203 protein-coding genes, 9 tRNA genes and 3 pseudogenes (1 of these 215 cut by a window edge) are annotated in these 230686 nt (G+C 40.1%); 111 read left to right on the top strand and 104 right to left on the bottom strand.

Annotated elements, in window-relative coordinates:
• The 6 genes and pseudogenes from recD to ACMUMJ_RS02875 form a co-directional block, all read left to right on the top strand.
• On the top strand, positions 1-1190 hold the 3' portion of the coding sequence (recD, locus tag ACMUMJ_RS02900) for an exodeoxyribonuclease V subunit alpha (RefSeq protein ID WP_414677297.1). 874 nt of this gene lie to the left of the window's left edge; the window shows 1190 of its 2064 coding nt (coding positions 875-2064); its start codon lies beyond the left edge, outside the window; its stop codon occupies positions 1188-1190.
• Between the two features lie 132 nt (positions 1191-1322).
• Positions 1323-2330: a tryptophan--tRNA ligase gene (gene trpS / locus ACMUMJ_RS02895; RefSeq protein WP_414677296.1), complete on the top strand. Its 1008-nt coding sequence runs from the start codon at positions 1323-1325 to the stop codon at positions 2328-2330.
• Positions 2331-2342: 12 nt separating this feature from the next.
• Positions 2343-3209, top strand: coding sequence for a Tim44 domain-containing protein (locus ACMUMJ_RS02890; RefSeq protein ID WP_414677295.1), 867 nt, complete (start codon positions 2343-2345; stop codon positions 3207-3209).
• Positions 3210-3325: 116 nt separating this feature from the next.
• The gene (locus ACMUMJ_RS02885; protein WP_414677294.1) at positions 3326-3832 is read left to right on the top strand and encodes a chemotaxis protein CheW; all 507 of its coding nucleotides are present in this window, start codon (positions 3326-3328) and stop codon (positions 3830-3832) included.
• Positions 3833-4318: 486 nt separating this feature from the next.
• Complete coding sequence (locus tag ACMUMJ_RS02880) at positions 4319-4630, top strand: hypothetical protein (RefSeq protein ID WP_414677293.1); 312 nt, start codon at positions 4319-4321, stop codon at positions 4628-4630.
• Between the two features lie 117 nt (positions 4631-4747).
• Positions 4748-4864, top strand: a pseudogene (locus ACMUMJ_RS02875) (IS30-like element ISVsa7 family transposase); the annotation flags it as partial.
• A 74-nt stretch (positions 4865-4938) separates the two neighbouring features.
• Here the strand turns inward: ACMUMJ_RS02875 and ACMUMJ_RS02870 are convergent.
• Positions 4939-5892 carry a LysR family transcriptional regulator gene (locus ACMUMJ_RS02870; RefSeq protein WP_414677292.1) on the bottom strand — a complete coding sequence of 318 codons (954 nt, stop codon included), beginning with the start codon at positions 5890-5892 and terminating at the stop codon, positions 4939-4941.
• Between the two features lie 188 nt (positions 5893-6080).
• Here ACMUMJ_RS02870 and ACMUMJ_RS02865 point away from each other — a divergent pair, with 188 nt between their 5' ends.
• Complete coding sequence (locus tag ACMUMJ_RS02865) at positions 6081-6473, top strand: GFA family protein (RefSeq protein WP_414677291.1); 393 nt, start codon at positions 6081-6083, stop codon at positions 6471-6473.
• A gap of 21 nt (positions 6474-6494) precedes the next feature.
• On the opposite strand, the gene ACMUMJ_RS02860 is transcribed toward ACMUMJ_RS02865, so the two are convergent.
• Positions 6495-7385 (bottom strand): LysR substrate-binding domain-containing protein, encoded by an 891-nt coding sequence (locus ACMUMJ_RS02860; protein WP_414677290.1) that lies wholly within the window; start codon positions 7383-7385, stop codon positions 6495-6497.
• 1202 nt (positions 7386-8587) lie between these two features.
• Between ACMUMJ_RS02860 and ACMUMJ_RS02855 the strand changes: the two genes are divergently transcribed.
• Together ACMUMJ_RS02855 and ACMUMJ_RS02850 are read left to right on the top strand one after the other, a co-directional pair.
• Positions 8588-8797 (top strand): cold-shock protein, encoded by a 210-nt coding sequence (locus ACMUMJ_RS02855; protein ID WP_414677289.1) that lies wholly within the window; start codon positions 8588-8590, stop codon positions 8795-8797.
• A gap of 177 nt (positions 8798-8974) precedes the next feature.
• Positions 8975-9184 carry a cold-shock protein gene (locus ACMUMJ_RS02850; RefSeq protein WP_414677288.1) on the top strand — a complete coding sequence of 70 codons (210 nt, stop codon included), beginning with the start codon at positions 8975-8977 and terminating at the stop codon, positions 9182-9184.
• Between the two features lie 397 nt (positions 9185-9581).
• Here ACMUMJ_RS02850 and ACMUMJ_RS02845 read toward each other — a convergent pair whose 3' ends face one another.
• Positions 9582-10343 carry a sulfite exporter TauE/SafE family protein gene (locus ACMUMJ_RS02845; RefSeq protein ID WP_414677287.1) on the bottom strand — a complete coding sequence of 254 codons (762 nt, stop codon included), beginning with the start codon at positions 10341-10343 and terminating at the stop codon, positions 9582-9584.
• 120 nt (positions 10344-10463) lie between these two features.
• Between ACMUMJ_RS02845 and ACMUMJ_RS02840 the strand changes: the two genes are divergently transcribed.
• From ACMUMJ_RS02840 to ACMUMJ_RS02825, 4 genes are all read left to right on the top strand, one after another.
• On the top strand, positions 10464-11012 hold the full coding sequence (locus ACMUMJ_RS02840) for a DUF2058 domain-containing protein (RefSeq protein WP_414677286.1): 549 nt from the start codon (positions 10464-10466) through the stop codon (positions 11010-11012).
• A 255-nt stretch (positions 11013-11267) separates the two neighbouring features.
• Entirely contained in the window at positions 11268-11978 is a 711-nt protein-coding gene (locus tag ACMUMJ_RS02835) for a fumarylacetoacetate hydrolase family protein (RefSeq protein WP_414677285.1), read from the top strand.
• Between the two features lie 540 nt (positions 11979-12518).
• On the top strand, positions 12519-12749 hold the full coding sequence (locus tag ACMUMJ_RS02830) for a porin (RefSeq protein ID WP_414677284.1): 231 nt from the start codon (positions 12519-12521) through the stop codon (positions 12747-12749).
• A 33-nt stretch (positions 12750-12782) separates the two neighbouring features.
• Positions 12783-13448: a porin gene (locus ACMUMJ_RS02825; protein ID WP_414677315.1), complete on the top strand. Its 666-nt coding sequence runs from the start codon at positions 12783-12785 to the stop codon at positions 13446-13448.
• A gap of 185 nt (positions 13449-13633) precedes the next feature.
• On the opposite strand, the gene ACMUMJ_RS02820 is transcribed toward ACMUMJ_RS02825, so the two are convergent.
• Together ACMUMJ_RS02820 and ACMUMJ_RS02815 are read right to left on the bottom strand one after the other, a co-directional pair.
• A complete protein-coding gene (locus tag ACMUMJ_RS02820; RefSeq protein ID WP_414677283.1) occupies positions 13634-14143 on the bottom strand; it encodes a DTW domain-containing protein in 510 nt (169 codons plus the stop codon).
• Between the two features lie 115 nt (positions 14144-14258).
• A pseudogene (locus ACMUMJ_RS02815) lies at positions 14259-14648 on the bottom strand (ammonium transporter); the annotation flags it as partial.
• Between the two features lie 409 nt (positions 14649-15057).
• Between ACMUMJ_RS02815 and ACMUMJ_RS02810 the strand changes: the two are divergent.
• Positions 15058-15270, top strand: a complete 213-nt coding sequence (locus ACMUMJ_RS02810) for a cold-shock protein (protein WP_414677282.1) — start codon at positions 15058-15060, stop codon at positions 15268-15270.
• A 42-nt stretch (positions 15271-15312) separates the two neighbouring features.
• Complete coding sequence (locus ACMUMJ_RS02805) at positions 15313-16035, top strand: glutathione S-transferase (RefSeq protein WP_414677281.1); 723 nt, start codon at positions 15313-15315, stop codon at positions 16033-16035.
• Positions 16036-16109: 74 nt separating this feature from the next.
• On the opposite strand, the gene bamD is transcribed toward ACMUMJ_RS02805, so the two are convergent.
• Positions 16110-16952 (bottom strand): outer membrane protein assembly factor BamD, encoded by an 843-nt coding sequence (gene bamD / locus ACMUMJ_RS02800; RefSeq protein WP_414677280.1) that lies wholly within the window; start codon positions 16950-16952, stop codon positions 16110-16112.
• A gap of 163 nt (positions 16953-17115) precedes the next feature.
• On the opposite strand from bamD, the gene rluD reads away from it, so the two are divergent.
• The 3 genes from rluD to clpB all read left to right on the top strand — a co-directional run bounded on the left by rluD (position 17116) and on the right by clpB (position 21736).
• Complete coding sequence (rluD, locus tag ACMUMJ_RS02795) at positions 17116-18099, top strand: 23S rRNA pseudouridine(1911/1915/1917) synthase RluD (RefSeq protein WP_414677279.1); 984 nt, start codon at positions 17116-17118, stop codon at positions 18097-18099.
• A gap of 171 nt (positions 18100-18270) precedes the next feature.
• Positions 18271-19011 (top strand): peptidoglycan editing factor PgeF, encoded by a 741-nt coding sequence (pgeF, locus tag ACMUMJ_RS02790; RefSeq protein WP_414677278.1) that lies wholly within the window; start codon positions 18271-18273, stop codon positions 19009-19011.
• Positions 19012-19156: 145 nt separating this feature from the next.
• Positions 19157-21736, top strand: a complete 2580-nt coding sequence (gene clpB / locus ACMUMJ_RS02785; protein ID WP_414677277.1) for an ATP-dependent chaperone ClpB — start codon at positions 19157-19159, stop codon at positions 21734-21736.
• Between the two features lie 79 nt (positions 21737-21815).
• On the opposite strand, the gene ACMUMJ_RS02780 is transcribed toward clpB, so the two are convergent.
• The 13 genes from ACMUMJ_RS02780 to ACMUMJ_RS02720 all read right to left on the bottom strand — a co-directional run bounded on the left by ACMUMJ_RS02780 (position 21816) and on the right by ACMUMJ_RS02720 (position 29945).
• Complete coding sequence (locus tag ACMUMJ_RS02780; RefSeq protein ID WP_414677276.1) at positions 21816-22517, bottom strand: TIGR04219 family outer membrane beta-barrel protein; 702 nt, start codon at positions 22515-22517, stop codon at positions 21816-21818.
• A gap of 146 nt (positions 22518-22663) precedes the next feature.
• A tRNA-Gln gene (locus ACMUMJ_RS02775) sits at positions 22664-22738 on the bottom strand.
• 15 nt (positions 22739-22753) lie between these two features.
• Positions 22754-22830: transfer RNA gene (locus ACMUMJ_RS02770), tRNA-Met, on the bottom strand.
• A 21-nt stretch (positions 22831-22851) separates the two neighbouring features.
• A tRNA-Gln gene (locus tag ACMUMJ_RS02765) sits at positions 22852-22926 on the bottom strand.
• Positions 22927-22941: 15 nt separating this feature from the next.
• Positions 22942-23018 (bottom strand) — tRNA-Met (locus tag ACMUMJ_RS02760).
• 28 nt (positions 23019-23046) lie between these two features.
• Positions 23047-23121: transfer RNA gene (locus ACMUMJ_RS02755), tRNA-Gln, on the bottom strand.
• Positions 23122-23242: 121 nt separating this feature from the next.
• On the bottom strand, positions 23243-24334 hold the full coding sequence (gene ychF, locus ACMUMJ_RS02750; RefSeq protein WP_414677275.1) for a redox-regulated ATPase YchF: 1092 nt from the start codon (positions 24332-24334) through the stop codon (positions 23243-23245).
• Between the two features lie 27 nt (positions 24335-24361).
• A complete protein-coding gene (gene pth / locus ACMUMJ_RS02745) occupies positions 24362-24949 on the bottom strand; it encodes an aminoacyl-tRNA hydrolase (RefSeq protein WP_414677314.1) in 588 nt (195 codons plus the stop codon).
• 20 nt (positions 24950-24969) lie between these two features.
• On the bottom strand, positions 24970-25548 hold the full coding sequence (locus ACMUMJ_RS02740) for a 50S ribosomal protein L25/general stress protein Ctc (RefSeq protein ID WP_414677274.1): 579 nt from the start codon (positions 25546-25548) through the stop codon (positions 24970-24972).
• A 71-nt stretch (positions 25549-25619) separates the two neighbouring features.
• Complete coding sequence (locus ACMUMJ_RS02735) at positions 25620-26567, bottom strand: ribose-phosphate pyrophosphokinase (RefSeq protein ID WP_414677273.1); 948 nt, start codon at positions 26565-26567, stop codon at positions 25620-25622.
• A gap of 114 nt (positions 26568-26681) precedes the next feature.
• Positions 26682-27557, bottom strand: coding sequence for a 4-(cytidine 5'-diphospho)-2-C-methyl-D-erythritol kinase (gene ispE / locus ACMUMJ_RS02730; protein WP_414677272.1), 876 nt, complete (start codon positions 27555-27557; stop codon positions 26682-26684).
• Positions 27542-28111 (bottom strand): lipoprotein insertase outer membrane protein LolB, encoded by a 570-nt coding sequence (gene lolB / locus ACMUMJ_RS02725; RefSeq protein ID WP_414677271.1) that lies wholly within the window; start codon positions 28109-28111, stop codon positions 27542-27544. Before lolB ends, ispE begins: the two co-directional genes overlap by 16 nt.
• A 25-nt stretch (positions 28112-28136) precedes the next feature.
• Positions 28137-29945 carry a tetratricopeptide repeat protein gene (locus tag ACMUMJ_RS02720; protein WP_414677270.1) on the bottom strand — a complete coding sequence of 603 codons (1809 nt, stop codon included), beginning with the start codon at positions 29943-29945 and terminating at the stop codon, positions 28137-28139.
• A gap of 395 nt (positions 29946-30340) precedes the next feature.
• Between ACMUMJ_RS02720 and hemA the strand changes: the two genes are divergently transcribed.
• The 3 genes from hemA to prmC are packed head-to-tail and all read left to right on the top strand — an operon-like array spanning position 30341 to position 33539.
• Positions 30341-31609 carry a glutamyl-tRNA reductase gene (hemA, locus tag ACMUMJ_RS02715; protein ID WP_414677269.1) on the top strand — a complete coding sequence of 423 codons (1269 nt, stop codon included), beginning with the start codon at positions 30341-30343 and terminating at the stop codon, positions 31607-31609.
• Entirely contained in the window at positions 31609-32700 is a 1092-nt protein-coding gene (gene prfA, locus ACMUMJ_RS02710) for a peptide chain release factor 1 (protein WP_414677268.1), read from the top strand. Before hemA ends, prfA begins: the two co-directional genes overlap by 1 nt.
• 2 nt (positions 32701-32702) lie before the next feature.
• The gene (prmC, locus tag ACMUMJ_RS02705; RefSeq protein WP_414677267.1) at positions 32703-33539 is read left to right on the top strand and encodes a peptide chain release factor N(5)-glutamine methyltransferase; all 837 of its coding nucleotides are present in this window, start codon (positions 32703-32705) and stop codon (positions 33537-33539) included.
• An 88-nt stretch (positions 33540-33627) separates the two neighbouring features.
• Here prmC and yaaA read toward each other — a convergent pair whose 3' ends face one another.
• Positions 33628-34416 (bottom strand): peroxide stress protein YaaA, encoded by a 789-nt coding sequence (gene yaaA, locus ACMUMJ_RS02700; protein WP_414677266.1) that lies wholly within the window; start codon positions 34414-34416, stop codon positions 33628-33630.
• A 99-nt stretch (positions 34417-34515) separates the two neighbouring features.
• Here yaaA and ACMUMJ_RS02695 point away from each other — a divergent pair, with 99 nt between their 5' ends.
• Both ACMUMJ_RS02695 and ACMUMJ_RS02690 read left to right on the top strand, forming a co-directional pair.
• Positions 34516-34731 carry a hypothetical protein gene (locus ACMUMJ_RS02695; protein WP_414677265.1) on the top strand — a complete coding sequence of 72 codons (216 nt, stop codon included), beginning with the start codon at positions 34516-34518 and terminating at the stop codon, positions 34729-34731.
• Between the two features lie 79 nt (positions 34732-34810).
• On the top strand, positions 34811-35719 hold the full coding sequence (locus ACMUMJ_RS02690) for a bile acid:sodium symporter family protein (RefSeq protein ID WP_414677264.1): 909 nt from the start codon (positions 34811-34813) through the stop codon (positions 35717-35719).
• A 24-nt stretch (positions 35720-35743) separates the two neighbouring features.
• Here the strand turns inward: ACMUMJ_RS02690 and pspF are convergent, their stop codons facing one another.
• A complete protein-coding gene (pspF, locus tag ACMUMJ_RS02685) occupies positions 35744-36814 on the bottom strand; it encodes a phage shock protein operon transcriptional activator (RefSeq protein WP_414677263.1) in 1071 nt (356 codons plus the stop codon).
• 204 nt (positions 36815-37018) lie between these two features.
• Between pspF and pspA the strand changes: the two genes are divergently transcribed.
• Genes pspA through ACMUMJ_RS02670 form a run of 3 tightly spaced genes read left to right on the top strand, consistent with a single transcriptional unit; the run spans position 37019 to position 38498 of the window.
• Positions 37019-37690 (top strand): phage shock protein PspA, encoded by a 672-nt coding sequence (gene pspA, locus ACMUMJ_RS02680; RefSeq protein ID WP_414677262.1) that lies wholly within the window; start codon positions 37019-37021, stop codon positions 37688-37690.
• 53 nt (positions 37691-37743) lie between these two features.
• Entirely contained in the window at positions 37744-38013 is a 270-nt protein-coding gene (pspB, locus tag ACMUMJ_RS02675) for an envelope stress response membrane protein PspB (RefSeq protein WP_414677261.1), read from the top strand.
• A 35-nt stretch (positions 38014-38048) separates the two neighbouring features.
• Positions 38049-38498: a PspC domain-containing protein gene (locus ACMUMJ_RS02670; RefSeq protein ID WP_414677260.1), complete on the top strand. Its 450-nt coding sequence runs from the start codon at positions 38049-38051 to the stop codon at positions 38496-38498.
• A gap of 263 nt (positions 38499-38761) precedes the next feature.
• Here the strand turns inward: ACMUMJ_RS02670 and ACMUMJ_RS02665 are convergent, their stop codons facing one another.
• Both ACMUMJ_RS02665 and hisA read right to left on the bottom strand, forming a co-directional pair.
• Complete coding sequence (locus ACMUMJ_RS02665) at positions 38762-39565, bottom strand: hypothetical protein (RefSeq protein WP_414677259.1); 804 nt, start codon at positions 39563-39565, stop codon at positions 38762-38764.
• Positions 39566-39734: 169 nt separating this feature from the next.
• Complete coding sequence (gene hisA, locus ACMUMJ_RS02660; protein WP_414677258.1) at positions 39735-40493, bottom strand: phosphoribosylformimino-5-aminoimidazole carboxamide ribotide isomerase; 759 nt, start codon at positions 40491-40493, stop codon at positions 39735-39737.
• Positions 40494-40661: 168 nt separating this feature from the next.
• Here hisA and arfB point away from each other — a divergent pair, with 168 nt between their 5' ends.
• Positions 40662-41075: an alternative ribosome rescue aminoacyl-tRNA hydrolase ArfB gene (gene arfB / locus ACMUMJ_RS02655; RefSeq protein ID WP_414677257.1), complete on the top strand. Its 414-nt coding sequence runs from the start codon at positions 40662-40664 to the stop codon at positions 41073-41075.
• A 32-nt stretch (positions 41076-41107) separates the two neighbouring features.
• Here the strand turns inward: arfB and ACMUMJ_RS02650 are convergent, their stop codons facing one another.
• From ACMUMJ_RS02650 to rnt, 5 genes and pseudogenes are all read right to left on the bottom strand, one after another.
• Positions 41108-41662 (bottom strand): arginine deiminase-related protein, encoded by a 555-nt coding sequence (locus tag ACMUMJ_RS02650; RefSeq protein ID WP_414677256.1) that lies wholly within the window; start codon positions 41660-41662, stop codon positions 41108-41110.
• 12 nt (positions 41663-41674) lie between these two features.
• Positions 41675-41720 (bottom strand): annotated as a pseudogene (locus ACMUMJ_RS02645) (hypothetical protein); the annotation flags it as partial.
• Between the two features lie 236 nt (positions 41721-41956).
• Positions 41957-45304, bottom strand: coding sequence for a DUF748 domain-containing protein (locus ACMUMJ_RS02640; RefSeq protein WP_414677255.1), 3348 nt, complete (start codon positions 45302-45304; stop codon positions 41957-41959).
• A 12-nt stretch (positions 45305-45316) separates the two neighbouring features.
• Positions 45317-45694 carry a YbaN family protein gene (locus ACMUMJ_RS02635; RefSeq protein ID WP_414677254.1) on the bottom strand — a complete coding sequence of 126 codons (378 nt, stop codon included), beginning with the start codon at positions 45692-45694 and terminating at the stop codon, positions 45317-45319.
• A 101-nt stretch (positions 45695-45795) separates the two neighbouring features.
• Positions 45796-46446, bottom strand: coding sequence for a ribonuclease T (gene rnt / locus ACMUMJ_RS02630; RefSeq protein ID WP_414677253.1), 651 nt, complete (start codon positions 46444-46446; stop codon positions 45796-45798).
• Between the two features lie 131 nt (positions 46447-46577).
• Here rnt and ACMUMJ_RS02625 point away from each other — a divergent pair, with 131 nt between their 5' ends.
• The 5 genes from ACMUMJ_RS02625 (at position 46578) to gloA2 (ending at position 52330) form a co-directional block, all read left to right on the top strand.
• Positions 46578-47453: a flagellar protein MotY gene (locus ACMUMJ_RS02625; protein ID WP_414677252.1), complete on the top strand. Its 876-nt coding sequence runs from the start codon at positions 46578-46580 to the stop codon at positions 47451-47453.
• Positions 47454-47621: 168 nt separating this feature from the next.
• The gene (locus tag ACMUMJ_RS02620) at positions 47622-48863 is read left to right on the top strand and encodes an argininosuccinate synthase (protein ID WP_414677251.1); all 1242 of its coding nucleotides are present in this window, start codon (positions 47622-47624) and stop codon (positions 48861-48863) included.
• A 165-nt stretch (positions 48864-49028) separates the two neighbouring features.
• Positions 49029-49940 (top strand): ribokinase, encoded by a 912-nt coding sequence (locus ACMUMJ_RS02615; protein ID WP_414677250.1) that lies wholly within the window; start codon positions 49029-49031, stop codon positions 49938-49940.
• Between the two features lie 26 nt (positions 49941-49966).
• Positions 49967-50908, top strand: a complete 942-nt coding sequence (locus ACMUMJ_RS02610; RefSeq protein ID WP_414677249.1) for a nucleoside hydrolase — start codon at positions 49967-49969, stop codon at positions 50906-50908.
• A gap of 1038 nt (positions 50909-51946) precedes the next feature.
• On the top strand, positions 51947-52330 hold the full coding sequence (gloA2, locus tag ACMUMJ_RS02605) for an SMU1112c/YaeR family gloxylase I-like metalloprotein (RefSeq protein ID WP_414677248.1): 384 nt from the start codon (positions 51947-51949) through the stop codon (positions 52328-52330).
• Between the two features lies 1 nt (position 52331).
• On the opposite strand, the gene ACMUMJ_RS02600 is transcribed toward gloA2, so the two are convergent.
• Both ACMUMJ_RS02600 and ACMUMJ_RS02595 read right to left on the bottom strand, forming a co-directional pair.
• On the bottom strand, positions 52332-53645 hold the full coding sequence (locus tag ACMUMJ_RS02600) for a malonyl-CoA decarboxylase (RefSeq protein ID WP_414677247.1): 1314 nt from the start codon (positions 53643-53645) through the stop codon (positions 52332-52334).
• A gap of 354 nt (positions 53646-53999) precedes the next feature.
• Positions 54000-55358 carry an MATE family efflux transporter gene (locus ACMUMJ_RS02595; RefSeq protein WP_414677246.1) on the bottom strand — a complete coding sequence of 453 codons (1359 nt, stop codon included), beginning with the start codon at positions 55356-55358 and terminating at the stop codon, positions 54000-54002.
• A 112-nt stretch (positions 55359-55470) separates the two neighbouring features.
• Between ACMUMJ_RS02595 and ACMUMJ_RS02590 the strand changes: the two genes are divergently transcribed.
• Entirely contained in the window at positions 55471-56301 is an 831-nt protein-coding gene (locus ACMUMJ_RS02590) for a helix-turn-helix domain-containing protein (RefSeq protein WP_414677245.1), read from the top strand.
• Between the two features lie 33 nt (positions 56302-56334).
• Here ACMUMJ_RS02590 and nth read toward each other — a convergent pair whose 3' ends face one another.
• The 8 genes from nth to metG form a co-directional block, all read right to left on the bottom strand.
• The gene (gene nth / locus ACMUMJ_RS02585; RefSeq protein ID WP_414677244.1) at positions 56335-56970 is read right to left on the bottom strand and encodes an endonuclease III; all 636 of its coding nucleotides are present in this window, start codon (positions 56968-56970) and stop codon (positions 56335-56337) included.
• 19 nt (positions 56971-56989) lie between these two features.
• A complete protein-coding gene (rsxE, locus tag ACMUMJ_RS02580) occupies positions 56990-57748 on the bottom strand; it encodes an electron transport complex subunit E (RefSeq protein WP_414677243.1) in 759 nt (252 codons plus the stop codon).
• A 55-nt stretch (positions 57749-57803) separates the two neighbouring features.
• The gene (rsxG, locus tag ACMUMJ_RS02575; protein WP_414677242.1) at positions 57804-58421 is read right to left on the bottom strand and encodes an electron transport complex subunit RsxG; all 618 of its coding nucleotides are present in this window, start codon (positions 58419-58421) and stop codon (positions 57804-57806) included.
• Complete coding sequence (gene rsxD / locus ACMUMJ_RS02570) at positions 58421-59479, bottom strand: electron transport complex subunit RsxD (RefSeq protein ID WP_414677241.1); 1059 nt, start codon at positions 59477-59479, stop codon at positions 58421-58423. Before rsxD ends, rsxG begins: the two co-directional genes overlap by 1 nt.
• Entirely contained in the window at positions 59480-61954 is a 2475-nt protein-coding gene (rsxC, locus tag ACMUMJ_RS02565) for an electron transport complex subunit RsxC (RefSeq protein WP_414677240.1), read from the bottom strand.
• Position 61955: 1 nt separating this feature from the next.
• Positions 61956-62558, bottom strand: a complete 603-nt coding sequence (rsxB, locus tag ACMUMJ_RS02560; RefSeq protein WP_414677239.1) for an electron transport complex subunit RsxB — start codon at positions 62556-62558, stop codon at positions 61956-61958.
• An 8-nt stretch (positions 62559-62566) separates the two neighbouring features.
• Complete coding sequence (rsxA, locus tag ACMUMJ_RS02555) at positions 62567-63148, bottom strand: electron transport complex subunit RsxA (RefSeq protein WP_414677238.1); 582 nt, start codon at positions 63146-63148, stop codon at positions 62567-62569.
• A gap of 281 nt (positions 63149-63429) precedes the next feature.
• Positions 63430-65484: a methionine--tRNA ligase gene (metG, locus tag ACMUMJ_RS02550; protein ID WP_414677313.1), complete on the bottom strand. Its 2055-nt coding sequence runs from the start codon at positions 65482-65484 to the stop codon at positions 63430-63432.
• Positions 65485-65809: 325 nt separating this feature from the next.
• Here metG and apbC point away from each other — a divergent pair, with 325 nt between their 5' ends.
• Both apbC and dcd read left to right on the top strand, forming a co-directional pair.
• Entirely contained in the window at positions 65810-66886 is a 1077-nt protein-coding gene (gene apbC, locus ACMUMJ_RS02545) for an iron-sulfur cluster carrier protein ApbC (protein ID WP_414677237.1), read from the top strand.
• 9 nt (positions 66887-66895) lie between these two features.
• Positions 66896-67489: a dCTP deaminase gene (gene dcd / locus ACMUMJ_RS02540; RefSeq protein ID WP_414677236.1), complete on the top strand. Its 594-nt coding sequence runs from the start codon at positions 66896-66898 to the stop codon at positions 67487-67489.
• A 221-nt stretch (positions 67490-67710) separates the two neighbouring features.
• Here the strand turns inward: dcd and ACMUMJ_RS02535 are convergent, their stop codons facing one another.
• The 3 genes from ACMUMJ_RS02535 to ACMUMJ_RS02525 form a co-directional block, all read right to left on the bottom strand.
• Positions 67711-68337 carry a LysE family translocator gene (locus tag ACMUMJ_RS02535; RefSeq protein WP_414677235.1) on the bottom strand — a complete coding sequence of 209 codons (627 nt, stop codon included), beginning with the start codon at positions 68335-68337 and terminating at the stop codon, positions 67711-67713.
• Between the two features lie 312 nt (positions 68338-68649).
• Positions 68650-69951, bottom strand: coding sequence for a DEAD/DEAH box helicase (locus tag ACMUMJ_RS02530; protein ID WP_414677234.1), 1302 nt, complete (start codon positions 69949-69951; stop codon positions 68650-68652).
• Positions 69952-70097: 146 nt separating this feature from the next.
• On the bottom strand, positions 70098-70274 hold the full coding sequence (locus ACMUMJ_RS02525; protein WP_414677233.1) for a hypothetical protein: 177 nt from the start codon (positions 70272-70274) through the stop codon (positions 70098-70100).
• A 168-nt stretch (positions 70275-70442) separates the two neighbouring features.
• Here ACMUMJ_RS02525 and ACMUMJ_RS02520 point away from each other — a divergent pair, with 168 nt between their 5' ends.
• The 16 genes from ACMUMJ_RS02520 (at position 70443) to ACMUMJ_RS02445 (ending at position 88397) form a co-directional block, all read left to right on the top strand.
• Positions 70443-71459 carry a CobW family GTP-binding protein gene (locus ACMUMJ_RS02520; protein WP_414677232.1) on the top strand — a complete coding sequence of 339 codons (1017 nt, stop codon included), beginning with the start codon at positions 70443-70445 and terminating at the stop codon, positions 71457-71459.
• A gap of 274 nt (positions 71460-71733) precedes the next feature.
• On the top strand, positions 71734-73533 hold the full coding sequence (locus ACMUMJ_RS02515) for an acyl-CoA dehydrogenase C-terminal domain-containing protein (RefSeq protein WP_414677231.1): 1800 nt from the start codon (positions 71734-71736) through the stop codon (positions 73531-73533).
• Positions 73534-73643: 110 nt separating this feature from the next.
• Entirely contained in the window at positions 73644-73958 is a 315-nt protein-coding gene (locus tag ACMUMJ_RS02510; protein ID WP_414677230.1) for an SCP2 sterol-binding domain-containing protein, read from the top strand.
• Between the two features lie 113 nt (positions 73959-74071).
• On the top strand, positions 74072-75739 hold the full coding sequence (locus ACMUMJ_RS02505; RefSeq protein ID WP_414677229.1) for an AMP-binding protein: 1668 nt from the start codon (positions 74072-74074) through the stop codon (positions 75737-75739).
• A 197-nt stretch (positions 75740-75936) separates the two neighbouring features.
• The gene (locus tag ACMUMJ_RS02500; RefSeq protein ID WP_414677228.1) at positions 75937-76695 is read left to right on the top strand and encodes an enoyl-CoA hydratase-related protein; all 759 of its coding nucleotides are present in this window, start codon (positions 75937-75939) and stop codon (positions 76693-76695) included.
• A 277-nt stretch (positions 76696-76972) separates the two neighbouring features.
• Positions 76973-77725 carry an electron transfer flavoprotein subunit beta/FixA family protein gene (locus ACMUMJ_RS02495; RefSeq protein ID WP_414677227.1) on the top strand — a complete coding sequence of 251 codons (753 nt, stop codon included), beginning with the start codon at positions 76973-76975 and terminating at the stop codon, positions 77723-77725.
• Positions 77722-78663, top strand: a complete 942-nt coding sequence (locus ACMUMJ_RS02490) for an electron transfer flavoprotein subunit alpha/FixB family protein (protein WP_414677226.1) — start codon at positions 77722-77724, stop codon at positions 78661-78663. Before ACMUMJ_RS02495 ends, ACMUMJ_RS02490 begins: the two co-directional genes overlap by 4 nt.
• Before the next feature lie 97 nt (positions 78664-78760).
• A complete protein-coding gene (gene fadB, locus ACMUMJ_RS02485) occupies positions 78761-80917 on the top strand; it encodes a fatty acid oxidation complex subunit alpha FadB (protein WP_414677225.1) in 2157 nt (718 codons plus the stop codon).
• 32 nt (positions 80918-80949) lie between these two features.
• On the top strand, positions 80950-82125 hold the full coding sequence (gene fadA / locus ACMUMJ_RS02480) for an acetyl-CoA C-acyltransferase FadA (RefSeq protein WP_414677224.1): 1176 nt from the start codon (positions 80950-80952) through the stop codon (positions 82123-82125).
• A 242-nt stretch (positions 82126-82367) separates the two neighbouring features.
• Entirely contained in the window at positions 82368-82919 is a 552-nt protein-coding gene (locus ACMUMJ_RS02475) for a GNAT family N-acetyltransferase (RefSeq protein WP_414677223.1), read from the top strand.
• Between the two features lie 513 nt (positions 82920-83432).
• Positions 83433-83633 (top strand): hypothetical protein, encoded by a 201-nt coding sequence (locus ACMUMJ_RS02470; protein WP_414677222.1) that lies wholly within the window; start codon positions 83433-83435, stop codon positions 83631-83633.
• Positions 83630-84481 carry an HAD-IIB family hydrolase gene (locus ACMUMJ_RS02465; protein WP_414677221.1) on the top strand — a complete coding sequence of 284 codons (852 nt, stop codon included), beginning with the start codon at positions 83630-83632 and terminating at the stop codon, positions 84479-84481. The genes ACMUMJ_RS02470 and ACMUMJ_RS02465 overlap by 4 nt, the downstream gene beginning before the upstream one ends.
• 86 nt (positions 84482-84567) lie before the next feature.
• The gene (locus ACMUMJ_RS02460; protein ID WP_414677220.1) at positions 84568-85806 is read left to right on the top strand and encodes a glycosyltransferase family protein; all 1239 of its coding nucleotides are present in this window, start codon (positions 84568-84570) and stop codon (positions 85804-85806) included.
• Positions 85807-85821: 15 nt separating this feature from the next.
• Complete coding sequence (locus ACMUMJ_RS02455; RefSeq protein WP_414677219.1) at positions 85822-87576, top strand: alpha-amylase family glycosyl hydrolase; 1755 nt, start codon at positions 85822-85824, stop codon at positions 87574-87576.
• 126 nt (positions 87577-87702) lie between these two features.
• On the top strand, positions 87703-88110 hold the full coding sequence (locus ACMUMJ_RS02450) for a MarR family winged helix-turn-helix transcriptional regulator (protein ID WP_414677218.1): 408 nt from the start codon (positions 87703-87705) through the stop codon (positions 88108-88110).
• A gap of 125 nt (positions 88111-88235) precedes the next feature.
• Complete coding sequence (locus ACMUMJ_RS02445; RefSeq protein ID WP_414677217.1) at positions 88236-88397, top strand: NAD(P)-binding protein; 162 nt, start codon at positions 88236-88238, stop codon at positions 88395-88397.
• Positions 88398-88664: 267 nt separating this feature from the next.
• Here the strand turns inward: ACMUMJ_RS02445 and ACMUMJ_RS02440 are convergent, their stop codons facing one another.
• The 6 genes from ACMUMJ_RS02440 to ACMUMJ_RS02415 form a co-directional block, all read right to left on the bottom strand.
• Positions 88665-89321, bottom strand: coding sequence for a DsbA family oxidoreductase (locus ACMUMJ_RS02440; protein ID WP_414677216.1), 657 nt, complete (start codon positions 89319-89321; stop codon positions 88665-88667).
• Positions 89322-89529: 208 nt separating this feature from the next.
• Positions 89530-90771: a multidrug effflux MFS transporter gene (locus ACMUMJ_RS02435; RefSeq protein ID WP_414677215.1), complete on the bottom strand. Its 1242-nt coding sequence runs from the start codon at positions 90769-90771 to the stop codon at positions 89530-89532.
• A 232-nt stretch (positions 90772-91003) separates the two neighbouring features.
• A complete protein-coding gene (locus ACMUMJ_RS02430; RefSeq protein WP_414677214.1) occupies positions 91004-92698 on the bottom strand; it encodes an aminotransferase class V-fold PLP-dependent enzyme in 1695 nt (564 codons plus the stop codon).
• A gap of 124 nt (positions 92699-92822) precedes the next feature.
• Positions 92823-93041, bottom strand: coding sequence for an Lrp/AsnC family transcriptional regulator (locus tag ACMUMJ_RS02425; RefSeq protein WP_414677213.1), 219 nt, complete (start codon positions 93039-93041; stop codon positions 92823-92825).
• Positions 93042-93382: 341 nt separating this feature from the next.
• Entirely contained in the window at positions 93383-94192 is an 810-nt protein-coding gene (locus tag ACMUMJ_RS02420; RefSeq protein WP_414677212.1) for a flagellin N-terminal helical domain-containing protein, read from the bottom strand.
• Between the two features lie 128 nt (positions 94193-94320).
• On the bottom strand, positions 94321-95730 hold the full coding sequence (locus ACMUMJ_RS02415; RefSeq protein ID WP_414677211.1) for an aminotransferase-like domain-containing protein: 1410 nt from the start codon (positions 95728-95730) through the stop codon (positions 94321-94323).
• Between the two features lie 232 nt (positions 95731-95962).
• On the opposite strand from ACMUMJ_RS02415, the gene ACMUMJ_RS02410 reads away from it, so the two are divergent.
• Genes ACMUMJ_RS02410 through ACMUMJ_RS02400 form a run of 3 tightly spaced genes read left to right on the top strand, consistent with a single transcriptional unit; the run spans position 95963 to position 97109 of the window.
• Positions 95963-96157, top strand: a complete 195-nt coding sequence (locus tag ACMUMJ_RS02410; protein WP_414677210.1) for a hypothetical protein — start codon at positions 95963-95965, stop codon at positions 96155-96157.
• Positions 96158-96775 carry a LysE family translocator gene (locus ACMUMJ_RS02405; protein ID WP_414677209.1) on the top strand — a complete coding sequence of 206 codons (618 nt, stop codon included), beginning with the start codon at positions 96158-96160 and terminating at the stop codon, positions 96773-96775.
• Positions 96776-96815: 40 nt separating this feature from the next.
• Positions 96816-97109 (top strand): GIY-YIG nuclease family protein, encoded by a 294-nt coding sequence (locus ACMUMJ_RS02400; protein WP_414677208.1) that lies wholly within the window; start codon positions 96816-96818, stop codon positions 97107-97109.
• Positions 97110-97151: 42 nt separating this feature from the next.
• Here the strand turns inward: ACMUMJ_RS02400 and ACMUMJ_RS02395 are convergent, their stop codons facing one another.
• The 5 genes from ACMUMJ_RS02395 to ACMUMJ_RS02375 form a co-directional block, all read right to left on the bottom strand.
• Positions 97152-98123 carry a serine/threonine protein kinase gene (locus tag ACMUMJ_RS02395; RefSeq protein ID WP_414677207.1) on the bottom strand — a complete coding sequence of 324 codons (972 nt, stop codon included), beginning with the start codon at positions 98121-98123 and terminating at the stop codon, positions 97152-97154.
• A gap of 193 nt (positions 98124-98316) precedes the next feature.
• Positions 98317-98670 (bottom strand): response regulator, encoded by a 354-nt coding sequence (locus ACMUMJ_RS02390; protein WP_414677206.1) that lies wholly within the window; start codon positions 98668-98670, stop codon positions 98317-98319.
• 166 nt (positions 98671-98836) lie between these two features.
• Positions 98837-100870, bottom strand: coding sequence for a glycogen debranching protein GlgX (gene glgX, locus ACMUMJ_RS02385; RefSeq protein WP_414677205.1), 2034 nt, complete (start codon positions 100868-100870; stop codon positions 98837-98839).
• A 31-nt stretch (positions 100871-100901) separates the two neighbouring features.
• A complete protein-coding gene (gene glgB / locus ACMUMJ_RS02380; RefSeq protein WP_414677204.1) occupies positions 100902-103082 on the bottom strand; it encodes a 1,4-alpha-glucan branching protein GlgB in 2181 nt (726 codons plus the stop codon).
• A 24-nt stretch (positions 103083-103106) separates the two neighbouring features.
• Positions 103107-106241 (bottom strand): phosphorylase b kinase regulatory subunit alpha/beta, encoded by a 3135-nt coding sequence (locus ACMUMJ_RS02375; RefSeq protein WP_414677203.1) that lies wholly within the window; start codon positions 106239-106241, stop codon positions 103107-103109.
• Between the two features lie 275 nt (positions 106242-106516).
• Between ACMUMJ_RS02375 and ACMUMJ_RS02370 the strand changes: the two genes are divergently transcribed.
• Positions 106517-106951, top strand: a complete 435-nt coding sequence (locus ACMUMJ_RS02370) for a YqaA family protein (RefSeq protein ID WP_414677202.1) — start codon at positions 106517-106519, stop codon at positions 106949-106951.
• A gap of 25 nt (positions 106952-106976) precedes the next feature.
• Entirely contained in the window at positions 106977-107702 is a 726-nt protein-coding gene (locus ACMUMJ_RS02365; protein ID WP_414677201.1) for an SPOR domain-containing protein, read from the top strand.
• Here the strand turns inward: ACMUMJ_RS02365 and ACMUMJ_RS02360 are convergent.
• Genes ACMUMJ_RS02360 through ACMUMJ_RS02345 form a run of 4 tightly spaced genes read right to left on the bottom strand, consistent with a single transcriptional unit; the run spans position 107699 to position 112692 of the window.
• A complete protein-coding gene (locus ACMUMJ_RS02360; RefSeq protein ID WP_414677200.1) occupies positions 107699-110692 on the bottom strand; it encodes a hypothetical protein in 2994 nt (997 codons plus the stop codon). The genes ACMUMJ_RS02365 and ACMUMJ_RS02360 overlap by 4 nt on opposite strands.
• Before the next feature lies 1 nt (position 110693).
• Entirely contained in the window at positions 110694-111533 is an 840-nt protein-coding gene (locus tag ACMUMJ_RS02355) for a fimbrial biogenesis chaperone (RefSeq protein ID WP_414677199.1), read from the bottom strand.
• Between the two features lie 23 nt (positions 111534-111556).
• Positions 111557-112024: a DUF4402 domain-containing protein gene (locus ACMUMJ_RS02350; RefSeq protein ID WP_414677198.1), complete on the bottom strand. Its 468-nt coding sequence runs from the start codon at positions 112022-112024 to the stop codon at positions 111557-111559.
• Positions 112025-112080: 56 nt separating this feature from the next.
• Positions 112081-112692 (bottom strand): DUF4402 domain-containing protein, encoded by a 612-nt coding sequence (locus ACMUMJ_RS02345; protein ID WP_414677197.1) that lies wholly within the window; start codon positions 112690-112692, stop codon positions 112081-112083.
• Between the two features lie 569 nt (positions 112693-113261).
• Here ACMUMJ_RS02345 and ACMUMJ_RS02340 point away from each other — a divergent pair.
• A complete protein-coding gene (locus ACMUMJ_RS02340; RefSeq protein WP_414677196.1) occupies positions 113262-114137 on the top strand; it encodes a DMT family transporter in 876 nt (291 codons plus the stop codon).
• Between the two features lie 50 nt (positions 114138-114187).
• Here the strand turns inward: ACMUMJ_RS02340 and ACMUMJ_RS02335 are convergent, their stop codons facing one another.
• From ACMUMJ_RS02335 to ACMUMJ_RS02325, 3 genes are all read right to left on the bottom strand, one after another.
• Positions 114188-115726, bottom strand: coding sequence for a sensor histidine kinase (locus tag ACMUMJ_RS02335; RefSeq protein WP_414677195.1), 1539 nt, complete (start codon positions 115724-115726; stop codon positions 114188-114190).
• 16 nt (positions 115727-115742) lie between these two features.
• Positions 115743-115976 (bottom strand): EAL domain-containing protein, encoded by a 234-nt coding sequence (locus ACMUMJ_RS02330; RefSeq protein WP_414677194.1) that lies wholly within the window; start codon positions 115974-115976, stop codon positions 115743-115745.
• Between the two features lie 254 nt (positions 115977-116230).
• Positions 116231-116656, bottom strand: coding sequence for a DUF3010 family protein (locus ACMUMJ_RS02325; protein WP_414677193.1), 426 nt, complete (start codon positions 116654-116656; stop codon positions 116231-116233).
• Between the two features lie 259 nt (positions 116657-116915).
• On the opposite strand from ACMUMJ_RS02325, the gene ACMUMJ_RS02320 reads away from it, so the two are divergent.
• The 8 genes from ACMUMJ_RS02320 to ACMUMJ_RS02285 all read left to right on the top strand — a co-directional run bounded on the left by ACMUMJ_RS02320 (position 116916) and on the right by ACMUMJ_RS02285 (position 125312).
• Complete coding sequence (locus ACMUMJ_RS02320; RefSeq protein ID WP_414677192.1) at positions 116916-118130, top strand: pyridoxal-phosphate-dependent aminotransferase family protein; 1215 nt, start codon at positions 116916-116918, stop codon at positions 118128-118130.
• A gap of 213 nt (positions 118131-118343) precedes the next feature.
• On the top strand, positions 118344-119351 hold the full coding sequence (locus ACMUMJ_RS02315; protein ID WP_414677191.1) for a Bug family tripartite tricarboxylate transporter substrate binding protein: 1008 nt from the start codon (positions 118344-118346) through the stop codon (positions 119349-119351).
• Positions 119352-119438: 87 nt separating this feature from the next.
• Entirely contained in the window at positions 119439-119879 is a 441-nt protein-coding gene (locus tag ACMUMJ_RS02310) for a tripartite tricarboxylate transporter TctB family protein (RefSeq protein WP_414677190.1), read from the top strand.
• 2 nt (positions 119880-119881) lie between these two features.
• Complete coding sequence (locus ACMUMJ_RS02305; RefSeq protein WP_414677189.1) at positions 119882-121396, top strand: tripartite tricarboxylate transporter permease; 1515 nt, start codon at positions 119882-119884, stop codon at positions 121394-121396.
• Positions 121397-121544: 148 nt separating this feature from the next.
• Entirely contained in the window at positions 121545-122228 is a 684-nt protein-coding gene (locus tag ACMUMJ_RS02300; protein WP_414677188.1) for a response regulator transcription factor, read from the top strand.
• Positions 122191-123654, top strand: coding sequence for a sensor histidine kinase (locus ACMUMJ_RS02295; RefSeq protein ID WP_414677187.1), 1464 nt, complete (start codon positions 122191-122193; stop codon positions 123652-123654). Before ACMUMJ_RS02300 ends, ACMUMJ_RS02295 begins: the two co-directional genes overlap by 38 nt.
• Positions 123651-124721 (top strand): ABC transporter substrate-binding protein, encoded by a 1071-nt coding sequence (locus ACMUMJ_RS02290; protein WP_414677186.1) that lies wholly within the window; start codon positions 123651-123653, stop codon positions 124719-124721. The genes ACMUMJ_RS02295 and ACMUMJ_RS02290 overlap by 4 nt, the downstream gene beginning before the upstream one ends.
• An 81-nt stretch (positions 124722-124802) precedes the next feature.
• A complete protein-coding gene (locus tag ACMUMJ_RS02285; protein WP_414677185.1) occupies positions 124803-125312 on the top strand; it encodes a putative pterin-binding protein in 510 nt (169 codons plus the stop codon).
• A gap of 194 nt (positions 125313-125506) precedes the next feature.
• On the opposite strand, the gene ACMUMJ_RS02280 is transcribed toward ACMUMJ_RS02285, so the two are convergent.
• Entirely contained in the window at positions 125507-126604 is a 1098-nt protein-coding gene (locus tag ACMUMJ_RS02280) for a response regulator (RefSeq protein ID WP_414677184.1), read from the bottom strand.
• A gap of 540 nt (positions 126605-127144) precedes the next feature.
• Between ACMUMJ_RS02280 and ACMUMJ_RS02275 the strand changes: the two genes are divergently transcribed.
• Positions 127145-127534 (top strand): DUF2750 domain-containing protein, encoded by a 390-nt coding sequence (locus ACMUMJ_RS02275; RefSeq protein WP_414677183.1) that lies wholly within the window; start codon positions 127145-127147, stop codon positions 127532-127534.
• Between the two features lie 27 nt (positions 127535-127561).
• On the top strand, positions 127562-128365 hold the full coding sequence (locus ACMUMJ_RS02270) for a M48 family metallopeptidase (protein WP_414677182.1): 804 nt from the start codon (positions 127562-127564) through the stop codon (positions 128363-128365).
• Between the two features lie 94 nt (positions 128366-128459).
• Here the strand turns inward: ACMUMJ_RS02270 and ACMUMJ_RS02265 are convergent, their stop codons facing one another.
• The gene (locus ACMUMJ_RS02265) at positions 128460-129359 is read right to left on the bottom strand and encodes a LysR family transcriptional regulator (RefSeq protein WP_414677181.1); all 900 of its coding nucleotides are present in this window, start codon (positions 129357-129359) and stop codon (positions 128460-128462) included.
• A 129-nt stretch (positions 129360-129488) separates the two neighbouring features.
• Here ACMUMJ_RS02265 and ACMUMJ_RS02260 point away from each other — a divergent pair, with 129 nt between their 5' ends.
• The 4 genes from ACMUMJ_RS02260 to ACMUMJ_RS02245 all read left to right on the top strand — a co-directional run bounded on the left by ACMUMJ_RS02260 (position 129489) and on the right by ACMUMJ_RS02245 (position 132712).
• A complete protein-coding gene (locus tag ACMUMJ_RS02260) occupies positions 129489-130193 on the top strand; it encodes a CoA transferase subunit A (RefSeq protein ID WP_414677180.1) in 705 nt (234 codons plus the stop codon).
• Positions 130194-130262: 69 nt separating this feature from the next.
• Positions 130263-130922 carry a 3-oxoacid CoA-transferase subunit B gene (locus ACMUMJ_RS02255; protein WP_414677179.1) on the top strand — a complete coding sequence of 220 codons (660 nt, stop codon included), beginning with the start codon at positions 130263-130265 and terminating at the stop codon, positions 130920-130922.
• Positions 130923-130984: 62 nt separating this feature from the next.
• The gene (locus ACMUMJ_RS02250; RefSeq protein WP_414677178.1) at positions 130985-132163 is read left to right on the top strand and encodes an acetyl-CoA C-acetyltransferase; all 1179 of its coding nucleotides are present in this window, start codon (positions 130985-130987) and stop codon (positions 132161-132163) included.
• 168 nt (positions 132164-132331) lie between these two features.
• On the top strand, positions 132332-132712 hold the full coding sequence (locus tag ACMUMJ_RS02245; RefSeq protein WP_414677177.1) for a methionine-R-sulfoxide reductase: 381 nt from the start codon (positions 132332-132334) through the stop codon (positions 132710-132712).
• Between the two features lie 40 nt (positions 132713-132752).
• Here ACMUMJ_RS02245 and arsJ read toward each other — a convergent pair whose 3' ends face one another.
• The 7 genes from arsJ to msrA form a co-directional block, all read right to left on the bottom strand.
• On the bottom strand, positions 132753-133997 hold the full coding sequence (arsJ, locus tag ACMUMJ_RS02240) for an organoarsenical effux MFS transporter ArsJ (protein WP_414677176.1): 1245 nt from the start codon (positions 133995-133997) through the stop codon (positions 132753-132755).
• Between the two features lie 9 nt (positions 133998-134006).
• A complete protein-coding gene (locus ACMUMJ_RS02235) occupies positions 134007-135017 on the bottom strand; it encodes an ArsJ-associated glyceraldehyde-3-phosphate dehydrogenase (protein ID WP_414677175.1) in 1011 nt (336 codons plus the stop codon).
• A gap of 57 nt (positions 135018-135074) precedes the next feature.
• Complete coding sequence (locus ACMUMJ_RS02230) at positions 135075-135422, bottom strand: metalloregulator ArsR/SmtB family transcription factor (RefSeq protein ID WP_414677174.1); 348 nt, start codon at positions 135420-135422, stop codon at positions 135075-135077.
• A gap of 236 nt (positions 135423-135658) precedes the next feature.
• On the bottom strand, positions 135659-137689 hold the full coding sequence (locus tag ACMUMJ_RS02225; protein ID WP_414677173.1) for a TRAP transporter permease: 2031 nt from the start codon (positions 137687-137689) through the stop codon (positions 135659-135661).
• Positions 137690-137762: 73 nt separating this feature from the next.
• Positions 137763-138776: a TAXI family TRAP transporter solute-binding subunit gene (locus ACMUMJ_RS02220; protein WP_414677172.1), complete on the bottom strand. Its 1014-nt coding sequence runs from the start codon at positions 138774-138776 to the stop codon at positions 137763-137765.
• A 169-nt stretch (positions 138777-138945) separates the two neighbouring features.
• Positions 138946-140103, bottom strand: a complete 1158-nt coding sequence (locus tag ACMUMJ_RS02215) for a benzoate/H(+) symporter BenE family transporter (RefSeq protein WP_414677171.1) — start codon at positions 140101-140103, stop codon at positions 138946-138948.
• A 259-nt stretch (positions 140104-140362) separates the two neighbouring features.
• The gene (gene msrA / locus ACMUMJ_RS02210) at positions 140363-141016 is read right to left on the bottom strand and encodes a peptide-methionine (S)-S-oxide reductase MsrA (RefSeq protein ID WP_414677170.1); all 654 of its coding nucleotides are present in this window, start codon (positions 141014-141016) and stop codon (positions 140363-140365) included.
• Between the two features lie 139 nt (positions 141017-141155).
• Between msrA and ACMUMJ_RS02205 the strand changes: the two genes are divergently transcribed.
• From ACMUMJ_RS02205 to ACMUMJ_RS02185, 5 genes are all read left to right on the top strand, one after another.
• Positions 141156-142061 carry a hypothetical protein gene (locus ACMUMJ_RS02205; RefSeq protein WP_414677169.1) on the top strand — a complete coding sequence of 302 codons (906 nt, stop codon included), beginning with the start codon at positions 141156-141158 and terminating at the stop codon, positions 142059-142061.
• Positions 142062-142151: 90 nt separating this feature from the next.
• Positions 142152-142228: transfer RNA gene (locus ACMUMJ_RS02200), tRNA-Met, on the top strand.
• A 52-nt stretch (positions 142229-142280) separates the two neighbouring features.
• Positions 142281-142357 (top strand) — tRNA-Met (locus tag ACMUMJ_RS02195).
• 51 nt (positions 142358-142408) lie between these two features.
• A tRNA-Met gene (locus ACMUMJ_RS02190) sits at positions 142409-142485 on the top strand.
• 51 nt (positions 142486-142536) lie between these two features.
• Positions 142537-142613 (top strand) — tRNA-Met (locus tag ACMUMJ_RS02185).
• Positions 142614-142932: 319 nt separating this feature from the next.
• On the opposite strand, the gene gbca is transcribed toward ACMUMJ_RS02185, so the two are convergent.
• Positions 142933-144204 (bottom strand): glycine betaine monooxygenase oxygenase subunit, encoded by a 1272-nt coding sequence (gene gbca, locus ACMUMJ_RS02180; protein WP_414677168.1) that lies wholly within the window; start codon positions 144202-144204, stop codon positions 142933-142935.
• 322 nt (positions 144205-144526) lie between these two features.
• On the opposite strand from gbca, the gene gbcB reads away from it, so the two are divergent.
• From gbcB to ACMUMJ_RS02135, 9 genes are all read left to right on the top strand, one after another.
• Positions 144527-145642, top strand: a complete 1116-nt coding sequence (gene gbcB, locus ACMUMJ_RS02175; protein ID WP_414677167.1) for a glycine betaine monooxygenase reductase subunit — start codon at positions 144527-144529, stop codon at positions 145640-145642.
• 243 nt (positions 145643-145885) lie between these two features.
• The gene (gene gbdR / locus ACMUMJ_RS02170) at positions 145886-147061 is read left to right on the top strand and encodes a choline metabolism transcriptional regulator GbdR (RefSeq protein WP_414677166.1); all 1176 of its coding nucleotides are present in this window, start codon (positions 145886-145888) and stop codon (positions 147059-147061) included.
• A 543-nt stretch (positions 147062-147604) separates the two neighbouring features.
• Positions 147605-148924, top strand: a complete 1320-nt coding sequence (locus tag ACMUMJ_RS02165) for an ABC transporter substrate-binding protein (RefSeq protein ID WP_414677165.1) — start codon at positions 147605-147607, stop codon at positions 148922-148924.
• A gap of 193 nt (positions 148925-149117) precedes the next feature.
• Positions 149118-149978 (top strand): carbohydrate ABC transporter permease, encoded by an 861-nt coding sequence (locus ACMUMJ_RS02160; RefSeq protein ID WP_414677164.1) that lies wholly within the window; start codon positions 149118-149120, stop codon positions 149976-149978.
• 9 nt (positions 149979-149987) lie between these two features.
• Positions 149988-150818 (top strand): carbohydrate ABC transporter permease, encoded by an 831-nt coding sequence (locus tag ACMUMJ_RS02155; protein WP_414677163.1) that lies wholly within the window; start codon positions 149988-149990, stop codon positions 150816-150818.
• An 18-nt stretch (positions 150819-150836) separates the two neighbouring features.
• Complete coding sequence (locus ACMUMJ_RS02150; RefSeq protein WP_414677162.1) at positions 150837-151940, top strand: ABC transporter ATP-binding protein; 1104 nt, start codon at positions 150837-150839, stop codon at positions 151938-151940.
• Positions 151933-153363 carry a mannitol dehydrogenase family protein gene (locus ACMUMJ_RS02145; RefSeq protein ID WP_414677161.1) on the top strand — a complete coding sequence of 477 codons (1431 nt, stop codon included), beginning with the start codon at positions 151933-151935 and terminating at the stop codon, positions 153361-153363. The genes ACMUMJ_RS02150 and ACMUMJ_RS02145 overlap by 8 nt, the downstream gene beginning before the upstream one ends.
• 38 nt (positions 153364-153401) lie before the next feature.
• The gene (locus ACMUMJ_RS02140) at positions 153402-154196 is read left to right on the top strand and encodes an L-iditol 2-dehydrogenase (protein ID WP_414677160.1); all 795 of its coding nucleotides are present in this window, start codon (positions 153402-153404) and stop codon (positions 154194-154196) included.
• A 55-nt stretch (positions 154197-154251) separates the two neighbouring features.
• Positions 154252-155130: a helix-turn-helix domain-containing protein gene (locus ACMUMJ_RS02135; RefSeq protein ID WP_414677159.1), complete on the top strand. Its 879-nt coding sequence runs from the start codon at positions 154252-154254 to the stop codon at positions 155128-155130.
• 78 nt (positions 155131-155208) lie between these two features.
• Here the strand turns inward: ACMUMJ_RS02135 and ACMUMJ_RS02130 are convergent, their stop codons facing one another.
• A complete protein-coding gene (locus tag ACMUMJ_RS02130) occupies positions 155209-157158 on the bottom strand; it encodes an alkaline phosphatase D family protein (protein ID WP_414677158.1) in 1950 nt (649 codons plus the stop codon).
• Between the two features lie 3 nt (positions 157159-157161).
• Entirely contained in the window at positions 157162-157623 is a 462-nt protein-coding gene (locus tag ACMUMJ_RS02125) for a hypothetical protein (protein WP_414677157.1), read from the bottom strand.
• 419 nt (positions 157624-158042) lie between these two features.
• On the opposite strand from ACMUMJ_RS02125, the gene ACMUMJ_RS02120 reads away from it, so the two are divergent.
• The gene (locus ACMUMJ_RS02120) at positions 158043-158264 is read left to right on the top strand and encodes a hypothetical protein (RefSeq protein ID WP_414677156.1); all 222 of its coding nucleotides are present in this window, start codon (positions 158043-158045) and stop codon (positions 158262-158264) included.
• Between the two features lie 3 nt (positions 158265-158267).
• Positions 158268-158705 carry a hypothetical protein gene (locus ACMUMJ_RS02115; RefSeq protein WP_414677155.1) on the top strand — a complete coding sequence of 146 codons (438 nt, stop codon included), beginning with the start codon at positions 158268-158270 and terminating at the stop codon, positions 158703-158705.
• Between the two features lie 31 nt (positions 158706-158736).
• Here ACMUMJ_RS02115 and ACMUMJ_RS02110 read toward each other — a convergent pair whose 3' ends face one another.
• Entirely contained in the window at positions 158737-159345 is a 609-nt protein-coding gene (locus ACMUMJ_RS02110) for a glutathione S-transferase family protein (RefSeq protein WP_414677154.1), read from the bottom strand.
• 74 nt (positions 159346-159419) lie between these two features.
• Here ACMUMJ_RS02110 and ACMUMJ_RS02105 point away from each other — a divergent pair, with 74 nt between their 5' ends.
• Together ACMUMJ_RS02105 and ACMUMJ_RS02100 are read left to right on the top strand one after the other, a co-directional pair.
• The gene (locus tag ACMUMJ_RS02105) at positions 159420-160727 is read left to right on the top strand and encodes an alpha/beta hydrolase family protein (RefSeq protein WP_414677153.1); all 1308 of its coding nucleotides are present in this window, start codon (positions 159420-159422) and stop codon (positions 160725-160727) included.
• 141 nt (positions 160728-160868) lie between these two features.
• Positions 160869-163472, top strand: a complete 2604-nt coding sequence (locus ACMUMJ_RS02100; RefSeq protein WP_414677152.1) for a sensor domain-containing protein — start codon at positions 160869-160871, stop codon at positions 163470-163472.
• Between the two features lie 81 nt (positions 163473-163553).
• Here ACMUMJ_RS02100 and ACMUMJ_RS02095 read toward each other — a convergent pair whose 3' ends face one another.
• The 3 genes from ACMUMJ_RS02095 to ACMUMJ_RS02085 are packed head-to-tail and all read right to left on the bottom strand — an operon-like array spanning position 163554 to position 167781.
• Complete coding sequence (locus tag ACMUMJ_RS02095; RefSeq protein WP_414677151.1) at positions 163554-164486, bottom strand: exopolyphosphatase; 933 nt, start codon at positions 164484-164486, stop codon at positions 163554-163556.
• A gap of 60 nt (positions 164487-164546) precedes the next feature.
• Positions 164547-167156, bottom strand: a complete 2610-nt coding sequence (locus ACMUMJ_RS02090; protein ID WP_414677150.1) for a cyclic nucleotide-binding domain-containing protein — start codon at positions 167154-167156, stop codon at positions 164547-164549.
• 16 nt (positions 167157-167172) lie between these two features.
• On the bottom strand, positions 167173-167781 hold the full coding sequence (locus ACMUMJ_RS02085; RefSeq protein ID WP_414677149.1) for a flavin reductase family protein: 609 nt from the start codon (positions 167779-167781) through the stop codon (positions 167173-167175).
• A gap of 410 nt (positions 167782-168191) precedes the next feature.
• Between ACMUMJ_RS02085 and ACMUMJ_RS02080 the strand changes: the two genes are divergently transcribed.
• From ACMUMJ_RS02080 to ACMUMJ_RS02070, 3 genes are read left to right on the top strand one after another with little or no spacing between them, the layout of a single operon-like run.
• On the top strand, positions 168192-170114 hold the full coding sequence (locus ACMUMJ_RS02080; RefSeq protein ID WP_414677148.1) for a PrkA family serine protein kinase: 1923 nt from the start codon (positions 168192-168194) through the stop codon (positions 170112-170114).
• 33 nt (positions 170115-170147) lie between these two features.
• The gene (locus ACMUMJ_RS02075) at positions 170148-171425 is read left to right on the top strand and encodes a YeaH/YhbH family protein (RefSeq protein WP_414677147.1); all 1278 of its coding nucleotides are present in this window, start codon (positions 170148-170150) and stop codon (positions 171423-171425) included.
• Positions 171418-172959, top strand: coding sequence for a SpoVR family protein (locus ACMUMJ_RS02070; RefSeq protein WP_414677146.1), 1542 nt, complete (start codon positions 171418-171420; stop codon positions 172957-172959). The genes ACMUMJ_RS02075 and ACMUMJ_RS02070 overlap by 8 nt, the downstream gene beginning before the upstream one ends.
• A gap of 73 nt (positions 172960-173032) precedes the next feature.
• Here ACMUMJ_RS02070 and ACMUMJ_RS02065 read toward each other — a convergent pair whose 3' ends face one another.
• The 4 genes from ACMUMJ_RS02065 to leuS all read right to left on the bottom strand — a co-directional run bounded on the left by ACMUMJ_RS02065 (position 173033) and on the right by leuS (position 177946).
• The gene (locus ACMUMJ_RS02065) at positions 173033-173692 is read right to left on the bottom strand and encodes a TIGR02466 family protein (RefSeq protein ID WP_414677145.1); all 660 of its coding nucleotides are present in this window, start codon (positions 173690-173692) and stop codon (positions 173033-173035) included.
• Between the two features lie 109 nt (positions 173693-173801).
• Positions 173802-174833: a DNA polymerase III subunit delta gene (gene holA / locus ACMUMJ_RS02060; protein WP_414677144.1), complete on the bottom strand. Its 1032-nt coding sequence runs from the start codon at positions 174831-174833 to the stop codon at positions 173802-173804.
• Between the two features lie 40 nt (positions 174834-174873).
• Entirely contained in the window at positions 174874-175392 is a 519-nt protein-coding gene (locus ACMUMJ_RS02055; protein ID WP_414677143.1) for an LPS-assembly lipoprotein LptE, read from the bottom strand.
• 103 nt (positions 175393-175495) lie between these two features.
• The gene (gene leuS / locus ACMUMJ_RS02050; RefSeq protein ID WP_414677142.1) at positions 175496-177946 is read right to left on the bottom strand and encodes a leucine--tRNA ligase; all 2451 of its coding nucleotides are present in this window, start codon (positions 177944-177946) and stop codon (positions 175496-175498) included.
• Positions 177947-178107: 161 nt separating this feature from the next.
• On the opposite strand from leuS, the gene ACMUMJ_RS02045 reads away from it, so the two are divergent.
• From ACMUMJ_RS02045 to ACMUMJ_RS02035, 3 genes are all read left to right on the top strand, one after another.
• On the top strand, positions 178108-178530 hold the full coding sequence (locus ACMUMJ_RS02045) for a hypothetical protein (protein WP_414677141.1): 423 nt from the start codon (positions 178108-178110) through the stop codon (positions 178528-178530).
• A 520-nt stretch (positions 178531-179050) separates the two neighbouring features.
• Positions 179051-179530, top strand: a complete 480-nt coding sequence (ribH, locus tag ACMUMJ_RS02040) for a 6,7-dimethyl-8-ribityllumazine synthase (protein WP_414677140.1) — start codon at positions 179051-179053, stop codon at positions 179528-179530.
• Positions 179531-179651: 121 nt separating this feature from the next.
• Positions 179652-180104, top strand: a complete 453-nt coding sequence (locus tag ACMUMJ_RS02035) for an MOSC domain-containing protein (RefSeq protein ID WP_414677139.1) — start codon at positions 179652-179654, stop codon at positions 180102-180104.
• Between the two features lie 52 nt (positions 180105-180156).
• On the opposite strand, the gene lnt is transcribed toward ACMUMJ_RS02035, so the two are convergent.
• The 5 genes from lnt to miaB all read right to left on the bottom strand — a co-directional run bounded on the left by lnt (position 180157) and on the right by miaB (position 185532).
• On the bottom strand, positions 180157-181698 hold the full coding sequence (gene lnt, locus ACMUMJ_RS02030; RefSeq protein WP_414677138.1) for an apolipoprotein N-acyltransferase: 1542 nt from the start codon (positions 181696-181698) through the stop codon (positions 180157-180159).
• A gap of 69 nt (positions 181699-181767) precedes the next feature.
• Positions 181768-182631, bottom strand: a complete 864-nt coding sequence (locus ACMUMJ_RS02025; RefSeq protein ID WP_414677137.1) for a CorC family transporter — start codon at positions 182629-182631, stop codon at positions 181768-181770.
• 13 nt (positions 182632-182644) lie between these two features.
• Positions 182645-183109, bottom strand: a complete 465-nt coding sequence (ybeY, locus tag ACMUMJ_RS02020; protein ID WP_414677136.1) for an rRNA maturation RNase YbeY — start codon at positions 183107-183109, stop codon at positions 182645-182647.
• Positions 183109-184098 carry a PhoH family protein gene (locus ACMUMJ_RS02015; RefSeq protein ID WP_414677312.1) on the bottom strand — a complete coding sequence of 330 codons (990 nt, stop codon included), beginning with the start codon at positions 184096-184098 and terminating at the stop codon, positions 183109-183111. Before ACMUMJ_RS02015 ends, ybeY begins: the two co-directional genes overlap by 1 nt.
• An 84-nt stretch (positions 184099-184182) precedes the next feature.
• A complete protein-coding gene (gene miaB, locus ACMUMJ_RS02010; RefSeq protein WP_414677135.1) occupies positions 184183-185532 on the bottom strand; it encodes a tRNA (N6-isopentenyl adenosine(37)-C2)-methylthiotransferase MiaB in 1350 nt (449 codons plus the stop codon).
• A gap of 238 nt (positions 185533-185770) precedes the next feature.
• Here miaB and ACMUMJ_RS02005 point away from each other — a divergent pair, with 238 nt between their 5' ends.
• A complete protein-coding gene (locus ACMUMJ_RS02005) occupies positions 185771-186481 on the top strand; it encodes a hypothetical protein (protein WP_414677134.1) in 711 nt (236 codons plus the stop codon).
• 31 nt (positions 186482-186512) lie between these two features.
• On the opposite strand, the gene ACMUMJ_RS02000 is transcribed toward ACMUMJ_RS02005, so the two are convergent.
• Positions 186513-186968: an EVE domain-containing protein gene (locus tag ACMUMJ_RS02000; RefSeq protein ID WP_414677133.1), complete on the bottom strand. Its 456-nt coding sequence runs from the start codon at positions 186966-186968 to the stop codon at positions 186513-186515.
• Positions 186969-187473: 505 nt separating this feature from the next.
• On the opposite strand from ACMUMJ_RS02000, the gene ACMUMJ_RS01995 reads away from it, so the two are divergent.
• On the top strand, positions 187474-188397 hold the full coding sequence (locus tag ACMUMJ_RS01995) for a histone deacetylase family protein (RefSeq protein WP_414677132.1): 924 nt from the start codon (positions 187474-187476) through the stop codon (positions 188395-188397).
• Positions 188398-188454: 57 nt separating this feature from the next.
• Here the strand turns inward: ACMUMJ_RS01995 and ACMUMJ_RS01990 are convergent, their stop codons facing one another.
• The 3 genes from ACMUMJ_RS01990 to ACMUMJ_RS01980 are packed head-to-tail and all read right to left on the bottom strand — an operon-like array spanning position 188455 to position 192594.
• A complete protein-coding gene (locus tag ACMUMJ_RS01990; RefSeq protein WP_414677131.1) occupies positions 188455-189126 on the bottom strand; it encodes an RluA family pseudouridine synthase in 672 nt (223 codons plus the stop codon).
• The gene (gene rapA / locus ACMUMJ_RS01985) at positions 189126-191948 is read right to left on the bottom strand and encodes an RNA polymerase-associated protein RapA (RefSeq protein WP_414677130.1); all 2823 of its coding nucleotides are present in this window, start codon (positions 191946-191948) and stop codon (positions 189126-189128) included. The genes ACMUMJ_RS01990 and rapA overlap by 1 nt, the downstream gene beginning before the upstream one ends.
• 22 nt (positions 191949-191970) lie before the next feature.
• Entirely contained in the window at positions 191971-192594 is a 624-nt protein-coding gene (locus ACMUMJ_RS01980) for a YigZ family protein (RefSeq protein WP_414677129.1), read from the bottom strand.
• Positions 192595-192654: 60 nt separating this feature from the next.
• Between ACMUMJ_RS01980 and ACMUMJ_RS01975 the strand changes: the two genes are divergently transcribed.
• Entirely contained in the window at positions 192655-193992 is a 1338-nt protein-coding gene (locus ACMUMJ_RS01975; RefSeq protein WP_414677128.1) for a DNA recombination protein RmuC, read from the top strand.
• A gap of 7 nt (positions 193993-193999) precedes the next feature.
• Here the strand turns inward: ACMUMJ_RS01975 and ACMUMJ_RS01970 are convergent, their stop codons facing one another.
• The 3 genes from ACMUMJ_RS01970 to ACMUMJ_RS01960 all read right to left on the bottom strand — a co-directional run bounded on the left by ACMUMJ_RS01970 (position 194000) and on the right by ACMUMJ_RS01960 (position 196845).
• Positions 194000-195148 carry a cation diffusion facilitator family transporter gene (locus tag ACMUMJ_RS01970; protein WP_414677127.1) on the bottom strand — a complete coding sequence of 383 codons (1149 nt, stop codon included), beginning with the start codon at positions 195146-195148 and terminating at the stop codon, positions 194000-194002.
• Between the two features lie 210 nt (positions 195149-195358).
• Positions 195359-196264: a recombination-associated protein RdgC gene (locus ACMUMJ_RS01965; protein ID WP_414677126.1), complete on the bottom strand. Its 906-nt coding sequence runs from the start codon at positions 196262-196264 to the stop codon at positions 195359-195361.
• 2 nt (positions 196265-196266) lie between these two features.
• Positions 196267-196845, bottom strand: coding sequence for a thymidine kinase (locus ACMUMJ_RS01960; RefSeq protein ID WP_414677125.1), 579 nt, complete (start codon positions 196843-196845; stop codon positions 196267-196269).
• A gap of 67 nt (positions 196846-196912) precedes the next feature.
• Here ACMUMJ_RS01960 and ACMUMJ_RS01955 point away from each other — a divergent pair, with 67 nt between their 5' ends.
• Entirely contained in the window at positions 196913-197989 is a 1077-nt protein-coding gene (locus ACMUMJ_RS01955) for a methyl-accepting chemotaxis protein (RefSeq protein ID WP_414677124.1), read from the top strand.
• A gap of 65 nt (positions 197990-198054) precedes the next feature.
• Here ACMUMJ_RS01955 and ybfE read toward each other — a convergent pair whose 3' ends face one another.
• The gene (gene ybfE, locus ACMUMJ_RS01950) at positions 198055-198354 is read right to left on the bottom strand and encodes a LexA regulated protein (RefSeq protein WP_414677123.1); all 300 of its coding nucleotides are present in this window, start codon (positions 198352-198354) and stop codon (positions 198055-198057) included.
• A 27-nt stretch (positions 198355-198381) separates the two neighbouring features.
• Here ybfE and ACMUMJ_RS01945 point away from each other — a divergent pair, with 27 nt between their 5' ends.
• The gene (locus ACMUMJ_RS01945) at positions 198382-198591 is read left to right on the top strand and encodes a DUF2788 domain-containing protein (protein ID WP_414677122.1); all 210 of its coding nucleotides are present in this window, start codon (positions 198382-198384) and stop codon (positions 198589-198591) included.
• A gap of 78 nt (positions 198592-198669) precedes the next feature.
• On the opposite strand, the gene ACMUMJ_RS01940 is transcribed toward ACMUMJ_RS01945, so the two are convergent.
• Positions 198670-200679, bottom strand: a complete 2010-nt coding sequence (locus ACMUMJ_RS01940) for a carboxy terminal-processing peptidase (protein ID WP_414677121.1) — start codon at positions 200677-200679, stop codon at positions 198670-198672.
• Positions 200680-200801: 122 nt separating this feature from the next.
• Here ACMUMJ_RS01940 and ACMUMJ_RS01935 point away from each other — a divergent pair, with 122 nt between their 5' ends.
• Positions 200802-202109, top strand: coding sequence for a M18 family aminopeptidase (locus ACMUMJ_RS01935; protein WP_414677120.1), 1308 nt, complete (start codon positions 200802-200804; stop codon positions 202107-202109).
• A 71-nt stretch (positions 202110-202180) separates the two neighbouring features.
• Here ACMUMJ_RS01935 and ACMUMJ_RS01930 read toward each other — a convergent pair whose 3' ends face one another.
• A complete protein-coding gene (locus ACMUMJ_RS01930) occupies positions 202181-203485 on the bottom strand; it encodes a TolC family outer membrane protein (protein ID WP_414677119.1) in 1305 nt (434 codons plus the stop codon).
• Positions 203486-203613: 128 nt separating this feature from the next.
• Entirely contained in the window at positions 203614-204918 is a 1305-nt protein-coding gene (locus ACMUMJ_RS01925) for a hypothetical protein (protein ID WP_414677118.1), read from the bottom strand.
• A gap of 55 nt (positions 204919-204973) precedes the next feature.
• Between ACMUMJ_RS01925 and xni the strand changes: the two genes are divergently transcribed.
• Together xni and gltX are read left to right on the top strand one after the other, a co-directional pair.
• Positions 204974-205789 (top strand): flap endonuclease Xni, encoded by an 816-nt coding sequence (xni, locus tag ACMUMJ_RS01920; protein ID WP_414677117.1) that lies wholly within the window; start codon positions 204974-204976, stop codon positions 205787-205789.
• A 67-nt stretch (positions 205790-205856) separates the two neighbouring features.
• Positions 205857-207338: a glutamate--tRNA ligase gene (gene gltX, locus ACMUMJ_RS01915; protein ID WP_414677116.1), complete on the top strand. Its 1482-nt coding sequence runs from the start codon at positions 205857-205859 to the stop codon at positions 207336-207338.
• 115 nt (positions 207339-207453) lie between these two features.
• On the opposite strand, the gene ACMUMJ_RS01910 is transcribed toward gltX, so the two are convergent.
• From ACMUMJ_RS01910 to ACMUMJ_RS01875, 8 genes are all read right to left on the bottom strand, one after another.
• Positions 207454-209340, bottom strand: a complete 1887-nt coding sequence (locus ACMUMJ_RS01910; protein ID WP_414677115.1) for a methyl-accepting chemotaxis protein — start codon at positions 209338-209340, stop codon at positions 207454-207456.
• 191 nt (positions 209341-209531) lie between these two features.
• Positions 209532-209846, bottom strand: a complete 315-nt coding sequence (locus ACMUMJ_RS01905; protein ID WP_414677114.1) for a DUF3301 domain-containing protein — start codon at positions 209844-209846, stop codon at positions 209532-209534.
• Positions 209847-209882: 36 nt separating this feature from the next.
• Positions 209883-211268, bottom strand: coding sequence for a sigma-54-dependent transcriptional regulator (locus ACMUMJ_RS01900; RefSeq protein WP_414677113.1), 1386 nt, complete (start codon positions 211266-211268; stop codon positions 209883-209885).
• Positions 211269-213350, bottom strand: a complete 2082-nt coding sequence (locus ACMUMJ_RS01895) for a sensor histidine kinase (RefSeq protein WP_414677112.1) — start codon at positions 213348-213350, stop codon at positions 211269-211271.
• A 76-nt stretch (positions 213351-213426) separates the two neighbouring features.
• Positions 213427-214377 carry an AEC family transporter gene (locus tag ACMUMJ_RS01890; RefSeq protein ID WP_414677111.1) on the bottom strand — a complete coding sequence of 317 codons (951 nt, stop codon included), beginning with the start codon at positions 214375-214377 and terminating at the stop codon, positions 213427-213429.
• A gap of 11 nt (positions 214378-214388) precedes the next feature.
• Positions 214389-215066, bottom strand: a complete 678-nt coding sequence (locus tag ACMUMJ_RS01885; RefSeq protein ID WP_414677110.1) for a response regulator — start codon at positions 215064-215066, stop codon at positions 214389-214391.
• Between the two features lie 10 nt (positions 215067-215076).
• Positions 215077-216495, bottom strand: a complete 1419-nt coding sequence (locus tag ACMUMJ_RS01880) for an ATP-binding protein (protein ID WP_414677109.1) — start codon at positions 216493-216495, stop codon at positions 215077-215079.
• Between the two features lie 286 nt (positions 216496-216781).
• Positions 216782-219658 (bottom strand): FAD-binding and (Fe-S)-binding domain-containing protein, encoded by a 2877-nt coding sequence (locus ACMUMJ_RS01875; protein WP_414677108.1) that lies wholly within the window; start codon positions 219656-219658, stop codon positions 216782-216784.
• Between the two features lie 515 nt (positions 219659-220173).
• Between ACMUMJ_RS01875 and ACMUMJ_RS01870 the strand changes: the two genes are divergently transcribed.
• From ACMUMJ_RS01870 to ACMUMJ_RS01835, 8 genes are all read left to right on the top strand, one after another.
• Positions 220174-220887, top strand: coding sequence for a YebC/PmpR family DNA-binding transcriptional regulator (locus ACMUMJ_RS01870; protein WP_414677107.1), 714 nt, complete (start codon positions 220174-220176; stop codon positions 220885-220887).
• A gap of 94 nt (positions 220888-220981) precedes the next feature.
• Complete coding sequence (locus ACMUMJ_RS01865; protein WP_414677106.1) at positions 220982-221125, top strand: oxidoreductase-like domain-containing protein; 144 nt, start codon at positions 220982-220984, stop codon at positions 221123-221125.
• 191 nt (positions 221126-221316) lie between these two features.
• Positions 221317-222210, top strand: coding sequence for a methylisocitrate lyase (prpB, locus tag ACMUMJ_RS01860; RefSeq protein WP_414677105.1), 894 nt, complete (start codon positions 221317-221319; stop codon positions 222208-222210).
• A 29-nt stretch (positions 222211-222239) separates the two neighbouring features.
• Complete coding sequence (gene prpC / locus ACMUMJ_RS01855; RefSeq protein WP_414677104.1) at positions 222240-223370, top strand: bifunctional 2-methylcitrate synthase/citrate synthase; 1131 nt, start codon at positions 222240-222242, stop codon at positions 223368-223370.
• A 90-nt stretch (positions 223371-223460) separates the two neighbouring features.
• Positions 223461-226055: a Fe/S-dependent 2-methylisocitrate dehydratase AcnD gene (gene acnD, locus ACMUMJ_RS01850; RefSeq protein ID WP_414677103.1), complete on the top strand. Its 2595-nt coding sequence runs from the start codon at positions 223461-223463 to the stop codon at positions 226053-226055.
• Between the two features lie 43 nt (positions 226056-226098).
• Positions 226099-227268, top strand: coding sequence for a 2-methylaconitate cis-trans isomerase PrpF (gene prpF / locus ACMUMJ_RS01845; protein WP_414677102.1), 1170 nt, complete (start codon positions 226099-226101; stop codon positions 227266-227268).
• Positions 227269-227433: 165 nt separating this feature from the next.
• Positions 227434-228384 carry an N-acetylmuramoyl-L-alanine amidase-like domain-containing protein gene (locus tag ACMUMJ_RS01840; protein WP_414677101.1) on the top strand — a complete coding sequence of 317 codons (951 nt, stop codon included), beginning with the start codon at positions 227434-227436 and terminating at the stop codon, positions 228382-228384.
• A gap of 1049 nt (positions 228385-229433) precedes the next feature.
• Entirely contained in the window at positions 229434-230060 is a 627-nt protein-coding gene (locus ACMUMJ_RS01835; protein ID WP_414677100.1) for a LysE family translocator, read from the top strand.
• Between the two features lie 397 nt (positions 230061-230457).
• Here ACMUMJ_RS01835 and ACMUMJ_RS01830 read toward each other — a convergent pair.
• On the bottom strand, positions 230458-230686 hold a 229-nt coding region (locus ACMUMJ_RS01830; protein WP_414677099.1), incomplete at its 5' end, for an IS30 family transposase.

Here is a 230686-nt window from a genome sequence, read left to right as displayed (position 1 = left end):
TTGAGCAAAGTATTAAGGATGCCATTCCAGAGCGAGCATCGACGTTACATAGGCTGTTAGGGGCTAACTTTGGACGCAGTGAATTTAAATTTAACTCGGAAAACCCATTGCATTTGGATGTTTTGTTGGTAGATGAAGTGTCGATGGTTGATCTACCTATGATGGCGAAACTGGTTGATGCGTTACCGTCTCATGCTCGTTTGATTTTATTGGGCGATAAAGATCAGCTGGCGTCTGTAGAAGCGGGTGGCGTGCTAGGAGATTTAACGGCTGGTATAGATGATGTGCATTTTTCCTCTGATTGGGTTCACTATTTGAGCAATATGCTGGAATATGATTTTTCTTCCTATGAGAGACCAGAACATACTGCTCAATGGATAAATCGACATCTAACCTTATTGAGAAAAAGTTATCGCTTTGATGGCAACAGTGGCATTGGTTTATTGGCCAGTGCTGTAAACAGAGGTAATGAAAATCAAGCTATGGGTTGTCTATTGAATGCGCCTGACCAAAGCATTCAGTGGCACCCAACGTTGAAAGACGGACTGAACAAGCAAGCGGTTGACATTACTGAGTTAGGAAAAGGTTATGCTGAATATTGGCGAGGTGTGCGTTCTGGTTTATCTATTGAATCACTCTTTGTTCTATTTTCAAGGTATCAAGTATTATGTGCTGTGCGGCAAGGCGACTTTGGTGTTGAGTCGATAAACGAAGCCTTGTGCCAGTATTTTTACAGCAGAGGTTATTTAAATTTGAATCAAACATGGGAGGCGGGTAAGGCCATCATGATTCGACGTAATGATTCAAGTTTAGGGCTTTTTAATGGGGATATTGGTATTTGTATGCCTGAAACGTCTAACGATTCGGTGCATGCCGATAAAATGAGAGTCTGGTTTCAATTAAGTGATGGTTCTATTAAAGGCATTCTTCCCAGTCGATTAAGTGATTATGAATGGGTTTATGCCATGACGGTGCATAAATCTCAGGGATCAGAATTTGATACGGTTGTGCTTGTCTTGCCTGAAAATACCAGCCCAGTCTTAACCAAAGAATTGCTCTATACAGGAATCACCAGAGCCAAGGCGAAATTTTCAATATGGGGTAATGAAGCGACATTGCGTTATGCAATCACCAATCAAGTGACAAGGTTGTCAGGATTGCAGAACAAAATTTGGTCAAAAATTGAGTAATCATCTGAATGCTGGGCGAATCATTGAACTTTTTCAGACAGCCCCAATCATTTGAAGTAGAGTCTGATTTTTAATGCATAAAATTATGTTAGTGTAGGCGTCAAATTTTATTTGTGAGTTAAGTAGGAACACATGACGAAAGAGATTGTTTTAACAGGAATTACTACGACAGGTACGCCTCATTTAGGCAACTACGTTGGTGCGATCCGTCCATCAATTGAAGCAAGTCGTATTGATAGCAATGAAGCGTATTTTTTTCTAGCGGATTTTCATTCATTAATTAAATGCCATGATCCAGCTAGAGTTCAACAGTCTCGTTTGGAAATTGCCGCTACTTGGTTGGCTTGCGGTCTAGATCCTGAAAAAGCAACGTTTTACCGTCAGTCTGACATTCCGGAAATTGCCGAACTGAATTGGTTATTGACCTGTGTGACAGGTAAAGGATTAATGAATCGATCGCATGCATATAAAGCCGCCGTAGACGAAAATATCGCATCGAATCAAGATGCAGATTATGGTGTGACAATGGGACTATTTTGTTATCCCGTCTTGATGTCAGCAGATATCTTGGCGTTTAACGCAAAGAAAGTGCCTGTGGGTCGAGATCAAATTCAGCACATTGAAATGGCGCGTGATATTGCTGGGCGCTTCAATCATATCTTTGGTCAGCATTTTGTTTTACCTGAAGCGGTTGTAGGAGATGAGACGTCTTTGTTAAAAGGCTTAGACGGCCGTAAGATGAGCAAAAGTTACAACAATACGATTCCTCTTTTTGATGGGGAAAAGAAATTAAAGAAAGCGATTAATAAGATTGTTACCAACTTATTAGAGCCCGGTGAACCGAAAGACCCTGAAGGCTCAACGGTTTTTGAAATCTATCAAGCTTTTGCTACACCAGAAAAAACAGCAGAAATGAGGCAGAAGTTTGCTGATGGCATTGCATGGGGACAAGCAAAGAAAGAGTTGTTTGAATTGATCGATGGCGAACTCTCTGACGCCAGAGAAAAGTACAATGAATTAATGGCAACACCTGAAGTTGTTGAAGAAATCCTTCAAGCTGGGGCAAAAAAAGCCCGTATCCGTGCTCAAGGTTTGTTAAAAGAATTAAGAGAATCTGTTGGGTTAGTGAATTTTAATTAATAGGAGTGAGTTATGAAGTCAAGTGTATATGCTTTGATAGTCGCTTTTGCGCTTTCGTTGGGTGTTGGTGGTTACAGTAGTGATGTGGAAGCTAAAAAGTTTGGCGGTGGTAAAAGTTTTGGTAAGAGTTTCTCTACACCAAAGCAAGCGGCTGCACCAACTTCTTCTGGAAAAGCATCAGGAACAGCAGCTGGTACAACTAAAAAAAGTGGTTTCCTAGGTGGTCTAGGTGGTGGTTTACTTGGTGGCCTATTAGTAGGCGGTTTATTTGCGTCCCTATTTGCCGGTGGCACGTTTGACGGTTTTGCATTCGGTGATATTTTATTGTTTGCTGTTGTTGGATTCTTGATCTACAAATTCTTTATTGCTCCCAAACGTCGTCAAGCAGCTCAAGCGGCTGGTATGGGGGCTCCGGACAATCAAATGTTTCGTAACATGGATCAACCTACCTATGGCAGTAACAGCACAGGTGGTTTCGGTGGTCAATCATCGGCTCAAGCGATGCAATTCCCTCCAGGCTTTGATGCAGAAGCATTTGTTGATGATGCAACCAATCACTACAAGGCACTTCAAGTGGCGTGGGATGAGAATAACTTTGAAGAAATTCAAGATTATGTGTCTCCTGAGTTGTATAACTTGTTAAAAGAAGAGCGTCATAAATTAGGCGAAGATAAGCCTAAGACTGAGGTTGTGTCTGTGACTGCGAATTTGGTTCGTGGTGAGTACATCGGCTCAACAGCATCCATCAGTTTAGAATTTACCGGTTGGATTAAAGAAGGTGAATACACTTCTGATACGAAAGAGTTGTGGCATTTGGAAAAAAGTATAACAGACGCACATTCCAATTGGACAATTGTTGGGATTGAGCAAGGTAACTAATTGTTACTTAAAAAAATAAGGTAAATCTGCTAACTTTTCGCTAGACTATATAGAACTGCTAGTGAAACTGGTTAGCAAATTTCCCCGATTAAACAGAATCAAAACGGATGTAAGCCATGTCTGAGATTGCGACACTTAAAGATTCCAGCAAAACCGTAGTGGAAAGCAAGAAAGGTGAGTTACTTCAATACTTAACTTTTAAGCTTATTGATGAAACGTATGGTATTAATGTAATGCAAATCAAAGAAGTTTTGCGTTACAGTGAAATTGCCCCTGTCCCAGGCGCTCCTTCTTACGTATTAGGTATTGTGAACTTACGTGGTAATGTTGTAACGGTTGTTGATACTCGCGTTCGTTTTAGCTTACCTGAATGTACAATCACTGATAATACTCGAATTATTATTATCGAGCATGAAGGCGAGCAAGTTGGCCTTTTGGTTGATGCTGTACAAGAAGTCTTCTACTTATATCAAGGTGAAATTGAACAAAGCCCGAGTGTTGGTAATGATGAAGCATTAATGTTTATCCAAGGCGTTTACCAGAAAGAAGAAGAGCTTGTTATTTTGCTTGAACTGAATCGTATGTTTGAAAGAAACGATGCTCTTGGTATCGAAGCGATGTAATTCCGACGCTGAACAATATTAAAGAATAACGTTATAAAAAGAGCCGGCTGATACTGGCTCTTTTTGTTTGCCCAGTGAAGTACGCAACCCCGCTAGGTTGAAAGAAACCCCTAGATTAAAGTAATAATGGACACAGTAGAAATAGAAATGAGGGTCAGTTGCTTGTATGATTTAGGCTCTCAAACAATTCACTGAGAGGTTATCACAATGGAAGACCAATACAAGCAACTGACACTTGAAGAAAGATACCAGATTTAGATATACATTAAACTGGATTTCTCAGCTAGAAAAATATCTCAATTGCTTGATCGCAGTAATAAACCTATTTGTCGTGAGTTAACTCGGTGCAACGGTGGCAGTTATGATGCAGAATCAGCACACTTAGACAGCATAAAAAACGTAAAAAAGCGGTTAAATTCTGTCAACATGCTTCTGTTCAAGATATTGTACACTCTCTGTTAGGCCACTGAGCAGATAGCAGGTAGAATGAAACGAGAAGGGTTCTCTATAAGCCTTTCATGTACAGGTATCTATAACTTAGCTAAACAGTATCGCTGGTCCAGCTTACTTGCTCGTAAAGAAAAACCTTACAAACCTCGTAAAGGGGTAGATACCGTCGCAAAGCGAATACCTAACCGGGTAGACATTGATGAACGGCCTGATATTGTAGATAAAGAAGAAATTGGACATTGGGAAGGTGGTACAGTGTATTGTCAAGATAGTTACTTGGTGACTTTAACTGAGCGAGTAATAAAGGCACTATTAACATGTCGTGTTAAAAACAAGTCAAAAAATTAGTGACGCGAGCGATAATCAAAATGCTTAAGCCGTTCAAAAATCTCTGTAAAACAGTGACGTTTTATAACGGTGGAGAGTTTGCAGGGCATGAGAAAAATAGCTAAATCGATCGATTGCAAAGTCTACTTTGCCAAACCTTATCATTTTTGGTAGCGGGGATTAAACGAGAATACTAATGGCTTATTACGTTGTTATTTTCCAAAAGGTATGTGCATAGCAGCGTTATCCATCGAAGCGGAACGTGTCAACCTGTTTTGCACTAGCTAGCTAATAATTATATTGTATACTAATAAATGACTTATAAGGATTTAATAGTTATTTTTTAATTGGAACTCCCTAGCCAATTCATTTACTTGTTGTCTGAACCAAATATGGCTTGCATCATGATGCAGTAATGGGCTCCAAATCATTTTTAGTTCGATAGGAGGGATGTAGAAAGGCGGTTCTAAAATCACCAAATCAGGGTTGTTTTTATTGATCATTGCAACCTTTTTAGGCAATGTGGCAATAAGGTCTTGTTCAAGAGAGAGATGCATCGCTGTATGGTAGCTTCGAGTGAAAACTCGGATGCTGCGTTTTTTATCAATTGCTTGTAACGCTTCATCAACCCAACCTAACTTTTGAACATCGGTCGGATCCATGCCGACGCCAACGCCAAATCCTGTTTTACTTACCCATATGTGCTGTGATGTGAGGTAGGCATCTAGGTTGAAATTATGTTGTATAGGATTGTTAACGCTCATCATGCAGACGAAAGAGTCCATCCATACACTTTTGTTATGGAATGATTGAGGGAGCTCATCAAATCGATTAATGGCCATATCAATTTTCCCTGCTTCGACATCATGAAAAGTAACATCGCTTGGTGTCATAATATCTAGTGTAATTCCTGGTGCGTTTTCACGTAGGCGATTTAGCAGCAAAGGAATAACGGTTGAGGTTGCATAGTCACTGGCCATAATGCGAAATACTCTAGTGCTGGTTTTTGCATTAAAGTCTGCCGCAGGTTGCAATGCCTCTTCAAGTTCCAGTAATACTTTACGGACAATAGGTTGAAGCCGTAGTGCTTTTTCAGTTGGCTTCATGCCTTCGCTTGTTCGTACTAATAGTGGGTCACCTAGTAAGTCTCTTAATCTTTTTAGTCCATTACTCATTGCTGGTTGAGTAATGTTTAACTTGCTTGCTGAGCGGGTAACATTGCACTCCCTGAGTAGCACGTCTAAATAGATGAGTAAGTTAAGATCGATTCTATTAATATTCATACTTTTTATGTTCTGATTTGAATTTATTCCTTATGTGAATTAATTTTACAGGTAAAATCTAAAACCTCAATGATCATTAGCCTTTTAGTGTTGTTGCTCTGCTGTGGAGAGTTATTGTTAATATGTGATAAAGTTGATTGAGCTCGTTTCACTCTATCTGTTTTTTTGATTAGAAAGTGTATGTAAATATGAAAGCGTCGTGTTTATGTGGTCTTGTTCAAATGGAGATAAAATCTCCCTTTATTAGCTCTTCTTATTGTCATTGTGGGCAATGTAGAAAAAGTCATGGAGCAGGTAGTGTTGCTTATGGTGTTTGTTTAAAAAATGATATTGAGTGGATATCTGGGAAAAAGAAAGTTCGTTGTTTTGAATCTTCTGAAAAGGTAAAGAGGGGCTTTTGTAAAGAATGTGGCAGTAATCTTTACTACTACAATAAAGATTACCCGAGTCATTTAGACATTCCATTAGCGATTCTTGATGATAAATCAACAATTCAGCCTGAATGTCATATTTATGTCTCCTCCAAAGCGGATTGGTACTCAATAAATGATGAGTTGCCACAGTACTCAAAAGAGCGATGATAGCGCTTTTAAGTTGACCGTTTAATTAATCAGCGATGACAGTTCTATTTGCTTGCATTGCTCAACAAATTTTTGAGCGTTTTGAGTCAAAGCCGAGCCTTTTGGAGTCACAATTAACAATTTTCTATTTAGCTCTAAAGGGGTTTTGAACAACCTGATTAAGCCTGCATCGAGCTCTTGTTTTAACGCCAGTTTGGACAAACAGCCTAGCCCCATCTTATGAATTACTGCTTGCTTAACTGCCTCCATATGAGCTAAAGATAGGCTGATTTTTAACTGAGGAAGATTTGAACCAATGGCTTGTTCTAGAATGTTTCGAGTGCCAGACCCTGCTTCCCTCATAACCCAGTTTGCTTCTGCCAAATCATTCCATGAAAGCGCTTCAGGCCCGTCTAACTGGGATGAGCCAAACACTGCCATTTCATCTTGAAGCCAAATATCAACTAGCAGTTCTGGGTGTTGGCAATACCCTTCAATAAACCCAACCTCAGCTTTGCCTGTTAAGAGTTGTTGAATGACGTTTTGAGTATTACCGATTTCTAAATTAAATCGAATGTTTGGATGACTTTCTTGGAACTCCGACATTTGTTTTGGTAAAAGATAGTTCCCCACACTAACACTGGATGCGAGTTGAAGAGAGCCGCTTAGTTCATCGGAGTTCCCCATACTCTCTATTTGTTCTATTTGACTTAAAACGGCTCTTGCTTGAGGTAATAAATGTCTTGCTTGAGGTGTGATTTGTAAGCGTTTTCCATGTCTACGAAAGAGAGGTCTACCTAAAAGCGCTTCTAACTCCCTCAATGCTTGGCTGGCAGCGGGCTGACTAATGGCTACTAAATCAGCGGCAGCAGTAACGGAACCTGTATGAACAACGGCTTCAAAAATTTGTAACTGTCTTAATGTGATTTTCATAAAACGTTTTTCTTTGCTAGCAAGAGCACCATAGTGAGATATGATGAGTAAGTTGTCGATTACTCGGTTTGTTGTTTTTATGATTATATAGATTTTCTAATGTTGTTCGAGCAATATGTGAAAGCGCTGTATTTGTAAAGTAACCTTGATGTCTGGTTACAACTACTATTAGGAAAGGTTAACATGAGCTAAAAAATACTGTCTTGAATAATAATTCCTGATATCCTCAAAAAATAATGCACCTTCTTGTTTGTAAACATCTAAGCCAAGGTAACCTATTTTTCCAGTATATAAGGCATCTATCGCTTCTTGATCATTAACAAAGCAAGAAATAATATCGAAGCCTTGTGTGAGGTTGACTGTTTCTACGCTTAGTCTGTTTTCAAAAAATTCTAGTTGTATATTGTCGTAACAGTTTTCGTTGTTTTACGTTTGCTTGTCGTACGCTTTACTAGAAAAAACAGCTACTTTCATGAGGTAAACTTCAGTTATGAATCGAAATACGTTTTTACATCATTTATCAATGTTGCTTTGTTGTTGGTTAAGGAAGATGCGAATAAGTCTACTAAGACTCAGTCTTTCAGAGAAACCGTCAAATAAGGCACGATTCTGCAGGAATGTTAATACCTTCCAAAGAGTCGTAACGAAATGTGACGGTTTCTCTGAAAGACCCGCAGGGCATGGTCTAAAAGCCAGTATTCTTTGTTGAGTATCTCGAAAATAGGCCCGCTATTCACATTCGATACTCGCCTCGAATAGCCGGCTTTTATCCACATGCTGAGACAAGAGGACTTATTCGCACCTTCCTTAAGGAAATATTGATGTAGAGCAGGTTTGATTTTATGTGATTATTTATTTTTAAGTGACGAAGATAATAAAGAGGAGGGGAATCATTTTTTATTGCTTTTTTATAAGATATTAAAAATTAATTTTCTATAAAAATCCCTTTAACTTATTGATTGATAAAGTATTAAGTTCGATTTTTGATGCTCGTATAAAATAAGTATAACATAGGGTTGATCTTACATAGTTTTGGTACTAGAATGGCCTTGTTATAAAGAGTTGGCAATATTTATGTCCAGAGTTACGAATATTACATCAGTAATGCTCAATCTTGTACTTACATAAGTAATACCGAGTTTTTTGGCACTATCCACATTGGAGTTTTTCCATGTGACTTATAGATTAACAGGATAATGAATATGTCTGATGTAGTAACTGGTGTAGTTAAATTTTTCAACGAAACTAAAGGTTTCGGTTTTATCACTCAAGATAACGGCCCTGATGTGTTTGTTCACTTCTCTGCGATCAACTCTAGTGGCTTTAAAACACTAGCTGAAGGTCAAAAAGTTGAGTTTCAAGTGGTTCAAGGCAAAAAAGGTCCAGAAGCGCAAAACGTTACTCCTGCATAAGGAAAATGTTTCTGGTTAGTTCCAGAGCGATCTGTTCTTTGAGATGAATTCGGCTTAGGTCGTATTATAGAAAATAAATAGTATACATTTGTATGTAATTGTTTATTTTTTAGGATTCCCTCTTATAAAAAATGAATTTTCATAAGAGTTATTATATAAAATACAGGGTAATAAATTATGTCTGAAGTAGTAACTGGTACTGTTAAATTTTTCAATGAAACTAAAGGTTTCGGTTTTATCACTCAAGATAAAGGTGCTGACGTTTTTGTTCATTTTTCTGCGATCAATTCTAACGGTTTCAAAACTTTAGCTGAAGGTCAAAAAGTTGAGTTTCAAGTAACTCAAGGCAAAAAAGGTCCAGAAGCGCAAAACGTAACTCCTTTATAAGGAATATGTTTCTGGTTAGTTCCAGGGCGATATGATCTTTCAAAAAAGACGACGTATGTCGTCTTTTTTTTATGCCTTTATTTTGTCATATTATTAATTGAGAGGAGCTAATTAGTAAGCTTCTGACGGTTATTTTTAGCCATAATTAGTCTATATTAAATAGATTTTTTACTCATTGTTAGTAGTGTTCATTTCAATCTCTCAATCTTTAGTTCTTTATGTTAAAGCGGTGCAAAAATGCGTTTAACCTTATATACGATATAAAAGACAGTTGATACTGAATTCGTTTAAGATTTTATGGTAAGTATTTCGTTTGAGACGTATCTATGCATTAATCAGGTTAAAATACATTGTCCTGATAAGATATGGTGCTTCTGCTGTGTAGGGTTATTGTTTCTTAGTCAGACAGTAATGCAGCAGTACTTCCGCATAGTGTCATAATAAATAAGAACCATTTTAAGGTTTTGGGGTTTGCTTTAATGGCAAATTTTACAGCTAAATGAGAGCCTAGGACCGTACCTATGCTTAGCGTCAGACCTGGTGCCCATAAAATTTGATCATTCCAAATGAAAACGCTAATAGCTAGGCTGGTAAACGCTAAGGTACAAACCATTTTTAGTGCGTTTGTTCTAACTAGGTCGTATCTTAATGTTCCTGCAAGTGCTCCTATTAAAATAAATCCAACTCCCGCTTGTACAAAGCCGCCGTATACTCCTGCAATAAATAGAGCGATCCAGGCGCTTGGCCTATCTTTCACCTTGTGTGGAATAGTGCCCGGAGGAGGAGATATAATACTCGGTCTAACCAGCATTATGATTGTCATGGCTATCATCGCTGAAAGTAGCAATGGTTTTAATAGTTCTGGCGGTGCAAATGACGCAATAATGCTTCCAACCACCCCTCCGATTAAAGTGGGTATCATGACAGGCATTATGTCTGAAGTGTCCAGTTTTTTGGCTTTTTTGAAGCCTATAATACCGGCAATAGATTGCAATAAAACGCCTACGCGGTTGGTTGCATTGGCTATATCAGCAGGCATCCCCATTACCATTAAGGCAGGTAGTGTAAGGTTAGAGCCACCGCCGGCTAAAGTGTTTATAATACCTGCGATAAACCCTGTACCCAAAAGAAGGGCGATGTAGGTGAAGCTCATGTCCATTGCTGGAGTCCATTTAGAATTGATGATTAATTAGAGCAACTAATATACCTTTTCTTGATGGAAAATAAGAGTTTTTATCTTTTTGTTTTTAATGAAAAATTTGATAAGGAGAAAATTAAGGTGTCAAAATCTCTTCAAGAGCAACTCATGAAATCTGGGTTAGTTAATAAAAAGAAAGCGAATAAATTAAAGGCAGAAAAGCTTCAGCATAAGCAAAAAGTAAAAAATGGTAAAGCAGAAGCGGATGATGTAAATCAAAGACAAATGGAGTTGAAAAAGCAAAAAGAAGAAAAGGCTGAAAAAGACCGATTACTGAATCAGCAGAAAGAAGAGGCGGCGTTAAAAAAAGCCGTACAGGCTCAAATTCGCCAAATGATAGAGGTAAATAAAATTCGTAAAGAAGAGGGGGATATTGCTTATCATTTTAAAGATGATAAAAAAGTGAAAAAATTGTACATCAGCCAAGAACTGCACAACCAACTTTCAAATGGTGTGTTAGCCATTGCTAAACTTGATGGCGTATATGAATTGATTGCTGAGCCTGTTGCTGCAAAAATCAGTCAAAGAGACGAGTCTTACATCTTGGTGTGTAATGACAGGCAAGAGGATATCGATGATGAAGATGATCCTTATGCGGATTTCAAAATACCAGACGATTTAATGTGGTAAATTTGGGCTTTGTAGAGACTGTAATTAATTTTGTGTAACTAATCCATCACAACATATTCTATAGAGAATATAAGGATAGGTATTTCGAATTAATGCTTCACATAGGACGAGCTCATTTGTATCTAAACTGACTTATCATAAGTTATTATGATTGTGTTGAGGATATACTTATCTATCATGATATGGGTCAATAAAATGTTGTTTTATTTGAGGCTGTTTTAAGTCTGTACGGTTTTTATTAAGGTTAAATAGGACATGAAAAAACAAAGCTATCTATTCTCACCAAGAGACATTGTCTCTCTTGCTATTGATAAATCAGATCAACGTTTTCCTGTAAATCGTATATTTTGTGTTGGTAGGAACTATGCCCAGCACTCAAGGGAAATGGGCGATGACCCGGAACGTGACCCTCCATTTTTCTTCTGTAAAGATGTTTCAAGTGTGTTAAATGTCACTTTCTCTGATGTGTCTGAGGTTTCCTATCCATCAGGGACCAATCAATATGAGTATGAAGCTGAATTAGTCGTTGCGTTATCTAAAGGAGGGAGAAACCTTTCCGAGAAGGATGCTTTGAACGCTATTTTTGGTTATTCCATTGGCTTGGATATGACTCGCAGAGATTTACAAGTTCAGGCAAAGAAAAAAGGCCGCCCTTGGGAAATTGGAAAATCGTTTGAGCAATCGGCCCCTCTTTCTCCAATCAAAATGGTCCAGCACATCGGTATATTAGATAGAGGTTCTATTGAACTGAAGGTTGATGGTATAACTAAACAAAAAAGTAATTTATCGTGCTTAACTTGGTCTGTTACTGAAGTGATCAGTCGATTGTCGAGTATGTTTGAATTGCATGCAGGCGACTTGATTATGACTGGGACGCCAGAAAATGTTGGTTCTGTTGAAATTGGTGAGACGATCGACGTGTCAATTGAAGGGATTGGAGGCTTCCAGCTAAAAGTCATCGAATAAATAGTAGGTTAGATCCCTAATTTTAGTGCTAACTAGATGGTCTACAGTGATATTGTTTGCTTTATGATTGTAAACATTGAATGTGTATTGTGCACCTAGTGTTGATTATTAGAAAAATTCAGCTTGACATTGTCAATGTGTGTCTCCAATTTGAATGAGTTCTGCTCAGTTTGCTCTTTCTGGCAGAATTTAATTTGAATGTCGGTATGCTTCTTCTTTTTTATCTCTCGTTTTACTCTCCTTCTTAGTTTGTTTTCATTCTCGTCTTCATACAAATAAAAAATAAGTGTGTATTTTATGTGTACGTTTTTTAAATTGATTGACTTTTATAGGTTTTATTTAGACTTGTGAAAAAGCACTAAAGTGTAAGTTCATAATATCTGTCATATGTGGTGGATTTAGTATGAAATGTTAAGCAAAAAAGCAATTGGTTATTCTCGTATTGTTTGCAAAACAGAACGCATTATATTGTTTTTACCGAATACGCCTACTCAGGGTGTTCGACTGGTATTTGTATAATAATTTAATAAGGAATAACCGATGAAAAAATCTTTAATTGCTATTGCGGTTTCAAGTGTTGTATTCACGTCTATTGCGCAAGCGTCTGATGACTCTTATGTAGATGCCTACGGTAATATTCAGCTTGTGTACCATAATTCTGATTTGTCTGATGGTGGTAGTGAGAGTGAAATTACAGATAATGGTTCAACGTTTGGATTCAAAGGCGAGAGTAGGATCAACAATGACTTGACGGGTTTTTTCAAATACTAGTTAGAAGCTGATGCCGATGAAAAGACAAAAGACATCGAAATAAACCTGGATCAGGCGTATGTAGGTGCAAAAGGTAACTTTGGTAAAGTTCAGATTGGGACATTTGATAGTATTTATAGTAATGCTATTCAAGACGGTATAGATCAATTTGAATTTGCAGATATTGAAGGTTCAGAAACAACAAAAGAAGGCGATACTATTGCTTACTTTAGTCCATCTTTTAACGGTTTAGAAATTCAGTTGTCTGTACAGGTTAAAGGTGATGCTGAATCAGAGGTTGCAGCGTCTCAAGTTGAAGAGGATGAGTCATTAACTGCCGTTGTGAAATACAGTGTTGATAATCTAACGTTGGCTTTTGGTTACGATGCTTTAGAGAATACGGTCAATGCTGAAGAAACATTGGGCCTGTCTGCTAGCTACCAATTAGATGGTGCAACAACGTTACTGGCTAAATATGAAGAGAATACGGATGTTGATAGTCGTGTTGGTGTTGGTGCTTCTTATGAATATGGTATTGGTCGCTTGTACGGATCATTTCAACAAGTTGACTTAGAGTTATCTGGTTCTGAAGATTATGATGAGTATGCTTTAGGTGCAACGTATAACCTAGGCGACAATGCTTATGTTTATGTTGAAGCAGGCCAACAAACCTCAGATGAACTGAACTTCTCAGCGGTAGGAGCATACTACAGTTTTTAAGTAATGTTATAACGTTTTTGTTTGATTACAAATGAGGTTTTATTTTTGAGTTTTCTGTAAGAATGGAGGGCTCAATGGTACAGAATAGTCACTCAACGTTCCGCTGTAAGTCTGATGTGATTCTTATGACGGCGAATTTAGCACACTCTAAAGGGTGTGCTTTCCTTTGTCTGATACATGAGAACCTAGATGCTATTTTGGCTTGAGTTGGGTTTTCTGGGGGCATTGAACAATGCAAATGCATCTCGTAATCTGTCTGATAGTGTGTTTTGTGCTTTTAATTGTAATATTTCAATAGCAACCTCAGCGGTGCATAAACCAATGGATTTTTGATTACGTCGTAATAGATATTCTGATTTTTTTTGATTAGAAAGGGCGTAATGGTATAGAGAATGGAGATATGGGCTTCTATTATAGATTTTTTGAGCTTCTTGCCAGGTTCCATCTAAGATAATGAAGTGCTCAATTTGCTGAATAGATTCTTCTGGTAATGTTTTGATTGGCCATTTGGCGGTTTCCATAATTGGGTACACAAGTGCCGTTCTTAAATGATCTATAGAGGTAAGAGTGTCATTGGGCTGTTTTCTGTGCCATTCAATGACGTCACAGCTTTCTTGTAAGACTTGCTTAACCAATTGTCCAGTACCTGTACTTTTGTATTGTTCCCTTTGATGAGTGAGTAATATTATTTTCATTGTTTCGTGGCTCATTTATGAGATTACTGTGAAGGCTATCATAAAAAAAGCCCTAGTTAAGAGTAACTAGAGCTAAAAGAACCAGTAATCACTGGTTTTACAAGATCAGTCTTTTAAGTCCTTCGGAGAAAGGGTAAACAATACCAACAATGAGAGCCGCAGAGATGAGCATTGGATAGAAGAGTGCTCTTTCTCGCAGCCTGATATGATGGCCGGTATTGTAGCTGGAAATGTCATAAAAAAGAAGAACTTAACTAACTCATAACCATTGTTTTGGGACAGTACTGTGGCGCTTGCGAAAAAATTGTTTCCATAAGCGATTTGATCGCCAATAAAAAATACACTAAAGCGGATATCGCAAAATCTGTCATTACGTTTACGAGAGCATTGACCTGATTTTTTGTCTAACGGTACACACTTCTAAAAAGGCAACCTCGGCATGCATTGCAAAGACCATGATGGCACCTAAAAGTATGAACATAGTATTGGAACTTGAAGCTAACATTTCAACAGCATTGTTTATTTGAGCCACAATATCTTCTTTTTTTGTATCATCATGGTGTGCGCACAGATTATTTTGTTTTCTAATGGTGCAAAAATGGATTTCAAAATCATTTTTTATTTTTGTTTTGTAATGAAACAATATCTAGACCGTTTGTTGCTTTTTGGTGCGTTGATGGATTTTTTATGACCTAGTTATGAATTTTGTATGAAGTTCCCTTAAGGTTCTTCCCATTTTATTTTGTACATCATATGATCTATAGGGTGATGTATTTTTGGGCAATGGGTTTGTTTCTAATCTATTGGAATATAAAAGACGCCACATAAATATAGGAATACCTTGGAATAATACATTCTGCAGGTGATAAATAGATCGACCCAATAAGGGCGGCATAAAATATAATGAGGTTTGTATGTCTGGTGAAATTGTAGCGGGTGTTGTTAAGTGGTTTAACGATGAAAAAGGGTTTGGCTTTATTGAGCGTGAGGGAGGGGCAGATGTTTTTGTTCACTTTCGTTCCATCAATGGAACAGGTCGTCGTACGTTAGTAGAAGGCCAAGCTGTTAGTTTTGAAGTGATTGATGGTCAAAAAGGTCCGCAAGCAGAAAACGTTACCATTGCTTAGTTCTACTTGATTCAAAAAAGCCACGCTTGTCGTGGTTTTTTTATGTCTAGTTTTTGTGTTAATTTCCCTGTCTATTTTTTATTAAAGGAGTCTGGTATCAATTTGCCCATTTTGTATTCATTTAGACGCTGTCCTTACGCCATTCGTACTCGTTATGTATTGGCCTTTCTTGGTGTAAAAGTTGAGTTAAGGGAGGTTGTTCTCAAAGACAAACCAGATGAATTATTGAGCTTAGGGGGGCGTTCTACTGTCCCGCAATTGATTGATAATGGTGTTCGGTTTGAAGAAAGTTTGGACATTATATTTTGGGCAATTGAGAAAAGCCAAAAAAGCACGCCTGAACATGATGCTCTTGCTGAGCAACTATGGCCGAACGATGAAGACGTGCAGGCTGTTATTAAAGAGTGGATTGACGAAAATGATAATGAATTCAAAGGGTGGTTGGATAAATACAAATACTCGGATCGTTTTCCAGAATATACGGAAACATTTTATCGAGAGAAAGGAGAAGTGTTTTTAGAGAAATTGGAGTGTCGATTAAAAGAATCGTCTTTTTTACTTGGGGATCAAATAACCTTGCTTGATATTGCGATTTTTCCTTTTGTAAGGCAATTTTCAGGGGTTAACATGAGTTGGTTTGAGGGGAGCCGTTACTTGAACTTAAGAAGATGGCTTTCTATGTTTATAGAGTCTGAGCTATTTAAGACAGTAATGGAGAAATACCCCAAGTGGGAGAGTGGTCAAGAAAAAACGCGGTTTCCATAATACGTTGTTTAGATACTATTCATCATTACGTCATTCAACGGGTTGTAAAGTCGGATGACGTAATGAATGGCGTATTAGTCAATCGCACCAAGAGTGACCCAATAAAAAAAGTCAGGAGCGGCATCTTTCGGGAGTCGTGGAGAGATAAATTTATTATTGTCATCTAGGTGTTTTGATGTAGGGTAATTATCTCTTAATATTGCTATATTACTCTGAGCTAAGTCAAATTGATTTAAATCAATATAGGCTTGAACAATAACGGCCAAAGCATCTTCAACTGAATCAGAACTTGGGTAGTTTTCTAACACGGCTTTTCCTCGACCTAGAGCAGATAGAGGGGCTTTTCGTTTGAAATAAAATTGAGCCACTTGCAGTTCATGTTTGGCAATGACATTGCGTAAATACACCATACGCGCTTTAGCGTCAGGAGCATACTTACTCTCTGGATAGCGTTTTAATAATGAGGAGAATTCATTAAAGGCAGTGGTTAATTCACTGACGTCTCTTTCACTAGGGTCTAGAGGTAAATAGCGACCAAGAAAACTCTCTGTGCTTTTATAGGTTGTTAAGCCTCTCATGTAGTAGGCGTAATCTAGTGACGAATGATCTGGATAGTTTTTGATAAATCGTTCAACATGGGCATGTGCTGCAATATAATCTCCTGCTTCTATGTAAGCATACACCAAATCAAGTTCCGCTCTGATTGTGTATTCGCCAAAAGGGTAGCGGTTCGTTAGGTCTTTTAGATGTTTAGCTGCGGTTGTTGGTAATCCATCCTCTAAAGCCTCTTGAGCTTTTTCATAGTATTCTTGCTCTGGAAGGTCTGGTGTTTGAACCGTTTGATTTGAACAAGCTAAAACGAGTGAAGAAAAACAAGTAATTGTTATGAATCGCAGCAACGACTGATGAAATCCCATGTATAATTAAAACCTTAAATAAGTAAAAGTTGCCAAATTGGCTATTTGTGGCTCGTAAGTGTGAAACACTGTGTTAAATAATAACAGAGCTGAGTCTTTATTATCACTTGATGATGTGTGAATTTTATGTAATTTCCACTTATCAACAATTTAAGTACATTGTATGGCAGAGCGTATAGTAAAAGAAGCCCAAGTTCCTGTGGATTTTGGCGGGCAACGGTTGGATCAAATTGCAACTGAGTTGTTTGAGGATTTTTCTCGATCTCGTATTCAAACTTGGATAAAAGATGGAACAATTCTAGTTGATGGTAAGCAAGTAAAAGCAAAAGAAAAACTATTTGGTGGTGAAACTATTACACTTAGTGTGGTAGTTGAAGATCAAGAAGTACATTTACCGGAAGATATTCCTTTAAACATCGTTTATGAAGATGATGATATTTTAGTGATTAACAAGCCGTCAGGGTTGGTTGTTCATCCAGCGTCAGGGCATAGAGATGGTACGTTATTGAATGCCATTCTACATCACGCTCCTGAAGTTGGTCATGTACCTCGGGCAGGTATCGTGCATCGATTAGATAAAGAAACAACAGGTTTAATGGTTATTGCAAAGACTCTTGCAGCTCAAACAGATCTTGTTTCTCAGTTACAAGATCGTAGTATGGGTCGTGAATACGAAGCCATTACTATTGGCGTTATGACTGGTGGCGGTGTTGTGGATGAGCCAATTGGTCGCCACCCTCACAATAGACAAAAACAAGCTGTAGAGCCAATTCACGGAAAAGACTCTGTTACTCATTATCGATTGGTAAAGCGTTTTAAAAACCACACTCATATTCGTTTGAAGCTTGAAACTGGCCGCACACATCAAATTCGTGTTCATATGTCGTTTATTAAATTTCCGTTGGTAGGTGACCCTCAGTATTCTGGTCGTTTGAAGATGCCTAAGGCATGTACGCCAGAGCTTCAGGAAGGGATTCGCTCATTTCGTCGACAAGCGCTCCATGCAAAGAAACTTGAATTAAGCCATCCTATTACGGGTGAATTTATGGAATGGGAAGTTGACCTTCCTGACGATATGCAAGCCCTTATCGCATTGTTGAAGCAGGATATGGATGATTCGGGCAGCGAAGACTCTGAATACTACTAATCTTAAGTAAAAAGATTGGTAATTGATCGTAAATTATTGGGTATTGGATGTGTCTAATTTGTTACGATTGGAACAATGTTTAAAAGTGCAATAAATGATAAAGCGGCCAAAAGGCTGCTTTTTTTTGGAAGTATGTTTTCTTCTAACTACTGTTTCAAGAGGTTGTCTCCTATGAGTGAAGAATTGTATGTGATAACCCCAGATTGGCCTGTGCCAAGCCATGTAAAGGCGTTTGTTTCCACCCGTAAAGGGGGAGTGAGTTCAGGGGGGTATCAAGGTTTAAATCTTGGCGGACACGTAAATGACCGCACCGAGTTAGTTGAACGAAACCGAGCTTTGTTTGCTCAAAAAACGTCTATGCCAAACACGCTTCAATGGTTAAACCAAGTGCATAGTACGGACGTTGCGACACTGCCATTGGTTGAGGGAGCAAGCAATATGGCGGATGCGGCGATTACTTCTCAAGCACAACAAATCTGCGCTATTCTCACGGCGGACTGCCTGCCTATATTGCTCTCTAATCAAGAGGGTTCACAGGTCGCGGCTATTCATGCTGGTTGGCGTGGGTTATGTGATGGTGTGATTGAGGAGACGGTGCGTCAATTTAATCCATCTGGCTGCATTTATGCTTGGCTAGGACCTGCAATTGGAGCGTCTTCTTTTGAGGTGGGTGAGGAGGTGCGTGCTGCTTTTATGGCGTATAGCATTGAAGCCTCTCAAGCATTTGTATCTAAGCCAAACGGTAAATGGTTAGGGGATTTATATTTACTTGCAAAGCAACGTCTTGAGATGGTCGGTATCCACCAAGTATACGGAGGAGATCGTTGTACCTATGCAGAAGACGAATGGTTTTATTCTTATCGTCGTGACGGTGTTACGGGCAGAATGGCAACGCTTATTTGGTTTGAATAGTGTTTTGTCGAATTGAATATGAATAAAAAACCGTATTATTTTGATTGGTGTCATTATTTTGACACTCTGGTGTTGGTTTTTTGTATTTGGGACGTATTAAGTCAATAGATGAGATAAGAATTTACCGCGATAAAGAGGTTTAATAATGAGAATTGATCGTTTAACAACTAAATTACAGCTTGCTCTATCCGATGCTCAGTCTGTTGCTTTAGGGCAGGACCACACTACTATCGAGCCTGTGCATTTGTTGGTTGCCTTAATGGATCAGCAAGGGGGAAGTGCTCGCCCCATTCTACAGCAATCCGGTATTCAAGTTGCGAAGTTAAGAGAGGCGCTTGACTCTGTTTTGTCTCGATTGGCGAAAGTGAGCGATCACGATGGCAACGTTCAAATGTCACCAGAAATGGTGAGACTATTAAATCTAGCAGATAAAGAAGCTCAAAAACGTAAAGATCAATATATTTCTTCTGAACTTATTTTGATGGCTATGTTTGATGGTAAGGATGACTTGTCGAAAGCGTTAAAAGCGACAGGTGTGACTAAAGAAGACATTGCTACGGTGATTGATCAAGTTAGAGGAGGAGAGGGTGTTAATGATGCTAATGCTGAAGAAAACCGTCAAGCATTAGACAAGTATACGGTGGACTTAACCGCCAGAGCGGCTTCTGGAAAGCTTGACCCTGTGATTGGTCGAGATGATGAGATTCGCCGTACTATTCAGGTATTGCAGCGCCGTAGGAAAAATAATCCGGTGTTAATTGGTGAACCCGGAGTGGGTAAAACGGCCATCGCTGAGGGGCTGGCTCAACGCATTATTAACGGTGAAGTCCCAGAAGGATTAAAGAATAAAAGAGTGTTGTCCTTGGATATGGGAACGCTCATTGCTGGCGCTAAGTATCGAGGGGAGTTTGAAGAGCGTTTAAAAGCGGTTTTGAATGAACTGGCTAAACAAGAAGGTCAAGTGATTCTTTTTATTGATGAAATTCACACCATGGTTGGTGCAGGAAAATCTGAAGGCTCGATGGATGCGGGTAATATGCTTAAACCTGCTTTGGCGCGTGGTGAGCTGCATTGTGTCGGGGCGACCACGTTAAATGAGTATCGACAATATATTGAAAAAGATGCAGCGTTGGAGCGACGTTTTCAAAAAGTGCTTGTTGAAGAGCCTAGTGTTGCGGACACGGTAGCTATTTTGAGAGGGTTGAAAGAGCGCTATGAAGTGCATCACGGTGTTGATATTACGGACTCGGCAATTATTGCCGCTGCGAAGTTGTCTCAGCGTTATATTACGGATAGGCAGCTTCCGGATAAGGCGATTGATTTAATCGATGAGGCAGGCAGTCGTATTCGTATGGAAATGGACTCAAAGCCAGAGGATATGGATCGACTAGAGAGGCGTTTGATTCAATTAAAAATTGAGCAAGAGGCACTGAAAAAAGAAAAAGACAAAGCGTCAAAACTGCGCCTTACAGAATTGGATACAGAGGTTGCGACGTTAGAAAAGCAATTTTCTGATTTAGATGAAATTTGGAATGCTGAGAAAGCGCTTGTATTGGGAGGGCAGAAACTAAAAGAGGATCTTGAGTCGGTTCGCCATGAAATGGAAGAGGCTCGTAGAGATGGTAACTTAGCGAAAATGTCTGAGTTGCAATACGGTGTTATCCCAATGCTAGAAGCAGAGATAGAAAAAGCGAGTCAGGCAGAAGAGTTAGGTCAAACGAAACTGCTACGAAATCGTGTTAGTGAAGAAGAGATTGCAACCGTTGTATCACGATGGACTGGAATTCCAGTAGACAAAATGCTTGAAGGAGAAAGAGAGAAATTATTACGTATGGAAGAGGCGTTACATGAATCTGTTATAGGGCAGGAAGAAGCGGTGTCGGCTGTGTCGAATGCGGTACGTCGCTCAAGATCGGGCTTATCCGATCCTAATAGACCTAATGGCTCCTTTTTATTCTTAGGTCCCACAGGTGTAGGTAAAACAGAACTGTGTAAGTCGTTGGCAACTTTTCTCTTTGACTCTGACTCAGCGATGGTGCGTTTAGACATGTCTGAGTTTATGGAGAAGCATTCTGTTGCACGATTGATTGGCTCTCCTCCTGGTTATGTAGGCTATGAAGAGGGGGGATATTTGACAGAAGCTGTGCGTCGCCGACCTTACTCTGTATTGTTGCTGGATGAGATAGAAAAGGCTCATCCCGATGTATTTAATATACTATTGCAAGTCTTAGATGATGGTCGTTTAACGGATGGTCAGGGCCGTACAGTGGACTTCCGTAATACGGTTATTGTAATGACATCAAACCTTGGTTCTGATGTGATTCAGGAGTATCGAGATGGTAGTCAGTATGAAGACATTAAAGATAGAGTAATGGAGATTGTCGGTACACACTTTCGACCTGAATTTATTAATCGAATTGATGAGTCTGTTGTATTTCATCCTCTTTTACTGTCACAGATTCAAGGTGTCGCTCGCATACAATTGCAGCACTTGAATGTGCGTTTGAAAGAGATGGGAATGAGCGTAACTCTCAGTGAAAGTGCGATGATGCGTCTGTCTGAAGTAGGTTATGACCCTATCTATGGGGCAAGGCCTCTAAAGCGAGCTATTCAGCGCTGGGTTGAAAACCCATTGGCGAATCAATTATTGGCAGGTAAGTTTGTTAGTGGTGATATTATTGTTGCTGATACTCGGGAGGATGAAATTTACTTTGTAAAAGGTTAGTTGTCTTTTGTAACGAGTGGTCTAAAAACCGTAGGGCAGAAAATGCAACTACGGTTTTTTTGTGTCGTGTATAAGGGCATTAGAAGTCTATGAATGCACCAAGAAACACCCCAGAGCTGTCACTGTTAACATCTTTGTTGTCGATATCAACTAGGTCGATATTCATAGAACGATAGCCACCTTCGATACCAACTAGGAAAGGTGTTTCGTATTTTACTTTAATGGTGGTATCGGTAACGCTTGAGTCGCCAATAGATAGGGCTTTAAATTCTCCACCAATGGATAGACTGGTGCTTGGGATTGTTGCATAGGCAGAAATGTAGGCGAGAGGAATGGTTGCGGATAAATCGCTTCTTACTGAGTCTAGCTCTATGGAGCCGTCAAAGTCTCGTATGGTGAATCCTGCATCCAGCTCTAACCAAAGAATGCCATCTAAAAACTCGTAGTAGAAGGTGTAATCAGTATGGGATAGATCCAGTTTTGCTTTGCCTGACAGTGTCTGTCCTTCAAATACCACATCTGAGGTTACTGTGCCTTCTGATGTTAGGTTTGTACCTTGAAGGCGAATGTTTGGGATCAAAGGAAGAGGGTGTTCAAAAGCAATGCCATAGTAGCTGCTGCTATCTGCGTCCATGTCTGTTGTTTCACTTGTCTCGTCATGATCAGAGAATTCAATGGTTGGATCGGGAGAGAAAGTGCCAAACTCAGCAGTTAGACCCAAAACGTCCGCTTGTGCAGTGCTGGCAAGTACTAAATAAGAAAGTAAAAGAGCTGCTTTCATGATGACATCATCCATATTATTTGAAGGTTATGAATAGTATAAACTTTCGGGTTCGTATTTGACTAATAAAGATTAAATCTTATTAAAAAACGAACTAATGCTAACAAAAGGTTAAAAAATAAAGGGAGGTGTTTTAAGAAGAAAGATGGCTGGGGTAGCAGGATTCGAACCTACGCATGACAGGATCAAAACCTGTTGCCTTACCGCTTGGCGATACCCCAATCAAAAACTTTTAGTGGTGGCTATGACTAGATTCGAACTAGTGACCCCATCATTATGAGTGATGTGCTCTAACCAACTGAGCTACATAGCCTTTATTCTATTAGGTAAAAAATGGCTGGGGTAGCAGGATTCGAACCTACGCATGACAGGATCAAAACCTGTTGCCTTACCGCTTGGCGATACCCCAATATTAAAGTAATTATGGTGGCTATGACTAGATTCGAACTAGTGACCCCATCATTATGAGTGATGTGCTCTAACCAACTGAGCTACATAGCCATAATTATCTTTCTAACGTTGTTTGCAATGGCTGGGGTAGCAGGATTCGAACCTACGCATGACAGGATCAAAACCTGTTGCCTTACCGCTTGGCGATACCCCAATTGCAAACCAGAAACAAACTTTCGTTTTCGTGATCCCTTGTCTCTGGGTGCGATATTATTCATATAACCCCTTATCGGGTCAAGCTTTTTTCTGAAAATATCGATAACAATTTAATAATTTTATACATTAAAACGAAAATGCATTACATCTCCGTCTTTTACTATGTAATCTTTACCTTCAAGGCGCCATTTTCCAGCATCTTTTGCACCGCTTTCACCTTTATAAGATATGAAATCATCATATGCTACTACTTCGGCACGGATAAATCCTTTCTCGAAGTCTGTATGAATAACCCCTGCTGCCTGAGGTCCTGTTGCCCCCTGCTTGATTGTCCATGCTCTTACTTCTTTAACTCCAGCAGTGAAGTAGGTTTGTAGGCCGAGCAGCTCATAGCCTGCGCGTATTACACGGTCTAGCCCTGGTTCTTCCATTCCCATTTCGTCAAGAAACTCTTGCATCTCTTCAGCGTTTAGCTCTGAGATCTCTGCTTCTAGTTGATTGCAAATAGGTACGACAACCGCACCCTCTGCTTCAGCAATGGCTTTCACTTGATCAAGGTGAGGATTATCTTCAAAACCGTCTTCAGCTACGTTGGCAATGTACATGGTCGGCTTTGTTGTAAGGAGATGAAGTGCTTTGACTTCTTTTATTTCATCGTCTGTTAAATCTAATGAGCGAACTGGAAAACCATCTTCTAAATGTGTTTTTAGCCTTTCAAGAAACGCTTTGTGGGCAATGGCGTCTTTGTTGCCACTTTTGGTATTTTTATTTGTACGGAAAATTTGCTTGTCAATGGATTCAATGTCAGCAAAGATCAATTCAAGATTGATTATTTCAATATCTGTTTTTGGATCAATTTTATTAGCAACATGGATAACATTCTCATCTTCGAAACAGCGAACAACGTGTGCAATTGCATCAGTTTCACGAATGTTGGCTAAAAACTTGTTACCAAGACCTTCTCCTTTAGATGCACCTTCTACTAGGCCAGCGATGTCCACGAACTCCATGGTTGTCGCAAGAACTTTCTCTGGCTTTACTATTGCTGAGAGCGAGTCAAGGCGAGGATCAGGCATAGCCACGACACCAGCGTTAGGCTCGATCGTGCAAAAAGGAAAGTTCTCAGCACCAATACCTGCTTTGGTGAGTGCGTTAAATAGAGTCGATTTACCGACATTAGGTAATCCGACGATGCCGCAATTAAAGCCCATAATAATTCCTGAATAAAATAGTAGTGATTAAGCTTTGAAGCTGTGTAATGTATTCATCACATTATTGAGGTTTCCTGCAACGATATCATCTGTGTATCGAAGTGATTCATCAATAGCGTGTTCAATCTTTAGGTATTCTGTGGAAGGTGCTTTGGTCAGTACATAACCTGCAACCTTGCTGGCATGACCGGGGTGGCCTATGCCGATTCGTAAACGACCAAATTCTCGATTGTTGCCGAGTTTGGTTATTATATCTTTTAAGCCATTATGGCCACCGTGACCACCACCTACTTTTAATTTCGCAGTGCCAGGAGGGAGGTCTAACTCGTCATGAATGACTAACACTTCCTGAGGCGGTATTTTATAAAACTGGCATAGGGCTTGGACTGCGGAGCCGCTTAAATTCATATAAGTGGTTGGAATAAGTAAGTAGCATTCTTTTCCACCAATAGAAACTTTGCTAAATTCACCTGAAAATTTCTTTTCATAACGTAAAAGACATTGGCTCTGATGAGCCAATGTCTTTATGTATTGAGCGCCGGCATTGTGGCGGGTATTTTCATATTCTGTGCCAGGATTTCCTAGACCAACCAATAGTTTAAAACTCACAACAATGCTGCCTTCAATAATTAGTATTAACGTTTAGACTTGTCGATACGACCAATTGGTTGGTTGTGATCTTCGCCTTTCAATAGCGAAACAAGTTCAACGTTCTCAGGAACAATTGCATCAGAAAGGTGGTAAATATCACCAAGTTGAGCGTTAGAGCAATCAACAACAAGTTCAGTCGGTAGGTTCCCTGGTAGGCAGCGAACTTCAGCAAGTTTCGATTCAATAACTAGGCGGCCACCTTGAGTCTTAACACCAGCACTTGTTGCCGCGCCAGAGAAGTTAAGAGGTACGCGAGTTGTTATAGTGGTATTTTCTTCTACACGAAGCAGGTCGATGTGAAGAACTTCAGCTCGTGCTGGGTGGCGTTGAAGTGCTTTAACGATTACTTTTTCTGGGTTGCCGTTTACAGTAACTTCGATAACACTAGTGAAGAATGCTGGATTTTCAATCGCTTTTTTTAATTCATTTACAGCGAAAGAGATAGATTGTGGCTCAGAAGAACCACCATAGATCACACCAGGAACTAGGTTTTCTTTACGTAGGCGGCGGCTCGCACCTTTGCCATGATTTTCACGAGTGTTTGAGTTTATAGTTAATGACATTTTACATTCCTAAATTAAGTTTAATACGCCCAAGACTGCGACCGGTCCCGAGCAAAGTGTTTGGTTTTGAGTTAGGCACCAAACATAGCACTAATAGACTCTTCATTGCATACGCGACGAACAGCCTCTGCCAATATATCCGACATAGATAATTGACGAATTTTAGAACACTCAAGAGCGTCTTTTCTTAGAGGAATTGTATCTGTGACTATCAATTCATCTAAAACAGAATTATTTATATTTTCAATTGCTTTGCCAGAAAGAATTGGGTGTGTGCAATAAGCAAGCACTCTTTCTGCGCCATTATCTTTCAGGGCTCTTGCAGCAGCGCATAATGTGCCGCCAGTATCGCACATGTCGTCAATTAGGACACATGTTTTTCCTGAAACATCACCAATTAAATGCATTATTTGAGCTTCGTTGGCACGAGGGCGACGCTTATCAATGATAGCTAAATCTGCATCATCTAATAGTTTAGCGAAAGCTCGGGCTCGAACAACACCGCCAACGTCTGGAGAGACAACCGTGATGTTTTCGTAGCCTTGGCGTTGCAAGTCATCTAGTAAAACGGGTGTTCCGTAAACGTTATCAACAGGAATATCGAAAAAACCTTGAATTTGATCCGCATGAAGGTCAACGGTTAAGACACGGTTGATGCCGACTGCTGAAATCATATCTGCAACTACTTTTGCAGTAATGGGTACGCGGGCAGAGCGTACGCGACGATCTTGACGAGCGTAACCAAAATAAGGAATAACTGCGGTTACACGACTTGCAGATGCACGGCGCAGTGCGTCTGCCATGACGATCAGTTCCATTAAGTTGTCATTACTAGGTGTACAGGTAGATTGGATAATAAAAACGTCTTTGCCTCGGACATTTTCATTTATCTCTACTGTGATTTCTCCGTCACTGAATTTGCCAACAGACGCGTTACCAATGGGTAGGCCTAAGCGACGTACTACTCGACGAGCGAGTTCAGGGTTTGCATTACCGGTAAAAACCATCAACTTGGACACTGTGAATACCCTTTGTATTATATTGTTCGTGGTGGATCGAGATATTGTTTGGAAAATAACTGAAAACAGTCAAAAATACGTAATAACGAACAGTGTTCGATTGCCTAACGTATTTTAATTTCCATTGTTTGCTACCCACTGGTCAAGTGCTTGATGCGTTAATGAGGTATTACATCCATTGCATATCCAAGCTTGCCATTTTTTTGGCAATGCTCGTTTTACCCGTTCAGCATCACTTTTTTGTTTAAATGCGATGAAAAGACACGCACCAGTCCCTGTAAGTTTGACATCCCCTTGATTTTTAAGGCAAAGATACGCTTCATTTACATCTGGATAGAGTGCCCTTACTGTATCTAAACAATCATTATGCCCGTCCAGTGTTAAGACGTGCGATATTTTGATGGTCGGGGTGTCTCTTGTCAAACGTTTATCGGTAAAAATTTGACCTGTATTTACATGGGTATTGGGTTTGACGAGAAGGTACACTGGCGTTTCTGGTTCAACGAAAGTTAGAATTTCGCCTACACCTTCTGCGAAAGCACTTTTGCCATGAATAAATATCGGTACATCAGCACCTAAAGACAGCCCCATGCTAGCCAGTTCATTGAGAGAGATCTTGCATTTCCAAAGTTGATTGAGTGCCAAAAGCGTCGTAGCGGCATTTGAGCTTCCTCCTCCAATACCAGCACCCATAGGCAGTCGTTTGGTGATATGTATATCGATACCAAGGTTTGGTTCTGTTCTGAATGGAAGCAATAATTGAGCCGCTTTAAATATTAAATTCTCTTCAATAGGTAAATTATTTATTTCAGGAAAGAGATGAATGCGATCCTCTGAGTTGACGGTAAATTCGAGTGTGTCGTATAAATCTATAAACTGAAACAATGTCTCCAGCAAATGGTAACCGTTTTCTTTTTTGCCAATAATGTGTAAAAAAAGATTGAGCTTTGCTGGAGAAGGGAGGGTGAGTGTGGTTATTGAATTGTCCATTGTGTAATGATCAAATTTACTCTAAAAGGTGGTTTAGATGCTTGGAGTTTGCTTGGAAGCTCCAGCGTATCAATTGTGCTGTATTCTTTGTAGGTGACGGTCCAACCATCTTGGATAATTTCTTCTGGACGATCGCTGTTGAAGCGGTTGAAAATTTCATAATGACTATTAGGTGATGGTAACCCACGAATCCAATACGTTACTTGGTTTACAGGAAACTGCCAACCGAAATGCTCATTTAATAAAGCGTGGGCGGATGTTCCTTCTACAGTGACATCTTGATACTTTAACTCAATGTTGCCATTTTCAATTTGTTTTAAATGTGTTGCGCCTTGGCCAAATGGCCCAATAATGGATAAATCGAATGTTGACTGATTGTGTAACCAATTAAAATTTCCAGAGAGTGCATCTTCTTCTGTTCGTATCCCGACCCTGCCAACAGTTTCCCATTGTGTAATTTGATCTATGGATTTAGGTATCGGAGGCGCTTTTTTTGGCGAATTGCTACATGCTGATATAAGCAGCAGGGTTGTTATAATAATACCGATTTTCATTATGGTCAGTCCTGTAAATAGCCGCTTATTTAAGCATGGAAGGGTTCAATCGATTTAATGTTTCGTTTAGCACGGGGTGGTTTGGTGTGCTATCTAGTGCTTTTTGCCAAATAATAATAGCTTCGTCGTATTTTTTTTGAATCCACAGAGCTTCGCCATAGTGAGCGGCTATTTCGGCTTCTGGTAAAATTTGCCATGCTTCATTTAGTAATGGCTCCGCCTTTTTTGCATCACCTTGTAAAACATACCCCCAACCCAAGCTATCAATGATAGCGGGATTTTTAGGGTCTTTTTCATAAGCTATAGATATCAATTTTATCGCTTCTTCATAGCGATTGGAACGCACTAATAGTGTATACCCAAGCGCATTCAGATAGTTAGCATTTTCAGGGTCTTTGTTAAGCAGATATCGTAGCTCGGTTTCTGTTGTCTGCCAATTTCCTAATGAGTCTACCAACAAGGCTTTTTTATATCGTATCGGATTGGCATCGGGTTTTTGTTGTAAAATGCTATTGGCGAGTTCAAGAGACAACTGGGGTTTTAAGTTGTCTTCGTGATGCTGCATTATATTTAATATTTGCTCAACATTTTGTCTTTTCTTGAAGCGATAAACAACGATGTCGTTTATGTCTTGTTCGTGTTTTAAATCATAGAGCCAGACAACCATTTGTTCAGTCGCCGTGTTGTACAGTTGCCCGTTTATTTTGCTTAACGTCTCTATTGCATCTTGTTTCATGTCTTGGCTTGCAAGGGCGCTTGCCTCTAGAAAATAAAATTGGTCTGCAAAACCAGATGATAAATAGTCGATTTCTTTTAAAACATTCAGTGCGGATTCTATTTTCCCATTTTGGATTAAAAGGCTGATGTAGTGAATTGACAATTGAGATTGGTAAAGTGGTGGCAGCTCGGCTTCGTTATAGTGTTGTTTTGCTATGTCAAAATTTTGATTAGTGAGCTCAAAGTCAATTAGCGATGAGATAAGTGAGTATTCGTTAGGGTAGAGTGCTAAACCCTGTTGCAATGTAGTAATAGCGTCCTCTGTCTGTTCTTCTTGCTTTTGGATGAGCGCAAGAATGAAATAAACATTTGACTCAAGAAGGGTCTTGCTTTTGTTACTGTCATTCACCAAAGACTGGGCTATCTTTTTTGCTCTTTGAAAATGGCCCTGTAAATAAGCTGTATGTGCAAGTGCGGATCGTATTTCGAACTGAGTCGTTAAGTGATTAGGCAGTTGATTTAGCGCAGTATCAACAATGGCTAAATAATTTGGCGAAGACGCAAATGCATTAATGATTGGCGTAATAAAATTCAAAGGAACTGAATTATTATAAGCGTTTAATAGGGTTTCAGACAATTTATCAACTTGTTTATCTAATATAAAAACTCGGAAACGAATAGGGTAAACAGCATGAGAGAGCGGGTCTATAGATAACCATAAATCAGTGGCTTTCGCAGCAAACTGAGGGTTATTTAACGATAAGGCGATACGCGTAGCTTTTTCTGTTAAAGAGACATTTCTTGTTGAGTTTGCCAAGTCATAGTATCGAGTAAAGGCCTCTTCTTTTTCTCCTCTACGTAATGCAAACTCTGCCGCTAGTGCTTGTTGAATTGGTGTTTTTTGACCTGTGATTTCAATTGATAATGAATGGGGATATGCCGTGTGTTGGTGATCACCAGAATCGTTGGTATTAGACAATGTACTGCAACCAGATAAGACCAATAGGCAAAAAACAGCGCTGGACGCAGATTGCCATAAAGGCGCTGTTTTTTTCGAATAGCGCTTTATTGAAGAAAGCATGTTTATTATTTGGTTAAGTAACATAGTAAATGACATCTTTTTCTCAATTAAAAGGGATTGAGTTCTCTGTTCAACGGTTGTGTTTGTCTGTAGTTTATTAAAAATAGACTCGAAATATGCATTTATATTTGAAAAATACGATTTTTTGCCTCTTTCACCTCACTTTGGTGTTGTCTGTTCGTAATATTGCGAAAAGGTTTTTAACTCTCATTATGGTGTCTTTTAGGAAGGTGCTACTCATTGTTTAAAAAACCATACGACTAACGAATAGGGATAACCTACCACAATGACTAGATTTATTGACATCATGGGGTGCGAAAGTGCGCCAATACCACGTATAATGCACGCACTAAAATTCGATGTACATACAATTAGATGATCAAACGCAAAGTATTGTATTTACAGTTTAATTCTAAAGAAGAGTTTTTTGAATGCCGCTAGTCACGGTTGGTATCAACCATAAAACTGCCCCGGTTTCTATTCGAGAGCGTGTTGCCTTTGCGCCAGAAAAAATGTTCGATGCATTGGATGAGCTCGTTCATATGGAGCGAGCTCAAGAAGCGGTGATCGTTTCTACCTGTAATCGTACTGAACTGTATTGCTTAGTGGAAAGCGATGAAAAGGTAACCCGTATCATTGAATGGTTAAGTGAATATCATTGTATTCCATTAGAGGATTTACAAAAATTTTGCTACGCACATCATGAAGATGAAAGCGTCCGTCATGTTATGCGTGTCGCTTCGGGTTTGGATTCTTTGGTTTTGGGGGAGCCGCAAATTCTTGGTCAAGTAAAATCCGCCTTTGCGGTCTCTCAAGAAGGTAAGTACATAGGTGCAAATCTACAAGGCTTGTTTCAAAAAACATTTTCAATTGCTAAGCAAGTTAGAACGGACACATCAATAGGGGAGAACCCTGTATCCATTGCTTTTGCATCGGTTAGTTTGGCGCAACGCATCTTTGCAGATGTGAAAAAAAGCACGGCATTGCTTATCGGGGCAGGTCAAACGATTGAGCTGGTTGCTAAACATTTAAAAGAGAGTGGAATCAAACGGATTATAGTTGCGAATAGAACTTTAACCCGTGCCCAAGTTTTGGCGGAAGAAATGGGGGCGGAAGCCATTTTATTGTCCGATATTGCTGAATATCTACCTTTGGCAGACATTGTCATTTCTTCTACGGCAAGTCAGTTACCGATTATTGGTAAAGGTGTGATCGAAAAAGCGATTGCAAAGCGTCGTCGTAAACCGATGCTGTTAATTGATATTGCGGTTCCTAGAGACATTGAACCGGAAGTGGAAGACATAAAAGACATTTATTTGTACACAGTGGATGACCTTCACTCGGTTATTCAAGAAAATCAAAAAGCACGTCTTGATGCTGCCAAAGAAGCCGAAGTTATTATAGATGAGGGTGTTGCTGCTTTTCGTAAAAGCATTGAATCAAGAAAAGTGACCGACATCATTGTTAATTACCGGCAGCAAGCGGAATCGATAAAGCAATTAGAATTGGCGAAAGCCATTAAAAGTCTTGATGCTGGTCAAATACCAGAACAGGTCCTACAGAAACTCGCACATAACTTGATGAATAAGCTGATCAACTCACCTACTCAATACCTTAGAGTGGCAGGTGCGAATGAAGATCAACAGGCTTTAGGAATTGCATCTCAAGTTTTGGGCCTTACAGATGAAAAGCATAAATAATGAAAGAGTCGATTAAATTCAAATTAGAAAACCTCTCGGATCGTTATGATGAATTGGCTGCTTTACTTGGTGAAGCGGAAGTCATTATGAATCAGGATCTATTCCGTTCTTATTCAAAAGAGTATGCGGAACTTGAACCCGTAGTGAAGTGTTTTAATGATTTTCAGCAAATAGAAGAAAACATCGAAGAAGCGGAATTGATGTGTTCTGATAGTGATCCAGATCTACGTGATATGGGACAAGAGGAATTAAAGGCAGGCCAGCAACAAAAGGAAACTCTATTAGAAGAGTTACAAAAACTGTTGTTACCAAAAGACCCGAATGATTCACGTAACGTATTTCTTGAAGTGCGTGCGGGGACGGGTGGTGATGAAGCCTCTATTTTCGCTGGTGATTTGTTTCGTATGTATTCTCGTTACGCAGAGGTACAGCGTTGGAAGGTGGAAGTTATCAGTGCCAATGAAGGAGAACATGGCGGATATAAAGAAGTGATAGCCCGTATTGTGGGTGAAGGTGCTTATTCAAAATTGAAGTTTGAATCAGGTGCTCATCGTGTACAGCGTGTACCAGCGACAGAGTCTCAAGGTCGTATTCATACTTCCGCTTGTACTGTGGCTATTATGGCGGAAATGGATGAAGTGGATGCGATTGAAATCAACAAATCGGATTTACGAATTGATACATTTAGAGCGTCGGGCGCTGGTGGTCAGCACGTAAATAAAACAGATTCAGCGATTCGTTTAACTCACATTCCATCGGGGTTGGTTGTTGAATGCCAGGAAGAGCGCTCACAGCATAAAAACCGTGCGAAAGCGATGTCATTACTTGCGTCTCGTTTGCAATCCGCAGAAGAAGAAAAGTATGCGGCAGAGCAATCTGAGACACGTAAGTCGTTGGTGGGGAGTGGCGATCGATCTGAGCGCATTCGAACGTATAACTACCCTCAAGGTAGGGTAACCGATCACCGTATTAATCTTACTCTATATAAGTTAGATGAGATCATTACAGGTGAATTGGATTCATTAGTGAATCCGTTGATTAATGAGCATCAAGCTGAGCAGCTTGCCTCGCTAAGTAACGATAATTCGTAAGAATGAGAATAGACGAATCGATACAAAAAGGGGCGGCTGTATTGGCCGCCTCTTCAGATACGGCTCTTTTGGACGCGCAGTTGTTATTGGCGAATGCACTAAAGGTAAGCTCTTCTTATCTTTATACTTGGCCTGAACGTATTTTAACGCTTGAGCAGGAGAAGGCTTTTAATGCGTTGCTTGATGCGCGTGTTTTGGGTGAGCCTATTGCGTATTTATTAGGGGTGCAAGAATTTTGGTCGTTAGAATTTAACGTCTCTCCTTGTACTTTGATTCCAAGACCCGACACAGAAGTATTGGTTGAACTTGCTTTAGAAGTGCTAGACGGAATAAAAAAACCATCGGTTCTTGATTTGGGTACAGGTACAGGCGCAATTGCTTTGTCCATTGCTTCAGAGCGGTCTGATGCCCAAGTGCAAGCGGTTGATGTTGTTGATGAAGCTGTTGATTTAGCAAAGGGAAATGCAAAAAAATTGTGCTTAGATGCTGAGATTTATCAAAGCAGTTGGTTTGATAATGTGACTTTTTCAGAGTTTGATTTGATTGTGTCAAACCCTCCCTATATTGATAAGAAAGATCACCACTTAAATGAAGGTGACGTGCGTTATGAACCTCAATCCGCTTTGGTTGCTGGTAAGGCAGGTTTTGCTGATATTCAAACCATTGCAGAAGAGGCTGTTGGTTATTTAAAATCATCGGGTTGGTTGATACTTGAACATGGGTTTGAGCAGTCTGAAAGGTGTAAAGCAATTTTGTTTTCATTAGGTTATCAATGTATTGCTACCCATAAAGATTATTCAGGTAACAATAGGGTAACGATGGGGAGGCGGCCTAATTAAAGCCGATGTTGTGAATCGGCTTCATCAAATGTGTTTTCAATTTAGCAGGTAAATAAATAGATCAATGCATCCCCAATGTACAGAATGTTTATGTGTCAGCGGCCAACCGAGTGCTTTCAGATCGAATGAAAACAGGCGCACTTACCTCTGATTGTTTCTCATCGTATTGATAACCAGAATAATTGAACTTGATTAGGTCGTTGTAATTCATGCTACGACTTTCAATCAAATAACGAGCCATTAAGCCTCGTGCTTTTTTCGCATAAAAGCTAATTACTTTATACTTTCCATTTTTTTCATCCAGAAATACGGGGGAAATTACCTTATTTTTAAGTACTTTTAAATCAACGGATTTAAAATACTCGTTTGATGCAAGGTTAATAAGTAACTCATCATGTGCTAGTTCCTGGTTCAGTTGCTTTGCAATGGTGTCTTTCCAAAAGTGATATAAATTGTCCCCTTTAGGGTTTTTGAGTTTAATCCCCATTTCTAAGCGATAAGCTTGTATCAAATCCAATGGTTTAAGTAATCCATATAAACCACTCAGCATCCGTAAATTACTTTGTGCGTAGTGAATGTCTGCTTCGGTTAAGGTGTAGGCATCCAGCCCAGTGTAAACGTCTCCCATAAAGGTAAAGATGGCTTGCTTGCTGTTGCTTGCTGTATGTTCTAATTGCCATGCTTGATAACGTTCAACATTAACAGTAGATAGCTTATCGCTGAGCTTCATTAAATTAGCAATGTCTGCTGGTGTATAAGGTCTAATTGTTTCAATTAAAGATTGTGACTCATCCAAAAAAATTGGAATAGAGTGCTGGGAAGTTGGCTGTTTAGATGTTAGATCGAGTGTTTTTGCTGGAGATATTAAAAATTTCATAGCTTTTCCAAGAGTTTACACGTTTGAGGATTGCGTTTGTTTAAGATTATCCATAGAGTTACGATAGATATCTAGAGATGGATGCAATAGAGAAAATTTATGTCTAATAAAATAGTGCACTTTCCGGTCTCGGTCATGACAAAATCGAAGGGCGTTAAAGAGGTAGGCAGTCTATCAAATAGTAGTATGCAACAATACGTATCATCAGATAAGTTGTCTAATTTAAGAGACGCATTTGATCTTGCTCGTAAAGGTTGGCCAGTAGAAGCGCCAGAACTGCCTGAAGAAAACAAAATATATTCGTATAAGCGTTAGTTGCTCTTTGAGTCGGTTTCAGTCTTTTTAAAGGTGACCATTTATGATGGTGTGATCTTTTCTTCTTGGTATTGTATCTATGTTGTCTTTTCTGATTAAACACTCTTTGGTGTTTATGTTTGTTGCTGCTCTTTTAGGTTTTTCCTTCCCTAAATATTCTCAACTGCTTTTCCCCTTTTTACCTTATGTTCTCTTTAGCTTAATGGTCTTGACGCTGTTGAGCATGAAACAATCTGCATTAATAAAAATGATGATGAAGCCGATTGTTTGGCAATATGCTTTTTACCATGCATTTGGCTTAATGGCACTTTGCGTGGGTGTTTCATGGGCGGCTGGCATTGAGGGGGAACTTGTGTTGGCCATTGGCGCTGTCGCAGCAACAGGGTCATTGTTTGCGACACCGGCTATTATTCGGGTATTAGGATTGGATTCGCTAATGGCGATGGCCATGACAATCGCGAGTACATTGGTCCTGCCCATTGCGATTTATGTATTATTACTGGTAAGTCAATCGGGTGATATTGCATTGGATATTCAAACCTATTGCATTCGTTTGATTGTTTTTGTATTTGGTCCTATGTTTTGTTCCTTTCTACTGCACTATTTTCTTGCTCCTCAAAAGGTGACGACTTTTTTACAAACCACGTCTCCTTATACCGTATTATTGGTATTTGCTTTTCCGTTTGGCATGATAGGCGACTTCAGATTTATGTGGGACGAAACGCCTAATATTGCGTACCAATATCTCGGGATTGCGACATTGCTTTGCTCTGTGTTTTTCCTTAGTGGCTTTGCGTTATACTGTAAACAAGGCGTTAGTATTGCGTTGATCACTGCTGTGACTTCGGCAAATAGGAATGTGTTGTTGACGTATACGATCGCCGGTACGCTTTTGGGCCCGGCTTTTTTACCTTTGGCTGGCGCTGTTCAGGTGCCAACCTACCTTCTTCCTGTTATGGCCAAATGGTTAGCCAAGCGACTTAAATAGACCGCTCTATCAGCTGGTTTGGCCTTAATTGATGGTTGTTTTAGACTGATTGATAGCAGCCTGAGACAAGTTATGTTTTCTTATTAATCCTCTAATTTGATCGTAGCTTAAACCTAGCATTTGAGCGGCTTTTTTTTGATTAAATTGGTTTTTTTGCAAAGCTGTGTTTACAAGATGAATATGCAAGTGTTCTGTTTGCTCTTTGAAGCTTTGCTCTAAATTAATTTTGAATTCAGGTGAGTTCTGATACTCTTCTGCAACTGTGGATCCTGATCGGTTTACGCTGTCTTGCTTGTTGCCAAGTTGGGTCGGCATTGTGAGTGCACTATTAAAAGGATTTATGATAACGCTATCAACAGGTACATTTTGGTCTCCCCAGCGGTAAACAGAGCGCTCAATGACATTTTTTAACTCTCTTATGTTACCTGGCCAGTGATATGAACCTAGGGTTGCTAAAGCACTGTCGGTAAAGCCTGAGAAGTAATCCCACCCCAGCTCTGATGTCAGTTTCATCGCAAAAAAGTTAGCAAGCTCTTCAATGTCTTCCAGCCTATTTCTAAGAGGAGGGACTTGAATTACATCAAAAGCCAACCGATCAAGTAAGTCGGCTCTGAATTCACCTGCTTGGCTCATATCAATGAGATTGGCGTTGGTCGCTGCAATGACCCTCACATCTACGGAGATCGTTTTGCCGCTACCTAGTCGCTCAAATTCACCGTACTCAATCAATCTAAGCAATTTTTCCTGTAGACGTAATGACATGGTGCCTAGTTCATCTAGAAAGAGAGTGCCTTTGTCAGAGCGTTCAAAATGACCTATATGTGGCTTGGAAGCCCCCGTGAATGCCCCTGCTTCATGGCCAAAAAGCTCACTTTCCATCAGGTTTTCGCTAATAGCTGCGCAATTTATGGTGATATAGGGTTGTTCCCAACGATCAGATAAATAATGTAATCGTTGTGCTATGAGTTCTTTCCCACTGCCTCGCTCACCACAAATTAAGATAGGGCGATTTATTTTTGCCAGTAATGAGGTGTGGTCGAGTGTGTCTGATAGGGCTTGGGAGCTGCCGATGATTCGTTGTGTTTGGATATTCATAGGTTTTAATTACCATTTTGTTGTGGATTTTATACCACTAAAAGGTATTTAATACCATTTCTTTGTCTGTTTTTCGTCATCTTTTTGAGTATAAAATTAAATTAATTATTTAAAATCAATGACATATTATTTTTGGCATGGAGTGTGTAATACATAAGTCAGGTTTTATATGAATGACTTTAAAAATGATATGAGGATTTAAAAATGGGTATTTTTTCAAGAATGACTGACATCATTAATAGTAACTTAACTGCGTTGTTAGATAAGGCAGAAGACCCACAAAAAATGATTCGCATGATGATCCAAGAAATGGAGGAGACCTTGGTTGAAGTTCGCTCCAGTTCTGCCAGAGTCATTGCGGATCGAAAAACAACTGGAAGACGGTTAGATAAAATGCGTCAGGAATCGTCAGAATGGGAAAATAAAGCCATGTTGGCGATCGAAAAAGGGCGAGAAGATCTAGCCCGAGCAGCGCTTAATGAAAAGCAGCAAGTTGAACAAGAAATTGATATTGTAGATGAAGAGTTAAGAGCGTTGGACGAGCATTTAACGCATCTCAATGAAGAAGTTGGTCAGCTACAAACGAAATTGACCGATGCGAAAGCCAAGCAAAAAACCATGTTGATGCGTCAATCAAGCGTTGAAAGTCGTTTAAGAGTGAAGCGTCAGAATAACAAAGCAGATATCGATAATGCGTTTGAAAAGTTTGAACGATTCGAACGTCGTATGGATGATTTAGAAGGGCAAATTGAATCTATGGACCTTGGTGAAGATACTAAGACGGACTTGAAGTCTCAAATAGACTCGCTAAAAAATGATGACAAAATTAATGATGAGCTTGCACGTTTAAAAGAAAAAATGACCAAAGTTGGCTAGGTTTTTATATAGGCATCAATCAATAATACATTTTCTATAGTAAGGATTTTAATATGAGTATGGCAGTGTTTTTTTTCGTGCCAACCATTATTTTCATGACCGTGGTGGCTCCAATGTGGTTGATTTTGCATTACAGAAGCAAATCTAGAGCGGCGAAAGGGTTGGAACAGTCAGAAAAGCAAGAACTGGAATCTTTGTTAATGGTGGCGGATAAGTTAACGGATCGGATTGATGCATTAGAAAAAATTCTAGACGTTGAAAGCCCTGATTGGCGTTACACAGAAAATTCAGACGCAAGTCGAGGCAAGGACCGTAACGCTTAATCGAAAGGCTTTAATTGATTAGTGAGGAAGGCATTATGAAATACAAGTGCAAAGGTAATGTGAAAGAGCAGCAGAAAAAGGGTTGGGGGATTAACTTATACCGCAATAAAGACAAAGGGTATTTTGGTGGTGTCTGTGCAGGTCTAGCCGATCATTTTGATGTCGATTCCTGGGTGGTTCGCTTGGTGACCTTTGGTGGATTTTTGTTTTTGGGTGGCTTTGTTGTTATTGCGTACATTGGTTTATGGTGGTTTTTAGATACTAAACCAAAAGAAGATATTTATGAGTACGAATATGAGTACGATGAGCGTCAACACAGATATCATCCCAAAAAAATGTTTAAGTATTCAGACAGTGCAAACATCCGTTTACGTCGAGCCAAAGAAAGATTGAGTGAAGCAACTCGACGGGTGACTGAAATGGAAAGGCATGTGACCTCGTCCAAATTTGATTTTGAACGTGAATTTTCTAAGATTCGAGATTGAATGCGATGAAAGTCAAAGAGGAGAGGGTGTCTACGGTCTTGTTCTCTGTTGTGGCTTTTAGTAGCTTTATTTTAGCCGTGATGACAGAGAATCAATTGTTTTTGTTCTTACATATTCCAATATTATTATTGATAGTGGCATGCAATAGATAATGAATGCCATATTAAAAAAGAGTTAAAGTCTTTTTAGAGACTTTAACTCTTTTTAACTAAAAACGAATCGACTTGTGTCCAAACCCAGAGGGTACGCTTCTTACGAATACATTATTTTATTTTGTAATCAATCTTCCCGCTGATATCTGCCTCTTTATTCAGACTCTTTATGTTAAAAGGGGCGCTTTTTTTAGTGCTATGCAGATCAACTTGCATGACTTTTTGTTCGTTAATAATTAAAGCATATTCTTCTGAAAAGCTGATCATGATGTCTTCGGAAAATTGTGAATTAAAAAGTTGACGGTCTTTAACGTGAATCGTTCTGCTTTCCCCTCTAGTCCACTCACCGACCAATGGTAGGGTTTTGTAGGTTTTATTTTTATCAGTAACGGTGGATTCAGATAAGTAAATTTGAATCAAATCGGCTTTTTCGGGCGAGGTTTTCCGTTGATGAATGCGCTGCTCTAATTGAGTCATCTCTTGTTTAATTTGAGCCTTCAAATCATGTAAGGCTTCAATGTCCGCTTTTATTTTCACTTCATCCATTGAGTCTGTTAGCTGAGACAAAATACGTGTATCGAAAGCCTCGTTGGTTGCCTTCATTCGATATTTTAAATAATGAATTTCTTGAGACAAGCGGCTAGCCAGATCATTTCTGATATCTTTTAGTAATTGAAGTCGGTTGTTATTTACTTCATCAAGGTTGGGAGACGGTATTTTTTGTACTGTATTTTGAATTGTTTGGAGATCCGTCGTTTTTGTATCAATGACAGGTACTTTTGTGGGTTGCGTGTCTTGTATAACCTCTGTTTTTTCTTGAACTCCTTCCCCTGTACTTTCTTTATTCACAGTTTGAGTGGAGCATGCACTGATAAATAAGGTCAAAATAGCAATACCCAAACGTAACCTAATCATGAAAATCCTCTATGTGGACGATGACAGTCCATGTTGAAAAAAGTAACCGTAATTATGAGGTAAGGAGGCGGTCAAGTCGATATACATGCTGAAACAATCAAAGATCATATATTGTAAGCAATCTTTGATTGTTGGAAGCGAAGTTAGTTACAGTCTCCGAGAATACGTTTTAATTATTCTTATTCCATTCTATACATTCTTCTAGAGTAACGCCTTGTCCTCCAAAGATGTCTAGGGCACTGCCAATTGTTAAATCTACTTTTCCATTGGAAAGAAAGTGCACTTTCCGTAAATCTTCCGCAGTGTGAGCGCCTCCCGCATACGTAACGGGAATTGTGCAGTGTTTGCCAAGTAGAGCAACGAGATCTTCATCAATACCAGATTGTAAGCCTTCTACATCGGCTGCATGTATTAAAAATTCATCACAGTGATCGGCAAGCTCAATAAGGTTTTCTTTATTTATTTTTGTAGATGTGACGGTTTGCCAACGGTTTGTCGCAATGTTCCAACCATCTGTTGTGCGTCGGCAACTAAGGTCCAATACCAAACGTTCTGTACCCGTTTCTCTTTTGATTTTATCGAGCCTGTCCCAAGAAAATTCATCGTTTTCGAATAAAAAAGACGTAACAATTAGGTGGGAAGCGCCTGCCTTTAAAAATTCAGCAGCATTTCGATCGGTAACGCCACCGCCAAATTGCAAACCTTGAGGGTATGCTTTCAAAGCGTCTAATGACTCTGATTTGTTTCCTCCTCCTAGAGCGATAACATGACCACCTAAAAGCCCATGTTCTCTGTATAAGGATGCATAGTGTTTGGCATCGTATTCGCTGATGAAATTTTCTTTAGCGCCTTTATCATTAAGGCTACCGCCAACAATTTGCTTCACTTTTCCTTGATGCAGATCGATGCATGGACGAAACTGAGTCAAATCTTATGCTCCTTTTATTTTTAGTAGGTCGAAAGTCAAAAATAATTGTATCTGATTTTTACTATAGAAACGATGCGAAAAGCGAACTTCAGTTGAGACTGTTATACTTCCTTTTATCTTGTACCAAAATGCTCAAGTCTTATTAAATATCTTAAATGTAGGTTCTGTATGCTGAAAATTTCGACAGCCGTTTCTATACCAGATAAAGAGATAGAGCTAACCGCTATTCGTTCTCAAGGTGCTGGTGGTCAAAATGTTAACAAAGTATCTTCAGCTATCCATTTACGGTTTGATATTCATAACTCCTCTTTGCCTGAATTTCATAAGGAAAGATTGTTAGCGATGAGTGATTCCCGAATTACACGGGATGGAGAAGTTGTGTTAAAAGCGCAACAGTATCGAACCCAAGAATTAAATAGAGAAGATGCGCTTAGTCGTTTAAAAGCACTCATTTTGGATGCGATTAAAGTGCAAAAAGCGCGTCGCCCAACAAAGCCAACAAAAGCCTCTAAAATAAAGCGAGTGGTATCAAAGAAAAAGGTAGGCCAAAAGAAAGCATGGCGTAAAGCAAACTGGGATTAGTTCGCTTTACTTTGCTATTTAATGCCTGGTTGTTAAGCTTTTTTAGGTAAGAAAATTTCAGCGATCATGCAGCGAGCACTGCCACAACCAATTTTTTCAATGGTATCAATAGGGTTAGATAACAGTGTTCCGTATTGGCCAAGTTGTTCTTTTTGTTTATCGGTAAAGCCATTATAAGCGCTTTGCGACATCACAATATAGGGTTCACCTTGATCATTTTTTACATGTAAAATGTTAGCGCAGAAGTTCTTTTCCGTTTGTTCCACGCTAATTTCTATGACTTCGCGATCCAGTTCAAGTGCCGACTTTAAAGTTTGATATTCTGTCTTGTTCGTAAAACAATTCGCGCAAACCACAGCAAATCCATCACCAATACTCATCATGACATTGGTATGGTAAATCGGAGTGCCATGAGAGCTGGCTGTTTTAAACAAATGAACGTCATTATAGTCTCTGGCTTTTGCAAATCGGTCTATCTGAGCAGGATGACAACGTTCTGACTGAGCGGCAAACATTCTTTTATGGACACGATCAAATATTAATACACCAGTTATTCGGAAAAATTGCGGCAGGTGTTTTTTCCACATAATCGCCTTTTTCTAATACAAGAACATTAATACCAACAGAGCGAAGGTTGTCGACCATATGCTGCTATATCTGCATCGATCAATTTGAGTTCGTGAATTTCTTCTTTAAACTCAGGCAAATCGTTTACTAAAGAATGATGCTCAACAGATATAATGCGTTCCTTATTTAATGGTTTTCGATGCCATTAGAGTAAAGAGTTCTATAGAGCTTATGCTGACTTGAGTCAGTACTTTTGTATGAGTTAATTTTTGTTTAATGTACGTAATGTCTTAGATCAAGATTTTGTATACATATTAAAACTCAAATTCAATTCTGGGCAATGTCTTGTTGCTCCTATCTAAAGCAGGTGCGCATAAAAGAATGCGTGACGATGAGATCCCGCCTTCAGCAACTAAGTGCTCTTTTAAAATGTCTGCACGGTGCTTAGCGAGTGTTTTTAAGGACTGAGTTTGTTCTTCATTCAGGTCAATCGATGTATCTTGAATGCCAATATCACTGGGAATAGCAATAGAGCACATTTTTAATTGGACATCGTCCTTCTCTGTCAACAGGGCGGCCAATTCTTGTGTGAACATCTGTTGAGAAGGTGACAGCTCTATTTGTTCCGGTTCGTAGAGTAATGGTTCAACACGTAATTTGAGAAGTTGTTCCCCTGCAATTTGTACGATACTAATGACATTGGCATAAGGTACAAGTGTTTGCATCACGTAGGAACTGGATGCCGAATACAGCGCTTTTCTAATAGGAATAATTAAAAAGTTTTCCCATTGAAATTTTGGGTTATCAATATTGCCAGACATAGGGATGTCCAAAGCGATGTTATCTTGGCTGTCCTTTAAGGCTCCAATCGCGAGGTTAAGTGGTATGGTGCTAGGGCTTTTACTTGTTTGCCCATTGTTTCCGGCTAAATCAAATCGTCTTAGTAATAAGTTTGACTGTCCTTTCAATTTTCCTTGATTCGCATTTAAGGAAATATCGGCGTCTAATTGCCCCGATTCAATGGTGTAACCTAACAAATCCGAAACATAGGGAGAGAAAGGTGTCAGCTCAATTTCTTTTGTTGAAAATTTGGTATTCATGGTGAGTTTTTCACTTAAAGGAACAAGATCAGATACCACATTTATCGTTGCGTATTTGCCATTACGAGCATCTAGTACAATCTGTGTCTTCTGTTCTGGATTCCTTGTATCAATCTGAGCAATATTGAATGTGTCGATAAATATAGTTTGATCTAATGAAGGAAATACGCCTTTATCATTAAGGTGGATTTTTGAATCCCCCATGATTTTAAACTGATCCAATATCAGGTGAAAAGGTGCTTTGGGGTTGGATGAGGGCTCCGTAGACTCGTTTTTTGATGACTCTACATAGGAGGCTGATGATGGCGTTTTAGTTTCGAGTTGTGTTGTCGTCTCATCGTTCTGTACAAATACATTGTTTTTAAGATTGCGTTCTTCATCAAGTAAAATTGTTGATTCAAGGTCTGCTAAAAAGACAGAGTGAATTTTTGCCTGAGTATTTGATACCGCTAATGAATCTAGATGGATTTTTCCTAGCACCGCTAAAGGTGGAATTTGCTCGTTTACTTGGCTTGGTGAAGAGACAACAAGATTTGTTGCGGTGACACGGTCAAGCTTAGCAAAAAGCGAGTCAGGTTTTTTTTCAATTTGAATGGGGGTTATTGAGAGTGCATCAAAGCCAATCAATTTATTATTTTGCGTGTCAGAAACATCCACTCTCTCCAAGTCAATGCTTGGGTTGCTGGTAATGGACAGCTGTTGGTCAGGAGACAATTCTAAACTTGTACTTGGAAGTATTAGTGTCAATAGTTCAGAACCCAACGTATAGCCAGATTGACTGCCTAACAGTCTCTTTATAACGAATATTATATTGTCTGATTGAGCGTTTATTTTGTCTTCTTCTTTGTTTACAGACAGGTTCCCAGTCAAGGTTAAATCTTCGTACTGTGCGTGATCCGCTGCGTTCTTCAAATACGTTTTATGACTGTTAAGCCGAGTTTCTGTATTAATAGATACGTCGTTTTGACCGTTGAGTAACCATGCAATATCTAGTGTTGGTAAAACCAATTCCGTCGTTTCATTTTCATAATGAAGGGGGGCTTGAATAAAAGTCGATTCATTGATTAATGCGTTGGTGTTTTTTGCGTTTAGGTTTAATTTATGGAGGTCTTTATTGAGATTAATTTGACTTTCAAATTGTACTTTCTGATAAGCCATTGAGTAAGGGATCATTGCTGATGAGGCACTGAATTCATCAGAGTCAAATGACGCACTTCCACTCAGAGTAATTTCATTCTTAAGGGACTGTTTAAACATGATATTTGTGAGCTTTAGTTGGCTAGAGCGATTTTTTAACGTTGTTCCATGCATTTCACCCGCTAGTTCAAGGACACGAGTATGGGATTGATCACTGGATACCGACAGAAGTTGATTGTTTTTATGTATTTCAACATTAGAACCTGCCGTTAAGTCTTGAATGGAGACATTCATTGCGGGTGTGTCATTTGACTGTTCATTTTCTGACATTGAAAAGGTGGTTGCTTTAAACTGTAAGTTTGCGTTAGCACGAGCGGTGATATCTTGCTCATTTGAATTATCCGATACATTCACCATTAGGTTATTTGTATCAAGGCTAACGCCAGCGGATGTAACGTTTATATCAGATGTTTGTATATTAATGTCGTCAAGTTGAATAGAGAGTGCATCACTTATTAATATTAGGTCAGCGCTTGGTGTTTTAAGGTGTTTTTCTATTGATATATCACCGGATGCAACAAGTGACACTTGTGGTGTTGGCATTGTGTCGGAAAAGTAATGACTGAATTGTGCTGAGTCTACAGAAAACTGATTCACTTTCACGGACGCCATGACTTTTTCAGGAGACGAATGAAGTTGAGAGTGTAATTGAACCGTAGACTGATTGATTGACATATCCATGTCCACCATCCCTTGCCACACATTATTATTGCCCTCTATGTTGCTCAATGTAATGTGATTGATGTCGAAAGTATCCGTCAGAGGTACTTCTGGAGATTCCTTGTTGAAACGCGTAATAGAGAAATGAATATCGGAAAAAAGAATGTGAGGTATGTCTATTTTCCATTGAGCGTTCTGATTTGCATCCGTATTGGATTCTGTTTGTGATGTTTTACTTTGATTTGGTGTATTTTCTACGTGGCTATCTGTAGAGGTATTTGGTGAGGTATCTGTCGGTGTTATTGGGAAAGTTAGCCCTGCAACGTACCATGAATCTTTAGATTCTTTTAAATTAGTATATAAACCGTTTATATTTAATGTATCGACGTAAATCGTATGAGCAAAAAGAAAACCATACGATACACTAAATTCTGCGCTTTTAAGAGATAACACCTGTTCTTTTTTATTGGTGTTGTATGAATAAGCCGTAATGTCATTGGCTTTCACAATGCCTTTAAAAGGGTTGATGTCTAGGTCTTTAATGATGAGTTGTGCATTATGTTGTTGAAAATAGTTGTTCAGCAAAGTTTTTGTCACAACTGGCAACAACATCCAAATGATCAGTCCTAAAACAAATAATACGGATAAAATAAGCACCAAGAGATGACGCAGTTTGGACAAAGCTAACCCTTGTTTAATCATCATTTTCTATAATCTCTATTGTTTTTTGATCGGTATGCGAAATAAGATAATGCTCATGCAAACACCAATAATCAGTAATGTCGCTGTTGACCATGGTCGTGCAATAATTATTATGGATAATCCCATGCTTAACCACATAAACAGGATCGCTCTATTACGTGTTTTTTTGGGAATACCAGTGCCAGACTGCCAATCTTTAATAATGGGACCAAAGAAACGATGTTGAGTTAGCCATAAATAAAAGCGCTTTGAAGAGCGAGAAAAGCACCATGCAGCTAATAATACAAAAGGTGTTGTTGGCAGTAGAGGAAGAAATACGCCAATAATTCCGGCAATTAGCGAAAACCATCCTAAACATAGGTAAGCAATACGTTTGATATGTATGCCTCGCATTCTATCCAACATTTCTATATAAGTAGGTGAATAACAGACAAATCCTAAAGGCCCTTTTTCTGTTATTTAGGGCTGTTTAGGATGATAAAAATAAAGGGTTTCTATATAAAAGACGCCATACTTTCTTCCATATTTGGGTTCGCTAAAGCCCAACCACCCATGCGTTTCCATCGATTAACGATTTCGCAGAACAGTTCAGCGGTCTTTTCAGTATCATATTTTGCCGAGTGCGCTTCGGCATTACTAAACTCAACACCCGCAACTTCACATGCTTTTGCTAATACGGTTTGCCCAAAAGCCAAGCCTGCTAAGCTTGCCGTGTCAAAGCTGGAGAAAGGGTGAAATGGATTACGCTTTATTTCACATCGTTCAATCGCCGCATTTAAAAAGCCATGGTCGAAAGCGGCATTGTGGCCGACAAGTATGGCTCTTTTGCAATCAACAGATTTAAGTTCTTTACGAACTTTGCTAAAAAGTTGCCCTAGCATTTCCTGTTCATTTATGTCGTTTCGATTAAGTTCAAATGGATTAATACCAGTAAACTCTAAGGCGGACTTTTCTAAGTTCGCCCCTTCAAAAGGCTTCACTAAAAATTCAATAGTTTCATGAATATAAAGTTCACCATTTTCGTCCATTCTGAGTATGCTGGCAGCGATTTCAAGTAGTGCGTCTGTTTTAGCATTAAAGCCTGCGGTTTCTATGTCGATAACTACGGGTAGAAAGCCACGGAAACGATCTTTTATTTCATGCATAGTAAAAAGTCTGTTGGTTTGACAAAAAGAAATCCTTATCCTGCCACTTGCTCTATTTATAATGGCTAGATAGGATTGAAATGATAACATATTAGTCACGGTTTGAACGAGAGCTCTAGATGGGAAATGTAATGCAACATACTATTAAATCACTTTTAACCCTTGTTGCACTTTGTAGTATGGCCAATTCAGCACAAGCGCTGACTCGTTATCAAAGCGGTTTTGAAAATGCAGAATGGTTATTATCGGGAGATATCTTTTCGTGCAGTTTAACGCATCCAGTACCTAATTATGGTGAAGGCCATTTTATTAAAGACGCTGGTGAACCGATGAAATTTGTTTTGAAGCCAGAAAATGAAAAAATGGGACCTGGTAATGTCTACATTATTTCCCAAGCGCCAAACTGGGCTCCCGGTTCAATCCCCGAAACTTTAGACGTATTGCCTTACCCTGGTTATGGACTGACTGTTGAAGTTGGCGGTAAAGTTGCAGAAAGGATGTTGACCTCTTTAGATAAAGGACGACATCCTATTGTTGCTGGAACGGCATGGGAAAGCAGTCGAGAAACTATAGAAATCAGCCTTTCCAATATTAATTTTGCTCCTGCCTATAATGAATTTCGCCGATGTCTCTCTGGATTGTTGCCTGTTAATTACGATCAAATTGCCCGTTCAGCGGTATTGTTTGCTAATAGAGGTGTTGATTTATCCACTCGAATTAAAAGCCGTCTAGATTTGATTGCCTTATATGTATCTTCAGATCAAACAGTCGAATATATCTATATCGATGGTCATACGGATTCTCTAGGATCACGCCGAGATAATAGAGAGTTGTCAAAACTTCGCGCTGAAGTGGTGACGGCTTATTTGTTAGAAAAAGGGGTGCCAGCGGATAAAATTATCTCTCGATATCATGGAGAACGTTACCCTGCCATTGATAACCGAACGTCTTCAGGAAGAGAGCGTAACCGCCGTGTAACAATTCGACTTGAGAAATTCGAAGAATAAGTAACGTTTATTGTACAAATCAAGGCGTTGAATACAGGAATACTGAGTTTGCTGCTTGCTAAGAAATGAGCGAAAACTTACACTAGCATCCCCCTAATAATTTAATGTCATACTGCTGAAACAGTTGTTTAGTAGTACGTATAAAATCTCATAAGGAGAAAGAAAAGAATGTCTGACGTGAATAAGGTTGTTTTAGCCTATTCTGGCGGCCTCGATACTTCCGTAATTGTGAAGTGGCTTCAAGAAGAATATCAGTGCGAAGTTGTTACTTTTACTGCTGATCTTGGTCAAGGTGAAGAAGTTGAGCCTGCTCGTGCTAAAGCTCAAGCGTTGGGCATTAAAGAAATCTACATTGAAGATTTACGCGAAGAGTTCGTAAGAGATTTTGTATTCCCAATGTTCCGCGCTAATACGATCTATGAAGGTGAATACCTTTTAGGTACGTCGATCGCTCGTCCTTTGATTTCCAAACGCCTTATTGAAATTGCTAATGAAACGGGTGCGGATGCGATCTCTCATGGCGCAACGGGTAAAGGAAATGATCAAGTTCGTTTTGAGCTAGGCGCTTACGCACTTAAACCTGGCGTTAAAGTCATTGCACCTTGGCGTGAATGGGATCTGACTTCTCGTGAAACTTTAATGGCATACTGTGAAAAGCATGATATTCCTGTTGATTTTTCTACAAATAAGAAAAAATCACCTTACTCGATGGATGCGAATCTTCTTCATATTTCCTATGAAGGCGACATGTTAGAAGATCCATGGACAGAAGCTGAATCAGATATGTGGCGTTGGTCTGTATCTCCAGAAGATGCGCCAAATGAAGCAACCTATATTGAGATTGGTTATGAAAAAGGCGACCCAGTATCCATCAATGGTGAAGCAATGTCACCAGCAACAATTTTGGAAACACTGAACAAAATTGGTGGTGCAAATGGTATCGGTCGTACTGACATCGTTGAAAACCGTTTTGTTGGTATGAAAGCACGTGGTTGTTATGAAACACCAGGTGGAACCATCATGATGAGAGCGCACAGAGCCATTGAATCGATTACGCTGGATCGTGAAGCTGCACATTTAAAAGATGAAATGATGCCTCGTTATGCGAAATTGATTTATAACGGTTTCTGGTGGTCTGAAGAGCGTCGTATGATGCAAGCATTGATTGACACGTCTCAAGAATTTGTTTCTGGTACGGTTCGTCTAAAATTGTATAAAGGCAATGTGATTGTTGTTGGACGTCAGTCTGAAAACAGTTTGTTTGATAGCTCTATTGCAACATTCGAAGACGATGCTGGTGCTTACGATCAAAAAGATGCGGCCGGCTTTATTAAGTTAAATGCACTGCGTATGCGTATCGCAGCGCAAAAAGGTCGTTCATTTTTAGATGAAGATACGTCATCTAACTAAGTGAATTGATCGAAAGAAAACGCTCCTTTCGTGAGAAAGGGGCGTTTTTTATTTTGTATTGTTAGTCTTATTGTTTCTTTTTTATTTGCAGTGAGACAAATGTTTCTGTGGTGCAAAAATGTGAGAAATTAACAATACTTCAATATTCAAAGAAAGGTATAGAAGATGACCGTATATAATTTTGGTTCTATTAATTTGGATCATTTATATAAAGTACACCATTTCGTACGCCCCGGCGAAACAATGGCATCAGAAGGCTATCAAATGCAGTTAGGTGGTAAAGGGGCGAATCAATCCATCGCGTTAGCAAAAGCCAATGCGCCTGTTCGTCATGTTGGTGCGGTACATCTAGATGACAAAAGCGTATTAGATCAATTGAGTTCGATAGGCGTAGATACGTCTTTAATTGCTCAAACAAAAACGCCAACAGGCCATGCAATCATTCAGCTTAATAAAGAAGCGGAAAATGCCATAATTCTATTTGCTGGTGCAAACCATACTCTAAGTGAGGAGCAAGTAGATGGTGTTATTGATCACATTGCCATGAATGATTGGGTATTACTGCAAAATGAAACCAATCAAATAGACTATATTGTTAAGCAGGCTCATAAAAAAGGCATTCCTGTGGCATTTAATCCTGCCCCTATGGATGTGGAACTCACTCAATCGTTAATGCCTTTTATCCGTCTTTTGGTTGTTAATGAAGTAGAGGCGATGGACTTAATGCAAGTCGCTACGATTGATGCCGCAAAAGAATTATTGCAACAACAGTATCCTAACTTAGCGATTTTAATGACACTGGGTAGTGAGGGTGTGCGTTATTTATGCGGTGAAGAAGAAGTGTACGTACCTGCTTTTAAGGTAACCCCTGTTGATACAACAGCGGCAGGAGATACCTTTATTGGGTTCTGCCTTGCGGCACTGATGGAAAAAACATCGATTGAAGACGCTCTTGCTAGAGCATGTGCCGCTTCTGCTTTGTGTGTAACGCGTTTAGGTGCGGCTCCGGCGATTCCCTCGAAACAAGAGGTTGATGATTTTCTCATCGAAGAATCAACATCAACAGAACACAAATAGACGGAAGAACAGGATAGGAAAAGATTATGTCTCGTAAAGTAATTATTGATACAGACCCCGGTATAGATGATGCAATGGCGATTCTTTTTGCTTTTGAAACTGAGCAATTAGATGTTCTTGGACTAACAACCACGTTTGGTAATGTTTCTGTTGATCTAGCCACACATAATGCTCTAATTTTGGCGGAACTGGCGGGTGCTGATGTTCCTGTTGCGAAAGGGGTTTCTGCGCCCTTAGAAATAACCCCACGTCCACATGCTGATTTTGTCCACGGCCGCGATGGCTTTGGTAACATTAATTGGCCTGCTCCAAAAGGAAAAGCATTGGATGTCAGTGCGGCACAATTTATTATTGATACAGTAAAAGCTCATCCGGGTGAAGTAACCTTGATTGCATTGGGTCCATTGGGTAACCTTGCGACAGCGTTGGAAATGGCGCCAGAAATTGCCAATCTAGTCGATGAAGTTATTTTGATGGGCGGTACGGCAATTGAGTACGGCAATGTGTCTCCTGTTGCTGAAGCCAATATTATCAATGACCCGCATGCAGCGGATAAGGTTTTTACTGCGAATTGGCAAGTCACTATGATTGGTTTAGATGTGACTCATCAAGTGCTATTAGAAATTGACTTGTTAGAACGTATTAAAGCGTCACGTCCTAAGTACGGTGATTTCTTGTGCCAAGCAGCGAAATATTACATTAAGTTTTATAAAGACCGTTTAGATGTGGATGGCTGCTTCTTTCATGATGCCTCAACGATTGCTTATGCGATGGAACCCGATATCTTTGGTATTGAGCTAGGTGCAATTCGTGTTGCCTGTGAAGGTCTTGCTATCGGGCAAACTATTTTTGCACCAGAGGGCATGACATTCTCTGAGCCTCATTGGGATTGTGTTCCTATTACGCAAGTTTGCATGGAAGTAGACAGTAAAAGAATGTTAAATTTATTTGAAGAGACTCTGTCGTAGGTAAAAGACTTGGGTTTTGCTAATGAAAACGGTCTCAACGGAGGCCGTTTTTGATTATGGGCTACGCTGAGTTAAGCAAAGGTATAGGTTTACTTTACTAGCATTCGGAGCAAGGTATGGTTGTTCTAAGTGACATGATACAGGGCGAATTATCTCAATATTGTGATTATTTTATTGAGGACTACAGTCGTGAAATGTTCAAAACTATGGACAGACATTGGATTCAGCCATTGACATTGCGAAACAAGATTTACGGAAAAGCTTTCCTATCGGAGTGGAAAAAGTGACGATGATCTATTGTGCATTGAGGCGTATTTAGAAAAATGCAACGATGCTTCAACTGGTTGGTTATGTATGGATTTCCATTAATCAGGAAGATGGTTCTGCCTTTATTTGTGGTTTTTATATTTATGACGAACCCATAACTCAGTAGACTTAACTCGTTCCCTATTGCTCATTAAGTATGTGCTTCAACAAATTGTCCAATAAAGTGCACATCCTCATCACTAATGCATTCAAAATTACATAATGCTTATCGTGCTCATGCAGGACATCAGGATCCGCTGCGCAAATCGCTTTTATGGCTCTTGTTTCTCCTTTGTGCATGTGACACCCAATTTGAGCTTAACTTTTTTGATCCCAAAATGCCTTGAAGTGTCTCTATTTCAAAGAATGTATCGGATATATGAGTACAGTGAACAGACACATACTAACCATTAGCCATTGCAGACGACCGATCTAGGAGCATCGAACGTATGTTTGTGACGCTTTTCTAGCCATAATAATATTGTTTTTGATAGGGTAATTGGATAAATATAGTGCATGAAATAAAACGTATTTATTAAGTGTGAAAAATGATTGCACTGATTGCTTGAATTCACGCTTTGTTTAAGTGCGTATTAGTGTACGGTTGAAAAAATATAGCGAAAGAAACTTTCGCTTTTTATGATTAGGGTCAAATAGAAAATAAAATTAAGCTGAAATGCTTGCTCAAAAAAATAAGCGACAGAAAAAATATAAAAGAAAAAAGGATTAAATATGTTTAAACGTATTCATCACGCTGCCATTATTTGTTCAGATTATGCTGTATCAAAGCACTTTTACACACACATTTTACAGCTAGACATCGTGGCGGAAAATTATCGAGAGGCAAGGCAATCGTACAAGCTAGACCTTCAGTTACCTGATGGTGGTCAGATTGAGTTATTCTCTTTCCCAAACCCACCTCAGCGCCCATCGACACCTGAGGCGCAAGGATTAAGACATTTAGCGTTTGCCGTAGTAAGTGTAGAGCAATCTAAGCGTTTATTAGAAGAGCAGGGTGTGCCCGTCGAACCGATTAGAATTGATGAGTTTACGGGCAAACACTTTACCTTTTTTCAAGATCCAGATGGTTTGCCCTTAGAAATGTATCAAGAATAAATTAGTTGTTTTGTAACATTTTCGATATTTCTTTTGAATGAACGATGGTGTCTTTATTCACAAAGGCTTCATGGTTTTTTTCTACTTCATCGATGGCATAGAAGTAGTTAACTAATAATCCTGCGGATTGTTCTAGACCTTTGGTTGACTTATCACCCATCCAGTTCAAACGCTCAATACGAGCGCCATTCCCTAAGTGGAACCGTGTTACTGGGTCATACGGTTTACCTGATTTTTTTGCATTGACTAAGTATTGAGCACACAGCTTTGTTAATACAGGCCGTAATAATGTACAGTGCTCTTGGCTGGTGGACCAGCCAGCTTCATTTAAAAGGCTTAATACTGAGCGGATATTGTGTGTGAGGTATGGGCTGTTTTTTGTTTCAAGTTCGTTTGACAGCCAACGGCGGAATGTTGGAATCGGAGAAAGGGTGGCAAATTGACTCAGTTCGGGCAGCTCTTTTTTCAATTCCATAACAACTTGTTTTATTAAAAAATTACCAAAAGAAATCCCTGCCAATCCTGATTGGCAGTTACTAATGGAATAGAAAATGGCTGTGTCTAATGGTTTCTCCACTGTGGTGGAAACGGGATCAGGATCAATGAGCGGATGAATGGAATTTGCCAAACCATTAACCAAAGCCACCTCCACAAAAATGAGTGGTTCATTCGGTAAGGATGCGTGGAAAAAAGCGTAACATCGGCGATTAGGCCCAAGGCGTTTTTTTAAATCGTCCCAGCCGGACATAAAATGCACGGCTTCATATTCAATCAACTTTTCTAAAATAACGGCTGGGGTGTTCCAGTCAATTTCAGCCAGTGTTAAAAAACCACGATTAAACCAAGATTTGAGTAGATGTAATAAATCAAAATCAATGGGTTTTAACTCTGGGTGATGTTTAACAAGGCGCAAAAAATCTCGTCTTAAAGCAACGATTATCTCTGTTCCCTTTGTTGCCATATTCATACGTTTAAACAGTTTTTGCCGAGGTGCTTCTATGGCTTCGCTCAAGGCAACATAGGTTTCATAATTCGGCTCATCACGATAGGCATTCGCAAACTCAATAACCGCATCAGGGTTAGGAGAGTATTGCTCTAGTAAATGGTGAAAAAAACGTAACTTCGCGTCATCGTCGGTGGCTTGATAAGATAAAGCAACTTCATTGGCAAGTGCCGTTCCAAGAGCTTCTCCCTTGTTCGACATTAGGTCTGCGCAATAGTCTTCTAATGTCTTTGATGATCGAGAGCCGTCCTTCCGAGACAACATTTCTCGACCAACATCCGCTACGGAATTTAACCATTTATTTAATAACATACAAACCCTTAATACACATGACTTACGTCGTTACTCTAACTCAGAGAGATTGTCGCACGAGTGTTGGTGGAGCGCATCTTTCTTAAAATTGCGAAGAAATGCAAGGTTTTCTCTTTAGTCGACCTTTAGTTAGCTAGGATATAACAGACCTTCTGCATAAAGATACATAGTCTACTTCTTGTATAAAGAGACGCAGTCGATTGATTGTGAAAAGACATAGCTGGATAGTAAGAACATTCCACCAATTAAATTGCTTGGTGTTGGAATGTGCTAGAAATCAAGTCACTCTTCTACTGTTCCTCTAGAGATGACTCATCTTAATGTTACTCATTCAATAAAATGGGCGTTACTTTATTACTGGAGTTCAAGAGGCTTAATCTTAGATAACCCCTCAAAGGTGGTGCCTCTGGTCAACAAATAGAATCGAATCCAAAGCGTTCCTGCTGCTCCTATCAAACCAATGGTGATACCAAACCATACGCCAAGTACACCATATTCCAATGTTTTCCCTAAAATGTACGCAGCTGGTACCGCAATGCACCAGTAACTTGAAATGGCAATGACCATAGGGGTACGAGTATCCTGAAATCCTCGTAATAATCCCATCGCAATCACCTGCATGGCATCCACTAGCTGAGAAAGAGCTGCAATCACAAGAACCATGGCGGCAAGGTTTTGAATTTGCTGGAACTGTGAGTCATGTGTTTGGATAAACAAGGACACAAGTGATTCAGGGAGCAGTACAAAAATACCAGTCGTTACTATTACCGCTGACATCGACAAGCCTGAAGCCACTTTCCCAATCAAGCGAATGGTACTGCTTTCACTTAATGCATAGGCTTGCCCAGATTTGACGGTTGCCACTTGAGAAATAGCAAGGTGTACAATGAACGCTGCGGAAGTAATCTGAACAACGATACCATGTGCGGCCACAGGTATTTCACCTAATGAACCTACGATAAGGGTGCTTACCGTAAACATGCCTAGCTCGGCGAGATTTGTGAGCGCGATGGGCCAGCTTAGGTTAATGACTCGAATGATGGATTTGACATCGTAACTAAATAATAAAGAGAGTGCTGAAGCGTCAATAATACGAATATAAACCAGCGTCAGGGCAAGGCTTACGGAATGAGTCATAAACGTTGCCAAAGCGGCTCCTTCTATACCCATTTCTGGCGCACCGAGATAACCAAATATAAATATCCAATTTAAAAGAGCGTTGAGCGGGAGAGCCGCGAGTGAAACCCACAACACAATATTGGGGCGTTCTATTGCCGTAGCATGGCTGCGTAATACCATGGTCATTAGGGCTGGCAGAAGCCCAAGTCCAGCCAAATGTAAGTACTCTTTGGCTCCTGTAGCAATGGCGCTGTCTTGGCCTAATAACAATAATATGCTTTCGGAATAATACATCCCAATATAAATAACAGCCGAAAAAATCACGGTTAACCCTAGTGCAGCGCTAAGCGTTACTGAACGCATGTGCTGGGTTTGACTGCTACTCAACGCAAGTACAGCCGAGGCGATGCCGCTCCCGACGGTAATCAATAGAAATAAGACGGAAGTGGCCACCACCCCTGCGGCAAGCGCTTCTATTGAGTAATGTCCAAGCATTACAGTATCAATAATTTGTACCGCTGCTTGTGCGGTTAAACCACCCATTAAAGGGAGGGCAATTTTAATCATCGAAAAAGCCATATGCCAAGTTTTCATAAATAGACTTCCATCCTGCATTGTCAGTGACGTGGGTGAATTATCTTTACATAATACATAGCATGCGTGTTAACTATCCATGTAGGTTTCAACTAAACTAGACGAATCGCTCATGAATTTAGATAGAATATCAAACTTTTCACCTGTCGCTGTAGGAGCGCATTCAGCATTGTCTATCCATGCTTCAGGTAAGCAAACAGTTAGCTCAATAATTCAAAACCGGACATTGGATGAGCACTGTATTGTATTTGTTGAGCGAGGCAGTGGCTTTTTCCAGTTAAAAAATGGCGCTAAATTTGTCATATCAGAACCTTCGCTTATTTTTCTTGTTGCTGGCTCAGAACACACTTATGGCCCAGACAATCAAACTGAATGGCAGGAACGGTGGGTTCTTTTCCATGGTGTGCTTGCGGATGCGTTTTTTGAAAACGGCTTACTTGCGGTAAATCGGCAGGTGTTGTCTATTAAAAAGACAGGAGAATTCCGACTTCTATTTGCAGAGTTACACGCTCGTCCTCGGGACGGTGAAATAATAAGCACAATGAAGGCTGCATTGTCTTTACATGAACTGCTTGTGTGTTGTGCAGATCTAGAGCAAAAAGGCTCAACACAAGAACCAGCCTGCCCTTATGAATCCATCGTAAACGACATTAGACAAAACGCTTATAATACGTTTTCTATTGAAACACTGGTAAAAGATACCGACATGGCGGTTTCAACATTACGACGAAAGTGCATTGAATTGACTGGCATGTCACCAAAAAACCTTCAAAATGCATTACGAATTGGACGTGCTAAAGAATTGTTGATCGAAACGGATATGTCGATCGCAGAGATTGCGTACAGTATTGGATTTGCAGACCCTTATTATTTCTCAAGGCTCTTTTCCAATCGAAGCCATTGCTCTCCAACGGAATTTCGTCGTAAATATCAACGATCGTGAGGAGTATTCTGGTTGTACGGGGTTATTGTTTAGCTAGGTCGATGTTTTTTCTTTGAACTCACACAAGTCTTCTATGATGCAGGCATCGCATTTGGGTTTGCGTGCCACGCAAATATAGCGACCGTGTAGAATCATCCAGTGATGAGCATCAAGTAAAAACTCTTTTGGAACAAATTTCAGCAGCTTCTCTTCCACTTCTAAAACATTTTTACCAGGAGCAACTTTAGTACGGTTGCCAAAGCGGAATATGTGGGTATCTACGGCCATGGCGATTTGACGAAAGGCGGTATTTAAGACCACATTAGCGGTTTTTCGGCCAACGCCAGGTAGGGCTTCTAAAGCTTCACGATTATCCGGCACCACACTGTTGTGTAACTCAATGAGCATACGGCAGGTTTTGATGGTGTTTTCGGCTTTAGAATTAAATAAACCAATGGTTTTTATGTATTCTTTCAGGCCATCAACACCCAACGCTAGGATAGCTTCTGGGGTGTTGGCCACAGGAAATAATTTTCTTGTGGCTTTATTAACACTGACGTCTGTAGCTTGAGCAGAAAGTAACACAGCAATGAGTAATTCAAACGGCGAACTGTACTCCAACTCGGTTTTCGGATTGGGGTTTTCAGCGTGTAAGCGAGTAAAAATCTCATGTCTCTTTTGTTTATTCATGCTGAGTTTTTCCTTTCTATTACGCTACGTTGCCTGTCACTCGCACACGTTTAGAGCCCGGTGCCGTTTTTTCTTTTTGTGCTTCAATGCGCGCTTTCTCTTTAAGATCCCAGTAGTTTTTCAAGGCGATCAAAATACCCAGCCCAATAAACGCGCCAGGAGGAAGAATTGCGAACAGAACCTCGTTGTAATCAGAGAAAACAATCCACTTCCAATGAATCGCCACATCGCCTAACAGTAACGACATGTCAGAGAAAAGAGTACCTTGACCAATCAGTTCTCGCATTCCACCGAGAAGGACCAAAATGAACATAAAACCTAGACCCATCATAAAACCGTCAAGAGCCGAAGGCAGCACAGGGTTGCGGCTGGCAAAAGCATCCGCACGGCCTAGAATGGCACAATTGGTAACGATAAGAGGAATGAAGATACCAAGAATTTGATAAAGTTCATAAGTATACGCCTGCATAAGTAATTCAATACAAGTGGTAAAAGACGCGATAATCATGACAAATGCAGGCAAACGCACGGCATCGGCAACGTAGTTACGAATTAACGAGACCGCAATGTTGGACCCAACAAGTACAACCAATGTTGCTAAGCCCAAACCGATGGCATTTACCACCGTGCTGGTCACCGCCAAGAGAGGGCACAAGCCTAATAATTGAACTAAGGCTGGGTTATTCTTCCAAATGCCGTTGTAAACGATTTCAGCGTAATCGGTTGTCGGTTTAGTCGTTTCAGTGGCTGAATCGGCTGCTAAATTGTTATCACTCATATTAATTCCTATTGCTCTTGAGCGTGCTTCTTAGAATGGCTAAGCAAATGAGTTGCTATCGTTGTAATAAGCTGTCTTTGTTTTGATCAAAATACGTCAGAGTGTTTTTTACCGCTCTAACAACCGCTCTAGGGGTGATGGTCGCTCCAGTAAATTGATCAAATTTACCGCCGTCTTTTTTTACTTGCCACTGCTTTTCCGAGTTTTCGCCTAAAAATGTGCCCACAAAACTGTGTACCCAAGGTGACTTTTTAACGTCTACTTTGTCGCCCAATCCAGGCGTTTCTTTATGGCTAATAATACGACTGCCAGTGACGATGCCATCTTTATCTATGGCAACCAATAGCTCTAAGTTTCCATTATAGCCACCAGGTGCTGTGGTTTCGAAAATAACGGCGGTTACCTTACCATCCATTTTTGCTAAATATGCATGATGAGGCTCGTCTGAGCCGAGTAATGCATCCGCTTCAAGAGTGACAACGGCTTTATACAATTCATTGTTGTAGCGATCTGTTGGGAGTATTTCATTGAATGCGGCTAATTGAGCTTGCACAATGTTGTCCGCAATGGTTTGTTTCGTCAATTGATGGGTAGTTGCAATTATACCTGCTGTTACCACGGCAAAAATACCCAAACCAAGACTGTTTCGACGAATAGATGCAAAGATATCCATTATTGAGAGTCTCCGATTTTAAGGCCTTTTTTCGCTTTTTTGTGACCATAAGCGCGAGGTTGGCTGTAATAGTCAATAAATGGTGCCGCGAAGTTCATCAATAATACGGCGAACGCCACCGCATCCGGGTAACCGCCCCACGTTCGAATAATGAAAATTAGAATGCCAATACCGCAGCCATAAAACAGTTTTCCTTTATTACTGGTACAAGACGAAACGGGATCTGTAGCAATAAAAAAGGCACCAAACATGGCAGCACCCGTTGTTAGATGGAAATAAGGTGTGGCCGCATTGCTTGAATCAATCATATAGAAGAAAGACGCCATAACAGCGAGCGCACCTAACAAAGCAACAGGTGTGTGCCACGTAATAATTCGGAAATACAGTAATGCTAAACCACCGACAAGGTAAGCCATATTGACATAAAACCAGTTGGAAATGTTGGAAGGACTAAGCGCTTCAACACTGGCAAATGCTTCTGAATTCATTAAGCCTTCTTTATGCTTAAAGGCATCCAGCGGGGTTGCCATGGTGTATCCATCGATAACAGGTGCGCTGGAAAAAATGGCTGCAATGGAATTCACAAAAGACAAGGTTTCTTGTGCGGTAACGACGTCTGCCGAACCTAGCCATTGTGTCATTGGGACAGGGAAAGACACCAGAACAATGGCATAACCTACCATCGCAGGGTTGAAAGGATTGTTACCCAAGCCACCGTATACTTGCTTGGCAAAAATAATGGCGAAAGACACCGCGGTAACAGTTAACCACCAAGGAACGCTAGGCGGCAACGCTAAGCCAAGCAACACCGCAGTAAGCACCGCGCTGTAATCTTTTAAAAAGAATTGAATAGAGCGTTGGCGCATTTTTAAAATAATGGCTTCACTTGCCAAAGCGGCAATAATTGCAATCATAATATTGATCAAGGTTCCCCAACCAAACAGTGCCGTTTGTACAACGAGGCCGGGAACCGTGGCAGCAATGACCATTAACATAACCCACGAGGTTTTTCGGCCTGCACGTTGAGTATGGGGAGAGGTTATCCTTAAAAGTGCCATTTAGTTTTTCTCTTGCGTGTTGAGGAGTTGAGCCAGTTCCACTTCTGCTGTTGTCTGGGCTGTTTGCTTTTCGCTGATTGCAACTTGTATCTCGGCAGCGTTCTCTGGCTCTTTTTCAAGTCGTTTATTCAGTTTGCTTATTTGTGCCTTTGCTAATGCGATAGCAATTTTTTGCTTTTTAATTTTATCCGCTAAAGGGTTCACCTCAGTGGGTGATGCCGTTGTATCTGAGGCCGTAGTTGCTGACGAAGGTGTTGTTGACGTAAGAGCAACCAACTTAGCTTGCAATGCGGTTACTTTAGTCTCACTTTCAGACAGTTTTCGAGGAAGACCAGAAGCATCAATAGAGGTATCATCTTGGCCCTCTGACTTCATGGTATCTATGTTCTTCTTCACTTTTTTCACGGCTGCATTAGCAATAGCGATATCAATTTTCAATTTTTTCACATCGGCTTGAGCTTGTTCAGAAAGCTCTGCTGACTGAACAACGGCTGGAGTACTGGATTTTGCTAGCGCTTCTTGGGCCGCTGACAACGATGTTTCTAACTCATTGGCACGTTGGATCGCGGGTTGCAGTTGGTTTTTTAGTTCTTCCAACTCTGGTGCATTGATGTCTTCTGCTCGTTTGATGGCTTTTTCAAGTTTCTTAACGGATGCTTTTGCTATGGCTGAATCGATTTTTAACTGCTTTACGCTTGCTTCTTCGGAATTTGTTACTTTAGTTGCTTTTGCTGGTGGAGCGACTTTGGCCAATTCGACTTCTAATTGATCGATGGTTTTTTTCTGTTCATCGACTTCTGTTTGAATCTGAGTAATTTCTTCTGTGCGCGTTTCTTCTTGAGCTGCAGTGAGAGCTTTCTCTAATTTTTTCAATTTAGCTTTTGCAATGGCCAAATCGATTTTTAGTTTTTTACTGGCGTCATTGTTAGTGGATTTTGTCGGTGTATCTGCACTGCCTCCAGTAGTTGGAGAGGTTGCTGTTGCAGAAGCGGATACGTCTGTTTTAGCCGCTTCTTTTTTTGGTGCAGGTTTTTTCCTAGCAAGACGTTTGGCTTCTTTTTCTGCTGCCTCGGCTTCTTGGCGGGCTTTGCGTGCTTCAAATCGCAGTTTAGCGTGGTCGGATTTTACCGTAGCTTCGCGTGCTTCGCGGATGGCGCTTTTGCCGTGACGATAATATTGAACCAGAGGAATGCTGCTTGGGCACACATACGAACAAGCACCGCATTCAATGCAGTCAAAGAGATTATAATGTTCGGCTTTTTCAAACTCTTGGCTTTTAGTAAACCAAAGTAGTTGTTGTGGTAACAAACTGGCTGGGCAAGCTTGCTCACACATTCCGCAGCGAATACAGGCTTGTTCAGGGTCTGGTTGTGGCAGTTCTTTGGCTGAGCCCGCTAAAATGCAGTTGGTTGTTTTAACAACAGGAACCGATTGGTTCTCTAAAGTAAAGCCCATCATTGGGCCACCCATAATTAGACGCTGTAATTGGCTAGAGTCACATCCAGCATAGTCTAATAAGTGCTTTATCGGGGTGCCTAATAGAACGTCAACATTTTGAGGTTGGCTAAGAGCGGCACCCGTTAGTGTGGTAATACGAGAAATTAACGGTTGGCCCAATACAACGGCATCGTAAATGGCAGAGCAGGTGCCCACATTTTGGCAAATAATGCCAATATCAATAGGGTGTTTACCGCTTGGAACTTCTTTATTGGTAAGCAATTGAATGAGTTGCTTTTCACCGCCAGAAGGGTATTTGGTTGGAACAACAGCCAGTTTGATTTGTTTGTCCAGTTGGCGTGCGCGCAGTTCGTTTTTCAGTAATTCAATGGCGTTTGTTTTATTGTCTTCAATACCAATAATGACGTGATTGGCTTCAATCAAAAATTGTAAAATTTGAATACCTTGAATCAATTGAGCTGTTTTTTCACGGATCAGCATATCGTCTGCGGTAATGTAAGGTTCGCACTCGGCCGCATTGATGATTAAATATTCAAGGTCGTTTTTTTGCGCGCCTTGCAGTTTCACCTGAGTAGGAAACCCCGCACCGCCCATACCTACAATGCCCATTTCAGCAAGATAGGTTAATACATTCGTTTTTGTAGATTCTTGCCATAAAGGCAGTGGACGCAAATCGCACCATGTTTCTTTGTGGTCTGGCTCGATAATAATGCACAGATCGCTTAAACCAGATGGATGGGCAATGGCTCTTTCTTCAATGGCAGCAATACGGCCTGATGTTGGTGCGTGTAAAAAACTGCTTAAAAAGCCATTGTTGATCGCAACGGTTTGGCCTTTTAATACATGATCGCCCACATTGACTAAAGGACGCGATGCTTGACCGATATGTTGACCCAAAGGCAATATCAATTCTTCTGGAAGCTTTGGTTTTCCTAAAGGCAGTTGCAGTGATTGCGTTTTATTTTGTTCAGGGTGAATACCACCATGAAATTCAAAGACAGTTACGGCAGATGACATCTTAGTGATTTGCCTCCATTGAAGGTTGACGATCAGTAGCGATTAAATTTCCAGGGCGTGACATCGGGCCAATGGGTTTGTCCCAAGACCATGTTTTTGTTGTAACACCAATTTCTACCATATCAATGCAATCTACCGGGCAAGGGTCAATACACAAGTCACAGCCTGTGCATTCATCTGCTATAACGGTGTGCATTTGTTTTGCAGCACCTAAAATGGCATCTACTGGGCAAGCCTGAATGCACTTTGTGCAACCAATGCATTCATCTTCACGAATAATGGCAACACGTTTTGCGGTTTCTTCACCATGATCTCCATCGAGCGGGATGGCTTCGATATCCAGTAAATCGGCAAGAGCCTGAATGGTTGCTTGACCACCAGGAGGACAATGATTGATGGCTTCTCCGTTGGCAATGGCTTCTGCATAGGGGCGACAGCCGGGGTGACCGCATTGACCGCATTGTGTCTGCGGTAAAATGGCATCAATTTGCGCAACGATTGGGTCGCCTTCAACATGGAAACGCACGTTAGCAAAACCAAGAATGGCACCGAAAATAAGAGAAAGAACTAATAAAATGCCTACGGCTATAAGTATCGTTATCATGTGGGCGCCTATATTTGAACCAAACCAGTAAAGCCCATAAAGGCTAGGGCCATTAAGCCAGCAGTAACCATACCAATGGCGGAGCCACGGAATGGATTAGGCACATCAGCAACATTAATGCGTTCACGCATAGCGGAAAATAAGATCAATACAAAAGAGAAGCCAACAGCGGCACCGAATCCATAAAGTATAGAATCAACAAAGTCATTTTGCTTACTGGTGTTTTGCAATGCCACACCTAATACGGCACAGTTGGTTGTGATAAGCGGTAAGAAAATCCCCAGTACTCGGTATAGTAAAGGACTCGTTTTACGGACAACCATTTCCGTAAATTGCACCACAACGGCAATAACCAAAATGAACGAGATGGTTTTTAGGTACTCTAAGCCGAAAGGGCGCAGAATAAATTCAAAGGTCAAATAACTACACAGGCTCGATAAAGTTAAAACGAAGGTCGTCGCCATCGCCATACCAATTGACGTCTCTAATTTGCTAGAAACACCCATGAAAGGGCAAAGGCCTAAAAATTGCACCAACACGAAATTATTTACGAGTATGGTACTGACCAAAATTAACAGATAGTCTGTCATCTCACGTCCAGATAAAATTATGATGAATTCAAAAGTGATGCACACAAAGGGCAATGTATGCAACGTAACTATACCAAGCTGCTTATAACTAACAAAACTAAAAATACATATTCTTTAGTCTTATTTAGAATATATTTAATAAGGTATTCTTATAAGAGTTGCTTTCTTGATTACATTTTTAGCACTAACTTCAAATGATTTCAGAGTAAAAAACGATCGGCAAAAAAGGGCCAGTTAGATAATAGTCATAACTGGCTTTTTTATGTCTTATAAAACCGTTCTTACATGATGCGTTGACCTGGCTTCGCACCGCTGTGTGGTTCCATTAGGTAAATTTCTTCTCCACCTGGCCCTGCTGCGAGAACCATACCTTCTGATAAGCCAAACTTCATTTTGCGTGGTGCTAAATTTGCCACCATAACCGTCAGTTTGCCTTCAAGATCTTCAGGTTTATAAGCGGACTTAATACCAGAGAATACGGTGCGTATTTCACCGCCTAAGTCGAGAGTCAGTTTCAGAAGCTTATTGGCTTTTGGGACGTGCTCTGCTTTGGCGATAAGCGCCACGCGTAAATCCACTTTCGCGAAGGCATCAAAATCGATTTCTTCAGAGATAGGTTCTTTTGATAACTCAGAGTCTTCTTCTACGGTTTCAATGGCGGCAGCGCCTTCTTTTGCTGCTTCGGCAACGGCTTCTTTTGATTCTTCGATCATCGCTTCGATTTGCTTTGCTTCAATGCGACCCATTAGTGGTGAAAATTTGTTCACAGTCTTGCCAAATAATAACTCGCTGCGATTGTCCCATGTCAGTTCTTTATTTAAGAAGTCTTCTGCATCTGCAACCAATGTGGGCATAACAGGTTTTAGGTAGGTCGCCAATATGCTGAATAAATTCAGTGCAACAGTACAGACTTCTTGTGCTTTTCCTAAGGTCTCTTCATTTTTTGACAATACCCAAGGTGCTTGATCTGCAATATAGGTATTGGCAATATCAGCAAGGCGCATAATTTCACGAATGGCTTTACCGTATTCTCTTTGTTCAAAGAAGTTTGCGATCACGTCACCCGCATCAATGAAACTCTGAATCATATCGGCTTCAACCACAAAACTCGATAAGGTGTTATCAAATTTCTTATTGATAAAGCTGGCCGTGCGGCTGGCGATGTTAACGATTTTACCCACCACGTCGGAATTAACACGTTGCACAAAATCTTCAAGATTTAAATCAATGTCATCAATGCTGTTATTCAATTTTGCAGCGAAGTAATAACGCAGATATTGAGGATCTAAGTGATTTAAGTAGGTTCTTGCCATGATGAATGTACCGCGAGATTTCGACATTTTTGTGCCATTTACCGTCACGTAACCATGGGCATTAACGCCTGTTGGTGTACGGTATCCTGCACAATCGAGCATGGCTGGCCAGAACAGGGCGTGGAAGTTAATGATGTCTTTACCGATAAAGTGGTAAAGCTCTGCGTCAGAACCCTTACCCCAATAGTCATTAAATTCTAAACCGTCAGTACGGTCACACAAGTTTTTGAAGCTGGCCATGTAACCAATTGGAGCGTCTAACCAAACGTAAAAATATTTACCCGGAGCATCAGGGATTTCAAAGCCAAAATACGGTGCATCACGGCTGATGTCCCACTCTTGTAAGCCAGAATCTAACCATTCAGCAAGCTTGTTTGCGACTTGATCTTGCAAGGTGCCACTGCGAGTCCATTTTGCCAAAAACTCTTGAAAATCTGGCAGTTTGAAGAAGTAATGTTCGGATTCTTTTTCAATCGGAGTTGCACCGGAATAGACAGAACGAGGGTTGATCATTTCCATTGGCGTGTACGTCGCAGAGCAGACTTCGCAATTATCGCCGTATTGATCTTCTGCTTTACATTTAGGGCAGGTACCTTTGATAAATCGATCCGCTAGGAACATTTCTTTCTCAGGGTCGTACGCTTGAACAATTGAACGAACAGAAATTTTACCGTTTTCTTTTAATGCGGTGTAAATAGAAGAGGAAAGCTCTCTGTTTTCTTCGGAATGGGTTGTATGGTAGTTATCGTAGCCAATTAAGAAATCATTGAAATCTGCCATGTGCTCGTTACGAACGCCATCAATTAACTCTTCAGAGGTAATGCCATTATTATTGGCTTTTATCATGATGGCTGTGCCATGAGCATCGTCTGCACAAACCGCAGTACATAAATGGCCTCTTAGTTTTTGAAAGCGTACCCAGATATCTGTTTGGATATGTTCTAGCATATGGCCTAAATGAATTGGACCATTGGCATAAGGAAGGGCGCTAGTAACTAAAATTTTGCGTTGCGTGTGTGCCATTTTACGTAAGCCTATTAAATATGATGACATTCGGTAAACTTTTCTGAGACGGATAAACAGGTAAGTCAAAAAAAGAAAAATTTACGGATTTGAGTGTGGCGGACGAGTCTTTACTGTGCCTAAAGCGGTCTTTTGTTGGAAGAGCACGGCAATAGATGAAAAGAAAAATCGTGACGCTGCTAAAAATCTGACTGCGTAATTATAAGAACCACTGAAATAGGTGCAAGTGCTGGGCTTGCTTTTATAGTAAATGCCCCCATTTTTTCACAATTAATGGAGTATTCTCACCTGTACTTCCCATATTTTATTTTAGGAGAAGCGTTTCATGCTGACTGACCTGCAAATAGTGTCTGAATTGAAAGCATTACCAGATGAAAATTTAAACACAGCTTATGGCGATGTGTGGCAACTGACCAGTCTTTCTGAGGCCATCAACCTAACGTTAAGCTTGCCTTACGCAGCGCAAAAAGAGCAAGCAAGTTTGGTTGGACGCATCCAAGCGACACTGGGGCAGTTGGGTGAAACTCGCCCAGTTAATCTAACGATTCAAAGCAAAATTGGTACATACGGTACGCAAGGCAATCTCCCCGGCATGACTGACGTGAAAAACGTGATCGCTGTGGCATCGGGTAAGGGTGGTGTGGGTAAATCCACCACAACCGTTAACCTTGCGATTGCGATGGCGCAAGAAGGCGCAAAAGTGGGTATTTTAGATGCCGACATCTATGGCCCTAGCCAAGGAATGATGTTGGGCTTTGATGCAGACACTCGCCCTAAAGTACGTGGTGAGAAGTTTTTTATTCCACCCGTCGCGCACGGTGTGCAAGTGATGTCGATGGCGTTCCTTATGACCAAAGATACTCCGGTTGCGTGGCGTGGGCCGATGGTGACGGGAGCGTTAATGCAATTGCTTACTCAAACTGATTGGGACGATCTGGATTTCTTGTTTGTGGATATGCCACCGGGTACAGGTGACATTCAATTGACCTTATCGCAAAAAGTACCAGTAGCGGGTTCGGTTATTGTAACGACGCCGCAAGACATTGCCTTGTTGGATGCGCGTCGTGGTATTGAAATGTTTCGTAAAGTGCACATTCCTGTATTGGGTGTAGTGGAAAATATGTCGACGCATATTTGCTCCAACTGCGGTCATCATGAAGCCATTTTTGGTGATGAAGGCGGAGACGCACTGGCAGAAGAATTTGATGTGAACGTATTGGGCAAATTGCCATTGAGTTTGGCCATTCGTAAGCAAAGTGATGCGGGCATTCCTCCTGTTATTCATGATGAAAAAGGCGATGTTGCGGCAATTTATCATTCGATTGCGCGTAAGCTTGGTGCTACTCTTGCCAATTCAAATACTTCTTTTGAAATGCCAATCATTGGCATGAGTGATGACTAAGGAAAAATAATGCGTTTGTGTGACCGAGATATTATAGCTGCCCTAGATGATGGTGTTATAACTATTGACCCAAGGCCAGAAAATACGGCTATCAGTGGGGTGTCTGTTGATTTGACTCTGGGGAATTCATTTCGAGTATTTCAAGGGCATCCTGCTCCTTATTTAGATCTTAGTGGCCCTAAAGAGGCGTTAAATAAAACCATAGAATCGGTGATGGGGGACGAAATTGTTTTGCCAGATGGAGAACCTTTCTTTATTCACCCTGGTGAACTGGTTTTAGGCGTCACCAAAGAATCCATTACCTTGCCAGAACATTTAGTGGGTTGGTTAGATGGCCGTTCTTCATTGGCTCGATTGGGTCTAATGGTGCATGTAACGGCTCATCGGATCGATCCTGGTTGGAGCGGTGGCATCGTGTTAGAATTTTTAAACGGTGGCAAACTGCCTCTAGCGGTTCGTCCGGGAATGACCATTGGCGCGATTAATTTCGAAACTATGTCTGGCCCCGCGGATCGCCCTTACAATAAACGCGACAACGCAAAATACCGTGATCAAAGCTCTGCTGTGGGCAGTCGTATTAGTAATGATGAAAAATTAAGTTGATGATTGATTTAGGTACAAGTGAATAAAAGAAAGTTCAAGTAAGACGTCTTGAAACCGACATCGTAAACGCCTCTTTTTTCTGTTAGCCTCATTGGCGTTGTTATAGAAAAACAGAGGCTTTTTTTAGACGGATGATGAAGTAATTGGAAGTATGTCTTTATAACTAACATTGATTTTGTTCATTGCTTACCCCTAAAGGTAAGCCTTATGCAGTGTGCGATCTAGTTTTTCACCTGCAATAACGCAATACCAAACCCTATGAAAATACCACCAGTCACGCGATGAAACGCTTTTACGATGCTTTTGCTTTTAAACCAGTGTCTTGCTGATTTTGCAATCGACCCATAGGTTACCAAGCTTAAAAAAGAGAGGCTCATAAAGGTTAATGTCATAATCGCAAACTGAGGCAAAGCAGGGGCGTGAGTGTCCAGAAAAATAGGAAAGAAGGCGATAAAGAACAAAATGGCTTTTGGATTGGTAATCGCAACCAGCAATGCTTCTTTGAATTTTTTCATGTACTGGACTTGCTTAACAGACGTCTCGGCATCCTCCGTAAAAAAAGTATTCGTACTACGGAACTTCTTGATGCCCAAATAGATTAAATAACCCGCACCGATAAATTTAAGCCCCATAAACAAAATTGCCGACGTTTGCAGCAGTAAGCCCAAACCAAACATAGAAACCGTAGAGAGAACGAATAATCCTACGACGTTTCCGAGAGAAGAGGCAACAACGGCTTTAGAGCCGGATGAAACACCATTTGAGATGGCAAGTAATATAGAGGGGCCGGGGCTGATAATGTTCAAAAATGCCGCAGCAGTAAAGAGTATCCATGTTTCAAACGTCATGACTTTTCCTTTTTGAATGACAACAAGTGGCAGTAGATACAGGTATTAAATGCGCTTAGAGAGAATATCTCTCATCGATATTAAGGGTATTTCGCGTATCTGACAAGTGCGGTAAACGAGTAAAAATAAGAGACAATACTTGGAATGTTTTTTTTTGAGATTAGGTTGTCTGAAAAATATAGAGTAATAGCATTTTTTGATGCTATTCTCCCTCATAGTTATGAGTTCTTTATGAATGACGAATTGATCGAAAGTTATAAAGGGTTTTAAGCAACGACGTTGCGGCCTGTTTTTGTTGGCCGCAACTGTGTATTACTTTTTGGTGGTCAGCTTAGTAAATGGACTGCTTCTTAATCCTGGTCCTTCTGTCACGTCTGGTTTTTCTAAAACTACTTTATGCTTATTGGATTTGGTTTGATTGGTTGGCTTTGTTGATTTGGGCGATTTTTTTTGTGATCTTGGGTGAGAATCAGGCACACGATGATCGGGTTCAAAGCCGGGGATTTCCTTACGGCTGATGCGTGTTTTCAGTAGTGCTTCGATGGCTTGCAAAGATTCGACTTCGTCTGCACAGACCAAAGAGACGGCGCGACCTTCTTGACCTGCACGACCAGTTCGACCAATACGATGAATATAATCTTCTGCGACGTGAGGTAAATCCAAATTGATGACCACAGGGAGGTTTTGAATGTCCAAACCACGTGCGGCGATGTCCGTGGCAACGAGGTAAGCCAGCTTCCCTGATTTAAATTTTTCCAATGTGCTTAGGCGGATAGGCTGAGATTTGTCGCCATGAATCGCAGCCGCACTGAACCCTTGTGACTGTAGTATCTCTGTCACTTCATCGGCACCCCGTTTAGTCTTCGCGAAAATGAGCGCTTGTTCCCAATGTTGGCGGTCTAGTAACTCAGCTAATAATTCACCTTTACGAGCTTTATCGACAGGGTAAAGTTGGTGGCGAACCGTATTGGCAACTTGGTTGTTTTTATTGACAGCCACTTCGCTTGGATTAGACAGCCAAAGTTTCGCAAGTTTGCGAATGTGATTTGAGTAGGTCGCGGAAAACATCAAGGTTTGACGGTTTTTAGGAATCAATGTCAGTAGTTCATTTAAGGATTTTTCAAAACCTAAATCCAACATTCTATCGGCTTCGTCCAATACCAAGGATTCTAAATGAGTGAAATGAACCGCTTCTTGTTGTACTAAATCCATTAAACGACCGGGAGTCGCAACCAAAATATCCGCCCCGCGTTTTAAGCCATTTACCTGAGGGTAAAGTTGCACACCACCGTAAACTGTCTGGCTGCGCAAATTAAGATCGTTGCTGTAAGTACGCACACTGTCACCAATTTGCGCCGCAAGCTCCCGTGTGGGGGCTAATATTAAGCAGCGAACCGAATTTGCAGGGCCACGTCTGCCTTTGGTTAGGTTTTGCAGCAGTGGCAAACAAAACGCCGCTGTTTTACCTGTCCCTGTTTGTGCCGCCGCGACAACATCCTGGCCTTCTAGTATGAGTGGAATGGCTTGTTTCTGTATTGGAGTCGGCGTTTTATAGTCCAAACTATCGAGGGTGGCTAATAACGTCGGGTGTAACTGAAGTGCTGAAAAACTCATGGTTTACTCGTGGTATAGGCTATTTTCGAGTAGATTACCTGAATTCCCGTAACCACGCTACGAATCGGAGGTCATAGCGTGGTGGTTAGAGACGAATAGAGCAATTTTATCTGTATTTTATAAAGTGATGTCAACAGGCACTGTTTTTACGGTCTTGAATTTGCATCCAATGGCCTAAGAATGCGAAAAAGATCCGCCACCTGCTTAGTCGTTAATCCTCTTGCCCATAACGTTGCATTTGTTGTTGGCATCGTTGGATTGTGTTGATCTTCTCTAATAGAACGGTGCTTAATATTATTTTTAAGATTGTGAGGCTTTGGCATGTGATCTCTTCAATTAATGTGTTTAGTGCTTTTTTAATGATTTATGCTGTCTGTTCGTCTGTCGATTCACTATGAATAAATATCTAAAACTCTCAATGATTTTAAACGGTTTTTTGATTATTATTCTCTATGCGTCCTCACCTTCATTCTATATCAAAAGGTATTTCCATGCGTTATCAAGGCATTAAAGTCAACGTTATCACTGGGTTTTTAGGCGCAGGGAAAACCACCTTGATTCGTCATCTGCTGGCGCAGGCTCCTGCTTACGAACGCTGGGCTGTGTTGGTGAATGAGTTTGGTGATATTGGTTTGGATGGTGTATTGTTACAGAACACTCAACAGCAGGGTGGCTTGTTCAAAGACAATATAGCGATTAAAGAAGTGCCAGGTGGTTGTGTGTGTTGCACGACATCGGCGGCGTTTGCGCAGGGGTTGAATCAGTTGATACGTCAGCACAATCCAGACCGCATTTTTATTGAACCTTCTGGTCTTGGTCACCCAAAGCAAATACTGGCAAAGTTACGCGCGTCACAGTATCAAGACGTATTATTGGTGACTGGGGCGTTTTGCGTATTGGATGCACGTCACCTTGCTGATTCTCGTTATGTTCAGCATGAAATTTTTAATGATCAAGTCGAATCGGCGGATGCGATTGTGCTTAGCCATGTTGATGCGTATGCCGAGGAGGATAGGCTCCGTCTAAAGCAATATTGTCAGGAAAAAGAGAAAAGCCGCTGTTTTTCATCCGACCCTATGAATTTGAATATAGAAGATTTGGATATTGGGTTAAAGGAACCTCCACCTATTGAGGTCCTGTCACTTGAAGGGAGAGATGCTCATGTTGACCATAACCATCATAGTCATTCTCATGAATCTAACCAAGACCATTATGTAAAAGAGCAAGATGGAATGAAGGTTGCGGGTTGGCGTTGGTCTGATTCTGTTGCCTTTGACGAGTCTTCATTACGCGCTGTGCTAGCGAACATTACTGCACTTGATGGCGTGTATCGCGTGAAGGGTGTGTTTAAACTGGATGACGCTATTGGGCTATTTGTGAATGCCTCCAGAGGATCGTTAAAGGTGGAAATGTCACCTTGGGATGAAGATAGTCGATTTGAAGTGATTGGTTCCGCTGCTGAAAAATGGAATAGAACAGTGGAAAGCTTATGCTCAAAACTGACGTAACTGACGTAACTGACGTAACTGACGTAACTGACGTAACTGACGTAACTGACGTAACTGGCGTATTTTAATGAGTTTTTAATCTTCTCTCTGATAGGGGATCTTTTTTATTATTCCGCCCGTGTAGCGGGTTCTAGATAGTTGATTATTTTTGTCATGGTTTTTGATGGCTTTTGTTATTGAGTGATTTGCATTTATAACCCACTCTTAATGCATAAGCGCACCATTGTATAAATGAGTGTAGTGACCGAATAAAACAAAAAACGGGATAGAGCACATGCCTGAATATAAAGCACCCTTACGTGATATCAAATTTGTAACGGAAGAGTTACTTAATTTTTCAACACATTATGCAAACTTGCCTGGTGCAGAAGAAGCCACACCTGACATGATCGACGCCATTCTAGAAGAAGGCGCGAAATTCTCTGAGCGTGTGTTGTCTCCTTTGAATCGCATCGGAGATCAACAAGGATGTACTTTTGATGATGGTGTTGTGACTACTCCCGATGGCTTTAAAGAAGCGTACCAACAATATGTAGAAGGTGGCTGGCCTTCATTGGCTCATGCGGAAGAGTTTGGTGGTCAAGGCTTACCAGAGTCTCTTGGTATGATGGTTACGGAAATGGTGGCGTCGGCAAACTGGTCATGGAGCATGTATCCGGGCTTGAGCCATGGAGCAATGAACACCATTGAAATCCACGGTACGGATGAGCAGAAAGAAACCTACTTAACGAAACTGGTATCCGGTGAGTGGACAGGCACCATGTGCCTAACTGAATCGCATTGCGGTACGGATTTAGGTATGTTAAAAACCAAAGCAGAACCCAATGATGATGGTTCTTATTCTCTTACAGGGACAAAGATTTTTATCTCTGCGGGTGAGCACGATATGGCGGGTAATATTGTCCACATCGTACTGGCTCGTATTGCGGGTGCGCCTGAAGGTACGAAAGGCATCTCACTGTTTATTGTTCCTAAGTTTAATGTGGATGCACAAGGTGAGATTGCAGACCGTAATGGTGTGTCCTGTGGCTCGATTGAACACAAAATGGGCATTCATGGTAATGCGACTTGTGTGATGAACTTCGATGGCGCGAAAGGGTATTTGATTGGGCCTGCGAATAAAGGGCTGAACTGCATGTTTACCTTTATGAATACCGCTCGTCTTGGTACCGCGATTCAAGGTTTGGTTCACGCTGAATGGGCTTTGCAGAATTCAGTCGCCTATGCAAAAGATCGTCTGCAAATGCGCTCTTTATCTGGTGCGAAGTCTCCAGAAAAATCCGCTGATGCGATTATTGTTCACCCAGATGTGCGTCGTATGTTGTTGACGCAAAAAGCCTTTGCGGAAGGTGGGCGCGCACTTGTTCATTATTGTTCCAAACTGGTTGATATTACCAAGAAAGGTTCTGCGGACGAAAAAGCCGAAGCGGACGAATTAATGTCATTACTGACACCGATTGCAAAAGCGTTCTTAACAGAAACAGGTTTTGAATCGGCGAACCAAGGCATTCAGGTGTTTGGTGGGCATGGTTACATTGCTGAGTGGGGTATGGAACAAAATGTGCGTGATGCGCGTATTTCTATGTTATATGAAGGCACAACGGGCATTCAAGCACTGGATTTATTGGGCCGAAAAGTACTCATGACTCAAGGGGCAACCCTAAAACGCTTCACAAAAATTGTGCATAAGTTCTGTAAAGAACATAAAGGCGATAAGCGCTTTAAGTCTTACATCAGTGTTTTGGATAAATTAAACGGTGAATGGGGCGATTTAACTCTTAAGATTGGCATGAAAGCGATTCGAAACAAAGATGAAGTGGGCGCGGCGTCATTTGATTATTTAATGTTCTCTGGCTATGTGGTGTTGGCGTATTTTTGGGCAAACATGGCCATTACTGCACAGAAAAAGTTAGACGAAGGTTCCGATGAAGTCGGTTTTTACACAGCGAAACTGCAAACAGCTACCTTCTATTACGAACGTTTGTTGCCAAGAGCGCGTGGGCATGTAGAAGCCATGTTATCTGGTTCTGCGAACCTGTTGTCTATGGATGAAGAGAATTTTGTTATTGTTTAAGAAATGAACGCCTAGGTGCTCGATGTATCGATACAAGAGCTAAAAAGACGTAACGAGTTGTTTATATAATTTGAATTCAAGTAAGCAAGAATCGAATAGGAAGAGTAAGAATGAGCAATGCAAAAAGTGTTTTTGAAACTATGGTTGACCGCTTTAACGCAGAAGAAGCGGACGGTATGGAAGCGGTATTTCAGTTTGAAATTGACAGTACCGATTCTTTTTACCTTACGATTGAAGATGATAAGTGCTCATTAACAGAAGGTGAGCACGATGATGCAACGGTGACCTTACGTATGGACTTAGATACATTAGAAAATGTAATGAGTGAAGAGTTAGATGGTATGGAAGCGTTTATGAAGGGTAAGATACAGGCAGATGGAGATATCATGTTAGCGACAAAATTGACTCAAATCTTTCCAAATTGATTTTGATCTCAATGTAAGCCATTAGAAATAGGTAGCCCAGCTTCCGAGTTAATCGAAGTTGGGTTTGTTCGTGACAGGTTTCTCCTATAAAAAAAACAAACAGGAGCGTTACTATGACTACAGACAGCGCAGCAAGTAAAAAGCCGGGTTGCTGGATTCCTGAAGATTTAAACCCTCAAAATTTCCAGTCAGTTATTGATGTGTTCCTACATTCATGTAAAGAGTTTAAAAGCTTACCTGCCTATACTTGCATGGGTAAAACCATCACGTATGAAGAATTAGATACGTTATCGAGTGCATTTGCAGCGTACTTACAAAACAAGACAGATTTGCAAGTGGGTGACCGTATTGCTATTCAATTGCCTAATGTGATCCAGTCTCCAGTGGCTGTATTTGGTGCAATGAAAGCGGGATTGATTGTGGTGAATACCAACCCACTGTATACACCGAAAGAATTACTGCATCAATTTAATGATTCAGGTGCTAAAGCGTTGGTTGTATTTGCGAATATGGCGCATAACGTTGAAAAAATCATTGACCAAACAGACATCAAGCATGTGTTTGTAACGGAAATTGCGGACTTTCATCCTGTTCCTAAAAAATGGTTAATTAATTCCGTTGTTAAATACGTTAAAAAATTGGTGCCGCCATTTTCATTACCAAAATCCATCAGTTTTTTTTCTGCCGTACAGGATGGTAAGCAATTAAAAGCGAATATTATTGCTAAAAAGCCAGAAGAGATTGCCGTTTTGCAATATACAGGCGGTACAACAGGCGTAGCGAAAGGTGCCATGTTGACTCATGCCAATCTGATTTCAAATATGCATCAATTAGGCGACCGGTTGAGTGAGCACTGTATTCTCGGAGAAGAACTTTATATTGCTCCTTTGCCTTTGTACCATATTTATTCTTTTCTTATTCACGGATTAACATTGGTAAGCCGTGGTGCGCATACGATATTGATTCCTAATCCAAGAGACATTCCTGGTTTTGTTAAAGAACTTAAAAATTGGAAGTTTTCAGGCTTTGTTGGTCTAAATACTTTGTTTGTTGCTTTGTGTAATAACGAAGAGTTTAAGAAATTGGATTTCTCGCGTTTAAAAGTAACGGCATCAGGAGGGATGGCATTAACACATTCTGCCGCTGATGAATGGAAGCGGATTACTGGGCGTACCGTAATTGAAGGGTACGGGCTAACAGAAACTTCTCCTGTTGTTTCTTTTAATCCGGTTGGTAAAGAAAAAATAGGCACCATTGGTTTGCCTGTCGATCATACTTTGTTGAAGTTATTAGGTGAGAATAACCAGCCAGTTGCAGAAGGAGAAGCAGGTGTTCTTTGTGTGTCTGGCCCTCAAGTCATGAAAGGCTATTGGCAGCGCGAAGAAGCTACGAAGGAAGACATGACGGATGATGGCTACTTTATTACTGGAGATATTGCGAAAATTCACTCGGATGGGTACGTTCAAATTGTTGATCGTGCAAAGGATATGATCAATGTATCCGGTTTCAATGTGTACCCGACGGAAATAGAAGATTGTTTAAGCTCTCATCAGGGTATTTTAGAGGCGGCAGCAGTGGGTGTACCAGATGATAAAACTGGCGAAGCTGTGAAGGCGTTTGTGGTACTGAAGAACGATTTAAAAGACATTGATGTGGAGGCAGTACGTGAATTTTGTCGCGAAGAACTGGCGGCCTACAAAGTGCCTAAATACGTTGAAGTGCGAGTAGAATTACCTAAAACCAATGTTGGTAAAGTTTTGCGCCGCGCATTAAGAGAATAGCTGAGCGGCAACAAAGGATGAAGGTTCAGCATGTAATGTGATGATTTAAATCTTACTCGTGTAGATGGCTGATCCGTAAATGTGAAGGTAAAAAGTGATCAATTTTGTTTTATAGCTTAGAACGAAAATGATCACTTTTTTTTGCAATTGATTTACGTCTTTTTAATCCATTTCAGAAGGCAGTTTGAAAAATGACAATGAGCAATTTTATACAATCGAGTGTTGAAGGTGGTATCCAGAAAATTTGTTTGAATCGCCCTTCGAAGAAAAATGCCATTACATTAGACATGTATCAAGCATTGACTGACAGCTTAAATGAAGGTGAGTTTAATAAAGATGTATTTGTTACTGTGATTTATGGTGAAGGGCAAGATTTTTCGTCGGGTAATGATGTGGGAGAATTTGTCCAAATCGCGCAAAATCCAGAAAAAATGTCACCTATTATGATGTTTTTGCAAACCTTATCACAATATCCGAAGCCATTATTCGCTGCCGTGGAAGGAAGGGCAGTGGGTATTGGTGCAACCATGTTGTTGCATTGCGATATGGTTTTTTCTGCCAGAAAGAGCACACTGTGTTTTCCTTTTGTGAGACTGGGTGTTGTGCCAGAAGCGGCAGCAAGCTATTTATTACCTCGGTTAGTTGGCCATCAACATGCGTTTGAAAAATTGGTATTAGGGGAGCCTTTCTTTGCGGAAGAAGCTTATGATATGGGAATGATTAATTATCTTTGTGAAGATGAAGAAGCTTTGTCGTTAGCCATGACATACGCTGAAAGAATGACACTCTTGCCACCGGATGCCGTTATGTTGAGTAAGGAGCTGTTGAAACAAACGTCTTATGATGACGTACAAAAAACGCTCATAGATGAAGGTGAAATATTTAAAAACCGTTTGCAGTCTAAAGAGGCCCACATGGCATTTAGGGCGTTTTTATCACGTTCCAAGCCAAATTAAAGTGTTTTTGAATAAAAGGTGTGACTTTCTAGAATCTCCTTCTTTCGTCCTGTTGTATTATTAGATCGTGGATAGGTGAATTTTTTTGCGGTAATGTTTTATATCAGTGATGCTTTTTGTTACTGAACGGGGGCTTTTTTGTTATTGATGAAATTTCTAATAAAACTAGTATTAGTTACATGAATTTATGATTCTTATTTTGTTCTGATTGCGATGATGTTTTTGTTGTAAGCTTAGGAATGAGATCGACCTAATTGATAAAGTGTATCGAGGTTCTATGAAGATTTTAGTCACGGTTAAGCGCGTTGTAGACTACAACGTAAAAGTACGAGTAAAAGCAGACCGCTCTGATGTTGAGCTGGCCAATGTAAAAATGTCGATTAATCCATTTTGTGAAATCGCGGTTGAAGAAGCCATTCGTTTAAAAGAGAAAGGCGTAGCAACTGAGGTTGTCGTTGTTTCTGTTGGTTCCAAAACCTGTCAAGAAACACTACGAACAGCGCTGGCATTAGGGGCGGATCGCGGTATTCAAATTGAAACAGAAGACGGTCTTGATTCTTTGGCTGTGGCAAAATTGATTGCGAAAGTGGCTCAAGAAGAAGCTGTAGATATGATTATTATGGGCAAACAAGCGATCGACTCTGATAATAACCAAACGGGTCAAATGGTTGCAGCATTGTTGGATTATCCACAAGCGACGTTTGCATCTGAAGTTGTTATTGAAGATGGAGCGGCTCAAGTAACTCGCGAAATTGATGGTGGCTTACAAGTGCTGTCTATTAAATTACCTGCGGTTATAACGACTGATTTACGCCTGAATGAACCTCGGTTTGCTTCCTTACCAAATATTATGAAAGCGAAGAGAAAACCAATCGCTGTGAAAACCGCAGAGGAGTTGGGGGTTAATACTCAATCCAATGTTGAAATTATTTCTGTTGCTCCGCCTTCGGATCGTAAAGCGGGTATCAAGGTGGGTTCGATTGCTGAACTTGTTGAGAAACTTAAAAATGAAGCGAAGGTGTTGTCATGAGCTTATTAATTATTGCTGAACACGATAATAATGAATTAAAACCCAGTACGTTAAATACCATTGCTGCAGCGCAAAAAATCCAGTCTCAAACTCAGTGTGATATTCATTTGTTGATCGCGGGTTCTCAATGTCAATCTGTTGCAGAGCAAGCGTCGCAAGTTGAGTTTGTTCAAAAAGTTTTGGTGGCGGACAACGCGGCATATGAACATCAGTTGGCGGAAAATATCAGTAAATTAGTCATTGATATAGCGGAAGGTTACGAGCATATTTTATCTCCTGCTACGACAACAGGAAAAAATCTATTACCTCGTGTGGCGGCGTTGCTGAATGTGGCACAGTTATCTGATGTGGTTGAGGTTATTGGGGCAGACACATTTGTGCGTCCTATCTACGCGGGCAATGCATTGGCAACGGTAAAAACAACGGATGCGATTAAGGTGTTAACCATTCGTGCTACAGGATTTGACCCTGTGTCTGCCCAAGGCGGCAGCGCTGAAATCGTTGCTATGGAACAAGTTATTGAATCGACTCAGAGCCAGTTTGTGAGTGAACAGTTGGCTGAGTCAGACCGACCTGAATTAACGGCGGCAAGTATTATTGTGTCTGGTGGTCGAGGCATGGGCAGCGGTGAAAATTTCCAATTGCTTGAAGCAGTAGCTGATAAACTAGGGGCCGCTGTTGGTGCATCTCGTGCCGCGGTTGATGCGGGCTTTGTACCGAATGATTGGCAAGTGGGTCAAACGGGTAAAACGGTTGCACCTGACTTGTACATCGCAGTAGGTATCTCTGGTGCGATTCAGCATTTAGCGGGCATGAAAGATTCAAAAGTCATCGTCGCTATTAACAAAGATGAAGAAGCACCTATTTTCCAAGTGGCGGATTATGGGTTAGTAGCTGATTTATTTGATGCGGTTCCTGAATTAGAGAAGTCACTTTAATTTGTTTGAGGACACCAGAGGCCGTTTTGCGTTTGGTGTGTTTGTTTAGTTCCAGTCTAAGTAGATGGTTCTCAAAAATAAAAAATCGGAGACAAACATGATATTTGAAGGAAAAGCCGTCAAAGTATCTCAATTAGAGACAGGTGTTGTGCTGGTTACTTTGGACTTGCAAGGCGAGTCAGTAAATAAGTTTAATCAAGTAACATTGCAAGAATTGGGTCAAGCGGTACAAACGGTCAAAACATTATCCAATGTGGTTGGTGTGGTATTTCATAGCGCGAAAGACGTTTTTGTTGTGGGTGCAGACATTACTGAATTTACCACATGGTTTACCTTAGATGAGTCTGTGTTAGCGGACAAGTTAAGGGAAGTGCACACAACGTTTAATGAAATAGCCGATCTTCCGTTCCCGACAGTGGCGGCGATTAATGGTATTTCTTTAGGTGGCGGCTTTGAGTTGTGTTTGGCATGTGATTATCGTGTGATGGCGGATTCTGCCAAAGTTGGTTTGCCAGAAACGCAATTAGGCATTTATCCTGGTTGGGGCGGTACAATTCGCTTGCCTCGATTGATAGGTGTGGACAATGCTTGTGAATGGATTTGTGGTGCTGGTCAAAAGCGTTCAGCGGATGCCTTGAAAGATGGTGCTGTGGATGCCGTCGTAGAAAAAGAGAATGTTTTAGAGTCAGCGTTACATCTTATTCAACAAGTGGTTGATGGAAAATTAAACTATCAACAGCGTCGTGAAGAAAATAACGCGCCAATGGTGTTTTCTCCGATTGAAAAAATGATGATTTTTGAATCAGTACGTGGTGTGGTTGGGGCGAAAGCGGGTAAGCATTACCCAGCACCGATGGCAGCGATCAAGACGGTTGAAAAAGTCATTGGTCAAAAGCGTGAAAAAGCGGTGGAAACAGAGATTGCAGGGTTTATTAAACTAGCAAAAGGCCCAGTTGCAAAAGCCTTAGTTAACTTATTTCTTAAAGATCAAGACATTAAAAAAACGGCAAGTAAATACGCCAAAGGATCTGAACCTGTTACACAAGCAGCGGTACTTGGTGCTGGAATTATGGGGGGGGGCGTTGCGTACCAGTCATCGTCTAAAGGCACGCCAATCATTATGAAAGACATTCGCCAAGATGCATTGGAATTGGGTCTAAGCGAAGCGAATAAGTTACTGAGTGGTCAAGTATCTCGTGGTCGCATGACATCTGATAAAGCGATGAAAGCACTGAATGGCATTACACCTGCGTTGAGCTATGGTGAGTTTGATCATGTTGATTTAGTGGTAGAAGCCGTTGTTGAAAACGTTAACGTTAAAAAAGCAGTATTAGCGGAAACAGAAAATCACATAAGTGATGACACCATATTAACATCCAATACATCGACGATCTCTATCACCGAATTGGCAAAAGATTTGAAACGCCCAGAAAATTTCTGTGGTATGCATTTTTTTAACCCAGTACATCGTATGCCTTTGGTTGAAGTTATCCGTGGTGAAAAAACCAGTGACGTCGCCATCGCCCGTACAGTGTCTTATGCTCAATCTATGGGTAAAACGCCGATTGTTGTTAACGATTGTCCAGGGTTCTTAGTTAACCGTGTGTTGTTCCCTTATTTTGGTGGTTTCTCGGCCATGATGAAGGAAGGCGCAGATTTCCAACTGGTGGATAAAGTAATGGAAAAATTCGGTTGGCCAATGGGCCCCGCTTACTTATTGGATGTGGTTGGTTTGGATACAGCGTTTCATGCAGATGAAGTGATGGCTCAGGGTTTCCCTGATCGTATGCAGCATGAGGGCACGAATGTTATTGATAAATTGTTTGAAGAAAAGCGCTTTGGTCAGAAGAATCAGAAGGGCTTCTATCGTTATGAAAATGATAGAAAGGGCAAGCCAAAGAAAATGTACGATGAAGACATTCATACCATATTAGCAGAGACAGTGGATTCAAAAACGGAGTTTACGGAAGAAGATATTATTGCTCGTATGATGATTCCTTTGTGTATTGAAACCGTCCGTTGTGTTGAAGAAGGTATTGTTGGCTCTCCTGCTGAAGCGGACATGGGATTGATTTATGGTATTGGTTTTCCTCCGTATTTAGGTGGTGCTTTGCATTATCTTGATCAAATGGGATTACAGGCTTTCTGCGACTTGGCTGACAATTATCGCCATTTAGGTAAATTGTATGAGCCAACTGAAAACATGCGTAACATGGCGAAAAACAATGCAACGTATTATGGCACAGCCGTTTAACCTTTGGTCAGAATAGGATTAGGAGAATATCAATGAATTTCAATGAAACTGATGTAGTTGTTATCGATGCTGCCCGTTCCCCAATGGGAAAATCTAAAAATGGTGTGTTTCGTAATGTAAGAGCGGAGAACTTATCCGCCGCAGTGGTTAAAGGCTTGCTTGCTCGTAACCCAAATGTTAACCCAAAAGACGTAGAAGATCTTATTTGGGGTTGTGTGAATCAAACGCTGGAGCAAGGTTTTAACGTTGCCCGAGCTGTGAGTTTGTTAAGTGGTCTACCCATGACCTCTGCGGCACAAACCGTAAACCGTTTATGCGGCTCTTCCATGTCGGCGATACACACAGCGGCACAAGCGATAATGACAGGCCAAGGCGATGTCTTTATTGTTGGTGGTGTGGAACACATGGGACATGTGTCTATGATGCATGGCGTGGATGTGAATCCCTCACTATCAAAACATATGGCAAAAGCGTCAATGATGATGGGCGTCACCGCTGAAATGTTGGGTAAAATGCACGGTGTGACGCGTGAACAGCAAGATGAATTTGGTGTGAGATCTCATCGCTTAGCCCAAGAAGCGACATTAGAAGGCCGTTTTGATAATGAAATTATACCCGTAGAGGGACATGATAGCGCAGGCAATAAGGTGTTAGTTGAATACGATGAAGTGATTCGACCAGAAACGTCTATGGAATCGTTGGGCAGTTTGAAACCTGTCTTTGTTCCTAAAGTAGGTACGGTAACGGCAGGCACCTCTTCTGCATTGTCAGATGGTGCTTCTGCAATGATTTTGATGTCTGGTAAAAAAGCCATCGAGTTGGGGTTAGCGCCGATTGCGCGTATTCGTAGTATGGCGGTTGCGGGTTGTGACCCAGCGATTATGGGTTATGGGCCAGTTCCTGCGACTAAGAAAGCGCTAAAGCGTGCTGACTTGACGATTGAAGACATTGATGTTGTTGAGCTTAATGAAGCCTTTGCTGCGCAGTCTATACCAGTACTTAAAGATTTGAAATTGCTTAAACAGGTTGACGAAAAAGTGAATTTGAATGGGGGCGCGATTGCTTTGGGCCATCCATTGGGCTGTTCTGGTACGCGTATCGCGACGACCTTGTTAAATGTGATGCAGCAAAAAGACGCAAAATTAGGGCTTGCTACTATGTGTATCGGCATGGGACAGGGCATAGCGACCGTGTTTGAACGTTTGTAATTTTATATTGAAATAGAAGCGTAGCGCTACGTTGAAAAGCGCGTTTTAAAGTTGTTTTAATAGCCATCAACTTTTGTCATTTTGCCCCATTTATTGGGGCATTTTTTTATTTTATTTTTTGTTCTTTTCATTGTTCTTTTCATTGTTATTTTGAACTTATTTGGAGGCTAACCTTTTGAGTACGTGTAACTTTGAGTTAACCTTTAAAAGAATAAGGATGAAAACACGATTAGGCATAGAATATGACCGTAGAGCAAATCATTTTACTAGAAAGTGAACGCTTAATATTACGTCAGTGGCAAGAAAGTGACTTAGAGCCTTTTGCGGCTTTGACATCAGACCCTCTGGTAATGCAATACTTTCCTGCTGTACTGACGCGCGCAGAAAGCGATGCGTTAGTCAAAAAGTTACAAAATCATATTACACAACATGGCTGGGGATTTTGGGCTGTTGAACTGAAAGCAACAAGTGAATGTATTGGTCTTGTTGGCATGATCCATCAAAATGGAGACATACCCAATGCGCCTTTTGTTGAAATAGGTTGGCGGCTTTCGGCCAATCATTGGAGAAAAGGTTATACGTTAGAAGCGGCACGAGCGTCTTTGGATTTTGCGTTTCAAACATTGGGCTTGAATGCCGTTTATGCTTTTACAACACTGGATAATTTGCCTTCTATAGGGGTTATGGAGAAGCTTGGTATGGTGAATCAACAGCAAGATTTTAATCACCCTTCGTTACCTGTAGATCATCCTATGTCGCGCCATTGTTTGTACAAAATTGAGAGAGACTCTTAAAAAGAATAGGACGCAATAAGAAGGCGTCTATAATAAATTATGTTGTAAATTGAGATTTATCTTAACTTTGCACTCACTTTAAACAATCAATATAAGAAATGAGTGTAGTATCAAAAAACTAAGCGAGTTTTGTATGACAACCTTATACTAATAACAAGCCTCTGATGTGGCATACATGAAGCCTTATCACTTTGTTGTGTGTAACCAACAAGCAAGCAGGTTATCAAGCCTTGGCGAAACAGAAAGATAAGAAAATAAAAGGCATTATTGTTGTTGCCAAAGATTCATCGGTTCAATCATTGGACGACCAGGCCGATAAACACGTGTAAAGTCAGACAGATTCTCTTTTAAAGTTTGTATTTAGGCGCGTTATATTATTATTTAATATGCTTATCATATGAATTTTTAATCTGAGCTTCACCACTTTTCTATATTCATTTTTAAAAAATATGACACTGGCACAGTAATTGTTTGTTCTGAGTCATTATCAATGATTAAGGTTAAGTGAGTGTGATGACCCCCCCGTTTAATAAGGCTTTGGCAGTAGAAACGCATTTATTTGGACACTTTAGTTGGTTTGCACTGCATTGGCTCCGTGTTGTTGTTGATGATGTTTTTCTGATTCAATTTGGTGCGAAATGCATTTTTATGATGAAGCTGCGTTCTAATCTACTTCATTCAAAATTACTGCACTCCCGTGGAATAATACAATGACTGGTATTACTACTTCTTCAATGGCTGTTTTCACCGATTTAGATGGTACCTTGCTAGATCATCATACTTATTGTTTTTCAGCCGCTATACCGATGTTGCAAAAACTTAAATCACTGAATATCCCCGTTATTCCAAACACCAGTAAGACATTTGATGAGCTGATTTTTATTCGTCAAAAGTTGGGTTTAGATTCACCTTTTATTGCTGAAAATGGTGCTGCTGTTTACATTCCGCTGTCTTTTTTAGCTAATCCTTCATTTGATCAAATGAGGTCTGTTTTGGATCTGCATGATGATGGGGACCATTATATAAAAACCTTTACAGAACCTCGTCAATATTGGTTGATGCTTTTAGAAACGCATGCGTCCCACTTTGCTCATTTGTACACTGGGTTTTCATCTATGTCGATACCCGAGATTCAACATGAAACAGGGCTAAGTTTGGAACAAGCGGAGGCTGCATCGAAAAGGCATTTCGGAGAGCCACTCAAATGGCATGGTAGTGATGAAGAACTGCAGGAATTCACTTTGATTATGCAGGATGCTGGTGTATGCGTTGTTAAAGGAGGACGCTTTGTTCATGTGAGTGGTGTAACGGATAAAGGTCAGGCAATGACATGGTTATCGTCGATTATGGAAGTGAATACAACCGTCGCTTTGGGAGATGGAGAAAACGACACTTCAATGCTGGAAAAAGCGGATGTGGCGGTACAAATTCGCTCGCCTGTTCATGCTTTCCCTATTTTAACTTGCCGTAGTAGGGTTATTCAGACATTAGGTGTTGGCCCAATAGGTTGGAATGAAGCGGTAGAGACAATCTTGTCAGATTCAAATTTGGGGTTTGTTTAGTATTTCATTGTGGTGTTTGAATATCACCAATTGTTAATGATTGAGTACACAGTTTTTTATTAATTACAGTCAATAGGGTTATTGTTATGGCGGACTTTTATCAAAATGGAATCGTGACCACACTGCATAATTTGACTAGACGCAGTACCAGTGAATTAGAAGCAGAATTAACGACTTTTTCAGAAACACGACCTCTCGGTTTGATTTTACCCTCGTTATTTTCTGAATTAGAGGGCGAGGCGTTACCTGACATTATTAGCAAAATTGCAGAGGTTCCGTATTTGTCGCAAATTGTTATTGGCTTGGATAGAGCGTCTCTAGAGCAATATAAACACGCCATTACTTTTTTTAGTAAGTTGCCACAGCATCACCGAATTTTATGGAACGATGGCCCTCGCTTAAAAGCCTTGGATGCAAAGCTTCAAAAGATGGGTTTGGCTCCAACCGAGTTGGGAAAAGGGAGAAATGTTTGGTATTGCATGGGCTATGTCCTAGCCTCTAGAAAAGCAGAATCCATTGCATTACACGATTGTGATATTTTAACCTATGAGAGAGATTTGTTGGCGAGGCTTATTTATCCTGTTGCTAACCCTCAATTTAACTATGAATTTGGCAAAGGATTTTATTCACGATTTGCAGATGGCAAGCTTAATGGACGAGTCGCGCGTTTGCTTGTTACTCCTTTAATAAAGTCATTAAAGCGAGTGTTAGGGCACAACGAATATTTGGATTTTATGGACAGTTTCCGTTACTCCCTATCTGGTGAATTTTCTTTCAGGCGTGATGTATTAACGGATTTACGTATTCCTAGTGACTGGGGATTGGAAATTGGCGTATTGTCTGAAATGCATCGTAACTATGCGTCTAATCGCATATGTCAAGTCGATATTGCGGACTCATATGACCATAAACACCAAGATTTGTCCTTGGAAGATGACAATGGTGGTCTATCGAAAATGTCGATTGATATTACCAAAGCCTTTTTTAGGAAATTAGCTACTCAAGGTTATACGATTAATACTGAAACCATGCGAACGATAAAAGCGACGTATTTCCGAATTGCTTTAGATTATATCGAAACCTATAAAAACGATGCGATTATTAATGGTTTAACACTGGATATTCATACAGAGGAGAAGTCTGTGGAAATGTTTGCTAAAAACATCATGCAAGCGGGTACACAATTCCTAGATAATCCGATGGAAACGCCTTTTATTCCTGCATGGAATCGTGTGATTAGTGCAATGCCTAATGTGCTAGAGGAGTTAAAAAATGCCGTGGAAGAGGATTATCAAGAATTTAAAGAAAGCGAATCACTCATGTAGAGAGGAATGGTAGTTATGGCTATATTGACGCAACTTTCTGAAAAGCTGCAGCAACAGCTTGCCGTGATCTATGATGGTATTGCGATGCATTCCAGCTATGAAGCATTGAGTTTAGACTTGATTGAGATGATGCGGCTTAACGAGGGTTGTGCTGATCCTGTGCCCTATGCAAATCATTGGTCTCAAAAAGATATGATTCTTATCACATATGGAGACAGTTTACTGGAAGAAGGTGTAAAGCCACTTAAAACATTGGATAAGTTTTTAGATCGTCATATTGGTAAAAGCATCAATAGTGTGCATATTTTGCCATTTTTTCCTTACAGTTCCGATGATGGTTTTTCGGTAATTGATTACTCCAGTGTTAATGAATCCTTGGGCGAATGGAGCGATATTAGTAACATTGCAAGCAAACGAAACCTGATGTCTGACTTGGTGATTAATCATTGTTCTAGTCGAGGGGTTTGGTTTGAAAATTTTATTAAAGGGGAGGGGAAAGGTCACAATTATTTTTATACAGCTAGCCCAGATGATGATTTATCTAAGGTAGTGCGCCCACGTACTAGCCCACTGTTACGCCCTATAGATACCGAGCACGGTTTACAGCATGTATGGTGTACTTTTAGTCATGACCAAGTGGATTTGGACTTTAGAAATACGGATGTATTACTGACATTTGTATCCATCATTCGACAATATCTTGATGCAGGAGTTCGCATATTTAGATTGGATGCTGTGGCATTTTTATGGAAAGAGTTAAACAGTTCTTCGATTAACTTACCTCAAACTCATGAGGTTGTTAGGTTATTGAGAACGTTAGTGGAGCACGCTGAGCCAGAGGCCATTATTATTACAGAGACCAATGTTCCTAATACGCAAAATTTGACGTATTTTGGTAATGCGAATGAAGCTCACTGTATTTATAACTTTTCCTTACCACCTTTGTTACTTAATACTCTTATTACCGGCAATTGCTTGTATTTAAAACGCTGGTTAATGAGTATGCCTCCTGCTCAAAATGGTACTTGCTACTTTAACTTTATTGCGTCACACGATGGTATTGGTCTGAGGCCTGCTGAAGGGCTTTTGAGTGACTTGGAGTTAAATACATTAGTGAATGCCATGCAAAATTTTGGCGGTCGGATTTCATGGCGTACGTCGGAATCGGGAGAGCAAAAAGCCTATGAAATGAATATTTCTTTATTTGATGCTTTGCAAGGAACCGTTGAGGGAGAAGATAAGTGGGGGTTGGAGCGGTTTATTTGTGCTCATACGATTATGTTTGGTTTAGAGGGTATCCCAGGAATTTATATTCACAGTATGTTGGGGACACGGAATGATTATGAAAAATTAAAAAATACTCATCATAATCGCTCTATAAACCGTCATAGATGGGATTACGATCAATTAGAGGCTCATCTGAGTAATGAGAAAAGCCCTCATTACAGCGTTTTGTCGAGAATGCTGTCCCTAATTGATATTCGTAAAAAACAGATTGCATTCCATCCTAATGCGATTCAGTTTGTTTTACATTTAGGGTTAAGTTTGTTTGGCTTTTGGCGACAAAGTTCGGACCGTAAACAAAGCATTTTTTGTGTGAGTAATATCACGAAAGAGCCTGTTGAGTTACGTCTTAGCGAGTTGAATCTCATTTCAACCGATGACTGGTTTGACTTAATATCCGGCCAGCCAATTGACAATTTGACAGAAGTAATTCTGTTGTCTCCTTATCGAACTGTCTGGTTGACCAACACTTATTTAGAGCAGTAAAGCGGCTGATTGATACATACTTCTAAGACTCACTGATAGAGTATGTATCATAAATTTGATATTGCTTCCTTGACTTTATAATTCATGGATTGTATTTTGTCGCTTAACTTCTTTTTAGGAACTGCTATGTATAAAGATGTGGCAATATCTTTTTTGCAAACGGCTCAATGGCTAAATGGCAATGTCTCGCGTGAATTAGAGCCTTTGGATCTCACTGCACAACAATTAAAAGTATTGTCGATTGTTGCCCAATCGGAAAACCAACAAGCGACAGTAAGTCAGATAAAGACACAAATGTTTGACCCTATGTCTAATGTCTCTCGTTTGCTCAATAAATTGATGGAAAAGAAGCTAATAATGAAGGTGCGTAATGTCGAAGACCAGCGCTTGGTGCATATTCAAATAACCACTTTAGGTCTCGAATCTATGTGTTTAGGAAAAGAACTGATGGATCAAGGCCTGTCTCCTATGGCGAAGTTAGATGAAAGTGAAATGGAAACGCTGTCCTTGTTATTAAAAAAAATGAGAAGTTAATTTTTATGTAGATATACACCATGGATCTTATTTTCATGGAGTATATTTCCAAGAATTTAATATCCATGGTTTTATTTGTAACTTGTTTCAGTGTTTAACTTAATGCAGTAAAGGTGGTGTCGCAAATGAAAATTAGCATTTTAGGTGGAGGCGTTGGGGGATTAAGTGCGGCTATTTTTCTAAAAAAGGCCGGATTTGATGCTGTTGTTTATGAGCGATTTTCTGCTCTTTCTGGTATTGGTGCTGGCATTGTCTGTTGGCCTAATGCGAACAGTTTACCGAATTAAGGCATGCAAAAAAACACAGGTATTACCATGGGAGGAAGGCAGCTTGCGGCTTCCATTTTTAATGGGCACTCAGACTTTTGTCTCCAAAGAGATGAAAGCAGCAAAAACACCGATTATAGAAATGTCGCTATGGAGATGGCGAAGGGGTGGGCTAGTAATTTGCCTTTATAGGCTCGGTATACACTGTGTTATTTAATTGAGTGTTCACCTTAGTAACAGTTATTATTCCGACTAAAGTTAAAGTGAATGCCTGTTGCTTTCTATTGCTTATGCACCTTTAGTTATTTCTTGGCTGACTTGAGTGAGTGCTTGTTTAAAGGCGTCTTTAGATTGTCCACCAGTGATGGCGTATTGGTTGTTGATGATAAAAGTGGGAACAGAGGATATTCCCAGTTGATGCATCCGAGATTGTTCTTTTCTGACTTCTTTTGCGAAATCGTCGTTACTTAGCCGTGTTTTTGCTTCTTCTCTATCTAGACCCACAGAGTGGACCACATTCAACAACGACGTTTCTTGATTGAGAAATACGCCGTCCGAGAAATGAGCGCGAAACATCGCCAGTTTGAGTTCAGTTTGCTTATTATAAATTTTGGCCCATGTTAATAAACGGTGGCAATTAAAACTATTAATCATGATGTGTTTGTCATCAAAATTAAAATGGAACCCTGATTCTTTACCCATGTCTATAACTTGCTGGTTGTTCTCTTGTACTTGTTCTTCCGTTAATCCATATTTTTCTTGGTGGTGCTCTTTTATGCCTTGCCCTTCGATAGGCATATCTGGATTTAATTCAAAAGCATGCCAGCTAATGTCTGCCGTTATTTCATTTTTGATATCACCTAATGCGCTTTCTAAATTTTTGTAACCAATAATGCACCATGGGCACATTACATCAGATACGATGTTGATTTTTAGATTTGTCATGGTGTTATCCTGGTTCTTATTAAGTCATCAGTAATGCGTAGCTGTTGTGAAAAATTATCACATTACATTATACAAAAGTACAATGAAGATCTGAGGTTATAAACGTAGATTATAACATCAGATCAAATAACTCCTCCCATATTCTATAAGAGTAGTGAATGATTGTAACAGGCGTTTTACAGCATCTGTTTGTATCGCTGTAAGTTGCTTAGTCTATTGCCTGTGGGGACTTGTGCTTTTCTGCGTATATTAGTAGGGACAACGCTAAGCTGCCCATGATCAAAAAGCCAATCGTCATGGGTATCGTATTGCCATTGTATAATTGACCAATGATTGTTCCAATTGTGAGTGACATTATGGATGACGTTGAGCCAATAACGGCTGAAGCGATACCTGCAACGTGTCCCATTGGTTCCATAGCCATGGCATTTAAGTTGCCAAAAATCAGTCCGAAACTGAAAAATAAACTGCCTACATACAGCATAAACATCCACAGTTGTATTTCGACAAAAAGCTGAATGACAATGAAGATGGATGAGCTTAAAATGACGGCTTTAAAGGCACGAGTCGCAATAAGGTGCATTCCAAGGCGTTGCACAAATCGAGAATTCATTAATGACGCTACGCCTAGTAATAATGCTAAGACACCAAAGTACACGCTAAACAGTTTTCCTGTGTTGAATTGTTCTTGGAAAATTTGCTGAGATGAATTGAGATACCCAATTAAACAACCAAAAATGGTCCCCATAGCAATGGTTAGACTCACGGTGGATTTATTTGTGACCACTTCCTTGAATCCATGAATAAAACCGTCTTTGGTAAATGGAATGCGTTTTTCCTTCGGTAAAGTTTCATCTAGGCGAGTGTATATCCAAAGAAAAATAATAAAAGCATAGAGCATGTATAAAACAAAAATGCCGTGCCAGTGACTAAAAAGCAGAATGATTTGTCCAATGGATGGCGCTAAAGCAGGAACAAGAATAAAAATCATCATGACGAGAGACATGATCTTTGCCATGTCATTGCCTTTGTATTGATCTCGTACTAAGGATATGGCTGATATATAAGGGCCTGCGACACCGAGCCCCTGAATAAATCGGCCAATCAATAAGGAATCCAAATCGGTTGCCATATAGCAAAAAATGGTGCCTATTAAATAAATGCCAAGCCCTGTGTAAAGAATGGGTTTTCTGCCCATAGAATCTGACAATGGCCCACAAACTAATTGCCCAAGTGCCATGCCAAGAAAAAGCATGCTTATGATTAATTGAGTGCGGTTTGGGTCTTCTACCATGAGATCGTTAGAAATGATGCCAAGTGCGGGTAAAAGTGCATCGATAGATACCGCAACAATTGACATTAAAGTAGCCGTAAGAAACGTAAATTCCATTGCGGATAACTGGCGTTTTTTGGGTGAGGTCGTATCGGGTGAAGATGAATTTGCAGTCATGTCACAGTCCAAATGAGTCATAGAAGTGACGTATTATAGGCTTATATTTTATTATCTATCATGACTTTTTTATAAATTGTATTACTGCCTTTAAGTTCCTTTTTTGGTTTGTGTTTATAGCAAGTAATAATGGTTTGATGGTATGAGAGAGTGCTATAAAAACAGCGAGTGCATTTTAGGGCTCTGCTGCTTTTATAGCATCTCTTTGATATTTAAATTAATTTAGAGCGAATTAACCCACCATATGTTTGTGTTTTTCTATACTAGGACTGTTAGCTAAAATGAAATCTTTAAGTTCATGCAAAGAGTCGTTAAAGGGTTGATGATACTTGTTATAAATGCCTAGCGTATTTTTGTCGATAAGGTTGTTGGCTTCGGTTAGATAAGAATTCCAGAGTGCGACTTTTTGCTCAAGAGTGACTTCTGAGGCTTCTTCGGACTTAATACGGTAAATATCATCTAATGATTGTGTTTCCATGCAGGCGCCTTGAAAAAGCCACATATCATTTATGGTATCGTATTGGTAGAAAGGCAGCAGAATAGCGCCATTTTCGGCCACAAATTCAATGGCACTAAAAATAAAATCTACTTCTTCTTGTGGTAAAAAATAATTTAAATTAAACCTTACCCAGCCTGGTTTGATGATTGTATTGCCTGTGCTTAATGCCGAAATTATTTTTGAGGATTTTTTGTCATCTATGTTTAATAAATCGTGCCCATAAGGGCCTGCGCAAGAGCATCCAGAACGTACCTGAAGTCCAAATAAGTCGTTTAAAAGCGCTACTATAAAGTCATGATGCAGATAGCCTTCTTTAGTATGTATTCTAAAAGAGGTTATGGTTAAGCGATTGCGAGTATTGACACCTAATAACTCTATAGTCGAGTGGTTTCTCCAACGATCCTCTATTTGATTAACGTATTCTTCTTCAAGCCTTTCTATAGTATGTGGACCGATGTCTGATTTTAACTTAAATACCATCCCCGCTCTAATCGATTCAATAATACTGGGTGTTCCTCCTTCTTCACGGGCTTCACTGATGTCCAAATAAGAGTGAATATTTTGGCTAACAAAAGACACCGTGCCGCCACCTATAATAGAAGGGGTACTGTTATTGATTAGGCTTTTCTTAATAACTAATATGCCTGGAGTGCTGGGACCGCCAATAAATTTATGGCATGAAAAGAAAATGGCATCCTTATAATGTAAGCTATTTTCTTGGGGATTCATATCGATATCAACATAGGGTGCGGCCGCTGCAAAGTCCCAAAATGACAAGGCATTGTATTGGTGGAGTAAAGCGCTGACTGAATTTTGGTCCGTTTTGATGCCTGTTACATTGGATGCGGCTGAAAAACTGCCGATTTTAATTGGTCTGTCTTTATAACGAATAAGCTCGTTTTTCAATTCAGCTAGGTTTAATCCACCTGAAGGAGACTCTGAAATGCGAACCAGATCAACACTTGACTCCCTCCATGGCAAATCATTTGAATGATGTTCATATGGGCCAATAAAAACAACGGGATTAACTCCGTGTTGGCTTTTTAAAAGAGGAAAGTTCATCATTGAAATCAGTTTATTAACCGCTGAAGTTGCACCTGACCCACAAAATATGACGAAATAGTCAGACGTTGCGTTAACTGCTTTCCGGATTATTTCACGGGCGTCTTCACGAAAACGAGTCGTTTGTTTGCCTGTGATGGTTGATTCTGTATGAGTATTTGCATAAAAAGGCAAAACTGATTGAGTAATGCTTTTCTCTATAAAGGCTAAGCTTCTGCCTGATGCAGTATAGTCTGCATAAGTGAGTTTACGCTCTCCAAACGGTGTTTTTGTATACGTATTGTCTCCGATAATATTGTTACGAATGTGTAGTAATGTCTGCTTTTGGTGCTCTGAAAGGTAATCTGCTGCATTTGTATTGTTCATAGTGAGTCGTATCCTAATGTAGGCTACTGCTCACTTGAATTCATAGAGAGCGGTAGCTCGGTAGTGTACTTTATTTGTTCCATCGAAAAATTAGATGTCATATCGGTTAGCGAAGTTTCCGCTATTAATTTCTTATAAAACGATGGTAGGATTGAATATCACTGACTAAAACACGTAATAAATAGTTGTGTTCGCCTGCCATTCGGTAAAATTCAATCACTTCTGGAAATTGAGCAACTGTTTTAGAAAACAGTTCTAACCAATTTTTATCATGATGATTCGTTTTTACTTGAACAAAGACGGAGACATTCAAATTCAACTTTTCAGCATCAAGTAATGCCACACGTTTTTTAATATAGCCCTGTTGTTCTAACTTCTGAATTCTGCGCCAACAAGGGGTTTTTGAAAGGCCAACTTGGCGAGATATTTCATCAATGGAAATACTATCATCTCTCTGAATTAAAGTAATCCGCTATAAGTTATTGATATGTATAGTTTTTTATAAAAAAGGATGATGAGTGGATTTTATTCTCTTAATGGTATGAGGGTTTTATTGTATGTGTAATTTTATGTTATAGAAAAAATAGAGAGAGAATATAATTCTTTATAGATAGAGAGTAATGATGAAAAAACATAAAAAACGCCTCAAATGAGGCGTCTTTCTGAAATGTGTTTATTTAGAGCTTAAGATGTAAGCAAATTTAATGCTCTGCTGTTAGATACATTGGCTTGAGCTTGTATGCTTACAGACGATTTTTCTAAAATGCTCTGGGTGATTTGATCAGAAATAGTCGAAGCATAATCTGCATCCTGAATTCGAGAACGCGCAGCTGACTGATTCTCTTGAGCGCTTAATAACGAATCGACTCGGCTACTAAAAGTATTTTGCGCTGCACCATATTCAGATTGTATTGAACTGACATTCTCTAGGCTGGAATCTATAGAGGCCAATGACGTTGTCAATGCTGCCGGGTCAGTGAAGTCGACACTGAATAACCCTGCTGTATTGAACTGAGCACTTACATCATACGTTGAGACATTCACCGTGTTGCCTGCTTCAGCTCCTGCTTGGAAAGACAAACTTGAATCTTGAGAGAGCAGTTCTTCTCCTCCAAATTTGGTGCTGTCTATTGTGTCTTGAATGCTACTTAAAATGCCTGCTGCTTCAGCTTGAATCGCTTCTCTATCACTCGTATTTAATGCGCCATTACCAGATTGAATGCCTAATTCTCGCAATCTCTGTAAGTTGTCGGTAATTTGATTTAAGCCACCACTGGCTGTTTGTAGTATGGAGTCACCGTTAATAATATTAGAAACGGCCTGTTGGTCTCCATTTATTTCAGAAGTAAGACGGTTAGCAATCTGCAACCCCGCAGCATCATCCGATGCACCATTAATACGACGTCCGCTTGCAAGCTGTTCATTAGACTTTGAGATCGCAGAAGACGCTCCGCTGTTTATAAAGTTTGATGAAGAATTAATTTGAATGCTCATACGGTTAATCTCCTCCTGATCCTGAGTAAATATTCATCAAGTATAGTGCTTTAAAAATAAAAAACAAAATATTACTTAAGTTTTATAAAGATAGGCCGGTGGCTCTACTTTGATCGTATCATTGATTTTTACGAGTACTCATTAATGATGTAAGCCAGCTTCCTTATACCATCTTCGCGTTCGGTGACGTTGTGATCGGTAAAATTCAAACGCATGCAGTTTCGATATTTACCTGTCGATGAAAAAAGGACGCCAGGTGCAATATTCACATTATGTTTACGTCCAGCTTCCGCGAGTTTCACTACATCAATTGAACTATCAAGTTGAACCCATAAAACAAACCCTCCTTTAGGATAGCTAACACGAGTTCCTTTGGGGAAATACGTTTGTATGGCTTTTAAAAAATGGTCTCGCCCTTGCTGGTATTGCAGGCGCATACGTCGTACGTGTCTTTCATAACCTCCTGTTTTAATGAAATCAGCAATAGCAAGTTGGGGTAATGTCGGGCACATGGAGCTACTAACGTATTTTATATGAGTGACTTTGTCTCGATACCGTCCCGGTGCAATCCAACCGACTCTTAGACCCGGTGCAATGGTTTTAGAAAAAGAGGAGCATAATAATACTCGTCCATCTTCATCGAACGCTTTTATGCTTTTTGGACGAGGAAAATCATAAGAGACGTCACCATAAACATCGTCTTCAATAATGCAAATATCATAGCTTTGCGCCAATAAATACAGACGTTTTTTCTTTTCTTCAGATAGAGAATACCCCATTGGATTATTGCAAGTTGGGGTAATTAAAATAGCCTTTATGGGCCATTGATCTAATGCTAATTCAAGAGCTTCTAAACTGAGGCCATCTTCTGAGTGGGTTGGAAGTTCCATGGTTTTCAAGTTGGCGGCTTTAATCGCTTGCATGGACCCGTAAAAACTGGGGGATTCTATAGCAACGATGTCTCCAGGCTGAGTAACTGCACGCAGACATACGGATAACGCCTCTTGGCAGCCCGATGTCACAACAAGGTCGTCAGGGTGAAGTAAGCAGCCTGATGCAACGGCTAAGCGAGCAAGCTGCTCTCTCAATTCAGCAGAGCCTCGTATATCGCCATAAGGCAACCCTAAATCTGGTCTGTGTCTGCTGAGATCCCCTAGTTTTTTTAATAAAGGCTTTAAGCTGCTTGAGGTCATATCAGGCATAGCATGTTGCAATTGTATAGTGCCTTTTTCAGATCTATTTAATAATAGATTTAAGACTTCTTCCCATTGAGACACTTCCATGGGACGTTGTGGTGGTCTTGATGTGGTAGGTAGTGGTGTTCGTATTTCTATTTTTCGAACAAAATAGCCAGATTTTGGTTTGGCTTCTACCATACCCTCTAATTCAAGTTGTCGATACGCTTCTTGAACCGTTGATAGGCTAACATTGTGTTCATGAGACAGCTGCCTGACAGAGGGGAGTTTGGAGCCGATAGGGAATAATCCTTGTTGAATGTATTCTTTTAGATGATTGGCAAGTGTTTCATAAAGAGTCATAAGCGTCTTCCAAAGATTGTATCTGTATCTGTATCTGTATCTGTATCTACCTTAAAGGAAAATTAAGCCATTTTGTATTAAATAACCATACACAATACATGATATATTCAAATACAGATGAATAAGATGTGATCTGTATGGTTTTAATTATTCTTTTCTATGTCTGTATTGTTGTCGGTTATCAAACTAAACTTTTTTTCTAACTTAAACAGATGTTTGGAGGCGGTTAAAAATGTTCATCATAGCAGTGTTAAATTATATTAAAGAAATCACTGGGAAATACACGACCCGCAAACAGCTCAGCAGTCTGGATCCTTCGCGTTATGACGACATAGCTATGTCGAGTGAAAACATTCGAAATGAAGTTGCAAAAGGGAAGGTGCATTATTTGCTATTGGAACTGTTTACTTTTAAAGGGAGGTCATAAATGGAATGGGCATTTTTTACTTCTGTAGCCGTATTTGCATTCGTTATGTCGGTTACTCCTGGACCGAATAACATTATGTTATTGGCATCAGGGGCGCAGTTTGGCTTTTTAAGAACCGTGCCTCATATGTTTGGTATTTTGATTGGAATGGCGACACTGATTACGTCTGTTTTAACAGGGTTAGGTATTGTATTTAGTGTATTTCCTGTTTTATATGAAGTGCTGAAATGGTTGGGTGTTGTTTACCTTTTATGGTTGTCTTGGAAGATAACCTTTGCACCAGTGAGTGCAGGCGATTCATTTGAAAGCAATGAATTGGATAATAAAGCGAAGCCTTTATTATGGTGGCAAGCCGCATTATTTCAATTTGTTAATCCAAAAGCATGGATGATGGCGATAGGTTGTGTGAGTACTTTTAGCTTAGCGGGAGAGGCTTATATATTATCGGGTATTTGGATTGTTGTGTTATTTGCGTTGATGGGCTTTCCTGCGATCAGTATTTGGGCAGGGTTGGGTGTATCTATAGGTCGTTTTTTGACAAACCCAATTCGGAAAAGGGTATTCAATTATGTGATGGGAATGGCCACGGCCAGTACACTGTTTATGGTATTGTCTTAGTATTTACAGATTGGAAAATAGTAAAAAGTAGGTAGAAGATATGTCGAATTGGAGTGTCTATATTATTCAAACACGATTAAATACTTTCTATACAGGTATTACAACGGATGTAAATAGGCGTTTTAAAGAGCATCAAGGTACCGCAAAAGGGGCGAAATATTTGAAAGGAAAAGGGCCTTTAACTTTGATGTGGCAAGAACGTATCGGCTCCCAGAGTGACGCATTGAAGGTTGAGTATCAAATTAAACAACTTAAAAGAAAAGAGAAAAGCGCCTTAATAGAAGGTCGCTTTTCTCTTATTGAAGTGTTGTCCTGTGAGCCAGTATCATTTTAGATTTTATTAACTAAGATGTATTTCATAAAGGAGAGGCGTTTTCTAATGTGAAAGCTCTCCCCATTGGTTTAGGCATTCCTTAAGCTGAGATAAATGGTTTGCCCAATAGTCTTCAGAAGCGAACCAAGGAAATGCTTTCGGAAAGGCTGGATCTTCCCAGCGATCATGAAGCCAAGCACTGTATTGTATTATTCTCATGGCTTTTAATGGGTCTATTAACGTCAATTGAGAATGGTCAAATGAGTGATGGCATTCATAGCCTTCGATCAATTCACTTAACTGTTGTTTTTGCATCGACAAATCACCAGATAAATGCAACCAAATATCCTGAACTTGTGGCCCTAGAGTACAATCATCGAAATCTAATAGAGACAGTTGATCATCATGTAACAATAAATTGCTACGGTGGCAATCACCGTGTATGAGGTGCAATGTTTCAGGCCAGTGGGTCGTCAATGATTGTGTTGCCTTTACCGTGATGTCGTCGATTAGCCTTTTATAAATAGGCTTAACCCTGTTTTGGATCCGATTACTGTTAGCAATTTTATCAGAAGCCTCCTTTATGATGTCTAACGGAGCTAACGGTTTTCTATAATGTAAGGAGAGAGGCTGCATTTCTCTATGCATTGCGCCAATAAGTTCGCCAGTTTTAAATAAATGATCCATATTGTCTGCATCCGGAGATTGACCTTGTATTTTATTGTAAAGGCAGAAGCGAAACCCTTTATGGGAGAGTAATGTTTCCCCAGTAAACTCAATCGGAGAAACCACATTAACGCCTGCTTTTTTTAATTGTAATAGGGTATTGTGCTCCTCCATTAGCTGTTCTTTAGACCAGCGGTTTGGGCGATAAAACTTTGCAATTAAAGGAGAGGCATTTTCGATACCTATTTGATAAACACGATTTTCATAACTGTTTAGTGGATAAATTCTAGCATCTGAAAAAACGCCCGTGCTTTCAACGGCATCAAGAATAAAATGTGGTGTTAAGTGTTCAAAAGGATGTAGAGACATAATAATAGTTCAAAGGCGACGACAGTTAAATGCAATCTAGGGTGATAGATAAATTACTTAGCTTAGTTGATTACAATAGACCGAGTAATTTTTTGAGTGTGAGTTCTTTAGCGTCTGAAAGGCTACTGGCTCGACCGTCTTTTTTAAGCGGTGCAAAAATGCGTCAGGAGGAAAGGGTTTTACTAAGTAGCTGTCAGGTATTTTCATAAGCCGTATCTGCTGTAATCATTATGAAGACCGTTGAGTGATCTAAAGCATAGGTTTTTCGAGTTACTTCTAGGATCTGTTGCCCATCAATAGAGCTGCCTAAATTATAATTAGAAAAGGCAATATCATAGTGCTTGCCCATCACCGCTTTTAGAACACCTTGCCTTGTTGTTTCTAAATCGACGTGACGGTATCCCAAACTCGATACCAGAGATTTAAGCATGAAGCGCATTTCAGTAAGGCCTTTGATGATTAAAATCTTTTTTTGAGAATTTTTTTTAGACTCCCTCTCCTCCGATTTATCAAGATTGGTAAAATCGGGTGTAATTATATCGTTCACTCAATATCCTATTCTGACTGGTTGTTTGAATTTAATCGACCATACTAACAGTGCAACTTAATATTATGTGACTAAATACCATTTACTTGTAATGGCTTGTTTATGGTTTGGGGAAATGCGTTAAGCCACACACAATAGAAAGTGAGCTTAACGCAATATTATTTTATTAATGGTGAATTTCCATTACAAAAACACTCCGATATGAGCATGCGATACTGTCGTTTTGTAAATGAACACCATCGGTTTGAAACATTGAGCGAATACTTTTTACTCCTTTAGGAAAAGCGATATTAGTAGGTATGTCTTTCCTATAAAAACCTATCCAGAGAGAAGGGCCATTGCTAGTCGATCTTGTCATTATTAAACTGAGATAGCCTCTTTCTTGTTCATGCCAATCGTCCTCTGTCATCCATTTACCTGATTCATTGAACCACTCAACTGTATCACATTTAGTGTGTTGGTAAAGTGGATCGTCAGATAGATAGGCTTCTGTGAGAATAGGGTGTTGTTTTCTTAGTGCTAGTAATTGGGATAGTGCACTTGTCAATGTGACTCGTTCAGTGGAGGGTTCCCAGCTTAACCATGTGGTAGGGTTATCTTGGCAGTAGGCGTTATTGTTTCCGTGTTGGGAATTGGATAATTCATCTCCCCCTAGTATATGAGGAGTTCCTTGACTTAATAGCAGAGTCGCAAGCATGCATACTTGTTGATTTAAGCGATTATTATTTATTTCAATGTTATTTGTAACGCCTTCAAAGCCAAAATTTTGACTTATGTTGTCGCCATGACCATCGCGGTTGTTTTCCATATTTGCTTGATTGTGTCTACAGTGATAAGAAACAAGATCCCGTAATGTATACCCGTCATGATAAGTAATATAATTCACAGAGGTTAATGCACTTTTAGCACCTTTATGGAACACATCTCGTGACCCCATTAAACGAGTGGCTAAGGCCTGAGCTTGGCCTTCATCGCCTCGCCAAAAACGTCTTAGTGTATCTCTATATTGATCATTACATTCCAAGAAACCATTAGGAAATTGTCCAACTTGATAGCCATTTGGACCGATGTCCCATGGTTCAGAGATTAAACAGGTATCGCGTAGAATAGGGTCTTGTAATATGGCTTGTAGTAATGGTGCTTTAGGAGAAAACTCATGTTGAGTGCGACCTAGATCAACACCTAAATCAAAGCGAAAACCGTCTACTCCCATTTCTTCAACCCAATAGCGCATGCTGTCCATCACTAAGCGTATGCTAATGTCTTGAAACGTATCTACGCAGTTACCGCAACCTGTGTAATTCAGATAATGACCGTTTTCATGACGATAATACGTCGAGTTGTCCAGACCTTTATAACAAACGCTGGATTGGTGTAATTCGCTTTCAGCTGTATGGTTATAAACAACATCAAGAATGATTTCAAAACCCGCAGAACGGAGTTTATCTACCATCGTTTTAAATTCGGTAATTGCGTCGTTCAATGCGTAGCTTTTTTCTGGTGCAAAGAAACTGATTGGGTTATATCCCCAGTAGTTGCTGAGTTCCTGTTCTGTAAGACGACTTTCTGAGGTGAAACTAAAGCAAGGCATTAGTTGTATGGTGGTTACACCCAGTGTTTTTAAATGATTGATTCCGTTATCACTGACGACGCCTAAATAGGTCCCTTTGAGAGAGCTTTCAATATCAAGTTGCTGACTGAACCCTTTTACATGCAGTTCATAAATGCTGCGGTTATTAGGCGCTATATTTGCTCTCTCTGGGCGGTTAATAGCGTGTTTTGTTGGGCGATATATAATGGATTTTGGGACGCAGTGTGCTGAATCTGCTGCATTAATGTTGCCATTTAGATCAAGCGCTGATTGGTCAGGATGCCAATATAATTTATTTGTAAAATCTTTTGCGTAAGGATCCATTAGTAGCTTGTTAATGTTAAAAACACGTTGCTTCTTTGGATCAAAAGGTCCTTCAGCACGAAAGCCATACGTGTGTTTTTCGTTTAACCCTTTTATTTTTGTATGCCAGATGGACTGAGATTTGTTTGGAATCTCTAGCGTCGCAATTTCATTATCGTCTTCGAAAATACAAAGATAGAGCTGTGTTGCGTGTTTTGAAAAGACGGCAAAGTTAACGCCATCTTCCGTTAAAGTAGCGCCTAATTGTTTAGGACTGCCTATTTCTTGGATAAAATTATTAATCATTTAATGTCCAATAAAGTACAAAGTGAGGTGTTCAAATCAGTGGATTTGGGCGCCACTTTAATACAATCGTTGCTAAAGGAGGAACTTGCACATCTATGCTTAATGCCTTTCCGTGAGCTTCAATAGATTGTGTCTTAAAAGAAGAAGCGATTGGGAAATTGCTACCTGAGTATACGGCAGCGTCGGAGTTAAGCAGAGTATCAAAATGGCCTTCCACAGGAGTACCTATGCGATATGATTCATGAGGGACAGGCGTAAAGTTTGCTACGACTAAAATTATTTCACTGCTGTTTTTTGATTTTCGTAAGAATGCTAGTACACTGTTGGACGCATCGTCATGGCATAACCATTCAAACCCATCTCCTGAGTGATCTAATTGTAAAGCTAATTCATTTTGATAGAGGCGGTTTAAATCTCTAGTAAGGGCGTGTTGTCCTTTATGTAGGTCAATGTCGAGTTGGTGCCAATCTAATGATCTTTCATGGCTCCACTCACGGCCCTGAGCTATTTCATTACCCATGAAGTTGAGTTTTTTCCCTGGGTGCATAAACATAAAGGATGTATAGGCCCTAAGATTAGCAAATTTTTGCCAGCTGTCTCCAGGCATCTTATCGATAAGTGAGCCTTTACCATGGACAACTTCGTCATGTGAAAGAGGTAAAATAAATTGTTCATCATAGGCGTATACCATGCTAAAGCTGATGTCGCTATGATGATATGTACGATGAATTGGGTCTTTAGATATGTACTCTAAACTGTCGTTCATCCATCCCATATTCCATTTGAAACCGAATCCAAGTCCATTCATATAAGTCGGCTTGGACACGCCAGGAAAAGCCGTGGATTCTTCTGCTACTGTAAAGCATCTCGGATGATTTAGATAAACCGTTTCATTCAGTTTTCTTAAAAATGCAATGGCCTCGTAGTTATGATTACCACCGTCCACATTTGGAGTCCATTCACCCCTTTCTCGTGAATAGTCTAAATACAGCATGGAGGCGACGGCATCAACGCGTAAGCCATCAATATGGAATTCTTCTAACCAATAAACAGCGTTGCTTATTAAGTAATTAACAACGTGTTCTTTACCGAAATCATAAATATATGAATTCCATTCAGGATGCCAACCTTTTTTAGGGTCTGGGTATTCATACTGAGGTGTGCCATCAAAGTTACCTAATCCATGACTGTCTGCAGGGAAATGAGCTGGTACCCAATCCATGATGACGCCGATTCCCGCTAAATGGAATGCATCAACTAAAGCTTTAAACTCTTCGGGTGTTCCAAAACGAGAGGTAACGGCATATAAACCAACGGGTTGATACCCCCAAGAGCCATCGAATGGGTATTCGGTAATAGGGAGTAGCTCAACATGGGTATAGCCCATTTCTTTAACATAAGGCACAAGTTGGTCTTTGAGTTCCAAATAGGTTAACGCTTCGTTTTCAGTGCGACGCCAAGAGCCTAAGTGGACTTCGTAGATACTCATAGGGAGTTCGTAGTGGTCTACATTACTTTGGTTAATCCAATCATCGTCTTGCCATTGATAAGGTTGATCAAACCAAGTGACGCTGGCGAAAGAAGGATATTGCTCAATGTGGCGAGCATATGGGTCTGTACGATGGGGTAGCAACTCGCCATTGCTGGCTCTGATTTCATATTTGTACGACTCTTTTGCTCCAACATCGGGGATAAATAGACGCCACAAACCGTCACCATTACTTGACATTGGATGCGCTCTGCCATCCCATGCATTAAAGTTACCAACCACACTTACGGAGCGTGCAGCAGGCGCGTATACAACAAAGCGAGTGCCATCAATACTTAATTTAGAGTTGATTTTGACACTGACTTTGTTTGCACCTTGGTTTTGATACAAGTTTGCCGTGTGATGTTCTAAATCTGTGAAGGTGGCATTAACAAATTGATATGGGTCGACACGAGTGAGCTCATGATCTTCAAAGCTAACCCGAATTCGATAGTTGAAATACTTGCTGCGTCGAGGCCAGGTAAATTGGAAAAGACCGGACTCATCGACTTTTTTCATGATGCCCAACACTTTATTATCCGTTAGGCCAATAACTATTACACTGACTGCATTCGGTTGCCATACTGTTAAAGTAAGCCCTTTTCCTAATGGATTAGGGATTAAGCCAAGACACCCAAAAGGGTCAGAGCATCTTGCATTTAATAGGTCTTTTAGCAGGTCCATTTACGACTCCAACAAAATAATAGATTAGTGATGAGCTTCAGCGTGCTTTTGTTGATTGTGTAGTTTGCTGACAGCCCAACGTAAATATTGATTTACTTTATTTGGTGTTAATTGAGCAAAATCATCGAGATTTGCACTGGTAGAATGACTTGAGTTTGAATGGCTAAGATTATGCTGTTTTGCAAAGTCTTCCGCGGCATGGCTCACGAGTACAGGCAAATTAACATCTTGTGTAAAAACAGAGTGTGGATGTTGATTACAAAACTGCATAAAGGCGTGCAATGCTTCAAGGATTAAGCTCTTATACCAATTAGGGTGAATATTGTAAGTAAGCGATTCAATTAATAGAGCAAAGGTATCTTCACCCTTCGTCATAGAATTGAGAGTACGTTGACAATCTAAGCTGGTATTGCCTTGCAAATCTCCAAACACGATCTTATTTGCATTACTTAATGTGTTCCATAGTTGTCCTAAAAGGCTTTCAGGTAAACTGGTTATCATACCTTGTTCTAAACGCCAATCGAACCAATCAACGTCTTTAAGTTGGGACTCAGTACCATTGAAATCAATTTGATTGAAGTCTAACCCTGACGTATCTTTCGTAAATTGTAAATGTTTTTGTTCTAATATATTGCGTAATGAGAAGTATATCTGACTTGGCTCGATATCAGATAATACGTCGTAAACATCGTTTTCACCTTCAGGATCAAACTGTCTGGCGCACAATGTCACTAAGTTAATCAGACGTATGGTCCTAACACCACTGAAAAAGTTAGGATGAATTTTTATTATTGTGCCTATGACAGAAATTAGTTCATGGTTGATAACAAGAGATAAAGGTGATTTAGAGATATGCTTTAATAGATCAATTATCTCAACTTGATGTAAAGGTTGAGTGATGTGTATTTCAGAATGATTATTATCACCAAGAACAAGTTGTCGCTGTCTCACCGTAATGTCGGCAATATAAGTCGCTAAATCGGTTGTCGGTTCGATAAGCAAAGAGTACAACTGTCTTACTTGTTTCCAATTTTCTTTCAACAACGCTTCGGTATAAATCGAATTTAATACACTGTACGCTGTGGTTGCTGGTGTGGATAAAGGAATGGTGTTCATTAAGGCTTTTCTTGCCCCAAGTTCTTGCAAACAGTCGATTATGTGGTTCAGTGATGGTTTATCTTGAAGTCGAATAAGTAACGCTTCTGTTGTCTCGTCAGCAATGCTGAGATGGTCATGGGTATCGGTTTCTGATAACGGCCAAGGTGCTTGATGAACAGGTAAGTTATCATCCAATAAAAAGTCGTTATTGCGTTTAATTGTCATGCTCCGGCGGCTGCCGGATTTATAGGCATTTTTGGCTGACTGAGCGATGACTTCAAAATCATTTAATTCGTTGTTTTGCAGCTTCCGTAAAAACTCAAACAACTCATTGCTGTTTTTCATTTCTGTAATCGCGTCGTCTATTAGAACAGTAAAAACGGCGTTTTCTGGATAGTACCAGTAGTTTTTAATGATTTGTAACTCATTACGTATGTGTTCAATAAAGAGCTTTGGGTCAACCTTACTGTAATTTTTGCCTTCGTTTTGAATCCAAGATAGGCAAAGATGTTGTTCATCATTGATATTAAAAAGCTGCGATGTGGCTAAGCTGTTTAACGCCCTATTAGGGCGACCGCTTAAACCAAGTGTTTCTGACTCTCCTAAATGTCGATATGTGTCCACAAGTTGAGCTGAACTGATCACTTTAAGTGGCGATATTTCTTCTATAGTTTGACATAAAACGCCTGCATTAATGATCGTTTGTTTTACGTCATTATTTTGTGCAAGAATCACCATTGATGTGCGTACTGGGCTGCGGCGGTATTGAGTTTTGTGTAAGCCAAGTGGGTCAATATCATCGGGAGTTATAAGCTCTTCATCGAGCATCTTCCCAACTAGATAGAGGCTTTGAGCCCACACTAGAGGCAAGTTGTCATTAGGTAATCGTTTTTGCGAACCTGGATTTTCCTTTTCCGCTAAAATGTTCTCTTGAGGAACATAATAAAGTTCTGGAAGTAGCATTTGACCGTCTTTTAGAACCATTAAACTTTCTAATTTTCGTCGGTAATGGTTGGCACTTTCCCAGTCTCTTGCAAATAAACGGTCAATATAAAGATAAGTAAAAAAAAGTGGCCATTCAGATTCAATATGTTCGAAATTAATTAATTCGTCGTATTCATAATAGATACGACTTTGATCTTCCAAGACGGATTGATGGCCGTCTAGTAAAAAACGTTTGCAGCCGTATTCGCCCCCCAGTTTACTGATGATTTCGTGGCGAGTACGACGAGCGAGCTTTTCGTCATTCACAGCAAAAGCAGGAAAACTGATAATACTCAATAACGCACTATCAACTTCTTTTGATCGAGATTCTTTTGGTAATAAGGATTGCAGAACAGAGCCTGCTCTTGTTACTGCATCGGCAAAAGAGTGAATGATTGCCCACTCAGGGCCTTCTTCTCCAAATAAATTCAATCCATCCAGCGCTTCCATTGCCGCTTTGGCCATTCCGACGGAGCTGGCGTTGATTTCTTCTTTGCCATTGTTAACTTTGTTTCCTCGTTCCCATATACCGAAATCCGGTATGCGGTAAGTCCGAGAAATATAATAGATAAGGTTTTGTATAAAGTTTGCTTCATCTCGAGTGAAGATGACTTTGCTGCCCGCTTTTGTCATTTGTGCCAGCATCAATAAGTAGAAGCTGGTGGCGTCTATTTGTAAGTGGCCCCATGCATCGTCTGCAACAGCTTCTAAGCCAGTTTTCGTATCGTACTTGGCGTGAAGAGAATCTTTTGGATTAAGACTGTATTTAAATAATTCAACTTTATGGGATTGTCTCATCATCGCGAAGAGCAGCCCACGCATCATTTTTATGCAAGAATACTCCAGTTCATGTGCTCTTTGTTGCGGATTGCCATTTCTTTTGTAGGCAAGATAGAGAGCCCAGATTGCTTGGATACTGTAGACGTTGTCTCTGACCCATGCATCGGTGTAGTTTCCATGAGCATTTATACTGGTACTGGCTGGGAAAAGCCCTGTTACTGGGTGTTGGCGAGAAAGAATAACTTGTTGAATATGTGTATAAAGAGAATCAAGAGTGTTCTGATGTCCCGATGTCATTTTTGTTTCCTATAAAAAGAAATAGTCCCAATGTGGGCAAATTATAATGAGAATAATAACACTATACTGAAGATTTTGGCGTAAGGTAAGGTGGGCAGCGATATGATTTACGGGTGCCTTTTTTTGGTGCGAAAATAATCGCTATTACTGAGGGAAACGGCACTTTATAATTGTTTGTGTGATGGTGTTTTGACACACATTTTCATTGGTTTATTCATAATATGCCTTTTTTATTATTCTTGAATTCAAGATTAAAAACTTATTGAGAAATACTATTGTTAACTGATTATGTGAATATGGGCGTAGTGTCACTGGTTTCAGCAACCGTACTTCCTCTAGGGTCTGAGGTGTTGTTTTTATATTATTTTAGTGATGTTAATACATCCTTTTTTGGGATGTGGTTTGTTGCGAGTGTATTTAATACATTGGGCTCGACGATCAATTATTGGTTGGGAAAATACTTCAGAAAATTTGAAAACAGACCTTGGTTTTATGCTAAATTAGACAAGCTAGATTACGCTGAAAAATACTTCTTGAAATATGGATATTGGAGCTTATTGCTTTGTTGGCTACCTATTGTTGGAGATGGTATTAGCTTGATAGCTGGCATTTTTAGAACCCCTCTTTGTATTTTTTTACCTTTAGTTTTTATCGGTAAAGGTGCGAGATATGGCTTTTTGGTTTGGGGAGGGGCCGTCGTTTTTACATGACAAATTTCACTAGGACTAAATACTCATGAAATATACTCGTTTACGTACGAATCTATGTAAAAAATTGCTGCTGTTATCCTCTATTACTTTGGTTGCCTGCTCGTCAGCGCCTAAAGTTGATACAGACGCTGTTGATAGTAGTCAGCAATTAGCAAACGCAGAATTGAAAAAACAAGTTGAACAGCAGAAAGAGGAATGGGAAGCCATCAAGCCTGAAATTGAAAGGTTGCTTGCTCTCGAAGAAGATTTTAAGTTGCTTATTCAAAGTTTAAATACCAGTCAATTATCAAACTCTCCTCAGAGTTTAGGAGGGGAGGTTCCTGCAGTGTCGTTGGCTCCCTTAACACCATCTCCAGTTGAGGAGATTCTTTCGACAGAAGGAAAAGATATGCAAGAAGAGCCTGCTTATATAAAGGCTCAGTTTTTAGATTCGTCTACACCGACTAAAGCAATGAAAGATGTTTCGTCAAATAAGCGTGTTTTAAATAGTAACCAATTTGCAGTCCAAGTGGCGGCCTATGATAATGAAATATTGTTAGCAAAAGGGTGGTTGAAATTACAGGGGAGTTTCCCAGAACTGATGTCCAGTGTGAACCCAATGAAAGAAAGTATCACTGTGAAAAACAAAAACTTATGGGCTTTAAAAGTAGGGCCATTTGCCAGTCGCTCATTAGCAGGGAATTATTGTTCTCAATTAAAAGCACGTAAACAAGATTGCTTTGTCGGTATCTATAAAGGAGAGGAGCTTTAATTTAGGCTCTTCTCATTAACAACACATTGAATATTATTCTCTATCAAGCGTTTGCATTCTTCTTCGGCTTTTTCCCTTTCAGAAAAAAAAGCAGAGAATAAAGACAGTTTGTTATCGGTTTGATTGTAATAGGCTGTTTTGTGTGTGTTAAAGGATGGGTGTGTTTGATTTAAAATTAACCAAAAGGCATTGAGTGTTTCAAGTGAATTGAACGTGCCTATCTGAGTTACGTAGCCATTTAAGTTTCTAGGCTCTTGAAGTACAAAATCGAAATTGCTGATTATTTCGGAGGTGCTTGTAATGGCTACATTTTTTGGTGCTGGGTGTATTAGATTTCTTTTCTCCGTGTAATTTCTGTCAATATCAACCCTATAATTGCCGGGGAAAATGTTTTCAAAAAGGTAGTAGCCATCATACTCTGATTGTGTTGTGGCAACGATCTCATTATTTTGGTTTACTAGATTAAGGGTTGCGTAAAATGCATATTTGTCGCTGTCTAATTGCCCAATAAAGACGGTGCCCTCAATTTCACTTACCTGAGTAATGGGGAAATCGTAGTTGTCTACGTATCCTCTTCTAGGGGAAATTGATATTCCAGGTGTTAAGGGTTGTAAGTAAGCATCAGGTAGCGTACCGGTATCTACGATAATGTCCGTCGCTCTGTTGTTTTGCATGGATGTTAGGACTGCGATACCGCTATTGTCGGTAATCGCGCTGTTATGATTTTGAAGGCTTTTCACTTTTATGCCACTTAATAAGGGTTCACCAATATCATAAACAGCATTAGTATTTGTGTCTTCAAACACTCTTACTAAGATGGAGCCACGATTCACAAGACTTTTTTGCGTAATAAAAAAAACGTTACTCGTTTCTGTTGCTTTTTGTCCGACACTTAATCGGCCAATTAAGTTGACATTCCAGCCAGAAGTATCATTATATAAAAAGTTGCTGCTCAAGATCATTTCATCTGGCTTCCATGTTATTCCTGCCCCATATTCATTCACATTGTTATCGAAAAGCCTGCTATACGAGAATTTAAGATCGATGTCTTCCGAAGTATTCAGATTGGCTTCTGTTTTTAATTGGTCAATACTCGATTTTGGTTTAATGCTGTAATCTAATTGATTTCGAAGAAATATTGGGCCAAAAATCTGCCTTGTTCTAATCTCTCCTGTTAATTGGCTTTGAGTGCTTGCAGTTGAATTTGTTTCTTGCCATTGAAGGCTGTGATTGATTGAAGAGTCATTGATATTAAAACCGAGATCATTAGTAATCGAGTTGGTGGTTGATCCATTGTGGCTAATGAATTGTTCAAAGCTTTGTTGGTAGCTAACAGGTGTTTTAGAAAATAAACGGCCTGCTACGGATAATTTATAAGAATCATTTTGTTCTAAATTTAGAGATGATGTATTTATTACTTTATCTTTTTTGGCAGATAGGTTAATCGATTGATCTCCTAATACCGTTCTGCCCGTATACTCGACGGTGCTTTCGTTATTGGAGCTTTCAATAAAATCTATGCCCAGGAGGACTCGGTTGAAAACAGACACATCGACACCTGTAGAGTATCTATTTTTAGGGTTGTCAGCGCTTCCATGATCATCTAATAGCGTGCTACCCCCAATATAAGCTGAAAGCCAGTTTGTAAGGCCTTTTGTGTAAGTGCCGGCTAATTCAATACCGGGTTCTTGATTCTTAATGGTGCTGTTTTCAACTCCAAATAGTGACTCCCCTCTATCAACTAAGGATAAATGGTAGTTTCCTTGGTTATCAAAGTCATTGTTACTAATAAAGTATTGGCGAGTTTCTTTTAATGTCTGTCCTTGCGGGCCATAAAAAACAATTTCAAATAAGTTATTTCCATACAGTAAATCGACGTCTTTAAATTCGTACCGATTATCATCTATGCTAAATTGGTTGCCTATAAGAATACCATTTCGATATAGTTCTATATCCCATCCTGGCTGGATGTCACCATTAATATTAATTCTGGACTGATTGCTCCTATTTGTGAGAGGTCTATTGGTTATGTGAATGCCTCTGGATAATTTTGTAGAACTGTTTAAGCCAATGCTTGTTGCTTGAACGTCTCCGATTTGTAATGACGTTGCGTTTAGCGGACCTAATAAATTGGCTTCAGAAGACTCTTTGGATAGGTTTAGCCTAAAGTCAGTTAGGTTATCTTGGTTTGTTCCGCTTAAACTGTATTGTGCATTAAAGTAAGCGAGATCATTAGACCCCAGAAGAGAGTAAGACGATGTTGAATTGCGGTGTTCTCTTTTATTTACGCTGATTTGTAGGTCTGCAACGGGCGGGGTAAAAAGTTTGTATGGGTTGTTTTTCAATGGCAGTGTCGCCTCTCTAGATGAGGTTTCTTCCAATGCTTTTTTTTCGCGTCTTGCCAGTTGAAGCTGTATTGGTAATAAGTTTTGTGAGGTTAATTTTACTTGGAGTCGTCTGAAATCATAAGCAAACGTAAAGCCGAACCATTGTTCAATAATGTCACTTTCAAGATATATGTCATCTTCCCTGATAGTATAGCTACCTTTCGAAAGAAAGAATGAATTATCAGACATCTTAATTTGAAGATCTGCCCCGTGTGTTGTTAAAGAAAAGGTGTTGTTCTCGTTAAAATACCAACCCTCTGCTGTGGTGAGATCATTTGAAAAAAAAATGGGAAAATCTAATAAAGTGATGAGAGCATTAAGCCCCAATTTTGCATTGGATGAGGATTTTTCTGCAAATACATCACCAATGAAAATCGAGTCGACATAAGTGGATAGGACGAGTTCTTCACCATTCGGTATGCCGATACTGTTTACATCAAGTCGTGGTAATGAGCCTTGATTCAGTGCCGCTTTTTGTTGGTCAAACGCTTGGTACTTTTGTTTAATTCTCTCTAATTGTTCTCTTAGATTATTTTCGTCAGCAAATGAGGGCGTGACAAACAAGCTAATGAAAATTGTAAAAAGTACTGCGAGTTGATTCATTTTAGTTATTAATTGATCTTATCATTTGTGGCGTAATTACCAAGTTATAATCAGACAGCTTGGTGCCTGTAAACTCCTGTTTTCCTTCATAAACCACTCTGAGTGTGCCTGGTGCTAACTTAAAATCTTCCCAAACTACATTGGCAACGGTGTTGTCTAATTCATGATGGAAGTTAAAGCCATTTAATATGCCAACTCGCGTTTCTTGAGTGGAGTTTTCAGGTTTCCAGAAAGCTTGTATGTTGCCTGATAGACTGTAGTCGCCTTGTTTTTGTAAATCAATTTTAATTGTGGCTTTATTGTTTTTTTTATCGTGTCTGAGTGACACATTGTTAATTTTATTGCCGTATTGAAATTGCCCTACCCTATAAATAACAGGAATGGAGTAGCTTAATAACACATTCACCTTGATGTTTGTATTGGTTGGGTTGGATGTGTTGATGTTCACTTTTGGTAGTGCTGTGAACTGTAGGTGAGAGCGATATTCTCCATCTAGTAGGTTCCGTTGTTTTCTTGCAGACACTTTTACTGTTTGAGATTCACCAGGTATTAATGTTACTTGTTTAGGGGATAATCTGGCCATTCGGCTTAAGATTGGAGATGACAGTAACTCTTGTTGAGTGAGCTCTCTATAGCCGCCTTCTGGTAACGCTTTTAGCTCTTTCCAGTCGAGACGATAGCTTTGAATTTCTGTGCTGGTATTCATTAAAATGACGTTGGCTGAACGAGAGCGTTCATCAAGAACCAAGCGTGTAGGAGAAATAAGTAAGCTGGCTATGCTTGAAAGAGAGTATGTGCTCAAAATAAGGCTAAAAAAAAGGGTGTAAATATTTTTTTTCATATTATGGCCTATCAAAATTTTAGCTAAAAGTTAAAAGAAACTTGTAAATTAATGGTGTAATCCGCATCACTGTAATTCATGCTGCCAGAGCCAGACGTTCTTAGTGTCCCGCCAACATTAATTTCAGAGGTACCGTCTGTCCGTATAAATACAGAGCCGGGGGAGGTTAAGTTTGCTAACGTAAATTGCTCTGCTGAAAATGGTGCACTGTTAGTTTCAGCTTGAATAACAGTGGGTGTAATGAAAACCTGTGAATTAGGTGGGTAGTCGAATAATAAAAATTCCGCAGGAGAGCCTGCTTCAATGATTCTAAAATGATTTGTTGTAGATATGTTCCCTAAATAATCAATGGTATAACTACCAACACTTGCGTTGTGGCTGAGAACGATTCGACCAAAAGAGAGTGGTTGGGTATTTATAGCGCCTGCAGAAGAAGTAACGGAAGTCAGCATGAGTAGAGTACACACTAATGCTTGTCTCATATTACGCATAATAATTCCATATAAAAAAAGAAGTGTTATGCCAATATAACACTTCTTTTACTTTATTAATAAACAACAATAACTGGGAAAGTACCAGTATAGTCACCATCAATATAAGGGCTTGTTGTGGTTGTTGCATCAGTAGTCAGTGTTGCACCAACAGAAAATGAAACCGTGCCTGTTGCATCCGTTTGAAGGTTGGGGGTGGCGGTAGTGTAGGCTGTACCACTATTTGGACCACTGGTAATGTAACCGGTGAACGTGCCTAGAGTAAAAGCAGGTGTTCCAGGAGGCGCTGCAGCAGCCGCAACAGTAATAGTAGTAGTAGGACCTGGGAGTGTTAGCGTTAAGCTAGTGAAGCCTGCGGCGCTATCTACTGTATAGGTTGCTGGAGTACCTGCTGTTAATACAGACAGTGCAGCAGGGGGGCCACTTGTTGCTGCAGTAGGTGCAGAGCCGTCAGCGGGAATGACTACTGTGGCTGTTTCTGTACCTGCTGGATCGGCAGTAGCTCGAAGTGTTCCAAGATTAAGAGGTGTAACTTCAGTTAAGTTAAATGCGTTTTGAACTGTTACCGTTGCTGTCGTATTCACTGTTTCAGCTACAGCAATTGAGGATGCTCCAGCTAATAGTATTGAACCAATTACAATACTTTTTTGTTTGTTAAGGATAGCCATAAAGTTTACCTTTTTGAATAGATAATGTTTTTAACAGAGGCTGATACTACGGATTAGCTCAACTATTAATTACATGTTTCTATTGATTTTTCGCCTTAAATAAATAAGAAGGTATTGAGTTGTACCAATGCCAGTGTAAAACCAATGTAGTAACATGCAACTACTTTATCGACACTAAAGAAAAATACTTAATTTTTTTAACTCTGTGGTATTAAAAATAGCATATTTATATTCTTTTAGATCCTTTAATCTTACGCTAAATGATGCTGCAGCTTCTTACATGCCTTTTGTTTGTTTTATAGTAAATGTATTTCATGTCTGATAAAAGGAGGGAGGGGAATAGAAAAAATAGTAAAATTGGGTTTGAGAGTAATGTTTTTAATAGAATGAGTTGTTTTTTTAAGGTCGAAAATGAACAATAATGGATTTAAGGAGTGTTGTAAGGAACCTTTCGATCTCATTACGCTCTAATGTCGATGATGTGTTAAGTACCTTATTTTCTCTGGTAATAAGGTTGTGACTAATGATTTTATTTTGGAAAAAATGTGATTTTTAAAAACAGTAAAGCAATGAGTCTTTTTATATGTACTGCTTTAGCCCTGCTGGCGTTTGCAGGTAATTCAATTTTTTGTCGTTTAGCTTTGGGTGGGGGCTTGATTGATGCGTCTGGCTTTACGTTAATTAGGCTGTTATCTGGTGCAATTACCCTTGTTCTTCTATGGGGGGCGGTTCATAAAGTAAAAAATATGAAGTCAAATGAAATGTCTATCGAAATGTCTATCAATGCATTTTATTCTTTTGGTAGCTGGAAAGGGGCCTTTTACCTTTTTGTTTATGCCGTTGCTTTTTCTTTTGCGTATTTAACCTTAGATACTGGAACTGGGGCGTTGATTTTATTTGCTGCGGTTCAAATAACAATGATTTTGATAAGCGTTTTGAGAGGGGGGCGGCTCTCTAATGGTGAGTGGCTCGGAGTTATGCTCGCGTTCTCTGGTTTTGTTTATCTTGTATACCCAACACTTACAACACCGTCGTTGAATGGTTTTTTATTAATGACTGTTTCTGGTATTGCTTGGGGAATGTATAGCCTTCATGGGAAAGCATCAAAAAGGCCATTGGAAGATACACTTGGGAACTTTGTTAGGACCATTCCAGTCTTGTTTTTAATGTTGGTTGTTACATTTGATATGCTATCATTAACGTCAGAAGGCGTCTTTTTAGCCATTGCTTCTGGTGTTGTTGCTTCGGGTTTGGGTTATGCTTTATGGTATGCTGTATTACCTTTGCTAGGGGCTATTGCACCTGCAATACTTCAGTTACTTGTTCCTGTGCTTGCTGCTTTAGGTGGAATTATATTTGTTGATGAATCGATCAGTTTGCATTTAATTCTATCATCGCTCCTAATTATTGGTGGTGTTTTGGTTGTACTTAAATCAAAAGCGTAGTGGTATGTGAATTATAAACGAATACGTCATTTATCATGGCGTGTTTTTTCTTACGGTATGCTGTCTTTTGGCGATGGTGCTTCCATAGGTATGTCTAATGTGAAGCATGTCCCTTCGCCTACTTTGCTTGCGGTATTTATTGTTCCTCCTAAGGTTTGTGTCACAATATTAAATACGATATGCAGTCCTAACCCTGTTTTGCCTTGTCCTTGCTTCGTTGTAAAAAATGGATCAAATATTTTTTTGATTACATCGTCGGTAATTCCTTTTCCATCATCATAGATTTTGATAATAACTCGATTATCAGAGTGCTTCTGTGCGGTAACATGTATTTCTCCTTTTTCATGTTCTTCATAAGCGTGCAAAAGGGCATTGAGAACTAAGTTGGTGATGACTTGAGATAACGCTCCTGGGTAAGAGTTCAAGAGAATGAGTTGATCGCATTCGATGTTAACTTTTATTGCGGTTAGCTTCAGTTTGGGATGTAGGCTATGGATGATTTCATTTAAGTATTCTTGAATAGAAAACTCTCGTTTTGATTGATTTGTTTGATCAACGACAACCTGTTTAAAACTTTGAATTAAATGAGCGGCTCTTTTAGTGTTACCTAGTATTAATGCGGTTGAGTCTAGGGCAACCTCTAAATACTCATCTAAAGTGCTTTTCTTCAATTGGTTTGTTGCTAATGCATGCTGAAGGTCTGCTGTAGCGGTTTCTAAATGCGATGCAGAGGTGAGTGTGACACCTATAGGGGTACTGATCTCATGAGCAATACCTGCAACTAAGCGACCTAAAGCAGCCATTTTTTCTACTTGAATAAGAGCGTCCTGAGTTTCTATTAGTTGGTTATATGCTTGTTCTGCATATTCTTTTTCTATTAATGCGTTTTTCTCAGCTTGTTGTCTTGATGTTAACTCTAAACTGATTTTCTTGATAATATCATTTATGCCATTAACCAGTGTTCCCCATTCTAAATACCGTTGATCTGGCAATACGTATTTTTCTTTGACGCGTAGGTCACGAGCGATAAAAAGTGCTTTCTCTAAGTTTTTAATCGGAGTGAAAATGTAGCGATGTAGGATATAAATAAGTAATGCGCCAATAAAAAAAATACCAATTACCTGCACTGTGATCACTTCCCAAAGTGATTTTTCGATTCTTTTACTAAATGGTTCGGTGGTTAAAAAAACTTCAACATAACCAAGGGCTGTATTGTTGTAAATAATATCCACTTTTAGAACATCTTCATGATGAGGGATGTTGTTTAGTTCTAACGAAGAAGGTTCCCCAGTTTGTCCTATTTGGCGGTTGATGGAAATGTTTTGTTGATCATTTGCTTTAATGGCTACAACCGCTTCGTTTAGAAGCTCAGCGTCTAGGGTATCTTGGATGTATTCTAGATCGAGTTGCCAAAAGCCACTAGCAAGAGATAAAGAGAGTCTCTTAGTTAGTTGAACTTGCATCAATTGGTAACCTTCATCTGCGATTTGCTTATTAGATGTGTAAGAATACCAACCCGTCATTGATAAAATAAAGAGCAACGTTCCAATAATCCAAGCAAGTAGTTTAAATTGAATGCTTTTAGGCATGAGCACTTGTCCCTAGTTAAATATTTAAACGCTGTCTTTCTTCTAGCCATACAGTAAGCTGTTTTAATGATAGCGGATGAGAGTGGAGGTATCCTTGGCTTTCTATGCAGCCCATCTCAAGTAACCATGCTTGCTGTTCGTCTGTTTCAATGCCTTCAGTCAGTACTTTAATGCTTAAATGCTCTCCTAAGCTAAGGAAGGTGCGAATAAGTCTACTAAGACTCAGTCTTTCAGAGAGACCGTCTAACATTATTTGACATAAATCTTGTTTCTCCTAAATTGGATGAAGCAATCGTTTTTGAATATAAATAATACTTCAAAAACGATCATTAGTTTCATTGTTTAATAACTTATATAAAACTCCTTCAACAGTACTTAAGAGTGTAGAAAAAGAACCTCGTTTTCACAAACTAAACACTTGAAAAATTGATTAAAGTTCTAAGGGTAGGAGGCAATAGATATTTCGAAAGAGGATGGGGAGGAGGTGTCCCCATGAATGTTCATTTAGAACCTTGTGCTGGTTGCATACGCAACAGAGAAAGCGCCTTCTTGAAAGGCTTTCAACCCCGTATCAGAGAAGTGTATAGGGAGTGGATTTTCTTTGATAATTTCTTTTAAATCGCCATTGCTAACAAGTGCTACCTCAACTGAGTCAATAAGTTGAATGGCTGTTTCTATTTTAAACCCAACGGATGAACCTACGAACTTGCCTTTTGTTGGTCGTTCGCGAATGGATACATGGCTTACCTTATAATCTTCGAATAACTTTTTTAGCGTAAACTGATACTTTCTCATCGCCTCGCTGTTTTCTGACTGAATTAAAGGAATACGCACTTGACGACAGTCGATAATTTGAAATAAACCGTTGTCTTTAGATAGCAGGCAAAGAATGGCTTCATTACTTTTTATTTCTATACCGCACGTAATCATCTCTATTACCTATGTTATTTAATATGAGGTGCAATTATCCCATAGAGAAAAGTAAAAAACACTGCACTGCACTGCGTTAAATAGAAGGATGTCATGGTATTTGTAGATAATGGGGTGTTTGTGACTTTTTTGAAAAAATACACTCTTCTTTAAAATTGTATCAGCGTATACTTTTAGAATATTCTTTTGCAGAAAACAAAAAATCGAGATTTTCTGCTGTTTTTCCTGTTGATTTATATGGTAATGGATTTATAGTTTCATGAGCGAGTTTACTGTTTCTTCTGTGTCGTGCCCCGATGTTGTATCTTTGCATACTATTTTGCCACAAGAACCTTTGCTGATGATGGGAGCGGGTCCTGTTCCTATCCCTGATCGTGTCGCCAAGGCCAATTCCGTGGTAATTAACCACTTAGGTGACACCATGTCACAAGTGATTGATCAAGTTAAATCCATGTCACGGTATGTTTTCCAAACCCGTTCAAAGTGGGTTCTTGGTGTTGCTGGGCCAGGTTCTGCTGCGATGGAAATGGCGGCCGCGAACTTAGTGGAGCCAAATGATAGAGTATTAAGTATTTCAAATGGATTTTTTAGTAATCGAATGGCTCAAATGGCTGCGCGTGTTGGAGGGGTGGTAACAGAAGTCATTACTCCAGCAAAAGATGCGGCCGATCCTGATTGGGTGAGAACGCATCTTGAGAAAGTGCGACCACGCATCATTACTATGGTTCAGGGAGAAACGTCCAGCACTGTTTGTAATATCTACTTAAAAGAAATTGGACAGTTGGCGAAAGAATATGGCTGTCTTCTGGTTGTCGATGCGGTGTGCACTCTCAGTACTATGCCACTCAAGATGGATGAATGGCAAGTTGATGCTGTGATAACGGGAGGGCAAAAAGGTCTATCCTCTATCCCTGGTGTTTCTTTATTGGCCTTTTCGGAATTGGCATGGGAAAAAATTACGTTACGCAAAGAGCCTGTCGTTCAATGGTGTTTAGATGCAAAGTTAGCAGAGAATTTTTGGCACAATAACGGCTATCATTATACGGCACCAGTCTCTGGAATTATGGCAATTCATGAAGCGCTTAAGCTAGTGTGTGAAGAAACATTAGATGTACGTTTTCAGCGTCATTTACGTTGTTCTTTAGCGTTACAGCATGGTATTGAAGGAATGGGACTTGAATTATTTGTACCGTCTGAATCCCGTTTAAACTCTGTTGTTGGCATCTCTATTCCTGAAGGGTTGACGGCCGAAGGAATATGCCATCATATTTCTCATAAACATAAAGTCGAAATCGCTGGCTCTTTTGGTCAACCTATTGTGAGAATTGGACAGATGGGAGAGCAGTGTCGAGAGCACAACTTGTTTAGAGCCTTGCATGCTCTTGGTTGTACCATGCGAGATTTAGGAAAGAAAGTGGATTTGCCAACGGGCATGGCAGAGCTAGAAACGTATTTGCAATCGTTAGGAAGGTGATATTTTTATAATATAAGTATTTGTTTATGTTATGAAAAAATAAGCTCTCATGAAAAAACTCAGATTGGTTCTGAGTTTTTTTTGCACATAATACCAAGATAATGACGAATGACAGGTAAGCGACAGTTTGATGGGATATCTTGTTTGTTATTAGTACACATACAATAAGTACTGGTACCTTAAATAAAAAAAATAACAAGCAGGAGATAACCTATGCTGAATCGTAAGTCCGTATTGTCTACATCTATTAAATTAGCCGTAGCAAGCACTTTCTCTACATTCGTTTTAGTTGGGCAAGCGCAAGCGTTTGAGCCCGCACGCACGGCTGAATGTATTGCACCAGCAAACCCTGGTGGCGGTTGGGATTTTACATGTCGTAGTGTTGGGAAAACATTAGTAGATTTGCAGTATATTAAAGGCAACGTTCAGACTGTTAATATGGCTGGTGCAGGTGGTGGTGTTGCATTTGCCCATACAGTAAGTAAGCGCGCTAAGGACGATGCGCTAATTGTTGCTGCAAGTACGGCAACAACTACTCGTCTTGCTCAAGGTCAATTCCCTGGAATGAACTCCGATCAAGTAAAATGGGTTGGCACATTAGGTGCTGATTATGGTGTTATTGCTGTAAGCAAAGACTCTGCTTTTCAAAGTTTAACAGAATTAATGGCAAAGCTGAAAAGCGACCCAAATGCGGTTAAGTTTGCTGGCGGTAGTGCAACGGGTGGATGGGATCACCTGAAGGTTTTGCTTGCTGCAAAAGAAGCAAATGTTGAAAATTTACCAAAAATTAAATACTTAGCTTTTAACGGTGGAAGTGAAGCCATTGTTCAAGTGGTTGGTGGTCACATCGATGCTTACACCGGCGATATCTCTGAAATCAAAGGGTTCATGGATTCTGGCGATTTACGTGTCTTGGCGGTGCTTTCTGAAGAGCGTTTACCTGCACCATTTGCTCATATTCCAACAGCGATGGAGCAAGGTATTGGAACGATTGCGCCAAACTGGCGTGGGTTTTATGTTCCAGGTAAGGCCAGCGATGACTCGTATGAATGGTGGGTAAAAACCATTGATGAGTTGTATACAACACCTGAATGGAAAAGCGTGATGGCAAAAAATGGATTAATGCCATTTCATAAAACTGGAACAGAATTCACTCAATTCGTTAAAAATCAAACGTTAGACATCCGTTTACTGTCAAAAGACATTGGACTGATTAAATAATCAGTCATTCTAGTCAATACTAAGAGGCGAGTGTTTGCTCGCCTCCTTCTTCTTTTTTTAAACTCTTTTTTAATATGGAGCAGCGTCATGCGTTTAAATGATCGCGTGTTTGGCATGCTTATGCTAATTCTTGCCTTTGGTTATGGTTGGGAAGCGACTCAATTCCCGGAACCGTTTGGGGGTGGTGAATCTGTTGGACCAGAGACATTTCCTATTATTCTGTCTTTCTTATTAGGTATCAGTGCTATTTATCTGATTATTAAGCCTGATATAGATGAAGCATGGCCAGCGCCAAGAATGCTCTTGGAGTTATCTGTCATTGCATTGGCCATTTTAGCTTTTGCATGGGCAATTGAACCACTGGGCTTTATTCCAGCCGCCGTTCTTATGGTGAGTTACTTATGTTGGAGAATGGGCGCTAAGCCTAAGCAGAGTATAGCAACAGGTGTTATTACTTCTGTTGTTATGTTCGTGGTCTTCAATAATGTGCTTGAACTGGCCTTACCCTTAGGCTTACTGGAGTTTTAACAATGGAAACTATCAATTTATTATTGCAGGGTTTTTCCGTAGCGCTAACGCCTGAAAGCATTATGTTTGCCATTATTGGTTCTATCTTAGGAACATTAATTGGTGCATTACCTGGCCTTGGCCCTGCAAATGGCGTCGCGATTCTCATACCACTTGCATTTAGCTTGGGTTTGTCTCCAACCTCTTCTCTGATTTTACTTACTTCCGTTTATGCGGGGGCAATGTACGGTGGGCGTATTTCATCTATCCTTTTAAACATCCCTGGTGACGAACCAGCGATGATGACCTGCTTAGATGGTCATCCAATGGCTTTAAAAGGAAAAGCGGCAGAAGCCTTAGCGATTTCTGCTATTGCCTCTTTTATCGGTAGCTTAATTGCAACAATCGGATTGGTTATTTTAGCGCCAATTTTAGCGGAATTTGCGTTGAAATTTGGTCCTGCTGAATACTTTGCCTTGTTTGCATTGGCTTTTGCTACTTTAGGTGGGATTACAGGCAAAAATCAATTTAAAACATTAATGGCAGCGGCATTGGGATTAATGATTGCGTCAGTTGGCATTGATATTTCTTCAGGAGTTCAGCGTTATACATTTAACACTCTTGAGTTATTTGAAGGTGTTGATTTCATCATTGCTATTGTAGGTTTGTTTGCGATCAGTGAGTTACTTTTCTTTATTGAAAAACACGCTGGCGATGGTCTGAAAAAAGTGGCAGTGAACCGTTTAAAGTTGACCATGAAAGACATTATTAAAGTGCTTCCATCTTCTCTGCGTGGCGCATTATTAGGCTTTGTTGCAGGTGTTTTACCGGGTGCAGGGGCTTCTCTGGGTAGCTTCGTTAGTTATACGTTAGAGAAAAAAGTAGTTGGGGATAAGGGCGAGTTTGGTCATGGTGATCCCCGTGGTGTTGCGGCCCCCGAAGCGGGTAATAATGGTGCAGCTTCTGGTGCTTTAGTACCTATGCTAACTCTCGGCGTCCCTGGCAGTGGCACAACAGCAGTGTTGTTGGCAATGTTGATTTCTCTGAATATCACACCTGGTCCAATGTTATTTCAACAAAATGCAGATTTAGTATGGGGTGTTATTGCCGCGCTATTTGTCGGTAATTTAGTCTTACTCTTATTAAATATTCCAATGGTAGGTATCTTTGTTAAATTGTTGAGTATTCCACCAAAGTATTTAATGCCTATTGTTACTTTAGTGGCGTCAGTTGGTATTTATTCGGTAAGTCACAGTGCATTAGATTTGTATTTTATGGTGGCATTTGGTGTATTAGGTTACATTTTAAGAAAAGTAGAAATCCCATTAGTACCTGTAATTCTTGGGATGTTGCTTGGGCCTGAAATGGAAAAAAGCTTGCGACATGCCCTTGTTTTGTCGGATGGCGAATGGGGGGCATTGTTTAACAGTGGATTGAGTATTTCTTTATGGGTAATTGCTGGGCTTGGTTTGGTCTTACCTATGATTGTTGGTCCTATTGTGAGAGCGAAAATGAAACAAACCAAATCTTCTGTTTGATTTTTTAGCGTTTATTTGGCTTTTTTGATGTGTTATCTACTTTAACGCATTTGATAAAATTCGGAGTAAAGTGTTTTTACTCCGAATTTTATTTTTTAGGCCATACTTGAATTTGATATCGAGCCGCTTATTCATAGAGAGTGTATTCATGAGAGTGTTAGTAGTAGAAGATACGAAAGTGCTTGGAGAAGCCATTTGTGAACGCCTGAACAGTTTAGGTCATGCTGCTGACTTGGTCATGAATGGTCAACAAGCTTCGGACATTTTAAAGTATCAGGTTGTAGATTTGATCATTCTAGATTTGAACTTACCTGGACTGTCGGGGCTACAGGTATTAAAGAATTTACGATCGCGTAATAACTCTACACCTGTTTTGATTTTAACAGCCCTAGATCAAATAGAAGATCGTATTCTCTTACTGGATGCAGGGGCGGATGATTATTTAACAAAGCCGTTTAATTTTGGGGAGCTTGAAGCACGTTGTCGAGCGTTACTAAGGCGCCATCATGGGTACGCAACGAATATTACAGAGCATGGGAATTTACAAGTAAACAGAGATGCTAGACAAGTATTATTGAATGGAGAAGTTCAGCCTATTACGAGTAGAGAGTTTCAATTACTTGAAATATTTTTAGGTCACTTAGGCCGAGTATTAAGTAAAGATGAAATAACAGAACACTTGTTTAATTTTGATGAGAGTCCTGGTCCAAATGCAATTGAGTTGTATGTTGGCCGATTGAGAAAAAAACTAGCAGGGAGCTCGTTAGTTATTAGTACATTAAGAGGGTTAGGTTATGTGGCGGAAATTGCCAAACTACCAAAGCCTGACTGAAGAAGAACAAGCCTTAAAGCAAGCGCCTTCCTTACGAGTGCGCTTTATATTATCAGGTATTGGTATTATTAGTATCATTGCCATTATTGCGATTAACCTAGTGTTTAATTACAGTCAAAGACTTGCTGACTTATCTTATGATCGTTTATTGAGAAGCGCTCTCTTGCAAATGGATGAGAATGTTGTCCTTGTTAGAGGAGAAGTGTCTATTGATATCCCTTGGTCGGTTTTTTCAACATTAGCTCAAGCAAACGACGATCGTATCTTTTACCGTGTAGACAGTTCTGAAAATGGTTTCATTACAGGGTATAAGGACCTATCAGGTGAACCTCCCAAGCCGTCAAAGTTAGGTGAGATGCAGTTTTATAACCAAGTGTTCTCGGCAGAAGAAATTCGTGTCGCATGGCTTGAAAGAGGGCTAACTGAGGCTAATTCACAAGGCACTATCCGAATATTACTTGCTCAAACTCGTTTATCTCGTGAAGAAATGGCATCCTCCATAACAACAAGAGCCTTACAAGTGGTGGTGTTAATTGTATTTGTAACCATTGCGTTAATTACATTTGGTAGTCATTTTGTCTTGCGGCCACTGCATAGGATCGAGGATGTGTTAGAAGCCCGCTTACCTGGGGACTTAACTCCAATAACGATTAATACACCGAAAGAAACGCACCATTTAAAAGTGTCTATTAATCATTTTATGGCGCGATTACAACGTAATTTAGAACAGCTGGAAAATTATACAGCTGAATCTGCTCATCAATTGAGAACACCGCTAACGAGCTTAAAAGCACTGGCTGAGAATGCACGTGATCAAACAACACCAGAGAGGCAAAAAGAAGCGTTAGAGAAAATAGTCTTGCAAAGTGACAAGCTCAGCCAGACTGTTACTATGCTATTAAATCAGGCTGTGGTGTCCCATCGATTACAGACACAAGATCTTGTTGAAATTGAAATGAATCGCCTTGTAAAACAAATCTGTATGGATTTGGCGGTTTCTGCTTTGCAGCAAAATATTTATTTGTCTTTTGAGTCTTCTACTGACAATGCTCCCGTTTTAGGTGATGAGTTTTCTCTGCAACAAATGCTGACGAATTTAATTGATAACGCCATTCGCTACAGCCGTCATGTTAACGATGATGAAACTTCTAAGTCTGTGGACATTCATGTCTTTCAATATAAAACATTTATAGGAGTGAAAATTGTCGACTACGGTTTAGGGATTAATGATGACGATAAGATAAAAGTATTTGAACGATTCTACCGAGGACAATACGAAATATCGGGCAGTGGTGTTGGGCTTGCTATGGTAAAAGACATAGCTGATCGGCATGGTGCAACGGTGTCTGTTTTAGATACAGAACCGCAAGGTACAACAATAGAAGTGCTTTTTCCAGAAAGAGTGTTAACAGGAGGGCATGAGTGAAAGACAGTATAGCGGCGTTGCTGATACTTCTAACGGTGTTTTTTACAAAGCCTTCTTTTGCTGTAAATAATGTCTATGAATTCGGAAAAACGAATGCATTAAGTCATTTAACTTTGTATTCAACGGTTGATATTAAGACTTTGTCACCGTTAATTACGCATTTTATTAGCTTGAATCCAGACATAAGAATTCAGTATGAACAAATGGGTGAGGTGGATTTATATGATCGAGTTATTAGAGAGAAAGATCAGCCAAAAGCAGGTTTGGTAATTAGCAGTGCTATGGATCTACAGTTGAAATTGGTGAATGATGGTTTTGCACAACGTTATCAATCTGTTATTACAGATGAATTGCCAACAATGACAACATGGAGGAACCAAGTCTTCGCGTTTTCACTCGAACCTATCGTTATGGTAGCGAATCGAGGCCTATTTCCTAATTCTGAATTTCCTAACAACCGACAAGAGCTTCTGCAAACCATTCGAAAATACAGTAATGATATTAAAGGTAGAATTGGCACCTATGACGTTCGCAACAGTGGTGTTGGCTATTTATTAGCAAGCCAAGATTCAAGGCAAGCGAATACAACATGGGGGCGTTTACTAGAAGCTTTTGGTAGTCATAAAGTAAGAACATACTGTTGCTCGAATGAAATTATTGATGATATTGAGAGTGGTCGAATAGTACTAGGCTATAATGTATTAGGGTCGTCTGCATACCAACGAGTTTTAAAAAACCCTTGGTTGATTATGATTATCCCTAGTGATTACACGTTAATGTTAATGAGGGTTGCTTTGATACCTAAAAACACGGCAAATGCACGTAATGGGGAATTATTTCTAGATTATTTATTGTCAGATATCGGTCAAAAAATGATGCAGACAGAGAACTTACTTTATCCTATAAAAGAATTACCAGGGCAATCCCCTCAGTCTCTTAGTCCATCACATCCGACAAGGATAATCGAGTTAGATCAACAATTATTATTAGGTAGAGATTACGCAAAGCAAAAACGTTTTATTGAAGAATGGGAATACGCTTTAGAGTTGAATGCTGAAATTAAATGATGGATGCTATACATTCACAACAAAGCAATAAAGAATCGGGTGTGTGTTCTTATTTTGGAACAGATAATATAGGAATGAATTATGACATTATTTATACGCACTGCGTTTACTATTGTATTTAGTTTCTTTTCTCCCTCTCTTTTTGCTGGTGAGCTTGTTAAACCTTCTGGTCAAGTAATTCTTACTGTTATGGGGAATATTGACCAGACCAATCAAACAGGTGGAAAAGCAGAATTTAATCGATCAATGATCGAAAAAATCGGATTAAGAAAGCGGCAAACTACGACGCCATGGACTGAGGGTGTTGCAGTATTTGAAGGCGTGCTTGTAAAAGATCTGTTAGACTGTGTTGGTGCGAAAGGGACGAATTTAAAAATTACAGCCTTGAATGATTACAGTGCAAATATGCCACTGACTGATTTGAATAAATACGACGTGATTCTAGCAATGAAACAAGATGGGGAACGCTTACGCATCAGAGGCAAAGGGCCTATTTTTGTAGTCTACCCTTTCAATGAATTTCCTGAACTTAATAGTGAAATAATCTATAACCGATCTGTATGGCAGGTTGCATCGATCACTGTAGAATAATTTTGGTTTCCATGACCTCATAGGTGCGGGGCATTGTCATAGCAAGTGTTTATAGGAAGTTGGTAATTGAATAATGCATAAATATCGAACTATTTTATTAAATATATTCCTCATTAACTTGAACAGCACGTTGTTAGAATTAACAATTGGATGGCGCATAAACACTTTATATTTATACAAATATTAATTTAATATCAGGCACATTTATCTGGAAAACGTTCTGCAATTTCATGTAACTCTGTTTGAATGTTGATAAAAGCGTGAACGATATCTGGATCAAAATGTTGACCAGAGCCTTCAACAATGATTTTGACTGCTTTTTCATGTGTAAATGCAGATTTATAAACGCGCTTACTGATTAAAGCATCATACACGTCTGCAACCGACATTAATCTTGCTGAAAGGGGGATGCTCTCTCCTATTAGCCCGTTTGGGTACCCAGAACCATCCCATTTTTCGTGATGCCCAAAGGCTATTTCGCGAGCGAATCGTAAGAATGGAATATTACTGTGCCCTAATAATGCTTCCGCTCTGGAAATTGCATTATCTCCTAATGTGGCATGTTGTTTTATTATGTTGAACTCGCTTTCGGAAAGCGCGCTAGGTTTCAGAAGAATGCTATCAGGGATGCCTGCTTTTCCTATGTCGTGTAAAGGCGCTGACCTAAAAATCAAATCAATATTTTCTTGAGTCAATTGATGTTTATGTCGAGGAAATTTAGCCAATTCAATTGCTAGAGCTTTTACATAATGTTGCGTTCTTCTTATATGATTGCCCGTATCATCGTCTCTGGCATCGGCAAGACTGGCTAATGCCAGGATAGTGATGTCTTGAGTTTGAGTCAGTTCTCTTGATTTTACAGATATCGTTCTTTTTAATTCTTTATCTTGTGAGACCAGTAAGTGTCTAATACGTCCTAGATTAACGTGTGTTTTGACTCTAGCTAAAACCACGGCAGGTGAGATAGGTTTTGTTATGTAGTCAGCAGCACCGATTTCAAAACCATAATCCTCGTCTGTTTGGTCACCCATTTCTGAGATAAAAATAATGGGAATGTGCTGGGTTACTGGGTTGTCTTTAATTTTCTTACATACTTCATAGCCTTTCATTTCAGGTATCATAACGTCTAGAAGTATGAGATCTGGGAGTATCGGATGTGTTAATTTATCTAAAGCTTGTTTGTCGTTTTTAGCTTCAATAATATGATATTTATCTTCTAAAAAAGTCATTAGTACACTGATGTTGATGGGGTCATCATCAACGATTAGTATCTTTGCTTTAGTAGTAGACATGTCTGTTCCTCTAGGTGTTTATTATTAATTAGAATGCATCAACGCCTCTATAGATATTTTGGCACTGAAGCACTAATACTGAAACGTTCATTTGGTAAAGGATTGTTAAGGTGAGTTTGAAGAAAAAATCGATATATTAAGAAATAATTTTAAAATGAGTATGGAATGGTGATATTTGAAATGGTGTAGATCGTGAATCATAGAATCGAGCTGTTATAATAGCTCTCAGTAGAACGTGCATTGTCTTCAATTTATTATTAACTGATTTAGGATAAGTGGTGAAAAATCAAAATAAGAATACTATTAAAAAGTATGCGTCTATTTTTGCCATTATTTGTCTTGTTGCGCTTGTATCCGCTACGGGTGTGTATTTAGGGACGCTGTTTTCTGATTAGAGAACCTTTTCTTTCCTTTGATTGAATTAGCAGTTAACTGAATCAGTAAAGACAGTTTAAATTGCATTGGAATCCAATGGCTAATGAGTCATTTTCATTTAAGCCATGTGATATGATTGAAAAAAATTAACGTACAGGTGACAGAATGCCGTTTGATGGCCAACAAATAGAAGATTTTTTTCGACTTCAAAGTAACGCTCGTTATGATGCAGTTGTGGCTCATTGTAAAAAAGAACAAGACATGTGGATGCTTCAAGATGACCAAGGGTGTTTAATTATTGATTTAGGCACTGAAAAAGTGCTACCAATTTGGAGCGATTCTACATTGGCTGAGCAATGGAAAGGCAAAGAGTATGCGGAATTTTCTGCAAGTGTAATTGCGTATGCGGATTTCACCAATAAATGGTTACCTGGTATGATTAGAGATGGATTTAAATTGGGGATTGCGCCTAATTTAGCGGGTGAAGGCATTGTTGTTGCTACGGCTGAATTTGCGCGTGATATTGGTGTTGATGTAACGGCCGAATTGAACTAAAAATCGCCTTGAGATTGAGGTTTTTCAATGAATAAGAACATAATTCGTAATTTACTTATTGGTGCAGCAGCTATTGCACTGGTTGCATGCAGCTCTTCTCCAACTGGGCGCTCTCAATTTGTGTTATTGCCAGACAGTCAGCTAGATAAAATGGGTGTTGAATCCTTTGCAGCCATGAAAACAGAAATCAAAACCTCTTCTAATACGGTTTTGACTAAGCATGTTCAATGTGTGGCGGATAGAATTATCCAAGTATTACCTGAAGAATATCGTGATCAGGCATGGGAAGTCGTGTTGTTTGATGATAAACAAGTGAATGCTTTTGCTCTACCTGGTTATAAAATTGGTGTTTATACTGGGTTATTGAATATAGCGAGCAATCAATCTCAGCTAGCGTCTGTAATGGGTCATGAAGTGGGGCATGTATTGGCCCGACATAGTAATGAGCGTGTTTCTACTCAATTAGCAACCAGCCAAATTCTAGCTCTTGGCCAAAAATTAAGTGGTGAAAGTACGCCAATAAAACAAGCCATTTTCCAAGGCCTTGGTTTGGGGGCTCAATATGGGATTATTCTCCCGTTCAGTCGAGCCCATGAATCTGAAGCTGACTTGATGGGCTTAGATTTGATGGCCAAAGCGGGTTTTGATCCTCGTGAGAGTACGGAATTATGGCGAAATATGAGTGCAAACTCCGGTAAACAGCCATCAGAAATGATGTCTACTCATCCGTCTCACTCTACTCGTATTGATGATTTAAATAGCAACATGGCAGAGCCTTTAGCAATATATCAACAACTGGTATCGCTTAATAAACAGGCAAACTGTTACTAAATAGCGTTATAAATAGCCAAGTGCTTTTTCTATGTTGAAAGCAACTTGGCTCTTTTCTCAAAAGAGACCCTGCTTGTAAGGACGCTTTCGTGTTTTATCTGTCTCCTCTTTTTAGTTCAAATGTACGAATCAGTACGTCTATCATTGTGACGGCGGCAGTGGATAGCTGTGTTCTACTGCGTGTAATGATACCAATATCTCTTTCAATCATCGGCTCGACCACAGGCAAACAATGAGCGCCTTGTTCGCGCATTTGTTGCTCACAAAGTGCTGGTACTACAGCGACACCTAATCCTGTAGCAACCATGCGACCAACGGTTGCAAGTTGATGTGCATCATACGCAACGGAGAGCGTGAGGTCATTTTTTTCAAGCGTTTCTTCGATTAATTGGCGAAGACTAGAAGGCCGTTGTAACGTAATAAAATCGTCTTTTAATAAATGTCTCCATGATACTTGCAGGGCATCTTTGAGATCGTGATTCTCTGGGATGACGGCAATAAATCTGTCTTTGAATAATGGTTTAAAACTTAAGTCTTCACTATTACCTGGATCAAATGAAATGCCAATTTCTAAACGCCCTTGACGAACCATATCAACCACTGTGTCGGCCAACACATCGTGTACTTCTATTTTTATTTTCGGGTATTTTTTGTGGTAGTTGACCAGTCCTTCAGGCAAAAGTGACGCGGCAAAGGAGGGCATTGCTGCGATGGCAATTTTGCCTTTTTTTAGAGAGAAGCGTTGGTGTATCTCTTCTTGAGCATTATCCCATTGGGCGAGTAATTGTTTTGCAATTGGTAATAAAGCGTCTCCTTCCGGTGTAAGTGCAATGGTTCTTGTGGTTCGACTTAATAATCTTCCCCCTAGAGATTCCTCTAAGTTTTTTATAGTCAGGCTTAGAGTGGGTTGCGAAAGGTGAAGTATGTTGGCCGCTTCCGCAAAGCTTAATGTACGGGCAATGGTAACAAACGCTCTAATTTGTTTTATATTCATTGAAAAGCCCAATTAATAAATAGAAAAAATAAACTTAATTAATATATAAAACTAATACACACTTAAAACAAGTAAAACGTACGTTTCAATTTAATTAAGTTCACGCTTAATACTCAAAGAGGTGTAAAAATGGCAGGTTTCGATAAAGTCGTGGACAGCTATGAAGAAGCAATGGCTGGAATAGAAGATGGAATGACGGTGATTGCTGGTGGTTTTGGATTGTGTGGCATACCAGAAAACTTGATTGCTGAAATTAAAAAACGCCAGACAAAAGGCTTAACCATCGTTTCTAACAATTGCGGTGTGGATGGTTTTGGTTTAGGTGTGTTGTTAGAAGGCATGCAAGTTAAAAAAATGGTGTCTTCCTATGTTGGTGAAAACGCGCTTTTTGAAAAACAGTTATTGAACGGTGAATTAGAAGTCGAACTCACGCCACAAGGCACACTTGCTGAGAAAATGCGTGCTGGTGGAGCCGGTATCCCTGCATTTTATACTGCGACAGGTGTTGGCACTCCCGTTGCCGAAGGAAAGGAAGTAAGAGAGTTTAATGGTCGAGAGTATGTATTAGAAGAGTCAATCCGCGGTGATTTTGCGATTGTAAAAGGTTGGAAAGCCGATCGTTATGGAAATGTTATCTATCGTCATACGGCTCAAAACTTTAACCCGTTAGCGGCAACGGCTGGAAAAATTACAGTCGTTGAAGTGGAAGAATTGGTTGAAGTTGGTGAATTGGATCCAGCGCATATTCATACTCCAGGAATTTACGTTGATCGATTAATCGTTGGTTCTTTTGAGAAGCGCATTGAAAAACGCACGGTTACTGAATCTGCATAAGATTCAGTACTTTGACTGTCCGCGATTCATTTTTTCAAGAGTAGTTTTAAACTGTATTTGGGTGATGTTATGACACTTTCTAGAGATCAAATGGCAATGCGTGTTGCGCGTGAATTACAAGATGGCTTTTATGTGAATTTAGGAATTGGTATTCCTACATTGGTAGCAAACTTTGTTCCAGAGGGAATGGAAGTGATGCTCCAATCTGAAAATGGTTTATTGGGAATGGGGTCGTTTCCAACCGATGAAACCATTGATGCGGATATGATTAACGCGGGTAAGCAAACGGTTACTGCGGTATCGGGAGCGTCTATTTTTTCTTCTGCGGAATCATTTGCCATGATTCGTGGTGGGCATGTTGATTTAACCGTTTTGGGCGCATTCGAAGTCGATGTGCAGGGAAACATTGCGTCATGGATGATTCCAAATAAATTGATCAAAGGGATGGGTGGCGCAATGGATTTGGTTGCAGGGGCGGATAATATTATCGTCACAATGACTCATGCTTCTAAAAATGGTGACTCTAAATTGTTAGAAGCATGCTCTTTGCCTCTTACAGGAAAAGGTTGTATCAAAAAAGTCTTAACAGACTTGGCTTGGCTGGAAATTGAGAACGGTGCGTTCATGTTAAAAGAACGTGCTCCTGGCGTCAGTGTTGAAGAAATTAAAGAAAAAACGCAGGGTAAATTGATCATTCCTGATCATGTTCCAGAAATGCAATTTAATTGATTTTATAGCGCTTATTCGGAGTATGGAATGGCGAATACTTACTATTTAGTGGAAACGGTATTATGAAAATTGTGATTGTTGCAGCGAATCGCACACCTATCGGTGCATTCTCTGGTGGTTTGTCGTCATTAAGTGCAGTAGAAATTGGGCGTCAGCTTTTATCTAGTATGTTAACGGCTCAGCCAGAATTGACGTCTCATATTGATGAAGTGATTCTTGGACAAGTACTTACGGCTGGTTGCGGACAAAACCCAGCGCGTCAAACGGCATTGAAAGCAGGTTTACCAAACCATGTGTCAGCAATGACGATTAATAAGGTGTGTGGTTCTGGTTTGAAGGCCGTGCAATTGGCTGCTCAAGCCATTCTGGCAGGTGATGCCAAAATGGTTGTTGCGGGTGGTCAAGAGTCTATGAGTCAAGCGGCTCATGTTCTTCCTAATAGCCGTAATGGCCAAAAGATGGGGGATTGGGGGTTAATTGACTCCATGGTGACTGATGGTCTATGGGATGCGTTTAATGACTACCATATGGGCATGACAGCAGAAAACATAGCAGAACGTTGGGATATTTCCCGTACTGAGCAAGATACGTTTGCTGCGGCATCGCAACAAAAAGCGTCTAAGTCTTTGTCTTCAGGGCGTTTCAAAGATGAAATTGTTGCTATTCGTGTTCCTCAAAGAAGAAAAGATGACCTTGTTGTTGATGAAGATGAACAGCCTAGACCTCAGACAACGGCTGAGTCATTAGGCAAACTTCGCCCTGCATTTAAAAAAGAGGGCTCAGTGACCGCGGGTAATGCATCAACGTTAAATGATGGTGCAGCGATGGTCGTTGTTACTACAGAAGAGAAAGCCAAGGCGTTAGGCCTGCCAATATTAGTGTATGTAGAAGGGTATGCTAATGCGGGGATCGATCCTGAAATTATGGGAACAGGCCCTATTCATGCGACTAGAAAATGTTTACAAAAAATCAATTGGACAATCGATGATCTTGATCTAATAGAGGCCAATGAAGCGTTTGCGGTACAGGCATTAAGTGTGAATAAAGAGCTTGGTTGGGATGCAGAAAAAGTAAATGTGAATGGTGGTGCAATTGCTCTTGGGCATCCAATTGGTGCATCAGGTTGTCGAGTTCTTGTTACTTTAATTCATGAAATGCAAAAGGGTGGTGCTAAAAAAGGCTTAGCTACCTTGTGTATTGGTGGTGGAATGGGAACAGCACTGGCTGTTTCTAAAGCGTAGTTTTCTTTGTGTTAAAGAATGGCTTTCGAAAAAGGCAGAATGAGTATGACCGCTTATTTTGCCTTTTTTATGCGCTTTTACTGTGCGAAAAAAATAGTTATTTACTTGTTGCGTTTTTAATGGATAGAATCATGCAAACAATTATGATTCATATTCAGGGGGCGCAAAATGGCGACCAAAGAACATTTTAATACTCTTACACCAGAAGAGCAGCGAGTTATTGTAAATAAAGGGACTGAGCGTGCTTTTACTGGAGAATATACGGACCTATTTGAGAGAGGGTTATACGTCTGTAAACAATGTGATTCTCCTCTTTATCGCTCAGAACATAAGTTTCCCTCTCATTGTGGATGGCCCAGTTTTGATGATGAAATCACAGGCGCAGTAAAGCGGGTTCCTGATGCAGATGGTCATCGAGTTGAAATAGTGTGCGCAACATGTGAGGGGCATTTAGGGCATGTTTTTGAAGGTGAGTATTTAACTGAAAAAAACATCCGTCACTGCGTGAATTCTATTTCTATGAAATTTATTACAAAAGACGATATTTAGCCTGAGACAAGCTTCTCTTTTAAATAATCAGCCACTGAACTCAAACCTCTTGAGGTTTGAGTCGTGGTAGGCCTAATGAGATTACACTGGTGATAAGTAGAAAACTCGAAGAAACCCATAAACACGCAATTAGCCCATATTCTTGAAAAATCCATCCAGATAAAACCGTTCCAATTAACCTTCCAAGTGCGTTCGCCATGTAATAAAAGCCAATATCTAAGGATGCGCCATCTTCTTTGGCGTAGCTGACAATCAAATAACTGTGCAAGGATGAGTTGACTGCGAATACGGCCCCGAATAGTAACAGCCCAATAAGTAAACTGGCTTGAGTGTGAAAGTCGAATGTTAACGCAAGTGCAATGCAAGCAGGAATAAAGGCTAGGCAAAATGCGTAGTTGATTGCACTTTTCCCATCCGGTGGGACGTTAATAGATTGACGTTTTTTTGACTTTACACCTGTTATGCGCGGAGCAATGCTTTGCACTATCCCATAAGCAATAACCCAAAGTGCTAGAAAACCTCCAACAGTCCAATGATCCCATCTAAATGCAGTTGATAAATATACGGGCAAAGCGATAACAAACCAAACGTCTCTAGCGCCGAATAGAAACAAACGGGCAGCGGAAAGAGAGTTAATGGCGGGGCTCTTGGAAAAAATGTCTGTGAACTTGGCTTTATTTTTCGCTCTACCTAAATCGCTTTTAATACTAATTAAACTGAATAACCAGATAGCGAAGAGTGCAGTGGCCATGGCTATAATTGTCTGCTGAAACCCGATTAAAGAGAGTAAAAGTCCGCCAATGAAAAAGCCAATACCTTTTAACGCATTTTTGGAGCCTGTTAACAGTGCAACCCATTTGTAGAGTTGGTCTTCAGCATTTTTTGGTACAAGCGTTTTTATGGCACTTTTTGCACTCATCTTATTTAAATCTTTTGCAACACCAGATAAGGCTTGTGCCGCCATAACCCACGGGACGATAAGCATGTCTTCTGGTACTAAAAGCATCGATAAGGCGATTATTTGTAAAAAAAGCCCTATGTTCATGGTTTTGTTTAAGCCAATTCTCGCACCCAGCCAACCACCAAATAGATTGGTTATAACACCAAAAAATTCATAAAACAGAAACAAACTGGCAATTTCTAAGGGTTGGTAGCCAAGGTTATGAAAGTGTAATACCACTAACATTCTTAAAGCGCCATCCGTTAAGGTGAAAGCCCAGTAATTTCCTGTAATAATTAAATATTGTTTTATGTCGTCTGACAGAGTACGAAAAGAAAAGCGCATTATTATTGATTATTCCTTGTCTTTTATGCCAACAAATTTGACTAATTCAGCAGTTCTATTCGCATAGCCCCACTCGTTGTCATACCAAGCGTAGAGCTTCACTTGAGTACCATTGATGACCATGGTTGATAATGCATCAATGATGCTTGATCTTGAGTCTGTTTTGTAATCAACAGATACAAGAGGTCTTTCTTCGTAGCCTAAAATGTCTTTTAATGCGTTTTCTGATGCTTCTTTGAGTAGCCCGTTTACTTCTTCTTCAGTGGTTGGGCGGCTGACTTCAAATACACAATCGGTTAATGATGCATTTGCCAGAGGAACCCTAACGGCATGACCGTTTAATTTACCTGTAAGCTCTGGAAAGATATTGGTGATGGCTGTTGCTGATCCTGTTGTTGTGGGGATCAAACTTAAGCCGCACGCCCGAGCGCGTCTCAAATCTTTATGGGGCGCATCAAGTATGGTTTGAGTGTTGGTGATGTCATGTATAGTGGTCATTGAGCCATGTGCTATGCCTAAGTTCTCATGGATGATTTTTACAATGGGCGCTAGGCAGTTGGTAGTGCAGGATGCCGCAGTGACAATTGGATGTTGTTTTTTATCATATAAATTTTGATTTACACCCATCACAACATTTAATACGCCATCTTCTTTTACGGGCGCGGTTACCACAACCCGTTTTACAGCTTGGTCAAGATAAGCTTGCAGTAAAGCCTTGGTTTTCATTTTCCCTGATGCTTCGATCACAATGTCACAGCCTGACCAATCTGTCTCTTCGATGGATGTATTTTGAGTACAGGGAATACTTTTACCACTAACGATTAAGTTGTTTCCTTGATGGGTTGCTTCATGATGCCAGCGACCATGAATCGAATCAAAGGTTACCAAGTGAGCCAGTGTTGCTGCATCTCCTGCTGGGTCATTAATTTGTACAAATTCAATTTCCTCCCAGTCAAATGCTGCACGAAATGATAAACGCCCCATACGGCCAAAACCGTTAATGCCGACTTTAATTGCCATGTTATTTTCCTTTTGTATTCAATTACTATGTTAGAGATAACGTCTTAAACGCTGGTACTACTTACAACAAAGAGCCGCTCTTTCTGGGCGGTTTCCCATCGTGGTTAATCGAGTGGTATTTTCTTTTAAGAATTCTGTATTGTTCGAAGAACTAATGGATAAAATGTCTAAGGCCCATTTAGGTAAATCTGGATTTATTCGGTAGAAAACCCATTTACTTTGTCGCCTGTCTACTAACAGTTTTGTTTCACGCAGATGAGCTAAATGACGCGATATCTTAGGCTGGACTTCACCTAATGCGACAACGAGTTCGCATACGCACAGTTCCTCTTCCTGTTGAATGAGTAAAAGGCTTTTTAAGCGAGTCTCATCGGATAGTGATTTATAAAATTGCATTGGTTCCATGTAAATGACGACTCATAGGTTGTATTAAATGATAGAAAATATCATATATGAAAAAACGTATGTGTAAATATATTTTTCCCTTAATACTGAAAAATCATTTAAATGAAAGGGCGAACATAATGAGTGATGCTTAAAGAGTACTTAAGGTAAATGTCAAAGAGATGACAAAATGAGATTGAAAAAAAACCGCTCAGTTAAGCGGTCTTTCAGTTTAATCAGGGCTGGATAGCGTCTCGTTAAGTAGCAACTTTCTTCTGACGCAGTTGCAAAATGATCATTGGTGCAATGAGAACCAAGCCAATTGCCATTGTAAGTATTCCAGGGGCAATGAATAGGAAGGAAACCAAAGCAAACCACCAACGTTGAGCCATGCTCATTGGTGCAAATAGATAACCTGCGAACGCGGTTCCTAAGGTTGCAATCCCAAGCATTGCGCCAATTAATGTGACGAAGAAAGCATACCAAGTGAAGCCTTCTGCTACGATTAACAGTGCTGGAGAGTAAACAAATACAAAAGGAACCAATGCCTTAGCAATGCCTAAGCGGAACGCTGTATTGCCTGTTTTAAATGGGTTAGATCCTGCAATCCCTGCAGCAGCGTAGGCTGCCAGCGCAACGGGCGGTGTAATGTCCGCGAGAACCCCATAATAAAACACAAAGAAGTGAGACACTAACGGCTCTACATTTAACTGTGCCAATGCTGGAGCCGCAACCGCAACCAAAATAATATAAGTGGCTGTGGTTGGTATGCCTGCCCCCATGATAATACACGCAAGTGCAATTAAGATGAGTGATACAAATAGAGCCCACTGTTCGACTGAGAAGTAATTCAGTGGCCAGATGTCTCCAATAACAGCGCCCATGTCCGTCGCTGTCTGAACAACAACATAACCTAGTCTAAAGCCGACACCTGTTAACGTAACCACACCAACCACAACACCTACTGTGGCCGCCGCCGCACCTACCGCTAAGGTGTTTTTCGCGCCAACAGCCAAAGAGTCCCATAAATCTTTTATTGATAATCGATTTACTGGATTAAGGAAGCCGACAACAACACAGGCAATAATGCCATATACCGCAGCAAAATCAGGTGTTCTTCCATCCAAAATGAAATACACAAGAATGGCGAGCGGAATGATAGATAACCAATGTTGTTTGATGACTAACCCAGCTTTTGGTAGCTCTTCTGCACTTAGGCCGCGTAGGCCCAGTTTTTTGGCTTCAAGGTGAACCATGATGAAAATGCCAAAGTAATGCAGTAATGCAGGGAAAAGTGCTGCAGTTAAAACATCTCTTAATGGGATTTCAAGGTATTCAACCATGATGAATGCCGCAGCACCCAAAATAGGAGGCGTGATTTGCCCGCCAGTTGAAGAGGTCGCCTCAACAGCACCTGAAAAGTGGGGTGGATAACCTACTTTTTTCATGGCTGGAATGGTTAATGCGCCAGTTGTAACCGTATTGGCAATCGATGATCCTGAAATAGTTCCCATGAAAGCGGATGAAAATATGGCCACTTTTGCTGGGCCACCGGAGTATCTCCCTGCAATGACCATTGCAAGATCGATAAATAGCTGTCCTAAACCAATTCTTGTGGCTAACACACCAAAAAGAATAAATAAGAAGACATACTGAGCCATAACACCAATAGCAACACCATAAATGCCTTGATTGGTTAAGTAGAGGTGATTAATTAGCCCCAACCAACTTGTACCGCCGTGCTTTAAGGCACCAGGGGCGTAGGGGCCAAACAAGGCGAAGGCAATAAATATTAATCCAATAATAGGCAGTGTTGGCCCAACTGAGCGTCGTGTTGCTTCTAGTGTTAATAGCAATAATGCTGTACCCATTAGAATATCAATTTCTGAAGGGTTACCTACTCTGTTTGCCAGTACTTCTGGAGGAAGTAAAGGTAAGTACAATGCGGCAACGACAGATGAAATACAGAAAATGATGTCTAAAATGGAAACACCACCAATGCGATACCATACTGGTGGAGGGAGGTCCGTTGAAGGGGATTTACGATATGAAAAGAGTAAAAAGACAAGCCCTAACACAAATGATATGTGTATGCCTCTATGTAGTACTTCTCGAACTAAGCCGAACCCTGAGGCATAGAAGTGGTAACCAGACATTGCAACGAGGATAGCAGCAATGATAATGGTTAACATTTTTCCTGTGGGTCGAAAGGCAAGTTCGGGGTCGTATTTTCTCTCTATCGCAGCTAACTCTTCTGCGGTGAGTTCTCTGTCTGCATCAGATGACATATTGACTCCAATAAAATCTAATGAAAAAAAATCGGGTGCTAATAAGCACCCGAGTTATTATTAAGCAATGATATTAGTTAATGATGCCAGCTTCTTTATAGAAACGTTCTGCACCTGGGTGTAAAGGTACACCAATACCATTCAATGCGGTTTCAACAGTAATGCTTTTTCCTTTTGAGTGGCCAACATCTAATAATTTACGGGACTTATCGTTCCATAATGCTTTTGTTATGTTATAAACAAGCTCTTCATCTTGTTTTGCACTTGTGTACCATTGAGCGCCAACAGCAACCGTGTTGGTTGCATCAACGCCTTCATACGCACCTGCAGGGATGCTACTTTCTGCAAAGAAGCCATACTTATCGGTTAACGCTTTTGCTGCTGGCCCATCAATAGGAACCAATTTGATCTCTTCTGCAGAAGCTAACTCAACAATGCTGCCTGTTGGGTAACCTGCAACCGTGAAAAATGCATCAATTTTGCCGTTACGTAATGCTTCGGAAGCCGCGTTTCCTTTTAGCGCTTCTACATTTACGTCTTTTGTGCTTAAACCGTTTGCTTCCAAAATCAGTTTAGCATCTACGTAAGTACCGGAACCTGGTTCATCCAAAGAAACACGTTTGCCTTTTAGATCTGCAACAGAGTTGATTCCACTTCCATCCAAAGATACTAGGTGAATGTGCTCTTCAAACAAGGCTGCAATTGTACGAAGATCCGTAGCAGGTTTTTTGCCTTCCATTGTTCCTGTGCCAGTATAAGCCCAGTAAGCGACATCAGATTGAGCAAAACCAGAATCACGTAAGCCAGATAAGACGGCGTTTACATTGTCAACGGATCCACGAGAAGACACAGCAGAAGCAATTAAACCTTCGACACCGCAGCTACCACCTTCAGCGCAAGGGCGAGATCCTGGTGGGTTAGAAATAGCATTGGCAATAACGCCGCCAACTGGATAATAAGTATAAGCCGTACCGCCTGTACCAATTGTAAAAAACTTCAAATCAACAGCATGAGATGCTGTGTTTAATCCAACAAGTAGCGCCGCGCCAATCGTTGCTGTTTTAAATACGTTCTTAAATAAACTCATTTAACTCTCCTAGTTCGCTTAGGTTATATCTTGAGGTACTTTTATTATTAAAATGCATTGCGCAGCAATATGCGCGAATAAGCATATTAGAACAGAATGATATGATTAAATAGTCTTTGGTATTTAAATCTCTGGCCATAATATCGGATTATTGTAAGAGAGGTTTGACTTAAGTGTTTTTTTGATAAAAATGGTACACACACAAACCAATAATTAACCCCCAAAAAGCACTGCCAATGCCATAAAGCGACAAACCTGATGCGGTGATGATAAATGTTGTCAACGCTGCATCCCGTTCAAGTTGTTGATTTAACGCTTGATAAAGACTATTTCCAATTGTGCTTAACAAGGCTAATCCTGCAATAGCAAAGATAAGAGCTTGGGGGAAGGAAGCAAATAATGAAACGACAGTGGCGCTAAACAAGCCCATAAAAATATAAAATACCCCTGCCCACATTGATGCAAAATAACGTGTTTTTTTATTTTTATCCGCTTCTTCTCCCATACATATTGCGGCTGTAATGGCCGCGAGATTAAACGCGAATCCACCGAACGGAGCCAAAACAAGCCCTGTTATCCCCGTCCAACTAATAAGAGGCGATGACGAGGTGTTATAGCCATGCGACCTTAACACGGCGAGTCCAGGGACATTTTGTGATGCCATAGTAACGATAAATAAAGGGATGCCAATGCCTATGATACTGGTAAGAGAGAAAGTTGGCGTTGTCCAGACAGGCGTTGATAAAATTAATGAGACGTGATCATACGTAATCAAGTGTTGCAATGACGCAATAGTAATTCCAACCACTAGAACGGCTGGAACGGCGTAAGTGGGTACGATTCTTTTCATAATAAAGAAAGCCGTAATCATAGAACCAACAAGTAAAGTATGTGTGTTCAACGCGCCAAAACCACTCGTGGCGAAAGGAAACAATACGCCAGCAAGCATAGCGGATGCTAATGAACTGGGAACAAAGGACATGATTTTCTCGACTAACCCCATAACGCCACAGAGTGTGATTAGGGCGGAACACACGATAAAAAGACCAATCGCCTCTTCGATGCTGGTTCCAATAAGACCTGTTGCGAGTAATGCTGCTCCTGGAGTGGACCACGCAGTAAGAATGGGCGTTTTATAATAAAGGGAAAGCCCGAAACTGGTTACTCCCATCCCTATACCTAACGCCCATAAACACGAGCTGATCTGGCTGCTGTCCGCTCCCGATGCGGTGGCGGCTTGAAAAATGATCGCAACAGAGCTGGTGTAGCCAACTAATACTGCAACAAAGCCTGATGTGATGTGGGACATCTTTGGGGTAGAGATCATATTATAGTCCATTAATGAAAATGAAGGCTAGCGAGTACATGTTTTGTGCGTTATAACGTATTTATAGACGGTATCATTTGTACGCTATTGTTCACTGTATCGATCGCTGTTTTTCCTATTTTTGATAAACATTTAAAAGCAATTGGCTCATCAGTAACCTGTCGAGATGTATCTTATCAAAAACAAAAATTGACAAATCTCAGTTACATACCCTATGGCTTAATCAAGGCATGTAGCTGAGGAAAGAAAGCGGGGCTTATTAAATAGAGAGACCTATCGGGCACGATACGCCAGTACCAGATAAGCCGCAATATCCATTGGGGTTCTTATAAAGATATTGTTGGTGGTATTCCTCTGCATAATAGAAAGTGTCTAGAGGTTCTCTTTCTGTTGTAATCATTGCCATACCTGCACTGATTAAACGAGCTTGATACGACGCGACACTGCTTTCAATTAATTCATGTTGATCTTCCTTTGTGGAATAGATAACGGATCGGTATTGGTTGCCGATGTCATTACCTTGTCTCATTCCTTGTGTTGGATCATGGTTTTCCCAAAATACTTTTAAGATGGCTTCTAAAGAGGTAACTGTTTTATCAAAAATCACTTTAACGACTTCAGAATGGCCAGTTTGCCCAGTGCAAGTTTCTTCATAGGTTGGGTTTTCAGTGTAACCACCTGCATAGCCTACAGCCGTAATAATAACGCCTTCAGTGTTCCATAGCTTGCGTTCTGCTCCCCAAAAACAACCCATTCCTAAAACAATCATTTCTTCATTTTCGTTTGGTAGTCGAGAAATGTCTTCTTTTGTAACCGCGTGAATGGATGAAATTTTAATAGGTTCTTTTCTTCCAATAATGGCGTCTTCTTTAAACGGAATGGTTGATTTTTTAAGTATTGAATCAAGTGACATAAATAATCCTCTCATTGAAAAAGTTTTATGGGTATCATACAGCAAGCTTTTTACGAGTTGTTGTAAAATCTGACTAAAATGCTTTCAAGTGGAAAGTAGATAACTACAATGAATTAATGTCTTTCGAGAATGGAATAGCATGCATAATGTACTGTTAGTTTGGGATGCACGTCGTGCAACGAAATCATTAAAGAATTTTATTCGTGCTTTTGAGAAAAAGAGCTCGCATTTTAATATGACGTTGACCGTCATTCAGTTTAATTATAAACAAGATTTATCATCTGGCCGTATAAGGTATGGAATGAGAGCTCTGTTTAATCAAATACACGATGTGAATCCTGACATTATTTTATCATTTGGCGCCCAAGCAAATATTCTTGCTAAATTATTAAAACCTGCATTAGGAGTCCCCCTCATTTGTAATGCTTTACCAGAAGGCCTGGAGCATACGGGTTACGCATCTTCAACGCTTGATACTTTTACACAAAAATTTTCCGAGCACTTTAAATGGAAGGCAATAGAGAATCCATTGGTTTTTATTCCCACAATGGCATCTAAAGTACAGTTTAATGGCTCCATCGGGGTGATATCGGAAGATCCTAACGGCCCTGTATTAGCGAATATCATAAAACAACAGCAAGCTAATGTAGTGACTATCGAGAAACAAAATGTGTTGGAGCGCTTTTTCAGTGAATTTGAAGGTATCGATCTTTTAGTCCTCTCAATTCGAGCCTGTAATGATGGACATTTAATCCATTGTGCCAACGCTTGTGGCATTCCTATTATTTTGGTTTGTCATACTTCTGAATCGAACTTAATTAAGGAAGGTTACAATGGATGGGTAGCTTCCAGTTTAGAAGATCCTCGGTTGATTCGTTATATTCGAAATTGGAACGAAATGTCAGAAGAGGCAAAAAGGGTGCTTTCTCAATACTCTCAAGACATACAATCTCAGTCTAATGGTATACACCATTTCTTTACGATCTTAGGGCTTAAAGAGCGACCAACATCGTTGTTTACTAATAAAAAAACTGAAAGAGCTTGACTCTAATGTCTTGCTCTATATAATACGCACCTCGTTGAGACAGTAAGAAGCAAGTCACCAGTTTGGTTCTTCTCAATAGAAGTAATTAGTCGCGGGATGGAGCAGTCTGGTAGCTCGTCGGGCTCATAACCCGAAGGTCGTAGGTTCGAATCCTGCTCCCGCAACCAAATTATGTTCAGTATAAAAATGATCAGGCACATTGGAATAATGTGTATCAGTCGCGGGATGGAGCAGTCTGGTAGCTCGTCGGGCTCATAACCCGAAGGTCGTAGGTTCGAATCCTGCTCCCGCAACCAAGTTGTATCATGAATAAGTTAAAAAAGCACATTGAAATGATGTGTGTCAGTCGCGGGATGGAGCAGTCTGGTAGCTCGTCGGGCTCATAACCCGAAGGTCGTAGGTTCGAATCCTGCTCCCGCAACCAAGTTGTAGTGTGTATAAGTGAAAAGAACACATTAAATTAATGTGTATCAGTCGCGGGATGGAGCAGTCTGGTAGCTCGTCGGGCTCATAACCCGAAGGTCGTAGGTTCGAATCCTGCTCCCGCAACCACTTCAAGATACTTTCTAGTATTAATCCTTTCTTTTTTTATTGCCTTGCAATTTAAATCATATTTCATATTCTTTCGCTATACTCATTCCAAACCAAACCAAAGTTATTGCACTGTTTTTCTATTTCAGAACTCTTTAAGCTTTACTGTGTTGTTATCTGGGTTTTATTGTTTGTGTAGGTGCTAGTAGGTGATTTAAGTTATGACAGATCGACAGTATTTGTCTTGCCCTATGGCGGACTGATTGGTCTTTAGAGGTAAATAACCCCAAACAGAAAGGCGTCTGTCTGGGGTTATTTGCTTAGTCATGAGGAATGAATATTATTTTTTAAGGTTTTTAAGCATCGTATCGCTGTACCATTCAATGAAATTCATTACACCGAACTCATACGTCTCTGAATAAGGTCCTGGTTGATACGCAATGGAGTTAATGCCTAATTGGTTTTGCTCTCCAAGAACTCGGTCTTGTTCATTGGTTGCATCCCATACCTTCCGAAGGCGTTCAGGATCGTAATCTACACCTTCTACGGCGTCTTTATGAACAAACCACTTAGTTGTTACCATGGTCTCTTGAGCGGAAATAGGTAATACGCGGAACACAATAAAATGATCTGATTGCATATGGTTCCATGAGTTGGGTAAATGCAAAATACGCATGGATCCTAGTTCTGGATTGTTGACGCGGCCTAACAGTTTTTTACAAGCAGCCTCTCCATCTATTGTCATGGCTTGAGTCCCTTTTTTTAATGGCATACGTACAATGCGGTTACGTAGCCCTGGGCCAAAGCTTTTGTGTGCATGAGGAATGCTTTCTGCATCCCACTTATCTGCTTGAGCTTGATAGTGATCTAGGAAGTCTTTGGGCGCTCTAGGATCATTGGTATCATCCCATTCTAGAAGTGTATTAAGAAGTTCTGGATGGTTTGCAGCGCAATGGTAGCATTCGCGATTGTTTTCTAGGACGAGCTTCCAGTTAGCTCGTTCGTACATGTTGGATTCAATGGCTAGCTTAGTGTTTTCTACATCGTACGGCTCCATGTATTCTTCAAGCGTTTGCAAGAAGTCATCAAAATCGCCTTTGGGTGCTTCATTTGCTAAACAAACAAATACAAAACCGCCCGCTGTTTTACAGTGAGCACGTTTTAAACCGTGTTTCTGTTTATCAAAACCGTTACCCATCTCCATGCCAGCAAACAATAAGTTGCCTTTCAAGTCATAAGTCCATTGGTGGTAAGGGCAAACAAGGTTGGCTACTTTACCGTGTTTTTCTGTACATAGGCGGGAACCACGGTGACGACATGTGTTATGGAATGCATTGACTGACCCGTCCGCATCTCGAATAACTAACACAGGATTTTGACCGATTTCAACAGTGAAATAGTCGCCTCTTTTAGGGACTTCACTGCTCATGCCAACAAAAAGCCACTCTTTTTGGAAAACTTCCTCCATGTCGATGCGAAACATATGTGGGTCATTATAAAGAGGAGCGTCTAACGAATAATTAGCATCACGTGAAGATAATCGCTCGTACATATCATTACGTGCTTCGTCGAGGGTCGCGTGGCGCAAGTTTAGCAAATCATTCTGGTTCATCTTTTTCAGCCTTAATGACAAAAAGAGTGGTTAATATTCTTTCCCTTTGGGTAAGACGGGTAGTTGGTTGTCTGAGTGAGCGGAAGTGTTCATTCAGATATTGCATTTATAAGGCTATGCTCACACAAGGTATGATTTTCAAAGTGACTATTAACGACATGGCGCAGACTAAAATCGACCCTCATTAAACGATAGAAGTGAGTGAGAACCCAGTGTGGTAGCTATGAGCAATAAAATGTCGTGAATAGTTAACTGCAATCGTAAAAGTAGAACGACAATGCCCAAATAGGGTGGAATCACCATGCCGTAAGAGGGATCAATCATGACTACTTCAATCAATGCCGATTACTTTGCACCAGTAAATACTCAAACTTGGGTCAACGGACGTCATAATGTTCGTTGTGTCAAGGTAATTCAAGAATCATGGGACGTATGTACCTTCTGTTTTATGGCGCAGCAGCCCGTCATGTTTTTCTTTAAACCGGGACAGTTTGTAACGTTAGAGCTTGAAATTGATAATAAACAAGTTATGCGTTCTTATACTATATCCAGTTCTCCGTCCGTGCCATACAGCTTTTCTATTACCGTAAAAAGAGTCATGGGTGGTGTCGTGTCCAATTGGTTGCACGATAATATGAGCGTAGGGATGGAACTTGCCGTCCATGGTCCTGTTGGCAACTTTAACTGCATCGACTATCCGTCAGAAAAAGTACTTTTATTGTCAGGTGGTGTTGGTATCACCCCTGTAATGTCTATGGCTCGTTGGTGGTTTGATACAAATGCCGAGGTAGATGTTACTTTTGTTCATAGTGCTCGGACACCTAGAGATTTAATTTACCCTAGAGAGCTGGATCATATGGCATCGAGAGAAGGTAATTTTAGCCTTCATATGATTGTGGAAAGAATGCACAACGGTTTAACTTGGAATGGTTATCGTGGTTTCCTTGATTTTGACAAGCTGAAAATGGTTGCTCCTGATTTTATGGAGCGTGAGATTTTCTGTTGTGGACCAGCGCCTTATATGAAAGCCATCAAATCGCTTCTTATTGATAAGGGGTTTGATATGAGCCATTACCATGAAGAATCATTTGGTGCGACGCCTGAATCGATTGTGGAAGACGCGATTGAAATGGCTGAAGTGGCTCAAGAAGAAGCGGATGCGATTAATCGTGAAGATCTATTGAGCGTGGAGTTTGCGCACCAAGGTAAGAGTATTCAAATTACGAAAGATGAGACGATCCATAATGCCGCAGCCAAATTGGATTTGCACATTCCTAAAGCATGTGGAATGGGCATTTGTGGTACTTGTAAAGTACTGGTGAAATCCGGTGAGACACAAATGGAGCATAATGGTGGCATTACAGATGAAGATGTAGAAAGCGGTTATGTACTGTCCTGCTGTACTGTGCCTCTCTCTGATGTGTGTGTGGAATTTTAATACTATTTCTGACGTATAACCCCTAAATAGTCTCTTTGGATGCAAGATGCATTGCTTTTGTATGCAAAGAAGTTTAAAAGAAGAGTTACAGTACGTTATTTGTTTTACCTGCCATGCGGGTTATTGGAATATTGAGTTTGTGTCATCCAAACTTGAAATGAGTCACGTAAAAATAATAAAAAGTGTTTGATTGGTTTGTTTTTTGCTTTGATCGAATAAACACTGAATAAGAGGGCATAAACCATGAGCAATTGCACAGACTCAACCGCTCAGCTTAGTATTAAACCCGTTACCCGCGTTGGTTTTTTATTACTCGATCACTTTACTATGATCGCTTTGGCTTCTTCAATTGAGCCTTTGCGTATGGCAAACCAGTTATCGGCTAAAGAACTCTACAGTTGGCATGTTATTACTGAAACTGGCGCACCCGTTTTTGCCAGTGATGGTTTAAGTTTAACACCAGATTCGTCCATTAAGGATGCACCTGAATTGGATATGATTGTGGTGGTTGGTGGTGTTAATATCACTCGTAACTTCAATGATAAACAGGTCTCTTGGTTACAAAAAAAAGCGAGAAAAGGCGTAAATTTAGGTGCCATTTGTACGGGTGCTTATGTGTTAGCTTATGCGGGTTTATTAGATGGTTATCATTGTAGCGTTCATTGGGAATGTTTAACCATACTGCAAGAAAACTTTCCAAAGGTAAATTGTAATAATCGACTCTTTAGTATTAATGAAGAGCGTTTTACTTCTTCTGGAGGTAGTGCACCTTTAGACATGTTTTTAACACTTATTGCACGTGAGCATGGTTCGAAGTTATCTTGCGCGGTTTCGGACATGTTTATTTGTGATCGTATTCGAACAGAATCAGACCAGCAACGTGCCTTACTACGTCAAGTGAATAATGGTGGTAGCTTCAAACCTAAATTGGTTGATGTAATTGAGTTGATGGAAAATAATTTAGAAGAGCCTATTGATTTGGATGAACTAGCTGTTTTTGTGGATGTCTCTAGGCGTCAACTAGAGCGTATGTTTCATAAATATCTAGATTGCTCTCCTTCTCGGTACTATTTGCGTTTGCGTCTTGATCGAGCGAGACAATTACTAAAACAATCCAGTATGTCTGTAGTTGAAATATCAGCAGCATGCGGATTTATTTCAACACCGCATTTTAGCCGCTGTTATCGTAAGCATATTGGGTTGTCTCCAAGAGATGAGCGTAAAATGATTTGGTCAAATGACGGCCTTAAACCACAAGCAATCAATCAAGAAAAAGCACTGCTTTCTGAACAAGTTAATCCTTTTGTTATGTTAAATCAAGAACATGCGTCTTTGGCGCTTAGTAATGCTCAAGCGGAACCAAGCTTTGGTAGTATTGATTTAGAGTATGATTTAACGTGTTCTAGAGTGAACTATTAGACGATGTTTTTGGCGATGAGTGACCGTTTTAATGGATAAATAAGGCATTCACTCAGCGCCGATCACGGTGAGTTTATTTCGATTCAAGTTTCGCTACTTCAGTTAGTAGGTGGCTCAGTTCTTTTATTTTTTCTTTGCCCCATTGTTGGGTTCATCTTTCATAAGATTGATCGATCTTCGGGACTTAATGCACGAATACCTTACTTACCCCTCCTATTTTCTGTCTATAGTGTTTTTTATACAAAGAGGATGCTTTCAATTGATGGTTCAAAGCATTTATTTCTTATGTTTAATGTTTTGAAACACCGTATTTCGTAAATACTTGACTTTTGTTGTGTTGATTTATACCGCTCATGTAAAACATGTACCATTTTGAGCTATTTATAGGAACATGATTATATGTGAGGCAAAAAAGTATCTTTATTGGTGGTTTATGTATTAGAGAGTCCCCCAGCTCTAAACTATAGTATCTAACACTTGGTAAAGAAATGACCAAGACTAGGTCTGACTATAAAAAAAAATACTCCAGATGGGGAACAACCTATGAATATTCTTGCTAAAAGTTCTGTTACTTGTGCCGTTTCTTTAGCCACTGCGGTTATGGCGACACATGCCGTTGCTGAAACGCAAATCACAGTAGCAACAGTAAATAATGGTCATATGATTGAAATGCAAAAATTCACGCCTGAATTTGAGAAAGCCAATCCAGACATTAAAGTGAAATGGGTGACTCTAGAAGAAGGTGTATTACGCCAAAATGTGACCCAAGATATCGCCAATAAAAGCGGTCTGTATGACGTTATGACAATTGGTATGTATGAGGCACCAATTTGGGCAGAGCGGAATTGGTTGCAGCCAATAGACATCAGTGGTGATTACGATGCGGATGACATTCTTCCATCCATTCGTGGAGGGTTGTCTTACGAGGGTGATTTATACGCGGCGCCATTTTATGGCGAAAGCTCTATGGTCATGTACCGTAAAGATCTTGTAAGTAAAGCGGGGATGGAAATTAATGACCGTGATAGCTGGGATCATATTCGAGATGTAGCTGCAGCGGTAAATGACCCAAGTAATGGCATTTACGGCATTTGTCTTCGAGGCAAAGCGGGTTGGGGTGACAATATGGCATTGATGAGCACCATCGCAAACTCATTTGGTGCGCGTTGGTTTGATGAAGGCTGGAAACCGCAACTAGAGTCTGCTGAGTGGAAGAGTGCGGTTACATTCTACGTTGATCTATTAAATAAATATGGGCCACCGGGCGCCAGCAGTAATAGTTTCAATGAAAACCTTGCCCTTTTCAATGAGGGTAAATGTGGCATGTGGATAGATGCCACCATCGCTGCGTCGTTTGTAACCGATCCTAAGCAAAGTAAAGTATCTGATCAGGTGGGGTTTGCACAGTCTCCATATAAAGCGACTGAAAAAGGCGCTAACTGGTTATGGGCTTGGTCTTTAGCGATACCAGCGGCGACAAAAAACGGTGAAGCTGCTCAGAAATTCATTCGTTGGGCAACATCAAAAGACTACATAGAGCTTGTTGGTAATACCAATGGCTGGGCTTCTGTGCCAACAGGAACTCGTACCAGTACCTATAAAAATCCAAAATTTCAAAAAGCGGCTGTATTTGCTGATGCGGAGTTAAAAGCGATTAATTCTGCGGATCCAGTTGATAACACAATGAAGCCTTCTCCATATGTTGGTGTTCAATTTGCGGCCATTCCTGAGTTCCAAGCAATTGGTACAACAACAGGGCAAATGGTGTCAGGTGCGTTAGCAGGCAGTATGTCGGTTGATAAAGCGCTGAAATCGGCAAACACATCAGCGGATCGTCAAATGCGTCAAGCGGGTTATTACTAGTAAATAACAGACTGCAGATCATCTACTAACAGAGAATAGGCTAGTAGATGATTTGACTCTGTTGTTTATCTATCAATGTGACAAGCTCGAAAAGTGATGTTTTTTACCTTTCTTGTCTTCTCATACACTCATAATTTAGCCTTAGGTCTGTTTGGCCCCTATCAATGATGGCTTTCTAATAAAGGACACTCCCATGAAGCGTTCAATTACTCGCTTGTTAATGGCGCCGTCTGTCATCTTGCTTTTAGTCTGGATGATAGTGCCTTTGTCCATGACTGTGTATTTCTCTACCATTCGTTATAACTTGCTTTATCCCGGTGAAAACAACTTTGTTGGATTGATGAATTTTGAATTCTTCATGACAGACCCTGGTTTTATGCCTGCTGTATTAAATACTCTGACGCTTTTAGTCTCGGTGCTTGTTATTACCGTCACATTAGGAGTCGCATTATCGGCACTTATTGATAAGCCATTTTTTGGTCGAAACATTGTCAGAGTTCTACTGATTTCACCTTTTTTCATTATGCCAACGGTAAATGCGTTGATTTGGAAAAACATGATGATGAACCCTGTATATGGGGTGTTTGCATGGATTTCTGAATCTTTGGGGTTTGAACCCATTGATTGGCTTTCCAGCTTTCCGCTTGGGTCGGTCATTATTATGGTGAGTTGGCAATGGTTGCCTTTTGCTGTTCTTGTGCTTGTTACTGCTTTGCAATCTCAAGACACAGAGCAAAAAGAAGCCGCTGAAATGGATGGGGCAACAAGCTGGGATATTTTCCGTTACTTGACGATTCCGCATCTTGCTCGTCCTATTGCTGTGGTTGTCATGATAGAAACCATCTTTTTGTTGGCTGTATTTGCTGAGATATTTGTTTCTACAGGCGGCGGCCCTGGTTATGACAGTACGAATATTGCGTATCTCATTTATAACCAAGCGTTACTTCAATACGATGTGGGTGTTGCATCTGCTGGTGGACTGTTTGCGGTTGTCTTAGCAAATATAGTGGCTTTCTTTTTGATCCGTGCTGTCGGCAAAAATTTAACGGCGTGAGGTAATATCATGACTCTTAATCAGCAACGCAAACTTAAAACTGTTCTTATTGGTCTGCTTTCTTGGCTGATCGCATGTGTGCTTTTTTTTCCTATTTTTTGGATGTTTATCACATCGTTTAAAACGGAATTACAGGCCATTTCAATACCACCATTATTATTCTTTGAACCAACGTTGGATAATTTCAGCGTTGTTCAAGAGCGCAGTGATTATATAAAACATGCCATGAACTCTGTGGTGACGTCTTTTGGCGCGACAATGCTTGCCTTAATTATCGGTGTGCCAGCGGCTTATGCAATGGCGTTCTCACCGACAAAGAGAACGAAGGACATTCTATTGTGGATGCTATCAACAAAAATGTTGCCTGCGGTAGGGGTATTGGTTCCTATTTATATCTTGTTTAGAGATTACGGTTTCCTAGATTCAAGAACTGGGTTGGTTATTATTTTCACCTTAATGAATTTACCCATCATTGTTTGGATGCTGTTTTCTTATTTTAAGGATTTACCGAAAGAAATTTTGGAAGCAGCGAGAATGGATGGTGCAACACCATGGGATGAAATGGTGAAAGTGGTGCTGCCTTTATCAATAGGTGGAATTTCATCGACAGGTCTTTTATCCATCGTATTGTGTTGGAATGAAGCCTTTTGGTCATTGAATTTAACCGCTTCAGAAGCCGCACCATTAACGGCAATGATTGCTTCTTACTCCAGTCCTGAAGGGTTATTTTGGGCCAAACTCTCAGCCGCCTCTACTCTTGCTTGTGCTCCAATTGTTGTTTTTGGTTGGTTCTGTCAGAAGCAGCTTGTCCAAGGTCTTACTTTTGGTGCCGTAAAATAATCATTAGGAATCTACCATATGTCTTACTTAATCATTACTGAATTACAAAAACATTATGATAACTACCATGCATTACGTGGTATTAATTTATCCATACAAGAAGGTGAGTTTATTGTTTTTGTTGGGCCGTCAGGCTGCGGCAAATCAACACTGCTTAGAACCATAGCAGGGCTAGAATCGTCTACAAGTGGCTCCATCGATTTAGATGGGCGTGATATTACTGAACTGTCATCGTCAAAACGGGATTTGGCGATGGTATTCCAATCTTATGCTTTGTACCCGCATATGACTGTTGCAGACAATTTATCTTTTGCTTTACGTTTAGCGAAGGTACCGGATGATGAAATTCAAGAGAAAGTACGCTCTGTTTCGGCGTCATTACAACTGGACCCTTTGCTAGACCGTAAGCCGAAAGAGCTATCTGGTGGTCAACGTCAGCGTGTTGCGATTGGGCGTGCGATTGTTCGTCAGCCTAAAGTGTTTTTGTTTGATGAACCTTTGTCTAACCTAGATGCGGCTCTAAGGGTGAAAATGCGACTTGAGTTGGCGAGATTACATAAGAAACTGGGTACGACCATGATTTATGTGACACACGATCAAGTAGAAGCCATGACCCTTGCTGATCGAGTGGTGATTTTAAATGCAGGTAGTATCGAGCAAATAGGTACGCCTTTAGAGCTATATAGAGAGCCTAATAGTCGCTTTGTTGCTGAGTTTATTGGCACACCAAAAATGAATCTTTTACCCGTTGATAATATTGTTCGTGATCAAGAGGAGATTGCTTTTCACTTGTTAGAAGGGCGAATTTTATTCCCAACTAATCGTATTAAAGGGCCAATGCCCAGCTCCATTATTTTGGGTATTCGTCCTGAGCATCTGACTATTGTGGAAGAAGAAGATGATTTTAGTGGTCGAATCGAATTGATTGAGCATTTAGGTTCTGAGGCATATGCCCACATTCAAATAAGTTCAGATCAAACCATCATTGTGAAAACCGCCGCTCGCAGTGAAATTAGAGACGGTCAATTGGTAAATCTTCACATAGATAGAAATGAAATTATTTTATTTAATGAAAGTAATCGAGTGATCTCTCTACTTGCTGAGGATGTGGAGCATGGCTGATTATTTTGACATAAAAAACAATGCTGAGCAGATGTCTGTGCAAAATTATGCACGCAGTGACGTTATTAATGGGGTAATGCATCTTGGTGTTGGGGCGTTTCATCGCGCTCATCAAGCGGTGTTCTTTGATCGGCTTTTAGCTCATTCGGAAGGCTATAAGTGGGGTATCGTCGGTGTTAATTTAAGGGCTCAGGATAGACCTTCTTTTTCTCAGCTTGAAACGCAAAAAGGCGAGTACATTTTAAAAACAATGTCTGCCGATGCGGATATTGAATACGAATACATACGTTCAATTGTCGGTTTGATTGATGGCTCTTCTACCCCTCAAAAGGTGGATGATCTTATGGCGAGTCAGGCTATTCAACTGGTTACTTTTACCGTAACGGAAGGAGGGTATTATCTAGATGAGAACAAAATGTTAATGCTTGACCATCCATTAATCAAGGAAGACCTAAAAGGTGAGAGAAACACGTTATATGCTTTTTTATATGCAGGATTGAAGCAGAGGAGCCAGCTCATCAATGGTAAAATTACCTTGCTGAGCTGTGATAATTTACGCCATAACGGTCAACTTTTAAAAGCAGGGCTTATTCAATTTTTAAAAGCGAAAAATGAAAATGAGTTAATTTCATGGGTAGAAAGCAATGTCTCGTTTCCTTGCTCAATGGTGGATCGAATTACACCACAACCAAGCCAGCAACACATTGACGATGTTCAACGTCGATTTGGTATTGCGGATGAAATGACCGTAATGGGTGAAGATTTTATTCAATGGGTTATAGAAGACGATTTTGCTGGTGAAAGGCCGCCTTTAGACAAAGTGGGGGTTGAGTTTGTAAAAGACGTTGAACCTTATGAAGAGGCTAAAATCCGCATTCTAAATGCAGGCCACACAGTAATGGTGTATCAAGCCGCGTTAAAGCAATTGACGTTCTTTGACGAGGCTATGCAAGATTCTGAATTAAAAAAATACTTCAGAGACTTTATCTTACAAGACTCGATACCTGCTATCGGTCAATCAATGGTTGATTTATCCGCTTATTCTAAAGTGATTGAGAGGCGTTTTAGCAATGCTAATATTGGCGATACGGTAGAACGTATTTGTACCGATGGCTATGCAAAATTTTCGATTTTTGTTTACCCAACGTTAGACGCTATTTTTCGCCTTGGTGGTGTTCCCCATAAGACCATTGCAGGTATTGCCAGTTGGTTTGTTTTTATGAATAAGGTCGCCAATGGTGAGCTTAACATTCCCTATCATGAGCCTAACCTCGATAAATTGCATGAGTTTTCTAATGATGAGTCGGGTATCAATGCGTTTGTGATGGATTCGTTTTTATGGAAAAACGTTCCGAGTGATTTCCCTGATTTTGCGGTGCACTTAAGATCTGCGATTGAATTAGAACAAAAAAAATATCCATAGTGAGTTCGTAAGATGAGTAAAACGTTGAGGAAAATAATATGCAAATCAGTAATCAAAATTTGAACGGAAAAGTCGCGCTTATTACCGGTGCGGCTGGTGGTATAGGTCTTGCAATCGCTTCTTTGTATTTGATTAATGGCGCTAAAGTCATGCTAACAGACTACCCAAAAAAGCCCCCACATTCTATTTTAGCATTAGTGCAAGACTACCCATCGAACGCTTTTTATATAGGGTGTGATGTCGCCAATGCTCAAAGTGTGGATTCTTTAATAGAGGAGACGTATTCCCATTTTAAAGCACTAGATATATTGGTCAACAACGCGGCGGTTTTTGACCTTGCGCCTATTACAGAGGCAACAGAAGAGAGTTTTGATCGATTGTTTAGTATTAATGTAAAAGCCTTGTTTTTTATGATGCAAAAAGTCGCGAATAACATGATTGAGCATGAAACAAAAGGAAAAATCATTAACATGGCATCTCAAGCAGGGCGACGAGGTGAGGCTTTGGTATCCCATTATTGTGCCACTAAGGCGGCGGTTATTAGCTATACTCAATCAGCTGCATTGGGGCTGGCGAAGTATAATATCACAGTCAATGCCATTTCTCCCGGTGTGATAGACACGCCTATGTGGAAAGAAGTGGATGCTTTGTTTGCAAAGTATGAGCACCTTGAAATTGGTGAAAAAAAGCGCGCCGTTGGTGAATCTGTACCATTGGGCTATATGGGACGTCCAGAAGAAGTCGCATCACTTGCCCTATTTTTAGGGTCAGAAGGCGCGAACTACATTACGGCGCAAACCTATAATGTGGATGGTGGGAATGTAATGAGTTAACTGCATCAAAAGCAGGCATTTGATGAAAATCTATATGATTTTATAGGAAGGAAACATGTCTATTAAAAAAAGCAAAGCCCCTGAATATGAAATTATTGACGATAGATGCGATACCATTCGGTATTTAGAACATGGCTTCCCTAGTGAGTTGATTCGTTGGCATGCCCATGATGACTATGAACTGCATTTAATCGTTGCGACAAAAGGTAAGGTGTTTATCGGTGATTACATTGGTTCTTTTTCTCCTGGACAGTTGATTTTGGTTGGGCCACGACTGCCGCATAATTGGGTATGCCAAAATGATCAAGAGCCGGCGGAAGTACGAGATATGATTGTTCGCTTTGATCATGAGTCTTTTTCTGAAGGAATGAAAATAATCCCCGAGTTTGGTGAGTTGCTACCTTTATTAGCCCGAGCAAAATCAGGCATTGAATTTTTGAATTTTGATTTAGAAAAAATGATTGATCTTTTTCAAAGTATTCGTGATGCACAAGGATTGAGCAAGTTAATGTTAACATTATCATTATTAGATACATTAGCCAGTTGTCATAATTATCGACTGTTATCAACGGTACAAATTGATTTAAAATCCAATGAAGCGTTACAAGGAAAAATTAATACAGTTGTAGATTATGTGACTCAAAACTACAACCAAGACATCAGTTTATCTAATATGGCTCAGTTAATTGGTATGTCAGACAGCCACTTTTCGCGCTTTTTCAAGAAGGCAACAGGAAATCGTTTTATCGAATTTGTGAACAGGGTGCGCATTAGCCGAGCATGTAACTTATTGACGGAAAGTGATTTGCAAATTGCGGTTATCTGCTTTCAAGTTGGTTTCAATAACATTGCAAACTTTAACCGTCGTTTCCAAGAATTAAAAGGTGTTACTCCAAGGGAATTTCGTTATCAGCACAGTCTCAGTAGCGCGTAGCGTTCTTCTGCTTTTATGCATGCCTTCATTTCATTTAGAGTATCTCTGCTGAAAGCTTGTGATTGATCAAGCGTGTTATTATTCAAATTGCTCATCGGTTGTATCTTTTTGAAAATGGATGGGGGTATTCATATCGCTTAATTGACTTATACTAGTAGGTTGCCCTTCCTTATTGAGTATGACCAAACCGATGCCTGAACGATTAATCAATCTCTCTCCCTTGGAAGCATTACTGGGCTTTCTAGGAGAAACCCACATACCTCGTCGCTTGGTAAACCAATTCAAAGGAGACCATGAGGTATAGAGCCAACGGTTAAGTCTATCAAACCAATTTAACAGTGTGTCAGGAAACTCGTTTCTTAGTCCACTGCTGGTGATTTGCCAAATATTAGGGCTATTCTTGCGGCCTTTTAATTTAATGTCATAAACAAATGAATAATGAACATCCCCCGATAAAATAACAAAATTATGAGGGGTTTTAGGATGACGAAATAAATTTAATAACGCATGGGCGGAGCCTGGATGTGACATCCAATTCTCGGCATCGACTATCAAAGGGAAGCCAAACCACGTAAATATGCGTTGGACCGTTTCTATGAGCTTCACCCCAAAAATCGGAGCAGGAGAAACTAAAATAACAGCGTCTTTATTGAGAAGTGTCTGCTGTAGTTCTGTGAGGGCCTCCCAGTCCATTAAGCCTGATGGATTATTTAGATTGCTTTCGGAGCGCCACCTACGTGTGCGAGTATCTAGAACAACTAACGGTGGGTTCGTCGGCCATTCATAATGCCATTGATCGAATTTCAATAGGTCATTGATAAAACGATCGGTGTTTTCGGCTTTGTTATCGATAAATAACGTTTTCAAGGAATTGATCTGTTTACTGCTAAAGTCTGCTGGGTTATTGCCCCAGCCTTGAAACATTAGGTAAGCAATAAGTGCATTACCAATAATTCGGCGAGAGAAGGGGTGTTCGTAAGCGGATTTTTCCCATGCGGCATTGAGGTTCCAATCATCTGTGACGTCATGGTCATCAAACATCATTGCCGTGGGCAAATGAGCGAGTGCTCGTTGTACCGATGGCAGATTTTGTTTGAAGTTGATAATTGCTTGTTTTTCTTCTTCGTACTTTTCCTTGTCTTTCTCTAAGGTGATTTGTTCGGAACAAGATAACTGAACGAATTGCCAACACACGGGTGACCACACAAGTAGGTACATGGCGATCATTTCACTTAACGTAATTAAATGGTTGTATGCCGTATCGGTTGTAAAAACAGGTTTTTGAACGCCTCCAAAAAACTGCTGATGTAATTTTTGAGTTTCTTTATTGCTTGGCAATAAATTATTGCGTTGATAATAATAAGCGTTGCTGGTGTGAAGGGTTTCTGAATCGTTTATTTCTGCACCTTCTAAGGTTTCATTTGGTAATCCAAGAACTCCAATAACTTGGTGTATTGCGTGTAGCATGGGCCCTGCAACATCGTCAGTATACACTTGATCACCTGAAAGTATTAACAGGGAAGGCCATTCTGAAACGGTGTGTTTAGACAGTACCTTGTCGACATTTGCAAGCCCATCTAGGTTCTGTTGCCTATTGAAATGAGGTTTTCGACAAGAGCCATGTAGAAGCGTAGTAACGCTTTTATGTAGTATAAATCCTAATGAATGATGACCTTGATAGTATAAATGGGATGCCCAGTCTGACATGTCATACGTTTTGTTTGCTTGTACATCGTTAAGCTGAAGGTGGTATTCAACCCAAACATCATAGGGGATCGGATTATCAATGGTAATGTGTATGAAATGCAAGTACAGGTATTTTCCTGCTGGAATGCATTGATGTGAAACAGCCAATGCAGAAGATTTATCTGACAAAGTTACATCGTTGTATTTCAGTGAACAGGCAATCTCAAATTTTGAACAGGTTGCCAACCATAATGTAATTTCGTTTGGGTTGGTTTTACGTAAAATCGGTCCTGCAATAACAGGAGGAAGGTCAATTACATTGTTTTTCTTTACGGCTGGCATTTGTTACTCAAGTATTATGTGGGCTAATAAGGGTTTACCCTGAATACGGGCAAACAGTTTGGGTCTCTTTGAGTTTTGAAAAAAATGGTATTGATTCCTGAATGTGCTACTTTTCCTAGATGATAATAGAAAATCGAAATACTTTTTTGTTATTTGTGTTAAAGAAAGCCTTTTACCTCGTAAAGGTGCACCCCATGTTATGGATCGCTTTAGAATGGTGTGTTTAACACTGTTTTGAAATTGTTTTTGAATATCAGATAATGCATTACTAAAGTTTTTGTAAGCTTTTTCTTTTTTCTTGGTTAGAAATGTCTTTCCTAAAGCAAGAGAGGACATAGGATGAAGAGGCGCAAGTTTGTAGGCGTCTAAAGCAATTCTGTTCGCTTTCGTGATGTTGCCTAAATCTAATAAAAAAACAGATAAGATGTTTTTGTATGTAGAGTTCTTATTGTCTAATATCATCATTGTCTTCTACTCCATAGGCGGCCAACATACTTTTAGCGTAAGCAATGTGGGCATTACTATCTAAATCTTCTCATTCTCGGAAACCGTCAGATAATTCAGACTATTTTGTATTGTGGATGAGTTGATCTATTTTTTTGATTCCATATTCTAATATTATCCAAGTTTTGTATTGTTTTAACAGATGTTGTTGTTAAATATACGGATTGAATGCTGATTTGGAAGAAGATATCCTTCGACGTTCAGCCTCATGCTCAATGAAACAGAGATAAATATTAACGATAATACAATTCTGTGAATATAATAAAAACAACCAGATCAAACTTTACTCGTTTCTTACTTTTACTGTCTAATTTTTGTTGAGTATATGTTATCTTATTCTTCATTAGGTTTAGATTATAGGATTAATTAAGAGTGGGATTATGCTTACTTCTATGACAGATAAATATCGTAAAATTTTGCGGGAAAAAGCCATATCACGAGCTAAAACTCGTATTGTTTTAGCTGGGCGTAAAGCCGAAGATATGAGCTTAGATGATCTAGAAGTTGTTGTGCAAGAAGAGGAGCAAAAAATAAAATCCGAGATAAAAGAAAAGGGGCTATTGGCTGTGCTTGCTTTATTGGGTATTAGCTTATTTGGATGATGTATGATGAATCAATTGTTTCGCTTAACTTTTGTTACTTTTATATGGAAAAAATACAAGCAGCTTATTGTTTCTATTTTGAGTCTTATTTTACTGCTATGGATAACAGAACAACTTCATCAAGACTTCATTTCCTACAGTCAGCTGAATGAAGATACAGCCTATTTGGCATTGTCGTTTATTGTAAAGTGGGTTGTTTTCATTCTGCTTTGTATCGGCTTTATTGTGATCAATGTTTCTTTTGGTAAAAAAGTCGCCATAAAAAAGCAATCCAAGTCGTTTTTTAAAGAGAATGTGGTAAAAACGAGAGAGCCGTCTTTCCATAAGAAAGGTCAAGAGAAAAAAAGTGAATCAACAAAAAAGATAATTGATCCTTTTGATGAAATTCGAAAAAAACCACATTTAAGGTCCAAAGCTAATGTGGTTTTGGATGAAGATTAATTAATCCTGTAGGCCTGTAAAATAATAATTCTCAATCAAAATTAATGGCTTTTATATACGCTTCTCGTTGTTGAACTCTTTTTAAATAAGCAGAAATATTGGGTGTGTTTTGTAAAAGTCCAATGTGTCCTGCAATTTCTAGAGAGATTGTCATCATAATGTCTGCTGCGGTGAAGCTTGCTCCCGCAAAATACTCTTGCGCTCCTAATGTGTCTTCAATATAAGCAAAATCAACAGTGATTTCTTTTTTGATATAAGCATCTAACGGTTGCTCCCCATCTCGTTGTTCCATTCCCATAAAAAGCGTACTTATTAGAGGGAGGCTTAATGACCCTTCAGCAAAATGAGACCACTCTAAATATTGATAATACTCAGGTGTGTTTTTTGCTGGTCTGAGCTTTCCCGATGGCTCCTTGTCTAAAATATATTCCATAATGGTACTGGATTCACATAAGGTAATGTCATCTTCAACGATAATAGGTGCTTTGCCTAGAGGGTGGATGTCTTTTAGGCTTTTAGGTGCTAAATTTGTTTGGCTATCCCGATCATGACGAACTAAATTGTATGACGAGCCGAGCTCTTCAAGTAGCCAAACAACTCTTTTAGAACGAGAGCGGTTTAAATGGTGTAATGTGATCATTATCAGATCCTTGTCATATTATTGGGTTATTATGATAGGACAATAATTCCATAATAGATAAAAAGGAAGTACCTATGCTATCAAAATTGAACCATATTCTAATAGGTGCAGTATTAAGTTCCGTCTCTTTTGCTAACCCTATTGATCAGATGAGACCTGATGCACCTGAGTTAGCCGCTTTCGGAACATTTCCTATTGGTGTGAGGACTCTTGAAGTGACCAATATTGATCAGTTAGATGTCTTGTCTATCGGGGAAAACATGAAAAAACCACGTTACGATCGACCGCTCACATTGGAGGTATGGTACCCAGCAGAGAGTAAATCGACAAAAAGAGGATCGTATAAAAACGTGTATTTAAGAGATGGAGTGACAAAAGTGACGTTAACAGGGAAAGCGCAACGTGATTTACCGCCCATACAAATTGGATCGTCTTTTCCTCTTATTATTTTATCTCACGGGTATCCTGGTAACCGGTATCTATTAAGTCATCTCGGGGAAAATTTAGCTTCCAAAGGCTATGTAGTGGTCTCCATTGATCATACAGAGAGTACCTATCATGATAAAGCGGCTTTTGGCAGCACTCTTGTGAATCGTCCATTGGATCAAATGTTTGTATTGAACAAAGTAGATACTCTGTCAAAAGAGCCTGGTCATTTTCTTGAGGGGTTGGTTGATGCAAGCAATACGGGGCTGATTGGGTATTCTATGGGAGGATATGGCGCGCTGATTTCTGCGGGAGCAGGCGTTACGCAAAAAAGCATAGATTATACTTGGGGCGCTGCAAATGGTGAGTTATCCATTCATAAAGCAGGAAGCGCATCTCATGATTCTTTAGTAGACCCAAGGTTAAAAGCAGTTGTGGCTTTTGCTCCATGGGGGAAAAATTACGACTTTTGGGATGAAAAAGGACTTGCAGGCATCAAAACACCTATTATGTATATCGCAGGGTCAGATGATGACGTATCAGGTTATGAAAATGGAGTGAAATCTATTTTTGACGAAAGTATCAATACCAACCGTTATTTACTCACATACCATTATGCTAATCATAATGCTGGAGCACCTATACCAGCCCCAAAAGAGTCGTGGGGATACAGTGACGCATTAGGTTTTGCTCCCTTTGAACATTATGCCGACCCAGTATGGGATTCCGTTAGAATGAATAATATTGCTCAGCACTTTACGACGGCTTTTATGGGAACGTATTTAAAACAAGATGAAGATAAAAAAGAGTACTTAAATCTAGTTCAACGTTCAGGAGAGGGGGTGTATCAGCTAGATAAAAATAAAAAACCAACCGATGAGCATACCTATTGGAAAGGTTTTTCTGATAGAAGTGCTAAGGGCCTGAGTTTTGAGTTCAAAGCAAAAACGTTTTGATTTGTACAAATTTTCTTAATGTAACCCCTTTATCATTGTTAACGCAGTGTTAAAATTCAATTTTACTCATTAAATATAGGTCGTCTTTGTAATGAATCCGATTTTACTGTTATGTTCAAAGCACTTTTGGAGGTATTACTTTTGATTAATGAAGTATTAAAACCTGTATTCGATAAATTTGCTATTGATAATGACTCAATTGAAGAAGGTTCTTTTTTAGATGAAGTTAATACAGCTGTTAATGACTTAGTACAACAAAATGGTTTTTTGCAGAACTATCTTGATCTTACCTCCGTAGAGTTGGTGCAAAGGTATGAACGATTAGAGTTAAGTAACCATTTATTTGAAGCGACTTTCAATGCCGCGCGTGATGCGATGCTAGTAACAGACAAAAACACGGACATATGCCGATTTAACGATGAGTTTATAAGAATATGGAGTATTCCTGATCATTGGGGTGGGAAAGTTGATAAATCAGAGTTAATTAAGCATTTGCTTTCTCAGGTAGTAGATAAGGAGTCTCTTTTAAAGATAACTGAAATGGATGTGATATCTGAGGAACCCAGTTCGGGGCAGGTTCATCTAAAAGATGGAAGGCTTTTTGAATTTGAAAGTCGTATGCGGTATTTTCAAGGAGAAAAAGTAGGGCGACTATACTGCATTAATGATATTACTCAGGAAGTAAGCAATCAACGTATTTTAGCTCAATCTCAGAATGACTTAATACTGGCACACAAATTGTCAAAAATGGGGTCTTGGGCGTACGAGTTGTCAACCAATACCATTATTCTCTCCGAAGGTCTTCTTGCTATCTTGGATTTGCCCAAAGAGGATACTCGCTGGAGAATTTCCCGTTATTTAGAATGCATTCCTGAATATGAAAGAGACAAGGTTAACAAGGCTATTTCTAAATCACTTTTATCTAAAGGTGTGTTTCAAGTTGAACACAAGCTGATTACACCAAAAGGAAAGGAATATTATCTGAGTAATCAGGGGGGGTATGAAAAAGGGCAGCAAAGTACATCACCTCGCTTACTTGGCTTAGTAAAAGATGTAACGAAGGATAAGGATTCTATCGATAGGATCAAGTTATCTTCTCAATTTTTCCATTCATCATTACAGGGCAATATTCTAATGGATCGAGAGCGTAACATTCTCGATTTCAATGAGGTTGCAGTTCAAATCTTTAGCCTTGAAATGAAAGACTTCAAAGAAAGTATTAGCAGTCGTCTATCCTCTGCATTTTCAGAAGAGCTCAGCATAAAAAATATTTGGATGAAAGTGTATGCTGAACATAAATGGGCGGGAGAAGTTAATTTTAGTGACGATGTATTAAAAGACAAAACATTATGGTTATCACTAGAAGCGTATTTTGATGACGATGGTGTACTAACTCATTACCTTGCCATATTCAATGACATTTCTGAATCGAAAAAAGTACAAGAGCAATTGACATTGCTCGCGTATTTCGATGCCCAAACCATGTTACCTAACCGAGCGAAATTTGAACAGTATCTATTAGAAGCGATAGCTAATACCAAGAAAAACGCCTCTTCTATAACACTCATATATCTTGATCTTGATCGATTTAAGTATGTGAATGATTCTCTAGGTCACCATGTTGGTGACGAACTATTGATTGAGGTTGCAGAGCGTTTGCAAAAAAATGTACCAGGTAAGCGAATGATCGCTCGCCAAGGTGGGGATGAATTTGTTGTTGTTCTGGAAGATGCAAAGCCTTTATATGAAATTGAAAGCATTGCGCAAGGTATTATTGATTCTTTATCTCAGCCGTTTGAATTACAAGGCCACAAGGTATTTGTTGGGGCGAGTATGGGAGTGGTTAATTTACCTCAACAAGCAAGTGATCTGGTGACCGCAATGCAGTATGCTGACATTGCTTTATATAAGGCAAAGAATGCAGGCAAAGGCTGTTATCGCTTTTGGGATGATGCATTCTTAAAAGACGCAACATCAGATCGAATGACGATTGAGTCATCCTTGCGAGAAGGTATACGCAACAATGAACTGGTGTTGTATTACCAACCTATAGTGGATGCCAGTACTGGAAAAATTCGGAGCCTTGAAGCGCTTGTTCGTTGGAACCATCCTGAAAAAGGAATGATCCCTCCAGATGATTTTATTCCTATTGCGGAAGAAACGAATTTAATATTGCATCTTGATGAATGGGTTATTCATGAAGTGGTTAGGCAACAGAATGAGTGGAAAGCACTGGGGCTTACTCTTTGTCCCATTTCTATTAATATTTCAGCGCCTCATATTAGTCGTCCGAGCTTATTAGATACGTTCGAGCACTTGATTAAAGAAAGTCCTTTTTTGGTTAACTTACTGCAAATTGAAGTGACTGAAACCGCCATGATGATTGACCCTGATAAAGCCACTCTAGCATTGAATAAATTATTTAAAATAGGAGTGTCTTCTTCAATTGATGATTTTGGATCTGGCTACACCTCCTTAGGTTATCTGAAAAAACTGAATGCCGATGTATTAAAAATCGACCGTTCTTTTATTGATGGTATTACAACAGACAATTTTGATCATGATGTAGCGAAAGCCATTATTGCATTAGCAGCTAGTATGTCTATGAAAGTAGTAGCCGAAGGTGTAGAGACAAAAGAACAGTGGGCAATGTTGAAGCAATTCGGTTGTGATTACTTACAAGGGTATTATTTTTATAGACCAATGATGTGTGATCAGGTTTATGAATTATTGCAAAGTAGATAATTGATGCATACTAAAGCACTATTTAAAGAGAGATAAGCTAAAAGCAAACTCAATTACGAATTCGCTTTTAGCTTTCATAGATTACCCGTCAGCGTTAATTTTGCTGATTAACGCATCTAGTACCGAATCTGCCTGATCCTTTTCGACCTGACAAGTACCAGCATTTAAATGCCCACCTCCGCCATATTCCAAGCACAACTCGCCAACATTTGTATTGGAAGAGCGGTTTAAAATAGACTTACCAATAGCAAATACTGTGTTTTGTTGTTTTAGTCCCCACATTTTATGAATGGATATATTGCATTCAGAAAACATAGCGTAAATCACAAAACGGTTTGTTGCATAAATAGTTTCTTCATTGGTTAAATCTAATACAACAAGATTCTTATAGCGGGTCGCACAACGTCTAATTTGTTCTTTAGCAAGAGCATTATGCTGATGATAAAGGTCGACGCGTTCAACAACATCTTCTAATTCTAAAATTTCTTTTATCGTCATGTCTTTACAGCAATCAATTAATTGCATCATTAATTGATAGTTTGAAATTCTGAATTCTCTGAAACGGCCTAAGCCCGTTCTGGCATCCATGATGAAATTCATTAACACCCAATCAGTCGGGTTGAGAACTTCATCCTCAGAAAACTGAGCGGAATCACTTTTATCTACCGCATCCATTATATCGACAGATATGTTCGGGAATTTTTCTAACCCCCCATAATAATCATAAACAACACGAGCTGCTGAAGGTGCATCTGGATCAATCACATGATTAGATATGTTTTTATCGTTACGAACGGTTTCACTTAAATGGTGGTCAAATGCAATATGGCAGCCTTCAACATAAGGTAAATTGGTCGTAATATCATTCTCTGTGATTTCTATTTTTCCATCTTGCATATCTTTTGGATGCACAAATAAAATATCATCGATTAGATCAAGATCTTTTAATAAGACAGCACAAACAAGGCCATCAAAGTCGCTTCGTGTTACAAGTCGAAATTTAGCATCAGTCATAGAGTTTCCAATATCCAATTATTTTTTAAAGTTTATCAGTATTTATTCGTTTTATCGGTATCAAAAAATAAATTTTTGTAACGACTTAAGATGTTTAGACCAAAGTTTGTAACCACGTGAGTTAAGATGTAATAGGTTATCTTCGAATAGATCCATTTTAATCTCTTCTGACTCATTTAATAAAGGTGAAAACAGGTCAATATAGTGTGTATTTGGTCGTGTTATCGCCAATCGCTTTAAGCTCTCATTGGTTTTCACAATCGTATCAAACTGCTTCACCCTAGAGGGGCTGGGTTTGATGCTAATGATTGTGACAGGAATGCCTGCTAAATGAGAGTCAATTTTTTGTAATAACTCAATATACAACTCTATAACATGGTTGCTATTATGCAAGTTTCCTATGTCATTATCTCCAACATACAAAACAAGTGAGCGTGGTTTTTGGGGCACAACAACACGTTCAAAGTAGTATACGCAAGCTTCTAGCGTAGCCGCTGAAAAACCTAGGTTAATAATATCATTGTGACCCAGCTGTCCCGTTAAATCAGGCCAATTACGAATCGTGGTCGAACCATAAAAAGCAACGGGATTCGTATCTGAAGGCTTCTGGGTTAATTGAAATTCAAGCTCACGAATGTCTGATTCAAACTCCACTTCTTGTTGATTGAGTTTACGGACATTCGAACGATAGCCTTCCTGTGCACTTAACTCAGGCGTAATGCTGATGTCTTTAGCTAATTGAATGGCTTCTTCGACATAACCTCTAAAGGTTACTTGATACTCTTGAACAAATTGTTCAACTTTCTCTGGATCATTGATATTTACTTTACTAGAGAGTTTAAAGGCGGGCTTCACAACAACGGAATAAATCGTATGATCGACTCGTTTATCAAAGTTGGCGACTGCAATCGGAACGATCCATGGTTCTTCAGATCCCATTGATGCTGCGAGGTTGAAAGTAGGCGTCCGCATTAGGCCTGGAGACTCATCTGTACTGAAGCACGCGCCTTCTGGAGCAATCAATAATGGCGTATCTGATTTTAGAACAGCTTGCCCAGCTTGGAGAAATAATTGGTTCAGTTCTTCGTCGGATGTCAGAGATTTCCATGAGTTGACAAAGAAGTTACCAAATCGTTTGTAATACTCATCTCTCCAATATTCATCTTTTTTACTGCGCTCTACTACTCTGACACCCGCTACACCATATTGCTTATCAAGAATCATACTGCTAATAAACTGAGCATCAAGCGGGAAATGGAAACCATTTGGTAATGTAATGCTTTGAGAGTAGTTTAGGTGATTATAAATGAACAAGCTGCCAGGTTTTTTAGGTAAATTTTCCAATCCTTTGATTACATAGGGAACCTGTTGAAAGGCTTGATCAAATAAAAATACGCCTTTTCTGCGAACATCGGTTGCGGGTGTGTCACTGGGCAATTGGGTAATGTCATCGTAAATTCGTTGAAGGTGTCGATAGAACCCATTTTCCCTCTGGACGTCTCTTAAGATGTCTAAACACATGCCTGAGATGGTTTTTTCTAACGTATTTCCAAAATGAAGGCTTTTATAAAGTAATCCAAACGCTTCATCTGTTGTGACTGGGCTTTTTAATAGATCACCAATTTTATAAAGAGGTGATTTAACAGGCAATAGCGCGGCGTTTTGCTCAACGACATTGGTAACGGCAAAGACTTCATTGTTTGACGTTTGTGATAAGTAACGCATACGCGCAGCGAGTAAATGCGTGCCGACCAACCAAATTAAACGATACCAATACTTTAAATTTAACGCTGGGTTTGCTTCTAATATTTCTCGAATGTGGTCTCTAGATATGAATAAAACCGTGCTGTCTCTTGAGGCTATCATAGACGTTCTGTTTAAAATATTTTCATCCGTGGTACACCAACTTAATAGCGCACTCTTGCGAGAAATGGTTCGGGTTGTGATGATGTCGCCTGTTTCTGTTTGATACCTAACGATGACTTTACCGTTTAATAACAGATAAAGACCATCTGCATTCTGGTTTTGTTGGCTGACAATGTCACCTTGGTGTACCAGAAGCTGTTTCGCTACTTTAGCAAATAAGGTATTTTCATCCTCTGTAAAGCCTTCAAAAAACTGTGCTTTGGCTATGACGGTTCGCGCTTTCGATAGGTTATAACGAGGCAACCTTTTTTTACTCAAAGGTCGAGTTTCTTCAAATGCCAATGTTTCGTTAGAGAAGAATGGTTTTGTCTTATTTTGAATATTGGCTAATACTGTCAGACTGTTTTGGTACACAAAATGCAAAAAGTTGTTCCCGAACTCAAGCTCTTCTTTTAACAGTGTTTTTAACTCAACAATGGGTAATGAAATAAGAGTTGTGTCTTCAATGGTGGTAAACGTAGTGGCGTATCGAGATGGGTGACGCAATGCGGACCACCCGATGGGAGTGTAGGGGGTGCTAATAGTGCCAACGTCGTATTCATCGTTTGTATTTTTAGATGGGATGGATATGGAGAGTTTACCTTCAATCAAAAAGTACAAAGTGTTTCCAACATCAAAATGTTTAACTAGAACGTTATTTTTATTGAGAGTGACCAGCCTCGCCATCGACGTCATATTTTCAATAATTGATTCTGAGGCGTTTGCTAAAAATGGCAGTTGTCTGACAATACTTGCAACATCCATAGTGGTTCCTTAATCGTTAAGAGGGTCGTTTAATTGTAAGTTTGCCACCAAAGGCTGCAAAATCGTTGCCACCCAGTCTACCTAGCGGTTTTAAAATATCGCTGTCTATAAAAGTGTGCTTACCTTCTTGAGTGATCATGTCATCATCCGCATAAAGGCTGAGAACTTCTAAGTAAAATGCTTCAAATGAAGATTCGCCTAAAGAGTGAACATCATATAAACGACAGTGTAATGCTACTTTGGCGTCTTTTACACGGGGCAATGACTCAGTAAAATCAATCAACTCTAATGAGTGCTGAGCTAATTCAGACTCTCCATAGGGCAATGTCGCCGCACTGCTGTTTACTGCTTCGGCAAGTGTTTCTGAGGGAATGTGCAAAATGCATTCCTTTTCTCTAAGAAGATTTACTTTAGTATCTTTGCCAACCGTTTCAGATTTATTACCAATTGATACAACCAATAAGGCAGGGTCTGATCCAAGAGCATTAAAATAAGAAAAAGGCGCAAGGTTGGTATTGCCCGATGCATTTTTTGTCAAAATCCATGCAATTGGTCGAGGTGTGATGGTTTGAGTAATTAGGTGGTATTTCTGATGAGCCGATAAATTATTAAAATTAAAAAGCATGTCTTTACTCCGAATAAATCGTACTAGATTGCCATTAGAGATCTTCGAATAAGATCAATAGCTTAAGTTTGTTCATTTATATTATGTGAAAAACGTAAATAAATGTGAATTTTTTACCGTTTATGCCATACCACATAAAATTAATTAATCATTTTAGGACAATTACTTAAGGGATAATTGAGAGTAACAGAAGCGCTCATCCCGAAAAATATCTCTCTTTGAGTAAACCTGTTTGTGTGCTAAACCTATAAAGTAACAATTACAAAAGAATAATCTATAGTAAAACAGAATGTTAAGGCGTCAAGACTCTTTTACTTACTATTTTATTCTTAAAGATTTTTTAGGAATGTTTGATTTTAATATTGCCATGGCTTTGTTCGTTATTCGTTGTGGCTTGGGGGAGCGCGATCATGAGTATATTTGACCATATCCAATCTCGTTATGATGCTCAGCAAGAGGAGGAGATTTCTCTTGATGATTATTTAACACTTTGTAAATCTGACCCAGATGCCTATGCTTCTGCTGCTGAGCGATTACTTAAAGCAATAGGAGAACCAAAGCTAATAGACACGTCAAAAGAGTCACGGATGAGTCGAATTTTTTCTAATAAAGTCATTAAGCAATACCCAGCATTTAAGCATTTTTATGGAATGGAAGAGTGCATTGAGCGAATTGTGGCTTTTTTAACGCATGCCTCTCAAGGTCTAGAAGAGTCGAAACAAGTGCTTTACTTGCTGGGCCCCGTTGGTGGGGGGAAGTCTTCTTTAGCGGAAAAGCTGAAAGAGCTCATGCAGGCGCAACCTTTTTATGCGATTAAAGATTCGCCTGTTTTTGAATCGCCTTTGTCTCTTTTTGATGCACAAGAAGATGGGGGGATTCTAGAAGAAGAATACGGTATCTCGAAGCGTTACCTTAAAAACAGCATGTCGCCGTGGGCGGCAAAAAGGTTAATTGAATTCAACGGAGACATCAGACAGTTTCGCGTGGTGAAAATATACCCTTCTGCGATTAAGCAAATTGCCATTTCGAAAACCGAACCAGGTGATGAGAATAATCAGGATATTTCTGCGCTCGTCGGAAAAGTTGATATTCGAAAACTGGAGTTTTTTGAGCAAAACGACACGGATGCTTACAGCTATTCTGGTGGGCTATGCCGAGGTAATAGGGGATTAATGGAATTCGTTGAAATGTTTAAAGCGCCAATTAAAGTGTTGCATCCGCTTTTAACGGCAACGCAAGAAGGTAACTATAATGGCACAGAAGGTGTCGGAGGCATCCCTTTTGACGGTATTATTTTAGCCCACTCCAATGAATCGGAGTGGCAAACCTTTAAGAATAACAAAACCAACGAAGCCTTTATTGATCGGGTGTATACCGTCAAAGTCCCTTATTGTTCTCGTGTATCAGAAGAAATGTCGATTTATAAAAAACTGATTGAACACAGTTCTTTATTAAACGCACCTTGCGCGCCTGATACATTAAAAATGCTCGCACAATTCACAGTACTGTCCCGTTTGAAAGAGCCTGAAAATGCCAGTATTTATTCAAAAATGCGCATTTATGATGGAGAGTCGTTAAAAGATGTAGACCCCAAAGCGAAATCTTTACAAGAGTACAAAGACGCAGCGGGAGTTAACGAAGGCATGGATGGGCTGTCTACTCGATTTGCGTTTAAAATACTCTCTAAGGTGTTTAACTTTGACCCAACGGAAGTGGCTGCCAACCCAGTGCATTTAATGTATGTGCTTGAACAGCAAATAGAACAAGAGCAATTTTCTCAGGAGCTACATGACCGTTACTTACGCAGTTTGAAAGAGTATATTGCGCCGCGTTATGTGGAGTTCATAGGCAAAGAAATTCAGACGGCTTATTTAGAGTCTTATTCAGAATATGGTCAAAATATTTTTGATAGATATGTTATCTACGCTGATTTTTGGATTCAAGATCAAGAATATAGAGATCCAGAAACCGGTGATATCTTAGACAGAGCCTCTATTAACAGTGAGTTAGAAAAAATCGAAAAACCTGCGGGCATTAGTAATCCAAAAGATTTCCGTAATGAAGTTGTGAATTTTGTATTGAGAGCACGTGCTAATAATAATGGCATGAACCCCAGTTGGCTTAGCTATGAAAAATTACGTGCAGTTATTGAACGTAAAATGTTTTCGAATACAGAAGATTTACTGCCTGTTATTTCTTTTAGTGCAAAATCGTCGAAGGAAGAGCAGAAAAAACACAACGATTTTGTCAATAGGATGATTGAGCGCGGTTATACGGAAAAACAAGTGCGCTTATTATCTGAATGGTATTTAAGAGTTCGTAAATCTCAATAGGGAAGGTTCCATCACCTAAAAGGAGGTGCGCTTATGTCGTATATTATTGACCGCCGCCTAAATGGAAAGCACAAGAGCAGTGTTAATCGACAACGTTTTTTAGGTCGTTATAAAGATCACATAAAGAAAGCCGTAGAAGAAGCCGTAAACTCTCGCAGTATACAAGATCTTGACCGTGGCGAGAGCATTACCATCCCTAAACGTGACATCCATGAGCCTGTTTTTGGGCACGGTCAGGGAGGGCGAGATTCAGCGGTTCACCCTGGTAATAAAGAGTTTGAATCTGGGGATCGTATTCCAAAGCCTCAAGGAGGTGCGGGTCAAGGAGGGGGAGGTAACGCCAGCGATTCTGGCGAGGGCGATGATGATTTTGTTTTTCAAATATCACAAGAGGAGTTCTTGGATTTTGTATTTGAAGATTTAGAATTACCAAACTTGCTCGCAAAAGAATTGAAAGAAGTGACCGAATTTGAAACAAAGCGAGCGGGCATTGTTGCTGATGGAACACCGTCAAAACTTAATATCATTCGATCAATGAGAAACGCGCAAGCTAGACGCATGGTAATGAGTTCAAGTTCGCGTAAACAGCTGCATGAAGTGGAAAAAGAGCTGGCGCAACTAGAGGAGCAAGATGCAGTCTTAAGAGACCTTCAAAAAGTGTCTCAATTGCAGCAATTGGCTGAACAACTGAAACAAAAAATAGCACGTACCCCTTTTTTAGACACATATGATTTACGCTATAACCATCATATAAGAGAGCCGAAACCCAGTACTCAAGCAGTGATGTTTTGTGTGATGGACGTTTCAGGCTCTATGACGCAAGAAACGAAGAATATTGCTAAACGTTTCTATATCTTACTTTATCTGTTTTTAAGTAGAAGTTATGAAAAAATTGATTTGGTGTTTATTCGTCATCATACCAGTGCTAAGGAAGTAACCGAAGAAGAGTTTTTTTACTCCAGAGAAACGGGCGGTACGATTGTCTCCAGTGCATTAAAGCTAATGGAAAGCATCATAAAAGAACGGTATCCAGCCAATGCTTGGAACATTTATGGCGCCCAAGCATCCGATGGAGACAATTGGGATGATGATTCAAGTACTTGCATGGCTCTCATGGAAGAGAAGTTAATTCAACACATGCAGTATTATACTTACATTGAAATTACTCCTAGAGATCATCAGAGTTTATGGTATGCCTTTGAACAAGTAGAGGCTAAACATGCAAATTCTTTTGCGATGCGACATATAACGGAACTCGCTGATATTTATCCTGTTTTTCGTGATTTATTTCACAGGAGGCAGCATGGGTGATTCATTAAAAGAGAACGCTTCAAAGAAGGCAACATTTCTTTCAGAAGGGGCCGATTGGACATTTGAGAAAATTCAAATATACGATGACGCTATTGGAAAACTGGCGGCTGAATATGGGTTAGACACGTATCCAAATCAAATTGAAATCATCAGTTCTGAACAAATGATGGATGCTTATGCATCGGTTGGGATGCCGCTTGGTTATCATCATTGGTCTTATGGGAAGCAGTTCCTAAATGTAGAGCAAAATTACAAACGTGGCCGTATGGGGTTAGCGTATGAAATTGTAATTAACTCTTCCCCCTGTATTGCTTACCTCATGGAAGAAAATAACATGATGATGCAGGCTCTGGTTATTGCACATGCTTGCTATGGTCATAACTCTTTCTTCAAAGGCAATTATCTTTTTAAAACCTGGACCGATGCGTCAGCGATTATTGATTATTTGGTTTTCGCTAAGAAATATGTACAAGACTGCGAGGAAAAATATGGTATTGAAGCAGTCGAATTAACGCTAGATTCGTGTCATGCCTTGATGAATTTTGGCGTAGACAGATACAAGCGCCCGTTGCCCTTATCGGCGGAAGAGGAACGTACTAGGGTCAATGAAAGAGAGCAAATATTACAACAACAAGTAAACGACCTATGGCGAACTATTCCAGCGGCGTTTAAGTCCGAATCGAATATAGAAAAGGCTGTACAGTTTCCTTCTGAGCCGCAAGAAAATTTGCTGTATTTTCTCGAAAAGCATGCGCCATTGCTTAAACCTTGGCAAAGAGAATTGATTCGTATTGTTCGTAAAATGGCGCAATACTTTTACCCACAAAGACAAACTCAAGTTATGAATGAGGGGTGGGCAACATTTTGGCACTACACTTTAATGAATGGTTTGTATGACAAGGGCTTGGTGACGGATGGGTTTATTCTGGAATTTCTACAATCTCATACGAATGTGGTGGCTCAACCGGATTTTGATTCACCTTACTATTCAGGAATTAATCCTTATGCGCTAGGGTTTGCCATGTATACAGACATTAAAAGAATATGTGAAAACCCAACTGAAGAAGATCGAAGGTGGTTTCCTGATATTGTTGATCGTCCTTGGTTGGAAATATTAAACTTCGCGATGAGAAACTTTAAAGATGAAAGTTTTATTCTTCAATTTCTGTCGCCTAAATTAATGAGAGATTTTCGTTTCTTTGGCTTGGAAAATAATGAGTCGGATTCTTATGTTGAGGTAAAAGAAATTCATAATGATACGGGTTATAGGAAACTAAGGGAACGTTTGGCCCAACAGTATAATCTCAGCCATAGGGAGCCGAATATTCAAGTTCAAACAGTCAATTTGTACGGAGACCGGAGTTTGATATTGCACCATATAATGGATTCTGATCGCCCTTTAAATAGCGATACGAAAGAGGTGTTGAAACATTTCCATCGACTGTGGGGGTTTGACGTGACTCTAGAGTCGTGGAGCAATGACGAATTAGCTGCGGTATACCACAGTGAAGGTGATGACACACCTGAGTTGTAATCGCTGTCTTTATGAAAAACGACATAAGTCATTCTCTTGTTTATGTCGTTTTATGCCTGCTTGAATTTGAGGTCTAAAAGATATCGACTACACAATTGAAAGCAATAACGATTCTGTCTTGATCACCAAAATAAGGTAGAGCAGAGTGTTTCAAATAAGAAGGGAAAATGATCATTTGTCCTTCTATCGGAGCAAAATCCCAATATCCCTGATTGCCTAAATAGGCGGTTCCTGCATCGGTAAAATGAGCGGCATTGACTCTAGGATCATAAAAGCGATTGATGCCATTTTTTCCATCGAGAGAGGCATTTCCCGGTTCGAGATAATAAATACCACACCAAGAACAATTCGGATGAGAGTGAACATCATGATAACCGCCACTTTGGGTAATGTGATACCAAGATTCGGTGACATTGGCTTCGACTTCTACATCTTGTGGCCATGCATCACGATTTACATCGTAAGCCACTTCTGCGACCAGTTCTTCAAATATTCTTCTTAGCTCCATGACTTCTGGGTGGGCGTGTTCTAAAAAAGTAAGTTCGCTCTCGAATAAGCGGTGTTTGGCATCAACGGCAATTTGACTGTCAATGGTAGATTGTTGTTGTTTTTGCGCCTGACTGATGAAATTCAAAAGTTCGTTTTTTAGGAATTCATGATCAGGGTTGTTCGCCACAAAAATAGGGGTTGTCCAAGTACTGATGTTTTCGATAGTTGGGATAGCAGTTTGCATTGGGTAATTCGTTTCCTAATAAGTAAGTCAATTAGCATCGTATGTAACAGAGAAAACGACGCTAAAGAAAGTCACTAAAAAAGTTATATGACGTGAATAAATGGCTGCCTTAAGCAATATCTAATTCAGTTGGAGTGGGTTTGATACCACACAGCATGAGCACAAGGTTACGAAACCCCGTTGTCGTATCTGGGCCATCCAAGCCTTTGATTTTTTGGTCCATAAGTGCCAAATAGCTTTGCATGTATTGTATTGTGATTGGACTATGTCGGCTGCAGGCTGATTCATAAAAAGGAATGCGTTTATCCCAAATTTTTTGAGCTTGGCATGCTTGGCGAATGCCCATATTTTTGGCGTCATTAACGAGTTGTTCTAAGGTGTTTACTTCTCGATTGATCATCCAAAGGACAATGTTTTCCTCAATGCCTTCGGCAAATAAGTTATCTAAGCAATGCAACGCTTCCTTCACTTTACCTAGCAGTAATCGATCGCTCAAATCATACACTGAGTAACGGCTGCTATCTGACACAGAGTCCACTACCATATCTAATGATAAGGTGCTTTGAGGGCCATAAATTAAGAGCAATTTTTCTAGCTCTTGAGATAGGGCTAATAAATTACCTTCACCTCGTTCACACAAGACGATGGCCGCGTCTTTAGACAGGTTTAAATTTAGAGTGGTGGCTCGTTTTTGCGCCCATTGAGCCAATCTATTTGCATCAATAGGCCAAATTTGCACAAAGACACCCTGTTTTTCCAGAGCGGTGAACCATTTACTCTTTTGAGCTCGCATATCCAATTTTGGTAATGTGAGCAGGATGATGTTGTCGTTGGAGAGTTCAGAGGCAATTTGCGTTAATGCTTTTGTGTGTTTCTCGCCAAGTTTGTCTATTTGAATATCAAATAATCGACAGGATGAAAACAAAGACAAGCTTTGTGTTTCTTGAATGACATCTTGCCAGTCAAACTGATTATCAGCAATAAACCTGAGTCTTTCCTCTATCTCTCCTGATTGCATTAAGTGGTGCCTGATTGTATCGGCGGCTTCTTGACTTAATAGTATTTCGTCACCAGCAATAATGTAAATTGGGTAACGTTGTTTAGACAGTGTGTTGCTAAGTTGATCAGGGCGAACCTTCATATCAATCGAGAGCTCTTAGTGTAAATGATGAAGCTGGAAACTAAAGTGGGGCATAAGATAAATCGACGAGCAGTTTTTCGGCCAAAGCTTCAGCCATTTCACTCAGCGCCACTTCGTTAAATGCTTCTTTAGTATTGACGCTGGCATCTTGCTCTGTAAACAGTTTGTTTGTGGAAATGCGTCGAGGCCCATAAACGGATTTGCCATCCGTTTGACGGATAAAATAATGCGTTGTTAGTTGGCGCTCTAATTGCAGAATGTCATTGTTGCTGGCTGTCCCTAATATGATTTCTTGAGACTCAATTGGATTTACCGTTAGCTCTAAAATGTCGTCGCTCAAGAGGGTACCTCTTTTTACAATGGTAATGCCCGATCGTTGTAAGGCGCTGTTTAATGCTTGATCAAAAGAGATAAAGCCACTTTGAGAGTTGAGAACAATGCGCTGTAACGAAGGTGGCAGTGGATTTGGCCCTCTTAAGTGGAAGCCACATGCGGAAATAATCAATGCTAAAGCAAGTAGAACAGGCAAGCGAATAAACTGTGCTTTTGTCGTCATCATGGCCTTACTCCTATATCTATAATGGGTGTCATAAAACACTAAGCCATAAAGAGATCAATTCTCTTTATGGCTTAGTGCGCGTCATTAACGTTGACGTACTGTATTAGTTAGCAACAATATTAACTAATCGACCTGGTACAACAACGACTTTTCGAACAGTTTTACCTTCGATGAACTTAGCAACGTTAGGGTGGGCCAATGCAGTGGCTTCCATTTCTTTGTTATCTGCATTAATTGACACGGTTATTTCTGCACGTTTTTTGCCTAGGACTTGCACTACGATAGTGAGCTCGTCTTTTACTAATGCGGCTTCATCCAGTGTTGGCCAGCTTACATTAACAACGTTATCACCATGGCCTAATTCGCTCCATAGCTGATGAGAAATGTGCGGCACAATAGGAGACAATAATAGAACAGTAGACTCAAGCGCTTCTTGTTCGACAGCAAGGCCTAATTTAGATGTGTCTTCAAACTTACTGATCTCATTACACAGTTCCATGACGGCTGAAATTGCCGTATTGAATGTTTGGCGACGTTCAATATCATCTGATACTTTGGCAATGGTCTCATGTGTTTTACGACGTAGCGCTTTTTGTTCGCTGGTTAGTGAAGACACATCTAATTTACCCACTGTGCCAGCATTGGTATGGCGATAACACAATGCCCATAAGCGACGTAGGAAGCGAGAAGCACCGTCCACACCTGCATCATTCCATTCGAGTGATTGTTCTGGTGGTGCGGTAAACATAATAAACAAACGAACCGTATCCGCACCATAACGTTCGATCATTTCTTGTGGATCAACCGTGTTGCCTTTGGATTTAGACATTTTTGTACCGTCTTTATTGACCATACCTTGGGTCAATAGACGTTTGAACGGCTCATCTGAATCCACTAATCCTGCGTCTCTTAACAGTTTATGGAAAAAGCGAGAGTACAATAAATGCAAGATGGCATGTTCAACACCACCAACATACTGGTCAACAGGAAGCCAGTAGTTTGCCTCTGGTGTTAGAATCGCATCAGTGCTTTCTGGGGAGCAGTAACGTGCGTAATACCAAGATGATTCCATAAAGGTATCAAAGGTATCTGTTTCACGTTCAGCGGGTTCACCTTCAAAGATAATAGAAGAGAAATCAGGGTTGTTTTTGATTGGAGAATTAACTCCATCCATCACAACATCCGTAGGGAGCATAACAGGCAACTGATCGGCTGGTACAGGAACCGCCGTGCCATCGGCTTTGTTAATCGTTGGAATGGGTGTTCCCCAATAGCGCTGGCGGCTTACACCCCAATCGCGTAGACGGTAATTGACTTTAATTTCGCCTAAGCCTTTTTCTGACATCCAATTTGCAATGGCGTCAAACGCAGCATCGAAATCCATGTCATTAAATTCACCAGAATTACAAAGAATGCCTTTGCCTGTGAAGGCTTCTTTTGACAAATCAATGTTGGTATTGTCATCTGTTGATTTGATAACTTGTTTTATGTTCAAGCCATATTTATTCGCAAACTCAAAATCGCGTTGATCATGCGCTGGAACAGACATGACAGCGCCTGAGCCGTAGTCCATTAATACAAAGTTAGCAGCGTAAACCGGGACAGATTCACCTGTGACTGGGTGTATTGCTTTAAAGCCAGTATCGACACCTTTCTTCTCAACAGTTGCCATATCCGCTTCTGTTGTAGACATAAGCTTACTTTCAGCAATAAATTCCGCCAATTCAGGATTGGCTTGTGCCGCTTCAATAGAAAGTGGATGCTGTGTTGCAACGGCAATGTAAGTTACACCCATGATAGTATCTGGGCGAGTGGTGTAAACGAAGACGCGCTCGTTACGTCCTTCGATACCAAAGCTGAATTCTAGGCCTTGAGAACGCCCAATCCAGTTACGTTGCATGGCTTTTACTTTTTCAGGCCATTCGTCTAGTTGATCCAAATCGTTTAACAATTCTTCAGCGTAATCTGTGATACGGATAAACCACTGAGAAATTTCTTTTTTCTCAACGGTTGTGCCACAACGCCAGCAGCCGCCATCTTCTACTTGCTCATTTGCTAAGACCGTTTGATCATTTGGGCACCAGTTTACGGCCGCGACTTTTTTATATGCCAAGCCTTTTTCAATTAACTGAGTGAAAAACCACTGCTCCCAACGATAGTATTCTGGCGTACATGTGGCAATTTCACGATCCCAGTCATAGCCAAAACCAAGCAGTTTTAATTGACCTTTCATATAGTCAATGTTTTCAGTCGTCCACTTCGCTGGTGCTGTGTTGTGTTTTATGGCTGCGTTTTCAGCAGGTAGACCAAATGCATCCCAACCCATTGGCTGCATGACATTTTTGCCTTGCATACGCTGATAACGTGAGATCACATCGCCAATGGTGTAATTACGAACATGACCCATGTGCAAACGTCCACTTGGGTATGGGAACATAGAAAGGCAATAAAACTTTTCTTTATTCACATCAGCAACGGCTTTAAATACTTTGTTCTCATCCCAAAAGGATTGAGCCGCTTCTTCTATTTGCTTTGGACTATACTGTTCTTGCATGATCTTTATTTATTCCCATGAACGACGAAAAAGTAACTTTACGCTAAACTAATAACTACACGTCTTTGAAAAGACGATTAGCGCAAGGTTAAATAAGTTTAAAAATACCCGTTATTTTATAGAGATACACGACTAATGAGAAGACAGATAAGGGGCTAGTTATGAATTCAGGTAAAAAAGATGACCCTAACAATACTGAAAACAGCAATTTAGTTGATGAAACGAAAAAAACGATAATTGGAGCTAAGAATTGGGTACTGGATGATGCTGAGTTAATGAAAAACTATTGGCATCACAAAATGGCTTATATGGAAGCATGGGTTGATGCAAATTGGAAGACCATCATGGCTCAAGGGCGACATGCCAAAGATGAGTTGGATGCAATAGAAGACATTGGTCTGCTTTGGTTGGTGGACAACATTAACCATAATCCAGTGCCATTAGCAGAATGTTATATTTCTGGTACAGAGTGTGAAAAAGGCCGCTATGTTTGTCTATCTTGTGAATACGAACAGGAGCTAGAAGATAACGCTGTACTGAAAGTCTGCCCTATTTGTCAATATGGGATTTTTTCAGGACATTGAACTTTCTATGTTCTGTTGGTCGGTATTTACACACACATAAATAGATTAAGTGTCATTGTTAATGGGGCTGCTTCTTGTATCTAGGTGGTCGTATTGTGATCCAATAAAAGACAGGGAGCGCTCTCTATTTTTGTACTAATTGATTGAAGTAATGTTTGCATCATTTGGGGGTGTTGAAAGTGGGCAAGACTCCTTTACTGATGGCTCTAAAATCGATGGTATAGCCAGTCATGAAGTGATCATTGGTATTCGTATTGCAATATAAAGATGTTAGTTACCCGTGATGTATTTGAAGAATAAGGGAAAAAAAGTAAGTTATTTATCCTAAATTTACCTACTGTCTTTTACTAAAACACAATTATGGTTGATTTTACGCTTGAGTTAATTGCTGGGTTTAGTATTCTCTCTGGCAGTATTTTGTAGTTGGGTGTCCCTGATTTTTATATGGTATAAATTCAGTTCAAAGATCTACAAAGCTTTAATAGTTTAATAGCCGAATGAATGGCTAGGAGCAAGCAGCGTGATTAAAGATTTAGAAGTTCAAAAAATCGATATAAACCAACCTGAGAAAATAAAAGTTGCGATTGTGCAAAGTACTTACCACCTTGAGTTGAATGAAAATATGGTGGAGTACTGTAAAGAAGTGCTGATGCTAAATGGTTTGTCTGAAGAGAACATTTCGGTTCATTTAGCACCAGGGACATGGGAAGTGCCGCTTCTTGCGAGAAAAGCCGCGAAATCTGGTCAGTACGACGCCATTGTTGCCTTTGCTATTATACTTCAGGGTGATACGTATCATTTCGATATGATTGCGAATGAAGTGGCCAGATCTCTTATGGAAACGTCTGTTGAATATTTGATCCCAGTTGGGTTTGAAATATTGGCGGTAAATAAGATGGAAGAAGCCATAGAAAGAGGGTCGAGGAACTCATTTAATAAAGGCATTGAAGCTGGGAACGCGATACTGCATACGCTTAATGGTCTTAGAGGAATAGAATAGCCTCAGTCACCTTGGTCAAATTAAGCATCTTGGATGCAGTATTTAATGATGGCTAGACGTTTCTTGTGAAATTTAAATGCTGCAACACTGAGTAACAGTCGCACACTCTAGGAGGTACAGTGTGATTCAAGCAATTTATGTTGCGAAAAAAGCAAAGCAAGCTCAAATCGGCATTGATGTGGTGAAAGTGGATGCAGGGAAAGGCATTGTTGGCGATAGAAATTATGGTAAATGCAATGAAGCTGGACTTAATATTACCTTTGTGGAAAGTGAAGAAATCGATGCGTTTAATACGAACTTTGGTCAACGTTTAGAGGCATTCTCAACGCGACGAAATATCGTTACGCAAGGGGTGCGGCTCAATCAATTAGTGGGTAAAGAATTTACCATTGGTGATGTTCGGTTTTTGGGTGTGGAGTTATGTGAGCCTTGTTCTTTTCTCGGTCGTTCTCTCGCGAGTGATTCTTTAACGGCTCCGCAAGTTGTTAAAGCGTGGATGCAGCGAGGTGGGTTAAGAGCGGATGTGTTAAGTACTGGCATTTTACGCGTTGGTATGGCAATAAAAGTATGGTAGGTAATTTAAAGCGCGCATATATGGCAATATTGGCACGGCTAAAACAATAACACTAATCAGGTTTCATCCTTGAATTCATAAAAAAAGCAGCGGTGTATAACATTACCATAATCAAAATTAAGCTTAACACTATAAGGTTTCCATACTTAACATAAGGTGTTATTCCTACTGTTGTTTTGACTGGTGCGGTGAGTGTTGTACGAACGAATTGAGGGGCCTGCGCTGTGATTTTTCCATGATGATCGATGATCGCGGAGATACCTGTATTGGTAGAACGAACCACATACCGACCAGACTCCTTGGCTCTAAATTGTGCAATTTGTAGGTGCTGAATAGGACCAATAGAGTCACCGAACCACCCATCATTACTTATAGTAATTAAAAAGTCGCTGTCTCTGACCAAAGAACGGACCAGCTCTGGGTAGACAATTTCATAACATATAAAGGCCGCCGCGCCCCATTCTCTCACTTGCAATACGGGCTGGTTTTTCTCTCCGGCACTGAATGTTGACATTGGCATACCAAATAAATCCAACAGTTTCCCAACGTAATCTGCAAAGGGGATGTACTCTCCAAAAGGAACTAAGCGCTGTTTGAAGTATAAGCCAAATCCTTCCCCCATTGCCCAAACACTATTGTGGTAGCGATTGTTTTCTTGGTTGTAATAAGGGATGCCCGTAATAAGGGTGGTGTTTGTTTCTAGCAGTGTTTTTTGAAAGGGCTTTAAATGATTACTGACTTGATGGTGTAAATAAGTAATGGCGGTTTCTGGCCAAATGACCAGATCACTGTCTAGGTTTTCAACTGTTGCTTGCTGGTAATACTCAAGAGATTTTACGGCTTGTTCTGTTAGCCATTTCTCTTCTTGTTTCAAGTTACCTTGGACGAGTGTTGTTTGGATGGTGTCTTTTTCACTGACCCATTGGGTATTTTGCTGAGATAAAAAGCTGCTTGATCCCCATAATCCAATGACACAGAACAGGCAAATAAGTTCTTTTTTCCATTGCAGCTGTTTGTTTTTAAAAAGAAAAATAGGGAGGCTGAAGCTCAATAAACAAACGAATGTTAATAGCCAAATACCGCCAATTGGAGAAAGTTCAAAAAGAGGGCTTTTTTCCATGCTGTAGCCAGCAAGTAGCCAAGGAAACCCTGTAAATAAATGACTTCTAAGGTATTCAGTAAATAGGAGAGTAAGCGATATGATAAAAGGCTTGGAAAGCATTGATACACGGGTGAAAAAATGAGAGCAAAGAAACCCCGCAAGAGCATAAAATGCAGAGAGGACAGTGATGAATGCAAAAGTAATTAGGACAGAAATGATCAGTCCAACTTGGCCGTAATTGGCTATGCTGACGTATATCCAAGAGGTGCCTGCTCCGAAATGCCCTAAACCAACGGAAAACCCCAGCCAAGCTGCATGCTTGTGTGAGATGGATTGGGTTTGTAACCACGAGAACCCTGCAATACTAACGGCAATGGCTGGCCAAAAAGCAAAAGGGGCAAAGGCAAAGACACCGAGGGCACCGCAAAAGACACCCAAAAAAAACAACCTTAAAAAACGTTTCTCCACAAAGGGTTGGAAAAGAGTGCGCATTTAAGGTTGTCCTATTAACAGTGTTACTTATTGAGTAACAAATTATTTAATCACGAATGAGGTGTAGAACTATTCTTTATCTAAAAGCTTTTCTACATGAAGTGTCTTCACTCTACGGCCATCAGACTTCATCACTTGGAATTTAAAGTTATCAATGACAATTTCTTCTCCACGTACAGGTACATGGCCAAACTGCTGAACTAAAATACCGCCAATCGTATCGAACTCTTCATCACTAAAGTTTACCTTGAAAAAGGCGTTAAAGTCGTCCACTTCACAAAGTGCAGGAACTATAAAAGAATCGGTTCCATCGAGAGGTTTGATATGTTCGTCATCGTGTTTGTCGGTTTCATCTTCAATCTCACCAACAATTTGTTCGAGTACATCTTCAATTGTTACAAGGCCAGAGACACTACCGTATTCGTCTAATACAATGGCCATATGATAACGTTTGGTGCGAAATTCATTCAAAAGAACATTAAGCCGTTTACTTTCAGGGATAAAGTTCGCTGGTCGTAATTGATTAAGAATGTCTTCAGTAGTGATTTCTGTGTCTTTAAACAATAGGGGCAATAGGTCTTTGGCAAGTAAAACACCAAGAATCTCGTCTGAGTCTTCACCAACAACAGGAAAGCGAGAGTGGGATGAATCAATTATTTTTCGAATGGTTGTTTTTGGATCATTGTCTGATTTGACTACAACCATTTGAGATGGAGGGATCATTATATCTCTGGCTTGAACTTCAGAGACTTCAAGTGCGCCTTCTACAATGGTAAATGCATCCCGATCAATAACTTCTGATGAAACTGCGGCTTCAAGTAAGTTGATGATGTCGTTACGACTCTTCGGTTCATCGTTAAAGGCTTGAGTTAAACGCTCAAACCAAGATTTTGGCTGTTGATCACCTGAGGTACTCGATCGATCTTCACTCATAATTTTTCTGATCTCACTCATTTATCAGATAGGGGTTGGGTATGCTAAAAAGTGTCAAAAGGTCAATCTCAATTGATTCCATCTCTTCAGCGTCTTCGTCATTTAAATGGTCATAGCCACGTAGGTGTAATATGCCATGAATAATAAGATGTGCCCAGTGATTCAAGACAGGTTTTTTTTGTTCAGAGGCTTCGTTTTCAACAATTTGTCGACAAACAACCAGATCGCCTAGTAAAGGCAGCTCTATTCCTTCAGGCGCTTCAAAAGGAAAAGACAGCACATTGGTTGGTTTGTCTTTACCTCTGTATTCATGATTTAAGGATTGGCTTTCCTCAATATCAACAATACGAATGGTAATTTCATATTCATCACCGCTTTGAGGCAGTGCTGCCTGTGCCCATTGAGCAAACTGGCCCTGAGTTGGTAAATGTTGAGTTTCTTCAGTTGCAATTTGTAAGTCTAACTCCAGTACCGGCATTATTTATCCTCAAGCGCTTGGAGTGCTGCTTTTTTCGCTTTGCGCTCTTCTTCTTGTTCTGCATCAAACACATCATAAGCTTCGACGATACGTTGAACGAGAGGGTGACGCACAACATCTGCAGAGCTGAAATGAGTCATGCTGATGCCTTTTACACTGCTTAAAACATGTACTGCATGAGCCAGACCTGACGAGGTTCCGCGAGGTAGATCCACTTGGGTTGTATCACCTGTGATCACAGCGGTTGAGCCAAAACCAATACGGGTGAGGAACATTTTCATTTGTTCTCTGGTTGTATTTTGGCTTTCGTCTAGAATGATAAAAGAATTATTCAGTGTTCGACCACGCATGAATGCTAAAGGAGCGATTTCAATAACATTCTTCTCAATGAGTTTTTCTACGACCTCAAAACCAATCATTTCGTACAGTGCGTCGTATAAAGGGCGAAGATACGGGTCAATTTTTTGTGCTAGGTCGCCTGGTAAAAAACCCAGTTTTTCACCAGCCTCTACGGCGGGTCTTACTAACATAATGCGTTCGACACGATCGCTCTCTAGCGCCTCAACGGCACACGCTACTGCAAGATACGTTTTACCTGTACCTGCTGGGCCAATACCAAAATTAATGTCGTTATTACGTATTTCTTTCACATAATTGTTTTGATTTGAGCCTTTTGGCTTTATGTGAGCTTTGCGGGTCTTAATGGTTTGGCTTTGCTGGTTGGGTTTGTCATTAAGAGAAGCTAAAGCGGACTCCTGAAGATACAAATGAATTGTTTCCCGGGTAACAATATTTTTTGCAATGGCTTCTCTGTAGAGATTCTCTAATAATATTTTAGTCGCACTAACTCTATCTGCGTACTTGCCTGAGATATCAAATAAATCTCCCATATAAGTAATTTGAACATCTAGGCGAGATTCAATTAACTTCATATTTTCATCAAGTTTACCGCACAGTGCCGCAAGTGCAGTCGCTTGTGAAGGGGACATACGTATTTGTTGTGAAATAAGAGTTTCCACGTGATTCCTTATATAATTAAGCGTGTAGGCTAATGGTTTAAATTAAGTTGCCTATTACAGATCAAAATCCGCTTCCAGTTCCGAATTAACCAGCTCTCCATGTAATGAATTGGGAGAAGTTTGAGTGATTAAAACATCGGCAAATTTTCCTACTAAACGAGGGTCTACAGTAGGGAAATTGACGAGTCTATTATTTTCACTTCTTCCTTGCATTCTTCCAGGATCTTTAGGGGAGAAACCACTAACCAATATGCGTTGCACTGAACCTAACATATTGGCGCTGATGTCAAAAGCGTGCTGAATTATACGGCGTTGTAAAATGGCTAAACGCTGTTTTTTGAGTTCTTCTGTTGTATCGTCTTCTAATTCAGCAGCGGGTGTTCCGGGACGCTGGCTATAAACGAAACTGAATGAGTTATCAAAGCCAATCTCTTGGATTAAATTCATTGTGTCTAGAAAGTCTTCTTCGGTTTCGCCTGGGAAGCCAATAATGAAATCAGATGAAATGCTGATTCCGGGGCGAGCTTCTTTAATACGGTTGATTTTATCTATGTAAGATTTACGATCATGCCCACGTTTCATGGCGGCCAGTATCTTATCTGAACCACTTTGAACAGGTAGATGTAAATGGCTAACAAGCTTAGGTTGCGTACGGAATGCTTCAATTAAACTGTCGGTAAATTCAACTGGGTGAGATGTGGTAAAGCGAATGCGTTGAACGCCATCAATTTCTGCAACGGCATGAATAATATCGGCAAGGTCGAGTTCACCATCCGCTTCTTCGGAGCGGTAAGCATTGACATTTTGTCCAAGAAGGTGAATTTCACGTACACCTTGCTCTGCCAATTGAGTTACTTCGTTCAAGATATCATGGAAAGGTCGGCTCACTTCCTCGCCTCTTGTATAAGGCACAACGCAGAATGTGCAATATTTACTACATCCTTCCATAATTGAGATATAAGCTTCAGCACCATCTACTTTTGGGGCAGGTAAATGGTCAAATTTTTCAATTTCAGGAAAAGTCACATCGGTAATAGGGATATGCTTGTGTGCTGCATTCACCATTTCTGGCAATTTATGCAATGTCTGAGGGCCAAATATCATATCGACATATTTTGCACGTTTACGGATTGCGTCACCTTCTTGACTGGCAACACAACCACCGACACCGATAACAAGATCAGGATTTTTATCTTTCAATTTTTTCCATCGACCTAGCTGATGGTAGACCTTGTCCTGTGCTTTTTCTCGAATAGAGCAGGTGTTGAGAAGCAATACATCGGCTTCATTTGCATCTTGAGTGATTTCCATTTCATGGCTGTCGCCTAATAAATCGGCCATTCTAGACGAGTCGTACTCGTTCATTTGGCAGCCATGAGTTTGAATAAAAAGTTTTTTTGCCATGTAGTTTATAACCTGAAATAAATTGTCATTTTGACGTTATGGCCATTATATTGAGCTTTGGCTAGTATGCCCAGAGCTTGGCTGAAAAGTCCTTATTAAATTGATAATTTGTTATTAATAGGTGGTTTCGTATTACTTAAAGCATCATATTAAAGGCATTATGATATTTTTAGGAGACTGGCGTTCTATTTAAATTCATTCCACAATACGGTGCATGACAATTAAATGGAATCTTTTAATGAAAAGCAAAGTACTCTTTCACCTAGCTCTGATTGGTTTTTTGGCCGTTAATGGTTCGCTATTAAGTGCGAATGAAGTAAAAAAAGAAAAAAATCTTCCTAATTTTGAGGCCGGTATCAGTGCTGGTTTGTTGTCAGCAGAACAGCTATATGGTTTAGACGTGACGATCAATATGCCGATTACTCATATTTTGACGACACAATTTTTAATTAACAGTGACTACTTGGTTGCCAATCGGTCTCAGAATAGTTATTCCCAATCAGAAGTGGTAGGAAATGTGTTTTTACGTAATGATGGGGGGAAGTTAGGTGCTGGGGTGGGTTATAAAGAAAGAAAGCCCAATGAAGAGGAGCTGGATAAAGAAAGCAGTACGACATTAACTTTTTATGGCGATCTTTATTTTGGTGATTTGACGGTTGGAATCTCCGAAACAGAATATGAAGAAAATATTGCTACTTTTACTGGCCAATCGGTGGGGGTCGCTTACTATATTAACCCTAATGAGAAGTTTTTCTTAAGGAAAGATAAAATTAATCGTGGTGATGTTTGGGTTCTCGGTGTTGGTCTTCAGCCTAAAAAACTCTCTAATCAGGTCGGTTTACAGCTTTCGATAGAAAGAGGGAAAGAGTCCTTTTATCTCGGTTTAGGCATTAACTATTATTTTGACACGGCGATTTCATTGCAAAGACGAGACAGAGACTATCGCTAGCACGGCATGACTGAGATTGTAGTGCAAGCAGTCAGTTAGATTGAGTCTGGCGATTTATTAAGTGCCATTCTATTTCGTTAATAGGCATAACGGAGAGGCGGTTACCTTTCTTTAATAAGGCCATACTTTCTAATTCAGGATTTTCTTTTAAACTCGCTAATGTTAGGGTGGTAGAGAATTGACGGACAAATTCAATGTCTACCATAAACCATTTAGGGTTTTCCGGTGACGACTTTGGATCAAAGTAATTACTACTTGGGTCCCACGATGTGTGGTCTGGATAGGCTTCTTTGATAACTTGAGCTATGCCAACAATGCCGATTTTTTTACAACTTGAATGATAGAAAAATACTTGATCGCCATTACTCATGTTTTTCATATGATTGCGAGCTTGGTAGTTCCTAACCCCATCCCACGACGTCGGTTGTTTTTTTAAATCATCAATTGAAAAGGTGTCGGGTTCAGACTTCATTAACCAATAGTTCATTTTTTCACCTAAAAGTTGCATTTTGAGACAGATTTTATATTTCAGATTCAGTTTACTCAATCTACAATGTAAATACAGGTCTAGTGTGTGCTCCCACTAAACTTGTCTTACATTAGATTTAGGAATTATGGGTCAATTTGCTAGCAAAGAATTTTCAGTTTTAGAAAAGGAATCGAAAGATGATCTTCTAGATTTGAGTACCCAGATGAGTCGGTGCAACTAAATGCAGCAGCCTATATACATAATATGGGAATGGCAGTGGCGTTAAAGTTTGAAGAAGATCTCCCATGTTGTAAAAAGCCATCTCGAAACACCCAATAATGGGAGCTCAATTGTTGAACAAACATGAAGGTTGAGAGCATGCAGTTGAGATTGTACGCTCCAATGAAGAACCGTTTGATGGTAATGGTTTTTCTCCTAATTTCATTGAGTTGTTTAATGGAGCGGTTCGTAAATTGCTTGTTGCTAAGCAGTCAGTAGTAAGCGAACCTATATTGCGCTTTTCGTGAGCATTGTTATGTTACCTCTTGTTTACCATTCTAATTACAGCATTCCTTTCCCTGATGGTCATCGGTTTCCAATGGGGAAGTTTGCCTTTTTAGCAGACCACTTAACCGACATTGGTTTGCTAACTAATCAAAATCATTTTATTCCTGGTCCTTTGTCTCTGGCTTTATTGATGAGAGTGCATGAACCCCAGTATGTGCAGCGTTTTATTCGAGGCCAATTATCCTCGAAAGAAGAAAGAGAGATAGGTCTACCTTGGTCAGAATGGCTTGTTGAAAGAACGTTAAGGGCTGTTTCAGGGACAGTATTAACGGCTGAATTGGCTTATAGGTATGGGTTAGCATGTCATTTAGCTGGAGGAACGCATCATGCTCACCCGTCTTATGGCTCGGGGTTCTGTATTTTTAACGATTTGGCTGTGGCGGCAACATCTATGTTGGAGCAAGGAAAAGCGCACAATATTATGATTTTAGATTGTGATGTACATCAAGGCGATGGCACGGCGATGTTTTTTTCCGATCATAAGCAAGTGATACCAGTATCATGGCACTGTGAAGAAAATTATCCGCCTCAAAAGGAATTGTCTGGGGTTAACATATCAATCCCTAAAGGTACAAAAGATGAACAATATCTTGCGATTTTGTCATCGTCTTTACCTGAGCTTCTAGAGCAGCATAGACCCGATTTTATTTTTTATGATGCGGGTGTTGATGTGCATAAAGACGACCGATTAGGGTATGTAGAATTAACAGATAAAGGGATTTACGAACGGGATTTTTACATTCTTAAAACGTGTCGAAAGTTAAATATTCCAGTCGCAGTTGTGATTGGTGGAGGATATGATAGGGATGAAATGTGTGTGGCTAAGCGGCATAGTTTGGTGCATCAAGCCGCTTATGATGTTTTGCAGTTTGAGCGGTAAGCTCTATGTTATCAATGCTGTGTTTCTGTCTGTACTTATTTTTACATCTTTATAAATTTAAAAAGGGCAGGGCGAAATAAATTTTACCCATGCTTTGGTAAAGGGGTGGTGGAACTCTAATCGGTAAGCATGCAGTAATAAGCGTTCATCTGTATTATCAATGTCTTTATCATAGAATTCGTCACCCACAATAGCATGACCAATACTTTGCATGTGCACTCTTAACTGGTGTGATCTTCCTGTAATTGGAAACAATTGTACTCGAAAATGGTCCGATTCTTTATGTAGAACCTTCCATCGAGTTTCTGCTGGCTTTCCCCATGCTTTACAGACTTGTTGTCTTGGTCGATTTGGCCAATCACAGCGAAGCGGCTTTTTGATAATGCCATGATCGCCAAAGAAAGGGCCGCGAACAACGGCACGGTATTCTTTTTCAACGATACGCTCCCGGAAGTGTTCAGATAATCGACGATGACATTCTAAGGTTTTTGCCACCAGTATTAACCCAGATGTTGCATAATCTAAGCGGTGAACGGCATGAGCCTCTCCAAAATGAAGCTGCGCTCGATAAATAATAGAATCCTGTTTATCTGCTCCTCGACCGGGAACCGATAAACAGTTTTCTGGTTTATTGATGACAGAGAACCATTCGTCTTCATAGAGCACCTCTAGTGCCAGCGTTGGCATTAAAGGTGCTGATATGGGGGCTGGTTTAGACGCTATGCTCATTAAGGTTTTGTTGTCAAAATGACACGAATGGCGTCAAGTCTAATTGTGTATTCGTCGATGCGTTTTAAGCCTTCGTTTAGATTATTTTCAAGTTGCTCAAGTTCGCCAGAAGACACTTCTTCATTGTGCTTTTGCAACTCATTTAAACGGTCAATTTCGCTCTGCCACTGGTGCTGATAATCTTGCTTAGCGGCTTTAATAATAGGGCGAGCTTGATCTTGAGCGTTAAGCTGATGGCTTTGTAATACCTCTAGTAAGTCCTTGCGTAAAGCAGCAACCCATTGCTCTGCGACTCTATTCGGGACGCCTTTTAATTTATCGGCCCATTTGTCCGCGGTAAACTGCTTGTGTAAAAATTTGCCGCTTGAATCCGATAGTTGCCACATTGGTGTAATAGGCAAGGATTGGCTGAGTTTTAGTCGAGGATGTGCATTGGCTTCAATCACAAACATACTTTCAATCAGTACCGTACCTTCTGGTAAAGCACCGATTGGCAGGGTGGCGGATGTCAAACGACCGGATTCAAACATCTGAACTTCGTCCATCAACATGGTTATTAGAGGGTGTTCCCATGTAGCAAAAGCAACGTCTTCTCTTTGGCTTGCTTGACGACGGTCTAGCATGAGCATTTTACCTTCTTCTTCAATACCTGGAAGGGCTTCAATCATCATGTCGGTAGAGGGTCTAAGAAACCATGCGCTCTTATCTTCGGTATCGTCAATACACTCAGCATAAATATTAAAGGCATGAGTAACATCTTCAATGTATTTATGCAGGCCTTTGGTAGCGGTGTCTTCGATATTTTGAATAAGCTCTTGTGCTTTTTCAGGGCGGCAAGAAGTCATTTCAAGTAAACGATTCCTACCTTCTTCCATCTGTTTTAAAAGCGCTTCATGATAGGTGTGGGCTTCTTCTAATAGAGTTTCATCATCGTCATGGCCTAATAGATAGCTCTTTAGCTGTTCTGCAAAGGTGTGATTGACTTGGTCGCCATTTGATGTTGTGCGGCAAAATGCATTTAGCCCCTTGTTGTACCAGTTAAACAACCTTTCCTGCATGCTGTCTTTTAAATAAGGGATATGAACATGGACATCATGAGTCTGGCCTAAACGATCCAATCGACCAATACGCTGCTCTAGCAAATCTGGGTGTTCAGGTAAATCATACATTACCAAGTCATGACTAAACTGGAAATTGCGGCCTTCACTACCAATTTCTGAGCAAATCAGTATTTGGGCACCTTCAGGATCAGCAAAATACGCTGCGGCTCTGTCTCGGTGGATCAACGGCATTTGTTCATGGAAGTCTGCACTTTGAAAACCAGCGAAATTAAGTTGCTCGCTTAGCCACTGAGCTATATCTGCACTGTGACAAATGACGAGAACTTTATCTGCTTGGCATTCTAAGAACTCTTTTAACCAAATCCACCTAGGGTCGTAAGCCCATAACGAACTGTCAACATCCGTTTGAGGGTAAGGGTGATTTTTAGCGCCCGCGTAAATGTCTGTCGTTTCTAAAGGGTAATCAGTGAGTTTTCGTTTGGGAAAGCCACCAATAGCAGAGCGAGTGTTACGGAATACTTCACGGCCTGTACCATGTTGATCAATCAGCCAATCAATTGCATCCAAAGCCGCTTGAGTTAATGTTTCCCCTTGAATGTTTTGGTTGAGTGCTTCAAACCAATCTTTTCCTATAACTTGGGATAAATAGTTACCAAAGGCTATCGACCAATTTGGTTCCTCAGCAAGGGTTTTGCCTTGAGATAATGGAAGTAAAATTTCTGCTAAATTGGCCGCATTCTGAAACTCGCTTTTTTGATCTTTATAACGTGCAAAATCGTAATAATGATCAGGATCGAGAAGTTGTAAGCGGGAGAAATGCTCTTCTTCGCCCGTTTGCTCTGGTGTGGCACTGAGTAATAATAAAGATTCAGACATATTTGCTAGCAGGGCGGCGGCTTGGTAATCCTGACTGGGATTTTCAGGATGCCAGCTAAGATGATGTGCTTCGTCTATCACTACCATATCCCATTCAGCACTCAACATATCTTGCAATGCACGAGGGTGTTGTGATGCCCATTCTAGTGGAGCAATAACAAGGGGTTGTTGTTCAAACGGGTTGTCATCGTCTTCGTACAGTGTTTCATAGACAGATTCGTTGATTAAGGCAAAGTGCTGGTGGAAGCGTCTTAGCATTTCAACTAACCATTGGTGTTGAAGGTTCGTTGGAGTCAAGATTAATGCTCGTTTACACATGCCATTAAGCATTCTGTGGTGAAGAATTAATCCTGCTTCTAATGTCTTGCCTAGGCCAACTTCATCGCATAGCAATGCTCTGGCAACTGGACGATTGGCGATTTCATGGGCAAGGTAAATTTGGTGAGGGAGCAACTCGGCTTTTAACCCCATTAACCCTTTTACTTGCGATGAAGCTAAACGACCTTGATGTTCCAATGTGTGTCTGCGCAAATCAAACCACATACGACGAGCTGGAGAAATGGATAGGATGGCATCCAGCTCATTTTTGTCGTTTCGAGGGAACTGGATAATGGTCTCTTCCAACCAGTCATCGCCAATATAATATTCATGCAATCCATCGATTTCACGTACTTCTTCGATAATATACGGATCATCGTGAAAAAGAAGTTCGTCTCCTACTGTGAGAGTGCGACGGACTAGGCTAGTTTGGCTAACAGAGTAATGACGGTCTGTTTCCGCATCAGGGAAGTGTAGAGTAAATGATTTGCTCTGTAATTCAACAATAATACCGATACCGAGGTCTGTCTCGTTACGGCTACTCCATCTTTGTCCAATTTGATACATAGTTATTAATAATCCAATCTAGTTATTTGTTGTCTAATTCAGGTTCAATAAAAATAATGCTGCCTTGACCCATGTTCTCAAGCGCGGTTTTTTGTTCTGCCCATGAGTTAGGTATGACGCCTAACTCAATAATAATGTCAGCATCAAAGTGTTTTTTTAGCACTTCGATATCGCTGTGTTCTAACCAATATTCTACTTTGCCTAATAAAGAATAGGATACTTTTATGGATACTGCGTTACGTGGATAAATTTCTTCTGTTAGTGCTTGGCTTAGTGCTTCTTGAACTGCTTGACTGTATGCACGAACTAAACCGCCAGCGCCTAACTTTACGCCACCAAAATACCGTGTGACGACGATGGTCGTTTCACCAAAATTTGAATGTTGTAACACGTTTAGCATTGGTTTTCCTGCCGTGCCTTTTGGTTCTCCGTCGTCACTTTGATCCCATAAGTGCGCGTTATTTGGTGTGCCTGCGGCAAACGCCCAACAGTGGTGGTTTGCATCGGGGTATTTGCTGCGTATGCTTTCGATAAAGGCTTTTGCCTCTTGTCGACCACGCGTGCGTTTTATACGAGTAATGAATTGACTGTTTTTGATAACAAGGTCAAAGCGTTGTTCTTCTATTGGGCTTAGGTAGTAATCCATGTAAACTTGTTATCTATTGTTTTCTATAAGTTTTTTAAATACAGAAGGGTAGGTAATATCATGACAGATTGGCTTGAGCCTGCACTATGGAGCCTTTTAGGCTTTTGTTTAGGGGCCGTGATCGTCTCTTTTGTAGCGTACTCTATTGTACAGTCAATCAGGCGGCAGTGGCAGCAAGAAGCGGAAAAAAGCCAAAAATTATCTAATAATTATGTGCAATTATTACAACAGACTCGAGAGCAAATACATGTAATGGAAAAAGAGGCCATTATGCTTGAGCAGCAGTTTGCTTCCGCTCAAGCGGTATGGCAGGAAAAGGAAGTGTTTTACCAAGCTCAAAAGCGTCAATCTGAGGTGGAGTTTAAGCAATTAGCTCAAGATATTATCAGTCAGCAGAGTCAAAAGCTTGCGGCGGAAAATGAAAAGCAAATTACCTCTTTACTGGAACCTCTCGGGAATAAAATACACTCTTTTCAGCAACGAGTAGAACAAAACTACAGTGACGAAGCAAAAGAGCGTTTTTCTCTTATTAAAGAAATTAAGGGCTTACAGCAGCTTAACCAAAAAATCAGTGATGATGCGATGAATCTTACTGATGCATTAAAAGGGCAAAATAAAATTCAAGGAGGATGGGGGGAGGTCATACTGGAGCGAATATTAGAGCGCTCAGGTCTTGAAAAAGGACGTGAATATGATGTACAGGTTTCTCTAAAAACAGAAGCAGGGAAGCGTTATCAGCCTGATGTGGTTATTTATCTGCCTGATGGAAAACAAGTGATTGTGGACTCTAAAATGGTGCTTGTCAGTTATTTATCTTACGTTGAAGCGGAGTCAGAAGAGGAAAGAAGTCGAGCATTAAAGCAGCATTTAGAAGCGGTTAGACGACATGTGAAAGACTTAAGCTCCAAGGAGTATCATAATCTAGAAGGGGTGACTTCGTTGGATTTTGTTCTGTTGTTTATTCCTATTGAGGCCGCCTTTGGGCTAGCTCTTCAAGGAGATAATGGATTATTCAGTGAGGCGTTCGAACATAATATCATTATTGTTGGGCCATCTAATCTATTAGCGACGTTACGAACCATTCAAAATATATGGAGAAATGAAAAGCAGAGCCAAAATGCCATGGAGATAGCCAAACAGGCAGGTGCAATGTACGACAAATTTGTTGGTTTTGTTGATGATATGGAAGACGTTGGTCAAAAGGTGCAGCAGGTGAATCGCAGCTACGACAACGCGATGAAAAAACTCACAACAGGGCGAGGCAATTTAATTAATAGAGCTGAGCAGCTTAGGATTCTGGGAGCAAAAACAAATAAGCAGCTTTCGCCAAAGATACAAGAGGATAACGGCTCTCATATTGTTGATCAAAAAAACAGTAGACCTCTTTCTAACGAGTAAGCGCTTCTCATAGTGTTGAACTAAATTGCCATAATACTCTGTGTTTTTTTACGTAGTTTAAGGTGCTTAAATCTTGTTCTATCATGGTGTTCAGAGTTTGAATGTCTGTGCCTTGTTGTATGGCTAGGGCATTCGCAATAATGTCAATTTCTAGGCCACTGTTTAGATAGTGTAAATTTGTCTTTTTCAAATCGATGTACGTGTTGTGTCTACGGAGTATGAATCCCAAGTCGGCTAAAATTTGATCACGCTCGTGAAATGCAATGGCTTTCTTTCCTTCTGTGTGAGTAACGCCTTCTGGATCGATGTGTATTAAGACGTCTTCTACTATAGGGTGTTGTGATTTAATGGCATGGATGACTTTGTCACTTATGTAATGGCCTTCACTCACTGTAATATGAGAAGGAACATGTACATGCATGTCTAAGTAGATTTTCCCTGCCATTGAACGAGAGCGAATATCGTGCGGCTGCATGACATTTTTTAAATTGTTGGCCGTTTGAGTAATTTGTTCAATAACTTGTTTGTCAGGTGCGGTATCAACCAGCTCCGCAATATTTTCTAGAATCATTTCAATAGCAATCTTGCCTATGAGTAAAGAGACGAGTATCGATGCAACTTTGTCCGCCCATGGCCATCCTAAATACACGCCTCCCATACCGATTAACACGGCAATAGAAGACAAAGTATCACTTCTACTGTGCCAAGCGTTCGCAATAAGCATTTTGCTGTTAATTTTTTCTCCAGCATTTTTTGTGTAGTGGAAGATAGATTCTTTTACCACAATGGTCATGATAAGAGCTGCAATGCCATACCATGTAACTTGTGGTGTAGTGTGGTGTATAAATGCATCAACGACGATGCCTATGGCGACGATGATAAGCGCCAGACCAAGGAATACGGTTGTTAATGTCTCAAATCGTCGATGACCATAAGGGTGTTCATCATCCGGCTCTGCATGTGAATTACTGGCTGATATATAAACAAAAATGTCTGTAACAAGATCGGATAAAGAATGGATGCCATCAGCGATAAGAGCTTGAGATTGAGAAAAATAGCCTGCAAGGATTTTGGCTAAGCCAAGTGCTGCATCCCAGAAAGCGCCAACTAAAGTGACCTTTTTAGCAATATCTCGTTCGTTCAGTCTTGTTTCCATTTTTTTATCGTATACCTGTTTGCGAGCGGTCGGGTTGAATGTCTTTTAAGGTGAGTTTTTCGTTAAATTTGAAAATCGGTCTCTAGAGTTTGAGTTATCTAGTCTGCCGCTCTTTCTCCCCAATGTTATCCACCTAATTTGTGGAAAACATTAGGGCTGATTTGTTACTGCCTTAATTGGCTAGGGTTACGTTGAGTAAATGACGGAGGATTAGTCTTGTTGGTTAATGTCAAACCACAAGCAGTAAGCGTCAAAAAACTCTCTTAGCGTTAACGTCATTAAAGCAAAGTTAGCGTCTAAATCGGCTAAGCCGCCACCTTGAGAATCACTAAAAGCTTGATCTTTTAACGTATCGTCAAATTTAATTTTACGAAGTGTTAAATCACCATGCAGTACAAAGTTTAGCTTTTCTGTCCACTTTAAGCCTAAGTTGGTTACCATCATGCCTTGATCTATATGACGGGTTACATCTTCAGATAAAGGTTCTAACGACTTAAAGCGAATTTTTGCTTTTTCTTCAGAACCATCTTGAACTTCACATTCATCACCTGTTTCCAGACTAGCAGGTAAATCGTTTTTTAGAAGCCAATCACTCATAATACTTGATGGCGATACTTGTGCTTGTAATGGTGCCATCGAGAAGCTACCAAGTGTGGTTTGTAAATGTTTAAACAGCAGTTCGGTTAAATTGACGTTAGTACTATTGATAACCAATATTTTTGCTTTTAAATCAAGATAACACCAAATATCGGAGCGTTTAGAAAATGCTTTTGGTCGTAAAGTAAAAACAAGCTCATCTTTAAGGTCTGATTTTTCTTTGCGGCCAACTCTTCGGCCTTCCAATAACTCGATCTCAGAAACTTTGTTTTCTAACTCTTCTCGAACAACAGAAGAGGGCAATATTTTTTCTTCTTTTCCTGCTCTTATCATTAGGCAGCTATTGCCAGTTAAGTGCCATTGTTCACTATTGCGAATAAGAGGTAGCCAGCCAAAGGTGAACTCCTCCTGACTGCCGCATTCTTTTAAGGGAAATTCTGACAGTTTATTGACTAACGCATTGGTATCTAGTGTTTCTATGTTCTTTAAATGAAAAAATTGAATGTTCTTAAACCACATGATTAGCCCTTAAGTGCTTCTTTAAAGTGTTTTCGACAAACCGATAGGTAGCGATCATTGCCTCCGATTTCAACTTGAGCCCCTTCATGAACGGTGTTGCCGTTATTATCAATTCGGATCACCATGGTTGCTTTACTACCGCAATGACAAACGGTTTTTAATTCGATAAGTTTATCAGACCAGGCTAATAAAGCTTGGCTTCCTTGAAAGAGCTCTCCTTTAAAATCGGTTCTAATGCCAAAAGCCAGAACGGGGATTTTCAAAAGGTCAACAATTTCAGTTAAGTCGTAAACTTGTTCTTTTGTTAGAAATTGAGATTCATCGATAAGAATGCAATCAACGGTTTGATTTTTTTGAGCATCTTGTACGTTGTGTAAAATGTTTGTTTTTTGACTGAATAGATTTGCTTCGGCAGAAATTCCAATCCTTGATGAGATTTCTCCAACTTCGTAACGATTGTCCAAAGCGGCAGTGAAGAGTAAGGGGTTCATGCCGCGCTCTTGATAGTTGTGTGCGGACTGTAAAAGTACGGTGGATTTACCCGCATTCATTGCAGAGAAATAAAAATACAGTTTTGCCATGGGTTTATTCTATGGTTAGTGGTAATTTAGTTAATTATAACAGACAACTGCAATACAAGAGGTTTATATGTGGGGAAAAAGCAAACAAATTCAACAACTAGAAACTAAAGTAGAAATGCTAGAGTTGGATCGGGTTTCTTTAAATCAAGAAATGACAGAGTTGCTGACAAAATATCAGGAAGCGCAAAAAAAACTAGAGACACAACGCTTTGTTCCCAAGGGTAAGACCGTTGATAAACTTTTATTAGATAGTTCTAATGTCTTGTTTGATGTGCGTGACTCCATTGCGGGTAGTATGCAATCTTTAAGTAATGAAAATGAGAAGTTGACGGGTTTTGAAGTAACGGCAAATAATAGTGTTACAGCAATGCATACACTGCAAAAAGCCATTGATGTTATCCAAACGGGCGCTATTGAAAGCAACTCCAGTGTTAAAACATTAAAAACGTTGGCGAGTAATATTACTCAGTTTGTTGGCATTATTAGTGGTATTTCTGAACAAACTAATTTATTAGCACTTAATGCGGCTATTGAAGCAGCCCGTGCGGGTGAACAGGGTCGTGGTTTTGCAGTGGTTGCGGATGAAGTGCGTTCCCTAGCTCAAAAAGCCGGTGATGCCAGTGATGAAATTGCACAACTTGTGGAAGCAATTGAAAAAAACACAGGCATTGCTGATGGTCACATCAATACGGTTGCCACAGGGTGTTCTGAATTGGTTACTTTAACCCGTGATACGGTTGAAACTGTTCAAAATGTTATTGGTACCGCTTTGGACACTCAGAAAACATTAGATCGTGAATCTGTGAATTGTTTTTTACATACAGCAAAAATGGATCACCTTGTGTTTAAAGCAGATATTTATAATCGTTTTTCTGCCGATAAAATAGCCGACTTCTCTTCTGTTCCTAATCATACGAGTTGTCGCTTAGGAAAATGGTATCTATCAGAAGGTAAAAATCGTTTCCAAAATAACTCTACATTTAAACAGATTGAAGCACCACATGCGGAGCTACACAAACATGCGATAGATGCGCTAGAGGCGAAACGTGCCGGTGATGTTGACAAAGGTATTGGGTATTTATCTAAAATGGAAGCGGCAAGTAGCCGTATTATTGGACTATTGGGTCAGTTGGAGAATCAGTAAATAAGTAACAATACTCGCTGAATCGAATCCATTTACAAAATGACCAAGCGTGCTGTTGAAGGGTATTATTCTTTGAGAGGGTGTTTTTTTTTGCCTTTGTGTTTTGAATAAAGTAAAGCGATTTGCATGGTCAACCATTCTGCTCGTTTAATGTCTTGGTCTTCACATAACGCGTCTAACTTATCTATACTTTCTTGGTCGAGTGTTATTTCAAGCCGTCTGAGCCCCAATTTTTTATCCTTGGCTCTTTGAACTCGTTTATTGTTTTTTACTTGTTCTTTTCTTGGTAAGGGTTGTGTAATTGGGCGCCCTCGTGTTTTACCAAATAAATCGATAGTATTACGATCTGAAGATGATTTTGCCATGTTGATACTTAATAAGGTGTTTAGAAGATGGAAATAGAAGAGTTTGAATCCATTATGATGACAGTAATGGTATCTGGTTTGTGTTTGTTCTTGTTGTTTATTATGTTCGATTTAGCTCGAAAAGCCAATGCTGGTCGCTTAGGTACGTTTATTATTGTTGGTGGATTAGGCTTAGGGATGATGGCGTTTGCATTAAAGGGCGTTATTATAGAATTGTTAACGGGTTTTTCAGGTTGAGGGCACCGTTGCTAATTTAGTTTGATTTTCCATATTATGCCGTCTATTTTGTATTTCAAATAGACGGCATAATCTTCTTTACTGGTTAAGTGAAATAAAGTCTAAAAGTATTTCCCCGGCTTCATGTTCAAAACTGTCTTCATCGGTAGGTGTAATATCATCAACGGATTCAATTATGTCTAACTCTAATGCTGCTCTGCGTTTGTTCTCACGAGCGAGTTCTGTCTGTTTGCTTAATTCTTGTTGTTCTACCCTGTCTTGCTCTCTAAGGGAGACGCTTTTGACTTCGTTATTTCTCTCTTTAATATAGTCAATTTGTTCGATTACAGCGATAAAATTAGGGTCTTGCTTAATGCGGTTTTTATGCTGCTTAGTCAGTGCTGGTGTAAGTGACGGTATGTCCCAATAGACAGGGTAACGCGTTTCATGAATTTGATCCCATGGTAATGGATTGTCGAGTGCGCTTTCGCCAACACTGTTTTCATCCAGTAACGACGGAAAAGCGATATCAGGGACAACGCCCTTGTGTTGAGTACTTTCTCCTGAAACACGATAGAATTTTGCTTGAGTTATTTTAAGTTGTCCTTTATTGAGCTCTTGCAGCACTTGAACGGTGCCTTTACCAAAGGTTTGCCCTCCAAGGATAATGCTACGGCCATAATCTTGTAATGCCCCTGCGACGATCTCAGAAGCAGAAGCACTCATTCTATTGACAAGTACGGCCATTGGCCCACTGTATGCCACACTGCGATCTTGGTCCCCTAAAATACTCACACGGCCACTGGCATCTCTGATTTGTACTGTTGGCCCAGAAGGTATAAACAGCCCAGTGAGTGCGTTGGCTTCTTGTAATGAACCACCGCCATTACTACGCAGGTCTAGCACTAATCCTGCAATGTTTTCTTTACGTAATTCTTCTATTAGTTTTTTGGTATCACGTGTTGAACTTTTATAATCACTGTCCCCAGCTTGAATCGCTGCAAAGTCAGAATAGAAGGTGGGTAATCTAATGACGCCAATTTTATAGGTTGTGTCATCGCGTTCTATTTCAACAATGTGCTTTTGAGCCGACTGGTCTTCTAATTTTACTTTTTTACGAATAATTGAAATGATTTTGCTTGTTTGTCCGCTTCCTTTGGATGGGATAATTTCGAGATTAACGGTTGTGTCTCTTTCTCCTCGAATCATATCAACAACATCGTCGAGTCTCATGCCAACGACGTCGATCATTTTTTCACCTTCTTGTCCAACTGCAATGATTTTATCGTTTGGTGCAAGTTCGCTTTGCGACGCAGCAGGGCCTCCAGGAACCAGTCGAACCACTCTTGTTGAATCGTCTTCTTGCTGTAAAACTGCGCCTATCCCCTCAAGAGACAGGCTCATGTTAATGTTGAATGTTTCAGAGGCTCTTGGTGCAAAGTATCTTGTGTGTGGATCTAAGCTGGATGTAATGGCATTAGCGAATATTTGAAAAACATCCATTGCATCTGTCTGTTCAACTTGCTTTAGTTGATTTTTATAACGTCTTGTTAGCGACTCAATAATTTCTTCTTCGCTTTGACCATTCATTTTTAAAATCAGAGCGCGATTTTTGATACGTTTACGCCATACTTCATCTAATTCATCGGGCGTGCTTGACCATTGCAATGATTCAGCATCGATGTTTAGCGATTCTTCTTTTGTATAGTCAAATGATTTTATTGTGTCTGGCAATGTTTCTATCAATTGTTTTAAACGGACATCTAAATGTCTTAAAAAAACATTGTATATATCATAGGCAACTTGGGTGTTGCCCGTTCTTAAGGCGTCATCAAACGCTAATTTATGAATAGAGAAACTGTCTATGTCACTTTGTAAAAAGAAGCTTTTACTTGGGTCTAATGAATCCAAGTACTGATCAAAAGCTTTTAATGACGTTTCATCATTGATAGTGGTTTTGTTATAGTGAACGCGTTCAAGCATTTCAACGAGTTGCTGAGATACTTTTTTGTTATTGTCTAACTGCTGGAGTTTAACGTAGGCAAAAGCATTTGAGACAGAGAGAGTTGCCCCAATGACAAGGCAAATAAATAAACGTTTATAATTCATCTGGATTCGGTTCTCTTAAATAATTATCCATATTCATTTTGGAAATCATATTAGACATGGTGCAAGATGACCAGTTAATCCTTTAAAAAGTCTTTTTTTAGATGTAGGCCAATTGAAAAGTTATGCAAAATCAATCTTTTAATCAATCTTTATTATCATTTTTACACAATTCACCCACACCATTTCATGCCGTAGAAACAATGAAATCGACTTTGCTCGATCATGGTTTTACAGAATTGAAAGAGCTGGATCATTGGGTCATTGAAGAAGGCGGGCGGTATTTTGTGACTCGAAATGCTTCGTCTATTATTGCTTTTACAACGCCGACTCTGAATTTCCACAGCTCAGGCTGGAGAATGGTCGGTGGTCATACAGACAGCCCTTGTCTTAAGTTAAAGCCGAATGCCCAAGTGACTCGCTCTGGATACCATCAGCTAGGTGTAGAGGTGTACGGAGGTGTGTTATTGCATACATGGTTGGACAGAGATCTTTCCGTTGCGGGCCGTGTGACACTTAAACTGTCATCAGGAGAACGTGTTAGTCGTTTGATTGATTTTAAAGATCCCATCGCTGTTGTACCTAATTTGGCTATTCACTTAAACCGCGGTGTAAATGATGGCTTTTCTGTGAATCCTCAAGAAGAGATTCTTCCTATTCTTGGTCTAGCAAAATCAGAGCTTGAACTGAAATCGGTGATATTGAATCAAGTTAAGTTACAATACCCTAACTTGGATACTGCTGATTTGCTGGATTTTGAACTCTCAATGTACGATACCCAAGCACCAGCGCTGGTCGGATTAAATAAAGAATTCATTTGCTCAGCACGTTTAGACAACTTACTCAGTTGTTTTGTAGGGTTAGAGGCATTAACAGCAGCGAAAGGCAGTGAGCAACCTGCATTGCTTATTTGTACTGATCATGAGGAAGTCGGCAGCTTATCAACGAGTGGTGCAAATGGGCCATTTTTAGAAGATGTGTTGCAGCGTTTGTCACCTAATCCTGAGCATTTTGTGCAATCGATTAATCGTTCTATGCTGATTTCTGCAGATAATGCCCATGGATTACACCCTAATTATGCGGACAAGCACGACAAGTTGCATGCTCCTATGATTAACTCAGGTGCGGTGATCAAGGTGAACAGCAATCAGCGTTATGCAACAAACAGTGAAACAGCAGGCATATATCGAGATCTAGCGAATCAAGAGGGGTATGAGGTGCAAACTTTTGTGGTTCGTTCTGATATGGGCTGTGGTAGTACAGTAGGACCTATTATTGCGGGTGGTATTGGTGTGCCGACGTTGGACATTGGTTTGCCTACATTTGGCATGCATTCGATCCGAGAATTAGCGGGTAGTGAAGATGCTTTTGGGTTGACAAAAGTATTGAAGCGCTTTATCAGCACGCCTGTGCTTATGTCATCAGAAGCGTAATATCGTAACAAAAAAGCCCTAAGAGTGGTTTACATCGCTCTTGAGGCTTTTTTACGTATCAATCTTATCGACTATTTTAACCAAGAATCTAATTGGCGAATCTCTTCTTCAGAAAGTTCACCGATTAGTTCTAGTAGATTCAGATGTTGGATGACAAAACCGTAACGCAGTTGTTGATAGGTATTTTGTGCATCGTACAAATTGGATTGAGCCGTTAATAGCTCAACTAAATTTCGAATACCTGCATCATAGCCTGCTTGCGTTGCTTCTAAAGCGCTGGTTCTAGAGCGTATTAATTGTGCTTGAGCTTCGACTTGTGCAACCGACGTTTCAAGATCCAGATAAAGGCTGCGAATATTCAGCTCTAATGTTTGTAGCGCGGCTTCGCGAGATTCTTTAACCGACTCTGCCGATGCAACAGACTTGCGAACAGACGCGTTAATTGCACCGCCTTTATAGAGTGGGATGCTAACACCAAGACCAATTGATGCGTCGGTTGTGCTGCCGTCAGAGCTACCAGAAGGTGACGCATCAGAATTAGAGCGACTTAGAGACCCTGTCAATACAACGGTTGGGGAACGGCCATTAGACTCTTGAATTTGTATGTTTGTTTCGGCTGCTTGCACGGCCAAGTTCAATGTTTTTATATCCGTATTGTTCTTTTTTGCTTTTGGAATCAGCTGCTCAACTGTCATATCGCCATCAATCTGAATTTCGTAATCACTTGAAAGCTCTGGTATTTTAGTGATCTTCTTGCCTGTTCTTTGGTAAAGCGCTTGTTGTGCTTTTAGAACATCAGAATACGCGGATAAAGAGCGTACTTTTACTGCATCATAAGCGGCTTGTGCGTCTTGCATGTCTGTAATGGACACTAGGCCAACGTCAAATTGTTTCGTTACTCTGTCTAATTGGCTTGCATTGCTTCTGACTTGAGCTTCTGTGTTTTTAAGTGTTGCTTGAGCTGTAAGAAGATCAAAGTATTCTGTGAGTGATTGCAGAGCTAAATTTTCTTTGGCATTTTCATAATCAATTGCGGCTCTATCAAAATTGATTTCAACTGCATCAACCGCGTAACCTAGCGCAGGAGAATAAATAGGGTAATTCATATTTAGCGATAAGGAGTGCGATGTCCTGTGTCCATCAAACGCCGGTGAATCCGTATTGCTGTAGCCTAAATTACCGTTAAACGTGATGTCAGGAAATAAGTTCCCTTTGGTTATCGTAACTTCTTCTTTTTGTGCTTCATAAGTAGCAGCGGCTGAACGTAAACTAGGATCATGGTCTTGTGCAAGTTTATAGATGTCCCATAATGATTCTGCGTATACATTGCCAATGCTTGCTGCGGCAATAACCGTAGCTAGAATGTACTTTTTCATGAATATGTAATGCCCTTAGTATGAAAAATAATAATATTACCTTAGAAGCTGTAAATTCACAGCTATCTTCTAGGCATATCTTATATAAACGCTAGCCATATAAATGCCGTAAGGCTTTCTTATGGTCGTTATTGCGTTAACGTTACTGTATAACGTAGCACTTTTGTTTGCTGTGCGGGTAACGCACCGACAAATTGTCTTGAATGAATGCCATTTGGTTCTGATGGGGAGCCGGTAATATTAGCTATAATTCCGTTCATATTATGATTGATTTGATAATTCTTTTTTTCCTTTGAAAGGTTTTTTAAGGTCAGCTCCCATGTCTGGGAAATAGGCAGCTTTCTACCGGATGCATTTACCAGTTTTAATGTGCTTTCAATATCATGGCTTTGGTTCGGTGTCAGTTCTAATGTCTGATCTAAGCGAGTTTTTTCTAGAAAGATATTGTTGCTTGGTAAGTATAAATTCTGTTTTTGCCAATAAGTTTGGTAGCTACCAGGTAATGTTTCTTTTGATAACTTTACTTCATACGTTTGAGTGAATTGCAATGAAAGTTCACCAAGAAACTGCGGATAGGTTGAAATACTCGATTTAAGTGTACGCTTTAGAATGGGTAAGGTTTGTTGTTGTATTGGTGTTAAGTACTCGGTAAATGGACTCAGTTCAACGTTCCGATTATTTAGTGGAATAATGATTTCATCGTTGGAATAATTGACCGCTGCAATAGAGTCACTTGCCATTACAGAAAGTCTCTCTGTTTTGAATTTTACATTAGAATTTGACGATTGAGACAGGTGTAAAATTGGATTTTCTAAGACCAGATTTTTATTCGAACGATTTGAGATTAATGCATTTTCAACCAACTTGATGGCATTGTTTTGAAACAGAATGCTCAGCTTTGGCTGCCAAGAAATCGTTGGAGTTTGATACGTGATGTTTCCAGTGAATTTGCTGTGCTTTGGATCATTGGAGCGTGATGCTGCAACGTTAGGAATGAGATAGAAATCAGAAATGGGTAATGTTACTGAAGTGTTGTTGATTTTTAATGAAAAGGCGTTCTGAGTAACCTGATCGAGTTGTCCTTGGAAGTTGAGTTGCCTAGATTTGTGCTCTACTTTCACCTCTTGATTAATGTGCTGTATCCACAGAGATAAATGGTTTTCTATGGGGAATGATATGCCATTAAACGCGTTATCAAGAGGTAGCAGGCTGCCTCTTTCTATAGGCAATTGTGGTTTTTCGTTGTGTAGGTTTCGTTCAACGACTTGGCTAGAGCTTAACCCAATGACCGCATTGATATTGCTGTCATTTGAATGAGCAGATTGCGAGAGCGTAAATGATAAAAATATGACAATAATTGATGTGTATTGATTTAAAATAGCCATCTTGAGTCCTTCTAAATGAATGAGTAAAGAGAGAGTATCAAATTTCATGCTACTCTTTTATATTATTAAGGCTATTACTCATTACCAATAAACAAGGCAACGCGTGCAAAAAAAAATACTTATCGTAGACGGTCTCAATCTTATTCGTCGGATTTATGCGGCACTGGAGAGCGAAAAAGATACTATTAGACGAATAGAAAGAGCTCAGAGCACGTCGATAGACACCTTAGCTCGCTTAATTAAACAGTTTACACCGTCCCACGCCATTGTTGTCTTTGATTCAAGTGGTAAAACGTGGCGACATGAGGTCTTCCCTGAATACAAACTAGGACGAGTGCCAATGGACGATGCATTGTTGGAGGCGCTTCCTAGCTTTGCAAAGCTATTTCGATTTAATGGCATTGTTTCCTTGAGATTAACAGGTTGGGAAGCGGATGACCTTATTGCAACTTTGGCGGTGAAAGCGGCCTCGCAGGATGTGAAGTCTTACATAGTTTCAACCGACAAAGGGTTCTCTCAGCTTTTATCGCATCCATGTATTTTACAATACGACTGTTTTAACAAAATAGGGTATGACAAAGAGTGGGCGGAAGAAAAGTACGGTGTACCGTGTGAGCAGTTAAGTGATTATTGGGCATTAGTGGGGGACACCACCAATCGTATCCCTGGGGTAATGGGCATAGGGCCAAAAACAGCACTGATCATTATGAAAAAGGCTGGCACAATAGAAGCCATCTATCAGGATCTATCGATCTTTACAGAGAAACAGCAGAGAATGTTAGATGGAGCTTATGACCAATGTTTATTAAGTCGAAAGCTGGTGGCATTAAAATGCGATGTAGAGGTTGGCGTTCGATTATCTCAACTCGTTTACCCTTTTAAAGTTCCTGAGAATAATCCAAAAGAAATCCACTCGTAGCGTACTTTTCTATTGTAAACAAGATTATAATGCTTCCAAGTTTGTAACAAGATAAAAGAGAGAACTCATGTCTGAAGTAAGAACTCGTATAGCGCCTTCTCCAACAGGTGACCCTCATGTTGGAACCGCGTACATCGCACTTTTTAATATGGCTTTTGCTCAAAAGGTGGGCGGAAAGTTCATTCTTCGAATTGAAGACACGGATCAAACTCGCAGCACGCCTGAATCAGAACAGATGATTCTAGACGCGATGCGCTGGTTGGGGTTGGATTGGGCGGAAGGGCCAGATGTTGGTGGGCCTTATGGGCCGTATCGTCAAAGTGAGCGTGGTGATATTTATGCTGACTATGCAAAAGAACTCGTACAAAAAGGTCATGCATTTTACGCATTTGAAACGTCTGAAGAATTAGACGTAATGCGTGAAGAGCAAAAAGTTCAAGGCTTGCAACAAAAATACGATGGCCGAGCATTGGAGCTAAGTGACGCAGAAATTCAATCCAAGTTGGATGCAGGCACACCCTACGTGATCAGAATGAAAATTCCTGAAGAGGGTACGTGTGTTGTCGAAGATATGCTACGTGGGCAAATTGAAATTGAATGGTCTCAAGTCGACATGCAAGTTTTACTCAAAGCCGATGGTATGCCAACGTATCATTTGGCGAATGTAGTAGATGATCACTTAATGCGAATCACTCACGTCATTCGTGGTGAAGAATGGATTAACTCAGCGCCAAAACACATTTTGTTATATCAATACTTTGGTTGGGATATGCCGACTTTATGTCATATGCCTTTATTGCGTAATCCAGACAAGTCAAAGCTGTCTAAGCGTAAAAACCCGACTAGCATTTTATATTATCAACGTATGGGGTACTTGCCTGAAGCGGTTATTAACTATCTTGGTCGTATGGGGTGGTCTATGCCGGATGAGCGTGAAAAGTTCACTCTTGAAGAAATGGTAGAACATTTTGATATTCAGCGTGTGTCATTGGGTGGCCCTGTTTTTGATGTGGAAAAATTGAGCTGGTTAAATGGTACTTGGATTCGTGAGAACTTAACTCCCGAGCAATTTGCATCGAAATTTGTTGATTGGGCGTTAAACCCTGAATACCTAATGCAGATTTTACCGCTGATTATTCCACGTGTTGAGAAATTCTCAGATGTGGTAGATGTTGCTGGTTTTTTCTTAAAAGGCATGTTGCCAATCACAAAAGAAGACTTTTCAAATGTGAAAATCGAAGAAGACGTATTGCGTAAAGCGATGCAGTTTTCTCTTTGGAAGCTAGAAGCACTGCGCACTTGGGAGAAAGATGATATCTTCTCGACCTTGAAAGAATTGGCTCAAGCGCTAGAGATCAAGCCGAAAGACTTTTTCGCTCCTTTGTTTGTTGCTATTTGTGGTTCAACTGCATCGGTATCTGTTTTTGACTCTATGGCAATTTTAGGGCCTGATTTATCAAGAGCAAGACTGAGAACGGCCGTAAATGTTTTGGGCAGTCCATCTAAAAAAGAAGCTAAGCGTTGGGAAAAAGAGTACGCAGCATTATAAAACGTAATGTAATAAAAGTGACATTAACAGGCAGTAGTTGAAACGTACCCGACCTAAAAAAGCCAGTAAATACTGGCTTTTTTAGGTCGGGTACAAAGGTGTTTAGCTATAAAAACTAATTGGTAGTGAACACACTGGTCTTTTTATCTAGATCACTAACAAGATCATGGATCTGATTTGTATTACTTGCAATATTGCTGATCGATTCAGTATCACCTTGCAATTGTTGGGCAATGCGCTCCATCTCTTCACTCATACTGACGGATGTTTTGGAGACTTCTTGAATAGATCGTGCCATTTCAATAGAGGATGCAGAACTGGTCTGTGCATTTTGTTCTATTTCCTTCATCGCTGTTTCCGCTTTTTCACCGTAAACTTCAATGGCTTGTAAGCTTTCTTGGCCACTTTCCATTGTCTCTATGGCGTTTTCGGTTGAACTCTGGATAGTATTCACTATTTCAGTTATCTTTGCGGTAGCGTCAACCGTTTTTTCTGCTAAAGATCTTACTTCATCAGCAACGACAGAGAACCCTCGTCCTGCCTCACCGGCCCTTGCGGCTTCAATGGCTGCGTTCAGAGCAAGTAGGTTTGTTTGGTTGGCAAGGTCATTAATCATCGCGATAACATTATCAATGTCTTTAGACAGTTGCCCCAATTCGTCCAACTGAACACTTGTTTTAGTCACAATTTCAACGGTTTTACTTAAATTAACTAAAGCGCCTTTGATTGTCTCTGCCCCTGTTTTAGCAGACTCATACGTTTCTTGGGACTGGCTACTTAAGTCTTTCGTTGTTGTTGATATACTCGAAATGGTGGTTGATATTTCGTCTGTTGCAGCGGCAAGAGAGTTTGTTTGTTGACTTACTGCAAGGTTGCTATCAGCAATGCTTGTAACGGATGAGTTTAATTCGCCCACCATATTATTAACGTCACTTGTTGTTGAAATAACATCACTGACAACGGAACTCAGCCCAGTCGTCATTTCGTTAACAGAACCACACAATGCATCAAATTCATCATTACGTTTTTTATTCACTGTTAGGCGTGCGGTAAGATCACCACTTTTAACCTTGACTAAATCTTTAATAATTTGGTTAAGCGTATTGTTAACGCTTCTACCAATGCTTGCCATCATAATACTCGCAAGAACCGCAACGATGATACCGACACTGATTAAGGTATAACTTGCCTGATCGGACATGGCTTTTGCTGTGCTTCGAGCTTCAGAAACAATCGTTCTAATGTGGTTACTTGTTTCTAAACGAGACAGTGTAAAGCGTTCTCTTTTCTCTTCAAACTGTTGGATTGCTTGTTTTAGTTTTTGATCTTGTGTTGAGAAGGCTTGAACTGCATCGTAGTACTCTAAAACTACACCACCAAACCTTTCTTCTAAGCCAAAGTTTTTTACTCTTTTTAAGAAGCTATCGTACTTACTTTGGAAGGTAGTGGCATTTTCATCGGATGGTTCAAAAATGTAGTTTTTCTCAGCCTCACGGACGGGAAGGAATTCTTGTTTAATCAAGCTTAAAAAAGAAACCTCATCAAAAACTTTTATACCGAGTTTTTCGATTTTTCCCATAAGACCTGAGTGTGAGTTAAAACCAATGATCAGCCTTTGTTTAATCAAGTCTCTTAATGCAGCAGAATACTGTCCAAGTAATAATTTAGTATTGGAAAGAAGGTCTTTTCCTTGCTTGCTCTCTAGTGTTTGAATATCTTTGTCCAATGTAGCTTCAAACGTTTCTGTCTTTTCTGAAATATCATTTATAAATGTCTGATAATTACTGTCATTAACGTTTTTAAAGGTTTCAAAACTTTCCATCATAGAGATGGCCAAACGATCAAGGTTTTTTTCTACATTAGAAAAGCTTTGAAGCTTCTCAGCAGATCCTTGTTGAGAGCTTAATCCGTTCAAAGCGACGATGGTGACAATAACAAAGCCTGCTATAGCTGAGGCAAGGAGGGCGATTAACTTCGATCGAAAACTAAGGTTTGATAACATAGTGCTACCTTCAATTATTCTGATTATTTTACAAATATAGTTGATCTATAAAAAACTCTAATAGAGAGTTTCGCTCATTTTAATTTTTGAAATTAAACTGCATATAAGATCCCACATTAAGGTGTAAAAAGCTTCTTTTTTTGTAACTAAAAGTTATCCTAGGTCATTGTTTTACAAAATTTTACAATACATTAAATATGATGAGCAGAGAGTTCAATACTTATTATAGTGTGGCTTTCTAAGACAGCATTGCCTGTATAGCGTGCTTCACCTGTAGAGGTGAATTCAAATTGATACTGTCTGCGTAATTTAAATTGGCCTTGTGACCAGATTACTCTCCATTTATTTAACGCTACGGACTGATCCAATAGCTGAACGTCGTATTTTTTGCAGTGTGCTTTTACATGATAAAAAGCGCGTTCTCTAACGGCATTTGCATCCCACCACAGGTATCCGGCTAAGCCGAGAGCAATCAATAAAAGGATATCAACTAATTCAATGTGCATCTTTAATTCTCAATAAGCAAAATATGATGTGTTCCGCTAACTATCTTGGTTATCAAGATAGTTACTTCTATTTAGTCCGTATTTTTGCATTTTTTGATTAAGAGTCCTTCTAGGCAGTTGAAGAACTTCCAATGTCTCTTGAATGTTTCCTTTACAACGTTTCAATGTGACATCGATAAGGCTGCGCTCATAATCCTGTACTTTGACACTTAATGGAAGTGGGTTGTATTGATAGTTGGGTTCCTGAGTGTGGTAACCGTTCAATATTTTTGCAATGCTTGTATTGGGTTCAAGCACATATCGTAATGCAATGTTGCGCATCTCTCTTATGTTTCCAGGCCAACTGTAAATTAAGAGCGTTTCATAATCGATTGGGCTGATCTTTTTTAGCGCAACGTTTCTTTCGTCGGCAAAACCCCTGCAAAAGTGCTTAAATAATAAAGGAATATCGTCTCCTCGTTGACGCAATGTGGGTAGGTGAATTTGCGATACATTTAGACGAAAAAATAGATCCTGACGAAAACCATCTAAACGTTGTAAGTCGGTTTTTGCGGCAGCGATGACCCTAAGATCAATCGAAATAGCTTGGTTGCTGCCGACTCGTTCAAGGGTATTCTCTTGTAGAACGCGTAAGAGTTTTATTTGCATCGCAATAGGCATACTCTCTATTTCATCTAGAAACAGCGTCCCTTTGCTGGCTTTTTCCAATTTTCCGATACGTTTGTTGTTTGCTCCTGTAAAAGCGCCTGCTTCATGGCCAAATAATTCACTTTCGAATAATTCCGCAGGGATAGCCGCACAGTTAATCGCGACAAAAGAGTGCTCTGAACGGTGGCTGGTTTTATGCAATGCTTGAGCGACCAGCTCTTTACCGCACCCTGTGTCGCCATACACGATGACATTGGTGTCCATTTTCGCAAAGGTGTTGATTTGTTCTCGCACTTGATTGATGGCGTGGCATTGCCCAACAATCATTTCTTCTAAACCCTCTAGTTTATCTAAGTAGCGGCTTTGATAGTGTTGGTTTAATTGCAATTGACGCTTTTTAATGGCTTTACCTACCGTCAGTGTTAGTCTTTTAGGGTCAAAAGGCTTTTCTAAAAAATCAAAAGCGCCGTCTCGTAGAGAGCTAACGGCCATGTCTATATCGCCATGGCCAGTGATTAAAATAATAGGAAGGTGAGCGTCTTTTTCAATCAATTTTGCCAATAAGGTCATGCCATCCATCGGTGACATACGTATATCACTGATGATGATGCAGTTTTCATTTTCATTAAACTCATCAAGCAAGGTTCTAGGATCCGTGAACTCAATGACGTCGTGGTCCGATAAGCGCAGCCATTGAGCTGTGGTTGATCTAACCAGTTCGTCGTCATCAATTAGCCAGATCTTTGTTTTTGACGTATCATTTTGGTTTTGCATTTAGGTTGCTCTTTGTAGCGTTAAGGTGAATTTTAAGCCACCTTGATTTGAGTGATTAACAGTAAGCTGGCCTTTCATATCACTGGCTAAACTGGCGCTAATAGCAAGACCTAAACCAAGTCCTTTACCAAGCGGTTTACTGGTATAAAAGGGTTCTAATAGGTGTGATAGAGCATTTTGATCAACGCCCGGACCATTGTCGCTAAATTCGATAATAAGGTTTTCGTTATCATCACTGAGTTGGGTGTTTATATGAATCTCAGGGGAAATACTTTTTTCTTCACAGGCTTCAAGAGTATTGGTGATTAAATTAGAAAAGATGCGCTCTAATCGAACGGGTTCCGCAAAGACAGTCTTGTGATGGAATTGCTTTTGAATATGGATTGAGAGGGCCTGATCTCCAAGCCCCATTAACGCACTGTTAAAACAGTCTTCACAGTTTGTTGGGGTAAGACTCTCAGGGCGACGGTAGGCAAGTACTTTTAGCTCTCTAGTAAGTGTATGCATTCTACTAACGAGCTGTTCAAGTTTTGCTAGTGTCGCTTGTGTTTCTTCTATGTTATTGCGCTCTAATAGCAATTCTGCACTGTAAACCAGTGTTCTAATTCCTGTTAATGGTTGATTTAATTCGTGGGCAATCACTGTGGATATTTGCCCTATAGCAGCGAGTTTTTCACTTCTTAACAGTTCTTTCTGGGCTGCTTTTAAGGCTTCTGTTCTCTCTAGTACTCGAACTTCCAATTGTTGGTTTATTTTGGTTAATGCCAGCTCAGCGCGTTTTCTTTTACTGATATCAATGACTGTAACTAAGTAGCCTTGTGTGTCAGACCATGCAATAGGGGAAACAGACAGCAGAGCAGGGAAGGTGTCATTGAGTGATTTTCTCAAAATGACTTCCTGTTCAATAAAAGTGATGTCGTTTTCTTGATTGAAAAGACGATCAAGAAGATGAGCGGGTTTCAGGTTAATCTCTTCTATTGAAAGCAAATCGCGTAGAGGTGTTCCTATCAAATCTTCATTTCTTTGAAAGTAGCGATACCCCGTAGGGTTTATGAAAGAAATCATGCCAAGATGTGTTAATTGCATAAGTCCTACGTGTGTGTTTTCAATCAATGCTCGTTGAAGGTGGGTGTTTACAGAGACGAGGCGTTGGTTCTCAACCTTAGAGGCAATTTTTAATGACCTTTCTCGTCGATACAGTAGGAAAGTGAATACTAAGACAATAAAGGTAATGCCGCCAAGGGCGATAAAATTCGCGATTCTATAAACTTGCTGTAACGGAGAGAGAAAATGCAGCGTCCAAATAAGATCGTCGAGTTGAACATTTTGCAATAAAAATTGTTGACCGTTTTGTTCATACAGCTTGGCTCGTGTCTGATCTAAGAAGGTTATGGGAGACAGTTTTTGATCCCATTGTGCATCAAAAACCTCGCTTGAACGGTTCGCTAGAAAAAGATGATTGGATTGTCCAGTAATGGCAATAAGATCTCCAATAACCGTCCAGCTGTCTATTAAGCGGTGAAGATCAATGCGGACACCAATAGAGCCTGAAATAACATTGTTGTTGTAGATAGGAGCAAGTACTAGGTGAGCAACTTTTTGATTGGTTTGATTATATCCAGATAATAATATGGATTCGCCTTTTTGATTTTCCAACTCTACTTTCAAATGGCTGGCCGAAAAGTAATTGTCGAGTGAATCGCCCTCAGATTGAGTGCTTGAAACAAGTGTGTTGCCATTTTGATCTAATAAAAACCAGGCTCTTGTTTGAGATGCTTTATTAAGATCTTCTAATTGCCTTTCAATTGAAGTGTAAGAATCGGCGGTTACCTCTTCTGCTTGAGCTAGAAATCTTCTGATACTTGGGTTTTCAGCGAGAGTGTAAGGGAGAAAGCGATAATCTTGCAGCTCTCTTCTTAAATCGACAACGTAGGTGAGTAACTGCTTTTCACCTGCTCTATGTTTGTTGATTAACAAAAGTTGTAGCGATGTGGCTTTGATTCCCCAAAAAATAAGATAGAGAAGAATAAGGCTAATTAAAATAAAAAGGGATTTGTTTTTTTTATAAGGAATAATACTCATAATGCTCTAGGTCAATAAATAGGGTCTTAATCAAGGCGGGTTGTTGTCATCACATCTTGATTAACCTTGCTTCTTATTACATAAGCTTGTAAGTGCTTAGTAATGTGATGCCGAAACTGGTTGTTAAAATTGATGCGAGCGTTGTTATAACAATGATATTCGCAGCCAATTTGTCGTTCCCTCCAATGGATTTGACCATAACATAGCATGCTGATGCCGATGGTGCAGAAGACATCAGTAATAGTACACCGAGTTCCATTCCTCGATAACCCAGAAGATAGCCTCCAAACGTGGTAATAATGGGGATAAAAATGAGTTTGCCAAAAGAGGAAATGAGCGCATTAGAAAGGTCGGCTTTCATGGTTTTAAAACTAAGAGATGCCCCTATGCATAATAGTGCAAGAGATAAAGTCATCTGAGCAAAATAATTGCCTGTTTTTAAAATGATTTCCGGCATGGTTATGCCTGAGTAAGAAACGATCACAGCCGATAATATCGACAAAATGAGAGGGTTTTTGAGTACTTTTAACAGGGTGCCTTTTAGATTGGCGTCTTTATTAACGGCTTTGTTGAGCGTGATGACAGACAGTACATTAAAGAGAATGGTGACACCACCAAGATAAATAGGGGCAACAGAGTAGACATCATCGCCATAGGCGTTTACACAATAGGCCAGGCCAATAATGCCCATATTGGAGCGAAAACCCCCTTGAATTACCACACCCCTATCGGCTTTTTCTTTGATGTAACGAGCAGAGAAAAATTCAAACAATAGGTAAATGAGAAAGACAGCAATCATGCCATAAATTACCAGTGAAAAATCACTGTGTTCTGACAATGGCGTTTTAATAATACTTAAAAAGAGCAAAGCGGGTAAGGTTACGTTAAAGACCAGTTTTGAGCCAACGTCAACAAAATTGTCGTTAATGAGTTTTATTCTGTAAAGCAACACGCCCAATGCCAATATTAGAAAAATTGGCATTGTGACGGATAAAGAGAATTGTAAAACCTCAACGAAGTTGTTCAATCGACTGATCCTTAGTCATTGTTCTCAAATCGATAGCCCGCACCATATACAGAATGAATAACATTCAATTCTGGGGCAATAGCAGAGATCTTCTTGCGTAATTTTTTGATGTGGCTGTCAATGGTTCTATCACTGACAACTCGGCTATCGGTATAGATGCTCTTCATTATGGTTTCACGGCCAAACACTCGCCCTGGCTCTTTTATTAATAATTGCAAAAGCTGGAATTCAACCGTCGTTAAGTCGATCAACTCACCTTTATAGGTTGCTCTAATGCGATCAATATCTAACTCAAAACCGTCTGTTTTTGGTTCTTCAATTTTATCAAGCGACACACGACGTAAGTTTGACTTTACGCGAGCGACCACTTCTCTAGGGCTAAATGGTTTACAAATATAATCATCTGCACCCATTTCTAAACCGATTAAGCGATCAATTTCATCAGCTTTCGCTGTTACCATAATGATTGGAATAGAGCTGAATTGACGTACTTGTTTGCATACTTCGATACCGTCTAATCCGGGTAGCATAAGATCCAATAAAATTAAGTCGATAGATTCACTTTTTACATAATCAACAACAAGATCACCTCGGTCAAGGTGATGATGCTCATAACCGGATTGCTCAAGGTAAGCCCCAACAAGCTCTGCTAATTTTACTTCATCTTCAACAATTAAAATTTTGCTCATAATAGTATATCTAATCCTGCTGATTTAAAGGTAGAGTGATTTTAATGCCTAAGCCACCTTGCGGTGAGTGGTATGCAAGTATATTACCACTATGTCCATCAATTATCTGACTACAAATTGCCAAACCTAAACCGCGACCACCTGTTTGACGGTTACGAGAATTTTCGACACGATAGAATTGTTCAAAAATACGTTCTTTGTCTGCTTCGCTGACGCCTGGAGACGAGTCTTCAAAGCGAATTTCAATAACGTCTGATTCCTTTGTTAATGAAATGGTCAGCGAGCCAGGTGCGTCTGTGTATTTTAGTGAGTTATTCATTAGGTTGGAGAAAAGCTGGAATAACCTATCTGTGTCTGCCATCAATTCGTAATCTGGTTTTTTATTGATGTTTAATTCTAATGTAATATTGGCATCATTAAAGGTTCTTGTCATGGACTGAACCGTATCTTCTAATACCTCGTCAATGTCTGCGGGTTCCATTTGGTAGCTTAAGCTACCCATATCGTGCATAGACAGTTGATTTAGGTCATCAATCATGCGGCACATGTGCATGGTTTCTTGTAATAGTGAATTCAGTGAATCCGGGGTAACTTTTATAATGCCGTCTTGCATGGCCTCGATCTCTCCGCGCAAAATCGCCACTGGTGTTCTGAGTTCATGTGCAGTGTCTGCCACCCAGCGTTTTCTTGCTTTACGGGTTTTGTCCAATGTTTTGGCAAGGTTATTAAAATCACGACCCAAATAAGACAGCTCATCGTGGCCTTTTACTTTGAGTCGAGTATCAAAATCGCCTGCTGCAAGTTTGCGTGTGGCATGTCTCATGTAGCAAATAGGCGTGCTTAGCCACTGAGCTAAAGGCCATGTTAATAATGCTGCAATCGTGAGCATAAAGGCGGAAATCAATAAAAAAGCTTCACCCTGTTGACGAACGAAACGTAACGTATGATCCTGAACCAGCTCTCTCATGGGTTTTAATCCAACATAACCAACAATTTTGTCGTTAACGGTGACGGGTTCTGTAATGACTTTTTTGAATTTTCCCTTTCCTATGATTGATTTCTGATTCATGTCAAACAGTAGAAAACGAGTGCGGTAATACTGAGAAGGGTAAATCAAATCTAAATTAGGTGTGTTGGGTGCAGCAATATGATCTTTCATATGCATGAGTTTATAAGCTCGCCATTTGTTTTCTAAGTAACTTTCATGCATAAGAAAGTCCCAGCTATCATGCTGCACATACAAATTGGTTGCCCGAGTAGACATTTGCTGTACAAATTCCGTGTCTCGTTCTGTGGCGTAGCTGACAAAGCCTTTATCAAAACTCCATTGAAAAACCTGCCACATAGAGACAATTACAAGGACGTTGCTTAACACAAAAATAGCAAAAAGCTTATGTCTTATTTGAAAGTGGTTAAAAGGGTTTTTCATTGTTCTCGCTTATATGGTTGTGCCCGTTTCGAGTACTTAACAGGTGAAAAGGAAAATTGATTCAATACGTATAGTAAGGATATGCCTATAAGGAAATGAGAGCCAGTCTCTTGCGGTGTAAAAAATAAGGAATTCAAATTCAAATATTGCCACTTTATATTGGTTGTTCAGGTATATAGGGAGTATAGAATGTTTTTATGTCTTGGTATTATTCATTCTATGCTCGTATTGCAGCCATCAAATACGGTGGTACTAAATGACCTCTAGAGAGTGGGAGTGAGTTAAGCTAAGTGAGTGTGCATTCGTTATGCGCTTTCTCATTGCTTACCTTGTCTAATAAATAAAAAATAGATTGGTAAGGGATGCCTGAATGTTCGCTTAAGCCTATTTCGCAGGTTCGGCTGCTCGATATGCCAAATGTAGTGTCTTCGGGTAGTTGAGATTTTAGCGTGCGTAATGCTGATGCATTGAGCTCAGGTGTGAAAAAGCCTTTATCTCCTGCAAAGCCACAGCAGGTAATGTCATCAGGAATAAACACATTATTGCTAAGCTTGGAGGCAAGTAGCATCATTTTGTTGGCGAGCCCACTTTTTATTGTGCTGCATGTAATATGCAGGCTAACGTGCTCTTCGCTTGTTTGAATGTCTAAGTTCGGTAAAAGTTGCTCGATAGCAAATTCTATTGGATCATAACAGGTAAGTGTGTTGGGTATGTTTTCAAATGTTCTGGAGGCACAAGGGCTGGTATCAAAAAGGATAGGGTGTTCACCATTGTTGGATGCACAGTTAAGAGACTCAATAAGTTGATTTCGTTTTTCTTGAGCGATATCTAAAAAACCCTTACTTTGGAATGGCATGCCGCAGCATAACGTGTCGATATCGTTAGGGAAAATAATATCAAAACCCGCTTTATGAAGTAGATCGCACGTTAACTCAGTGAGTGAGCGTTGATCCTCTTGATTTGGATCGGTACCCATTGTACGGGAAGCACACGATGGAAAATAGACCACCTTTTTTAGTGTTAGTGTGTTTTGATTGGGCTCTGTTTTTACATTGAACGTGTTCTTATGGGTAGGCAGACGCCAAGGATTTGCTTTAGGTAAGCTAGGTCGCCATTCTCCCACCATGCCATTGGAAATTTTATTCGTTACTCTGGACATGCCCGCCATTAATGTGTTTCCAAAAACATGACGTCCAGCATTGGCAATCGTTAACCCTGCACGGACACCCTGGGTAGTTCCTGCAAAATGGTCGGCAATCCACAAAGCTTTGGTTTCGCTTTTAATATTGTGCTTTTGTCGAATAGACCGAGTGAGATCCCCTGTATTGATATCGACAGGGCATAGTGAGCTACACAAGCCGCATCCTGCACAGGTCTCATCTCCTTGAAATTGATAGTCTTGCTCTAATGTTAACAGCCTTTCAGGATCACTCTTATCTACTCTCAAGCGCGAAATTTCTCTTTGTACGACAATGCGTTGCCTTGGTGTTAACGTGAGATCTCTCGAAGGGCAGCTTGGTTCGCAGAAACCGCATTCAATACAGGCATCAATAAGGGGGTTGGATGCGGGTAGCGGTTTGATATTCTGTAAATGTATTTGAGGGTTGTCGTTTAAGATGACTCCGGGATTAAGCAAGTGATTAGGGTCAATGATGTGCTTAAGGTGTTGCATGATCTTATAGGCTTTTGAGCCCCACTCCTTTTCAACAAAGGGAGCCATGTTTCTGCCTGTTCCGTGCTCTGCTTTTAATGAACCTTGATAGTGGGTGACCGTTAATTCCGTGACGTCTTCCATCAAGCCTTCGTAACGCTTTACTTCTTCAGGATGATCAAAAGACTGAGGAAAGACAAAGTGTAAATTGCCTTCAAGCGCATGACCAAAAATAACCGCATTATGATAATTCCACTTCTTAAACAAAGAATGCAAATCGTTAACCGCTTCTGCTAAGCGTTCAACGGGATACGCCACGTCTTCGATTAACACCGTGCTGCCAGTTGTTCTAACTGCGCCAACAGCAGGGAAAATGCCTTTTCGAATAGACCAATACTGACTGGTAATATGAGGGTCTTTATGGAAAGTGGCTTCGATGCTGGTATGAATGTGGCGGTTGGATAATTCGGTAGAAATGCGTTCGATTTGCAGGTCGAGCTCGCTGTCATTTTTTGCACGAGTTTCAACTAAGAGCGCGGCGCAGCCTTTGGTTAGTGATGGCATGAATGGTGATAGTGCATCATGATGCTTCATGGAAGACAAGGCAGGCCAGTCCATTAATTCAACGGCTTCTACAGGACAATTTTTTAAAATGCTTACGGCATCGCACGCCAACTCTACTGAGTTAAAAAACATCAGAGAAGATGCTTTGAAGGGAGAATCAATTACTGTGTTGTAACTGATTTCTGAAATGAACCCCAATGTGCCTTCCGAACCAATCATAAGGTGTTGCAAAATATCGATGGGGTCTTGGTAATCTATTAAGGCGTTAATCGCGTACCCAGTCGTATTTTTTAGGCGGTATTTGTGACGAATTTTTCCCACCAACTTGTCATCGTCTTTTACGGTATTGGAGAGGCTTTTAAGGCGGCTTAATAGACCTGCTTTCTGTTGGCTAAAAGCTGCGCGAGATGCTAAATCAGACGTATCGAGCTTACTGCCATCTGCAAGAATGAGCTTCATGCTGCTCATGGTGTAATACGTATTTTTTGCGGTTCCACAACACATGCCTGATGCGTTATTGGCGGCAATACCTCCTATTTTAGCGACATTAATAGACGCTGGATCAGGGCCAATTTTACGTCCAAAAGGCGCAAGGTATTTATTGGCTTGGGAGCCTCTTACGCCGGGCTGCAACGCAATTTTCAAACCTTTATTGGTGATCTTATGGCCTCGCCAGTTATCTCCTAAAGTAATCAAAATGAACTCTGTAATGGCTTGACCAGAGAGGCTTGTACCAGCAGCCCGAAACGTAACGGGGATCTTGTGTTTGGTTGACGCTTTCAAAACCTCAATAATTTCCTCTTCGTTATCAACTTGAATGACGGCTTTTGGTATCAGTCGATAAAAGCTGGCATCGGTCCCATAGGCAAGGGTGCGTAAACTGTCTTGAATTATTCTTTCATTAGGAAGGGTATCAGCGACATCATTAAAAAAATTTTGAAAGTTCATATCTGTCTCTAATTGGTAATACCAATATATTTTTTCGTCAATTAAAGGTTATTAATTATAATAAAGTATGTCAATTTATTTGTTTTTTAAATTATATAGATAACTGTAATGGTAAGACCATTTTATTTTAATGTGATTTTATTGTTTTCAAATATTGTTTTTTTGCTGTGGGTTAATCGTTTTTTTGAATGAGTTGAATTAGGTAAAACTAAAGGGTAATAAAGAGTGTATAAGCAGAGAGAAAAATAAAAGGTTGAAAGGCGCTATTAACGCAATCAATTGCAATTCATGTTTAAGCATGAAGCAGAAACTATCTGTTTAACGACGTATTATAAAAAATATCAAAAGGGTGATGATAATGCAGAGTACTGTTTTTCATTTCATCAATTGCTAAAAATGGGTCTTTTGGGGCGCTTAAATAGGTTAACGGCCTCGATTGTTTTATTTTGGGTGGTTCCATAGTCGGAAGCTTCACGATAAAATCTATTTTTGATTTAATTTAATAGGAAAACCAAATGGGCAGAGCCTTCCAAAACCGTAAAGAGTCCATGGCGAAAACGTCTGATCAGAAAGCGAAAGTCTACAGTAAATATGGACGTGAAATTTATGTATGCGCTAAATCTGGTGGTGTTGATCCTAATGGTAATCTAGCGCTACGTTCAATGATTGACCGAGCTAAGAAAGATCAAGTCCCTTCGCATGTTATTGATAAAGCGCTTGATAAAGCGAAAGGCGGCGGTGGTGAAGATTTTGATACGGCACGTTATGAAGGCTACGGTCCTGGAAGCACTATGGTGATTGTGGATTGTCTATCTGATAACCCAAATCGTACTTTTGGTGATGTTCGTTCTTGCTTCAATAAAGTCAAAGCAAAAATCGGTACTCAAGGCAGTGTGAGCCACATGTTTGATCACAGTGCGATTTTCTCTTTCTCAGGAGATGAAGAAGAATCATTAGAAGCCTTAATGATGGCTGATGTGGATGTGACCGATATCGAAAATGAAGAAGGTAAAATTACTGTATTTGCGCCTCATACGGATTACGGAAAAGCCAAGAGTGCGTTAACAGATGCATTTGAAGGCATCGAATTCGACGTTGATGAGATTCAATTCGTACCTCAGAACATGACGCAAATTGATGGCGAAACGGCTGAGCAGTTTGAGCGTTTTTTAGATCTATTGAACGATCTAGATGACGTGCAAAACGTGTATCACAACGCTGAATATTAATTATAAATCACTACCATGCTCAATAAAGAGGGGATTGCTTTTCTGGCTGTTCCCTTTTTTATTGTCTATTATTTATTGTTAAAGAGGAAGAATTATGAGCGATAAACCGATGCCACCAGCGGATGGCGAATGTTGTGAAAGTGCCTGTGAGCCTTGCGTCTGGGATACGTATTATGAAGAAATCAGAGAATGGAAGGAAGAGCAAAAGAAAAAAGCCGCAGAAGATGAGCAAAAATAAGAGTGTAAAAACCAGTAGTTAGTCTGGTTTTTTTGTTCTGAAGGACACTCCCAAAATATATTGTCGACAATATGTGTGTTTTTTCGCTTTTAATTCATCTTACTTTGATTTATTGTCAACAATATTGACATAAGATCGGTGTTAGTCGTTTAAGACTGATGAATGAAAAACAACCATTTAAGGGGATAACCATGGCGAACGCACTTTCCGCTGGAGCTCGATTCCGTAAAGCATTAGAAGATTCCAACCCATTGCAAATTGTAGGCACAATCAATGCCTATCACGCGATGATGGCGACACGAGTGGGTCATCAAGCCATTTACCTATCTGGTGGCGGTGTAGCAAATGCTTCCTACGGTTTGCCTGATCTTGGTATGACTTCCCTAAATGATGTTCTTGAAGATGTGCGTCGTATTACCAGCGCGGTTGATACGCCTTTATTGGTTGATATTGATACAGGTTGGGGCGGCGCGTTTAATATAGGCAAAACAGTTAAAGACATGATCAAAGCAGGCGCGGCTGCTGTGCACATTGAAGATCAAATCGCACAAAAACGCTGCGGACATCGCCCAAATAAAGAAATCGTTTCTCTTGAAGAAATGGTTGATAGAGTAAAAGCAGCGGTGGATGCGCGTACCGATGATGATTTCTTTATTATCGCTAGAACAGACGCATTTCAACAAGACGGTTTGAATGCCGCAGTTGAACGTGCTCAAGCTTGTCTTGAAGCCGGTGCGGACGGCATTTTTGCTGAAGCTGTACACACACTGGATGATTATAAAGCCTTTTCAAAGGGCATTGATGGCCGCCATTTACTGGCAAACATTACGGAATTCGGTGCAACCCCTTTGTTTAATAAAGAAGAATTGGCCGCTCATGGCGCAAGTATGGTTCTTTATCCTTTATCCGCTTTTCGTGCTGCTAACCAAGCGGCGTTGAATGTGTTTGAGCACATCTTACAAGATGGTGATCAAAAAGCGGTTGTAGATACCATGCAAACTCGCATGGAATTGTATGATTTCCTGAACTATCACGACTTTGAACAAAAACTGGATGAATTGTTCGCTCAAGGAAAAAATAAGTAGACCTAACTCGATTGAGGAGAAAAATAATAATGGCTGAAGCTAAAAAACTCACTGGTGCGGGACTTCGTGGACAATCAGCCGGTACAACAGCGTTATGTACCGTTGGTAAATCTGGCTCTGGATTGACCTATCGTGGATACGATATTCATGAATTAGCCGAAAAATCCACATTTGAAGAAGTTGCTTATTTGCTGTTAAAAGGCAAATTACCAAACCAAACAGAACTCACTGCATACATTGAGAAAATAAAGTCCTTACGCAGCTTACCAGATGCGTTGAAAGTGGTTTTAGAGCACATTCCAAAAGAAGCTCACCCAATGGATGTCATGAGAACGGGTTGCTCTATGCTGGGCAATCTAGAGACAGAAGCGAGTTTTGCTGATGAGCAAGATATGGCGGATCGCTTACTAGCGGTATTCCCGTCTATCATTTGTTATTGGTATCGCTTTAGCCATGATGGTGTTCGTATTGAAACAACAACCGATGATAATTCTGTTGGTGGTCATTTCTTACATTTGTTGCGTGATGAAGCTCCCAGTGAATTGCACGCAAAAGTAATGAATGTTTCTTTGATTCTTTATGCTGAACACGAATTTAACGCCTCCACGTTCACGGCACGTGTCTGTGCTTCTACCTTGTCCGATTTACACAGCTGCATTACGGGCGCGATTGGTTCTTTACGTGGCCCATTACATGGTGGGGCAAACGAAGCCGCTATGGACATGATTGAAGCATGGAGTTCACCAGAAGAAGCTGAAAGTGAAATCTTAGGCATGCTGGAACGTAAAGATAAAATTATGGGCTTTGGTCACGCCATTTACAGCACTTCTGATCCGCGTAATGGCATTATTAAAAACTGGTCTAAAAAACTGTCTGATGATATTGGTGATACTGTGCTTTATCCCGTATCGGATCGCGTTGAAGCGGTCATGTGGCGTGAGAAAAAACTGTTTTGTAATGCGGATTTCTTCCATGCAAGTGCTTATCACTTTATGGGCATTCCGACAAAATTGTTTACGCCTATTTTTGTCTGCTCCCGTCTAACAGGTTGGGCGGCACACGTTTTCGAACAACGTGCTAACAATCGTATTATTCGCCCAAGTGCGGATTATTCTGGCCCAGAGCCAAGAAACGTTCCACCTATTGAATCTCGCGATTAAGTGACTTAGTCATTCAATAGAATTTTTCTGTATTAAGTACGGCTGCGGCCGTGCTTGTTTCCCTGCTACCATTTTAGTGAGTTCCTTATCATGAATACTCAATATCGAAAAACACTTCCAGGAACTGGACTGGACTATTTTGATGCCCGCGAAGCCGTTGAAACATTGAAAAAAGGTGCCTATGACGAGCTGCCTTATACTTCTCGCGTATTGGCAGAGAACTTGGTGCGCCGTTGCTCGCCAGAGACTCTTGATGCATCGTTAATGCAATTAATTGAACGTAAACAAGAGTTGGACTTTCCGTGGTTTCCTGCGCGTGTTGTTTGTCATGATATTTTAGGGCAAACCGCTTTGGTGGATTTGGCAGGGTTACGTGATGCGATTGCACTGCAAGGTGGCGACCCATCTAAAGTAAACCCAGTGGTTCCGACTCAGTTGATTGTTGACCACTCTCTTGCTGTGGAACACGGCGGGTTTGATAAAGATGCGTTTGAAAAGAACCGAGCGATAGAAGACCGCCGTAATGAAGACCGATTCCATTTTATTAACTGGACAAAAAAAGCCTTTAAAAATGTGGATGTGATTCCGCCGGGTAACGGCATTTTGCACCAAATTAACTTGGAGCGTATGTCACCTGTTGTGCATTCTCGTGATGGCGTTGCTTTCCCTGATACATTAGTTGGAACAGACAGCCACACACCGCATGTTGATGCGTTAGGTGTTATTGCCATTGGTGTTGGTGGATTAGAAGCTGAAAGCGTGATGTTGGGCCGTGCGTCTTGGATGCGCCTTCCAGATATCATTGGTGTTGAGTTGACAGGCAAAAGACAAGAAGGCGTGACAGCAACAGACATTGTACTTGCCCTGACAGAATTTCTCCGTGCGCAAAAAGTAGTGTCGTCTTATTTGGAATTTTTTGGTAAAGGCGTTTCTCATCTTACATTAGGCGACCGTGCAACCATTTCTAATATGACACCAGAATTTGGTGCATCGGCTGCAATGTTCTACATCGATCAACAAACGGTTGATTATTTGACACTAACGGGTCGTGAGCCTGAACAAGTGGCATTGGTTGAGAACTACGCGAAAACAGCAGGACTATGGGGCGAGAGTTTAGCAACGGCGAAGTATGAAAGAGTCTTGTCTTTTGATCTTTCGTCAGTGGTGAGAACCATTGCTGGGCCATCGAATCCTCATAACCGTGTACCAACCTCTGAATTGGCTTCTCGTGGCATTTCCGGTGTAGTGGAAAATAAAGAAGGTTTAATGCCTGATGGAGCGGTGATTATCGCGGCCATTACCAGTTGTACCAATACCAGTAATCCTCGTAACACGGTTGCCGCAGGTTTACTGGCTAAAAAAGCCAATGAGTTGGGTTTAACTCGTAAGCCTTGGGTGAAAACCTCATTTGCACCCGGTTCAAAAGCCGCTCAATTGTATTTAGAAGACGCGGAACTATTACCAGAACTAGAACAACTTGGCTTTGGTATTGTGGGGTTTGCCTGCACAACCTGTAATGGTATGAGTGGTGCGCTTGATCCTGTTATTCAGCAAGAAGTCATCGATCGTGATTTATATTCTACGGCGGTTTTATCTGGTAACCGTAATTTTGATGGTCGAATTCATCCTTATGCGAAACAAGCCTTTTTAGCCTCTCCTCCATTGGTTGTGGCGTATGCCATTGCAGGCACGATTCGTTTCGATATTGAAAAAGACATTCTAGGTGTGGATCAAAATGGCAATAACATCACGCTGAAAGACATTTGGCCGAGTGATGCAGAAATCGATGCCATTGTTGCGAAAAGTGTCAAACCTGAGCAGTTCAACGCGGTTTACATCCCGATGTTTGAAATCAAAGAAGACACCAGCGAGGCGGTAAGTCCTTTGTACGATTGGCGTGAAATGAGTACCTATATTCGTCGTCCTCCTTACTGGGAAGGCGCTCTAGCAGGTGAATGCAGTTTAACAGGTATGCGTCCATTGGCTATTTTGGGCGACAACATCACCACAGACCATTTATCCCCTTCAAACGCGATTATGAAAGCCAGTGCCGCAGGGGAATACCTCGATAAAATGGGGCTTCCAGAGGAAGATTATAACTCGTATGCAACACACCGAGGTGACCATTTAACCGCGCAACGAGCGACGTTTGCTAATCCGAAATTGTTAAATGAAATGGTTCAAGAAAACGGCAAAGTGAAGCAAGGTTCATTGGCGCGTGTTGAGCCAGAAGGCCAAGTGACTCGTATGTGGGAAGCAATTGAAACCTACATGGGGCGTAAGCAGCCTTTAATCATTGTTGCGGGTGCGGATTATGGTCAAGGCTCTTCACGTGACTGGGCGGCAAAAGGCGTGCGTCTTGCTGGTGTTGAAGTGATTGTAGCAGAAGGCTTCGAGCGCATTCACAGAACCAATTTGGTAGGCATGGGGGTCTTGCCGCTTGAGTTTGAAGCGGGAATCGACCGCCACACATTAGCATTAGACGGAACTGAATTGTTTGATGTAACGGGCGCGCGTACGCCAAGAGCGACTATGAGTTTGGTGATTACTCGTACATCGGGTGAGAAGGTGACGGTACCGGTTACGTGTCGTTTAGATACGGAAGAAGAAGTGTCCATTTACGAAGCTGGTGGTGTATTGCAGCGTTTCGCAAAAGACTTTCTTAGTGAATCAGAAGGTGTGTAACGCCTCTTCTTTTGACTCTACCTGACACTTTAGGAAACGTTTTATGATCAAATCACAAATTAAAATTCCAGCAACTTATATGAGAGGAGGCACCAGTAAAGGTGTCTTTTTTAAGCTAGACGATTTGCCAGCGGAAGCGCAAGTTGCGGGTGAAAAGCGCGATGCCATCTTGATGCGTATCATTGGTAGCCCAGATCCATACGGTAAGCAAATTGATGGTATGGGCGCTGCGACATCCAGTACCAGCAAAACGGTTATCATATCGAAAAGCAACCGTGCAGGGCACGATGTGGATTACTTGTTTGGTCAAGTGTCTATTGATAAAGCCTTTGTTGACTGGAGTGGCAACTGCGGTAATTTATCCGCCTCCATTGGGCCTTTCGCAGTTACGAACGGTTATATCGATGCGGATCGCATTCCAGAAAATGGTATGGTAACAGTACGCATTTGGCAAGCCAATATTAAAAAAACCATCATTGCGCATGTTCCTATTTTAAACGGTGAAGTGCAAGAATTGGGCGATTTTGAATTGGACGGGGTGACCTTCCCAGCGGCGGAAGTGAAGCTGGAATTTGTTTCTCCTGCCGACGAGGGCGGCTCCATGTTCCCAACAGGCAATGTGGTTGACACATTAAACGTGCCTGATGTGGGGGATTTGCAAGTCACTATGATCAATGCTGGCATCCCCACCATCTTTGTTAATGCTGATGCGATTGGCTACCAAGGTGCCGAGCTGCAAGACGCCATTAATAATGATGAAAAAGCGCTGGCTATGTTTGAGTCCATCCGTGCCCACGGTGCGATTAAAATGGGATTGATCGGTTCTTTAGGAGAAGCAAAAACCAGACAGCACACGCCTAAAGTGGCGTTTGTCTCTCCTTCAAAAAGCTACGTTTCGTCGGGTGGTAAAACCATTGATTCTGGTAGTATCGATTTATTGGTACGTGCCTTGTCTATGGGCAAATTACACCACGCGATGATGGGCACGGCGGCGGTTGCTATTGGCTCCGCTGCGGCCATTCCCGGCACGTTAGTGAATTTGGCCGCTGGTGGCGGTGAAAGAGAAATGGTTGAATTTGGCCACCCATCAGGCACTCTCAAAGTTGGCGCGAAAGCGGTAATGGAAAACGGCGAATGGGTGATTGAAAAGGCCATCATGAGCCGCAGCGCCAGAGTACTGATGGAAGGTTGGGTAAGAATCCCTCAGACATAGTTTTTGGCTTAAGGTGCTAGGTAGAAAGTCTCAAAAAGCCCATACTGTTTGTCTGTGTTGCTTATCCAGCATAACAAATAGTATGGGCTTTTTTCATGTTTAGGTTTGAGTTAGAAAGTAAATTGAGTATCCTCGTTGAAATCGGTTCTTATTGTGAGTGTCATTATGAATGCTGTTAATCTGATCAAACCTTTATTGGCGGTTTCTTTCACAGCTCTTGCCTTATCAAATAATGCGTTAGCGCACGAGTCGCTTCATGATGTGAAGAAAGCGGCTTTTTTTACGGCGCTAGAAGCGAATAACACGGAGGCGAAATCATCCCTTTTGACAAACCGCTGGAAAATGGAAAACTTAAGTGCCGCGTTACTCGGTGCTTCTTACGAAGACGGTAGCTTAGGCGAAGGCGAGCAAGGCAAGTACGATAAAGACCCGCTAATACGCTTTGATGTATTCGATTGCACTACCTATATAGAAACGGTGCTTGCAGGCGCGATGTCACCCTCGGTGAATGAATTTATGCCGAATTTGATGAAACTGCGTTATAAAAACGGAGAGGTCTCCTTTGTTGCCCGTAATCACTTTCCAAGTAAAGATTGGATTCCCAATAACCAAGACAAACTTATGGACGTGACGGCTCAAGTGGCGGGTGATGACCTGACTATAGCCAAAACAGTGATTGATAAACCCGCATGGTACTCAACAATGAAAGCGGATCGTTTACAGTGTGACGATGACTCTTCCGACGCTTGTCAGACATTGCTAAGCCAATTGCATGCAGAAGGCCGTGCCTTTCGTCCTGAATCTGTTGAAATGCCCTATGTGCCTCTAACGGCGCTCTACCTTGACACCACAAACGTGAATCAAGCGCTGCTAGACCGCATTCCATCAGGCAGCATTATCAACATGGTTCGACCGGATTGGAACATTAGGAAATGGATAGGGACGAACATGAACGTATCCCACCAATCCATCGCTATCCGAAAAGGCAATCAACTTTTCCTCCGCCACGCGAGTCAAACAAACAAGAGAGTGGAAGACGTGGGCTTTCTGAACTACTTCGCTCAATATGACGCTAAATCCTCTTTGAAAGGCTTCAATGTTCAGGTATTGCGCTGATCATAATCGATGGTATTAGGGCGCCTGATACCCTCTTGGATACCAAAACAGTTCGGAAAAGCCAGAACCGCCTTCCAATACATCAGAAACGATACATTCCCTCCCTTTATGTCTTTCAAGGGCTAGGGTGGGGTAAAACTCACTAGGTCAGATAAATGGTTCTATGCAGTGATATCTTCTTGAAACATGTAAAGTAAAAAAGTAAAGACACTGTTTTTTGATGAGACTCCTTTAAAAATAAAACCTAACTATTTGATATTACTGGATTAACAGTATGGGGGCTTGTATTGACGTTTTGTCTTATTTGTAATAGCGTCTTCAGCTTTTTCTCCTGGCCTAGGAATGATGTATGTTTTTAAACAATTCTTGTATTTCCCTCGAAAACAGATTATTTTAGAATCAGGTTAAATTTTGATGTTATAGTAAAAACGGATTTTTACATTATTCCTCGTTTTATCTTATCACTTCATTTTTAATTTCTTTTTACACACAGAATTTGATGATATTTATGTAAACTACATGTTATTGAAAAGCATTAGAGTGGCGTAAATTCGTCTGCTCTAATGCTTTTTGAAGCATTGCATGTCTGATTAATTTAGTAATATTAAAAATGTTAAATTATATCAATTGTAGTGTTATGCTTTTTCTTATTGGGAACAAAAAGCCTGGGAAGGTGCGAATAAGTCTACTAAGACTCAGTCTTTCAGAGAAACCGTCAAATAAGGCACGATTCTGCAGGAATGTTAATACCTTCCAAAGAGTCGTAACGAAATGTGACGGTTTCTCTGAAAGATCCGCAGGGCATGGTCTAAAAGCCAGTATTCTTTGTTGAGTATCTCGCAAATAGGCCAGCTATTCACATTCGATACTCGCCTCGAATAGCCGGCTTTTATCCACATGCTGAGACAAGAGGACTTATTCGCACCTTCCCTAGGGAATGAGTAACGCTTATGAAGCAGTATTAAAGCATGGAGCATCTTGTATACGTGTAGGCAGCCTGATTTTTGGGTCTCAAAATTATAATAATGAAATAATAGTTAGGAATTAATATGTTTAATATTGAGCTTTTTGTCCTATTTGTAATAGCGTCTTTAACTTTAGCTTTTTCTCCTGGCCCAGCAATGATGTATGTTTTTTCTCGTACAATTAGCGGCGGTAAGAAAGCAGGGATAGTTTCTACACTGGGAGCATCAATTGGTGGACTGTGTCATGTTTTTTTTGCTGGGGTTGGCCTATCGTTATTAGTTGTAGAAACCCCATGGATACTTATTGTTTTTAAATATATAGGGGCTGCATATCTTCTTTATTTGGGTGGAACTATGTTTATGAAGTCTAAAAAACTAATGTCTAGTAAACCTAAAGTAGAAGATATATTGGATCTGAAGTCTGTATTTTTCCAAGGCATTCTAGCAGAACTACTAAACCCTAAAACAGCTCTATTTATATTAGCATTTATTCCTCAATTCATTTCTAATCCAGAAACACATTATGTTTCTAAGTTTCTATTGTATGGTTTTTTAGTAGTGTTGTTTAATTCAATACCTGATTTTATAATTGCATTTTTTGCAGGTCCATCTTTAGGTAAGTTAATGAAAAAAGAGAAATTTTTCCTGGTTCAAAATATAATATCAGGAATGATCTTAATATCACTTTCGATTGTCATGGTTTTGACTTGACACTAAGTAAAGCTTTATTAAACCATAGATAAACGCTTCCGTACCGTCAAAGTAGTTGTGAATAACAACATGAATAATAAAGCCATATATGGACACTTCTGAGTCGTCAAGAGCGAGCCTAATAGAATCACTCTTTTTGGGTGATTTTTTTTCTTTCTTATCACGTCGTAAGCAACTTTTATCGTTTAAAAAACATGATTTTGTTGAAATTAGAGCATGATCATAGCTGTTATCTGCTTATTTTTTTGTCTCTGCCTCTGTGCAATTGATTAAATGTAGGAGACTTTTCTGACTGTATATTATTGGGTGTCCTGAACTTTACCACAACTACAATGGTAAGCAGTATCGGCGCGGTATTTAATCCTGAATTCAAGTCCGAAGTGCGACACTTTTCACTTCAAGCAACTAAGCACATGTTTTTAAAAATTACGGCTGGTTGCTTGAACCCTAAACACTTCCTTGGACGATTGTTTATTCGTCTCATCGCGAAGTCTATTCTCTCCTCTGTAACACTTCTTAAATCAGTACCTTTGGGCACATATTGCCTCAGAAGGCCGTTGCTATTTTCATTCGCTCCACGCTCCCAAGAGCTATATGGATGAGCAAAATACACTTTCGTATCTAAT

Source organism: Marinomonas phycocola, from assembly GCF_047525455.1.
Taxonomy (GTDB): domain Bacteria; phylum Pseudomonadota; class Gammaproteobacteria; order Pseudomonadales; family Marinomonadaceae; genus Marinomonas.
Note: the sequence above shows the minus strand (reverse complement) of the source record. Positions and strands in the feature narration are given on the sequence as shown.

Bases quoted from the DNA above. Each gene is read 5' to 3' on its own strand.
- ACMUMJ_RS02635 (WP_414677254.1), bottom strand. From the start codon at position 45,694: ATGCGAGGCATACATATCAAACGTATTGCTTACCTATGTTTAGGATGG.
- rnt (WP_414677253.1), bottom strand. From the start codon at position 46,446: ATGCATGAAATAAAAGATCGTTTCCGTGGCTTTCTACCCGTAGTTATC.
- ACMUMJ_RS02110 (WP_414677154.1), bottom strand. From the start codon at position 159,345: ATGATCACATTACACCATTTAAACCGCTCTCGTTCTAAAAGAGTTGTT.
- ACMUMJ_RS02455 (WP_414677219.1), top strand. From the start codon at position 85,822: ATGGCTATATTGACGCAACTTTCTGAAAAGCTGCAGCAACAGCTTGCC.
- ACMUMJ_RS02600 (WP_414677247.1), bottom strand. From the start codon at position 53,645: ATGTTATTAAATAAATGGTTAAATTCCGTAGCGGATGTTGGTCGAGAA.
- ACMUMJ_RS02130 (WP_414677158.1), bottom strand. From the start codon at position 157,158: ATGCCAGCCGTAAAGAAAAACAATGTAATTGACCTTCCTCCTGTTATT.
- ACMUMJ_RS02405 (WP_414677209.1), top strand. From the start codon at position 96,158: ATGGAATGGGCATTTTTTACTTCTGTAGCCGTATTTGCATTCGTTATG.
- ACMUMJ_RS02220 (WP_414677172.1), bottom strand. From the start codon at position 138,776: ATGAGTTTATTTAAGAACGTATTTAAAACAGCAACGATTGGCGCGGCG.
- ACMUMJ_RS02090 (WP_414677150.1), bottom strand. From the start codon at position 167,156: ATGGATGTTGCAAGTATTGTCAGACAACTGCCATTTTTAGCAAACGCC.
- ACMUMJ_RS02435 (WP_414677215.1), bottom strand. From the start codon at position 90,771: ATGACTGCAAATTCATCTTCACCCGATACGACCTCACCCAAAAAACGC.
- ACMUMJ_RS02375 (WP_414677203.1), bottom strand. From the start codon at position 106,241: ATGACATCGGGACATCAGAACACTCTTGATTCTCTTTATACACATATT.
- gloA2 (WP_414677248.1), top strand. From the start codon at position 51,947: ATGTTTAAACGTATTCATCACGCTGCCATTATTTGTTCAGATTATGCT.
- ACMUMJ_RS02145 (WP_414677161.1), top strand. From the start codon at position 151,933: ATGGCTGATTATTTTGACATAAAAAACAATGCTGAGCAGATGTCTGTG.
- ACMUMJ_RS01905 (WP_414677114.1), bottom strand. From the start codon at position 209,846: ATGCACATTGAATTAGTTGATATCCTTTTATTGATTGCTCTCGGCTTA.
- ACMUMJ_RS02885 (WP_414677294.1), top strand. From the start codon at position 3,326: ATGTCTGAGATTGCGACACTTAAAGATTCCAGCAAAACCGTAGTGGAA.
- ACMUMJ_RS02285 (WP_414677185.1), top strand. From the start codon at position 124,803: ATGACATTATTTATACGCACTGCGTTTACTATTGTATTTAGTTTCTTT.
- ychF (WP_414677275.1), bottom strand. From the start codon at position 24,334: ATGGGCTTTAATTGCGGCATCGTCGGATTACCTAATGTCGGTAAATCG.
- ACMUMJ_RS02615 (WP_414677250.1), top strand. From the start codon at position 49,029: ATGACCGTATATAATTTTGGTTCTATTAATTTGGATCATTTATATAAA.
- ACMUMJ_RS02265 (WP_414677181.1), bottom strand. From the start codon at position 129,359: ATGAATATAAAACAAATTAGAGCGTTTGTTACCATTGCCCGTACATTA.
- ACMUMJ_RS02865 (WP_414677291.1), top strand. From the start codon at position 6,081: ATGAAAGCGTCGTGTTTATGTGGTCTTGTTCAAATGGAGATAAAATCT.
- ACMUMJ_RS01835 (WP_414677100.1), top strand. From the start codon at position 229,434: ATGTTTAATATTGAGCTTTTTGTCCTATTTGTAATAGCGTCTTTAACT.
- ACMUMJ_RS02055 (WP_414677143.1), bottom strand. From the start codon at position 175,392: ATGATGACGACAAAAGCACAGTTTATTCGCTTGCCTGTTCTACTTGCT.
- ACMUMJ_RS02355 (WP_414677199.1), bottom strand. From the start codon at position 111,533: ATGAAAAAAAATATTTACACCCTTTTTTTTAGCCTTATTTTGAGCACA.
- ACMUMJ_RS01955 (WP_414677124.1), top strand. From the start codon at position 196,913: ATGTGGGGAAAAAGCAAACAAATTCAACAACTAGAAACTAAAGTAGAA.
- ACMUMJ_RS02260 (WP_414677180.1), top strand. From the start codon at position 129,489: ATGGCAGGTTTCGATAAAGTCGTGGACAGCTATGAAGAAGCAATGGCT.
- fadA (WP_414677224.1), top strand. From the start codon at position 80,950: ATGAATTTCAATGAAACTGATGTAGTTGTTATCGATGCTGCCCGTTCC.
- ACMUMJ_RS02250 (WP_414677178.1), top strand. From the start codon at position 130,985: ATGAAAATTGTGATTGTTGCAGCGAATCGCACACCTATCGGTGCATTC.
- ACMUMJ_RS01925 (WP_414677118.1), bottom strand. From the start codon at position 204,918: ATGAAATTTGATACTCTCTCTTTACTCATTCATTTAGAAGGACTCAAG.
- ACMUMJ_RS02215 (WP_414677171.1), bottom strand. From the start codon at position 140,103: ATGATCTCTACCCCAAAGATGTCCCACATCACATCAGGCTTTGTTGCA.
- ACMUMJ_RS02420 (WP_414677212.1), bottom strand. From the start codon at position 94,192: ATGAGCATTCAAATTAATTCTTCATCAAACTTTATAAACAGCGGAGCG.
- gbdR (WP_414677166.1), top strand. From the start codon at position 145,886: ATGAGCAATTGCACAGACTCAACCGCTCAGCTTAGTATTAAACCCGTT.
- rluD (WP_414677279.1), top strand. From the start codon at position 17,116: ATGGCAGAGCGTATAGTAAAAGAAGCCCAAGTTCCTGTGGATTTTGGC.
- ACMUMJ_RS02460 (WP_414677220.1), top strand. From the start codon at position 84,568: ATGGCGGACTTTTATCAAAATGGAATCGTGACCACACTGCATAATTTG.
- ACMUMJ_RS02005 (WP_414677134.1), top strand. From the start codon at position 185,771: ATGAAAAGCAAAGTACTCTTTCACCTAGCTCTGATTGGTTTTTTGGCC.
- metG (WP_414677313.1), bottom strand. From the start codon at position 65,484: ATGGCACACACGCAACGCAAAATTTTAGTTACTAGCGCCCTTCCTTAT.
- ACMUMJ_RS02270 (WP_414677182.1), top strand. From the start codon at position 127,562: ATGAATAAGAACATAATTCGTAATTTACTTATTGGTGCAGCAGCTATT.
- gbca (WP_414677168.1), bottom strand. From the start codon at position 144,204: ATGAACCAGAATGATTTGCTAAACTTGCGCCACGCGACCCTCGACGAA.
- ACMUMJ_RS02690 (WP_414677264.1), top strand. From the start codon at position 34,811: ATGTTGTCTTTTCTGATTAAACACTCTTTGGTGTTTATGTTTGTTGCT.
- ACMUMJ_RS02465 (WP_414677221.1), top strand. From the start codon at position 83,630: ATGACTGGTATTACTACTTCTTCAATGGCTGTTTTCACCGATTTAGAT.
- pspF (WP_414677263.1), bottom strand. From the start codon at position 36,814: ATGAATATCCAAACACAACGAATCATCGGCAGCTCCCAAGCCCTATCA.
- ACMUMJ_RS02015 (WP_414677312.1), bottom strand. From the start codon at position 184,098: ATGTCCCCTTCACAAGCGACTGCACTTGCGGCACTGTGCGGTAAACTT.
- ACMUMJ_RS01990 (WP_414677131.1), bottom strand. From the start codon at position 189,126: ATGAGCATAGCGTCTAAACCAGCCCCCATATCAGCACCTTTAATGCCA.
- leuS (WP_414677142.1), bottom strand. From the start codon at position 177,946: ATGCAAGAACAGTATAGTCCAAAGCAAATAGAAGAAGCGGCTCAATCC.
- ACMUMJ_RS02780 (WP_414677276.1), bottom strand. From the start codon at position 22,517: ATGAAAGCAGCTCTTTTACTTTCTTATTTAGTACTTGCCAGCACTGCA.
- acnD (WP_414677103.1), top strand. From the start codon at position 223,461: ATGAATACTCAATATCGAAAAACACTTCCAGGAACTGGACTGGACTAT.
- ACMUMJ_RS02095 (WP_414677151.1), bottom strand. From the start codon at position 164,486: ATGACTGATGCTAAATTTCGACTTGTAACACGAAGCGACTTTGATGGC.
- ACMUMJ_RS01940 (WP_414677121.1), bottom strand. From the start codon at position 200,679: ATGAATTATAAACGTTTATTTATTTGCCTTGTCATTGGGGCAACTCTC.
- ACMUMJ_RS02230 (WP_414677174.1), bottom strand. From the start codon at position 135,422: ATGGAACCAATGCAATTTTATAAATCACTATCCGATGAGACTCGCTTA.
- ACMUMJ_RS01970 (WP_414677127.1), bottom strand. From the start codon at position 195,148: ATGGAAACAAGACTGAACGAACGAGATATTGCTAAAAAGGTCACTTTA.
- ACMUMJ_RS02695 (WP_414677265.1), top strand. From the start codon at position 34,516: ATGTCTAATAAAATAGTGCACTTTCCGGTCTCGGTCATGACAAAATCG.
- ACMUMJ_RS02855 (WP_414677289.1), top strand. From the start codon at position 8,588: ATGTCTGATGTAGTAACTGGTGTAGTTAAATTTTTCAACGAAACTAAA.
- ACMUMJ_RS02245 (WP_414677177.1), top strand. From the start codon at position 132,332: ATGGCGACCAAAGAACATTTTAATACTCTTACACCAGAAGAGCAGCGA.
- arsJ (WP_414677176.1), bottom strand. From the start codon at position 133,997: ATGCGCTTTTCTTTTCGTACTCTGTCAGACGACATAAAACAATATTTA.
- ACMUMJ_RS02000 (WP_414677133.1), bottom strand. From the start codon at position 186,968: ATGAACTATTGGTTAATGAAGTCTGAACCCGACACCTTTTCAATTGAT.
- ACMUMJ_RS02085 (WP_414677149.1), bottom strand. From the start codon at position 167,781: ATGCTTTTTAATTTTAATAATTTATCGGCTCATCAGAAATACCACCTA.
- hemA (WP_414677269.1), top strand. From the start codon at position 30,341: ATGCCGCTAGTCACGGTTGGTATCAACCATAAAACTGCCCCGGTTTCT.
- ACMUMJ_RS02410 (WP_414677210.1), top strand. From the start codon at position 95,963: ATGTTCATCATAGCAGTGTTAAATTATATTAAAGAAATCACTGGGAAA.
- ACMUMJ_RS02850 (WP_414677288.1), top strand. From the start codon at position 8,975: ATGTCTGAAGTAGTAACTGGTACTGTTAAATTTTTCAATGAAACTAAA.
- ACMUMJ_RS02140 (WP_414677160.1), top strand. From the start codon at position 153,402: ATGCAAATCAGTAATCAAAATTTGAACGGAAAAGTCGCGCTTATTACC.
- ACMUMJ_RS02025 (WP_414677137.1), bottom strand. From the start codon at position 182,631: ATGAGTGAAGATCGATCGAGTACCTCAGGTGATCAACAGCCAAAATCT.
- ACMUMJ_RS02870 (WP_414677292.1), bottom strand. From the start codon at position 5,892: ATGAATATTAATAGAATCGATCTTAACTTACTCATCTATTTAGACGTG.
- ACMUMJ_RS01895 (WP_414677112.1), bottom strand. From the start codon at position 213,350: ATGAGTATTATTCCTTATAAAAAAAACAAATCCCTTTTTATTTTAATT.
- msrA (WP_414677170.1), bottom strand. From the start codon at position 141,016: ATGTCACTTGATTCAATACTTAAAAAATCAACCATTCCGTTTAAAGAA.
- ACMUMJ_RS02450 (WP_414677218.1), top strand. From the start codon at position 87,703: ATGTATAAAGATGTGGCAATATCTTTTTTGCAAACGGCTCAATGGCTA.
- ACMUMJ_RS02820 (WP_414677283.1), bottom strand. From the start codon at position 14,143: ATGAAAATAATATTACTCACTCATCAAAGGGAACAATACAAAAGTACA.
- ACMUMJ_RS02530 (WP_414677234.1), bottom strand. From the start codon at position 69,951: ATGAGTTTTTCAGCACTTCAGTTACACCCGACGTTATTAGCCACCCTC.
- ACMUMJ_RS02165 (WP_414677165.1), top strand. From the start codon at position 147,605: ATGAATATTCTTGCTAAAAGTTCTGTTACTTGTGCCGTTTCTTTAGCC.
- ACMUMJ_RS02890 (WP_414677295.1), top strand. From the start codon at position 2,343: ATGAAGTCAAGTGTATATGCTTTGATAGTCGCTTTTGCGCTTTCGTTG.
- rsxA (WP_414677238.1), bottom strand. From the start codon at position 63,148: ATGACAGACTATCTGTTAATTTTGGTCAGTACCATACTCGTAAATAAT.
- prfA (WP_414677268.1), top strand. From the start codon at position 31,609: ATGAAAGAGTCGATTAAATTCAAATTAGAAAACCTCTCGGATCGTTAT.
- gbcB (WP_414677167.1), top strand. From the start codon at position 144,527: ATGACTACTTCAATCAATGCCGATTACTTTGCACCAGTAAATACTCAA.
- ACMUMJ_RS01910 (WP_414677115.1), bottom strand. From the start codon at position 209,340: ATGTTATCAAACCTTAGTTTTCGATCGAAGTTAATCGCCCTCCTTGCC.
- ACMUMJ_RS01930 (WP_414677119.1), bottom strand. From the start codon at position 203,485: ATGAAAAAGTACATTCTAGCTACGGTTATTGCCGCAGCAAGCATTGGC.
- gltX (WP_414677116.1), top strand. From the start codon at position 205,857: ATGTCTGAAGTAAGAACTCGTATAGCGCCTTCTCCAACAGGTGACCCT.
- ACMUMJ_RS02295 (WP_414677187.1), top strand. From the start codon at position 122,191: ATGTGGCGGAAATTGCCAAACTACCAAAGCCTGACTGAAGAAGAACAA.
- ACMUMJ_RS02445 (WP_414677217.1), top strand. From the start codon at position 88,236: ATGAAAATTAGCATTTTAGGTGGAGGCGTTGGGGGATTAAGTGCGGCT.
- ACMUMJ_RS02440 (WP_414677216.1), bottom strand. From the start codon at position 89,321: ATGACAAATCTAAAAATCAACATCGTATCTGATGTAATGTGCCCATGG.
- ACMUMJ_RS01865 (WP_414677106.1), top strand. From the start codon at position 220,982: ATGAGCGATAAACCGATGCCACCAGCGGATGGCGAATGTTGTGAAAGT.
- ACMUMJ_RS02490 (WP_414677226.1), top strand. From the start codon at position 77,722: ATGAGCTTATTAATTATTGCTGAACACGATAATAATGAATTAAAACCC.
- ACMUMJ_RS02720 (WP_414677270.1), bottom strand. From the start codon at position 29,945: ATGTCATTTACTATGTTACTTAACCAAATAATAAACATGCTTTCTTCA.
- pspB (WP_414677261.1), top strand. From the start codon at position 37,744: ATGAGTATGGCAGTGTTTTTTTTCGTGCCAACCATTATTTTCATGACC.
- ACMUMJ_RS02670 (WP_414677260.1), top strand. From the start codon at position 38,049: ATGAAATACAAGTGCAAAGGTAATGTGAAAGAGCAGCAGAAAAAGGGT.
- ACMUMJ_RS02535 (WP_414677235.1), bottom strand. From the start codon at position 68,337: ATGACGTTTGAAACATGGATACTCTTTACTGCTGCGGCATTTTTGAAC.
- ACMUMJ_RS02520 (WP_414677232.1), top strand. From the start codon at position 70,443: ATGCGTTATCAAGGCATTAAAGTCAACGTTATCACTGGGTTTTTAGGC.
- prpC (WP_414677104.1), top strand. From the start codon at position 222,240: ATGGCTGAAGCTAAAAAACTCACTGGTGCGGGACTTCGTGGACAATCA.
- pspA (WP_414677262.1), top strand. From the start codon at position 37,019: ATGGGTATTTTTTCAAGAATGACTGACATCATTAATAGTAACTTAACT.
- ACMUMJ_RS02350 (WP_414677198.1), bottom strand. From the start codon at position 112,024: ATGCGTAATATGAGACAAGCATTAGTGTGTACTCTACTCATGCTGACT.
- holA (WP_414677144.1), bottom strand. From the start codon at position 174,833: ATGAAGGTTCGCCCTGATCAACTTAGCAACACACTGTCTAAACAACGT.
- rsxC (WP_414677240.1), bottom strand. From the start codon at position 61,954: ATGTCATCTGCCGTAACTGTCTTTGAATTTCATGGTGGTATTCACCCT.
- ACMUMJ_RS01960 (WP_414677125.1), bottom strand. From the start codon at position 196,845: ATGGCAAAACTGTATTTTTATTTCTCTGCAATGAATGCGGGTAAATCC.
- lolB (WP_414677271.1), bottom strand. From the start codon at position 28,111: ATGAAAATCGGTATTATTATAACAACCCTGCTGCTTATATCAGCATGT.
- rsxG (WP_414677242.1), bottom strand. From the start codon at position 58,421: ATGGATATCTTTGCATCTATTCGTCGAAACAGTCTTGGTTTGGGTATT.
- ACMUMJ_RS02500 (WP_414677228.1), top strand. From the start codon at position 75,937: ATGAGCAATTTTATACAATCGAGTGTTGAAGGTGGTATCCAGAAAATT.
- ACMUMJ_RS01840 (WP_414677101.1), top strand. From the start codon at position 227,434: ATGAATGCTGTTAATCTGATCAAACCTTTATTGGCGGTTTCTTTCACA.
- ACMUMJ_RS02515 (WP_414677231.1), top strand. From the start codon at position 71,734: ATGCCTGAATATAAAGCACCCTTACGTGATATCAAATTTGTAACGGAA.
- ACMUMJ_RS02620 (WP_414677251.1), top strand. From the start codon at position 47,622: ATGTCTGACGTGAATAAGGTTGTTTTAGCCTATTCTGGCGGCCTCGAT.
- trpS (WP_414677296.1), top strand. From the start codon at position 1,323: ATGACGAAAGAGATTGTTTTAACAGGAATTACTACGACAGGTACGCCT.
- rsxD (WP_414677241.1), bottom strand. From the start codon at position 59,479: ATGGCACTTTTAAGGATAACCTCTCCCCATACTCAACGTGCAGGCCGA.
- ACMUMJ_RS02640 (WP_414677255.1), bottom strand. From the start codon at position 45,304: ATGATGATTAAACAAGGGTTAGCTTTGTCCAAACTGCGTCATCTCTTG.
- ACMUMJ_RS02880 (WP_414677293.1), top strand. From the start codon at position 4,319: ATGAAACGAGAAGGGTTCTCTATAAGCCTTTCATGTACAGGTATCTAT.
- ACMUMJ_RS02345 (WP_414677197.1), bottom strand. From the start codon at position 112,692: ATGGCTATCCTTAACAAACAAAAAAGTATTGTAATTGGTTCAATACTA.
- ACMUMJ_RS02155 (WP_414677163.1), top strand. From the start codon at position 149,988: ATGACTCTTAATCAGCAACGCAAACTTAAAACTGTTCTTATTGGTCTG.
- ACMUMJ_RS02340 (WP_414677196.1), top strand. From the start codon at position 113,262: ATGAGTCTTTTTATATGTACTGCTTTAGCCCTGCTGGCGTTTGCAGGT.
- ACMUMJ_RS02255 (WP_414677179.1), top strand. From the start codon at position 130,263: ATGACACTTTCTAGAGATCAAATGGCAATGCGTGTTGCGCGTGAATTA.
- ACMUMJ_RS02360 (WP_414677200.1), bottom strand. From the start codon at position 110,692: ATGAATCAACTCGCAGTACTTTTTACAATTTTCATTAGCTTGTTTGTC.
- ACMUMJ_RS02325 (WP_414677193.1), bottom strand. From the start codon at position 116,656: ATGATTACGTGCGGTATAGAAATAAAAAGTAATGAAGCCATTCTTTGC.
- ACMUMJ_RS02135 (WP_414677159.1), top strand. From the start codon at position 154,252: ATGTCTATTAAAAAAAGCAAAGCCCCTGAATATGAAATTATTGACGAT.
- clpB (WP_414677277.1), top strand. From the start codon at position 19,157: ATGAGAATTGATCGTTTAACAACTAAATTACAGCTTGCTCTATCCGAT.
- ACMUMJ_RS02335 (WP_414677195.1), bottom strand. From the start codon at position 115,726: ATGCCTAAAAGCATTCAATTTAAACTACTTGCTTGGATTATTGGAACG.
- ACMUMJ_RS02275 (WP_414677183.1), top strand. From the start codon at position 127,145: ATGCCGTTTGATGGCCAACAAATAGAAGATTTTTTTCGACTTCAAAGT.
- yaaA (WP_414677266.1), bottom strand. From the start codon at position 34,416: ATGAAATTTTTAATATCTCCAGCAAAAACACTCGATCTAACATCTAAA.
- rsxE (WP_414677243.1), bottom strand. From the start codon at position 57,748: ATGAGTGATAACAATTTAGCAGCCGATTCAGCCACTGAAACGACTAAA.
- ACMUMJ_RS02415 (WP_414677211.1), bottom strand. From the start codon at position 95,730: ATGACTCTTTATGAAACACTTGCCAATCATCTAAAAGAATACATTCAA.
- apbC (WP_414677237.1), top strand. From the start codon at position 65,810: ATGCTGACTGACCTGCAAATAGTGTCTGAATTGAAAGCATTACCAGAT.
- ACMUMJ_RS02305 (WP_414677189.1), top strand. From the start codon at position 119,882: ATGGAAACTATCAATTTATTATTGCAGGGTTTTTCCGTAGCGCTAACG.
- ACMUMJ_RS02045 (WP_414677141.1), top strand. From the start codon at position 178,108: ATGAATTCAGGTAAAAAAGATGACCCTAACAATACTGAAAACAGCAAT.
- ACMUMJ_RS02075 (WP_414677147.1), top strand. From the start codon at position 170,148: ATGTCGTATATTATTGACCGCCGCCTAAATGGAAAGCACAAGAGCAGT.
- ACMUMJ_RS02430 (WP_414677214.1), bottom strand. From the start codon at position 92,698: ATGAACAATACAAATGCAGCAGATTACCTTTCAGAGCACCAAAAGCAG.
- rsxB (WP_414677239.1), bottom strand. From the start codon at position 62,558: ATGATAACGATACTTATAGCCGTAGGCATTTTATTAGTTCTTTCTCTT.
- ACMUMJ_RS02860 (WP_414677290.1), bottom strand. From the start codon at position 7,385: ATGAAAATCACATTAAGACAGTTACAAATTTTTGAAGCCGTTGTTCAT.
- ACMUMJ_RS02475 (WP_414677223.1), top strand. From the start codon at position 82,368: ATGACCGTAGAGCAAATCATTTTACTAGAAAGTGAACGCTTAATATTA.
- ACMUMJ_RS02830 (WP_414677284.1), top strand. From the start codon at position 12,519: ATGAAAAAATCTTTAATTGCTATTGCGGTTTCAAGTGTTGTATTCACG.
- ACMUMJ_RS02125 (WP_414677157.1), bottom strand. From the start codon at position 157,623: ATGATGATATTAGACAATAAGAACTCTACATACAAAAACATCTTATCT.
- ACMUMJ_RS01975 (WP_414677128.1), top strand. From the start codon at position 192,655: ATGACAGATTGGCTTGAGCCTGCACTATGGAGCCTTTTAGGCTTTTGT.
- bamD (WP_414677280.1), bottom strand. From the start codon at position 16,952: ATGGGATTTCATCAGTCGTTGCTGCGATTCATAACAATTACTTGTTTT.
- ispE (WP_414677272.1), bottom strand. From the start codon at position 27,557: ATGGACAATTCAATAACCACACTCACCCTCCCTTCTCCAGCAAAGCTC.
- ACMUMJ_RS02160 (WP_414677164.1), top strand. From the start codon at position 149,118: ATGAAGCGTTCAATTACTCGCTTGTTAATGGCGCCGTCTGTCATCTTG.
- ACMUMJ_RS02665 (WP_414677259.1), bottom strand. From the start codon at position 39,565: ATGATTAGGTTACGTTTGGGTATTGCTATTTTGACCTTATTTATCAGT.
- ACMUMJ_RS02845 (WP_414677287.1), bottom strand. From the start codon at position 10,343: ATGGACATGAGCTTCACCTACATCGCCCTTCTTTTGGGTACAGGGTTT.
- glgB (WP_414677204.1), bottom strand. From the start codon at position 103,082: ATGGACCTGCTAAAAGACCTATTAAATGCAAGATGCTCTGACCCTTTT.
- ACMUMJ_RS02510 (WP_414677230.1), top strand. From the start codon at position 73,644: ATGAGCAATGCAAAAAGTGTTTTTGAAACTATGGTTGACCGCTTTAAC.
- nth (WP_414677244.1), bottom strand. From the start codon at position 56,970: ATGAATAAACAAAAGAGACATGAGATTTTTACTCGCTTACACGCTGAA.
- ACMUMJ_RS02395 (WP_414677207.1), bottom strand. From the start codon at position 98,123: ATGTCTCTACATCCTTTTGAACACTTAACACCACATTTTATTCTTGAT.
- ACMUMJ_RS02225 (WP_414677173.1), bottom strand. From the start codon at position 137,689: ATGTCATCTGATGCAGACAGAGAACTCACCGCAGAAGAGTTAGCTGCG.
- lnt (WP_414677138.1), bottom strand. From the start codon at position 181,698: ATGCGCACTCTTTTCCAACCCTTTGTGGAGAAACGTTTTTTAAGGTTG.
- dcd (WP_414677236.1), top strand. From the start codon at position 66,896: ATGCGTTTGTGTGACCGAGATATTATAGCTGCCCTAGATGATGGTGTT.
- ACMUMJ_RS02365 (WP_414677201.1), top strand. From the start codon at position 106,977: ATGAAATATACTCGTTTACGTACGAATCTATGTAAAAAATTGCTGCTG.
- arfB (WP_414677257.1), top strand. From the start codon at position 40,662: ATGCTGAAAATTTCGACAGCCGTTTCTATACCAGATAAAGAGATAGAG.
- ACMUMJ_RS01875 (WP_414677108.1), bottom strand. From the start codon at position 219,658: ATGAACTTTCAAAATTTTTTTAATGATGTCGCTGATACCCTTCCTAAT.
- ACMUMJ_RS01900 (WP_414677113.1), bottom strand. From the start codon at position 211,268: ATGCAAAACCAAAATGATACGTCAAAAACAAAGATCTGGCTAATTGAT.
- ACMUMJ_RS02590 (WP_414677245.1), top strand. From the start codon at position 55,471: ATGAATTTAGATAGAATATCAAACTTTTCACCTGTCGCTGTAGGAGCG.
- ACMUMJ_RS01965 (WP_414677126.1), bottom strand. From the start codon at position 196,264: ATGTGGTTTAAGAACATTCAATTTTTTCATTTAAAGAACATAGAAACA.
- ybfE (WP_414677123.1), bottom strand. From the start codon at position 198,354: ATGGCAAAATCATCTTCAGATCGTAATACTATCGATTTATTTGGTAAA.
- ACMUMJ_RS02235 (WP_414677175.1), bottom strand. From the start codon at position 135,017: ATGGCAATTAAAGTCGGCATTAACGGTTTTGGCCGTATGGGGCGTTTA.
- ACMUMJ_RS01885 (WP_414677110.1), bottom strand. From the start codon at position 215,066: ATGAGCAAAATTTTAATTGTTGAAGATGAAGTAAAATTAGCAGAGCTT.
- rapA (WP_414677130.1), bottom strand. From the start codon at position 191,948: ATGTATCAAATTGGACAAAGATGGAGTAGCCGTAACGAGACAGACCTC.
- ACMUMJ_RS02835 (WP_414677285.1), top strand. From the start codon at position 11,268: ATGAAAAAACAAAGCTATCTATTCTCACCAAGAGACATTGTCTCTCTT.
- ACMUMJ_RS02080 (WP_414677148.1), top strand. From the start codon at position 168,192: ATGAGTATATTTGACCATATCCAATCTCGTTATGATGCTCAGCAAGAG.
- ACMUMJ_RS02150 (WP_414677162.1), top strand. From the start codon at position 150,837: ATGTCTTACTTAATCATTACTGAATTACAAAAACATTATGATAACTAC.
- ACMUMJ_RS01935 (WP_414677120.1), top strand. From the start codon at position 200,802: ATGCAAAATCAATCTTTTAATCAATCTTTATTATCATTTTTACACAAT.
- ACMUMJ_RS02115 (WP_414677155.1), top strand. From the start codon at position 158,268: ATGATGAATCAATTGTTTCGCTTAACTTTTGTTACTTTTATATGGAAA.
- ACMUMJ_RS01980 (WP_414677129.1), bottom strand. From the start codon at position 192,594: ATGGATTACTACCTAAGCCCAATAGAAGAACAACGCTTTGACCTTGTT.
- ACMUMJ_RS02205 (WP_414677169.1), top strand. From the start codon at position 141,156: ATGCATAATGTACTGTTAGTTTGGGATGCACGTCGTGCAACGAAATCA.
- prpB (WP_414677105.1), top strand. From the start codon at position 221,317: ATGGCGAACGCACTTTCCGCTGGAGCTCGATTCCGTAAAGCATTAGAA.
- ACMUMJ_RS02810 (WP_414677282.1), top strand. From the start codon at position 15,058: ATGTCTGGTGAAATTGTAGCGGGTGTTGTTAAGTGGTTTAACGATGAA.
- ACMUMJ_RS02315 (WP_414677191.1), top strand. From the start codon at position 118,344: ATGCTGAATCGTAAGTCCGTATTGTCTACATCTATTAAATTAGCCGTA.
- ACMUMJ_RS01880 (WP_414677109.1), bottom strand. From the start codon at position 216,495: ATGAAAAACCCTTTTAACCACTTTCAAATAAGACATAAGCTTTTTGCT.
- ACMUMJ_RS02070 (WP_414677146.1), top strand. From the start codon at position 171,418: ATGGGTGATTCATTAAAAGAGAACGCTTCAAAGAAGGCAACATTTCTT.
- ACMUMJ_RS02625 (WP_414677252.1), top strand. From the start codon at position 46,578: ATGCAACATACTATTAAATCACTTTTAACCCTTGTTGCACTTTGTAGT.
- ACMUMJ_RS02310 (WP_414677190.1), top strand. From the start codon at position 119,439: ATGCGTTTAAATGATCGCGTGTTTGGCATGCTTATGCTAATTCTTGCC.
- ACMUMJ_RS02280 (WP_414677184.1), bottom strand. From the start codon at position 126,604: ATGTCTACTACTAAAGCAAAGATACTAATCGTTGATGATGACCCCATC.
- ybeY (WP_414677136.1), bottom strand. From the start codon at position 183,109: ATGCCGGTACTGGAGTTAGACTTACAAATTGCAACTGAAGAAACTCAA.
- miaB (WP_414677135.1), bottom strand. From the start codon at position 185,532: ATGGCAAAAAAACTTTTTATTCAAACTCATGGCTGCCAAATGAACGAG.
- ACMUMJ_RS02320 (WP_414677192.1), top strand. From the start codon at position 116,916: ATGAGCGAGTTTACTGTTTCTTCTGTGTCGTGCCCCGATGTTGTATCT.
- ACMUMJ_RS02740 (WP_414677274.1), bottom strand. From the start codon at position 25,548: ATGTCATTAACTATAAACTCAAACACTCGTGAAAATCATGGCAAAGGT.
- ACMUMJ_RS02300 (WP_414677188.1), top strand. From the start codon at position 121,545: ATGAGAGTGTTAGTAGTAGAAGATACGAAAGTGCTTGGAGAAGCCATT.
- ACMUMJ_RS02400 (WP_414677208.1), top strand. From the start codon at position 96,816: ATGTCGAATTGGAGTGTCTATATTATTCAAACACGATTAAATACTTTC.
- ACMUMJ_RS01945 (WP_414677122.1), top strand. From the start codon at position 198,382: ATGGAAATAGAAGAGTTTGAATCCATTATGATGACAGTAATGGTATCT.
- ACMUMJ_RS02470 (WP_414677222.1), top strand. From the start codon at position 83,433: ATGACCCCCCCGTTTAATAAGGCTTTGGCAGTAGAAACGCATTTATTT.
- ACMUMJ_RS02805 (WP_414677281.1), top strand. From the start codon at position 15,313: ATGTCTAGTTTTTGTGTTAATTTCCCTGTCTATTTTTTATTAAAGGAG.
- ACMUMJ_RS02065 (WP_414677145.1), bottom strand. From the start codon at position 173,692: ATGCAAACTGCTATCCCAACTATCGAAAACATCAGTACTTGGACAACC.
- prmC (WP_414677267.1), top strand. From the start codon at position 32,703: ATGAGAATAGACGAATCGATACAAAAAGGGGCGGCTGTATTGGCCGCC.
- ACMUMJ_RS02610 (WP_414677249.1), top strand. From the start codon at position 49,967: ATGTCTCGTAAAGTAATTATTGATACAGACCCCGGTATAGATGATGCA.
- ACMUMJ_RS02525 (WP_414677233.1), bottom strand. From the start codon at position 70,274: ATGCCAAAGCCTCACAATCTTAAAAATAATATTAAGCACCGTTCTATT.
- ACMUMJ_RS02330 (WP_414677194.1), bottom strand. From the start codon at position 115,976: ATGTTAGACGGTCTCTCTGAAAGACTGAGTCTTAGTAGACTTATTCGC.
- ACMUMJ_RS02595 (WP_414677246.1), bottom strand. From the start codon at position 55,358: ATGAAAACTTGGCATATGGCTTTTTCGATGATTAAAATTGCCCTCCCT.
- ACMUMJ_RS02120 (WP_414677156.1), top strand. From the start codon at position 158,043: ATGCTTACTTCTATGACAGATAAATATCGTAAAATTTTGCGGGAAAAA.
- ACMUMJ_RS02650 (WP_414677256.1), bottom strand. From the start codon at position 41,662: ATGTGGAAAAAACACCTGCCGCAATTTTTCCGAATAACTGGTGTATTA.
- pgeF (WP_414677278.1), top strand. From the start codon at position 18,271: ATGAGTGAAGAATTGTATGTGATAACCCCAGATTGGCCTGTGCCAAGC.
- fadB (WP_414677225.1), top strand. From the start codon at position 78,761: ATGATATTTGAAGGAAAAGCCGTCAAAGTATCTCAATTAGAGACAGGT.
- glgX (WP_414677205.1), bottom strand. From the start codon at position 100,870: ATGATTAATAATTTTATCCAAGAAATAGGCAGTCCTAAACAATTAGGC.
- ACMUMJ_RS02105 (WP_414677153.1), top strand. From the start codon at position 159,420: ATGCTATCAAAATTGAACCATATTCTAATAGGTGCAGTATTAAGTTCC.
- ACMUMJ_RS01870 (WP_414677107.1), top strand. From the start codon at position 220,174: ATGGGCAGAGCCTTCCAAAACCGTAAAGAGTCCATGGCGAAAACGTCT.
- prpF (WP_414677102.1), top strand. From the start codon at position 226,099: ATGATCAAATCACAAATTAAAATTCCAGCAACTTATATGAGAGGAGGC.
- ACMUMJ_RS02505 (WP_414677229.1), top strand. From the start codon at position 74,072: ATGACTACAGACAGCGCAGCAAGTAAAAAGCCGGGTTGCTGGATTCCT.
- ACMUMJ_RS02495 (WP_414677227.1), top strand. From the start codon at position 76,973: ATGAAGATTTTAGTCACGGTTAAGCGCGTTGTAGACTACAACGTAAAA.